This window comes from Peribacillus sp. NJ11 (genome assembly GCF_030348405.1).
Lineage (GTDB): Bacteria > Bacillota > Bacilli > Bacillales > DSM-1321 > Peribacillus.
On record NZ_JAUCFO010000001.1, the window covers coordinates 3,690,197 to 3,920,882 of the forward strand.

General features: G+C 37.6%; 201 protein-coding genes, 1 other RNA gene, 9 pseudogenes and 1 riboswitch (2 of these 212 cut by a window edge). Of the genes and pseudogenes, 180 read left to right on the top strand and 31 right to left on the bottom strand.

Going from position 1 to position 230,686, the window contains the following annotated elements; translation table 11 throughout:
- Nucleotides 1-743, top strand: partial view of a tagaturonate reductase gene (locus QUF86_RS18270; RefSeq protein ID WP_289335123.1) — the end only. 745 nt of this gene lie to the left of the window's left edge; the window shows 743 of its 1,488 coding nt (coding positions 746-1,488); the start codon falls outside the window, past its left edge; the stop codon is at nucleotides 741-743.
- Nucleotides 744-1,064: 321 nt separating this feature from the next.
- Entirely contained in the window at nucleotides 1,065-1,769 is a 705-nt protein-coding gene (locus tag QUF86_RS18275) for a TerC family protein (RefSeq protein WP_289316217.1), read from the top strand.
- Nucleotides 1,770-2,010: 241 nt separating this feature from the next.
- Here QUF86_RS18275 and QUF86_RS18280 read toward each other — a convergent pair whose 3' ends face one another.
- Entirely contained in the window at nucleotides 2,011-3,492 is a 1,482-nt protein-coding gene (locus tag QUF86_RS18280) for an aldehyde dehydrogenase family protein (RefSeq protein WP_289335124.1), read from the bottom strand.
- 576 nt (nucleotides 3,493-4,068) lie between these two features.
- On the opposite strand from QUF86_RS18280, the gene QUF86_RS18285 reads away from it, so the two are divergent.
- From QUF86_RS18285 to QUF86_RS18320, 8 genes are all read left to right on the top strand, one after another.
- Nucleotides 4,069-5,910, top strand: a complete 1,842-nt coding sequence (locus tag QUF86_RS18285) for a sigma-54-dependent Fis family transcriptional regulator (protein ID WP_289316219.1) — start codon at nucleotides 4,069-4,071, stop codon at nucleotides 5,908-5,910.
- Nucleotides 5,911-6,182: 272 nt separating this feature from the next.
- Nucleotides 6,183-7,274 carry a histidine kinase N-terminal domain-containing protein gene (locus tag QUF86_RS18290; RefSeq protein ID WP_289335125.1) on the top strand — a complete coding sequence of 364 codons (1,092 nt, stop codon included), beginning with the start codon at nucleotides 6,183-6,185 and terminating at the stop codon, nucleotides 7,272-7,274.
- An 842-nt stretch (nucleotides 7,275-8,116) separates the two neighbouring features.
- Nucleotides 8,117-9,526 carry an amino acid permease gene (locus QUF86_RS18295; RefSeq protein WP_289336251.1) on the top strand — a complete coding sequence of 470 codons (1,410 nt, stop codon included), beginning with the start codon at nucleotides 8,117-8,119 and terminating at the stop codon, nucleotides 9,524-9,526.
- A 269-nt stretch (nucleotides 9,527-9,795) separates the two neighbouring features.
- Nucleotides 9,796-10,554 carry a hypothetical protein gene (locus tag QUF86_RS18300; protein WP_289316221.1) on the top strand — a complete coding sequence of 253 codons (759 nt, stop codon included), beginning with the start codon at nucleotides 9,796-9,798 and terminating at the stop codon, nucleotides 10,552-10,554.
- A 287-nt stretch (nucleotides 10,555-10,841) separates the two neighbouring features.
- Nucleotides 10,842-11,837 (top strand): cation diffusion facilitator family transporter, encoded by a 996-nt coding sequence (locus QUF86_RS18305; protein WP_289316222.1) that lies wholly within the window; start codon nucleotides 10,842-10,844, stop codon nucleotides 11,835-11,837.
- Nucleotides 11,838-12,127: 290 nt separating this feature from the next.
- A complete protein-coding gene (locus QUF86_RS18310) occupies nucleotides 12,128-12,871 on the top strand; it encodes a Cof-type HAD-IIB family hydrolase (RefSeq protein ID WP_289316223.1) in 744 nt (247 codons plus the stop codon).
- A gap of 170 nt (nucleotides 12,872-13,041) precedes the next feature.
- On the top strand, nucleotides 13,042-14,040 hold the full coding sequence (locus tag QUF86_RS18315) for an NAD(P)H-dependent flavin oxidoreductase (RefSeq protein WP_289316224.1): 999 nt from the start codon (nucleotides 13,042-13,044) through the stop codon (nucleotides 14,038-14,040).
- Nucleotides 14,041-14,461: 421 nt separating this feature from the next.
- Nucleotides 14,462-16,855: a YhgE/Pip domain-containing protein gene (locus tag QUF86_RS18320; protein WP_289335126.1), complete on the top strand. Its 2,394-nt coding sequence runs from the start codon at nucleotides 14,462-14,464 to the stop codon at nucleotides 16,853-16,855.
- Nucleotides 16,856-17,394: 539 nt separating this feature from the next.
- Here QUF86_RS18320 and QUF86_RS18325 read toward each other — a convergent pair.
- The 3 genes from QUF86_RS18325 to QUF86_RS18335 form a co-directional block, all read right to left on the bottom strand.
- Entirely contained in the window at nucleotides 17,395-17,994 is a 600-nt protein-coding gene (locus tag QUF86_RS18325; protein WP_289335127.1) for an exonuclease domain-containing protein, read from the bottom strand.
- Nucleotides 17,995-18,182: 188 nt separating this feature from the next.
- A complete protein-coding gene (locus tag QUF86_RS18330) occupies nucleotides 18,183-19,064 on the bottom strand; it encodes a helix-turn-helix domain-containing protein (protein WP_289335128.1) in 882 nt (293 codons plus the stop codon).
- Between the two features lie 272 nt (nucleotides 19,065-19,336).
- A complete protein-coding gene (locus QUF86_RS18335; protein WP_289335129.1) occupies nucleotides 19,337-19,963 on the bottom strand; it encodes a CAP domain-containing protein in 627 nt (208 codons plus the stop codon).
- 543 nt (nucleotides 19,964-20,506) lie between these two features.
- Here QUF86_RS18335 and QUF86_RS18340 point away from each other — a divergent pair.
- The 8 genes from QUF86_RS18340 to QUF86_RS18375 all read left to right on the top strand — a co-directional run bounded on the left by QUF86_RS18340 (nucleotide 20,507) and on the right by QUF86_RS18375 (nucleotide 29,177).
- Nucleotides 20,507-21,079: a GNAT family N-acetyltransferase gene (locus QUF86_RS18340; protein ID WP_289335130.1), complete on the top strand. Its 573-nt coding sequence runs from the start codon at nucleotides 20,507-20,509 to the stop codon at nucleotides 21,077-21,079.
- A 181-nt stretch (nucleotides 21,080-21,260) separates the two neighbouring features.
- Complete coding sequence (locus QUF86_RS18345) at nucleotides 21,261-21,695, top strand: DMT family transporter (protein WP_289316230.1); 435 nt, start codon at nucleotides 21,261-21,263, stop codon at nucleotides 21,693-21,695.
- 717 nt (nucleotides 21,696-22,412) lie between these two features.
- Nucleotides 22,413-24,047 (top strand): peptide ABC transporter substrate-binding protein, encoded by a 1,635-nt coding sequence (locus QUF86_RS18350; RefSeq protein ID WP_289316231.1) that lies wholly within the window; start codon nucleotides 22,413-22,415, stop codon nucleotides 24,045-24,047.
- 133 nt (nucleotides 24,048-24,180) lie between these two features.
- The gene (locus tag QUF86_RS18355) at nucleotides 24,181-25,110 is read left to right on the top strand and encodes an ABC transporter permease (protein ID WP_141994689.1); all 930 of its coding nucleotides are present in this window, start codon (nucleotides 24,181-24,183) and stop codon (nucleotides 25,108-25,110) included.
- Nucleotides 25,110-26,039 carry an ABC transporter permease gene (locus QUF86_RS18360; protein WP_289335131.1) on the top strand — a complete coding sequence of 310 codons (930 nt, stop codon included), beginning with the start codon at nucleotides 25,110-25,112 and terminating at the stop codon, nucleotides 26,037-26,039. Before QUF86_RS18355 ends, QUF86_RS18360 begins: the two co-directional genes overlap by 1 nt.
- A 49-nt stretch (nucleotides 26,040-26,088) precedes the next feature.
- Nucleotides 26,089-27,102, top strand: a complete 1,014-nt coding sequence (locus QUF86_RS18365) for an ABC transporter ATP-binding protein (RefSeq protein WP_289316233.1) — start codon at nucleotides 26,089-26,091, stop codon at nucleotides 27,100-27,102.
- Between the two features lie 13 nt (nucleotides 27,103-27,115).
- The gene (locus QUF86_RS18370) at nucleotides 27,116-28,108 is read left to right on the top strand and encodes an ABC transporter ATP-binding protein (protein WP_289316234.1); all 993 of its coding nucleotides are present in this window, start codon (nucleotides 27,116-27,118) and stop codon (nucleotides 28,106-28,108) included.
- A gap of 214 nt (nucleotides 28,109-28,322) precedes the next feature.
- Nucleotides 28,323-29,177 (top strand): crotonase/enoyl-CoA hydratase family protein, encoded by an 855-nt coding sequence (locus QUF86_RS18375; RefSeq protein WP_289316235.1) that lies wholly within the window; start codon nucleotides 28,323-28,325, stop codon nucleotides 29,175-29,177.
- Between the two features lie 218 nt (nucleotides 29,178-29,395).
- Here QUF86_RS18375 and QUF86_RS18380 read toward each other — a convergent pair whose 3' ends face one another.
- Both QUF86_RS18380 and QUF86_RS18385 read right to left on the bottom strand, forming a co-directional pair.
- The gene (locus tag QUF86_RS18380; RefSeq protein WP_029714163.1) at nucleotides 29,396-29,596 is read right to left on the bottom strand and encodes a cold-shock protein; all 201 of its coding nucleotides are present in this window, start codon (nucleotides 29,594-29,596) and stop codon (nucleotides 29,396-29,398) included.
- A 184-nt stretch (nucleotides 29,597-29,780) separates the two neighbouring features.
- A complete protein-coding gene (locus QUF86_RS18385) occupies nucleotides 29,781-30,737 on the bottom strand; it encodes a D-2-hydroxyacid dehydrogenase (protein WP_289335132.1) in 957 nt (318 codons plus the stop codon).
- 120 nt (nucleotides 30,738-30,857) lie between these two features.
- On the opposite strand from QUF86_RS18385, the gene QUF86_RS18390 reads away from it, so the two are divergent.
- From QUF86_RS18390 to QUF86_RS18410, 5 genes are all read left to right on the top strand, one after another.
- Nucleotides 30,858-31,406, top strand: a complete 549-nt coding sequence (locus QUF86_RS18390; protein ID WP_289335133.1) for a GNAT family N-acetyltransferase — start codon at nucleotides 30,858-30,860, stop codon at nucleotides 31,404-31,406.
- Between the two features lie 199 nt (nucleotides 31,407-31,605).
- On the top strand, nucleotides 31,606-33,063 hold the full coding sequence (locus tag QUF86_RS18395) for a CoA-acylating methylmalonate-semialdehyde dehydrogenase (protein ID WP_289335134.1): 1,458 nt from the start codon (nucleotides 31,606-31,608) through the stop codon (nucleotides 33,061-33,063).
- 70 nt (nucleotides 33,064-33,133) lie between these two features.
- Complete coding sequence (locus QUF86_RS18400) at nucleotides 33,134-34,474, top strand: aspartate aminotransferase family protein (RefSeq protein WP_289335135.1); 1,341 nt, start codon at nucleotides 33,134-33,136, stop codon at nucleotides 34,472-34,474.
- Nucleotides 34,475-35,057: 583 nt separating this feature from the next.
- Nucleotides 35,058-35,672, top strand: a complete 615-nt coding sequence (locus QUF86_RS18405) for an NUDIX hydrolase (RefSeq protein ID WP_289335136.1) — start codon at nucleotides 35,058-35,060, stop codon at nucleotides 35,670-35,672.
- Nucleotides 35,673-35,765: 93 nt separating this feature from the next.
- Nucleotides 35,766-36,563 carry an endonuclease I family protein gene (locus QUF86_RS18410; RefSeq protein ID WP_289335137.1) on the top strand — a complete coding sequence of 266 codons (798 nt, stop codon included), beginning with the start codon at nucleotides 35,766-35,768 and terminating at the stop codon, nucleotides 36,561-36,563.
- Between the two features lie 65 nt (nucleotides 36,564-36,628).
- Here the strand turns inward: QUF86_RS18410 and QUF86_RS18415 are convergent, their stop codons facing one another.
- The 3 genes from QUF86_RS18415 to QUF86_RS18425 form a co-directional block, all read right to left on the bottom strand.
- Nucleotides 36,629-37,687 (bottom strand): lactonase family protein, encoded by a 1,059-nt coding sequence (locus QUF86_RS18415; protein ID WP_289335138.1) that lies wholly within the window; start codon nucleotides 37,685-37,687, stop codon nucleotides 36,629-36,631.
- A 145-nt stretch (nucleotides 37,688-37,832) separates the two neighbouring features.
- The gene (gene ade / locus QUF86_RS18420) at nucleotides 37,833-39,599 is read right to left on the bottom strand and encodes an adenine deaminase (RefSeq protein WP_289335139.1); all 1,767 of its coding nucleotides are present in this window, start codon (nucleotides 39,597-39,599) and stop codon (nucleotides 37,833-37,835) included.
- A gap of 32 nt (nucleotides 39,600-39,631) precedes the next feature.
- Nucleotides 39,632-40,084 carry a nucleoside deaminase gene (locus tag QUF86_RS18425; protein WP_289318367.1) on the bottom strand — a complete coding sequence of 151 codons (453 nt, stop codon included), beginning with the start codon at nucleotides 40,082-40,084 and terminating at the stop codon, nucleotides 39,632-39,634.
- A gap of 260 nt (nucleotides 40,085-40,344) precedes the next feature.
- Here QUF86_RS18425 and QUF86_RS18430 point away from each other — a divergent pair, with 260 nt between their 5' ends.
- From QUF86_RS18430 to QUF86_RS18475, 10 genes are all read left to right on the top strand, one after another.
- Complete coding sequence (locus QUF86_RS18430; RefSeq protein ID WP_289316244.1) at nucleotides 40,345-41,247, top strand: AEC family transporter; 903 nt, start codon at nucleotides 40,345-40,347, stop codon at nucleotides 41,245-41,247.
- A 338-nt stretch (nucleotides 41,248-41,585) separates the two neighbouring features.
- Nucleotides 41,586-41,996 carry a hypothetical protein gene (locus QUF86_RS18435; RefSeq protein WP_289335140.1) on the top strand — a complete coding sequence of 137 codons (411 nt, stop codon included), beginning with the start codon at nucleotides 41,586-41,588 and terminating at the stop codon, nucleotides 41,994-41,996.
- Between the two features lie 439 nt (nucleotides 41,997-42,435).
- Entirely contained in the window at nucleotides 42,436-43,164 is a 729-nt protein-coding gene (locus QUF86_RS18440) for an amino acid ABC transporter ATP-binding protein (RefSeq protein ID WP_289316246.1), read from the top strand.
- Between the two features lie 22 nt (nucleotides 43,165-43,186).
- On the top strand, nucleotides 43,187-44,014 hold the full coding sequence (locus QUF86_RS18445) for a transporter substrate-binding domain-containing protein (protein ID WP_289335141.1): 828 nt from the start codon (nucleotides 43,187-43,189) through the stop codon (nucleotides 44,012-44,014).
- Between the two features lie 102 nt (nucleotides 44,015-44,116).
- A complete protein-coding gene (locus QUF86_RS18450) occupies nucleotides 44,117-44,755 on the top strand; it encodes an amino acid ABC transporter permease (RefSeq protein ID WP_289316248.1) in 639 nt (212 codons plus the stop codon).
- Nucleotides 44,756-44,769: 14 nt separating this feature from the next.
- Entirely contained in the window at nucleotides 44,770-45,420 is a 651-nt protein-coding gene (locus tag QUF86_RS18455) for an amino acid ABC transporter permease (RefSeq protein WP_289335142.1), read from the top strand.
- A gap of 718 nt (nucleotides 45,421-46,138) precedes the next feature.
- Nucleotides 46,139-46,420 carry a DUF4190 domain-containing protein gene (locus QUF86_RS18460; protein WP_289335143.1) on the top strand — a complete coding sequence of 94 codons (282 nt, stop codon included), beginning with the start codon at nucleotides 46,139-46,141 and terminating at the stop codon, nucleotides 46,418-46,420.
- 109 nt (nucleotides 46,421-46,529) lie between these two features.
- Nucleotides 46,530-46,850 (top strand): type II toxin-antitoxin system HicB family antitoxin, encoded by a 321-nt coding sequence (locus QUF86_RS18465; protein WP_289316251.1) that lies wholly within the window; start codon nucleotides 46,530-46,532, stop codon nucleotides 46,848-46,850.
- Nucleotides 46,851-47,236: 386 nt separating this feature from the next.
- On the top strand, nucleotides 47,237-47,683 hold the full coding sequence (locus tag QUF86_RS18470) for a nucleoside 2-deoxyribosyltransferase (RefSeq protein WP_289318368.1): 447 nt from the start codon (nucleotides 47,237-47,239) through the stop codon (nucleotides 47,681-47,683).
- Between the two features lie 107 nt (nucleotides 47,684-47,790).
- On the top strand, nucleotides 47,791-47,928 hold the full coding sequence (locus QUF86_RS18475) for a hypothetical protein (RefSeq protein WP_289316252.1): 138 nt from the start codon (nucleotides 47,791-47,793) through the stop codon (nucleotides 47,926-47,928).
- A 394-nt stretch (nucleotides 47,929-48,322) separates the two neighbouring features.
- On the opposite strand, the gene QUF86_RS18480 is transcribed toward QUF86_RS18475, so the two are convergent.
- Complete coding sequence (locus QUF86_RS18480; RefSeq protein WP_289335144.1) at nucleotides 48,323-49,069, bottom strand: L,D-transpeptidase family protein; 747 nt, start codon at nucleotides 49,067-49,069, stop codon at nucleotides 48,323-48,325.
- 219 nt (nucleotides 49,070-49,288) lie between these two features.
- Between QUF86_RS18480 and QUF86_RS18485 the strand changes: the two genes are divergently transcribed.
- A complete protein-coding gene (locus QUF86_RS18485) occupies nucleotides 49,289-49,741 on the top strand; it encodes a YueI family protein (protein WP_289325226.1) in 453 nt (150 codons plus the stop codon).
- 626 nt (nucleotides 49,742-50,367) lie between these two features.
- Here the strand turns inward: QUF86_RS18485 and QUF86_RS18490 are convergent.
- On the bottom strand, nucleotides 50,368-51,636 hold the full coding sequence (locus QUF86_RS18490; protein WP_289335145.1) for an L-lactate MFS transporter: 1,269 nt from the start codon (nucleotides 51,634-51,636) through the stop codon (nucleotides 50,368-50,370).
- 664 nt (nucleotides 51,637-52,300) lie between these two features.
- Between QUF86_RS18490 and QUF86_RS18495 the strand changes: the two genes are divergently transcribed.
- Nucleotides 52,301-53,392 (top strand): branched-chain amino acid aminotransferase, encoded by a 1,092-nt coding sequence (locus QUF86_RS18495; protein WP_289335146.1) that lies wholly within the window; start codon nucleotides 52,301-52,303, stop codon nucleotides 53,390-53,392.
- Nucleotides 53,393-53,429: 37 nt separating this feature from the next.
- On the opposite strand, the gene QUF86_RS18500 is transcribed toward QUF86_RS18495, so the two are convergent.
- Complete coding sequence (locus tag QUF86_RS18500; protein WP_289335147.1) at nucleotides 53,430-54,116, bottom strand: helix-turn-helix transcriptional regulator; 687 nt, start codon at nucleotides 54,114-54,116, stop codon at nucleotides 53,430-53,432.
- A 138-nt stretch (nucleotides 54,117-54,254) separates the two neighbouring features.
- Between QUF86_RS18500 and QUF86_RS18505 the strand changes: the two genes are divergently transcribed.
- Nucleotides 54,255-55,142, top strand: a complete 888-nt coding sequence (locus QUF86_RS18505) for a R2-like ligand-binding oxidase (protein WP_289335148.1) — start codon at nucleotides 54,255-54,257, stop codon at nucleotides 55,140-55,142.
- A gap of 146 nt (nucleotides 55,143-55,288) precedes the next feature.
- Nucleotides 55,289-56,500, top strand: coding sequence for an iron-containing alcohol dehydrogenase (locus QUF86_RS18510; RefSeq protein WP_289335149.1), 1,212 nt, complete (start codon nucleotides 55,289-55,291; stop codon nucleotides 56,498-56,500).
- Between the two features lie 141 nt (nucleotides 56,501-56,641).
- Here QUF86_RS18510 and QUF86_RS18515 read toward each other — a convergent pair whose 3' ends face one another.
- Nucleotides 56,642-56,896, bottom strand: a complete 255-nt coding sequence (locus tag QUF86_RS18515; protein ID WP_289316263.1) for an alpha/beta-type small acid-soluble spore protein — start codon at nucleotides 56,894-56,896, stop codon at nucleotides 56,642-56,644.
- Between the two features lie 265 nt (nucleotides 56,897-57,161).
- Here QUF86_RS18515 and QUF86_RS18520 point away from each other — a divergent pair, with 265 nt between their 5' ends.
- The 8 genes from QUF86_RS18520 to QUF86_RS18555 all read left to right on the top strand — a co-directional run bounded on the left by QUF86_RS18520 (nucleotide 57,162) and on the right by QUF86_RS18555 (nucleotide 68,837).
- Nucleotides 57,162-57,896 (top strand): YqcI/YcgG family protein, encoded by a 735-nt coding sequence (locus QUF86_RS18520; protein ID WP_289335150.1) that lies wholly within the window; start codon nucleotides 57,162-57,164, stop codon nucleotides 57,894-57,896.
- Between the two features lie 252 nt (nucleotides 57,897-58,148).
- Nucleotides 58,149-58,775 carry an FMN-dependent NADH-azoreductase gene (locus QUF86_RS18525; protein ID WP_289316265.1) on the top strand — a complete coding sequence of 209 codons (627 nt, stop codon included), beginning with the start codon at nucleotides 58,149-58,151 and terminating at the stop codon, nucleotides 58,773-58,775.
- 117 nt (nucleotides 58,776-58,892) lie between these two features.
- Nucleotides 58,893-60,689 (top strand): oligoendopeptidase F, encoded by a 1,797-nt coding sequence (gene pepF / locus QUF86_RS18530; RefSeq protein ID WP_289335151.1) that lies wholly within the window; start codon nucleotides 58,893-58,895, stop codon nucleotides 60,687-60,689.
- Between the two features lie 224 nt (nucleotides 60,690-60,913).
- Nucleotides 60,914-63,160 (top strand): AAA domain-containing protein, encoded by a 2,247-nt coding sequence (locus QUF86_RS18535; protein ID WP_289335152.1) that lies wholly within the window; start codon nucleotides 60,914-60,916, stop codon nucleotides 63,158-63,160.
- 290 nt (nucleotides 63,161-63,450) lie between these two features.
- A complete protein-coding gene (locus QUF86_RS18540) occupies nucleotides 63,451-64,449 on the top strand; it encodes an LLM class flavin-dependent oxidoreductase (RefSeq protein WP_289335153.1) in 999 nt (332 codons plus the stop codon).
- A gap of 93 nt (nucleotides 64,450-64,542) precedes the next feature.
- A complete protein-coding gene (locus tag QUF86_RS18545; protein ID WP_289335154.1) occupies nucleotides 64,543-65,565 on the top strand; it encodes an LLM class flavin-dependent oxidoreductase in 1,023 nt (340 codons plus the stop codon).
- 90 nt (nucleotides 65,566-65,655) lie between these two features.
- Nucleotides 65,656-67,404, top strand: a complete 1,749-nt coding sequence (pabB, locus tag QUF86_RS18550) for an aminodeoxychorismate synthase component I (RefSeq protein ID WP_289335156.1) — start codon at nucleotides 65,656-65,658, stop codon at nucleotides 67,402-67,404.
- 101 nt (nucleotides 67,405-67,505) lie between these two features.
- Nucleotides 67,506-68,837, top strand: a complete 1,332-nt coding sequence (locus QUF86_RS18555; protein ID WP_289318369.1) for a D-serine ammonia-lyase — start codon at nucleotides 67,506-67,508, stop codon at nucleotides 68,835-68,837.
- Nucleotides 68,838-68,873: 36 nt separating this feature from the next.
- Here QUF86_RS18555 and pdxR read toward each other — a convergent pair whose 3' ends face one another.
- The gene (pdxR, locus tag QUF86_RS18560) at nucleotides 68,874-70,268 is read right to left on the bottom strand and encodes a MocR-like pyridoxine biosynthesis transcription factor PdxR (protein ID WP_289316271.1); all 1,395 of its coding nucleotides are present in this window, start codon (nucleotides 70,266-70,268) and stop codon (nucleotides 68,874-68,876) included.
- Between the two features lie 133 nt (nucleotides 70,269-70,401).
- On the opposite strand from pdxR, the gene pdxS reads away from it, so the two are divergent.
- The 27 genes and pseudogenes from pdxS (at nucleotide 70,402) to QUF86_RS18695 (ending at nucleotide 95,754) form a co-directional block, all read left to right on the top strand.
- Nucleotides 70,402-71,289, top strand: a complete 888-nt coding sequence (gene pdxS, locus QUF86_RS18565) for a pyridoxal 5'-phosphate synthase lyase subunit PdxS (protein WP_061463387.1) — start codon at nucleotides 70,402-70,404, stop codon at nucleotides 71,287-71,289.
- 1 nt (nucleotide 71,290) lies between these two features.
- Complete coding sequence (pdxT, locus tag QUF86_RS18570) at nucleotides 71,291-71,890, top strand: pyridoxal 5'-phosphate synthase glutaminase subunit PdxT (RefSeq protein ID WP_289316273.1); 600 nt, start codon at nucleotides 71,291-71,293, stop codon at nucleotides 71,888-71,890.
- A gap of 89 nt (nucleotides 71,891-71,979) precedes the next feature.
- Nucleotides 71,980-72,726, top strand: a complete 747-nt coding sequence (locus QUF86_RS18575; RefSeq protein WP_289336252.1) for an SDR family NAD(P)-dependent oxidoreductase — start codon at nucleotides 71,980-71,982, stop codon at nucleotides 72,724-72,726.
- Nucleotides 72,727-72,899: 173 nt separating this feature from the next.
- Complete coding sequence (locus QUF86_RS18580) at nucleotides 72,900-73,487, top strand: TetR/AcrR family transcriptional regulator (RefSeq protein ID WP_289316274.1); 588 nt, start codon at nucleotides 72,900-72,902, stop codon at nucleotides 73,485-73,487.
- Between the two features lie 209 nt (nucleotides 73,488-73,696).
- Complete coding sequence (gene ssuE, locus QUF86_RS18585; protein WP_289335157.1) at nucleotides 73,697-74,230, top strand: NADPH-dependent FMN reductase; 534 nt, start codon at nucleotides 73,697-73,699, stop codon at nucleotides 74,228-74,230.
- A 274-nt stretch (nucleotides 74,231-74,504) separates the two neighbouring features.
- Nucleotides 74,505-74,613: riboswitch (SAM riboswitch) on the top strand.
- 171 nt (nucleotides 74,614-74,784) lie between these two features.
- On the top strand, nucleotides 74,785-74,928 hold the full coding sequence (locus tag QUF86_RS18590) for a YezD family protein (protein WP_072273036.1): 144 nt from the start codon (nucleotides 74,785-74,787) through the stop codon (nucleotides 74,926-74,928).
- A gap of 184 nt (nucleotides 74,929-75,112) precedes the next feature.
- The gene (locus tag QUF86_RS18595) at nucleotides 75,113-75,817 is read left to right on the top strand and encodes a phosphoadenylyl-sulfate reductase (protein WP_370017047.1); all 705 of its coding nucleotides are present in this window, start codon (nucleotides 75,113-75,115) and stop codon (nucleotides 75,815-75,817) included.
- 52 nt (nucleotides 75,818-75,869) lie between these two features.
- The gene (sat, locus tag QUF86_RS18600) at nucleotides 75,870-77,018 is read left to right on the top strand and encodes a sulfate adenylyltransferase (protein ID WP_289335159.1); all 1,149 of its coding nucleotides are present in this window, start codon (nucleotides 75,870-75,872) and stop codon (nucleotides 77,016-77,018) included.
- 43 nt (nucleotides 77,019-77,061) lie between these two features.
- The gene (gene cysC / locus QUF86_RS18605; RefSeq protein WP_289335160.1) at nucleotides 77,062-77,661 is read left to right on the top strand and encodes an adenylyl-sulfate kinase; all 600 of its coding nucleotides are present in this window, start codon (nucleotides 77,062-77,064) and stop codon (nucleotides 77,659-77,661) included.
- 16 nt (nucleotides 77,662-77,677) lie between these two features.
- Nucleotides 77,678-79,303, top strand: coding sequence for a nitrite/sulfite reductase (locus QUF86_RS18610; protein WP_289335162.1), 1,626 nt, complete (start codon nucleotides 77,678-77,680; stop codon nucleotides 79,301-79,303).
- Nucleotides 79,304-79,323: 20 nt separating this feature from the next.
- Nucleotides 79,324-79,539 carry a DUF3906 family protein gene (locus tag QUF86_RS18615; protein WP_063233666.1) on the top strand — a complete coding sequence of 72 codons (216 nt, stop codon included), beginning with the start codon at nucleotides 79,324-79,326 and terminating at the stop codon, nucleotides 79,537-79,539.
- A 19-nt stretch (nucleotides 79,540-79,558) separates the two neighbouring features.
- Nucleotides 79,559-80,335, top strand: a complete 777-nt coding sequence (cobA, locus tag QUF86_RS18620; protein ID WP_289335163.1) for a uroporphyrinogen-III C-methyltransferase — start codon at nucleotides 79,559-79,561, stop codon at nucleotides 80,333-80,335.
- The gene (locus tag QUF86_RS18625; RefSeq protein WP_289335165.1) at nucleotides 80,336-81,097 is read left to right on the top strand and encodes a sirohydrochlorin chelatase; all 762 of its coding nucleotides are present in this window, start codon (nucleotides 80,336-80,338) and stop codon (nucleotides 81,095-81,097) included. It abuts the gene before it with no gap.
- Nucleotides 81,078-81,710, top strand: coding sequence for an NAD(P)-binding protein (locus QUF86_RS18630; RefSeq protein ID WP_289316282.1), 633 nt, complete (start codon nucleotides 81,078-81,080; stop codon nucleotides 81,708-81,710). The genes QUF86_RS18625 and QUF86_RS18630 overlap by 20 nt, the downstream gene beginning before the upstream one ends.
- Nucleotides 81,711-81,863: 153 nt before the next feature.
- Nucleotides 81,864-82,763 (top strand): sulfite exporter TauE/SafE family protein, encoded by a 900-nt coding sequence (locus tag QUF86_RS18635; RefSeq protein WP_289325199.1) that lies wholly within the window; start codon nucleotides 81,864-81,866, stop codon nucleotides 82,761-82,763.
- Nucleotides 82,764-83,636: 873 nt separating this feature from the next.
- Nucleotides 83,637-84,155, top strand: coding sequence for a mismatch-specific DNA-glycosylase (locus tag QUF86_RS18640; RefSeq protein WP_289316284.1), 519 nt, complete (start codon nucleotides 83,637-83,639; stop codon nucleotides 84,153-84,155).
- Between the two features lie 35 nt (nucleotides 84,156-84,190).
- Nucleotides 84,191-84,931 (top strand): AzlC family ABC transporter permease, encoded by a 741-nt coding sequence (locus QUF86_RS18645; protein ID WP_289316285.1) that lies wholly within the window; start codon nucleotides 84,191-84,193, stop codon nucleotides 84,929-84,931.
- The gene (locus QUF86_RS18650) at nucleotides 84,922-85,248 is read left to right on the top strand and encodes an AzlD domain-containing protein (protein WP_289335166.1); all 327 of its coding nucleotides are present in this window, start codon (nucleotides 84,922-84,924) and stop codon (nucleotides 85,246-85,248) included. Before QUF86_RS18645 ends, QUF86_RS18650 begins: the two co-directional genes overlap by 10 nt.
- A 319-nt stretch (nucleotides 85,249-85,567) precedes the next feature.
- Nucleotides 85,568-86,581, top strand: coding sequence for a glycoside hydrolase family 15 protein (locus QUF86_RS18655; RefSeq protein WP_289335167.1), 1,014 nt, complete (start codon nucleotides 85,568-85,570; stop codon nucleotides 86,579-86,581).
- A 259-nt stretch (nucleotides 86,582-86,840) separates the two neighbouring features.
- Complete coding sequence (gene glgB, locus QUF86_RS18660; RefSeq protein ID WP_289336253.1) at nucleotides 86,841-88,769, top strand: 1,4-alpha-glucan branching protein GlgB; 1,929 nt, start codon at nucleotides 86,841-86,843, stop codon at nucleotides 88,767-88,769.
- Nucleotides 88,769-89,935, top strand: a complete 1,167-nt coding sequence (locus QUF86_RS18665; protein ID WP_289335168.1) for a glucose-1-phosphate adenylyltransferase — start codon at nucleotides 88,769-88,771, stop codon at nucleotides 89,933-89,935. Before glgB ends, QUF86_RS18665 begins: the two co-directional genes overlap by 1 nt.
- An 18-nt stretch (nucleotides 89,936-89,953) precedes the next feature.
- Nucleotides 89,954-91,060, top strand: a complete 1,107-nt coding sequence (glgD, locus tag QUF86_RS18670; protein WP_289316289.1) for a glucose-1-phosphate adenylyltransferase subunit GlgD — start codon at nucleotides 89,954-89,956, stop codon at nucleotides 91,058-91,060.
- A gap of 16 nt (nucleotides 91,061-91,076) precedes the next feature.
- Nucleotides 91,077-92,513, top strand: coding sequence for a glycogen synthase GlgA (gene glgA / locus QUF86_RS18675; RefSeq protein WP_289335169.1), 1,437 nt, complete (start codon nucleotides 91,077-91,079; stop codon nucleotides 92,511-92,513).
- Between the two features lie 127 nt (nucleotides 92,514-92,640).
- Complete coding sequence (cls, locus tag QUF86_RS18680; RefSeq protein ID WP_289335171.1) at nucleotides 92,641-94,146, top strand: cardiolipin synthase; 1,506 nt, start codon at nucleotides 92,641-92,643, stop codon at nucleotides 94,144-94,146.
- A 75-nt stretch (nucleotides 94,147-94,221) separates the two neighbouring features.
- Nucleotides 94,222-94,977: an exodeoxyribonuclease III gene (locus QUF86_RS18685; RefSeq protein ID WP_289335172.1), complete on the top strand. Its 756-nt coding sequence runs from the start codon at nucleotides 94,222-94,224 to the stop codon at nucleotides 94,975-94,977.
- Between the two features lie 62 nt (nucleotides 94,978-95,039).
- Nucleotides 95,040-95,459, top strand: a complete 420-nt coding sequence (locus QUF86_RS18690; RefSeq protein ID WP_289335173.1) for a cytosolic protein — start codon at nucleotides 95,040-95,042, stop codon at nucleotides 95,457-95,459.
- Between the two features lie 15 nt (nucleotides 95,460-95,474).
- Nucleotides 95,475-95,754: pseudogene (locus tag QUF86_RS18695) on the top strand (HNH endonuclease).
- Between the two features lie 500 nt (nucleotides 95,755-96,254).
- Here QUF86_RS18695 and QUF86_RS18700 read toward each other — a convergent pair.
- Nucleotides 96,255-96,776, bottom strand: a complete 522-nt coding sequence (locus QUF86_RS18700) for a DUF2179 domain-containing protein (RefSeq protein ID WP_289316295.1) — start codon at nucleotides 96,774-96,776, stop codon at nucleotides 96,255-96,257.
- A 242-nt stretch (nucleotides 96,777-97,018) separates the two neighbouring features.
- Between QUF86_RS18700 and QUF86_RS18705 the strand changes: the two genes are divergently transcribed.
- The 14 genes and pseudogenes from QUF86_RS18705 to QUF86_RS18770 form a co-directional block, all read left to right on the top strand.
- The gene (locus tag QUF86_RS18705) at nucleotides 97,019-97,363 is read left to right on the top strand and encodes an avidin-fold protein (RefSeq protein WP_289316296.1); all 345 of its coding nucleotides are present in this window, start codon (nucleotides 97,019-97,021) and stop codon (nucleotides 97,361-97,363) included.
- A 27-nt stretch (nucleotides 97,364-97,390) separates the two neighbouring features.
- A complete protein-coding gene (locus tag QUF86_RS18710) occupies nucleotides 97,391-97,960 on the top strand; it encodes a histidine phosphatase family protein (protein ID WP_289318371.1) in 570 nt (189 codons plus the stop codon).
- A gap of 65 nt (nucleotides 97,961-98,025) precedes the next feature.
- On the top strand, nucleotides 98,026-98,694 hold the full coding sequence (locus QUF86_RS18715) for an NAD(P)H-binding protein (RefSeq protein ID WP_289335174.1): 669 nt from the start codon (nucleotides 98,026-98,028) through the stop codon (nucleotides 98,692-98,694).
- 293 nt (nucleotides 98,695-98,987) lie between these two features.
- Nucleotides 98,988-99,404: a BlaI/MecI/CopY family transcriptional regulator gene (locus tag QUF86_RS18720; protein ID WP_289316298.1), complete on the top strand. Its 417-nt coding sequence runs from the start codon at nucleotides 98,988-98,990 to the stop codon at nucleotides 99,402-99,404.
- Nucleotides 99,404-100,258, top strand: coding sequence for a M56 family metallopeptidase (locus QUF86_RS18725; protein ID WP_289335175.1), 855 nt, complete (start codon nucleotides 99,404-99,406; stop codon nucleotides 100,256-100,258). Before QUF86_RS18720 ends, QUF86_RS18725 begins: the two co-directional genes overlap by 1 nt.
- A gap of 70 nt (nucleotides 100,259-100,328) precedes the next feature.
- A complete protein-coding gene (locus QUF86_RS18730; protein ID WP_289335176.1) occupies nucleotides 100,329-100,757 on the top strand; it encodes a DoxX family protein in 429 nt (142 codons plus the stop codon).
- A gap of 406 nt (nucleotides 100,758-101,163) precedes the next feature.
- Nucleotides 101,164-101,649: a peptidoglycan-binding domain-containing protein gene (locus QUF86_RS18735; protein ID WP_289335178.1), complete on the top strand. Its 486-nt coding sequence runs from the start codon at nucleotides 101,164-101,166 to the stop codon at nucleotides 101,647-101,649.
- Nucleotides 101,650-102,094: 445 nt separating this feature from the next.
- A complete protein-coding gene (locus QUF86_RS18740; RefSeq protein ID WP_289335179.1) occupies nucleotides 102,095-102,436 on the top strand; it encodes a sulfurtransferase in 342 nt (113 codons plus the stop codon).
- A 14-nt stretch (nucleotides 102,437-102,450) separates the two neighbouring features.
- Nucleotides 102,451-102,636 (top strand): annotated as a pseudogene (locus tag QUF86_RS18745) (metal-sensing transcriptional repressor); the annotation flags it as partial.
- 455 nt (nucleotides 102,637-103,091) lie between these two features.
- Nucleotides 103,092-103,562, top strand: coding sequence for a DUF2690 domain-containing protein (locus QUF86_RS18750; protein WP_289335180.1), 471 nt, complete (start codon nucleotides 103,092-103,094; stop codon nucleotides 103,560-103,562).
- 232 nt (nucleotides 103,563-103,794) lie between these two features.
- The gene (locus tag QUF86_RS18755) at nucleotides 103,795-104,577 is read left to right on the top strand and encodes a putative protein N(5)-glutamine methyltransferase (RefSeq protein WP_289316303.1); all 783 of its coding nucleotides are present in this window, start codon (nucleotides 103,795-103,797) and stop codon (nucleotides 104,575-104,577) included.
- 302 nt (nucleotides 104,578-104,879) lie between these two features.
- Nucleotides 104,880-106,175 (top strand): IS110 family RNA-guided transposase, encoded by a 1,296-nt coding sequence (locus QUF86_RS18760; protein ID WP_289335181.1) that lies wholly within the window; start codon nucleotides 104,880-104,882, stop codon nucleotides 106,173-106,175.
- A gap of 488 nt (nucleotides 106,176-106,663) precedes the next feature.
- Nucleotides 106,664-106,879 carry a hypothetical protein gene (locus QUF86_RS18765; RefSeq protein ID WP_289316304.1) on the top strand — a complete coding sequence of 72 codons (216 nt, stop codon included), beginning with the start codon at nucleotides 106,664-106,666 and terminating at the stop codon, nucleotides 106,877-106,879.
- Nucleotides 106,880-106,930: 51 nt separating this feature from the next.
- A pseudogene (locus QUF86_RS18770) lies at nucleotides 106,931-107,092 on the top strand (IS6 family transposase); the annotation flags it as partial.
- Between the two features lie 182 nt (nucleotides 107,093-107,274).
- Here the strand turns inward: QUF86_RS18770 and QUF86_RS18775 are convergent.
- The gene (locus QUF86_RS18775) at nucleotides 107,275-107,409 is read right to left on the bottom strand and encodes a hypothetical protein (protein WP_289316305.1); all 135 of its coding nucleotides are present in this window, start codon (nucleotides 107,407-107,409) and stop codon (nucleotides 107,275-107,277) included.
- 762 nt (nucleotides 107,410-108,171) lie between these two features.
- Here QUF86_RS18775 and QUF86_RS18780 point away from each other — a divergent pair.
- From QUF86_RS18780 to QUF86_RS18805, 5 genes and pseudogenes are all read left to right on the top strand, one after another.
- A complete protein-coding gene (locus QUF86_RS18780; RefSeq protein WP_289316306.1) occupies nucleotides 108,172-108,399 on the top strand; it encodes a hypothetical protein in 228 nt (75 codons plus the stop codon).
- Between the two features lie 212 nt (nucleotides 108,400-108,611).
- Nucleotides 108,612-108,873, top strand: a pseudogene (locus QUF86_RS18785) (HAD-IC family P-type ATPase); the annotation flags it as partial.
- A gap of 1,503 nt (nucleotides 108,874-110,376) precedes the next feature.
- Nucleotides 110,377-110,985 carry a ClpP family protease gene (locus QUF86_RS18795; RefSeq protein ID WP_289316307.1) on the top strand — a complete coding sequence of 203 codons (609 nt, stop codon included), beginning with the start codon at nucleotides 110,377-110,379 and terminating at the stop codon, nucleotides 110,983-110,985.
- A 1,133-nt stretch (nucleotides 110,986-112,118) separates the two neighbouring features.
- Complete coding sequence (locus tag QUF86_RS18800; RefSeq protein ID WP_289335182.1) at nucleotides 112,119-112,544, top strand: VOC family protein; 426 nt, start codon at nucleotides 112,119-112,121, stop codon at nucleotides 112,542-112,544.
- Nucleotides 112,545-113,283: 739 nt separating this feature from the next.
- The gene (locus tag QUF86_RS18805; protein ID WP_289335183.1) at nucleotides 113,284-114,063 is read left to right on the top strand and encodes a hypothetical protein; all 780 of its coding nucleotides are present in this window, start codon (nucleotides 113,284-113,286) and stop codon (nucleotides 114,061-114,063) included.
- A gap of 562 nt (nucleotides 114,064-114,625) precedes the next feature.
- Here the strand turns inward: QUF86_RS18805 and QUF86_RS18810 are convergent.
- Nucleotides 114,626-115,270: a 2OG-Fe(II) oxygenase gene (locus QUF86_RS18810; RefSeq protein WP_289335184.1), complete on the bottom strand. Its 645-nt coding sequence runs from the start codon at nucleotides 115,268-115,270 to the stop codon at nucleotides 114,626-114,628.
- Nucleotides 115,271-116,234: 964 nt separating this feature from the next.
- Here QUF86_RS18810 and QUF86_RS18815 point away from each other — a divergent pair.
- The 5 genes from QUF86_RS18815 (at nucleotide 116,235) to QUF86_RS18835 (ending at nucleotide 121,048) form a co-directional block, all read left to right on the top strand.
- Nucleotides 116,235-117,410 (top strand): acyl-CoA dehydrogenase family protein, encoded by a 1,176-nt coding sequence (locus QUF86_RS18815; RefSeq protein WP_289335185.1) that lies wholly within the window; start codon nucleotides 116,235-116,237, stop codon nucleotides 117,408-117,410.
- Nucleotides 117,411-117,618: 208 nt separating this feature from the next.
- Nucleotides 117,619-118,773, top strand: coding sequence for a betaine/proline/choline family ABC transporter ATP-binding protein (locus QUF86_RS18820; protein ID WP_289335186.1), 1,155 nt, complete (start codon nucleotides 117,619-117,621; stop codon nucleotides 118,771-118,773).
- 12 nt (nucleotides 118,774-118,785) lie between these two features.
- Nucleotides 118,786-119,439, top strand: coding sequence for an ABC transporter permease (locus QUF86_RS18825; RefSeq protein WP_289316313.1), 654 nt, complete (start codon nucleotides 118,786-118,788; stop codon nucleotides 119,437-119,439).
- A gap of 11 nt (nucleotides 119,440-119,450) precedes the next feature.
- On the top strand, nucleotides 119,451-120,368 hold the full coding sequence (locus QUF86_RS18830; RefSeq protein ID WP_289335187.1) for an osmoprotectant ABC transporter substrate-binding protein: 918 nt from the start codon (nucleotides 119,451-119,453) through the stop codon (nucleotides 120,366-120,368).
- 17 nt (nucleotides 120,369-120,385) lie between these two features.
- Nucleotides 120,386-121,048: an ABC transporter permease gene (locus tag QUF86_RS18835; protein WP_289316315.1), complete on the top strand. Its 663-nt coding sequence runs from the start codon at nucleotides 120,386-120,388 to the stop codon at nucleotides 121,046-121,048.
- 95 nt (nucleotides 121,049-121,143) lie between these two features.
- Here QUF86_RS18835 and QUF86_RS18840 read toward each other — a convergent pair.
- Nucleotides 121,144-121,475, bottom strand: a pseudogene (locus QUF86_RS18840) (IS5/IS1182 family transposase); the annotation flags it as partial.
- A gap of 443 nt (nucleotides 121,476-121,918) precedes the next feature.
- Here QUF86_RS18840 and speD point away from each other — a divergent pair.
- Entirely contained in the window at nucleotides 121,919-122,755 is an 837-nt protein-coding gene (gene speD / locus QUF86_RS18845; RefSeq protein WP_289316316.1) for an adenosylmethionine decarboxylase, read from the top strand.
- 24 nt (nucleotides 122,756-122,779) lie between these two features.
- On the opposite strand, the gene QUF86_RS18850 is transcribed toward speD, so the two are convergent.
- Nucleotides 122,780-123,802: a YeiH family protein gene (locus tag QUF86_RS18850; protein WP_289318372.1), complete on the bottom strand. Its 1,023-nt coding sequence runs from the start codon at nucleotides 123,800-123,802 to the stop codon at nucleotides 122,780-122,782.
- Between the two features lie 133 nt (nucleotides 123,803-123,935).
- Here QUF86_RS18850 and QUF86_RS18855 point away from each other — a divergent pair, with 133 nt between their 5' ends.
- The 30 genes from QUF86_RS18855 to QUF86_RS19000 all read left to right on the top strand — a co-directional run bounded on the left by QUF86_RS18855 (nucleotide 123,936) and on the right by QUF86_RS19000 (nucleotide 155,059).
- Nucleotides 123,936-124,829 carry a selenium metabolism-associated LysR family transcriptional regulator gene (locus QUF86_RS18855; protein ID WP_289316317.1) on the top strand — a complete coding sequence of 298 codons (894 nt, stop codon included), beginning with the start codon at nucleotides 123,936-123,938 and terminating at the stop codon, nucleotides 124,827-124,829.
- Nucleotides 124,830-125,073: 244 nt separating this feature from the next.
- On the top strand, nucleotides 125,074-125,970 hold the full coding sequence (locus QUF86_RS18860) for a hypothetical protein (protein ID WP_289335188.1): 897 nt from the start codon (nucleotides 125,074-125,076) through the stop codon (nucleotides 125,968-125,970).
- Between the two features lie 592 nt (nucleotides 125,971-126,562).
- Nucleotides 126,563-128,485 carry an asparagine synthase-related protein gene (locus tag QUF86_RS18865; RefSeq protein ID WP_289336254.1) on the top strand — a complete coding sequence of 641 codons (1,923 nt, stop codon included), beginning with the start codon at nucleotides 126,563-126,565 and terminating at the stop codon, nucleotides 128,483-128,485.
- A 14-nt stretch (nucleotides 128,486-128,499) separates the two neighbouring features.
- On the top strand, nucleotides 128,500-128,625 hold the full coding sequence (locus tag QUF86_RS18870; protein WP_289335189.1) for a paeninodin family lasso peptide: 126 nt from the start codon (nucleotides 128,500-128,502) through the stop codon (nucleotides 128,623-128,625).
- 88 nt (nucleotides 128,626-128,713) lie between these two features.
- Entirely contained in the window at nucleotides 128,714-129,652 is a 939-nt protein-coding gene (locus QUF86_RS18875; RefSeq protein ID WP_289335191.1) for a phosphoenolpyruvate carboxykinase (ATP), read from the top strand.
- Nucleotides 129,645-129,941, top strand: a complete 297-nt coding sequence (locus QUF86_RS18880; RefSeq protein WP_289335192.1) for a lasso peptide biosynthesis PqqD family chaperone — start codon at nucleotides 129,645-129,647, stop codon at nucleotides 129,939-129,941. The genes QUF86_RS18875 and QUF86_RS18880 overlap by 8 nt, the downstream gene beginning before the upstream one ends.
- 34 nt (nucleotides 129,942-129,975) lie before the next feature.
- Entirely contained in the window at nucleotides 129,976-130,446 is a 471-nt protein-coding gene (locus QUF86_RS18885; protein ID WP_289335193.1) for a lasso peptide biosynthesis B2 protein, read from the top strand.
- Nucleotides 130,447-131,622: a nucleotidyltransferase domain-containing protein gene (locus tag QUF86_RS18890; RefSeq protein ID WP_289335194.1), complete on the top strand. Its 1,176-nt coding sequence runs from the start codon at nucleotides 130,447-130,449 to the stop codon at nucleotides 131,620-131,622.
- A gap of 9 nt (nucleotides 131,623-131,631) precedes the next feature.
- Complete coding sequence (locus tag QUF86_RS18895; protein ID WP_289335195.1) at nucleotides 131,632-133,413, top strand: ABC transporter ATP-binding protein; 1,782 nt, start codon at nucleotides 131,632-131,634, stop codon at nucleotides 133,411-133,413.
- 194 nt (nucleotides 133,414-133,607) lie between these two features.
- Nucleotides 133,608-134,348 carry a YveK family protein gene (locus QUF86_RS18900; RefSeq protein ID WP_289335196.1) on the top strand — a complete coding sequence of 247 codons (741 nt, stop codon included), beginning with the start codon at nucleotides 133,608-133,610 and terminating at the stop codon, nucleotides 134,346-134,348.
- A 10-nt stretch (nucleotides 134,349-134,358) separates the two neighbouring features.
- On the top strand, nucleotides 134,359-135,063 hold the full coding sequence (locus tag QUF86_RS18905; protein ID WP_289335197.1) for a CpsD/CapB family tyrosine-protein kinase: 705 nt from the start codon (nucleotides 134,359-134,361) through the stop codon (nucleotides 135,061-135,063).
- A gap of 283 nt (nucleotides 135,064-135,346) precedes the next feature.
- Complete coding sequence (locus QUF86_RS18910; RefSeq protein WP_289335198.1) at nucleotides 135,347-137,173, top strand: polysaccharide biosynthesis protein; 1,827 nt, start codon at nucleotides 135,347-135,349, stop codon at nucleotides 137,171-137,173.
- A gap of 194 nt (nucleotides 137,174-137,367) precedes the next feature.
- Nucleotides 137,368-138,522: a glycosyltransferase family 4 protein gene (locus tag QUF86_RS18915; RefSeq protein WP_289335199.1), complete on the top strand. Its 1,155-nt coding sequence runs from the start codon at nucleotides 137,368-137,370 to the stop codon at nucleotides 138,520-138,522.
- Nucleotides 138,507-139,616: a glycosyltransferase family 1 protein gene (locus tag QUF86_RS18920; protein WP_289335200.1), complete on the top strand. Its 1,110-nt coding sequence runs from the start codon at nucleotides 138,507-138,509 to the stop codon at nucleotides 139,614-139,616. Before QUF86_RS18915 ends, QUF86_RS18920 begins: the two co-directional genes overlap by 16 nt.
- 4 nt (nucleotides 139,617-139,620) lie before the next feature.
- Complete coding sequence (locus QUF86_RS18925; protein ID WP_289335202.1) at nucleotides 139,621-140,511, top strand: glycosyltransferase family 2 protein; 891 nt, start codon at nucleotides 139,621-139,623, stop codon at nucleotides 140,509-140,511.
- A 16-nt stretch (nucleotides 140,512-140,527) separates the two neighbouring features.
- The gene (locus QUF86_RS18930; protein ID WP_289335203.1) at nucleotides 140,528-141,610 is read left to right on the top strand and encodes an EpsG family protein; all 1,083 of its coding nucleotides are present in this window, start codon (nucleotides 140,528-140,530) and stop codon (nucleotides 141,608-141,610) included.
- Nucleotides 141,611-141,736: 126 nt separating this feature from the next.
- Nucleotides 141,737-142,936: a glycosyltransferase gene (locus QUF86_RS18935; RefSeq protein WP_289335205.1), complete on the top strand. Its 1,200-nt coding sequence runs from the start codon at nucleotides 141,737-141,739 to the stop codon at nucleotides 142,934-142,936.
- A 34-nt stretch (nucleotides 142,937-142,970) separates the two neighbouring features.
- Nucleotides 142,971-144,044, top strand: coding sequence for a UDP-glucose 4-epimerase GalE (gene galE / locus QUF86_RS18940; RefSeq protein WP_289335206.1), 1,074 nt, complete (start codon nucleotides 142,971-142,973; stop codon nucleotides 144,042-144,044).
- A 16-nt stretch (nucleotides 144,045-144,060) separates the two neighbouring features.
- Nucleotides 144,061-144,201: a YwzD family small protein gene (locus QUF86_RS18945; RefSeq protein WP_289335207.1), complete on the top strand. Its 141-nt coding sequence runs from the start codon at nucleotides 144,061-144,063 to the stop codon at nucleotides 144,199-144,201.
- Between the two features lie 20 nt (nucleotides 144,202-144,221).
- A complete protein-coding gene (locus QUF86_RS18950) occupies nucleotides 144,222-144,836 on the top strand; it encodes a sugar transferase (RefSeq protein ID WP_289335208.1) in 615 nt (204 codons plus the stop codon).
- Nucleotides 144,833-145,477 (top strand): acetyltransferase, encoded by a 645-nt coding sequence (locus QUF86_RS18955; RefSeq protein ID WP_289335209.1) that lies wholly within the window; start codon nucleotides 144,833-144,835, stop codon nucleotides 145,475-145,477. Before QUF86_RS18950 ends, QUF86_RS18955 begins: the two co-directional genes overlap by 4 nt.
- A 49-nt stretch (nucleotides 145,478-145,526) precedes the next feature.
- On the top strand, nucleotides 145,527-146,684 hold the full coding sequence (locus tag QUF86_RS18960) for a DegT/DnrJ/EryC1/StrS family aminotransferase (RefSeq protein ID WP_289336255.1): 1,158 nt from the start codon (nucleotides 145,527-145,529) through the stop codon (nucleotides 146,682-146,684).
- 22 nt (nucleotides 146,685-146,706) lie between these two features.
- Nucleotides 146,707-147,045 (top strand): helix-turn-helix domain-containing protein, encoded by a 339-nt coding sequence (locus QUF86_RS18965; protein ID WP_289335210.1) that lies wholly within the window; start codon nucleotides 146,707-146,709, stop codon nucleotides 147,043-147,045.
- A 3-nt stretch (nucleotides 147,046-147,048) separates the two neighbouring features.
- The gene (locus QUF86_RS18970) at nucleotides 147,049-147,789 is read left to right on the top strand and encodes a glycosyltransferase family 32 protein (protein ID WP_289335211.1); all 741 of its coding nucleotides are present in this window, start codon (nucleotides 147,049-147,051) and stop codon (nucleotides 147,787-147,789) included.
- A 50-nt stretch (nucleotides 147,790-147,839) separates the two neighbouring features.
- Nucleotides 147,840-148,871: a glycosyltransferase family 2 protein gene (locus QUF86_RS18975; protein ID WP_289335212.1), complete on the top strand. Its 1,032-nt coding sequence runs from the start codon at nucleotides 147,840-147,842 to the stop codon at nucleotides 148,869-148,871.
- Nucleotides 148,852-149,949: a polysaccharide pyruvyl transferase family protein gene (locus QUF86_RS18980; RefSeq protein WP_289335213.1), complete on the top strand. Its 1,098-nt coding sequence runs from the start codon at nucleotides 148,852-148,854 to the stop codon at nucleotides 149,947-149,949. The genes QUF86_RS18975 and QUF86_RS18980 overlap by 20 nt, the downstream gene beginning before the upstream one ends.
- A gap of 34 nt (nucleotides 149,950-149,983) precedes the next feature.
- Nucleotides 149,984-151,177, top strand: a complete 1,194-nt coding sequence (locus QUF86_RS18985) for a glycosyltransferase (RefSeq protein WP_289335214.1) — start codon at nucleotides 149,984-149,986, stop codon at nucleotides 151,175-151,177.
- Nucleotides 151,178-151,205: 28 nt separating this feature from the next.
- Nucleotides 151,206-152,390, top strand: coding sequence for a glycosyltransferase (locus QUF86_RS18990; RefSeq protein WP_289335215.1), 1,185 nt, complete (start codon nucleotides 151,206-151,208; stop codon nucleotides 152,388-152,390).
- Nucleotides 152,391-152,483: 93 nt separating this feature from the next.
- Nucleotides 152,484-153,521, top strand: a complete 1,038-nt coding sequence (locus tag QUF86_RS18995; protein WP_289335216.1) for a glycosyltransferase family 2 protein — start codon at nucleotides 152,484-152,486, stop codon at nucleotides 153,519-153,521.
- Complete coding sequence (locus QUF86_RS19000) at nucleotides 153,518-155,059, top strand: lipopolysaccharide biosynthesis protein (protein WP_289335217.1); 1,542 nt, start codon at nucleotides 153,518-153,520, stop codon at nucleotides 155,057-155,059. The genes QUF86_RS18995 and QUF86_RS19000 overlap by 4 nt, the downstream gene beginning before the upstream one ends.
- A 182-nt stretch (nucleotides 155,060-155,241) precedes the next feature.
- On the opposite strand, the gene QUF86_RS19005 is transcribed toward QUF86_RS19000, so the two are convergent.
- On the bottom strand, nucleotides 155,242-158,448 hold the full coding sequence (locus tag QUF86_RS19005; RefSeq protein WP_289335218.1) for a hypothetical protein: 3,207 nt from the start codon (nucleotides 158,446-158,448) through the stop codon (nucleotides 155,242-155,244).
- Nucleotides 158,449-159,092: 644 nt separating this feature from the next.
- On the opposite strand from QUF86_RS19005, the gene QUF86_RS19010 reads away from it, so the two are divergent.
- The 9 genes and pseudogenes from QUF86_RS19010 to QUF86_RS19050 all read left to right on the top strand — a co-directional run bounded on the left by QUF86_RS19010 (nucleotide 159,093) and on the right by QUF86_RS19050 (nucleotide 173,562).
- Complete coding sequence (locus QUF86_RS19010; protein ID WP_289335219.1) at nucleotides 159,093-159,719, top strand: metal-dependent hydrolase; 627 nt, start codon at nucleotides 159,093-159,095, stop codon at nucleotides 159,717-159,719.
- 539 nt (nucleotides 159,720-160,258) lie between these two features.
- Nucleotides 160,259-160,702, top strand: coding sequence for a C40 family peptidase (locus tag QUF86_RS19015; RefSeq protein ID WP_289335220.1), 444 nt, complete (start codon nucleotides 160,259-160,261; stop codon nucleotides 160,700-160,702).
- A 395-nt stretch (nucleotides 160,703-161,097) separates the two neighbouring features.
- Nucleotides 161,098-163,227, top strand: coding sequence for an ATP-dependent Clp protease ATP-binding subunit (locus tag QUF86_RS19020; protein WP_289335221.1), 2,130 nt, complete (start codon nucleotides 161,098-161,100; stop codon nucleotides 163,225-163,227).
- A 404-nt stretch (nucleotides 163,228-163,631) separates the two neighbouring features.
- Nucleotides 163,632-165,512: pseudogene (pulA, locus tag QUF86_RS19025) on the top strand (type I pullulanase); the annotation flags it as partial.
- Nucleotides 165,513-165,695: 183 nt separating this feature from the next.
- The gene (gene fdhF / locus QUF86_RS19030) at nucleotides 165,696-168,659 is read left to right on the top strand and encodes a formate dehydrogenase subunit alpha (RefSeq protein WP_289335222.1); all 2,964 of its coding nucleotides are present in this window, start codon (nucleotides 165,696-165,698) and stop codon (nucleotides 168,657-168,659) included.
- A pseudogene (locus QUF86_RS19035) lies at nucleotides 168,652-169,173 on the top strand (helical membrane plugin domain-containing protein); the annotation flags it as partial. The gene fdhF and the pseudogene QUF86_RS19035, both read left to right, overlap by 8 nt.
- A 539-nt stretch (nucleotides 169,174-169,712) precedes the next feature.
- Nucleotides 169,713-171,212 carry a spore germination protein gene (locus tag QUF86_RS19040; RefSeq protein ID WP_289335223.1) on the top strand — a complete coding sequence of 500 codons (1,500 nt, stop codon included), beginning with the start codon at nucleotides 169,713-169,715 and terminating at the stop codon, nucleotides 171,210-171,212.
- 30 nt (nucleotides 171,213-171,242) lie between these two features.
- On the top strand, nucleotides 171,243-172,436 hold the full coding sequence (locus QUF86_RS19045; RefSeq protein WP_289335224.1) for a Ger(x)C family spore germination protein: 1,194 nt from the start codon (nucleotides 171,243-171,245) through the stop codon (nucleotides 172,434-172,436).
- 22 nt (nucleotides 172,437-172,458) lie between these two features.
- Complete coding sequence (locus QUF86_RS19050; RefSeq protein WP_289335225.1) at nucleotides 172,459-173,562, top strand: GerAB/ArcD/ProY family transporter; 1,104 nt, start codon at nucleotides 172,459-172,461, stop codon at nucleotides 173,560-173,562.
- On the opposite strand, the gene QUF86_RS28930 is transcribed toward QUF86_RS19050, so the two are convergent.
- Entirely contained in the window at nucleotides 173,557-173,781 is a 225-nt protein-coding gene (locus tag QUF86_RS28930) for a YczF family membrane protein (RefSeq protein WP_483313651.1), read from the bottom strand. The two genes, QUF86_RS19050 and QUF86_RS28930, sit on opposite strands and share 6 nt — an antisense overlap.
- A gap of 200 nt (nucleotides 173,782-173,981) precedes the next feature.
- Here QUF86_RS28930 and QUF86_RS19055 point away from each other — a divergent pair, with 200 nt between their 5' ends.
- The 4 genes from QUF86_RS19055 (at nucleotide 173,982) to QUF86_RS19070 (ending at nucleotide 177,249) form a co-directional block, all read left to right on the top strand.
- Nucleotides 173,982-174,485: a PCYCGC motif-containing (lipo)protein gene (locus QUF86_RS19055; RefSeq protein ID WP_289335226.1), complete on the top strand. Its 504-nt coding sequence runs from the start codon at nucleotides 173,982-173,984 to the stop codon at nucleotides 174,483-174,485.
- Between the two features lie 175 nt (nucleotides 174,486-174,660).
- Entirely contained in the window at nucleotides 174,661-175,632 is a 972-nt protein-coding gene (gene uvsE / locus QUF86_RS19060) for a UV DNA damage repair endonuclease UvsE (protein ID WP_289335227.1), read from the top strand.
- Nucleotides 175,633-176,113: 481 nt separating this feature from the next.
- Nucleotides 176,114-176,686 carry a site-specific integrase gene (locus QUF86_RS19065; RefSeq protein WP_289335228.1) on the top strand — a complete coding sequence of 191 codons (573 nt, stop codon included), beginning with the start codon at nucleotides 176,114-176,116 and terminating at the stop codon, nucleotides 176,684-176,686.
- Nucleotides 176,687-176,769: 83 nt separating this feature from the next.
- Entirely contained in the window at nucleotides 176,770-177,249 is a 480-nt protein-coding gene (locus tag QUF86_RS19070; RefSeq protein ID WP_289335230.1) for a DinB family protein, read from the top strand.
- Nucleotides 177,250-177,493: 244 nt separating this feature from the next.
- Here QUF86_RS19070 and QUF86_RS19075 read toward each other — a convergent pair whose 3' ends face one another.
- Nucleotides 177,494-178,165: a TetR/AcrR family transcriptional regulator gene (locus tag QUF86_RS19075; RefSeq protein ID WP_289335232.1), complete on the bottom strand. Its 672-nt coding sequence runs from the start codon at nucleotides 178,163-178,165 to the stop codon at nucleotides 177,494-177,496.
- A 157-nt stretch (nucleotides 178,166-178,322) separates the two neighbouring features.
- Between QUF86_RS19075 and QUF86_RS19080 the strand changes: the two genes are divergently transcribed.
- Nucleotides 178,323-179,264 (top strand): aldo/keto reductase, encoded by a 942-nt coding sequence (locus tag QUF86_RS19080; protein ID WP_289335233.1) that lies wholly within the window; start codon nucleotides 178,323-178,325, stop codon nucleotides 179,262-179,264.
- A 399-nt stretch (nucleotides 179,265-179,663) separates the two neighbouring features.
- Here the strand turns inward: QUF86_RS19080 and QUF86_RS19085 are convergent, their stop codons facing one another.
- Nucleotides 179,664-180,059, bottom strand: a complete 396-nt coding sequence (locus QUF86_RS19085; protein ID WP_353957698.1) for a GyrI-like domain-containing protein — start codon at nucleotides 180,057-180,059, stop codon at nucleotides 179,664-179,666.
- Nucleotides 180,060-180,352: 293 nt separating this feature from the next.
- Between QUF86_RS19085 and QUF86_RS19090 the strand changes: the two genes are divergently transcribed.
- The 6 genes and pseudogenes from QUF86_RS19090 (at nucleotide 180,353) to QUF86_RS19115 (ending at nucleotide 185,567) form a co-directional block, all read left to right on the top strand.
- The gene (locus QUF86_RS19090; RefSeq protein WP_289335234.1) at nucleotides 180,353-181,027 is read left to right on the top strand and encodes a GntR family transcriptional regulator; all 675 of its coding nucleotides are present in this window, start codon (nucleotides 180,353-180,355) and stop codon (nucleotides 181,025-181,027) included.
- A 14-nt stretch (nucleotides 181,028-181,041) separates the two neighbouring features.
- On the top strand, nucleotides 181,042-182,259 hold the full coding sequence (lhgO, locus tag QUF86_RS19095) for an L-2-hydroxyglutarate oxidase (RefSeq protein WP_289335235.1): 1,218 nt from the start codon (nucleotides 181,042-181,044) through the stop codon (nucleotides 182,257-182,259).
- Between the two features lie 21 nt (nucleotides 182,260-182,280).
- On the top strand, nucleotides 182,281-182,622 hold the full coding sequence (locus tag QUF86_RS19100) for a DUF3870 domain-containing protein (RefSeq protein ID WP_289316332.1): 342 nt from the start codon (nucleotides 182,281-182,283) through the stop codon (nucleotides 182,620-182,622).
- A 330-nt stretch (nucleotides 182,623-182,952) separates the two neighbouring features.
- Nucleotides 182,953-183,891 (top strand): glutarate dioxygenase GlaH, encoded by a 939-nt coding sequence (glaH, locus tag QUF86_RS19105; RefSeq protein ID WP_289316333.1) that lies wholly within the window; start codon nucleotides 182,953-182,955, stop codon nucleotides 183,889-183,891.
- 226 nt (nucleotides 183,892-184,117) lie between these two features.
- Nucleotides 184,118-184,919: pseudogene (locus tag QUF86_RS19110) on the top strand (IS1595 family transposase); the annotation flags it as partial.
- A gap of 153 nt (nucleotides 184,920-185,072) precedes the next feature.
- Nucleotides 185,073-185,567, top strand: coding sequence for a DinB family protein (locus QUF86_RS19115; protein WP_148358009.1), 495 nt, complete (start codon nucleotides 185,073-185,075; stop codon nucleotides 185,565-185,567).
- 204 nt (nucleotides 185,568-185,771) lie between these two features.
- Here the strand turns inward: QUF86_RS19115 and QUF86_RS19120 are convergent, their stop codons facing one another.
- Complete coding sequence (locus QUF86_RS19120) at nucleotides 185,772-186,890, bottom strand: NAD(P)/FAD-dependent oxidoreductase (RefSeq protein ID WP_289316334.1); 1,119 nt, start codon at nucleotides 186,888-186,890, stop codon at nucleotides 185,772-185,774.
- A 174-nt stretch (nucleotides 186,891-187,064) separates the two neighbouring features.
- Here QUF86_RS19120 and QUF86_RS19125 point away from each other — a divergent pair, with 174 nt between their 5' ends.
- Both QUF86_RS19125 and QUF86_RS19130 read left to right on the top strand, forming a co-directional pair.
- Nucleotides 187,065-187,658, top strand: coding sequence for a branched-chain amino acid aminotransferase (locus QUF86_RS19125; protein WP_289335236.1), 594 nt, complete (start codon nucleotides 187,065-187,067; stop codon nucleotides 187,656-187,658).
- Nucleotides 187,659-187,888: 230 nt separating this feature from the next.
- Nucleotides 187,889-188,827 (top strand): MBL fold metallo-hydrolase, encoded by a 939-nt coding sequence (locus QUF86_RS19130; RefSeq protein WP_289335237.1) that lies wholly within the window; start codon nucleotides 187,889-187,891, stop codon nucleotides 188,825-188,827.
- A 199-nt stretch (nucleotides 188,828-189,026) separates the two neighbouring features.
- Here the strand turns inward: QUF86_RS19130 and QUF86_RS19135 are convergent, their stop codons facing one another.
- Nucleotides 189,027-190,634, bottom strand: a complete 1,608-nt coding sequence (locus tag QUF86_RS19135; RefSeq protein WP_289335239.1) for an FMN-binding glutamate synthase family protein — start codon at nucleotides 190,632-190,634, stop codon at nucleotides 189,027-189,029.
- A 125-nt stretch (nucleotides 190,635-190,759) separates the two neighbouring features.
- Nucleotides 190,760-190,906, bottom strand: coding sequence for a helix-turn-helix domain-containing protein (locus QUF86_RS28650; protein ID WP_353957671.1), 147 nt, complete (start codon nucleotides 190,904-190,906; stop codon nucleotides 190,760-190,762).
- 130 nt (nucleotides 190,907-191,036) lie between these two features.
- Here QUF86_RS28650 and QUF86_RS19140 point away from each other — a divergent pair.
- The 6 genes and pseudogenes from QUF86_RS19140 to QUF86_RS19165 all read left to right on the top strand — a co-directional run bounded on the left by QUF86_RS19140 (nucleotide 191,037) and on the right by QUF86_RS19165 (nucleotide 193,503).
- Nucleotides 191,037-191,480: pseudogene (locus QUF86_RS19140) on the top strand (glycerate kinase).
- On the top strand, nucleotides 191,462-191,635 hold the full coding sequence (locus QUF86_RS19145) for a glycerate kinase (RefSeq protein WP_289335241.1): 174 nt from the start codon (nucleotides 191,462-191,464) through the stop codon (nucleotides 191,633-191,635). The pseudogene QUF86_RS19140 and the gene QUF86_RS19145 overlap by 19 nt, the downstream one beginning before the upstream one ends.
- A gap of 40 nt (nucleotides 191,636-191,675) precedes the next feature.
- Nucleotides 191,676-191,789: a hypothetical protein gene (locus QUF86_RS19150; protein WP_289335242.1), complete on the top strand. Its 114-nt coding sequence runs from the start codon at nucleotides 191,676-191,678 to the stop codon at nucleotides 191,787-191,789.
- A 17-nt stretch (nucleotides 191,790-191,806) separates the two neighbouring features.
- Nucleotides 191,807-192,007 carry a GntT/GntP/DsdX family permease gene (locus QUF86_RS19155; RefSeq protein ID WP_430101908.1) on the top strand — a complete coding sequence of 67 codons (201 nt, stop codon included), beginning with the start codon at nucleotides 191,807-191,809 and terminating at the stop codon, nucleotides 192,005-192,007.
- A 157-nt stretch (nucleotides 192,008-192,164) separates the two neighbouring features.
- Nucleotides 192,165-192,512: a PadR family transcriptional regulator gene (locus tag QUF86_RS19160; RefSeq protein WP_289325150.1), complete on the top strand. Its 348-nt coding sequence runs from the start codon at nucleotides 192,165-192,167 to the stop codon at nucleotides 192,510-192,512.
- On the top strand, nucleotides 192,499-193,503 hold the full coding sequence (locus QUF86_RS19165) for an HAAS signaling domain-containing protein (protein ID WP_289335243.1): 1,005 nt from the start codon (nucleotides 192,499-192,501) through the stop codon (nucleotides 193,501-193,503). The genes QUF86_RS19160 and QUF86_RS19165 overlap by 14 nt, the downstream gene beginning before the upstream one ends.
- Nucleotides 193,504-193,708: 205 nt before the next feature.
- On the opposite strand, the gene QUF86_RS19170 is transcribed toward QUF86_RS19165, so the two are convergent.
- Nucleotides 193,709-194,242 (bottom strand): IseA DL-endopeptidase inhibitor family protein, encoded by a 534-nt coding sequence (locus tag QUF86_RS19170; RefSeq protein WP_289335244.1) that lies wholly within the window; start codon nucleotides 194,240-194,242, stop codon nucleotides 193,709-193,711.
- Between the two features lie 678 nt (nucleotides 194,243-194,920).
- Here QUF86_RS19170 and QUF86_RS19175 point away from each other — a divergent pair.
- The 5 genes from QUF86_RS19175 (at nucleotide 194,921) to ssrS (ending at nucleotide 200,024) form a co-directional block, all read left to right on the top strand.
- Nucleotides 194,921-195,313: a sporulation protein gene (locus QUF86_RS19175; protein WP_289335245.1), complete on the top strand. Its 393-nt coding sequence runs from the start codon at nucleotides 194,921-194,923 to the stop codon at nucleotides 195,311-195,313.
- 21 nt (nucleotides 195,314-195,334) lie between these two features.
- Complete coding sequence (locus tag QUF86_RS19180; RefSeq protein ID WP_289335246.1) at nucleotides 195,335-196,216, top strand: mechanosensitive ion channel family protein; 882 nt, start codon at nucleotides 195,335-195,337, stop codon at nucleotides 196,214-196,216.
- 446 nt (nucleotides 196,217-196,662) lie between these two features.
- Nucleotides 196,663-197,916 (top strand): MFS transporter, encoded by a 1,254-nt coding sequence (locus QUF86_RS19185; RefSeq protein WP_289316344.1) that lies wholly within the window; start codon nucleotides 196,663-196,665, stop codon nucleotides 197,914-197,916.
- A gap of 324 nt (nucleotides 197,917-198,240) precedes the next feature.
- Nucleotides 198,241-199,722, top strand: coding sequence for a UDP-N-acetylmuramoyl-L-alanyl-D-glutamate--2,6-diaminopimelate ligase (locus QUF86_RS19190; RefSeq protein WP_289335248.1), 1,482 nt, complete (start codon nucleotides 198,241-198,243; stop codon nucleotides 199,720-199,722).
- A 115-nt stretch (nucleotides 199,723-199,837) separates the two neighbouring features.
- Nucleotides 199,838-200,024: non-coding RNA, 6S RNA (gene ssrS / locus QUF86_RS19195), on the top strand.
- A 159-nt stretch (nucleotides 200,025-200,183) separates the two neighbouring features.
- On the opposite strand, the gene QUF86_RS19200 is transcribed toward ssrS, so the two are convergent.
- Nucleotides 200,184-200,726: a ribonuclease H-like YkuK family protein gene (locus QUF86_RS19200; RefSeq protein WP_289316346.1), complete on the bottom strand. Its 543-nt coding sequence runs from the start codon at nucleotides 200,724-200,726 to the stop codon at nucleotides 200,184-200,186.
- 576 nt (nucleotides 200,727-201,302) lie between these two features.
- Here QUF86_RS19200 and QUF86_RS19205 point away from each other — a divergent pair.
- The 4 genes from QUF86_RS19205 (at nucleotide 201,303) to cobA (QUF86_RS19220) (ending at nucleotide 208,066) form a co-directional block, all read left to right on the top strand.
- Complete coding sequence (locus tag QUF86_RS19205) at nucleotides 201,303-202,508, top strand: nitrate/nitrite transporter (protein ID WP_289335249.1); 1,206 nt, start codon at nucleotides 201,303-201,305, stop codon at nucleotides 202,506-202,508.
- 50 nt (nucleotides 202,509-202,558) lie between these two features.
- Entirely contained in the window at nucleotides 202,559-204,880 is a 2,322-nt protein-coding gene (gene nirB / locus QUF86_RS19210; protein ID WP_289335250.1) for a nitrite reductase large subunit NirB, read from the top strand.
- Nucleotides 204,881-204,992: 112 nt separating this feature from the next.
- On the top strand, nucleotides 204,993-207,143 hold the full coding sequence (nasC, locus tag QUF86_RS19215) for an assimilatory nitrate reductase catalytic subunit NasC (RefSeq protein WP_289335251.1): 2,151 nt from the start codon (nucleotides 204,993-204,995) through the stop codon (nucleotides 207,141-207,143).
- Between the two features lie 152 nt (nucleotides 207,144-207,295).
- Entirely contained in the window at nucleotides 207,296-208,066 is a 771-nt protein-coding gene (gene cobA / locus QUF86_RS19220) for a uroporphyrinogen-III C-methyltransferase (protein WP_289335252.1), read from the top strand.
- A gap of 271 nt (nucleotides 208,067-208,337) precedes the next feature.
- Here the strand turns inward: cobA (QUF86_RS19220) and QUF86_RS19225 are convergent, their stop codons facing one another.
- Nucleotides 208,338-208,676: a MerR family transcriptional regulator gene (locus QUF86_RS19225; protein WP_289316351.1), complete on the bottom strand. Its 339-nt coding sequence runs from the start codon at nucleotides 208,674-208,676 to the stop codon at nucleotides 208,338-208,340.
- 195 nt (nucleotides 208,677-208,871) lie between these two features.
- Here QUF86_RS19225 and nirB (QUF86_RS19230) point away from each other — a divergent pair, with 195 nt between their 5' ends.
- The 13 genes from nirB (QUF86_RS19230) (at nucleotide 208,872) to QUF86_RS19290 (ending at nucleotide 225,401) form a co-directional block, all read left to right on the top strand.
- A complete protein-coding gene (nirB, locus tag QUF86_RS19230) occupies nucleotides 208,872-211,289 on the top strand; it encodes a nitrite reductase large subunit NirB (protein ID WP_289335253.1) in 2,418 nt (805 codons plus the stop codon).
- Nucleotides 211,290-211,306: 17 nt separating this feature from the next.
- The gene (gene nirD, locus QUF86_RS19235) at nucleotides 211,307-211,624 is read left to right on the top strand and encodes a nitrite reductase small subunit NirD (RefSeq protein ID WP_289316353.1); all 318 of its coding nucleotides are present in this window, start codon (nucleotides 211,307-211,309) and stop codon (nucleotides 211,622-211,624) included.
- Nucleotides 211,625-211,914: 290 nt separating this feature from the next.
- Complete coding sequence (locus QUF86_RS19240) at nucleotides 211,915-213,534, top strand: family 14 glycosylhydrolase (protein WP_289335254.1); 1,620 nt, start codon at nucleotides 211,915-211,917, stop codon at nucleotides 213,532-213,534.
- 312 nt (nucleotides 213,535-213,846) lie between these two features.
- Nucleotides 213,847-214,272, top strand: a complete 426-nt coding sequence (locus QUF86_RS19245; protein ID WP_289316355.1) for an OsmC family protein — start codon at nucleotides 213,847-213,849, stop codon at nucleotides 214,270-214,272.
- A 468-nt stretch (nucleotides 214,273-214,740) separates the two neighbouring features.
- The gene (locus QUF86_RS19250) at nucleotides 214,741-215,061 is read left to right on the top strand and encodes a hypothetical protein (RefSeq protein ID WP_289316356.1); all 321 of its coding nucleotides are present in this window, start codon (nucleotides 214,741-214,743) and stop codon (nucleotides 215,059-215,061) included.
- Between the two features lie 387 nt (nucleotides 215,062-215,448).
- A complete protein-coding gene (locus QUF86_RS19255; protein WP_289335255.1) occupies nucleotides 215,449-215,910 on the top strand; it encodes a hypothetical protein in 462 nt (153 codons plus the stop codon).
- 899 nt (nucleotides 215,911-216,809) lie between these two features.
- Nucleotides 216,810-218,816, top strand: coding sequence for a transporter substrate-binding domain-containing protein (locus QUF86_RS19260; RefSeq protein WP_289335256.1), 2,007 nt, complete (start codon nucleotides 216,810-216,812; stop codon nucleotides 218,814-218,816).
- A gap of 24 nt (nucleotides 218,817-218,840) precedes the next feature.
- Complete coding sequence (locus QUF86_RS19265) at nucleotides 218,841-220,217, top strand: sigma-54-dependent transcriptional regulator (RefSeq protein WP_289335257.1); 1,377 nt, start codon at nucleotides 218,841-218,843, stop codon at nucleotides 220,215-220,217.
- 162 nt (nucleotides 220,218-220,379) lie between these two features.
- Complete coding sequence (locus tag QUF86_RS19270; RefSeq protein ID WP_289335258.1) at nucleotides 220,380-221,387, top strand: TAXI family TRAP transporter solute-binding subunit; 1,008 nt, start codon at nucleotides 220,380-220,382, stop codon at nucleotides 221,385-221,387.
- A gap of 19 nt (nucleotides 221,388-221,406) precedes the next feature.
- Nucleotides 221,407-222,507 carry an ABC transporter substrate-binding protein gene (locus QUF86_RS19275; RefSeq protein ID WP_289316361.1) on the top strand — a complete coding sequence of 367 codons (1,101 nt, stop codon included), beginning with the start codon at nucleotides 221,407-221,409 and terminating at the stop codon, nucleotides 222,505-222,507.
- Nucleotides 222,508-222,547: 40 nt separating this feature from the next.
- On the top strand, nucleotides 222,548-223,687 hold the full coding sequence (locus QUF86_RS19280; RefSeq protein ID WP_483313687.1) for an ABC transporter ATP-binding protein: 1,140 nt from the start codon (nucleotides 222,548-222,550) through the stop codon (nucleotides 223,685-223,687).
- The gene (locus QUF86_RS19285) at nucleotides 223,651-224,595 is read left to right on the top strand and encodes an ABC transporter permease (protein ID WP_289316363.1); all 945 of its coding nucleotides are present in this window, start codon (nucleotides 223,651-223,653) and stop codon (nucleotides 224,593-224,595) included. Before QUF86_RS19280 ends, QUF86_RS19285 begins: the two co-directional genes overlap by 37 nt.
- A complete protein-coding gene (locus QUF86_RS19290) occupies nucleotides 224,595-225,401 on the top strand; it encodes an ABC transporter permease (protein WP_289336257.1) in 807 nt (268 codons plus the stop codon). The genes QUF86_RS19285 and QUF86_RS19290 overlap by 1 nt, the downstream gene beginning before the upstream one ends.
- A gap of 45 nt (nucleotides 225,402-225,446) precedes the next feature.
- Here the strand turns inward: QUF86_RS19290 and QUF86_RS19295 are convergent, their stop codons facing one another.
- Entirely contained in the window at nucleotides 225,447-226,088 is a 642-nt protein-coding gene (locus tag QUF86_RS19295; protein ID WP_289335260.1) for a hypothetical protein, read from the bottom strand.
- Between the two features lie 115 nt (nucleotides 226,089-226,203).
- On the opposite strand from QUF86_RS19295, the gene QUF86_RS19300 reads away from it, so the two are divergent.
- Complete coding sequence (locus tag QUF86_RS19300; RefSeq protein WP_289335261.1) at nucleotides 226,204-227,610, top strand: FAD-binding oxidoreductase; 1,407 nt, start codon at nucleotides 226,204-226,206, stop codon at nucleotides 227,608-227,610.
- Entirely contained in the window at nucleotides 227,607-228,938 is a 1,332-nt protein-coding gene (locus QUF86_RS19305; protein ID WP_289335262.1) for a (Fe-S)-binding protein, read from the top strand. The genes QUF86_RS19300 and QUF86_RS19305 overlap by 4 nt, the downstream gene beginning before the upstream one ends.
- Before the next feature lie 352 nt (nucleotides 228,939-229,290).
- Here the strand turns inward: QUF86_RS19305 and QUF86_RS19310 are convergent, their stop codons facing one another.
- Nucleotides 229,291-229,920 (bottom strand): homoserine/threonine efflux transporter, encoded by a 630-nt coding sequence (locus QUF86_RS19310; RefSeq protein ID WP_289335264.1) that lies wholly within the window; start codon nucleotides 229,918-229,920, stop codon nucleotides 229,291-229,293.
- Between the two features lie 140 nt (nucleotides 229,921-230,060).
- Between QUF86_RS19310 and QUF86_RS19315 the strand changes: the two genes are divergently transcribed.
- Nucleotides 230,061-230,686 carry the 5' portion of a TrmB family transcriptional regulator gene (locus QUF86_RS19315; protein WP_289316368.1) on the top strand. The gene runs 202 nt beyond the window's last position, so only the first 626 of its 828 coding nucleotides appear in the window; the start codon lies at nucleotides 230,061-230,063; its stop codon lies beyond the right edge, outside the window.

Genomic DNA, 230,686 nt, shown 5'->3' on the forward strand with positions numbered 1-230,686 from the left:
CTCTCCTAAATACAGCTGAACCCTATCATTTATGGGCTATTGAAGGTGACCCTTCTATTGATGAACGTCTACCTTTACAAAAAGCCGGATTAAATGTGCGTTGGGTTAAAGATTTAGTACCTTATCAAATGAGAAAAGTACGGATTCTTAATGGTTCACATACCTTGATGGCTCCTCTAGGCATTTTATCTGGATTGGTAGAAGTAAAACAGGCAATCGATCATCCGGATTTCTACAGATACTTGAGCATGGCCATCGAAGAGGAAATAATCCCTACATTACCTTTTGCTCATAATGAGATGATGCTATATGGGAAAAGCGTTCTTGAACGATTTATGAATCCCTATGTACATCACCTCCTTGCCGATATTTCACTGAATAGCATTTCGAAATTCAGGGTTCGTCTCCTGCCAACTTTAGAGGAATATTATAAGGCGAAAGGTAGCCTGCCTGACTGCATCGTACGTGGTTTTTCGGGCCTGATCCGATTTTATAAGGTTTACGAAGTGAATGGGAATTATATAGGTAAAAGCTTTACGGGTAAAGAATATGTCGTTAAAGACGATATAAAGACAATTGAATTTTTTAGGGAACAATGGCTTCGTTATGAGAGTGGAGATATTTCACTTTTACAATTGATAGAGGCCACCTTAAGTAATCAATATCTATGGGGGAAGGATTTGGGTTATATCAAAAACCTAGGAAACGAATTATGCCTAAAACTAGAAGAGATGATTGACTGAAATTATCCGTTGAAAGGTGATGGGCTAGGTAAAGTTCATGAATATTATTCCAATCTCTTATTTTTTACTTTATTTTATTTGTATTTTTGGTATACTAGATTAGTGATATTTTTTCTTGGTAGATTCCTAAGGGAAAGATATCAAAAGAATTACATATTCTTTATTCCCGTGAAGGGGAGTAGCGTCAGGGATAACCTGAAATAAAGTCGTCATTACGTGGGATTCCACCGGCTTTATTGGCCTAATTCATTTAGTGCTTAGCGAGACCTTTGCCATAAATGGCAGAGGTCTCTTTATTTTTGTATAAAGGAGGAAAATGTGTTGGATTTTTTAACAGGTGAATTTATTTCAGGACTTTTAGCGATCATTATGATAGATTTGGTTCTTGCCGGTGATAATGCGATCCTTATTGGATTGGCTGCAAGAAAGCTTCCAAAAGATCAGCAAAAAAAGGTGATAATATGGGGAGCGGTCGGGGCAATAGTGATAAGGATCATTGCAACGCTGCTGGTTGTTTGGCTCTTAGAGGTGCCAGGACTGCATTTAATAGGGGGATTACTTCTTGTATGGATTGCTTATAAGCTCCTTATCGATGAAGAAGAACATGATTTGAAGCCTGCAGACTCTATGTGGGCTGCCATAAAAACTATCATTATTGCAGATGCATTGATGGGATTGGACAACGTCCTAGCTGTGGCAGGTGCTTCTCATGGTAACTTCACTTTAGTGGTAATCGGTTTACTTGTATCAATTCCAGTAGTGATGTATGGAAGCACTTTGATCCTGAAACTGATCGAACGCTTCCCATTCATCATAATAATTGGTGCGGGAATACTAGGCTGGACAGCTGCTAAAATGATCGTAGCCGAGCCCTTCATGCACGACTACTTTACAAATCCCTTCATAAAATATGGATTTGAAGCGATAGTAGTGATCGGAATCCTGGTTGCCGGGACTTCAAGACAGCAAAAAATAGAAAAAGAAAAAGCAAACAAAGAGAAAATGCAAATCGAACGTAATGGGTAATTAGCCTAAAGAGACCTTTCAAAAATGAAAGGTCTCTTCTTTTTGTCTGGAATAAGTTACCAAAACAAGGAAAGGGTGTCCAAAGTCCGGACTTTGGACACCCTTTTGCGAATATTTAAAGGAAGCAAAAACAGGCTCTTATGTCTTTTTTAATACATGAATTGAATGAGTGACTAATTCCCAATATCCAGATGCATTTCAATTGGAATATCTGAGCCAAATGGAGCGATCATTCTTTTTGTTAGTTTAAGTTAATCCATACACTTTTAACTTCCGTATAATTATCCAATGCATAACTGCCCATTTCCCGACCGATTCCACTTTGTTTATAACCACCAAATGGAGAAGCTGCATCGAAGGCGTTATAACAGTTTACCCAAACTGTACCTGCCTTTAATTCATTAGCCACATAATGGGCCTTTTTTACATCTTGTGTCCATAAACCAGCGGCCAATCCATATTCAGAGTTATTTGCACGGTTTATTACATCGTCCAAATCGTCAAAAGGCATGGCAGCTACAACAGGACCGAAGATTTCTTCTTTAGCGATTGTCATTTCATCTTCAACACCTGCAAATATTGTAGGTGCTACAAAATAACCCTCACCTTGTCCGTAATTGCCCCCTGTAACCACTTCAGCTCCTTCAGACTTCCCTTTTTCAATATAACTGCCCACTCTTTCCATTTGTTCACTGGAAACCAATGGCCCTATCTGGGTTGATGGATCAAGACCGGCCCCTTGTTTAATATTTTTTGCGTGGGACACTAAGTCAGCTACCACGTTATCATAGGATTTCTTCTGAATATACAGCCGGGAACCGGCACAGCAAACTTGTCCTTGATTAAACATGATGCCCATCAAAGCACCAGGAATGGCTTTACTCATATCTGCATCCGGTAAAATGATATTAGGTGATTTCCCACCTAGTTCCAACGAGATTTTTTTCACAGTGCCCGAAGCTTGGCGCATGATCATTTTCCCTACTGAGGTTGAACCGGTAAAGGCAATTTTATCGACATCAGGATGGTCTACAAGCGGTGATCCTGCTGTTTCCCCAAATCCAGGTATGACATTAAGAACGCCAGGAGGAAAACCGGCTTCAAGCGCCAATTGCCCTAAATATAATGCTGAAAGCGGCGTTTGCTCCGCTGGTTTTAAAACGATCGTACATCCGGTTGCAAGGGCTGCACCTAATTTCCATGCCGCCATAAGAAGAGGGAAATTCCAAGGGATGATCTGTCCTACCACTCCAACTGCTTCATGACGGGTATAATTAAAGTAATTTCCTGCAACAGGAATTGTTTGACCCACTATCTTAGTGGTCCATCCAGCATAATAACGGAAGTGATCAATGGCGAGGGGGACGTCGGCATTAGTGGTTTCACCAATTGGCTTACCATTATCCAGGGTATCTAATTGTGCTAACGCCTCTTTATGATTCTCCATTAGGTCCGCTAACTTATAAATGAGGCGACTGCGTTCCGATGCACTCATTTTTTTCCAGGGACCGTTGTCGAAAGCCTTGCGGGCTGCTTTGACTGCTTTATCTACATCTTCTGGTCCTGCTTCACTCACAATGGCCAGAACCTTGCCATTTGAAGGATCGAGAGTCTCAAAGGTTTTTCCTGAAGCAGCTTCTACCAATTCCCCATTAATCAATAGCTTTTTAGTGCCCTTTAGGAATTCTTGTACTCGCGGATTAAGTTTAATAGTTTGTTCCATGTATAATACCCCTTTTCATATTAAAGTTCGATCATGAAAATCTGTCCGGACAATTGCGTTCTCTAAGTAAAAGGATCAGGCATATGCTTATGTCTTCGATAAAAGTTTCTCTTTGGCTGATCTGTTGCATATATGGATTTCTTTGGTCCTGATGGTACACAGCTATTCTTAATAGACCTAGTAGGCAAGGAAAACACTACCCAACGGAATACAAGGCTTTCGACTTACTTGATTCTTTCCCCCCTCATCAAAAAGGAATCAATTACTCATCATGTAATTATGCAAGACTTATGCCAATAATAAAAAACCAATAAAATCAAGGGAATTGGATAGAAGGAAGCCACCTAACTGTTCCACTTTGGAACAGTTAGGTGTTCCAGTATGGACCAAAAACGTTTAATACTTGGCAAAAAGGCAATTTTCATTTTGGTGGATATCTGAATTTTCTGTTATAATTAAATTATATGGATTAACCTTAATACTCTTAAACTATAGGTTGTTTAGAGTTGCCTAATTGAAATTGAATCGAAAAACAGTGGCCGTTTACTGGATTTTACATACGGGAGGACTTATTCAATGTCTATTAATATTAGCGCGGATAAAGGAACCGTTCCGGCATTTATTCAAGAATCATGGAAGCGGTGCCATTCAAAAGGACTTCAGCCTAGCACGATGGATAAGGAAGATATGCTTGGCGCATTTGAGTTGGCCGAATACCACGATCAATATGCAGAACTGCTGTACCATTCTTCCCCCATTTTAGAGGAAGTTCATAGCTCGATTAATGGCTTGGAGTCCATTTTATTACTTGCTGCTCCTGAAGGTTATATCATCGAAACAGTTGGCGATCCAGCTTTCATTCGGCATGCAGATAATGTTTCCCTCAGAAAAGGGGCCAATTGGCTAGAGGAATCAAAAGGGACAAATGCAATAGGAACAGCCATTGTAGAGAAAAAACCCGTATTGATTCATGGCAATCAACACTTTCATCAGGATAACCATTTCCTTACTTGTGCCGCTTCCCCCATCTATCACCCTGATGGGCATCTGCTTGGTGTCTTGAATTTAAGCAGCCATCAACAGAATTATCATCCTTTTTCCATTAGCCTGGTTCAAAGGGTGGCTGATAGCATCAAACAAGCACTCTTATTGTCACATACTCAAAAAAGGGAGAAAAACCTTTATTTTATATATGATCAATACCCTGATCCTCTAATTACCCTTGATAAAGAGGGAAAAGTTACAAATCTCAACATTGCGGCGTCCAAAGTTATTGGCACATTGAAAAAACCGATACCGAATATAATATCAAGATTAGACCCGCTTGTTTTAGAACAGAAGATTTCAATAAAAGACCAGGAATACACAGTTCAGACCCTTGGTAAAAATATAGAAAATCAGTCCTCCGTGATCCTACGGTTAAAAAAACAAAAATTGAATGATGGTTTAACTAATCGATATCAATTTACCGATATAATCAGTAATGATCCACAAATGAATCAAACCATATCCATTGCCAAAAGGGCAGCAACACTTGATATCAGTCTTCTAATCACTGGAGAAAGTGGAACGGGAAAAGAACTGTTCGCTCAATCCATTCATGGGGTTAGCTTAAGAAGCGATAAACCGTTCATCGCGATCAACTGCAGCGCAATACCCGAAAACTTATTGGAAAGTGAGTTATTCGGGTATGAAAAGGGTGCCTTTACTGGCGCAAAAAGCGGCGGACATAAGGGGAAGTTCGAAGCTGCTGATGGCGGAACCCTGTTTTTGGATGAAATCGGGGACATGCCGCTTCCAGCTCAAGCGACTCTACTTCGCGTGCTTCAGGAAAGATGTGTGACCCGTGTCGGCGGACATGATTCCATTCCAATCGATGTAAGGGTCATTGCCGCCACAAACAAAGACTTACAAAAAGAAATTGAAGCGGGGGAATTCCGTGCCGATCTATTTTTTCGCCTGTGTGGATTATCGTTAAAACTTCCAAATCTCAGGAGTCGTAAAGATTTATTACTGTTAGCAGAATACATTTTAGAAGGTTTAGCTTATAAGAGCGAACATACCGAATTAACGCACGAAGCTAATACATTCATTTTGGAATATTCGTGGCCAGGAAATTTCCGTGAATTGCAAAACGTGCTTGGACAGGCTGCATTCCTAGCTGATAATGGTCCGATTACAAGGGACTTACTCGAGGCACTTTGCCCTGTTTCTTCCATTACACTTGAAGAAAAGGCAAATGCCGATCGAGAACCAAGAAACTTTCGAGAACAAGAAACCAAACTTATCAGGAATGCCTTGGAACGAACAAATGGAAATATCAGCAACGCCGCAAAACAACTTGATATCGGCCGAAATACACTTTATAGAAAAATGAAAAAATACGGAATGAACTTTCAAAAAGTAAGAGATTCTTAGGATATAAAAAGCAGGAATGAAGAGTTTCCTTTTTATGAAAATCTCTGACCTGATTTGGTCGTTTCTTTGTTATCGCAAGCAACTATATGCGGACCAGCAAACCTTGTCTCCTTACAAGCTACTTTTCATCTGCAAAACAATAAATAATGAAGTGCAGGAAATCAAAATCTCATATAGAATGATGTTATTGATATAATATCTAAAATTCCGCAAGGGGATGTGTGGTCAATAGTATGGAGTTGTCATCTGAACATAAGGAGTACAAAAATGTTTTGATTCGATATCTGGAAGAAAATGAATCTTTGTTTTTAAATGAATGGAACGAGACCATTAAGATCAATGAAATAGACCCCTACAAAGAAAAAGTTAAAGAAAATGGATATGGGATGTACTCACTGGTCATCCAAACGTTCAAGGAGGCATTGTCGGAAGACGTGCTGATAAGGTTGGCTTACCAGGTTGCAAAAGAACGCCTTGAAGCAAATATCAACATCGGGGATTTTCTATATAATATTAATTTAGGGAGAAATATCATAATCAGAAATGTTTTTGGGGCCAATATCCCCATTTATTATATGCAGAAATTCATCAATGACATCAACTTGCACTTTGATTCATTCAGCTATCATGCAGTAACGAGATATACGAATCTTACAAATGAAGTGATTGAGGAAAAAAAGTCTTATATAAGTGAAAACCACAAAGATAAATTAGCGGTACTGGGACAGATATCATCAAGCTTTGTACATGAGTTCCGAAACCCGCTTACAGCTATCATGGGGTTCAATAAATTACTAAAGCGGGAGAATCCAGAGTTGAAATATTTGGATATCATTGATTATGAATTAAATCAGTTGAATTTCAGGATAACCCAATTCCTCCATACTTCCAAATCTGATTTTAATGAGGAACAAAGAGAGGAAATTTCCGTATTAAAGTTAATTGAAGAAATACAAGAACTGACTTATGCGAATATTGTGGATGCCAGCGTTAATGTGGAAATAGATATATATCCAAACTTAGTCATGACAGCGAGCAAGGATGGGTTAAAACAAGTGTTCTTGAATCTTTTCATTAATTCCATTGATGCTTTAAAGGATAGGGAACACCCTAGAATTTTGAGGATAAACTCTTTAATTGAAGCGAATGAAAGAATAATTCGAATCTCTAATAATGGACCGGCCATTGCCAGTGAATTGATCGAATCTATTTTTGAGCCCTTTGTCACAACAAAAGAGCTAGGAACCGGAATTGGATTATACGTATGTAAAAAGATCATTGAAAGTAATGATGGGTATATGAATTGTGACTCTAATGAAAATTTAACCACATTCAGCATCCATTTCCCAAATGTTCAGTACTAAATTTTTATAATGGTTTGATACATATCCTACAGGACTTTACATACAGCTTTATTCTTACATATCCTTATTTTCCGAAGCATGTAGTAGGTCTTGGATTAGTAGCGGAAGCACATCCCGGACGAAGAATCAGTCTTAGTGGAAATAAATCCATTTGGGAAGATGTCAAAATTCATAATTTGGATTTTGGCATCTTATTTTTATCGCCCCTTTAGTAATTTTTTTACACTTTATGAAAAAGATACTAGAATCCACCTTGAAATTTTTCAGTCGATAATTTTTGTCGATATTTTAAAAGATATCAATTAAATTGTCATTTTTTAATTCGAATGTGAATCAAAAGGGGAAAATAATTAATTTATGAATCATATATTGAATTTTTGATTCAATATTGAATCGAATTAAATTCACAAAAGCGTTAAATCCTATTGAACTAACCATCCTTTTTTTGGCATGGATATTGCTTTTATAATATGTATAAATTTATTTGGAGAGAGGGTGCTTTTGGAAGGATATGGCAGGTGTGTGAAATTTTATTTTTTACATAACAATAAGTAAAAAGATCAAAATCATCAAGGATCATTATACTTTTCGCGTGTTTCGTTTAGGGGCTGTAAATAGAAAAAGAGGAAGTTTTAATGGGAAAAGCGGATACGGTTAATAGTATAAGCGTTACAACATACATATAACTTTTTTCTTAACGACTAAATTTGGCCTCATAAAAGCATTGGTGAAACAGGGGGATAGACTGCAAACATTGTTTTTGAATGAAAGATTTCTACTAGGGTACCCATGAGCAGTAGTTATCTGCTTGCAAAACGTTAAATTGACAGTTTTAGAGGATGGTGACAATAGTGGCTTTTCAAACAAATGAACTGAAACATGGTCTCAAGACCAGGCATGTCACAATGATTTCTATTGGCGGGGTAATTGGGGCAGGACTATTTATCGGAAGCGGAACAATAATAGGTTCAGCAGGACCTGGTGCTATTTTATCGTATATAATCGCAGGATTGATGATCGTGCTCATCATGCGCATGCTGGGTGAAATGGCTGTGGTGAACCCTGATAGCGGATCCTTTTCAACATATGCACATCAGGCAATGGGCCCTTGGGCCGGATATACGATTGGCTGGTTGTACTGGTTCAACTGGGTTATCATTATTGCTATAGAAACAACTTTATTGGGTACTATGGTTCATGATTGGTTTCCTGACATACCCATGTGGGCTGCTAGTCTTTCTTTCCCTATTTTAATGATGGTTACGAATATATATTCAGTCAAAGCTTATGGTGAATTTGAATACTGGTTAGCTTTCATGAAAGTGACAGCCATTGTCATTTTCCTGTTCCTGGGTGCAGCCATGATCTTTGGATTTGTTCCTGGATTTGATTCACCAGGACTTGCCAACATTACCGGGCATGGAGGTTTTGTTCCAAATGGTTTTCTTCCGGTCCTCCTTAGTGTGATATTCATTACCTTCTCTTTATCGGGAAGTGAGGTTGCTGCCATTGCTGCAGGAGAGTCTGAAAACCCTGAAAAAAATATTATTAAAGCCATAAACGCTGTTGTATGGCGTCTCCTTCTTTTCTTTGTCGGCTCAGTGGCTATTTTAGTTATCTTAATCCCGCAGGGGGCTGAAGATTTACTGAAAACCCCCTATGCCAGCGTTTTTGATATGGCAGGCCTCCCGGCAGCGGGTCAAGTTATGAATATTGTAATCTTCATATCATTGCTTTCTGTTTTGAATTCAGGGCTATATACAAGCTCACGTATGTTATACTCTTTATCAAAAAAAGGTGATGCACCGAAAATCCTATCCCGTGTGAATAAGAGGGGAATCCCGATTTGGGCGTTACTGGCATGTGTTTTCTTTGCTTATGTGTGTACGACATTTAAATTTGTTTCCCCTGATAAATTGTTTGCTTTTCTCGCAAATAGCTCGGGAGGAGTCACTATGATCATGTATATATTTATCGCTTTTTCTCATCTGTATTTGAGGAAAAAGACGGAAAAAGAAAATCCCGGAACACTTAAAGTGAAAATGTGGCTATTCCCTTACTTAACCTACGCGACTATTGCAGTATTATTTATTATATTTGTTGCTCAAGCATTTATTGATTCCATGCGGTTGCAATTCTTTCTTACAAGCCTTCTCACGATTCTTGTTATAGGGTCATACTTTCTGTTTTATCATAAGAAAAATGTAATGACTCCTGAACAAGACGGTAAACTAAAAAAAATTTCAAGTTAAAGAAGGGTAAAGGATGTAGTCGTTTTTGTCCAGGGAGAAATGATTGACTATTCTAATAAAAGTGCTGCTCTTAGTGAGCAGCCTTTTTTCTAGTTTAAAAAAGATGGCATTCATTGTATGGGGGGAATTGAAAGATGTTCGGGACTCTGAATGCCATCACTTCTGGACGATTTTTAGAGTGGACATTCGATTATGATAAACTCATTCATTTGCAACTTTGAAATCCTTTGCTAGAATATAATCTATAGAAAAGATTAGGAGTGGTGACTGTGGCTGAAACTCCAGCTGAAGATTTGATTCATTATATCGCACCAAAAGGAGAGTATATCCCTTTTTTAGATGATACGGACTATATCGCTAAAGGAATGGAATGGAAATTATTCACTGCCCGTTCGGTTAAAAGAGAACTATTATATAAAAGCGGCAGTTTTCAAGGGAAAGTCAAATTGGCAGGTTATGAACAATATGGAAACGGTCTTGACACGGTAGTCGTTGAATTTGAAAATGGAAAGCTTAGTTGCATTAACCCTTCCTATTTAAAGGAAATGCAAAGCTCCAGTTTCGGAAAAGAGTTGTTGAGCGGACCGGTTTCCGAAACATCCGCAGTTCCAAGTGAACAGGAACAGGTGATGGAAGCCCCAATTACCGAAACATCGGATCAGCTAAGTGAAGAACCAAAAAAAGCAAAAACCAAAAGTAAAAAGGCGACAGCAAAACCTAAGTTGGATTTACCTGGGGAAAAAGTGCATTTCACCGCAACCGTCAAGGAGTTCACGGCGAAAATGAACCATTTCACTGGTGAAGAAGATGAAGTGATACTCTTGGAGAATGTCAAGGTGACAACGGAACCTGAACTGACAATCGGTGATGCTTGGTGTGGATATAGCAAGACATTAAAAAAAGCTGAGCTCGAAGAAGGGGACGAAATCGAATTTGATGGAAAAGTGGTCGATAAAAAATACAATAAAGAAATACGATATAAAGTAAATAATCCATCTAAGTTAGTGAAAAAGGGGATGGAAGCTTAAAAAGGGAGTAAGCTGCTGCTTACTCCCTTTTTTTGTAAGGATCTTTCATCGCATTAATCAGTTCCGAATAAAATGAATGAGTTTTTTGTGATCTTATTAGAATTTATGCGTCCAACCCTGGAATATAATCGTGTGTGGGAGATACAACATATAAACAACATAGTAATGCCAGTTATTCTGAATTCGTTTAGTTTGGAGTTTTTCCTTTTTGTGGTTTCATATATTCCTGTGTTGGGGATAATACACTAAGATAATGGATTTATTTAAAGATAAGGGGGGGCATTTATATGAAAGAATTATTCCGTTTATTAAAACAAGGAAATAAATCGGCGTTCATTGCTGCATGTGTGAATAGTATCATCTCTGTGCTAAAGGGAATTGCTTATTTCATGACAGGGAATGTCGCTATGTTTGCTGAAACATTACATACTTTGGGCGATGCTGCGAATCAGTTTTTTGTCTTCATCGGTTCTGCACTTAGTAAAAAGTCACCAACTGATCGATTCCCTGATGGCTTTGGGCGTTTGGTTAACCTCGTTTTATTAGGGGCGGTTTTGGTTGTCGGGATCATGTCTTATGAAACGATTAAAGAAGGGTTCCATCACATATTGCACCCTGTAGAATCAACTGGAATCATTATTAACTTGTCCGTTCTTTCGTTAGCGGTTGTGTTGGAATCATATGTTTTATTTAAAGCCATGAAAGAAGTGGTGCATGAGACTGGAATCGAAGCTAAAGGTACAGCCGTCATCTTTAAGAGTTTTGCTGGTTTAAAAAGAGCAAAACCAGCGACGAAATTAGTATTCATGGAAGATATGGTAGCAACTGGAGGTGGAGTGCTTGCGATAATTGCCATCTTATTAGCAAACTTCACGCCCTTCATTCAAGCGGAAGGTGTTGCTTCTGTCATGATTGGTCTCGGTATGTTCTATGTGGTTGGAAGGGTTTTCCTTGATAATGCTGCGGGCGCTCTTGGGGAAGCGGATATAGAAATGCGTCAAAAGATTGGATCTATGGTCATGGGTGACCCAGATGTAAGGGATATACAGAAACTGGCCGTAATAAAAGAAGGGGAGGACTTTCATGTTGAACTTGAAGTGGAACTTGATCCCCATATTTCAATCGCCCAGGCTGATGACATCAAAGATCGCCTGTTTAATGAGATATTCAAGGAAAGAGGAGTCACGGATGTCATCATAGAATTTGATGAAAATGACGGTGTTCCAAAATGGGAAGGTCAGATTAAAAAAGAATTGAATGAAATGGAAAAAGATAGGAAGTAGAGAATGTTTAGTATTCTAGAATACAAAGCGTTCGGATAAGGATATATTTATATTTAATCGAATCCGGATTGATGCTCAAGGTCACAAAAAATTTTGTGACCTTGTTTCACGACATTCATTTCCTTATACTAAATCATAAAAACATCAATAGCTATTTTACAATTGGAAATGGAAAAATCAAAGCCTCCATGGTATTGCCTGTTCAATACTTCACGTTCTTTCCTTGTGCATGCAATATAAGCTATCATGGACATAGTTACATAAGAAGGATTAAGGAAGGGTGAATAAAAATGAAGAAACCTGATATTAAATTAGTTGCACTTGACATGGATGGCACGCTTCTAAATATTGCAGGAGAAATATCCGAAGAAAATAGGAGAGCGATTAAAGAAGCCGAAAATCAAGGGGTTTTTGTTGTATTGAGCACGGGAAGATCCTATGCTACATGCAGTGATTTTGCAAAGTCAATGGAACTCCAATCATACCTCATTACGGTAAATGGAAGCGAAATTTACGATAATCAAGGAAAACTGGTGGAAAGGAATATCGTCGATAGTGAGTCCATACAGTGGATGTGGGAATTAAGCCAAAAACATGGTACGCATTTTTGGGCAATTAGTTGCGATAATATTTACAGAGCTGAAATGCCTGAAAAAATCCATGATTCGCAATGGCTTAAATTCGGTTTTGATACAAATGATGAAGGTATCCGCAAAATCATCATGGATGAACTGTTATCAAAAGGAACCTTTGAAATAAGCAATTCAAGCCCAACGAATATTGAAGTGAATGCCATTGGAGTCAATAAAGCGAAAGCGATAAAGCTTGTATGTTCATTCCTCGATATTACTATGGATAATGTTATGGCGGTAGGAGACAGCCTTAATGACCTTGCCATGATTTCTGAAGCAAAAGTAGGAGTCGCAATGGGAAATGCCCAAGAAATTGTGAAAGAAAAAGCAGATTGGATTACAGCAACAAACGAAGAAGACGGTGTTGCTAAAGCCATTCGTAAATGGGTGCTTTCAAATTGAATCGATACTGTATATGGGCCCTTTTCCATATACAGTTTTTTTATGAAATGGCTTGCATGATGATGAAGTTCAGCTCCTGAATTAATTTCTTGAAAATTGTGTATTTTAGAAGTATGATAATCTTGTAGTGTTATATTTTGGTAATATATTAAAAATGGGAGGTTTCATAGATGAGAAGAAGTTTGCCTGAACATTGGTGGAATCAATTATCTTTACCAGTTATCTCAGCACCTATGTTTTTAATATCCGGTCCTGAGTTAGTGAAAGAATGCTGTTTGAATGGGGTGATTGGCTCTTTTCCAGCGCCGAACGCGCGGCCAATAGAGGTACTGGATCAATGGATGGGTGACATAAACGACACATTGAATGCAGCAGGGGAGAAAGAACCAGGCTCAAAGATTGCTCCATGGGCAATGAATATGGTTGTCCACCGTACTTATAGCCGTCTTGATGAAGAGTTGGAACTGGTCAAAAAACATCAGCCTCCCATTGTCATTACATCATTAGGTTCACCAAAACATGTGGTGGATGTGGTACATAGCTATGGCGGTTTGGTTTTTTCGGATGTCAGCTCTGTGGAATTTGCAAAAAAAGCTGCCGAGTCAGGTGTGGATGGATTGATCTTAGTTGCTGCGGGAGCCGGCGGTCATGCGGGTGAAATAAATAGTTTTGCTTTCGTTGACAGCGTAAGGACATTCTGGGACGGAATCATTTTGCTTGCAGGATCAATTAGTACTGGTCACAGTATTTTGGCGGCTCAGGCTGCAGGAGCAGATCTGGCTTATATGGGAACACGTTTTATCGTGGCAAAAGAGAGCAGGGCAAATGATGAATATCGTGAAATGCTTGTCGATTCTGATCATGATGACATCATCTTGACTGATGCATTTTCAGGCGTTAATTGCAACATGCTGAAACCGAGCATCAGAAAGCAAGGTATGGACCCAGAACAATTAGCAAAAAAAGAAAAAGTCGACTTTGACAGCATGTCCAAATCATCTGACTCAAAAGCGTGGCGCGATATTTGGTCAGCAGGTCATGGTGTAGGGGCGATAAAAAAAATAGATACCGCTGCCGGCATCATTAAACAATTAGAAAAAGAGTATCAGGAATCCTTAGAGAAATTGACTGGGCAGGCGGAAAAATTAAAAGGCATCATATCAAAATAATATGAAAGCGCTTTATTTAATTATGCGAATATAACTTATTTTCACACAAAAAAGGGTGTCCATAATGGATGCCCTTTTTTGTGTGAAATATCAGGGCTAATTTTTCAGCTGATGATAAAAGAATTATTCAGCCATAAATGCAATGTGTATAGGATATATAAAGAAAAATAGTGAATTTAGGATGTAAGACAGTGAAAAAATATTGATAAAAAGATGGATAAATGTTATATTATTTTCGTGATAATGACCGAATGAACAATATAGTCATTAGTCATTTTTTGTTTTGAAAGTAATATATAGATAAAGAATGATAAATATATATTGCAGAAGCAATTGACTTAATTATGTATTCTTCAATCCGTTTTTCACTGAAATAGATTAAATAAACGGCATATTCGTCGTTAAGGAGGACTTGGTAGGCGTGTTAAAATCTTTAAAGGGTGAATTTTTAGCCATTATAAAACATCCTATGATACTCATTTCCATAATCGGGATCATAATGATTCCCTTGTTATACAGCGGTACGTTCCTTTGGGCATTTTGGGATCCATACGGTAAGGTGGACCAATTGCCAGTTGCCATTGTCAATATGGATGAAGGTGCCGAGTTCAATGAATCGGAACTTACAATAGGAAAAGACTTAGTCAAGGAGTTAAAGGAGAAAAAGGATTTCGATTGGCATTTCGTCAGTCAAAAGGAAGCCAATGAAGGTCTGGAAAATCAAGATTATTACATGAAAATTGAAATCCCGAAAAACTTTTCGAAAAATGCAACGACCTTACAGGATGACAATCCGGAAAAACTGGATTTAATTTACACGTCCAATGAAGGGTTCAACTATATATCAACTAAAATAGGTGACGCAGCTTCGGAGAGAATCAAAGGGGAAGTTTCGTCAGCCGTTACGAAAACCTATGCGGAGTCAATGTTCGACAATTTGAACGAAGTGGCTGACGGACTCAAAAGTGCCAGTGATGGAGCTGGAGAATTGAAAGACGGAACAGATACAGTGAAGAACGGATCAAGTGAACTTGGTGATGGGATTAACTCTGCTAAAGAAGGTTCCAAAAAAGTGGATGAAGGAATTGATTCCGTTCATTCAGGTTCTGTAGAAATCCATGAAAACCTTGAAAAACTAGCCGAAAAATCATTGACCTTTTCAAATGGGGTAGGTTCCGCAGCTGCAGGATCAAAAGAGCTTAATCAAGGGTTACAACAGTTTAGCTCTGGTGTTGGACAAATGAAAGATGGGCAATCCGAGCTTTTGCAAGGAGCCAAGAAATCTGAAGCGGGTACCGGTGAATTGGCATCTGGACTGCAGCAGTCATTAGAGGGCTTCAATCAAATAGAAGAAAAGCTGCCCGCTTTGACAGAGGGGGCAAATGGCGTGGCCGCTGGTGCTGATCAGTTGTCAGGTTCATTGTCTGAATGGAGTGCAGCATCGAGCGAAGCGAAAGCGGGGGCTTCTGAAGTTTCAGCAGGTTTGGAAGAAGTTATTTCCGGATTGAAACAACAATCCGAAGCTACTGATGATCCTGCCGAGAAAGCGCGTTTGGATGGAGTGATTGCTTCTCTAACCCGCATAAGCGAAGGCAGTAAAGGAGTTTCTGAAGGAGTAGGGAAACTATCAGCAAGTGCATCCGAAATTGCTAAGGGCTCAAACAGTCTTAGTGATGGCGCAAATCAGTTAGGTGAAGGCACAAGTGCGCTAAGCGGTGGTTTTACTCAATTGAAGCAAGCTCAGGATAAACTTGCCAATGGAGCGAATGAACTGAAAAATGGTCAAGGTCAATTAGTTTCTGGATTGACAACGTTTGGCGATAGTATAAATTCAGCACAGAGTGGGCTTGGTCAGTTAACCGAAGGCAGCAACAACTTGGTAAGCGGACTTGATCAGCTTGAAGATGGCTCCAAGCAATTATCAAGTGGAACCTCACAGCTTTCGGAAGGTTCTAAAGGTCTAGTTACAGGAACGGATAAGTTGAAAGAAGGTTCATCCAGCCTTACTAGTGGTATGGGAGAACTGGCCAATGGAGCTATCAAGTTACAAGATGGAATCGCCAAACTTTCAGATGGATCTGAAGAATTACGTGACGAATTGAAGGATGGGGCAAACGAAGCTGGTAACATAAAATCAAATGAAGAAGTATATGACATGTTCGCAAGTCCAGTTAAAGTGGATAAATTGCCAATAAATAATGTACCAAACTATGGCACTAGTTTTGCACCATATTTAATTTCATTGAGTTTATTTATCGGGGCTATAGTACTGACGATCATATTCCCGTTAAGAGATCCTGCTGTTAAGCCTGCAAGTGGATTTAGCTGGTTTATTAGTAAATACAGCGTCATGGCCCTCATAGGAATCTTTCAAGCCGTATTGGTGGACTCGATATTAATTTTAGGACTTGGAATTGATGTTACGAACCTGCCGCTGTTTTTTGCAGTAAGCATTCTTGCTAGCTGCACATTCATGGCTATCATCCAGTTCCTGGGTTCAGCCTTTGATAATCCTGGTCGGTTCATAGCATTATTAATTTTGATTCTTCAACTGACCAGCAGTGGCGGAACATTCCCGAATGAATTGGTTCCTGGCTTCCTACAAGGGTTCACACCATTCTTACCGATGACTTATTCGATTAATGCTTTCCGAGCAGTCATCTCAACAGGAGATTATAGCTTCATGTGGCATAACCTTAGCATATTGGCCATATTCCTTGTTGTCGCATTATTATTATCACTCACGTACTTTATTTTCCGATATAAAAAATTGAACGGTGCATTAGATGAAAAACATGAAGAGGCAACCGTATAATGATGAAAAAACAGCGTCCCGTAATGGGTCGCTGTTTCAGACTGTAGACAAACTCGATGAAAATCGAGTTTGTCTACAGTTTTTTTATGGGTGTACAATTTAGACGTTGATTTCCGCTCCAGGCACTCGCTTTCCGCGGGCGGTCCGCCCTCGGCGCCTTTGCGCCTGCGGGTCTCCCCTGGACGCGCTTTTCCCGCAGGAGTCTCGCACACCCGCTCCAATCAACTTTGTTTTAACTTTTAGATAGAACCCTTTTGCCTAAAGTCTTTATTGTTTTAAAATAGAATTATAAAAATTGAGGTGATGAGGATGATTTCTAAACATATTTCAAAAGGGATTCGGAATTTTTTAATTCCGAACCCCCTTTGTCTACAAATTGAACAGCGTCCCGTAATGGGTCGCTGTTTTTTATTGATAACCTGAATCTATGTGCCAAGCGCTTCCTGTTCACAAGGAAAAGGGAAAGATGTCAAAAAACGATTATAATGACAAAACTATGGCGCAGACTGTACAAGAGTGTAAAAGTATTTAAACAGCTGCTATACCCTTGTCTTTTGAGTGGCAGGTGCATATTTCTTCATCGGATTTTTAGCAATGACATCTTTTAAATAAGGGTGACCAGAAGGGCCAGGTTTTCTCATAAGTTCCATTAGGTAAGAAATATCGTCCAGAGCTCTGTGTGTTTGGAAATTGGTGATATTATGTGCCTGCAGTAATGTTAAGAGTTTACTATTCTCGAACCCGTATTGCTTCCAAGGTACATTCCGCATCGTACAGAACCACTTTTGATCATTGATTTCCGGATACATTTGGTAGAGAAAACTTCTATCGAAAGAAGCATTATGTGCGAAAATCGAATCAGTACGGGCTATGAAGGATTTAATTTTTTCATCGTGAAAACTTTTTCCTTCAACGGAGTTGTATGGAATTCCATGAATCCTGTATGCTTGATCATAATTACTTCTCGCTTGATAGGAGAGAGGCTCCCTTAAAAATGATTCTTGATCAATAAGATTAATAATTTCCCCTGTTTCACTGCTGTATGTAAAGAGTATAAGGGCAAGTTCGATAATTTCATCGGAAGAGGGACGTAAACCAGTTGTTTCCACGTCTAGTACTAAACCTAATCTATTAGACAATTTTTTTTCCTCCAGTAGAATTTCATTAATCTATTATAGCTGACATAGGTTAGCAATTGAAAGTGTAATGTAAGGGCGAGGTTGAACTATCCTGGATTAAAGCGATTTCGGATCAAACGATGCTATAAAAAAAAGATAGAGAAGTGCTTTTATCAAAGCAATCTCTATCTTTTTTTATCAAATTAAGTTCAAATGAATTGTAAAATGCTCTCCAATTCATCTTCGGCAATTTGTACGAATTCTTCGTTTCTTTGAAGACTGAAAATGTTCTTGGCTTGATTTAAATATTGCAGTCCTTCGTCAGGTTGTTGGAGATTAATCAGATTTTTACCAGTTAAAAGATGGAGTTCTGCATATAAATATAATGATTCTATCGAATTACAAATGTTGATCCCTTTAAGGGTATAATTTAACGATTCCTGATAGTATTGAAGTTCAGTCAATGTTTGTGCTAATCCATGAATGATCTTCACGATAATTGTACCTTCTTGATTCACATGGGGAATATTCTCGATAAATTCCAATGCTTCATTAAAGATGGTGATGGCCTCTTCATAATTCTTCGTTTTAAAATGGATGATTCCGATACTATTTAGGACTGCTATCTCCTGTTGATGTAGAATGACACGTTTACCCATTGTAATCCGAATGGCCTCATTCAATAATTCTATAGCCTTTTGTTTGTCATTGTACAAATAAAAAAAAGCTATACCTTCATGCCATTTCAAGAATTGATAAAATGAAATCGATTTTTCCGGTGCCGTTGCCATTTCTTTTTGGACGATTTCATAGATTGCTTCATAATTACGTGTGCGCCTATATTTGTTTATCAAAAGTTTAATGGTTTCTATGTAATTATAAATTGGTTCATTTTTGGTAGTGAAGAAATAGGGCAGGTCAACTTTAAGTTTATCCGCAAAAAGTGCCAATTCATCAATTGTTGGAGAAGTGATGCTTCTTTCATAATCTAACAGGATATTAGGTTCACATATATCCATAGCCAGTTCTTCTCTTGTAAGATTTTGTTTTATTCGTAATTCGTGGATAACAGAGCCAACCTCTATTTTCATTTCAAATGCCCCTTTATACCTATGTCTAGATTTCTATTTTAACATAATTTATTTTTATCAGGAAGATAATTGAAAAATAGTATGATATAACTACTTTAACTGTTTTCCATTTGAACCCCTCCAACAAAAAAATAAATGACGAACGTTTTATTATTGAAGCTATCATACTGTAGGTGAACAGGTTCAGAATTAATAGATGAGGGGGAAGCGGTAGATTAGGAAGGGAGGGTAATGATAAAAAAAGAGGCGGCAATCTTCCGCCTCTAAAGATTTCAATTTCCAATGAATTGCTGGGTCCAATAGTGGGTGTACTTCCCTCCTGTCACATGCCCAATTCCAATATGGGTATAGTTCTTGTTCAGAATATTGGCCTTGTGTCCGGGGCTGTTCATCCATGATTTCATGACAGCATCCGCACTGGGTTGACCTGCTGCGATATTTTCCCCTGCGTACCTGTAGCTGATCCCAAAGGATTTCATCATATCGAAAGGCGATCCGTAGGTTGGGCTTGCGTGATTGAAGTAATTACTATCACGCATATCTTCAGATTTCAGATTTGCAACCTTGGAAATGGCTGTATCCATCTCAAGGGAAGGGAGGCCGGATTTTGAACGTTCTTCGTTCACTAAATTAAGAACCTGCTGTTCAACTGACTGACTATTCTCTTGATCAGCTATGTGGATGGATGTAGGCAGATTTATGATTTGTCCAATTTGTATTTGATTTGAATCTTTTATAGCAGGGTTAGTTTTAAGTAGTTCGGAAATGCTGACATCGTATTCAGAAGCAATTTTCGTTAAGGTATCTCCTTTTGCTACCTCATAAGTATCGGCTCCCAGGGCAACGGTTGGAGATAAAAGGGATAGTGACAGTGCTGATAAAAGGATGATTTTCTTCATTTTGTTTCCTCCTAGTATAATATCTGGATTGGAAGTATAGTATCCTATAAAAATAGTTTTGTGTAAAATTAGCTCATTCACATTCTTAGTTGCTATGGGAAAAAGGTATCGAATGGGAACAGAATAATAAGGGTCCATATAACCCTGAAAGTGTTAATGGTAAACCAAAATCATAGGGCTTTTTGATAGATCGGAAGAATTTCCCCATGTAGATAAAGAATCATTTTACGTTTGGCAAGCTATGTTTGTCAGGGTAAATAATAAGGACAGCAAAACGAAAGTAGCTGTATAGAACAAGTGAAAAAATGATGAAATAATTAAATGGTCCTAAGAACATCCTGATTGTTATTTCTGATTAGGTTAAGGCGGGAACAGGATGGTTTACGTCATTCTTACACAAACACAGGGATTTGATATAAGAAAGGACATACGGAATGGCTTTGTTCCTAAAAAAACGAATTAAAAGAATTGTCCATTAAGACAGGTATCACTTCTTCATGAATAGAATTAAATAGACAGCTGAATATACGGGGGGATTCTACGATGTGGTGTAAGGAATTGGAAACAGAAAGGCTGAGTTTAATCGAAATAGGTCACCATCATGCCGAGAGTCTGTTTGAAATTCTCTCTAAAGATGAAGTGACCAAGTATGATGGGATAGAAAGTTTAACTCAAGTTGAAGATGCCCGCCGCTTAATTGACTCGTTTAAAAGTGCTTATATAAACAAACGTGGGATGCGGTGGGGGGTTATTTTGAAAGATTCAGGCAAATTCATCGGTACCGTTGGCCTGAATCAATTGAGCATTGCCAATAAACGCGCCGAAATAGGATATGAAATCCATCCGGATTATTGGAGGCAACATTTCACATCCGAAGCTGTCAATGAAGTATTACGCTATTGCTTTGAAGAATTGAGACTAAACAGAATTGCCGCTTTAACTTTCAAGGATAATATTGCATCTAGAAACCTATTGAAGAAATTTGGATTTAAAGAGGAAGGCAGCCTCCGAAGTTATCTATTTCTTCGTGAACAATCGCATGATGCCCTGGTATTTTCCTTGTTAAGTACAGAGTATTGCCAGTTACGGCAACAAAGGAGTTCAGTGATCAAATAGATTTTAGTTTTTGTATAGAACATTGCAGCTGGCCCAAAGTGCCAGTTTTTTTATTTGTAGATTATCTCTCCCTTACAGATGATTTTATATCACTAAAGGACAATATACATATTTTTCATGTTAAAATGGAATGCGGATTCATTAATCAGTCCGGATGGACATAAAAAGGAGCAAAATCATTGTGAAGATATTATTTCCGTTGCTTGCGGTCCTAGGTGGCATCACCATTGCCATACAAGGGCAAATCAATGGTGGATTAGGGAAAAAAGTGGGGGTCATTGAAGCTTCTTTCATTTCGTTTGGAATCGGGACACTCGCTTTATTATTTATTGTTTTGTTTGCTGGAAACGGAAATATTTCTGCTGTTTCGACTGTACCTAAATGGCAATTGATAGGCGGACTCCTTGGGGCTATTTATGTCATTGTTATAATAATGGTTGTCCCGCAGATTGGAGTGGCCCCTGCATTGGTTGGGGTTATCGCTGGTCAGATACTGATTGGGGCTGTCATTGACCATTTCGGTTTATTTGGAGGGGTACGCATCCCATTGGATGCGAAAAAGGTGGCAGGCATATGCTTACTTTTCGTGTCATTATATTTATTTAATCATAAATGAGTTAGAGTTAGGTTATTTTTCGTGGGGGATGACGCGTGAATATAGTTGAGAAACTGATATAATATTTCTATTCCCCTATAGTTTTTACCCATTATTTAGGATTTGGATAATTAGAACCCAGTATTTTTTTTAGGTAATGTATTATTCTACTAAAATGTATCATTTGTTTGAAAATGGTTTGCTAGGAAAGTGGGCTTAGCAACCGATCTGGCTTGAATTATTAGAATATTTAGAAAAAAATAACATGGGTAAGACAAGCGAACATATATGAATACTGGTATTAAACTGTGTCGAAAAACCATAGGATGCCGAAAGTCATTTTACATTAATTAGGTTGCTCGATTCTATTTACCTATTATCTAGATCTAATTGATTAGCAAATAATTACTATCTTGTGAAAAAGTACTCATCGGTTTATTGATTTTTTGATTTATTCGTAATATACTTAAAATTCAACATCTTTAATTCGAGGTATAGTACCCTGGCGAGGTTGGAAAGAGGGTGATTTTTAACTAGTAAACTGCATTAATTGGTTTATTTAGATAGAAACGCAGATTTATGCAAACGGTTCGCTAGATTTTTTGTGGATTCCTGCAATGAATGCTTCTCACTTTCCTCGCTGACATTCAGTATGTACTATACGAACAATTATAGGTGGTAGAAGGATAATCTCGTAAACGGGAATATTCAAAAGATAAAGATGAGGGGGAATATTTTTTGAAAAAGTCTAAATTTTCAGTGCTTGCTCTTCTTATGGCCATCATGCTTATTCTTGCGGCATGCAACGGCGGTTCGAAGGAAACTTCGAATGAAAAAGAAGGCGGCTCGGGTGACTCAGCCAAATCAAAAGTGTTAAACGTAAACAACTCAAGTGAACCTGGTTCGCTTCACCCTGCCAATGCTCAAGGTACTCATGAATCATGGATCCTTGAACATACGTTTGAGGGATTGACTAAGAAAACAGAAGAAGGCAAAATCGTACCTGGTTCTGCAGAATCGTGGGAAATCAGTGAAGATGGATTAAAATGGACATTCAAATTGAAAGATGGTTTGAAATGGTCAAATGGAGACCCGCTTACAGCTAATGATTTCGAATATGCTTGGAAATATGCTTTGAAACCGGAAACAGCTGCTGATTATGCTTACCAACTTTATTATCTTAAAGGTGGGGAAGCCTACAACAGTAAAAAAGGGAAGGAAGAGGACGTAGGAGTTAAAGCGACTGACGACCTTACATTAGAGGTTACTTTGGAGCAGCCTACACCATATTTCCTTGACTTGACTTCCTTCTATACTTTCTATCCAATCAATAAAAAGGTACAGGAAGAAAATCCTAAATGGGCTTTGGATGCAAAAACACACGTATCGAACGGTCCATTCAAATTAACGGAGTGGAAACATAAAGAAAGCCTGAAAATCGAAAAGAATGAAAATTACTACGATAAAGACAAAATTAAATTGGATGCAGTTAACTTTGCTCTGATTGAAGATGAAAATACAGCATGGCAAATGTATCAGAGTGGCGAATTGGATATCGCTTATCCGCTGCCAGTGGATGTGCAAGGACAATTGGTTAATTCTGGCGACAAAGAATTCAAAAACGGCGCAGAACTTGCTGTTTACTATTACAACTTTAATACTGAAGTAAAGCCTTTCAATAATGCAAAAGTCAGGAAAGCGCTTTCAATGGCTATCGAACGTAAAAAAATTACTGAAAATGTTGCTCAAGGTGGTCAAAAACCTGCCTTTGGAGTAATCCCGCCGGGCATTCCTGATGCAACTGGAGATTTCCAGGAAAATACAGGTAACCTATTTGAGGAAAACGTTGCTGAAGCCAAGAAATTGTTAAAAGAAGGTCTTGCTGAAGAAGGCATGAAAGAATTACCTGATTTTTCAATTTTGTATAATACTTTAGATACTCATAAGAAAATTGCTGAAGCCGTTCAAGGAATGTGGCGCGATAACCTGGGTGTTGAAGTGACACTTGAAAATGCAGAATTCCAAGTTAAGCTTGATCGTGAAAAAGCTGGCGACTTTGAAATTTCCCGTGCAGGATGGGTTGGTGACTATGTTGACCCAATGACTTTCATGCTTTGGGAAACGGACGGTGCCTATAATGATGCAAATTGGTCGAACAAAGAATATGATGGTTTATTAAAAGAGGCAAAATCTACAATGGATCCAAAAGAACGCATGGCTGCTTTACATAAAGCAGAGGAAGTTCTGATTGAAGAAATGCCGATCCTTCCGGTTTACTTCTATACAAAACCATATATGGTTAAATCGAATGTTACTGGAGTTTTTGCTCCGATTAATGCTTATCCGAACTTTATTTACGCGGATAAAAAGTAATAGAAGGATAAAAGTGAAATGGGAGGTATGTCCGATTTAGGACATACCCCATTTTTCAATTGCGAATTTGAATATTTCATGAATTCATTTCCGTTTTCAACTCCTTAGAAAATCGATGATTGGGGTGATTACCATGTTGAGATATACATTAAATCGTTTTAAATGGGCGATTATTACTTTATGGGCTGTTATAACATTAACGTTCATCATAATGCATACGATTCCGGGAAATCCATTTGCTAAAGAAGGAGCTATGCCTCCTGCTGTATATGAAAACCTTCAAGTCCACTATGGATTGGACAAGCCGTTGTTGACCCAATATGGGAATTATTTATTGGAAGTCGTTCAATTTGATTTTGGTCCTTCATTGAAATCCTCTTCCATTTCCGTGAATGATTACATTTTGAAGGGTTTTCCAGTGTCCTTGCACTTAGGGGCACAAGCATTGGTGATTGCCATCTTCTTTGGGCTCATTTTGGGCGTAGTGGCATCACTGAAAAGAAATAAATGGCCCGACTATTTATCAATGGTCATTGCCATCGTAGGGATCTCTGTTCCTAACTTTATCTTGGCGACTATTTTAATCAATTATTTTGCAATAAAATGGAATATATTCCCTGTTGCTACATGGGCGACATGGCAGCATACCATTTTACCATCCATTGCCCTATCAATGATGCCTCTTGCTTTCATCGCGAGATTGATGCGGACAAGCATGCTTGAAGTAATGGGACAGGATTACATTTTGACAGCAAAGGCCAAAGGATTGAAACGGAGCGGTGTCATTATCAAACATGCCATTCGGAATGCGTTATTGCCGATTATCACGATCCTGGGTATCCTGACTGCTAATATAGTAACAGGAAGCTTCATCATTGAACGTATTTTTGGTATTCCGGGCATGGGAGATATGTTCGTAAAGGGAATATCCAACCGAGACTACCCGGTCATTCTTGGTTCCACAATTGTGTATAGTGCGGTGCTTATCCTTTTAATATTCATCGTTGATATAGCCTATACGTTGATTGATCCGAGAATTAAAGTGACGGGGGAGAAGAAATAATGGCAGATAAAGTGCATTTAACCGAAGATATGTTCCAACCCGCTGAAGGAAACTTTAAGGAAGCAGAAAGAATTGCCAGACCAACAGTTTCATATTGGTCTGACGTCTGGCGTCGCTTTAAAGAAAATAAACTGGCGATGACGGGATTTATTCTTATTATCCTCTTGGTCTTAATGGCGATTTTTGGGCCATATATTAACGGATATACTTATTATGGACAAGATTTCGAGAAAAAGAATCTTAGCCCCAATGCCGAGCATTGGTTTGGAACGGATTCAGCAGGTAGGGATTTATTCACGCGAGCTTGGTATGGTGCAAGGATATCCTTGTTCATTGGATTGATGGCTGCGCTGATTGACTTTTTGATTGGTGTCCTTTATGGCGGGATTTCAGCCATTCGTGGTGGACGCACGGATAATATCATGATGCGGTTTGCTGAAGTTATTTATGCGATTCCATACCTATTGATGGTTATCTTAATGATGGTCGTATTAAAACCTGGTATTTTGCCGATCATCATTGCGATGTCAATTACAGGCTGGATTCCAATGGCGCGACTGGTAAGGGGACAGGTTTTACAACTAAAAGAGAATGAATATATCCATGCAGCAACCATCTCTGGAGCCAATACGAGCTGGACTTTAAGAAAACACATGATTCCGAATACAATGGGACCGATTCTTGTCAATTTAACGTTGACTGTACCCACTGCTATTTTTGCCGAAGCTACTCTAAGCTTTTTGGGATTGGGAGTGCCAGCGCCTCAGGCAAGCTGGGGAACATTGACAAGTGATGCCCTGGGAAGCATTTTGGTAGGGAATTTCTATCAACTTTTAATCCCGGCAATATTGATTTCCTTAACCATGTTCGCGTTCAATGTGGCTGGTGACGGACTGCAGGATGCCCTAGATCCAAAACTACGGAAATAAAAGAGTCCTAACATAAAGATTTGATATTACTAGAATAGGAGGGACGATGATGGAGAACCTATTGGAAGTCAAAGATTTACACATCACCTTCCATACTTATGCAGGAAAAGTCCAAGCAGTTCGCGGCGTGAACTTTGAAGTGAAAAAAGGGGAAGCCGTTGCCATTGTTGGAGAATCCGGATGCGGCAAAAGTGTTACTGCTAAATCCATCATGAGATTACTGGAAACACCCCCAGCAGAGTATGGAAAAGGGTCAATAAACTTTGGCGGCAAAGACCTTATTAAAATGAGTGAAAAGGAAATGCAGAAGATTCGCGGAAATGAAATCAGCATGATTTTCCAGGATCCAATGACTTCCCTCAATCCAACGACAAAAATCGGCAGCCAAATCATGGAAGGCATTTTAAAGCATAATAAAAATATGGCCCGAAAAGATGCATACGAACGGGCGTTGGAAACGCTTAAACTGGTAGGTATTCCTCAGCCGGAAAAAAGGATGCAGCAATATCCACATGAGTTTTCAGGTGGTATGCGCCAAAGGGCGATGATTGCAATGGCTCTAGCTTGTGAACCGAAATTATTAATCGCCGATGAACCTACAACGGCATTGGATGTAACGATACAAGCGCAAATTTTGGAACTGATGAAAGATATCCAACGCAGAATGGATACTTCCATCATTTTAATCACTCATGATTTAGGTGTGGTTGCGGAAACTTGCGAACGGGTAGTCGTCATGTATGCAGGTAAGGTTGTGGAGACGGGTACAGTAGAAGCTATATTTTCAAACCCACAGCATCCATATACAAGAGGCTTGCTTAAAACGGTGCCAAGGCTGGATATGGAAAAAACGGCACCGTTGGTTCCCATTATCGGATCACCGCCCGATTTATTGGATCCGCCAAAAGGATGCCCTTTTTATCCAAGATGTGAATCCGCAATGAAAGTGTGCAAAGACCATGATCCGGAACTTGAAGTAGTCGAAGTGGGACAGACAGCCGCATGCTGGCTACACCACCCAATGGCAAAAGCAACACAGGTACAAGCACCGACTAATGTATAAAGGAGGAGAACCAATGGTTTCACTAAAAAATAAGTCAGTAAAAGAAAAGACAGTCAACGAAAATTCTCCTCTTGTTGAAATTAAGAATTTGAAGAAATATTTTCCTGTTGGTTCTCAGTCGCTGAAAGCGGTAGATGGTTTGGATCTCAAAATCTACCCAGGGGAAACGGTCGGTCTTGTTGGGGAAAGCGGTTGTGGTAAATCGACTGCCGGTCGTACAATTACCCGACTTTATGAACCGACAGACGGAGAAGTTCTGTTTCAGGGGAAAAATATCTTCGATTACAAACCGGGGGAAATGTCACATATCCGCCGTGAAATACAGATGATTTTCCAAGATCCCTACGCTTCCTTGAACCCAAGGATGAAGGTGGAGGAATTGATTGGGGAACCACTTGCCATTCATGGGATATCAAAAGGTAAAGAGAGAAAAAAACGAGTGGAAGACCTGTTGAAGCTGGTTGGTTTAAGTCCGGAACATATCACTCGTTTTCCGCATGAATTCAGCGGTGGACAACGCCAGCGTATTGGAATTGCAAGGGCGTTGGCTTTAAATCCAAAATTCATCGTCTGTGATGAACCGATTTCTGCCTTGGATGTTTCGATACAAGCTCAAGTTGTTAACTTATTAAAAGAGCTACAAAAAGAAATGGGATTGACTTATTTATTCATCGCTCATGATTTATCGATGGTCAAGTATATTTCAGATCGCATTTTAGTCATGTACCTTGGAAGAATGATGGAACTTTCGGATAGTGATTCTTTAACGAAAGATCCGCTGCATCCCTACACGCAAGCTTTGCTTTCTGCAGTGCCGATTCCAGACCCCACTATTAAACGGGAAAGAATCGTACTTAAAGGCGATGTACCAAGTCCGATCAATCCGCCAAGTGGCTGTGTATTCCGCACTCGCTGCCCAAAAGCGATGGAGATATGCTCCAGTGCTGCACCTGAATGGAAAGAACAAAAACCGGGGCATTTCGTTGCTTGTCATTTATATTGGTAAATAAAAAAACCAGTTGCATTTGCGACTGGTCTTTTTTTACATATTTATGTAAAATATTTTAGATAGAAGCGATTATTTTTGCAGACTAAATTAATTATCAGTTTGTAAAAATAAATAACTAGGAATCTGAAAATAAAACATATAAAATGTAATTATATGTAAAAATAAAAATCTGTTGAATATTTCAATTTTTGAGAGAAGGAGGAGACTGATATTGTATTCCACGATAACTAGTGAAATCGTCGATCGAGTCATGATTGTTACTCTTAATCGTCCTGAAAAAATGAATGCTTTCAATGAAAAGATGTGTGAGGAGATGATCCATGCTTTTGATGAAGCGGATGAAAATGATGACGTACGAGCCGTAATTATAACTGGCGCTGGGGATGCTTACTGTGCTGGAATGGATTTGGAAAAAGGTGCAGAAACCTTTATGGATCACACTCCTTTGGTTGAATACCGCGATGCAGGGGGGATGTTGTCATTACGGATTTTTGAGATGAAGAAACCTATGATAGCGGCCATTAATGGAGCGGCAGTTGGGATTGGTATCACAATGACTTTGCCCATGGACATTAGAATTGCTTCAACAGATTCAAAAATGGGTTTTGTATTTGCGAGGCGAGGGATAACGATGGAAGCATGCAGCGGCTGGTTCTTGCCTAGGCTCGTCGGAATGGGTAAAGCTTCCGAATGGATTTTTACCGGCAGGATGATTTCGGCCAGTGAAGCATATGAGGGAAGGTTGGTAAACAAGATCGTCGAGCCGGATGAATTGATGTCTGCTGCAATGGAGATTGCATCAGACATTGCAGAAAATACATCTTCTGTCTCCGTGACGTTATCCCGGCAGTTAATGTGGACCATGCTCGGTGCTAACCATCCTGTTGAATCACATAAAATAGAATCGAAAATGATTCATTGGACCGGAAAACAAGCGGATGCACTAGAAGGGATTGAAGCGTTCTTGGAAAAAAGGAAAGCTGATTTCAAAATGAAAAGCAGCACCGATATGCCTCCGTTTTACCCATGGGGAACGGATCGAACATATGAAGTTGATAAGAAATAAGACATGAATGGTAGTCAGGGAGCCTGTGGAAGTGAGTGATAATTTTTACTTTTCGGATAAATTAGGGTTTCTTTTCTTAGTGTGTTATACTGTGTTTACCATTTACTAAACTTGTTTCATGTTCCCCTATTCCCCGCGAATAGGGTTTTTTTATTTTTGCTTTTTAATCAAAAAAAACAGACCCTACAAGTAGAGTCCGTTATATATTGTATTTAAAATTATGCTTTTTGAACGTTAGTAGCTTGGGGTCCACGTTGACCTTGCTCAACTTCAAAAGTAACTTCTTGACCTTCGTCTAATGATTTGAATCCTTCGCTTTGGATAGCTGAGAAATGTACGAATACATCGTCTCCGTTTTCGCGTTCGATGAAGCCAAATCCTTTTTCTGCGTTAAACCATTTTACTTTACCTTGTTCCATTGTTGTTGCCTCCTAGTGTGAATCCACACATTGTGTTACTACCCTTGCTCAATCATTAGACGAAAAGTGTTTCACTTATCAATCTTCCCGAACAAAAATAATTCTTTTTAAATATAACAGATAATGTCGGAATCTGCAAGCAAACAAAGTAAGATTATTTATTGTGCATAGTGTTGTACAATTCTTAATACCCTTTTCTGTAATCAAGTAAATTAATTGAGGGGTGTTTACCATTTAGGTAATTCTCTAAATTCGGCATGAAAATATCCTGAATAAGCCGTTGGTCGTAAAATTCCGTATTACCGGATGTATGCGGCGTGATGATTACATTGTCCATCTCCCATAATGGGCTCTTCCCAGGAAGTGGCTCCGTTTCAAACACATCAAGTCCAGCACCAGCAATATCTTTGTCCTTGAGAGCTTGGACCAATTCGTTTTGAATAACGAGATTTCCCCTTCCTATATTAATGAAAAAAGCGGAGGGCTTCATTAGTCGGAATTCGTTTTTCCCGAACATATTCCGTGTTTCTGGGGTCAATGGTAATGTCACGACAATATAATCGCACTTAGGAAGGAGATCATTCAATTGATTTTGTGTGAACATCTCATCGACAAATTCTTCAGATTTACCGGAATGGCGCATTCCTAATACGGACATGCCAAAAGCCTTGGCAATTTTAGCTGTTTCCTTTCCGATTTTTCCAACACCGATGATCCCGATGGTCTTTTCATGAATTTCCTGCTTCATATTTGCGTGATGCCAAGTCTTCACCTGCTGTTGCTTAATATATGTATCTATTTTCCTTGTTAAGGCAAGCATTAACGCGAAAATGGTTTCTGAAATGGGATAGGCATGGACGCCATTTGCAGTTGTAATCTGCACGTTCTTTTGTTCCAAACTTTCCAGGGGTAAGGCATTCACTCCGGCACTCCATGTCTGGATCCATTTTACTTCGCTTGCATCGATGGATTCAGCCATTTCCGTTTTCCAGCCTGCGATCACTTCAGCATCGGCTAGATGAGCCTTCCATATTTCCGGAGATCTTCCGGTGATGACAGTCCACTCGGGAACCAATTCTTTAATCTTCTGTAATAAGAGCACATTCAAGTTTTGGCTTATTATGAGTTTTCTTTTTGGCATAATTATCCTCCGAGATCATTTTTCTGAATTATACGTAAGTTTCAAAAATATTTCAATTGGGAAAGAGGTTGGTTCACAATCTTGTTATAATACTGATAATTAATGGAATGGGGTGTAATCATGAACGTCAAAGACATATATGGACAGCTGCCTATTATAGAATCAAAACGTTTGGTTATGAGGAAAGTCACCATGAGTGATGCAGAAGACATGTTCGCTTATGCATCCAACAGTGAAGTTCCCCGCTACGTCACATGGGAAGCGCATCGTTCACTAAGTGATACAAAGGATTTTATCAGATTCATCCTACAAAATTATGAGGATAAGAAAATCGCTCCATGGGGCATACAACACAAGGAAAGTGGTAAGTTGATTGGTACTATTGACTTTGTTTCATGGCAGGTTAATCATCATAATGCCGAAATCGGGTATGTATTGGCACCCGAATATTGGGGGAGTGGCTTAATGACGGAGGCAGCCCAAAAGATAATTGCCTTTGGCTTCGAAAATATGAACCTGGTTCGAATACAAGCACGCTGCTTCGTTGAAAATTTTGGTTCAGAGCGAGTCATGCAAAAGGCGGGTATGTCTTTTGAGGGAATCATAAGAAAAGGAATGTTTGTTAAGGGAAAGCATCAAGACCTAAAGCTATACTCGATTATTAAATGATGGGTGTGAGGGCTTCCGGTAAAGGGAAAGCACAAAGGAGATTCTACATGGTGAATTCTTTTCATGAATATAGGAAAATCAAAAACAAACAATATGTGCAAATATTGAATTAAAAACTATACAAAACGTCTAATGTAAAAAGTCCGTTTGAAAAATATAATGAAACTATGAAATCGTGTTGAAATGGAGGGTTTCTTTAATGGCAGTTATCAATGATGTAGAAACGTTGAAAAATTATATCGGTGGCAAATGGGTGGATTCCTCAACATCGAAACATGAAGAAGTGCCAAATCCGGCAACAGGAGAAGCATTGGCAATCGTACCCCTTTCCACAAGGGAAGATGTAAACCAAGCGGTGAAGGTTGCTAAAAATGCGTATAAAGAATGGAAAAAGGTGGCCGTGCCAAAAAGGGCGCGCTTCTTATTCCGTTACCAGCAATTATTGATAGAACACTGGGATGAACTGGCAAAGCTGGTCACGATTGAAAATGGAAAAAGCTATACAGAAGCATATGGTGAGGTTCAACGTGGGATTGAATGCGTGGAGTTCGCTGCAGGTGCGCCTACCCTAATGATGGGCAGTCAGCTTCCTGACATTTCCCCAGGCATTGAATCTGGCATGTACCGTTATCCAATGGGTGTCGTTGCCGGGATTACGCCGTTTAATTTCCCGATGATGGTGCCATGTTGGATGTTCCCGCTTGCAATAGCCTGTGGCAATACGTTTATTTTAAAACCTTCAGAACGGACACCGCTCTTAGCCAACCGTCTTGTAGAATTATTGACGGAAGCCGGTGTTCCGGATGGTGTCGTCAATATTGTCCATGGTGCCCATGATGTCGTGAACGGGATTTTGGAACATGAAGACATTAAAGCGGTATCTTTTGTAGGATCCCAGCCTGTCGCAGAGTATGTTTACAAAACGGCAGCTGCCAATAAAAAACGTGTCCAGGCTTTATCAGGAGCGAAAAACCATTCAATCGTCATGCCTGATGCAGACCTGGAAAATGCGGTAACGAACATAACCAATGCCGCTTTCGGATCTGCAGGCGAGCGCTGCATGGCTGCTTCGGTGGTTGTTGCAGTGGGAGAAGTGGGAGATTCGCTCGTTGAGAGATTAAAGGCTGCAGCGGATGACATCAAGATTGGAAATGGAATGGATAAGGGCGTTTTCCTTGGACCCGTGATCCGTGATACACATAAAAAGAGAACAGAACAATATATTGAAATTGGGGAAAAAGAAGGAGCTGTCCTCCTTCGTGATGGCAGGAATGAAGGCGATCAGGAAAATGGCTATTACGTTGGACCGACATTATTTGATCATGTAAATACAAACATGAAAATATGGAAGGATGAAATTTTTGCCCCTGTCTTATCCATAGTACGGGTTAATACCCTTGAAGAAGCAATCGATTTGACCAATCAATCCGAATTTGCAAATGGTGCCTGCCTCTATACGGATAGTGCAAAAGCCATCCGGGAATTTCGTGAAGAAATTGATGCAGGAATGCTTGGTATTAACCTTGGGGTACCCGCACCAATGGCATTCTTTCCATTTTCCGGCTATAAAAGTTCATTTTATGGAGACCTTCATGCCAATGGAAAAGACGGAGTGGAATTTTACACTAGAAAGAAAATGTTAACGGCAAGATACTAATATGAAAAAGGGGTCGACGCAATTTGTGGTCGGCCCTCCTTTATACATTATGATAGGGGGAGTGTGGCTTATGCAGGTTGAAAAACAGGGTCAGGATCTTAAGGCGATGGATGGCAAATATGTTTGGCATCATATGAAAGGGGCTGAACCCAACCCTGGGACAATGGTGGTCAAAAACGGGCAAGGAGCATGGATAACGGATGTTGATGGAAATCGCTACTTGGATGGGATGTCAGGGTTATGGTGTGTCAACGTGGGTTATGGTCGAACGGAACTCGCTGAAGCAGCTTACGAACAGTTGAAGGAACTTCCTTATGCCCCTTTAACGAACAGCCACATTCCTGCTATTAAGCTAGCAGAGAAGTTAAATGAATGGCTGGGTGGGGATTATGTGATTTTCTTCTCTAACAGCGGTTCAGAAGCAAATGAGACTGCTTTTAAAATTGCTCGGCAGTATCATCAGCAAAAAGGTGAACATGGACGTTATAAATTCATTTCCCGTTATCGCGGCTATCATGGAAATTCGATGGGAGCCCTGGCAGCTACCGGGCAGGCGCAGCGGAAGTATAAATATGAACCACTCGCCCCAGGATTTCTTCATGTATCACCGCCTGATTCTTACCGAAATCCAGAGGATGAAAGCGGCGAAAAAAGTGCGGCGGAAATTGACCGTACCATTACATGGGAGTTGAGCGAAACGGTGGCTGCGGTAATAATGGAACCTATCATCACAGGAGGCGGAGTTTTGATGCCACCTGATGGATATATGAAACGTGTGAAAGAAATTTGTGAGAAAAATGGCGTCCTTCTCATTTCGGATGAGGTCATTTGCGGGTTTGGCCGTACTGGGAAGAAATTCGGATTTATGAACTATGATGTAAAACCGGACATCGTAACAATGGCTAAAGGAATCACTAGCGCTTACCTGCCATTATCCGCCACAGCCGTCAAACGTGAGATTTATGAAGCATACATCGGTACCGATGATTATGACCGCTTTCGTCATGTAAATACTTTTGGTGGCAATCCAGCTTCCTGTGCCCTTGCTTTGAAGAATATTGAAATATATGAAAATGAAAAACTTATAGAACGTTCTAAAGAGTTAGGGTTTCGCTTGCTGCAAGAATTTGAAGAAATCAAATCTCATCCTAATGTTGGCGATGTGCGTGGGAAAGGTTTGTTGGTAGGAATTGAACTGGTTGAAGATAAAGGGACAAAACAGCCGATCGAACTTTCCAAAATCAATAAAGTGATTGCGTCATGCAAAGAAAAAGGGCTGATCATAGGTAAAAATGGTGATACGGTAGCAGGCTTCAATAATGTACTGACCCTTGCTCCTCCACTTAGCATAACTGAAGAGGATTTCTTATTCATCGTAACGACAGTAAAGCGAACGCTAGCAGAACTATAATAAATATTACGAACCTTCAGAAATAATAGAATGAGTGGTCAAGAATTTAATTTCTGAAAATTCAGTATTAAAGTGGATTGCTAAATAGACCTATTGATATTCTCTTATACATTCGGTTTTGTAAATTAACAAAGATTGGATCCAGACTTTACTTTTTAATTGAGACTACTGTGTTTCGTTTTAGCACCGTTCAGAACTTTGACCGGTGCTTTTATCTATTGTTAAATGATCCATATGGATGATGTGCATCCCTTCAATAGTGAAAAAACCCTATCAGTGATCGTCCATCCATAAATTAGCTAATCACATAGGTTATTAAAGAATATAATTTCCACGTGGAAATGAAATGAGAGATTTGTAATGGAAAAAGGTTTAATTCCTCCTTTTCTTGGATGATGAGGGCCTATTTTGTATGAAATACCAAGAATATAGAGTTTAAGCAATCTATTACGAATTAAAGGGAACATATTGGAATCGTTTTCCTTGCTTAGTTATAGCGTATGTTTGAAAATGGAAGGATAAGGAGTAGTAGAAAATAAACCGATCTAATATCGTCAATATTCCGTCAGAAGAGGTGAGGGACATGAAAACTGAAGATATAACAAAAAAACTCACATTACATAACCCTGAAATTTTAGGGAGTGGGAATTTTTCAAAGTATGCCGTATTGGTACCGCTAATAGAGAAGGAAGATGGAATACACGTTCTATTTGAAGAGCGTTCACACAATCTGAGGAGGCAGCCGGGGGATATCTGTTTTCCAGGCGGTAAAATAGACAAGTTGGACCATGATGAACAGGCGGCTGCACTAAGGGAGACATACGAGGAACTTAATTTAAATAAAGAAGATATCTATAATGTCTTTCCAATTGATTATTTGGTATCTCCTTTTGGCATGATTGTTTATCCTTATGCAGGATTTGTTCGTGACCATCAACGGATAATACCAAATCCAGCTGAGGTAGAGACCATTTTTACGGTCCCGCTATCCTTTTTCATGGAAAAACCGCCAGAGATATATCATGTGAAGTATAAAGTGGAACCACATGAAAACTTCCCCCATGATTTAATCTTTGGCGGTGAGAATTATAAATGGCAGCCAAAACAGATGGAAGAATATTTTTACTTATATAACGATCGTGTAATCTGGGGAATGACAGCAAAAATCCTTACCCATTTTATTGAAATTCTTCGTTAGACCCTTCTAAAGCACCTTTTTTTTTCGTTCTATTTCTATTAAACTTTAAATATGGTAAAAGTTAGGTTTTAATATAAGTGGGGAGATGAGTGGATGAAGAATAGTTTTGAAGTACTTGAAAAAGAACGGGCAATGGCAATGGCTGCGTTTGTGAACTTCAATGAAAACCGCGAATACTATGATGAATCCAAAGATCAGGAACTTAAGAAAGTATACTATCAAAATGGTTCCTTGGACCGAGAAGCACTGAAGGAGCTGCTTGTGACAACCCATAAAAACCAGCTGAACTACTCACCACATCGTCATGTTTACCCTTGGGTGGACTTACAGGAAAATGGCAAGCTGAAAAGTCTGTATTCCGGAAAAGGAATGGATCCTGTGGAAGTCATTGAGGAAGATATCCGTATACTTGAAGTGTTGTCAAGAGGCATTGAATCAACAAAGATGGACAACATGCTCGTTAATTGTGAACATGTCGTACCTCAATCATGGTTCAATAAAAAAGAACCGATGAGGGGAGATTTGCACCATCTGTTCGCTTGTGAACCAACTTGTAACAGCAGCCGGAGTAACTATCCATATTATGATTTTGAGGATTATATCCCAGAAGCATCGGCTGCCGGTATAAAGGCGGGTTGCGGGAAATCTGATGAAGGTAAATTCGAACCTGAATACGGAAAAGGTATCGTAGCGAGAGCTACCATGTATTTTTTATTAAGGTATGAGGGAATCATCGATAGCGGCAAAGTTAACCTGGCACTGCTTTTGGAATGGCACCGGCTTTTTCCGGTCAGCATTTATGAAAAACATAGAAACCAGGCTATACATGAAATTCAGGGTAATCGAAACCCATTTATAGATTTTCCGGAAATGGCGGAGAAATGGAATTAAAGAAGGATTTATAAAAAAGGGATTGAAGCTGTGGTAAAAGCTTCAATCCTTTTTTAATTATAGAACTAAAGGAATTTTACACAAACAGGGAAGGGAACTTGAACATCTTTTTGCAACAATGTTAATTTTCCGTCCTGTTCATTCCGTGCAAATAGTGTCAGGTTTCCTGATTGTTCATTAGAAGCGATCAGGAATTTTCCGCTTGGGTCCAATGAAAAATCACGTGGCCAATGTCCTTCGGTAGAAACCAGTTCCACGAATGCCAGTTTGCCTGTTTCTTGATGGATTTGGTAAACCGCAATACTATCATGTCCGCGGTTTGCGGCATAAATGAATTCCCCGTCATCAGAAATATGAATGGCGCTTCCTTGGTTATTTTCCTTGAAATCTTCCGGAACGGTCCGAACCGTTTGCAATTCAGAAAAGCTTCCTGATAGACTATCGAAGCTCAAAACAATGACTTCCGGTACAAGTTCTGCCATGACATACGCAAATTTTCCGTTTGGGTGGAAGGTCAAATGCCGCGGTCCGCTGCCGGGAGCAACAGATAAACTGTTTACTTCTTCCAAAACCCCATTATGTATTTTATAGGTTATTACTTTATCTATTCCGAGGTCGACTACAGCAATGAACCTTTCATCCGGTGTGAAACCAGCGAAGTGAGTGTGTGCTTTTTCCTGACGTTCTTCATTCGGTCCTTGACCCTCATGTTGAATGGTAGATGATACTGGCAAAGGGGTCGCATTGTCATGAAGCGGATATGATTCAATCAGGCCATCTCCATAACTGGAAGTGATTAAGATCTGTTTCTTGCTGTCGACACTTATATGGCAGGAAGAGCCATTCGGTGTCAATTGTTTGCCCAAGAAGGTAAGTTCACCCGATTCTTCATTAATCGAATAGGAAGAAACTCCACCGCTGCCCGCTTCTTTTAAAATGGCGTAGAGATTCTTTTTGTCCTGGCTGATGGCGACATAAGTCGGATCAGTTAATTCTGCTGCAAGAACCGGTGTACTGAGTTTTCTTTCTGCTGTATCTAAAGTAAAGCGATAAATACCTTTGCTGTTTCCTTTTGTGTAAGTGCCAATATATCCAATGATGGTCTGTTGATCCTGTTTTGCCATATTTATCTCCTCCAAGAAAGATTTGTGTTTTTTTTATTTTAACATAGATGATACCCATTATATCCTTTTCCCGATTTAAGTTGAGTTATAACATTATTCATATAGAAATTTTGGGGGTGAATGGGAAAAACCCCCGGGTAGGGGGTCAAAGTAGATTGAACTTATCGGCAGGCATAACGGCTTCAATAGGAATATGCCTAAACTCAGAAACGGAAAATAAGCCCTGATCCGTCAGTTTAATTTCCGGGATGACAGGTAACGCCAAGAACGCAAGTGTAAGGAAAGGGTTGAAATGCCTGTTGGCACCGAGTTTCAAAAGGGCTTCATCGATTCGTTTCAATGAATGAACCACATCCATATATGTGCATTCACTCATCAATCCAGCTATTGGAAGGGGAAGGGAAGCTAGTATTTTCCCATTTTGGATTACGGCCAATCCACCCTGCATCCTTTTGATTTCCTTTGCTGCCCTTAGCATATCTTGGTCATTCGTGCCGGCAATGATTAAATTATGTGAATCATGGGCTACTGTAGTGGCAATTGCGCCTGATTTCAAACCAAGCCCTTTGACGATTCCAAGACCTAATTGTTTGGTCATATGATGCCGTTCAATAACTGCCAGTTTTATATGATCAACATGTTCAGAGAACTGGAATAGACCATCATGATTAAGTGTAACCGGTTCAATCGAATGCTTTGTAATCAAACTGTTTGGAGTAATCTCAATAATATTAGCAAGATTATTATTAAAAGGTATCGCCAAATCGTCTTCCGTTATTTCATGAAATTTAACGGAGTGCTTCAAACCGTCGTCAATAACCTGTTCCTTTTCAGCTGGAAAGTTCAGTAATCGATTATTTTGGACAATAGGTTTTCCCTCTTTAAAGACCGAATGGATGATGATTGTATCGAGTTCATCTAATAGAAGGAAGTCTGCCTTGTATCCGGGTGCTATAGCACCATGTTCCTTTAAACCAAAACATTCTGCAGCATTGATGGTCGCCATTTGAATCGCGGTAATTGGTGGGATACCATTTTCTATGGAAAGTCGAACGTTGTGATCGATACTTCCTTCAGAAACAATATCATCGAGGTGCCGGTCGTCGGTGACGAATAAACAACGGCGGGAGTTCAGCTCATTAATGGCTGGAACCAGGTTTAATAAATCTTTGGCAACAGTGCCTTCCCTGATCATAAGATACATTCCTTTTCGCAGTCTTTCTTTTGCCTCTTCCGCTGTAGTGCATTCATGATCCGTTTTAATGCCGGCACTCATATAAACATTGAGCTGTTGTTCGGATAATCCAGCTGCATGGCCATCAATGCTTTTGCCTAGTCTATTTGCATCGTATAATTTTTGCAGCATATCATCCTCCGTATGTGAAACGGCCTGGAAATTCATCACTTCGGCTAAACCAAGCACTTTCGGGTTTCGATAAAATGAATTTAGATCTTGACTTCTTAAGACAGCGCCAGAATGTTCAAACTCCGTAGCAGGTACACAAGATGGCATCATGAAGTAGAAGTCAAAAGGAAGTTGGCCGGATTGTTCAATCATATAATGAATGCCCTTTTTACCGGAAACATTGGCTATTTCATGAGGATCTGCAACGATGCTGGTCACACCATGTAAAAGGAGGATTTTTGCGAGTTCAGAAGGCCTGACCATCGAAGATTCAATGTGGACATGGCCATCAATGAATGAAGGGGATACGAATTTTCCAGCAGCATCAATTTCTGAAATACCCTCATAACTCCCAATGCCAGCAATAAAACCATCGACAATGGCAATGTCGCCTGAATAGGTATCACCATTGAATACATCTATGATTTGCCCGTTTTTAATGACGCAGTCTGCAGGCGTTTTGCCTGCGGCGACGTCTATTCTCCTTTTAAGCAAGTTTTTTTTCATATTCGTAACCCCTTTGGCAAAGATATAACATTTTAATATTTTACTTTTTCAATATGGGTCTCCCATGTCCGGAATGGTAAATCGTGGTCATTGAAAGACATTTGTTCCATTTTAATAGTGCGGTTTTTCATTGGCAGGGCAAGTTCTTGGTATATAAAGTGATCATCAAAGCCAATAAGTGCAGCGTCTTCTTTAGTGCATGAGTAATAAATGGCTTTTGGTCGTGCCCAATAAATGGCACCGATGCACATTGGACAAGGTTCGCAGCTAGTGTATATTTCACAATCTGTAAGCTGGAAGCTATTGAGATTCCTGCATGCATCACGTATCGCCTGTACTTCGGCGTGAGCTGTGGGATCGTTGGCTGTTGTCACATTATTACATCCTCTTCCTACAACTTTGCCGTCTTTTACGATTATAGCACCGAAAGGTCCTCCGTTCTTTGCCAATACATTTTCATTTGCTAGCCGAACAGCCATCTCCATGAATTTTATATCCACTAAAAAAGCACCCCTTCATTTATTAATAAACCAATAGTGTTGATGTTACGTTTATTAACGTAAATATAATAAATAATATACCATATATAGACAAAAATTGAATATAATTTTCTGAAAATAAAGAAAAATCATTTTATGTTAGGATATATTACGTTGGAATCAGGAACGGTTTGAAAGAATTTTTACAAATAATGATAAAACTGATATTGTTATAAGAAAATCATAGGATTATGAAGGTGAGATGTATGGGATTTTTGGGCGTTCTTCTACCGATATTCGGTATTTTTGTTTTAGGGTACGTCGGTCAGAAAAAGTTTAAACTTGATACAAAATCGATTTCCACGATGGCATTATATTTAATGTCACCTTTTCTTGTGTTCCGAACTTTTTATTCCGCTGAATTTACGGTTGATTATTTTTATCTGTTCCTTTTCACGATAGTACTCTGTCTTTCTCTCATACTGGTAGTCTATATCATATCATTTTTCCGTAATTATTCAGTCACCGAAACAAGCGGCATGATATTGGCATCGGCATTCATGAATAACGGGAATTACGGAACACCAGTCATTTTCCTGTTATTCGGTGCAGCAGGACTCGATTATGCAATCATCCTGATGGTGGGTCAGCAGTTAGTCATGTGCACCATAGGCATCTATTTCGCAGCGAAGGGCAGCCCGGAAGGTAACGGAGTCCAAACAGCGCTTAAAGCAGTATTCAGGATGCCAATCGTGTATGGAGCTATTGCAGGTACGGTTTTTCAGTTTGTAAAAATTCCATTAAGCAATTCGGTTATGGAAGCTATTAACCTTGTTGCAAATGCAGCAATCCCAACAATCATGATTACACTCGGAATGCAGCTAGCCAACATTTCACTGAGGAAAATTGCCTATCGTAAGCTATCAGTTTCACTTCTTCTTAAACTTGCTGTTTCGCCAGCCATTGCATTCCTGTTATCACTTGCCTTACCAGTGGATGAAATGGTCAGGCATATCATGATTATCGTAGCTGCCATGCCAACGGCGGCCAACACTACGATGTATGCGCTCCAATTCAATACAGAACCTGAATTCGTCTCAAGTGCTACGTTCATTAGTACTTCATTAAGCTTGATTACGCTTCCGATCATCTTTTTCTTTGTATTATAGAAGATTATCATTCTGATTATGCGGGCAAACTTAATATATACACGAGGCGGAGAATTCCTTACAAATGCGCAGGAATCCGGATTACATGTATTGCCGTTGATGATCAAGTTTAGGCAAATTCCACTTATAGTAAGCAGGTGGAGTAATGATTATCATACGCGTCTAGGTTAAGGAACGAAATGATGGCTTTGGATTCCATTTGGATTTATGGGTTAATAAGGAACGGACTTATAGCAGTTTTCATTTAATGTTGATCAAAGGATGAGCTTGCTTTTTTTATTTTTCATTAAACTGGCATATACTTTTTAAATGTCATTGTATTAAATTGGAGGGATTTTGTGATCCAGACTAAAATTAAACTAACTAATCCTGGAAAGATTGAAGCCATTTTGAAGGAGATCGTTCAGAAATCCTATCAAGAAGCACTGGAAGAAAAACTCTTGCTATGCATGGAGTGTGGAGATGTGGATTTTTTTATCGCGTATTCAAATAATGAGGAACTTCAAGATGCGATTAATGAAAACTTTGTAATTGATGAATGTGGCGAAATCATGAAATTAGATGAACATCAGGAACTTATGGATGATTTATACGAGTATTTCTTGATCATACATAAGGAAAGTGATTTGTTTGATTTTTATCCAGCAGGTCCATATACTGTGGGTGGGGAAAGCCGGGAATCGGATACGGATATGCTGGCGCCTAGTGGCTTATTTTCAGCACCATTTGAAGATGCTATAAAGGAATGAATGTAAAAGACAGCAATTGCTGTCTTTTTTTTGTTCGTTCTATAATTGCTAATTCATATCAGGCATTTTGCTTACGGGAAATAAATCCCCTTTTTACAAAAATAGGAATCGTTTAGGGGAGATCGATTTAAATATGTTGGTTTTATGGAATATAGCAATAGTATCATAAAATATGTTATTGTTTTTAACAATTTAAAGTTTATATGGTAATTTTAAGTAATATTATATATAATGAATAATGTGAATATTGAATATATTTTTTTATATTACTAGTTTAAAATAATAAAAAAAATAACCTTATATTGGGAAATAATAAATAGAGAAAGGATTATACATATAGAAATGATTCAATTTAAGAGAATGCTATTTTATGCATTCGGAATTCTGATTATTATCAATTTTCAGAGCAAAAGATTGATTATGGGCAGGGAGGCTAATTATGATTGTTTTTGACCGGGTGAATAAGTATTTTGGTGATTTCCATGTATTGAAGGATATTAATCTTACTATTAATAAAGGGGAGGTGGTAGTAGTCATCGGACCGTCAGGATCAGGGAAAAGTACCCTGCTTCGATGCATTAATCGTCTTGAGACCATTTCGGAAGGCTCCCTTTCCGTTAATGGTTTAAATGTAGCGGATAGAAAAACGGACATAAACAAACTGCGTCGGAATATCGGTATGGTTTTCCAGCATTTTCACTTATATCCTCATAAAACCGTGCTCGAGAACATCATGCTTGCACCCAGGAAGGTTTTAGGACAATCAGAAGAGGAAGCGAAAAAGATTGCGCAAAAGTATCTGGAGAAAGTAGGGATTGGAGATAAAGCGAATTCATTTCCTTCTCAGCTTTCCGGTGGACAGCAGCAAAGGGTAGCGATTGCCAGAGGTTTGGCAATGGGGCCTGAAATCATGCTATTTGATGAACCTACCTCAGCCTTGGATCCAGAAATGATTGGCGAGGTACTGGATGTTATGAAAGCACTTGCCCATGAAGGAATGACGATGGTGGTTGTCACGCACGAAATGGGATTTGCCCGTGAAGTAGCGGATCGAATCGTATTCATGGACGAAGGCAGGGTTTTAGAAGAGGCATCACCGGCTGAGTTTTACGCCAATCCTCGTGAAGAGAGGGCTCGTTTATTCCTTAGCCGTATATTAAATCATTAAATAAAAAACAGGGGTGATTAACATGTTGAAGAAAAAGAAATGGTTGAAATTATCTTTGCTATCTTTATTGGCTGTCATTTTATTGGCTGGATGCGGCGGGGGAGAAGATTCAGGCAAAGATGAAGAGGGTGGCGGTAAAGGCAAAGAAACGGATGTTCTTGCACAAGTGAAGGAAAAGGATAAGATTGTTTTTGGGGTAAAAAATGATACAAGGCTATTTGGATTGAAAAATCCTAGTACTGGAGATGTAGAAGGATTTGATATTGATATCGCCAAAGCTCTTGCAGCAGAAATCCTAGGTGATGAGAATAAAGTTGAATTTAAAGAAGTGACTTCTAAAACAAGGATGGCCTTATTGAATAATGGTGATATCGATGCGATTGTGGCGACAATGACAATCACGGAAGATCGTAAAAAAGAAGTTGACTTCACCGATGTTTACTTTGATGCCGGACAATCCCTGCTAGTCAAAAAAGGCAGCGACATCAAGGGTATTGATAGTTTAAAAGGGAAAAAGGTATTGGCAGTCAAGGGCTCTACTTCTTCCATAAATATCCGTGAAAAGGCTCCTGACGCACAAGTTCTTGAATTTGAAAACTATTCCGAAGCGTTTGCTGCACTTAAATCTGGGCAAGGGGATGCATTGACTACGGATGATTCAATCCTTTATGGCATGGCTGACGAGGATCCAAATTATGAGCTTGTTGGCGGTACATTTACAGACGAGCCTTATGGCATTGCTGTGAAAAAAGGAAATGCTGAGTTTGTTGACGAATTGAATAAAGCCCTTAAGTCACTTAAAGATTCAGGCAAGTACGATGAAATCCATGATAAATGGATTAAACATTAATCATTACCAAATGTAAGGGAAATGACCTTAATTAACATTTGAACATTTGTCTTGTGAGGATGAGCTTTTTGCTCATCCTTACTAGTTAAAGGAGTGTATGCCGTGCTTGATTTCTCCATTTTAACAGAGAATCTGGATATGTATTTATTAGGCTTTAAAAATACGATCATGTCGAGTTTAATCGCATTGGTAGCGAGTTTGCTCCTGGGTGTGCTTGTTGCTATCATGCGGATTGCCCCGATAAAGCCTCTAAACTGGCTTGGAACCGCCTATGTTGAGTTCATTCGGAACATACCGTTATTGATTATTACCTTTTTCTTCTTTCTGGGCCTTAAACTAAGTGGACTATACGCAGGAACATTAGCCCTGACCATTTACACTTCATCTTTCATAGCTGAGGCAATTCGGGCAGGCATTCTTTCCGTGCCAAAGGGTCAAATGGAAGCTGCCCGTTCTTCAGGACTGACATATGGGCAGGCAATGAGGCTCGTCATATTGCCACAGGCAGTTAAAATAGTCATTCCTCCTCTAGGAAACCAATTTATCAATCTAGTTAAGAATTCTTCCATTTTAGCCGTCGTTGCAGGACTAGATCTCATGTACCATGGGGATTTGATTTCTTCAAGAACATTTGTCGTGTTTGATGTATACATTTTCGTTGCAGCGTTTTACTTAATTCTTACCATTCCTTTAAGTCTTGGCGTTGGTTATTTGGAAAAACGTCTGGCAAAGAGTAATTGAGGGAGGTATAAGATATGGATTTTGCAGGTGCCTATACACCGGATAATCTTAAGTTTTTATTAGAGGGATTTTGGGTAACGCTCCAGGTAGCTTTTATATCCATTATTCTAAGTTTCATCATTGGCGGGCTTGTGGGCATAATCCGTTACGCAAAGGTACCGGTGCTATCTCAAATATTAGCCATGATTGTAGAAACGGTACGTAATTTACCGTTGTTATTAATTATATTTTTTACGTATTTTGCTTTACCTGAGGTACGCATTAAACTGGAAATCATTCCAGCGGCCATCGTTGCCTTGACAATTTTCGAGTCGGCCATGCTATCTGAAGTAATTCGAAGTGGGCTAAAATCCGTAGATAAAGGGCAAATGGAAGCCGCTCGTTCATCAGGCTTGAGTTATACACAGGCATTGATACATATTATTTTGCCCCAAGCGCTGCGCCGCATGGTTCCTCCTATTGTCAGCCAATTCATATCATTATTAAAGGATACTTCATTAGCGGTTGTCATCTCGTTACCGGAGCTAACTCATCATGGTCAAATTATATATGGGCAAAGTCAAAAGTATTTAATACCTATTTTGATCCTGGTGGCGCTCATGTATTTCATTGTAAACTATAGTCTGTCTTTGGTAGCCCAGAGGCTTGAATTGAAACGAACCTAAAAAAAACGACTCAGAAATGAGTCGTTTCAGTTTGTCTGCAATTTTTTTTGGCTTGTGCAATTTGGACCTTGATTGGAACTTAAGGCACTCGCTTTCCGCGGGCGGTCAGGGAGCCTCCTCGGCTTGCGCCTGCGGGGTTAATCCCTAAACGGCTTTTCCCGCAGGATTCTCGCGCCTTCCGTTCCAATTTTAAATTTGTTTTTCTTTTAAATTGAATACGAATAACCCTAAAGAAACTGAATACAGACAATAGGAATTGCCGGTCTCGGTTTGTAGACAACATAGGGTTCGGTATGGTCTCATCCCGAATAGCTGTCACGATTTTACCGTGGGAAAGATTACCATGATTTCAAAACAAGATTTGGTTATACTCCATGATTATTTATTCATTTATATGTGATGAAACGAAGTTTTCGCCACTCCTGCCGAATAACTGGCTGGCCGATACCCCACATGAGAGGAGGCTTGGCAGGCAGTCGACGGAAAGGGAACGGATTTCTGAAAACTTTTTTTAACTGCCGACAAACTCAATTTTTTCGAGTTTGTCTACTATCTGAAACGACTCTAAATGAGTCGTTTTTTACATGCATGGATTGGACCAAGTGTATGGAATTCACCGGCAGGAGAGCATGGAATATTAGTGATGAATGAGTAACAAATAATGAATCTTTTGCTTTTAATGACCGTATATATAAGGGGAAGAGAGAAGGTGGAAAATATGTCTGAAATTAAACCAACCAATAGCAAAGCGATTGTATCATTAATCATGGGGGTATTATCCCTGCTTATTCCATTCATCGGCATCGTATTAGGTATACTAGGTTTAATATTTGCAGCGAAGAGTAAACAAGAAATGAAACTTACTGGTGAAACCGGTAATGGATTGGTGACAGCTGGTAAAGTGTGCAGCATTATTGGAATAATCTTGAATGTTATCGTGATTTTGATTTTCCTAGTGTTTTCTTATTTTGTAGTAAGTACGGACATAACAACTTATTGAATGTAAAAATAATCTTGACAAACAAAGAAATGTAAATAAACCTATTTTTAATGGAATTTCATGTTATAATTAACTTAAAATCCTAAAAATTGTATGAAGGGATGATATTTTGACCATTCAAATCTTTGAGTATCCAGCTGTATTCTATTATGAAAAACACCCGTTGATTATCGACTCTTTTTCCGTTCAAGTTTGTTTCCCGGATTTTAGGCGAGAAGGAATTATTTCTTCCGTTAGCGGTAGGAATCGGGTAGATGCCTTAGCTTGTGCTCAAGAACTGTTGGAATCCATGGTCGAACATTTTATTCTCGATAAAAAAACAATACCGGATGCGAGTGAAATGGAAAAGGTAAATCTAGATAGGGGAATTAATATATGTGAGGCTGCACCCTTCAGGATTGAAATAGAAAATATCACATATGAAAAATAAAAAAACCTTGCCGGGTAGGGGACAAGGTTTTTATTTTTGATTTCTTGAAGATTAATCAACATTTTGTTACCCTTAAAATCAGATTTATAAGAGTAACTTTCAGTCTAACCATCCAAAAACATTAATATTTTTACATAAGTATATGTTTTTTTGAGAGTAAGGGAAGGCGACATTAATAATTGTAATAAGGCCAGAATACCCCGTCATATCATTTTTTTAACAAAAGCCATCATTGCCTGGAAAAGGAATGATGGCTTTTGTTTCGCTTAAATGTATGGGACCGAGACTTTGTCCTTAAATTTTTATTTATTTTTGGAAAAGGATATTGCGTTCTTTATAACGAATATGTATAGTATAGGTAACGTAGGTAAAAAGTATCAATAGTTATATATTTTGGAGGTGGATGTGTGAAATATTATATAGCATCAGATGAAAAAAATTTGAAGCAAGTAAGGTCATTGATAAAGAAATTAACTTCAAAAGGATTTACATGTGTGAATGGCGGGAATTTAATTGCGGATGATGAGACTAACCAAATTACGGACGGTATTGGAGAATATGAAAAAAAGGGGATTGAGGAAGCTGATTTTATGCTGATCTTCCTAACTGCAGGTAAAGGTAATCTCTATGAACTTGGATATGCTTTATCGTTAAATAAGAAAATTATTGTGTATTCACCTGAGAAAGACAATTATCATATTAATAAAAAATCAATTTTTCATAATCTGCCTGAGGTAACCATCTGTAGCGGGACATTTTATAAGCTGGTTAAATTGATACATACACTTTCACCTGAAGGATCGGAAAAAAATGATTCACTTCCCCTTAAATAAATGTCAAATGTAAATTAAAAGGTACCCTCTAATAAAATATCTTTTGAACGAATTGTTTGATGTATTAAAAATGAGGGTAAAACCATTAAAAAAGGGAGAGGACTGTTTTGGTTTTGGCCATTATTGATATCGACCAATTATTGTTAGCCACTGAAGCGATTGCAGAAGAATCAGTTCCATTCCATCTTGATACATTTGACATTGACCAACTTTTAGATAAAACGGATTTCTGGAATGGTAAGTAAGCATGCCCTTTGAGGATATGCTTTTTTCTGAGTGAAATTAACCTGATTACCGGTATGAACATCATACGAGTAATCAGGCAATGAGGATATGTTAAGGAATTGGAAAAAATTAAAACTTGCGCCCTTTTACGAATCCTAAAATCACAAACATTCCGATTGTGCCGATAACAAAAATTGATTTAATGGATAGTATGAGAAGTTCATCGTACATTTTTATATACCTCCTTATATGTAGTGACAGTGCGATTATGATTAGCTGTTTATATATAAATTATAACATAAAGGCAAAAGTGATGGTGGAAAATTACAGCCGGGATGGGTATTAATGTATGGAGTGTCACAGTTTAAACATAAAAAAAGATATCCACTAATCAGTGGATATCAGTAATGATGATTATTTAAGTCCAAGCGCTTTTTTCGTTTTTGGTCCTACGATCCCATCAGAAGTAAGTTTTTTAGACTTTTGAAATTTCTTTACGGCCATTTCAGTATTTTTTCCAAATGCACCATCTATTCCTTTAGTGCTGTATCCAAGTTTAGTTAATCTTTTTTGTAGTTCAATTACTTGGGGCCCCTTACTTCCATTCTTCAGGATAGAGTTGGTAGTATTTACAGGTAAGCTCTCAGATCCGATCACCTTATATCCATTCTTAGCTGCTATGGAAGCAAAAGATTTATTCGAACTGGCAATCAAGACTACAGTGTTCATCCTCACCTTATCGTACAGCCATTGTACATCATCGTTATACATGCGAATACAACCGGCACTTATATATTTCCCAATGGTTTTAGAATCATTATTGCCGTGTATTGCGTACGTATTTCCTGGTGTATTCCGTGCATTTATCCCCATCCATCGTTTACCTAAAGGATTCCTGGGGTCTCCGCCTCTAATGTTGCCTTTATAATAGGGACGATTCACTATCTTTGTCACTACCTTGAACTTTCCTTCAGGAGTATAGGAGGGTTTCTTTCCTGTCGCTACGATGAACACCTTCACCAATTTATCATTTTCATAGTAGGCCAGCTGATTATTGGCTTTATTGATGATAATCAGTTGTCTCCCTGCTGCACCCGAAGTATTACTGAACCCAACAAAACAAAAGGCGAATATCAATACAAATACAATTAATTTTTTCATTTTCTTCCCCGTCCCTCATTTAAACAACCTAAATTCACGCATATACTATCCTATGCAAGAAGCGAATCTAGAGTGACAATTTTTTAACCGAAGGGTAAACTAAAAAAGGGAATGTTAACCCAAATCACTTTTTACTTTTATGCATTCCAAAGAATGATGGGCACTATTTATGGCCATATTACATACAATTATTGAAGTGAAAGCGGAGGTGGGAAAGAATTGTCACGCCTAAAAGTGGAGGACTATCTAGAACAAGGAATCTATGGTCCAAAAGAAATCAAGCCTGGTGAACGAAAGGAGTTTCTGGGCACATTAAGAGAGCGTGTCGTCATCGTCTTAAAAAAAAGCCAAGTCTTTGAACTGAATGTATATCCGGAGATTGAGCAAAAGATGAAGCGGCATCCCCATTCAAATTTGTTTTTAAATGGTCAGATGGACTATCAATATCTAGGGAAATATATTAAATTGGCAATGAGTCATAATATTCCTTACAAAATTGTCCTAAACAAAGATCATGACTCCGATTTGGGTCTAGTACTAGCAGAAAAAAATGCAATAAACAAAGAAGAGATTTATATTGAGAAGCAAAATCATGCCATTCAAGTTATAAAAAAGAAAAGTGTCAAAGCGTTTTTCAAACGGTGGGTTAAAAAAGTACTAAACAAACGTTGATAGAACTATAAACGTTCAGTTTGTCGACAAAACGGGGTTCGGAATGGTCTCAATCCCATTCACGATTTTACCTATTGTTTCATCCCATATATAACAATAAAAAATCATGGAGCAAAACCAAGTCTTGTTTTAAAATTCGGGTAATAATCCCCTCGATAAAATCGTAAAAGGGATTCGGGATGAGACCATTCAGACCCCATATAGTCGACAGAATGAAACCTTCATTCGATAATGAAGGACTGGTAAAAAAATGATGTATGGATCAATCTGCCGGTTTCCTGTCCTTTCGTGCATAATCCCCATAATAAAGCCCGCCTACAAGGGTTACACCGCCAACTGCATAATCACAGTTGATGAAATATCACTTCAATTAACTTAACCAGCAAAGATATGGCAGCCACTTTCAAATAGGCTATCAATAAGATATCAGATTCAGTCAATCCCAGTAGATGTCCGAATATATAAACATCAAAAATAGATCTAACCTTAGTGATCGCATGGCTTATGGGGGCTTGGGTGCATGTTCAAATAAAAAGGAAAAAGGCATCATCAAAGTATACTCCGGTAATGGAGGTTTACTTGATGATGCCTTTTTGCAGGTGTTTAAGAACAAAGCTTTTTTAATATCAGGATATTTTACTTAAAGTATTCGTTAATCCTTGTTTCTGTTCTTTTTGCATTTTTTTAATATCCAAACGCAACCAGATGGAGATGGCGAATGCTATCGCAATTAATACAGCAAAAACGTAGAACACCGGGATGTAACTGTTCGTACTTTCCCTTATTGCAGTAACCAGCATTGGCCCGCAAACTCCTCCTAGTGACCATGTGGTTAAAAGATAACCATGGATGGCCCCAATTTCCTTAGTTCCAAATAAATCCCCGGCAAATGCAGGGAGGTTTGAAAATCCGCCTCCATAACAACTAACGACCAGCAATATGAGTCCTTGGAACAATAGAGTATTTGTAGTCGTTGGAAGTAAAAGGAACGCTCCGATTTGAATGATGAAGAAAATGACGAAAACATTTGGACGTCCAATATAATCTGATGCTGCTGCCCAGCCCAGTCTTCCTCCGCCATTAAAGATTCCCATAATGCCGACTAATGTTGCTGCACCGGCTACAGACAGCCCAACAACGTCTTGAGCCATGGGTGAAGCTACCGAAATCATCATGATCCCTGCACTTGTATTTATCAATTTCATGGACCATAACATCCAGAAGTGTTTAGTTTTAACCGCTTCTTTTGCCGTTAACTGCCTTAGGTCTTTCTTCAGTTCTTTCTTACCGGACTCAATATCTTTCTTCATTCCTTCAGGTAGCCAGTTGGCCTTTGGAGGTGCAATATAGGATGCCCCCAAGAACATCAGTATGAAATAGCCTGCGCCTAAAAGATAATATGTAGTATAAATGCCAACGGATTCCATAAGGCTTGCAGCTACTGGGGCTGTAATGAGGGCTCCGGCACCGAAACCTAATACTGCCATTCCTGTTGCCAATCCCCTGCGATCAGGGAACCATTTGACTAAAGTGGATACTGGTGAAATGTACCCGATCCCCATACCAAGTCCACTTAAAACCCCATATGTCAATAGGTAAAGCGGAAGTGAATCTACCATTACTGCCAAACCGGAACCAGCTTGTCCTAATCCGAATAATACAGCAGCGACCATAGCTGACTTCCTTGGACCATTTTTTTCTACGAATTTACCAAAGAAAGCAGCAGAAGTTCCTGCAAGCGCCATCATTATTGTGAATGCTAACGTTACTTCGGTTTCTGACCACCCCATAGTCTCAACTAATGGTTTTTTGTACACGCTATATGCGTATGCACCACCAATGGAAAGGTGAATGGCGATAGCGGATAAAGCGATTAACCACCTGTTTTTTGTCATGTTGTTACCCCTTTTCGTCTAAAATAAGAAAGTTACATGCGTTTTATCTATAATATTTTAATTTGCATGCATTTTATCTATCCTGTGGGATAAGTATATAAGAATATTAATTAGTCGTAAACTGCTAAATTGAATTTTATGAAAATTTCACCTTTATAAACTGTATTATATTAAATTTGGGAATAACGCTAAATTTTATGTAATAGTATAAAAGTGTTTCATTTCTTTAGTTGAGCTTTGTTAAAATACATATATTGCGTCCAGGCGGCTACAATTAGTAATCGGCTGCACATTTAGCCATCTTCTTGGTTAAAGAAGTGGAAATAATTCATTTGATTTGCTTGCATTTGGTTCCATGATGGAAAATCTTCAATAATTCTCATTGGCACTATTGTAGATAATTTGTTAAAATAACCTAATATTAAGGATATCAAGAAACCTTACAGAAAAATTCGGAATTGATATTTTTGAGAAATTTGACTAATAATAGGTTCTTTTTTCAGGAATAATAGTATAGAAATAAAAAAAAGTCATTTATTTTAAAAAAATTCCGAAAATTTCGTCTTAAAGGGTTGAACTATGATTCCTGATAGGAGTAAACTAATTAAAGATAGATTTTATGGAAGTGAAATCTTGTAAATTTATTCAACAAGGGGTTTTGGTAATGAAGGAACATGACATGCAAATCACGCTTAGTACAACAAAGAAAGAAAAACCACAAGCGGACCAGCTTGAGTTCGGTAAGCAGTTTACCGATCATATGTTTATAATGGATTACACACAAGGGCAAGGGTGGCATGATCCAAGAATTGTTCCTTATCAACCGCTCGCATTAGAGCCGTCAGCTATGATTTTTCACTATGGTCAATCTGTATTTGAGGGATTAAAAGCATATGCAACACCAGAAGATGAAATTATACTATTCCGTCCGGAAAAGAACTTTCAACGCTTGAATAGTTCAAATAGCCGATTGTGCATACCGGATGTCGAAGTTGATTTTGCGTTGAAGGCCTTAAAAACTTTAATTAGCGTTGATAAGGATTGGGTTCCTCAGGCAGAAGGGACCTCCTTATATATCAGGCCATTCATTATAGCTACTGAGCCTTATCTTGGAGTTTCTCCATCAGAGAAATATCAGTTCATCATCATCATGTCACCTGTAGGTTCGTATTATAAAGAAGGCATTCATCCGGTTAAAATAGCAGTGGAGTCAGCTTTCACACGTGCAGTCAATGGTGGTACTGGAGAAGCTAAAACGGGCGGTAATTATGCATCGAGCCTAAAAGCACAAGAAGTATCAGAAAAGCTGGGTTATGCCCAAGTCCTTTGGTTGGACGGAGTAGAGAAAAAGTATATTGAAGAAGTTGGAAGCATGAATGTTTTCTTCAAAATTAATGGTGAAATTATCACACCTGCCTTAAATGGAAGTATCCTTCCGGGTATTACTCGTGATTCCATTATAGAATTGCTGAAACATTGGAATCTTCCCGTTTCGGAAAGACGTATTTCCATGGAGGAAGTCCATGAAGCATATAAATCAGGTCACTTGGAAGAGGCCTTTGGAACGGGTACAGCAGCGGTAATCTCACCAATTGGTGAATTTTTGTGGAATGGTGAAGAAATGATCGTTCAAACCGGGGAAACTGGCGAACTATCTAGAAAGCTTTATGATACACTGACGGGTGTCCAAACAGGTAAAGTTGCAGACGAGTTAAACTGGACCACTAAAGTTGAAGAAAAAGTGACTCAGATATAAAGACAAAAAAAACCTTCTGTGAAGGTTTTTTTTGTTTTTATATAATCATTTTGTTTCTTATGGCAACCGCGACTGCCTCGGTCCGGTGACTCACTCCTAATTTCCTGATTGCAGAAGAAATATGATCTCTGACGGTAAATTCACTAACGTTCATTTTTGGTGCCATTTGCTTTAGTCCTAAGCCATTGGCTAAATGTTGAAGGACCTCCACTTCACGTTTACTTAGCAGGTATGTGGGAGGAGCGGATTCCAATGGTGAACTGACAGCCAGTTTCAAATAATGGGAAAGCTTCATTAAATCATTCTTGGTAACAGGCTTGTTGGCATGAATGGGGTCAACCAAAACGAAACCGATAACCATGTCATTCAAGATTATCGGAATGATTGCCAATGAAGAGATGGAAAATCTTTTAACGTATTTTGCAGGGATGGAAGATTTCGCATGTTGGATGGTTAAGTATATGGGTTTGTTATGGATGACTGCTTGGTGGATGGGGTATATATCATGAATATTTTCTTTAACATTATGTAATGAAAAAATATCTTCTCTTGTACATGCGCATATTCCTTCACCCATTCCTGTTAAACATGAGTAACTGAATAAAGATGCCCGTTGAAATGAAAAAAAATCCACACAGCCCTTTACGATCATTTGTGATTTATTTTCCATATCTTTTTGATCGGAAATCTTTTTTACATGATTCATCAGGGTTTCCTCAAGCATTCGACTTTTTTCCTCCCTACATTTTCAGTGCTAGGATACATACTACTAATATCTTACAATATAATGAAAATCCTTACAAATTAAAACATTCTATAGGAATTCAAAAGTTTACAGTTCATAAATCAAGGAGGCATTAACATGAAAAGAAAGAATTTAACGACCACCAGCCGGAGTTTTAGAGAAGATACCCTACCATTTAAACTTTATCAAAAGGCAAAGAAATTTGGTATATGGAATCCCCGTGACATAGATTTCAGCCAGGATAAAGAAGATTGGAAGTCATTTAATGATATTGAAAGGGAAGTGTTATTACGGATCATTTCCCTTTTTCAGGGGGGAGAAGAAGCCGTGACTTTGGATTTGCTTCCGCTCATCATGACGATAGCAAAAGAGGGTAGGATCGAAGAAGAAATGTACTTAACGACATTCTTGTTCGAGGAAGCGAAGCATATGGAGTTTTTCCGTTATACATTAGATCAAATTGGTGAAACGGGTGATTTGACGGTATATCACTCAGACACTTATAAATCCATTTTTTATGAGATATTGCCTGAAGCGATGGGGAAACTTTTATCCGATCAATCCCCTGAGGCATTGGCGGAAGCCGCCACTGTATATAACATGTTTACCGAGGGAGTTCTTGCAGAAACTGGATATTTCGGGTTCTATGAGACTCTCGAAGCTAGTAAAATGATGCCTGGTTTATTAAAAGGCGTTGGTCTATTGAAGAAAGATGAATCACGCCATATTGCTTATGGAACTTTCCTTCTGCAGAGAATCATCAGTGAACATCCACATATCTATAACCAAGTTGAAAAGAGGATGGAGGAACTTTCACCACTGGCCTTCAAGTTAAATACGGAGGGTTATGATCTGTTAGGCAATCCATTTGGTAATGACAAACAAGCTGTTCTAGATTTTACCATGAAACAATTATCAGTACGGATGGAGATTTTGGGAAGGGCAAAAGGAAAGGGAGTTGAAGAAATCTATCAAAGTAACGAAAAGGAATATGGGGTTTTGTGAATCGGAAACAAGCTTACGATGTTCCATTTCTGAATGTTGGATGTTGAAAAAGGATTTCACCTCATGTATGACATCACGCACTTGAAAGCTGGAAATGAACAATCCTTAATCGTTAATATAGACTAATTTGACTGAGGTGAAACTTTATGAAGGCAAACACTCAATCCAATTTTTGGCTAAGGTCTTCGATTTATAGCGGCCCGAATGCTCGTTCAATCATTCCGGATATATTCAATGGTCTTGGGGCCCAAAGGATTCTACTAGTGAGTGATGTGGGTTTGGAAAAGGCTGGTGTCGTTAAAAAAGTGGTCGAGAGTTTTGAGCTGCCGATCTTAGGCACCAAAGCTGAAATAGTAGGGCAGTTTCTTGGTGTTACACAAGACGCAGCGAGTGAATGTGTAAACGAAGCATTGAAATATGCACGCAAAGTGAATGCCGATGCCATACTAGCCATTGGTGGTGGAAGTGTCATGGATACCGCAAAAGCATTGAAATATGGATTATTTCAAGGAATTACGGATATAAATGATGCGATACCAAGAGGTTATCTGTATGAGGGGTTTCCAAAAGCCCAACCTATGAATATTCCACATATTTCAGTAGCCACAACAGCTGGAACCGGTTCTGAAGTATCCCCGATCGCAGTCATTTATAATGAACATATAAAAGTCAAAATGAATATATACAATGTTTTCTTAAGTTCGGATGTAGCCATTTTAGATCCCGAGTTAACTATCGGACTTCCTCCTGAAATAACGGCGTTTACTGGGGCAGATGCATTGACACATGCAATTGAAGCGATCGTCTCACCTTCAGCGACATCAATAACTGATGCTTATGCATTTCAGGCCATTCGAGTTATTGAAAAAAATTTACCGAGGGCTGTAAAGGACGGATCCAATATTGAGGCCAGAATGGAAATGTTGCATGGAAGCATGATGGGAATCACTGCATTTTGTAGTGCACTGAATGCGATTCCGGTTCATAACTTTGCGCACGCATTTGGAGCGTTATTCCGTATTCCGCATGGATTGGCCAATGCCGTGTTATTACCTGTTGTCATGGAGTCTATCCCGGAGTTATATCTTCAAAAGGCCCATTTGATAGCCGAAGCCTTTAAAGTCAAAATACACGATGAAGATCCAAAAGGGATCTTAGCGAAAGTGGTAGAAAAGATCCGCGTTTTCCTATCTGATCTTGGGTTGCCCCTTGACTTCAGTGACTATGGAATTAGAGATTCAGACATGGAGGGAATCCTTACTGCAGTAATGAAGGATCCAGCTGCCACTAATTATCCGGTGTCGTCGGAATTAATCATGTCAGTGGTTTCAAGAGTTTCACCCGTAAGCATTAATTAATTTCAAAAAAAGCCAGCCAAAAGGTTGGCTTTTTTGTTAAGTCCCAAAATGTATATTCTTTAGCAGGTAGGTAATGATCGCTTCAATGATATGGGACTTAATGAAACAAACGATAACAACTTGGATCGGAGAGGCACCTACTTAATGTCTTTTTCCTAAGTTTTCCTGGGCCATCTTTATAAGTTCCTTGACCATGCCTCCTCCTAACTTTCCACCAATTTTCCCATTCTGCTTGGATGTGAGCTCACCGTTATAGTCTTTTTTCAGCGGTACGCCAATTTCTTTTGCTACTTCAAACTTTGCCTCTTCAGGATTCTTTGTACCAGCAACTTTGGCTTTTAAATCATCGAGTCCTTTTCGTGCTTCGGGTACGAGAACTCTTCTTCTTCTTGCCATTTTAGCATCACTCCTATTTTTTTCTTAGGTTATCCTAATGGAAAGAAAATGATTATCATGCTGAACGATTGTTTTTGGCTGAATACCATAATTACGTTTTTATTAAAGGAAATTGGAATCACCTTGGAACGGGGAACTTATAAAATCTTAAATGAAGAATTATTTAGATAAGATGTACCTGATTACGGTGATTTGCCAGGTCGAAGAAGTTTTAGTTTAAATAAATTCGGGTATCATATATTATCACGATTTAAGGAGAACAATGATGCTAACTGCTAATTCAAGTTTATTAACGAAAGAAGATATGACAAATCCCGATCGAGTGCCGAAATGGCTAATTAAAGAATATCAAACATTCCATAATACAGTGACGGACAAAACATTTCCTTGTTATTTCGGGATGAAAGCTGAAAATAAAGGGGAACTTCGTTATGCTTATATCACACAGGAAGATTGGTCCAATCTCCCTAAAGCAGTGGAAAGTTTTCTTGATTTATTTCAGGAACCACCATATACCAGGCATGGCCTGTTTGTCTTTATGGAGCCTGAATCGATAGAAGGAGATATTGAAATGTACCGTAAAAGGTTTTGGGATATCCTGCAATACCTCCATAAAGCGGATAAAAAACCTTGGCCAATTGAAAAGCCGAAAGATCCTGAGCATTATTTATGGGACTATCATTTTGCAGGGGAACCAATCTTTGTCTTTGGTAATGCACCTGCTTATAAACAGCGTAAAACCCGCGATTTAGGAAATAGCCTTGTTCTTGGATTCCAACCCCGGATGATCTTTGAAGGGTTGGAAGGAACGGAAAAAGGCGGGATCATGTCACGTGAAAAGGTTCGTGAACGAGTGGAGAAGTGGGATAACCTTCCTACACATCCTGATATCAGTCACTTTGGTGATGTAAATCATAATGAATGGAAACAATTTTTCATCGGCGATGATATAGAACCGATAAAGGGTAAGTGTCCATTCCATCACAAAGAGTTAACTTAACCGAGGGCAAATTGCTCTCGGTTTTTTTATTCGCGGCATAATGGAATGCTGGTGGTTATAAAAAATCCAGGAGCAAATTCCTGAAATGTACATTTGAAAATTAAAAACATATTACTTGCCTTATTGGATGTTCAGTCATATAATGTGAAAGTAGAGATTGCAGTTAATTCGAGATATATGGATTAAACATTTATTTTGAAACTGTACTTTTTTCTGACACATACAAAAATTAAATTCTTGGGGGAACTGAAAATGTCTAAAGTATTATTTGTTAAATCAAATGACCGTCCAGCGGATCAAGCTATTAGCGTGAAAATGTATGAAACGTTTTTGAACACATACAAGGAAGCAAATAGTAACGATGAAATAACTGAATTGGATTTATTTAAACTGAACTTACCTTACTATGGAAATACAGCAATTACTGCACTATATAAACGCAGCCAAGGAATGGAATTGACTGAAGAAGAAGTTGAGATTGCTGAAATCGTGCAACAATACTTGAATCAATTCCTTGCTGCCGACAAAGTGGTATTTGCCTTCCCGCTATGGAACTCAACGGTTCCTGCGCCATTGGTAACTTATATTTCTTATCTTGCTCAAGCTGGTACAACTTTCAAATACACAGCTGAAGGCCCTGTAGGCTTGGTTGGAGGTAAGAAAGTGGCTTTGCTTAATGCTCGTGGATCGGATTATGCATTGCCTGGTATGGATGCTGGCGAAATGGCAGAGAGATACGTAACGATGAATTTAAACTTATGGGGCATAACAAACCCAGTAACGGTTGTTATCGAGGGACATAATCAATATCCAGATCGTACACAGGATATCGTTGCAGAAGGATTGGCGAAAGTTGCTGAAACTGCGGCAAAATTCTAATTGATGAAAGAAAAACCAGTATGTATTTTTAACATACTGGTTTTTCTATGCAGATTTTTCTGAAAGTCGATTATAATAAAGGGTAAGCCTATAAGCATGAAAGGAAGTGCCGATAATATGCAAATGTTTAAATCACGTGACGAAATCAAAGAGGAAGAAACATGGAACTTAAAGGATATTTACGAAGATCAGGCTAAATGGGATAAAGATTATCAAGAAGTACTTAAGATGACAGATAAATTAAAGGCATATGATGGGCATATTCAATCTTCTCAAGATTTGTTCGAGTATTTACGATTAAGTGAGGAACTTGGGTACATTTATAACAAGCTGTATGTATATGCCATGCTGCAAGCCGATTTGGATACAAGGGTTACCTCATCCCAAGCATTACTGGATCGAGCAGCTCGGTTAGGGCAGAAAATGAGTAATGCAACTGCATTTTTCATGCCGTTCCTTTTGAGCCTGGAAGAACAAACATTAAAAGGGTACATAAAAGAGATAGAAGGTTTAAAATATTTTGAAGAAGATCTCCTGGATTCCTATCGCTATAAAGCCCATGTGTTAGCGAAAGAACAAGAAGAGGTCCTTTCTCAAGTAGGCGAAGCCTTTTCAGCACCCCAAAAAACGTTCGGGATGATCAACAATGCTGATATTAAATTTGGGGAAGTTACGAATGAAGACGGCGATAGGGTAGAGCTTACGCGAGGAATGTATTCCAAATTGATTGAAGACGATGATCGCGATAAAAGAAAAGAGGCGTATATCGCCTATTATCAACCATATATACAGTTGAAGAATACCATCGCTTCCACACTTTCTACAGCAATCAAGAATAATGTGAATCTTTCAAAACTAAGAAATTATCCATCTGCCTTGGAAAAGTCCTTATTTGGAGATCAAGTTCCAAAAGAAGTATATGATAATTTGATTATGTCAACTAAACAAAATATCGGCCCCATGCATAAATACATTCATCTAAGAAAAAAATTGCTGGGGGTAGAAGAATTACGTGCTTATGATTTAAGTGTACCATTGGTGGAAGGTGCTAAAGAGGAAATTTCTTATGATGATGGTTTTGCTTTGATGGTGGAAGCACTGAAACCTCTTGGCGAAGAATATATCACAACACTGAAAACCTTTAAGGAAAAAAGATATATCGATGTCAGGGAAACACCTGGAAAACGTTCAGGCGCTTATAATTTAGGACTTTATGGTGTTCATCCGTTCATCTTATTAAATCACCGTGATGATTTAGACAGTGTATTTACACTTGCCCATGAATCTGGACATGGCATGCATTCTTACTATAGCTCAAAATATCAACCGCAAATAAGTGCAGGATATTCCATTTTTGTTGCTGAGGTTGCATCCACTGTGAATGAAATCCTGCTGATCCGACATTTGATTAAGACAACAAAAGACGTGCAAAAGAAAAAACACTTACTTAACCATTTCATAGATAGTTTTAAAGGAACGTTCTTCACACAGGTGATGTTTGCGGAATTTGAAAAGATTGTACATGAAAAAGCTGAAAATGATGAACCTCTAAATGCCGAGGTTTTTAATACAGCTTATGAATCGATATTCCGAGCTTATAATGGAGATGAAATAATTTTCGATGAAGAAGTGAAGTATGGGTGGTCACGCATTCCACACTTCTATCGTCCGTTTTACGTCTACAAATATGCAACTGGTTACGTTTCAGCTATTACGATCGCAGATAAGATCATTTCCGGGGACCAAAAAACACTTGAAAGTTATTTGACGTTCTTGAAAAGCGGGAGTTCCGATTTCCCATTGGAGTTGCTTAAGAAAACAGGCGTAGATTTAACTAAACCTGATCCAATCGAAAATGCAATGAGGATTTTCAGTGATCTGGTTGATGAATTCACGGAGTTATCAGAGGGCTAATCTAAACCATTTCTTCCAAAAGAGCCCATGGTATGATGTTATAAAAAATGCTATAGTTAAACTATTGGCGTAGGAAAGGCCCAATCTTTTGATTGGGCCTTATTTTATATGTTAAAGAAACGAATACTGCGCGAAAAAGGTCATAGGGACAGATATTTTCTACATCGGAGCTTTAGGCCAGTTTCTTTAAACTTCAATGGCATATTTTGTGAGGAAAGTGAAAAATGAATTCAACAGTTAATTATATAAAAGAATGGCAGCAGGCCCTACAACTTGAAATCCTGCATTTAAAAAAATACGGCAGCACAAAATACCTGGTTTCGAACGGCCATCTGCTTACAAGTGACGGGTCTTTCAGCTATTATTTTGAAACAGGTTCATCGATAAAAATTCCTGTCGGTTCCCTCGTTCGACTGGAATGGGGAGGAATTAAACAGGATGGAAGGATCCTCTCATCGGAAGGGAAAAGTATAATTATCGTATTTGATCGCTCGTTAGGTGATATGATCGGTGAAGCCTTTTTATACCATGATCCATGGGAGTTGCTAGAACAATTGATTATCCGCTTGGATGAAATCAAGAGAAGTAAAAAGAAAAGGCTTCGGATCAAGCGCCTGATGGACCCATCCATGCCTCAAAAACATCCTGTTAACGAAAAACTAAGCAGTGTGAAAGAGCTATATGCCCGTTCGAAGTTCAATCCTGTCACTTTTGTCTGGGGACCCCCTGGAACAGGAAAAACCTATACGCTGGCACGTACAGTAGCCAATCATTATTTACAAGATAAAAAAGTACTGGTCTTGTCCCATAGCAACCAGGCTGTAGATGTTTTGATGGCTGAGATTTCTTCATTCATTAAAAAGAAAGATCGTTTCAAAGAAGGCGATGTGCTTCGCTATGGGTCTCAAATCGGTGAATCTCTAGCCATCCATGATGATATTGTTACGGGACAATTATTAGGTAAACATGAACCGACATTAGTTAAAGAAAAAGAACAGCTTGGAGAAGAGAAACGTTTATTAAAACATGACTTGGCTGGCTCCTTCAGTAAAAGGGATACGGATCAATTAATCGAGATAGAAAAAAAACTGGCCAAAGTTTTGGAGAAAATCCGCCAAAAAGAGGTTCAATTAGTAAAAGAAGCAAAAATCATCGGTACGACCTTGGCTAAAGCCGCAAATGACGAAACGATTTATCAAAAGGAATATGATCTGGTCATTTTGGACGAAGCGAGCATGGCTTACGTACCACAGGTGGCATTTGCTGCAGCGATATCCAAACATATTATCGTTTGTGGTGATTTCAAACAATTGCCGCCTATTGCTTCCGCTCGTGATTCACTCGTGAAACTTTGGCTGAAGGAAGACATCTTTCATCGGTCCGGTGTCGCTCAATCTGTGGAAGAAGGAGAACTTCATCCTCATTTATTCCTTTTAAAAGAACAGCGCCGCATGCATCCTGATATTTCGGCATTCACTAATCGTATCGTCTATAACAATTTTGTTGGGGATCATGAAAGTGTTGCGACTAGCAGGGAGAGCATAATGCAGGCGGAACCGTTTCCCAATAAGGCAGCCGCACTAGTCGATACTAGCTTATCAGGGGAATATTGCATCACTGAACGCACTTCCCACTCGAGAATGAATCTTTGGCAATTGCTTTTATCTTTTCAACTGATTCATGAAGCGTATATGGGCGGGACAAGGTCAATTGGTTATGTCGCCCCATATCGTGCTCAGGCAGACTTGATGGAAAAACTATTGGATGATTTATATGTCAAAGAACGGCAAACGGCTGATATCATCGCAGCAACTGTACACCGTTTTCAGGGAAGTGAACGTGAAATGATGATTTTTGACACAGTTGATAGTTATCCGCAAAACAGGGCTGGAATGTTATTGACAGGGAGAGAAAGTGAAAGGCTCATTAACGTGGCAATAACAAGGACGAAAGGGAAGTTTGTACATGTATGTGACACTTCATTTGTTAACAAACACGTTTATCGCAGTAAAACACTCCGTCAGCTTGTCGATCATCAAATTCAAAATGATCAGTTTGTGTCAAAGAAAGACATTGGAAAATGGGTTAAACACCAACACCCAAAATTGCAATGGATGCATGCCCGTAAATTGGGTGATTTTATGGAAGATATTGAATCAGCAAAACAAGAGATGGTTCTGGCAGTGCCGGATTTAAACAGTTTGTCAGAAGAATGGAAGCTATACTTAATGAAACGAAACCCAGCAGTGAAATTGACGATTATATCAGTAAAAAGAAACCCTGATATAAATTCTGATCATTTTATTTGTTCACCGGTATCCTTTTCGTTTATCATCATTGATAAACGAGTTACCTGGTTAGGTTTGCCCGTAGAGTCCAATAATCGGATACAGCCCCCATTTATAGCGGCTCGTTTGGATTCGCAAATAATGGCTGATGAATTACTATCTCAATTCAAAAAAAATGAATAGCTCCGGAAAAGGCCCTTTTATAGGGCTTTTTTTATTTTACAAAATGTATATTCCTTAAAATACCTCGCTAGAATATATGTTATTCTCTTGAGCCACCTACTAAAGTTAATATATTAAAACAAAGACCTCGTCAGAATATATCAATTACCCATAATCCCGAATCTGGATTCAACTCTTATAATTTCCGCTAAAGGCTGGAAACTACAATAACATAGCAAGCTTTTCATGCGACTTTCGAATAGTTATGATTTACTATTAAGTTACGAAAGACAAGAAAGGGGGGTAATAAAATGAAACTGGGTATATTAGATCAATCCCCAATTGCATCCGGACAATCTGCACAAGAAGCATTACAGGCCTCACTGCAACTTGCTCAAGAAGGCGATAGGCTAGGTTATAGCAGAATCTGGTTTACTGAACATCATGATCTGCCGGGATTGGCCTGTTCCGTTCCTGAGGTGTTGATAAGCTATATTGCTGCGCAAACCAAAAATATCAGAATTGGATCTGGGGCAGTGCTGCTTCCGCATTATAAGCCATATCGGATAGCGGAGACTTATAATATGCTTGCGACCCTTTTTCCAGGCAGGATTGATATGGGACTGGGACGCGCTCCTGGTGGATCTGCGGAAGCTACGATGGCCTTATCCGATAATTTTCTTCAGAATGTTTACAAAATGCCTGAACTTGTTAAGGAACTGTTGAATTTTCTTAGAGATGAATTTCCGAAAGAACATCCCTTTTCAAATGTTTCTGCTGCTCCTATCCCAAAGGTATCTCCTGAACCATGGATATTGGGAACAAGCGGGAAAAGCGCAAAACTTGCCGCTGAGAATGGTACTGCATACGCATTTGGTGAATTTATGAGTGAAAATGATGGAGTGCAGAGTTTTCAGCAATACCGTGATAACTTCCTATCGAAAGGGTTACTTAAAGCTCCTAAAACAATCGTTACGGTTGCTGCCATATGTGCGGAAACCGAGGAACTTGCAAAAGAAATCGCTCTTAGCAACACCCTATGGAAAATTCAAAGTGGACAAGGGGAAAGAAGGCGGGTTCCAAGCATAGAAGAGGTAAGGAATCATGTTTGGACTGAAAAAGAAAAAGCACTGATGGAAACCATGCATGAAAAACTGATTTTTGGTACACCTTCACAAGTGAAGTATCGTCTTTTTGAGATTCAGGAGAAATATCTAGCAGATGAAATCATGCTGATAACCATCACCCATAAGTTGGAGGATAGGCTTAATTCGTTTCGTTTGATTGCCAGGGAAATTCTTAACAGTTAATCCCTTCGAGCATTTTGTGTGCATTTTGTGTGCATTTTCTATATGATGGCTTTGCGTCCAATTTATCATAATTGAAAGAAAGAAGATGAAGATATGAATGCTGATCAACATGCAAAAAAACTTAGCGACATTTCTTTTTCCGTTCTGGACCTAGCTTCTATTGTTGAGGGTGGTACAGTTTCGGGAGCTTTTAAAAATACAATAGATTTAGCCAAGCATGTGGAGCAATGGAATTATAACCGTTTCTGGGTTGCAGAACACCATAGCATGCCAGGGATCGCAAGCTCTGCAACGTCAGTGCTTATTGGCTATGTGGCAGGAAAGACGGAAAGAATTCGCGTGGGTTCTGGTGGCATAATGCTGCCGAATCATGCACCACTTGTTATCGCAGAACAATTTGGAACATTGGAAGCAATGTATCCTGGTAGAATAGATTTGGGACTTGGGCGAGCTCCGGGAAGCGACCAATTTACGGCTATGGCTCTCCGGGGTGATGTACGTAATAACGGTCAGGATTTTCCTGAACAATTAGCACAGCTCCGCAGTTATTTGGATGCGGATTCTAAACATAATCGTGTTCGTGCCATCCCTGGAGAAGGACAGGACATTCCGATTTGGCTGCTTGGTTCAAGTGGCTTCAGTGCAGCATTATCAGCTCAGCTGGGATTGCCATTTTCATTTGCAAGCCATTTTTCCCCTGAAAATACCCAACCAGCTTTAGCTCGTTACCGCAATAATTTCCAACCATCCGACGTTCTCGATAAACCTTATGTCATGGTTGGTGTCAATGTTTTTGCAGCAGATTCTTCGGAAGAAGCACAAAGGATTGCTACATCTTATCAACAGCAATTCTTGAATTTGATCCGTAATACACCAGGACAACTTGCTCCTCCAGTTGATACGATGGAGGGCATTTGGACAGAATATGAAAAGGCCATTGTCATGAAACAGCTTAATGCCTCCATTATAGGAAATCCGGAAGAGGTAAAAGAGCAGTTGCAGACCTTTTTAGATGAAACCCAGGCGGATGAAATGATTATAAACTCTGCCATTCATGATCAGGATGCACGCCTTCGTTCTTATGAAATCATTGCAGAAGTGACTGGAATGAAATAAGTGTCATTGAATGAGCTTGCAGATCACGTGTCTGCAAGCTTTTTAAAAATACATAACGATTGACTTTATAAACTAAGTTAGGAGAAAAGAATGAAACGAGAAGATCCTTTATCCTTAGTATTTCACTTCACAGATAAACAAGGTGACAGCAGGCCACTCTATTTTACGAACCCGAAAAAAGTGTTCACCGCCCATTCCATTGGGGATGTCCTTCCTCAATTTCAAAAAGTCCAGGAAGCGATCGAACAGGGGCATTACGCAGCGGGATATGTTTCCTATGAAGCTGCACCTGCTTTTGAAAAATCTTTTAAAGTAAAAGATGGAGCCAAAATGCCATTATTATGGTTCGGAATTTTTGATAAACCGGAAGAACAATTACCTGGAAAAATGACAGGGACTTTTAATTTGGCTGAATGGGAATCAGAAACAGATTCAAATACCTATCATTCCGGGTTTCAAAGAATAAAATCCGAAATTGAGAAAGGCAATACGTACCAAGTGAATTATACGATGCGTTTGCAATCCAAGTTCGAAGGAGATGACTTCGCTTTCTTTAATCGCTTGAAGAGAGCTCAACGCTCGAACTATAGTGCATATTTGAATGTGGGGACACATCGAATCCTCTCTGCTTCACCTGAGTTGTTTTTCCGTTGGGAAGATGGTCAGCTGATTACTCGACCAATGAAAGGAACGGTAAAGCGGGGAACGACACTGAAAATGGATCAGCTCAATGCAGACTGGTTAGCAGCCTCGGAAAAGAATCAAGCTGAAAACTACATGATTGTGGACCTGCTCAGAAATGATTTGGGAATGATTGCAGAACCAGGAAGTGTCGAGGTTCCACAACTTAAGGCAATTGAAAAATATCCGACCGTTTGGCAAATGACATCCACGATAACAGCCGATACGAAACCCGGAACAACAATCATTGATATATTCAAGGCCCTTTTTCCATGTGGATCGATAACAGGGGCACCTAAAATAAAAACGATGGAAATCATCACCGATATCGAAAATTCCCCACGTGAAGTTTATTGCGGTGCAATCGGGTTTATCACTCCTGATTCCGAAGCCGTTTTTAATGTGCCGATTCGTACGGTCGTGATCGAAAAGGAAACAGGTAAAGCCGAGTATGGGGTAGGCGGGGGAATCACTTGGGATTCCGAGTTAACGGAAGAATATGACGAAGCCTTTTTAAAGGCCAAATTATTGACAGTCGAAAGTCCTGCGTACAAACTATTGGAATCGATGAAGCTTAACGATGGAGAATATTATTTGTTGAATGATCATATCGATCGGATGAAACAATCCGCTGATTACTTTAATTATCGGTTCTCTGAATTGAAACTTAGAGATCAACTCCAAAAGTATGCGGATTTGAATAAAGGCACGTTGCAAAAGGTAAGGGTACTACTTAATGAATATGGTGAAATTGAAGTCTCCGGACAAGCAATTAAGCCTCTTGATTCAGAATTAACAGCTATCTTGGCTGAAACTCCAATATCAAGCGGAAATCCCTTTCTTTTTCATAAGACGACTAATCGTGATGTATATGAAGGCTTTCAAATGAATAATCCTGACTTCCATGACGTTCTACTTTGGAATGAAGAAGGATACATCACGGAATTCACGAACGGAAATGTAGTGGTGAAAATAAATGGAGACCTCTTTACGCCTCCTGTGGAATCAGGACTACTTGCTGGAACCTTTCGTCAAGAGTTAATCAGGAAGAAGGAAATCAAAGAAAAGCCCATTTCAAAGGCTGACCTTAATAGCGCTGAGGAAATTTGGTTTATTAATAGCGTGCGAGGGAAATTAAAAGTGAATTTAACATTCTAAGCTGATTTCCCTAAAAAAATGATAATTGTAATCTTTATTGCAGTTTGTTGAGTTATAGTAGATGATGAATACTACATATACTGGGAGGGACTGCTGTGGAGATGCATAAAATCGCAGGTTTATCGATTATGGAGTGGAAGACGAAAGATCCAATGCTTAAAAATCTTATAAACATGGATGAAGTCTTCTGGATGAATCCAAATTACGGTGCCAAACAAGAAAACCCAATCGTCCATGCTGAACAGGTTAAAACGGCTGAGGACAGATTGGATAGATTCGCAAATTATATGATTAATGCCTTTCCGGAAACTGGACCAATGGAGGGAATCATTGAATCACCACTAGTTGAGATTCCTTCCATGCAAAAAAACTTGGAAGAATCCTATAAGACTGAAATGGCTGGGAAACTTTTGCTTAAATGTGACAGTCATTTACCTATTTCAGGATCTATCAAGGCACGCGGAGGTATTTACGAGGTGTTGAAACGTGCCGAGGAAATTGCCATGAAGCATGGTGGTTTAAGACTAACTGATAACTATGGAATACTTGCGAGTGATGAATACAAAGAGCTTTTTTCAAAATATTCGATTGCGGTCGGTTCAACCGGCAATTTAGGAATGAGTATTGGAATAATAAGCGCTAAGCTGGGGTTTAGAGTAACAGTCCATATGTCGGCAGATGCCAAACAGTGGAAAAAGGATAAATTAACAAGTCTTGGTGTCATAGTAAGGGAATATGATGATGATTATAGTAAAGCTGTGGAAGAAGGCCGTATGGAAGCATCACTTGATCCCAATTGCCATTTTATCGATGATGAAAATTCGGTGGATTTGCTGCTGGGATATGCGACGGCTGCAACGCGGCTGAAGAAACAACTGAAAGATATGTCCATTCCAGTTGACGAAGATCACCCTTTGTTTGTGTACTTACCGTGTGGAGTCGGCGGCGGACCAGGCGGTATCACATATGGGCTCAAGTTAGCCTTCGGAGATGATGTTCATTGTTTTTTTGCAGAACCGACACACTCACCATGCATGACGCTCGGATTGATGACAGGCCTTCATGACAAAGTCTCGGTGCAGGAATTTGGAATCGATAATAAGACGGAAGCGGATGGACTTGCTGTCGGAAGACCTTCAGCGTTAGTTTCCAGTATGATGACGACCATGTTAAGCGGCAGCTATACCATAGAGGATAAAAGGTTATTCGAACTGCTCCGTGAGATGGCAGAGACGGAAGGTTATTATTTAGAGCCATCTGCCCTCGCAGGAGCATTCGGACCCATACAACTTTTTTCAGGTCCAGAAGGAAGGAAATATCTTAGGGACCAAAAACTGCTGGATAAAATGAACCAATCCACACATATCATCTGGGCGACTGGCGGAAGCATGGTACCCAAGGATATGATGGAACAATATTTATCTAAAAGTTAAAAAAAAGAAGTTCACGACAGTGAACTTCTTTTTTCTTTATAAACCCCATGATTTCAATAAAAGGTGAATGGCTTTTTCCAATTCAGATTCAGGAATCCCTGCAAAGCCCAATATGATTTTAGGAGGATGTTCGTCAATTTTTTCGATCGAATATGTGGATAATCCATAAATTTTAATACGGTCTTCGTTTGCCATTTGAATAAGTGTCTGTTCATCCATGCCGTTCTTAACGATGAGGACGATATGTAATCCTGACCGCTCACCAGTGATGGTTATTTGTTGATGTGGTTTAAACAGCTCGATCACTTTATCCAACTTGCGCCGGTAAACTTTCCTCATCCGATTTAAATGCTTTTCGAAATCCCCTTCCTTCATGAACTGTGTCAACACATGTTGATCAATTCGTGAAACGGTTGAATGGTAAAAAGATAATTTCTGTTGATGCATTTGTAACAGCGGAGCGGGTAGAACCATATAACTGATCCGAATTGATGGCATCAATGATTTGGAGAATGATCCTAAGTAAATCACCTTATCACCAGCATCCATACTTTGTAAGGAAGGAATTGTTTTTCCACTATAACGAAATTCACTATCGTAATCGTCTTCGATAATATAGCGGTTTGCTGCCCCTTGAGCCCAGTTCAGCAATCGCGTCCGTCTGTTAACGGATAAGATCGTCCCATAGGGGAAGTGATGTGAGGGAGTGACATACACTACATCGATCTTTGAATCTTCAATTGGGTTTACCTTTACGCCTTCTTCATCAATTTGCAGTGGATGGACTTCATTTGGGTAGCTGCGTAAAATCCGGTGAATCAAGTGAAATCCAGGATCTTCAACACCATAAATGGCATTTTTATCGAAAAGAAGGACAAGCTGCTGCAATAAAATTTCCATTCCTGCACCAATGATGATCTGTTCGGGCACACATTGAACCCCACGTGCATGATACACATAATGGGCAATTTCACATCGTAATTCATATTCCCCTCTAGAATCCCCCAGTAAAAGAAGATCTTGATGCGATTCATCAATTTTATTTTTCGTGTATTTTCTCCATTTTTCAAATGGGAAGTTTTCCGTGTCAATTTGGCTGGGATGAAAATGATACAGTAAATCCCCTTCATTATCATTAATTTGTTCCAAGGAAACTTGGTTGGTTTGCGTATACTCTAAATCCTCGAATGTTTGAATATAGTACCCTTTTCTTGGTATGACTTCAACGTATCCTTCAGCAGTTAATTGTTCATATGCTGTCTCGACAGTATTTTGACTAATCTGAAGGAACTCTGCCAATTTACGTTTGGAAGGCAGTTTTGAGCCATAAAGAAGACGGCCATCAATGATTTCTTTTTTAATATGTGAATATAATTGTTCGTACAAAGGTACTTCACTAAATCGATTTAAATCACAAGTTAGCATATTCATATTGTTTCCGCCTTTTAGATAAAATTATACTGACCCCATTAAATTAATTAAAACTGACACTTTCAATACGGTCAACTATTTTTTATACTAAACACAACAAATCTAAAAAATGCAAATATTAGGGGGAAGAGAAATGGAAAAATTATTAGGAACTGACACAGTAAAAAGAGGAATGGCACAAATGCAAAAGGGTGGCGTAATTATGGACGTCATAAATGCAGAACAAGCAAAAATTGCTGAAGCATCAGGTGCTGTCGCTGTCATGGCATTGGAGAGGGTTCCTTCAGACATCCGTGCGGCTGGCGGGGTAGCAAGAATGGCAGATCCGCGAATTGTCGAGGAAGTAATGAATGCAGTATCCATCCCGGTCATGGCTAAAGCAAGGATTGGCCATATTGTTGAATCAAGGATCCTGGAATCCATGGGAGTGGATTATATCGATGAAAGTGAAGTGCTGACGCCTGCTGATGAAGAATATCATATATTAAAAAGTGATTTCACAGTTCCTTTCGTTTGTGGCTGCCGTGATTTAGGCGAAGCTTCACGCCGTATTGGAGAAGGAGCATCGATGCTTCGTACAAAAGGAGAACCAGGTACAGGTAATATCGTGGAAGCTGTGCGTCATATGAGAAAGGTACAGTCCCAAATTCGTAAAGTGAGCATCATGAGTGATGATGAATTAATGACGGAAGCAAAAAATATTGGTGCCCCTTATGAAATTTTAAGAGAAATCAAACGGACTGGTAAATTGCCTGTAGTTAACTTTGCAGCTGGCGGAATTGCCACTCCAGCAGATGCAGCACTGATGATGGAATTGGGAGCAGATGGCGTATTCGTGGGGTCCGGTATTTTTAAATCGGAAAATCCAGAAAAATTCGCTTCTGCAATCGTTCAAGCGACTACATATTTCACAGATTATGAATTGATAGGCCGGTTGTCAAAAGAGTTGGGCAGTGCAATGAAAGGAATCGATATTTCCAAACTAGCTCCAGCAGAACGTATGCAGGAACGTGGATGGTAATATGATAACTATCGGTGTTTTGGGATTACAGGGTGCAGTTGAAGAACACTTGAACCAAATCAATGCTGCCGGTGAACAAGCAATACTTGTTAAAAAACCGGAACAGCTGCAAGAAATCGATGGCTTAATCATTCCAGGCGGAGAAAGCACCACGATGAGAAAGCTAATGGATCGTTATGGATTCAAGGAACCAATCAAAACTTTCTTCGAACATAAAAAACCTATTTTCGGTACTTGTGCGGGGATGGTATTGGCGGCCAACGAATTGACTGGTGATGAGAAGGCCTATCTTGAACTAATGGACATTTCCGTGAAAAGGAACGGATTTGGACGTCAACGGGATAGTTTCGAGGCTGAATTATCAATTAAAGGGATGGAAGAACCTTTTAAGGCCGTTTTCATCCGAGCTCCATTTGCGGATGGAATTGGAGAAGATGTAGAGATATTGGCTGTTTATGAAGAGAATGTTGTCGCTGCGAGACAAGAAAATGTCCTTGTCAGTGCGTTTCATCCAGAATTAACAGGGGATGATCGTTTCATGCAACTTTTCATTGAAATGGTTAAGACATCCATAAGTAAAGTCGAATTGAAAACCTGTTAAACAAATGAAGCTGTCCTTTTATTAGGACAGCTTTTCTTTCTGATACATTAAAAGCTAAAAGGGAATCTTGAAATTACTATTTTATACTTATAACAGCAAGAGTTGCAGTTATTACAGGAGGAGCAAGCGGAATTGGCCGAGCGACATGCTTGAAATTCGCAGCCAAAGGGGACAAGGTCGTTGTTGCGGATTTTAATGAAGAAATGGGACGGGAAACCGTTGAACGGATAACGGCGGATGGTGGAGAGGGCATTTTTGTTAAAACGGATGTTTCCAATCATGAAGATGTTGAAGCGTTAATCAATAAAGCGGTCGAAGCATACGGTAGGATCGATATCATGTTTAATAATGCCGGCATTGGTGCTGGAGGGATGATCCTCGATCAAGATATGGACGGGTACTTCAAAACGATTGGAGTGAACCAGCACGGAGTGGCCTTCGGCATCATGGCAGCTGGCAGGGAAATGAAGGAACTGGGTATCAAGGGTGTCATTATAAATACCGCCTCTGTATTTGGCTACTTAGCTTCCCATGGGACTTTTGCCTATCAGGCGTCCAAAGGAGCAGTTAGAATGATGACACAAACAGCAGCTTTGGAATTGGGTGCTTATGGAATACGCGTAGTAGGCATTGCACCAGGCGGTGTTGATACTCCAATCATACAAAGCTATAAAGATATGGGAATCATCGATAAATTGAATGCAAGTCAAATGCGAGGTAAATTAATTAAGCCAGAAACCATTGCAAATGCTGTCTATTTATTATCCTTGGAAGAAGCGGATGCAATCAATGGAAGTGTAGTCATGGTCGATGATGGCTATGCATCTTTTAAATGATTATCTGAAAAAAAAAACATCGTCCAAATTAGACGATGTTTTCTATATACGATATATGGGAATATTGATTTCTAATAGATCGAAGGTAATATTGACCGATTGGTACCATCGGGATATCATGTAAAATAGATTGGTGAAACCGGTCTTATCTTTATAAAAGAAGGTTGATATTTTTGAAAAAGGGGCAACAAACCAAAGAACGAATCATAAATGTAGCCCGAACTCTTTTTGCGACAAAAGGGTTTGACATGACAAGAACGAATGAAATTGCCTCTGCATGCAATGTTTCCGAAGCTACTATTTACAAATACTTTGAAAGCAAAAAAGATTTGCTTCTGGCTACAATTACTCCTAATGAAAAAGAGGAGTCTGAAGATGGGACAAACCATCTGTCAACTGATGATCTTGTGGAAAATCACGTTTGCACCATGATAAAAAACGTTCTTGAAAATAAAGAACAGTTTTCGATATTATTTCGGGAAACACAATTCGATCAAGATATTTCAAAGCAATATGTTGATCGAATTTTCAAGCCGAATGCCAAGCATATTGAAATACAGAAGAGAATAGATAGCGGAGAGATACAATATATTTCTGATATTATCCTATTTAATGTGGGGATCATTTCTTTCACATTGGCATTATCTACACATTATGAGATTCATCAACAGAAAAAGGAACCATATTTTACTTCTGAACGAATTAAGAGCATTGCACAACTTTTGGTATATGGTATTCATGGAAAACAAAATCATACATAATGAAACGGTCATATTAAAAGGCATGAGCATCAAGCCGCAAATATGACCGTGTTTTTTTGAATGGTAAGCAATCATTACTTGTGAAATTAAATAAACCGGAGTGTAAGATTTGACTTATATTTTTCAGACTATTACGATAAATGCATGCTGCAACAAATTCATTACGAGGATTTTTATTCTAAAACCATGTAATATGGGAGGGGATTTATATGAGCGATATCGTAATTTTATCAGGAAGTCCAGCGATTCCATCAAGAACGGACATTTCACTAAAACATATTCAATCATTAGTCGAAAACCAAGGATTTACCACAGCTTATTACTCAATTACGGATTTCTCAGCAGATGATTTATTCCAAGGGAAATATAATAGCGAAGATATCTTAAAGCTTTCGGAGAAAATACAAGCAGCCAGAGGAATCATCATTGGTTCACCGGTATATAAGGCTTCTTATACAGGGGTATTAAAAGCCTTGATTGATTTGCTGCCAGAAGGAGCTTTTAAGGGGAAGCCAGTGCTGCCCATTATGATTGGCGGAAGTAACAGGCATTTATTGGCGATTGACTATGCGCTTAAACCATTAATTTCAATATTAAAAGGCGAGCCGTTGCAGGGCATATATTTTGTGGATAAGGAAATAGATAAACAGAATTCAGAAAACCCGATCAATGACTTGAATTTAGTTGATCGCGTTCAGAGTCAGGTTCAAGAATTTATAGAAGCGATTCAGTTAAGAAATTAATAAGTAATCGACTTCAATAAAAGGAATGGAATTCAAGTAATTACTTTTTCAATGAATGACAGGCATCAATAATAGCTTAATAATGAAAATAGACTCATTTTTTTGGAGACTTTATCTAAAAAGACGAGTCTATTTTCATATTTAAATGAACATAAAATCATGAATGGAATAGTGTGTATAAAAATAACAGTTCCTCCATAATATTAAACCAAGTTATTTTATAAGAAAACTCCATTGACAAGGATTAAATATATGTTAATATTTAAAATAATAAAACTTATCCAGAGCGACGGAGGGAATTGGCCCTTTGAAGTCCAGCAACCTGCATGATGGATGCAAGGTGCTACCTCCAACAAAATGTTGATCATTTTGGAAGATAAGGTAAAGAATATTTACCTTGAAATCTTTCCATCATGGAAAGATTTTTATTTTTCGAAAAATTCTTTGGGAAACCATAACAATTTAAGGTTGTTTGGAATTATATAAATTTAATAAATTCATTTAATCAGCGGTGAAATAATATATTCGCGGATTTTCTTAAAGGAGGAACAGGTTTGGATAAAGAGAATCAGCTTGAAGAAATATTTGAACGACTTCAAGAAATGCTTAATTCAATGAAGTATGGATCGATTACACTTATTGTCCAAGATGGTAAAATCATTCAAATGGAAAGAAATGAAAAACTAAGAATTAAATAAGGTATCTGCTGACTAGAAAAACTAGAGGCGGGTTTAACTGATATAAAGAGAGTATTGGTTAGATTCGTCTCTTTTTCCTAGGGTCATTTAAACTGGGGAGATTATAACGGGCATTGATCAAAAGTAACTCTAACCAGTGACATACAGCAAGTTCTTAGAGGGGGCTGCAAAGTTGGCTGCATTAATAAACTATGAAAATTTCAACACCGGGGATTTACCTGTATTTCCTGAAGATAGTGAGACAAAAGGTGCTTTGGAAGTACTGCAATGGGCGAATGACCATTATGGAAACAAACTGATATATGCGTGTAGTTTCGGTATAGAAGGCATCGTGCTTACGGATTTATTGGCGAAGGTCAATCCCTCGGCAAAAATAGTTTTCCTTGATACAGATGTTCATTTTGAGGAAACGTACCAATTGATCGATCAAGTGAAAAAGCGATATCCAAATCTTTCGATCGAAATGAAGAAACCAGCATTGACGCTTGAAGAACAGGCAGCGGAACATGGGGATGAATTATGGCTTAGCGATTCCAATAAGTGCTGTAACATCCGTAAAATCACTCCGCTTACAGATGTGCTTTCAACGGCAACAGCCTGGCTTTCGGGACTACGGAGGGAGCAATCTGAAACAAGGGCTCTGACAGAGTATATCAATAAGGATAATAAGTTCAAGTCAGTAAAAATATGTCCACTCATACATTGGACATGGAAAGATGTTTGGCGTTATGCCCACAAAAATGGACTTCCATATAATATCCTGCATGATAATGGATATCCAAGCATTGGTTGTAAAACATGTACGGCACCTGCCTTCAATGCAGATGATTTACGCTCAGGCCGTTGGCAAGGAGCCCAAAAAACGGAATGCGGATTGCATTTATCTTAAATAAATAGAAATTATAGGCTTAAATAAATAGAAACCATAGGGGGAAATTAGCATGACAATCAGTTTACCGCACGGAGGAACACTAATCGATCTTTGGGAACCAAAATATGATTTTAGTAAAATAACAAAGTCAATCGAAATTGACGAAATAGCTTTAAGTGATCTTGAATTGATAGGCACTGGTGCCTACAGCCCGATTAAAGGTTTCTTTACAAAAAGTGACTATGAGACAGTTGTCAAGGATATGAGGCTTAGCAGCGGCCATGTATGGAGCATCCCGATTACGCTGCCTTTGAACGTTGAAGTTGCAGAAACTCTTACTATAGGTGAAGAGGTAAAGCTGACTCATGAAGGTGAAACATACGGAGTTCTCTCCGTTTCCGATATTTTCACTCCCGATAAACAATTGGAAGCGACATTAGTATATCAAACGGATGATGAGAAGCATCCTGGTGTGAAAAATTTATATAACCGCGGGGATGTATATGTCGGCGGAGAAATAAAGTTAGTCAAGAGAATAGAGCGTTCGCTATTTCAAGCAAATTATCTGGACCCAGTTGAGACAAGGAAAGCTTTTGCTGAAAAAGGCTGGGAAACGGTTGTCGGATTCCAAACGAGGAACCCTGTTCACCGTGCACATGAATATATTCAAAAGACAGCATTGGAGATTGTCGACGGCTTATTTTTAAATCCTCTTGTAGGTGCCACTAAATCCGATGACATTCCGGCAGATGTACGAATGGAAAGCTATAAAGTGTTGCTTGAAAAATATTATCCCAAGGATCGCGTCTCACTTGCAGTTTTCCCTGCTGCCATGCGTTATGCAGGACCAAGAGAAGCGATTTTCCATGCGATGGTCCGTAAAAATTATGGTTGCACCCATTTTATCGTCGGACGTGATCATGCGGGTGTGGGTGATTATTATGGCACATATGATGCTCAAAAAATCTTTGGGAATTTTAATTCAGATGAGTTAGGGATCACGCTATTATTCTTTGAACATAGTTTTTACTGTAAAGAATGTGGCAATATGGCTTCCGCTAAAACTTGTCCGCATGGCAAGGAAGACCATGTCATCCTGTCTGGAACGAAGGTAAGGGAAATGTTGCGTAATGGAGAAATTCCTCCAGCTACCTTTAGCCGTAAAGAAGTCATCGAGGTGTTGATCGAAGGTCTTAAAAAGAATGAAGTTTATAACTGATTGGACATAAATTGAAGGATCACATGAAGAGGGGGATTATTAAATGAGTAAAAGTACGAATGTCACTTGGCATGAAACGTCATTGACCAAGGAGCTCCGCCGGAAGCAGAACGGGCATGAAAGCACAGTTCTATGGTTTACAGGACTCTCGGGTTCAGGAAAATCAACGATTGCGAATGCGGTCGCTAAAGAGTTATATAATCGGAATATTCGAAGTTATGTTTTGGATGGTGATAATATCCGCCACGGTTTAAATAAAGATTTAGGTTTTTCTGAAGAGGATCGGACCGAGAATATTAGGCGAATCGGTGAGGTTTCCAAGTTATTCGTGGATAGTGGGCAGTTCGTATTGACCGCCTTCATATCACCTTTCAGGGCAGATCGGCAGATTGTACGTGATTTACTCGATGAAGGGGAGTTTATTGAAGTATACATAAAGTGTCCGATCGAAGAGTGCGAAGTGCGTGATCCAAAAGGCCTTTATGACAAGGCGCGTAAAGGAATCATTAAAGATTTTACCGGAATCGACTCTCCATACGAAGAACCTGAACAACCGGAAATCATTTTAGAATCCGACCAATACAGCATTGAAGAGTGCGTTGAACAGGTAATCGCCTATTTGACAGTAAAGAAAGCGATCTAATCAAGGAGGAAATGTAATGGTTTACGAGAAATTTTGGTCGGAAAATCCACAAATCGCTAAAAATAAAACGGAAATCTGGAAATTGGAAAAAGACGGATTGAAGATATTCGATGATATTCCACATTACGCTGCAAATGGTTTCGATTCCATTCCTAAAGAGAATTGGGATATGTTCAAGTGGGCAGGTCTATACCTGCAACGGCCAAAAGAAGCAGGTTACTGGATGATGCGTGTCGTTATTCCCGGAGGTATCCTGACTTATGATCAACAGATAACTCTAGCTAACATCGCTAAAGATTATGGGAGGGATGTATATGACATTACAACCCGTCAAGCCATTCAATTCCACTGGTTGACCATCGAACAAGTCCCGGATATCTTAAATCGTTTGGAAAAGGTTGGAATGACTACGGCCGGTGCATGTGGTGATATCACACGTAATATCATCGGTAATGCATTGGCAGGCATCGATCCTGACGAACTTTTTGATACTCGCGAGGTACTTTATGATGTATTTGAGTATTTCAGCCTTAACGAAGACTATTCGAACCTTCCTAGGAAATATAAAATGTCCATAAGTGCTAATATCCATAATGCTTCAAATGCTGAAATCAACTGTGTTTCATTCAATCCAGCTACTAAAGTAATTGATGGAGTAACGGAAGTTGGTTTTCACGTAAAAGTAGGCGGAGGGCTATCCTCCGTTCCGATGCTGGCAGAAGAACTTGACTTATTCATTTTACCTGAAAAAACAGTCGAAGTAGCGGCCGCCATCACGACGATATTCCGTGACTTTGGGTACCGTGAAAAACGTCATCGATCGCGATTGAAATTCCTTGTCGCTGATTGGGGTCCTGAACAATTCAAGGAAAAATTGCTGGAGTACACCGGTCCGCTTCCTGAAAAGGGTGAAAGTGCGGTGAAGGGATGGAATGCAGGTTATTTCTACGGCATCCATAAACAAAAGCAAGATGGTCTGAACTATGTTGGAGTCAATATACCAGTTGGTCGTCTAAATCCAGACGAAGTGATCGAGTTTGCCGAACTTGCGAAGAAATATGGAAATGGTGAAATCCGAAACTGTAATTCTCAAAATCTTATCATTCCAAATGTGCCGGATGAAAAACTTGAGGAATTAAAGCAGGAATCCATCTTTGAAAGATTTCCATATCAACCAAAAAAATTCATTGGTTATTCCGTTTCTTGTACAGGCATCGAGTATTGCAACCTGGCACTCGTTGAAACAAAAAACAGAATGAGGACCATTTCTGAAACACTGGACAAGGAGATAGATCTCGATGTACCAGTAAGGATGCATATGGTAGGTTGTCCTAATAATTGCGGTCAAAGAGCCATCGCCGAGATAGGGCTACAAGGCATAAAAATGAAGAACCAGGATAAAAAGATGGTCGAGGCTTTTGAGATATACGTCGGAGGAACGTTGAATGAAGGCGGGAAGTTCAATGAAAAACTTAAAGGAAAAGTGGAAGCTGAACAGCTCTATCATGTTCTGAAAGAACTGATCCTATTTTTCAAAGAAACAAAGCTTCTATCCGAAACCTTCCTTGATTTCGTGGAAAGGGTAGGAATACCAGAGTTACAAAGTAAGCTTGATGATATATTAACGGAAGTGGCCGTTTAATAGGGGAAGGTAAGCAATCCATGAATCTATACCGTTTCGAAGTCACTATCAAGGAAAAACCAATCCATGTCATCATTGTTGCCGATTCAGATGAAAAGGCGTTTGAACTTGTTGATATCGAGCTGGAAAAACATTTTTTGAAAATGCCTGAAGTGGATGACATCTCATTATATGAAAAAAGGAAAATTAAAAATGGAGCAGGTTTCGTTTTATCGGAATTCGAAACGATTCTCTAAGGGAAGGCAGGTTGCATAAATGGGGAAAGTATATCTAGTAGGAGCCGGTCCCGGAGATCCAGATTTAATTACATTAAAAGGATTAAAATGCATTCAAGAAGCTGATGTCATTTTATATGACCGACTTGTCAATAAAGAACTTTTGAATCATGCAAAAGACGGTGTAGAACTGATTAATTGCGGTAAACTGCCGGATTATCATTTATTGCAGCAGGATACCATCAATCGGTTCCTGGTCAAATATGCAAAAAAGGGAAAAATAGTCACTCGTTTGAAAGGCGGCGATCCATTCGTCTTTGGGAGAGGCGGGGAGGAAGCGGAAGCCCTTGCCAAAAGTGGCGTGAGCTTTGAAATCGTTCCAGGAATTACGGCTGGAATCGCCGCTACAGCTTATGCGGGAATTCCAGTTACACATAGGGACCACGCTTCATCTTTTGCAATTGTTACCGGTCATCGGAAAAAGGATGAAGAGGATAATATCAAGTGGGAATCACTTGCAAAAGGCATCGATACATTAGCCATTTACATGGGTGTTAAAAATCTGCCATATATTCAAGGAAAACTTTTGGAGCATGGAAAAAGTCCCGAGACTCCGGTAGCCCTCATTCATTGGGGGACCTTAAAAACGCAAAGGACAGCTGTCAGTACATTGGCTAATATAGTGGAAACCGCCGATAACGAACAGATTTCGAACCCTTGCATGATAGTCGTGGGCGATGTCGTTAATTTGCGAGAGAAAATTAAATGGTTTGAAGCAAAACAAACCGAAAATTTGTTGGCAAATGAGGCCTTTTAAATGGAAGCCATTTTATACATATGCCATGGTAGCCGCGTTAAAGAAGCCTCAGCCCAAGCCATTGATTTTATAAAAGTTTGTATGGCGGCACAACCCAATACCATTCAGGAGTATTGCTTCTTAGAGTTGGAAACTCCTACGATAGAAGACGTCTACGAACGCTGTGTACAAAAAGGTGCGACGAGAATAATCGCCATTCCAGTTCTATTGCTAACAGCCGTACATGCAAAACATGATATTCCAGTCATATTGAACAAAATGAAAAAACGGTACCCTGCCGTAGACTTGAAATACGGAAGGCCGATTGGTGTCAGTGATAAAATGGTTGACATTTTAGTGGAACGGTTGGAGGAAACAAATGTAAGGGTTACAGAGGATTCATTGGTTTTATTGGTTGGGAGGGGCAGTAGTGATCCCGACGTTAAAAGGGATTTAGCTCGATTGGCCGATTTGCTAAGGAACAGGTTTCCAAAAATCCGTGTGCAAGAGTGCTATTTGACAGCTGCCACACCAAGCTTTGGAGAAGCATTGGAATATGCAGAGGAATATCCATCAAACCAAGTATTTATCATTCCTTACCTATTGTTTACCGGTCTCTTAATGCAGTCCATCGAAAATAGTTTAAAAAAGATTCAAAAAAAGGGAAAGCAGAAATTCATACTTTGCCGGTATCTAGGTTATCATCCAAAGATTGAACAAGCAATATCGGAACGAATTCATGAAGTGAGTGGGGAGGGAGCTTATGTATCCAATTACGCTTAATATCGAGAACAGAAAGTGTGTCATCATCGGCGGTGGTAAAATAGGTTACTTTAAAGCGGGCCCTTTATTGGAAGCTGGTGCTGAAGTGACCGTCGTAAGCCCCGAGATATGCACGGGTTTTCAACTGTTGGAGAAGGAAGGTAAGATTAAAGTTTTACTTAAAGAAGTGGAAGAAACTGATTATAAAGATGCGTTTTTAATCATTGTTGCAACCAATTCCACTGAAGTTAATGAACGAGTGTATGAGAATGCATCCCAAAGTCAGTTGGTAAACGTAATTAGTAATCATGAGCTGGGTAATTTTCATATACCAGCCACATTGAATAGAGGCATGCTATCCATAAGTGTTTCCACCAATGGAGCAAGTCCAACGCTCGCAAAAAAAATTCGCAATGACTTAAGGGAAGTATATGATGAATCATATGAAGAATATCTTGAATTCCTTTTCGAAGCAAGGATGATTATTAAAAATGGTTCATTCTCAAAAGAGGAAAAAGCTAAGTTATTGAAAGATTCAATAGAGGATATTTATAAATATTCCCTGAAAGAAAGATTTCGTTTTTTAGCTAGGCTTTTGCCAGTAGAAGCTGAAGAAAATATATCATTGGGCTGATCAGAAAAACTGAAGGCACCTAACCAACATGTCATTCCATTGGTTAGGTGCCTCTTTGTGTCTTAATGGAAACCTGAATGATCTATTTATACAGGCGAACTGTACCGTCGGATTGATGTTATCAAGGTTCTATTTTAGTGAAAGGGGAAGGTCATGAAAAAGTTAATCGTTTTAGCCTTTATCGGGTTTTTAGCCCAATTAATCGATGGTTCGCTTGGCATGGGGTATGGGGTGAGTTCAACTTCCTTATTATTGACATTCGGGATTGCCCCTGCAGTAGCATCAGCATCCGTTCATTTATCGGAAGTAGTGACCACTGCGGTGTCCGGAGCTTCACATATAAAGTTTGGGAACGTAGATAAAAATATGGTCTATCGCTTGATCATCCCAGGTTCTGTTGGAGCATTTGTAGGGGCATGTTTCCTGAGCAACCTGCCTGCCGAATTAGCTAAACCATACATTGCCATATTTTTATTTGGCCTTGGTGTATACGTTTTATTCCGCTTTTTATTTATTTTTAAACCGTCAAAAGAAAATGAAACCGTTAAGCCATTAACCGCAAAACAATCCATTCCGTTAGGCCTTTTTGCAGGCTTTTGTGATGCAACAGGTGGAGGCGGTTGGGGCCCGATTGCAACGCCCGTTTTATTGTCAAAAAAAGGAATGACTGCTAGAAAAGCCGTAGGGACTGTAGATACGAGTGAATTTGCCATTGCTTTCTTCGGAAGTCTTGGTTTTATCCTCTCGCTTGGATGGGAAGCTGTCAATTGGCTTTGGGTGGTGGCGTTGATAATTGGTGGAGTGGTTGCCGCACCGATTGCAGCCTGGCTCGTCAGGATGCTTCCTGCTCAATTAATGGGTGTTTTAGTAGGGGGTTTTATTATCTTAATCAATGTACGAACCCTATTAGCTACATGGATTCCGATTGAAGCCCATATATATATCTATACAGCTATCGTGGTAATTTGGCTTTCAGGAATTCTTCTTACCATCAATAAGATGTCCACAGCAAGAAAACATGATCATATCGAACAACGGCAGAATGTTTCCTAAATCCGGTTAGAAAGAAGCGGATTTAATAAAAAGATAGTCTGTTACCTAACATGAAAACTCGTAGGTACATAAATACCTACGAGAAAAGTCATTTGATTGATGCGATTCGCCTTAAAAGTTAACACAGGTTGCGTTAAATTTAAAGGTTCCTGATCCTATTTAATAGACTCATTTAATTTCTGGATCCATAGCTTTGTTAATTACCATATCCATTAAGTATACCCTTTTTAAAATCGAGAGACTTGTGCCTCCAATAACTATATAGTTTTATTCTCCTGACAAAGGATCAAAACACCCCTATCCTAAAGAAGGCCATCCTTATCTTCATCCATTCTGAGAGTTTTGAAGTAATCTAAATATCATTACCATATCGTTTAATCAAATAAATTATGTTCGAGTGGATCGCGCACAATAAGGTATATGAAGAAGCAGCCATCTATAAGGTGGCTGTTTCTTTTGAACACGGGTTAATACCTCGTATCGAGACCTTTCCCGACAGGTTGGCTAAGCTAGGGTATTTTATATTAAATAGTCATTCCATTATTCAGGGAAATGAATGAAGGAAGCTGGGTTAATGGTCATTTCATGCCTGAAACTACACTCATTCGAGCAAGAGAAATGAGTGTAGTTTTTTCTTGTTTTAAAGCATTTATCATTCTGTGGAAAAAAGAATACTAAATTCAAGCGGAGCAATGGGTCTTCAATCTTCCATTTGTCAGGTTATCACTATATCATGGAACTATCATCCTTCATTCTAATTAAAGCGTTTATAAGTTTTTGGACATAAGTTTGTGAAAATGTCGGAAAAGGTAATTAAATATTTTTTGTTTTTTGTACAATAATTATATAAGAGATTTGAAAAGGAGTTTTAAAATGGAAGGCATCTCTGATCATTTAAAGGAAAATCTGGATATATTGTTCGTAGGTTTCAATCCAAGCATTCGGTCAGGAGAGACTGGCCATCATTATGCGAATCCAAACAATCGTTTTTGGAAAATCCTCTACGAGTCCGGGCTGACACCAAGGAAATATCACCCAACTGAAGACTCGTCATTACTGGATTTAGGTTATGGTTTTACCAATATCGTTTCCAGGCCTACAAAAGGTGCTGACGAAATCACAAAAGACGAGTACATAAGGGGTAGGAAGCAATTAAAAAGGAAAATTGAAAAGTATAAACCTAAACTTGTCTGTTTTGTAGGCAAGGGTGTCTATCAGGAATATCGTCAAATTCGAAAGGTCTCTTGGGGGCTTCAGGAAGATCCTTCATCGAATCGGACCATGGAATTCGTTGCCCCTTCTTCCAGCGGTTTAGTGAGAATGCGGATAGAAGAGATCATTGAAATATATAGTGAGTTACCAATTCTGCTCGGCAAGCAAGCTGGAATCTAATTGAAGGAACTTATTTAAACAAGGGTGGAATTCATATGAGTCAGGATCGTGCTGAATGGAAAAGCGATGGCATTTCCGAAGTCATTGATGGGGAAGGCTTTTGGCAAGGAGTAAAGGATTGTATTCCTACATTATTGGGGTACCTAAGTATCGGTTTTGCTGCAGGGGTCGTCGAAAAAACGTCAGGATTAAGTATGATGGAAGTGGCACTAATGTCGCTTTTACTCTATGCTGGGTCTGGACAATTCATAGCGGCAGGGATGATAGCTGCAAGTCATCCAGTATCGGCCATTATTTTTACGATTTTTTTTGTTAACAGTCGCCATTTATTACTTAGTGCGGCATTGACTCCATATTTCAGACATCAAAGTTTTAAACAAAACCTGATAACCGGGGCCTTGTTAACTGATGAAACGTTTGGAGTGGCCGTCACAACAGCACAGAAAAAGAAACAACTCGATTTTAAATGGATGCTTGGTCTGAATCTTGCAGCCTATTTAAATTGGTTCATTGCAAATATGGCCGGTGGTTTCTTTGGACAATGGATTCCAAATCCAGAAAAATATGGGATGGACTTCGCTCTGCCAGCGATGTTCATCGGCCTTTTAGTTTTGCAAATAGTAAGTAAAAAGGACTTTTTTATAGATCTTGCAGTGGCTTTTAGCAGCATATTAATCGTTGTTGCAGTAAGTTTCTTATTTCCTGGCAGTACTGGAGTAATAGTTGCAACGATTGTAGCTTCAACGATAGGGATGGTGATTGGCAGATGGAAATAAGCGGATATATCCTTATAGTAATCTTAGGGACTTCGATTGTAACTTTCATACCTCGAGTCGTACCCTTGATGCTGCTTAGTAAAATGCAGATTCCTGAGTGGGGCATCAACTGGCTAAAGCATGTGCCAGTGGCCGTAATGGCGGCGTTATTGGCTCAAGAACTTCTTTTATCGGAACAAGTCTTTTCAATTAGGGATAATGCATTGAATTTGGCCGCAGCTTTACCAGCTTTCCTGGTTGCCATTTTTACGAGAAGTCTATTGGGTACGGTTATGATTGGAGTGCATTCCTTGATGATATTACGATTTTTCTTTTAATGAATACTAAACTTTTATGTGATAGGCCGATATAACCAGTAATGGATTGCCATTACTGGTTTTTTATTTCACAAGAATAACCAGCAACTTTTTGAATTCGTTCATTTCCGTTAGGCAAATAACGCTTTTTAATGAACATTGGAAGCTTGATTATCAAAACCGGCAGTGATTACATAAACTAGGGTGAATGAACTTCTGAAATGTTGTTTTGGTTAACTGGAATGAAAGCGCTTCTAATAGAAAATGTATGAACCAACGTTTAGAAAGTAGGAGTTTGTCAACAATGGGAATAAGCAAATAACTATGGAGGTGTTCATTGATGAATGTAAATGGTGCCCTAGAGGTTCTAGATCGCATGCGGCTTCCTAATGGCGCATATACTGCAAGCATTTCCGATGATTATAATTATGTCTGGATAAGGGATGTCGTTTATACAGTATTGCCTTTTATAAATGATCCATCCAATCGTTACGAGAAAGCATATCATGCTCTATTCGACTTATTTCAATCCTATGAGTGGAAGATAGATATTCATACAGAACAGAAACCCCAGTTTCTTTTTGAACATATCCATGCACGGTATTCCACTGAGCTTAGGGAACTGCCCGATGAGTGGGGGCACGCCCAAAATGATGCGATCGGTTCCTTCTTATGGGGTGTCGGTGAAGGATACAGGCATGGGAAAAAGGTGATAAGAAATCAACGTGATTTACAAATCGTTCAAAAGTTGGTCAATTACTTGGAATGCCTGCAATATTGGCAGTCGGAAGATAACGGGATGTGGGAAGAAAATATCGAAATTCACGCTTCAAGCATCGGTGCATGTATTGCTGGTTTGAATTCAGTCAAGATGCTGGTCAACGTTAAAGAGGAACTGATTAAAAAGGGAGAAGAAACCCTCCGTTTCCTGCTTCCAAGGGAAAGTTATACAAAAGAGACGGATTTAGCCCTTTTATCCTTAATTTATCCTTATCGACTGGTAGATCGTGAAGTAGCCCTTAAAATATTGAAAAATGTCACAGAGCGCCTTGAACGAACAAAAGGCTGTATACGATATGAAAGGGACCTTTATTATAATGACGGTCAAGAAGCGGAATGGTGTTTCGGGCTTCCATGGTTGGGCCTATGCTATCTTGAACTTGGCATGATGAAAAAAGTAAAGGAATATATAAATAAAACGAAAATGATCATTCCGGAAAATTGGGAAGTACCTGAGCTATATATAGGAGGCAGTGATATTCCAAATAGGAATACTCCACTTGCATGGTCCGTCTCTTTATCCTATTTATTCTTAACGAAAACTGACATGGTTCGAACTGAACAAGCAACATGAAACATTCATACAAGAAACCATAAAGCTCTTTCCAAAAAAATGGAGGGAGCTTTTAGTGGTATAATAATATTTTTACATTAAATGGTTATTTTTTGCAAAATAATGTTTTAATTTGCAAAAAAACGGGCATTTATTACAATAACTTCACCTTCATTTGAAGGATTAATGTCATTTTCACCGAATATATATAATAACTGGGGAAGGATAGGTAAAATACTATCGAGTTAATACTGATGGAGGGGTTTTATTGAGTACAATTATGGACCAGCTACAAGAGAATTATCCAAGCGATTTCGATTTATATTTGTTTCATGAAGGCACCCTTTATGAAAGTTATAAAATGCTTGGGGCACACATTGTAACATCATTAGGTAATGAAGGAGTACGCTTCGCCGTTTGGGCCCCCCATGCCAAGCAAGTTTCAGTAGTCGGTAATTTTAATAATTGGGACGGTAATGAACATGCGATGAAGCGGATCGAGCGTTCAGGTATCTGGGTGTTGTTCGTACCAGGACTACAAGAAGGGGAAATATATAAATACGAAATACATACACCTGGAAATAAACGTATCCTAAAAGCCGATCCATATGCCTTCTATTCGGAAGTCAGACCAAAAACAGCCTCGGTCATTAAAAGGCTTGATAATTTTGAATGGCAAGATTCGAAATGGATAGCCGATAGGAAAAAGGAAAATATTTATCATAAACCCATGTCCATTTATGAAGTGCACCCCGGAACATGGAAACAGACAGAAAATGGCGAATTTTATTCGTACCGTGAATTGGCTGATAGATTAGTTGATTATGTGATTGATAATAGTTTTACACATATTGAAATCATGGCCATTATGGAACACCCATATGATAAATCATGGGGATACCAGGTCACGGGATATTATTCAGTAACTAGTCGTTACGGATCACCGGAAGATTTTAAGTATTTAATTAACCTTTGTCACCAAAAGGGCATTGGGGTAATCCTTGACTGGGTTCCCGCCCATTTTTGTAAAGACGCGCATGGACTTTCCCGTTTTGACGGTACGCCTCTCTATGAACCAATTGATCATGCTAGGGCAGAGCGACCGTTATGGGGTACGTACAACTTTGATTTTACCAAACCGGAAGTAGTCAGTTTCCTCATATCAAATGTAATGTTTTGGATGGATGTTTACCATATTGATGGAGTCCGTGTCGATGCGGTATCGTCAATGGTTTATTTAAATCATGATAATCCCTTGCCGGTCAAGCTAAAAAACCAGTTTGGCGGCGAGGAGAATCTAGAAGCCATACAATTTTTGCAAAAACTTAATGAAGTGGTTTTCAAGAAATATCCCAATGCATTAATGATGGCTGAAGAAGCAACAGACCGGCCACTTATAACTTCTCCTACCGATATAGGCGGCCTGGGTTTTAACTACAAATGGAATATGGGATGGACGAACGATATCCTTCGTTATATGAAACTTGAAACGGGAGAAAGACCAAATCACCATAGCCTCTTAACATTTTCATTTTTCTATGCTTTTTCAGAAAATTTCGTCTTGCCCTTTTCACATGATGAAGTAGTTCATGGCAAGAAGTCTTTATTGAACAAGATGCCAGGTGACTATTGGCAGAAATTCGCAAATTTGCGTTTACTCCTTGGATATTTCATGGCGCATCCTGGAAAGAAGCTTCTATTTATGGGCAGTGAATTTGGCCAGTTCATAGAATGGAAAGATGAGGAACAATTGGATTGGCTGCTTTTGGAATATGAATCTCACGAAAAAATGGCATATTACTTCCGTACCCTACAGGAATTTTATAGGGAAAGTTCCTCTTTATGGAGACTGGATCATGTCCAGGAGGGATTTGAATGGATAGATCCAAACAATAGTACCCAGAGTATCATTACCTTTATGAGAAAAGGGAAACGCAAAGGCGATTATTGCATTGTTGTATGTAATTTTTCTGCGCAGACCCATGCTCATTATCAAATAGGTGTACCATCCCATGGGAAATATATAGAGGTCTTCAACAGTGATTCGACAGCTTTTGGAGGATCTGGCCAGATCAATGAAGAACCCATTAATGTCAAAAAAGAACCATACCATAATCAACCATTCAGCATGGAAATAACTGTACCTCCATTAGGCATTTCAATTTATATGAAGCAAACAAAAAAAAGACGGGGGAGAGTGAACGAATAATGGGAGCGAAAAAATGGATAGCAATGTTATTGGCAGGAGGCCAGGGTTCAAGGTTAGGTGAATTGACAATCGGTTTGGCAAAACCAGCTGTTCCCTTTGGCGGTAAATATAGAATCATCGATTTTCCATTAAGTAACTGCACTCATTCTGGTATTGATACGGTTGGGGTACTGACCCAATACCAGCCATTGATTCTAAATGATTATGTTGGTAATGGCAAAGCTTGGGATCTCGATCTGGATGTTGGCGGAGTATCCGTTCTTCCCCCTTATCAAGGGAAAGAAGGCGGTGAGTGGTATAAAGGGACGGCAAACGCTGTTTATCAAAATATCCAATACATTGATAACTATGATCCGGAACATGTACTGATTCTCTCAGGTGACCATATCTATAAGATGGATTACAGTAAGATGCTGGATTATCATGTCGAAAAAAATGCAGAGGCAACCATCGCCGTCATTCAAGTGCCATGGCAGGAAGCAAGCCGTTTTGGAATCATGAATACCAATGATGATGATAAAGTCACCCAATTCGACGAAAAACCAAAGTATCCAAAGAGTAATCTTGCTTCCATGGGCGTTTACCTTTTCAATTGGAAGACCCTAAGACGGTATTTAATAAACGATGAAAAAGATGCAAGTTCTTCTAATGATTTCGGTAGCAACATCATTCCAAAGATGCTTGAAGACCGAAAAAAGTTATATGCCTATCGTTTTAATGATTATTGGAAAGATGTTGGAACGGTGGAAAGCCTTTGGCAGGCCCATATGGATTTATTGGAGGAAACGCCAAATTTCCAGTTGGATGATCAACAATGGAAAATCTTTGCCCGCAATGCGAATCACCCTCCGCAATATATATCGTCAGATGCCGAGGTCAGTCAGTCGCTTATCAATGAAGGGTGCATGATACATGGGAACATTGAACATTCTGTTTTATCCTATAATGTTCAGGTGGGCTATGGGTCAACCATAAAAGATTCAGTCATCATGCCTAATGTCACTATTGGTGAAAACGTTCATATAGAAAGAAGCATCATAGCCAGCAATTGCGTAATAGAAGATGGTGCCGTAGTTGGCAATTCAGCGGTTACATCCGATATTACATTAATTGGCGAAAATCAGACTATTATCAATCCAAACAAAAAAAAGATCACTCTGAACTAGGAAAAAGGGGAAGATGCTATGGAAAACGTGTTGGGTATTATTAACTTAATCAATGAAAAACAACATTTAAAAGATCTGACTGCTCACCGTAATGTAGCATCGGTGCCATTTGGTGGACGCTACCGTTTGATTGACTTTACGATGTCTAACTTCATAAATGCGGATGTATCGAAAGTGGCCGTTTTTCCAAAGGAAAAATATCTCTCGGTTATGGATCATCTTGGATCAGGTAAAGAATGGAACTTGGATCGGCGTTCAGGAGGATTATACATCTTGCCCCCTATCCATCCGGATGAAACGGTAACAGGCGATATGAAGCAATTCTACGATCACCTCAGCTTTTTCGAACGTGCAGAGGCAGATACTGTCATCATTTCCCCTGGATGCCATGTATGCAAATTGGATTTTAATGAAGTGCTTGATTATCATAAAAAACATAAAGCGGATATCACGGTGGTATACAAGGATTATGAAGGGGAACTGATTGAAAAACCAATCTATCACACCTGCTCAGTAGATTCGGATGAAGACATCACTGACATTAGCTTCTACACAATCCCTAGACCTGGTGACCATGTTTGTCTAGAAACCTTCATCATAAGTAAAACCCTTTTGGTGAACTTGATCAAAAGCTGTGTTGCCAGTGGAGAATATGACTTTTTGAAAGATGCTGTGAAAGCCAATCTTCATCGTTTTACCGTCAAAGGCTACAATTTTACTGGAGATATGCCGTTCATCCATTCCATTGAAAGTTTCCATTCCAGTAATATGAATTTCCTGAACCCTTCGGTCATCCGTTCTTTCTTCGGGGATACTTGGGATGTTTATACAAAAATCAAACATGAGGCACCGACCAAATATTCAAGTTCTTCGAAGGTTACGAATTCATTGATAGCCAACGGTTGTGTTATTGAAGGGACTGTTGAAAACAGTATTCTCTTCCGTGGGGTAAAGGTGAAAAAGGGCGCGATTATAAAAAATAGCATCATCATGCAAAAAGGCGTGATCGAAGAAGGCGCTATCGTAGAAAATATCATTACCGATAAAGAAGTGAAAATTACTAGTGAAAAATCCGTAATTGGTTTAAAACAGCCGACTGTAATAAAAAAAGCGGAAGTAATTTAATAGAGGAGGTGCGGCAATGAACGTTGTATTTGCTGCTTCAGAATGCGCCCCCTTTATAAAAACGGGAGGGCTCGGAGACGTTATAGGCGCGCTCCCGAAAGCGCTAAAAAAACAGGGTGTCCATGTAAGTGTAATCCTTCCTAAATACGGGGATCTGCCAAACCGCTTCAAAAAAGAAATGAAACATATGACGAGTATCGAGGTCCCTGTCGGTTGGCGCCAGCAATTTTGTGGTATCGAAAAACTTGTTGCTGATGGAATTACATATTATTTCCTGGATAATGAATATTATTTCAAAAGGCATGGGAGTTATGGTTTTTTTGATGATGGCGAAAGATTCGCCTTCTTTTCCCGTGCAGTATTAGAGGCTTTACCCTATTTAGAAGAAAAGCCGGATGTCATACACTGTCACGATTGGCAAACTGGCCTTGTCAGTGTTTTGCTGAAAGCTCATTATCATAACCATCCTTTCTATCAGGATATTAAAACGATATTTACCATACATAATTTACGCTATCAAGGAGTTTATCCTAAAGCTGTTTTAGCAGAATTACTGGATTTGAGTGAGTTATATTTTAATATCGATGGTCTTGAATTCCATGGGAATGTCAGTTATTTGAAAGCTGGCTTAGCTTTCTCTAACATAGTCACAACTGTCAGCCCAAGTTATGCGGAAGAAATTCAAAGTCCCTATTTTGGGGAAAATCTGGATGGGTTTTTAAGGAAAAGGAATGGTGACCTTAAAGGGATTGTCAATGGTGTCGATTATGAGGAATATAATCCTGAGGAAGATGAACATCTTCCTGTTCCATTTGACTCCTATGAGGGTAAGATGGAGAATAAACGTCAGTTACAGGAATCGCTGAATCTTCCGGTCAATGATGGAGTCCCTGTTATATCAATGGTGACCAGACTTGTTGATCAAAAAGGAATCGACCTTATTCTCCATGTATTTCATGAAATGATGAATCAAGGGATTCAATTCATCCTTTTAGGTACGGGTGATGAGCAATATGAATCTGCATTTCGCCATTTAGCTGACCAATATCCAAATCAGGTTTCAGTAAATACATATTTTGATGAGGGTTTAGCAAGGCGCATTTATGCAGGTTCTGATTTATTTCTGATGCCTTCCCAATTCGAACCATGTGGTATTGGCCAACTATTAGCGCTTCGTTATGGTACTCTGCCGTTGGTGAGGGAGACAGGCGGACTTCGTGATACGGTCATTCCGTATAATCAATTTACTGGTGAGGGGAATGGCTTCAGTTTTACGAATTATAATGCTCACGATATGCTTCATGCAATTGAACAATCTGTTGGGCTGTACAAATTCCAGCCGAAAAGATGGAGGAATCTGGTCGAAAACGCAATGAAGTTAGACTTCAGTTGGACTTCATCTTCCTTAAAGTATATGCAGCTATATGAATCTCTGATTCCTGTCATGAAGTGATAATTGGATAGGAAATACACAAAACACTTGCGAAAAGAGTCTTCGTAAGTGTTTTGTTTCTTTTACCATCAAATATGGGTATATGTTTAGATATATATAAAATATTGCTGTGTAGGAGAATGAAAAGATGAGAAGAAGAAGAATGGAAATTGTATTTTTATTTATTTTAATGGCTGCGGTTTATATGATCCTGTTCACTCATGTCAGCTTCAACGTGAAGCTATTTTTTATTGGATTATATATTTTTGTCGTGTTTGTTACCATGTTTTCACTCATGCTAGAAAATAGATTTGCTCACGAGACCCTTTTATGGATATACGTGCTTTTGTTTTTCCCTGTATTTGGATATGTGTTTTATCTATTTTCAGGACAGCTCTATTTAAAGGGGTATTTGTTTAGAAGTAAAAGAAAAAAAGATCGGGAAGAATGGAAGAGTCTTGTCACTCATGTATCATCGCCAGATTTAACGTTCTTGAATAATCATCAGCAATCATTCGCAGCTTTTGCCAAAAATGCTTCTGAGACCACTATAAGTACATCTTCGCAAACGGAAGTATTGAAAAATGGGAACGAAACGTTTACAGAAATCATCAAACAGTTAAAAAAGGCTGAAAAATTCATCCATATTGAATATTATATTTTTCGTTCAGACAGGCTGGGGACGGAAATAATAGATATCCTAATTGAAAAAGCAAAAGATGGTGTGGAAGTTTTATTCATTTTTGATGCCGCCGGTAGTTTAAGCCTTTCAAATAATGAAGTAAAGAGGATGAAAAATGCAGGGATAAAAGCATATCCGTTTTCGCCTCTGAAACACGGTTTTTTCAATCAAAAGTTTAATTTTAGGAATCATCGAAAAATCATCATCATTGATGGGGAAATTGGCTTTGTAGGCGGTTTAAACGTAGGTGAGGAATATTTAGGACGAAACAAAAACATTGGATTTTGGAGAGATACACACATGGTCCTAAAAGGTGAAGCAGTATATATGCTTCATACTGTTTTCCTTTTGGATTGGGAATATGTAAGTGGGGAAGATGTATTGCAGAAACGTCCGGTATTCAAAAATAATGTTAAACAAGGGGAGGGAGCTGTCCAGGTAGTTGCGAGCGGACCTGATACACAACAGGGAATCATGAGTGATTTTTACTATTCGCTTATCACTAGCGCCACTGAATCAATTTGGATAGCGAGTCCATACTTCGTACCTAATCAAGCGATTAAAGCAGCAATTAAACATGCCGCCATTAAGGGGATACAAGTTAGGGTTATGGTACCCGCAGTAAATGATGGGTTTTTAACCCAATATGGCAGCCGCTCCTACTTCGGGGAGCTGCTTCAATTCGGTGTAGAGGTATACACGTATAAAAAGGGTTTTTTACATCAGAAAATTATTATCGTAGATGGTGATATGGCTTCCATAGGGACGGCAAACATGGATATGAGGAGTTTTCATCTGAATTTCGAGGTGAATGTCTTTCTTATGGGCAGCTGTTCCATTGATGATCTTGTCACTCATTATAAAGAGGATATGATCGATAGTGACAAACTAGATCTAATTAGTTATAACAATCGTGGCTTACTGGAACGTTCAAAAGAATCATTTGCCAGATTGTTTTCGAATATACTCTAATGGGAAAAAAAGCAGATAAATAGTATAGTGGAAATGTAATGAAATTAGTTGGCCATAAGGAGAATTTAAGCGAATATGAAATTGGTTTCCTGGAATGTGAATGGAATTAGAGCTTGTGTTAAAAAAGGATTTTTAGATTACTTTAAAGATGTGGATGCAGATATTTTTTGCCTTCAAGAAACTAAGCTTCAAGAAGGGCAAATTTCACTTGAATTGGAAGGGTACCATCAATATTGGAATTATGCATTGAAAAAAGGATATTCAGGTACAGCCATATTCACAAAGGAAAAACCGCTTTCAGTGAAATATGGTGTTGGGGAGATGGACGAGGAGCCCGAAGGTAGAATCATAACATTGGAATTCGAGAATTTCTATATGGTGAATGTATATACACCCAATGCGAAAAGGGATTTATCAAGGCTTGATTACCGTCTTGAGTGGGAAGATGGGATGATTGATTATCTTAAAGAACTGGATATGGTTAAGCCGGTTATTTTCTGTGGGGACCTCAATGTTGCACATCAGGAAATCGACTTGAAAAACCCGAAACCTAATATTGGGAATTCCGGATTCACTAATGAAGAACGTGGAAAGATGACTGAATTACTTGATGCAGGGTTTATCGATACATTTCGCCATTTTTATCCTAACCAGGAAGGTGCCTACACTTGGTGGTCATATATGGCAAAAGTAAGGGAGCGAAATATCGGTTGGAGAATCGATTATTTCATTGTTTCAAAACGGCTGACGGATTCTTTAATTGAGGCTAACATTCACTGCGATGTCATGGGAAGTGATCATTGCCCGGTTGTCTTGGAAACTACCCTCTAAATCGAATAAATCCGGGTAAATGGGGATACTAATGGTTATCCATATTCAATAGGAGGTAGACTATGAACACATTTATCGTGGGCTTTCATCAAGAAGATAATGTAGACAGCATGCAAGTGCAAAAATTGACGGCGGCTGAGTTTGAAAAAACAACATCACGCGGTTTTCGCAGGTTATTTGAACTGGATACAAATATCGGTTATTTCGTTTTTTTTGATGCAGAAGATGATGAGGGTGATTTATCTCATCTTGTTTTACAGTATGAAGAAGATAACCAGGATCCAAGTGATTGTTACTCCTTTACTAAAAATGATTTTTATGAGTTCATGGCACTTTATTTACAAGGCATGGATGAAGTGGAAGTTGAAGGAGAAGAAGTGGAAGATGAAGAAGATGATGACAATGAAGAGTATGGACCGATCCACCATCTTGCCCATTTGATGTTTCATATTGTTGAAGAAGGAAAATCCGTAAAGCCTTAACGGTCGAGTGAAGAGATGAAAGGTACTTGTGAGCTTTGTGACAGGGGTGAGATTGAACTGACCATCCATCATTTAACCTCCTAGAGAGTTAGGAGGAAGCCTTTTACCAATTGCCTATCTCTGTAAACCATGTCATAAACAGATTCACGCATTGTATTCAAACCGAGAGCTGGCGATCCGCCTATATAACGTGGTTTTGCTGAAAGATGATGAAGCATTAAAAAAATACGTAAAGTGGATTAAAAAACAACCGGTTACTAGGGCAGTTAAGATTAAAAAATCAAAAACCAAATAATGCAAAAGCCCATCTTTAATAGATGGGCTCTGTTTGTCGACAAAAGGTTAAATGAGAGTTTTATTAATATCGAGGGATCAATACTTGGGTGCCCTACTTCTGAATACATTTCTCCAGGTGACGGGGACACAAGGTGGTATAAAGCGATAATTTCAATTTGTCTCGGTGAATAGTTTGATGTTTCGAAAGCATAGTGGTCAACTCAAGGGAATTATAACCATAATTTTAAAACAAGATTTGGTTATACTTTTTTACTGTTTTATATAGGGCGAAACCCTCACTGGATTGAAGAAATTTGCAAGACTCCTGCCGAATAAGTGGCTGGCCGAGACACCAAAGACGCGTGCGGCGAGGAGGCTTGGCAGACAGTCGGAGGAAAGGGAGCGGATTTCTGAAAACAACTGTAACGATTATAAAGAAAAAACTGTAGATAAACTCGCTTTTCTTCGAGATTGTCTACAGTCTGAGCCCATCTTTAATAGATGGGCTTTTGCATATATTCAGCTTGCTTTATTTTTCAACCGGTCCAGTAAAAATCCACCTTTAAAATAACGTGGTTCATATGAAATGATGAAAGCCTTAGGCTCAAACTTTTCAACGGTTGCTATCAATTCTTGTTCCCGGTTGCGTTTTGTCAATATTTCCATTCGATAACGGTTGCTATCCCTGCCCTCGCCCGTATAAAGAGTGACACCAAATCCATTATTCCTCAATGTATCAACTAAGGGTTCATTTTTGGTTTGGGTATTAACGGTTACATTTATAAAACCGATGGCGAGTTTTTGCTCAATTTTCGTACCAAAAATTATTCCGATTCCAAAACCGACTGCATATACAACCATGGCGAGTATGCTTTGGTCACCGCCAAATACAAGGGATAAGCCAAAAACGTATACTAACATTTCTGCGATACCCAGAATCGAGGCAAGTATGGTAATATTTTTTACTAAGAAAATGGTTCGCAGCGTGTAAATCGGAACATAAATAAGTTGTAATAGTAGAATCAGAAGTATTTCTTTCAAATGAGCACCTCACCAATATCTTCAAGTTAATTTAGATGTTTCACCTCTGGGAATGTTCATACCATTTGTAACATCTTCCATAATCTAACCACAAAATAATAGAAGAATTCAATGGGAAATATTATGTATTTTTTGTGGCATAAACATTGAGGACGAATTATGTTTTTATAAGATTTTTAAATATTCTTTTTTTTATTAATTTGGTATCATTATCCTTATTAATTTAATATGGGGGAATGATCATGATTAATTATGATGGACGGATATTCAGAGCTAAAGTCAATTCTGAAAATGGAGAAGTATCAGGAAGTACATCCTTCCACTATTCACAAGAAGGTTCAATTCTTTCAGCAAGTTATCAGGGCGGAGAGGTTGTTAAGGGAACTTTAATAGGGCTTGTAAATATGGATGGATCTCTGGAATTCAGGTATAATCATATCAATGAAAAAGGTGAAATTAGAGGAGGTAGCTGTCTTTCCACCCCTGAAATGCTGCCTGATGGAAGGATACGCTTGCATGAAAAGTGGAAATGGTCAGATCTCGAGCAGAGTGAAGGACACTCCATCATAGAAGAAGAGATAAAATAACAATCTACATAGAGGGGTTTGAGGACAATTACTACTATTTGTTTAGTACGGCATGGTCAAACAGATTGGAATGCACTGGGAAAACTTCAGGGGCAGACTGATATCCCTTTAAATGAACTAGGAAAGATACAGGCACGGCAATGTGGTGAATTTTTGTCAAAAGAGGATTGGGATGTAATTATTTCAAGCCCTCTAAAAAGGGCAAGGGAAACGGCTGATATCATTTCCCATTATATTGAAGTCCCGGTTATCGAAAAAATGGAATTCATAGAAAAGAATTTTGGTGTCGCTGAAGGAATGACAGCGGCTGAAAGGAAAGCAGCATTCAAGGATAAAGTATATCCGGGTCAGGAAAATCAGGATTCTTTACAATACAGGCTGATGAATGGGCTCCAGGAAATTCAAAAGGAGTATCCCGAAAAGAAAGTTATACTTGTTGCACATGGCGCTGTCATTCATTTCATTTTACGGTTGATGTCAAACGAGTCTATCGTTTCCAACGAAATGCGTTTGTTCAATGCATGTTTGAGTACGATTAGATTTGATGTCGATTCCTGGATAATAGATGATTTCAATCAAGTGAATCATTTAACTTAGTTTGTTTAGCGTCAAAAAATGGGTCTGGATGATATTCAGGAACTAATGAAGGAAAGAAGGAAATCATGACTAATAAGACGGCATTGATTTTAGGGGCTACAGGTGTGGTTGGTACCCAGTTGGTTAAAGAGATAAGCAACAGCAAAATTTATAAGGAAATCCACTTGCTGACAAGAAGGGAAATGAAAATCACGGAACCCAAGTGCACAGGACATGTTGTGGATTTTGAAAATTTATCCAAGTGTGCCGATTTGTTCAACGTCACCGATGTTTTCATTTGTTTAGGTACAACGATCAAGAATGCAAAATCGAAGGAAGCTTTTCGTAAAGTCGATTATGATTATGTAATCGAGGCAGCTAAAATGGCGAAAGCGTCCGGTGTTGAAAAATTACTCGTTATAACAGCCATGGGAGCCGATTCCAAATCAAAGTTTTTCTACAGTCGTGTTAAGGGCGATGTGGAAGGAACACTAAAACACCTAGAATTGAATTCTGTCCATATATTTCGCCCATCCTTACTTCTTGGAGAACGAAAGGAATTTAGGTCAGGTGAAAAGATTTCTGGTATGCTAAGTTCCTTTGCTAAATTTCTCTTTGTGGGCCCATTACGTCCATATCGTGCCATAGAAGCAAACAAAGTAGCTGCTGCAATGTATGCTGCGGCCCAAACGACGGCACGAGGATATCATTTTTATAATTCTGATGAAATAGAGAAACTTGCAACAAAGAGTTAATTATTAATTAGTGAAACGAGCCTCAAAAGGCTCGTTTTTTTTAAATTAAAGCCAATTTTTATGGAGAATTCATGCCCGTTTAAGAAGAAAAGGGATCTGTTTTTATGAAACTATTGATGCTGGAAAAGCAATTGAAGCTAATGATAAAGGTTGGCAGGTATAGATTCAAGAAGGGGGGACAATTTCGGTTGTGCCGGCCCAGTAGGAATTTCGAATATACTAGATCTAATCTTCCGGTTGAAACTTGATTCTAACAAGGATTTCCACTACAATTCGTAGTGGGAGGGTAAAAAATGAATATTAAAAATTTTAAATATGATGAAGTTGGACTGAATCGTTTCTTTGGTCCTTTGGAAGCTAATATCATGGAATATTTATGGGATGAAAATGAACAGAGTATTAAAGCGGTTCAACAGTCCTTGGAGCTTGATAAGCCTATTAACTTTAATACGGTAATGACAGTCATGAATCGACTGGTTGAAAAAGGCATTCTTGAAAAGCGGTCTGAAGGAAGGCTTTCATTATTTCGCCCCGTTCAGTCTAAAGCGGAGTTTTTAGAAGAGCAGTCAAAGAAACTTACTGAGAATTTGCTGGATGAATTTGGCGGGGCTGTAATTAGCCATATGCTAGATGCCATGAAAGACGCTGACCAAGGTTTAATTGAAAAATTGGAACAAAAGATTCAATCATTAAAAAAGGATAAATTATAATGTGGAGGAAAAAGTCTTATTTTGTGATAAGCCTGAGTCTTCTAATTGCCTGTTTAGTATGGAGCCAAATGGGAGCTTTTTTGGCACACATCTTTTTTGGAGTCAATATTAAAGCCAACTTTTTTAAATTTTGCTTTAGTCTATTCAGGGAAGGTTCAGTATACTACTTTGTGGTCATCACACTGCTCAATATTGTAATAGCCTATAGTATTTTGAGCACCCTATTCAAAATTGCAGAGCAATATCTCTTATCCAGAAGGTTTAAACAAAAGCTTTTTATCTACAAAAATGTTGAAAAGACAAGGTCTATAAATGAAACATTCAAAAGGGTCAACAAAGATATCTTAGTTGTGAATGCTGATCAACCTCTTGCGTTTACACTTGGTTTCAGGCGACCATTCATTGTTATCAGTACTGGTTTAATTCGATTATTGGACTTTGATGAGCTAGAAGCGGTAGTAGAGCATGAGGCCTTTCACCAAAAACAATACGATCCGCTGGTAATCTTCATTTTACAGTTGATTTCACATGCGTTATGGTTTATCCCACTGACAAAATGGTGTTATAAAAATTACAAAATAATAAGTGAATTATTAGCCGATGAATATGCGATTAATAAAATGGGGACTGAATTAGGCATAAGTGCTGCTTTGTTGAAGTTAATTAAACATTGTTGCTCTGATAAATCCTCTCCTGTCCTTGTCCACTTCTCGAATGAATCGGTTAACTATAGACTTCAGCAATTAGTCGATCCCCATAAATCAATTCCTTTGAGGGCTGATACTACCACGATTTTTGTTTCTATATATGTTTTGATTATACTATTGGGAATGACTATAGTGATTGTCGGATGACTTTCACTTGATTTTTTTACACCATTACACTACACTTTGTAGTGTGAAATAAAATAAAAGGAGATGTGTCATGAATAAACAGGAAATCGGTACCTTTTTATTAAGAGTAATATTGGGAGTTACATTTTTGTTGCATGGTCTGTCAAAATTCCAAGGTGGATTGGAAAACACTTCAGGATGGTTTCAAAGTATAGGCATTCCCGGGTTTATGGCTTATGTAGTTGGTACAATTGAATTGGTTGGAGGAATTGCTTTAATTTTAGGTCTTGGAACAAGGATAATTTCTGCCCTCCTTATAATCATTATGGCTGGTGCAATTGTTTATGTGAAATTTCCATCAGGTTTTATGGGGAATGGAGAAGGTACAGGTTTCGAATTAGATCTCATTCTTATGATAATTGCACTTCACCTGGTATTAAATGGAAGTGGATTCCTATCTATAGACTCTAAGTTACCAAATCTTAAAAGAGGACAAGATTCAGAAACGATAGCAAGTTAATAGGGATAAACATTATCACAGTGTTAAGTTTATAGCTCACCAAATTGAAACGAATAGACTAAAGTCAAAAAGGACCTAATCGATTAGGTCCTTTTTTTTGATGGAGCGATATTCTGTTGAAATGCACCAACCTTTGATTTTCTACTATTGGATACAAATAATCGCTAAAGAAAATCGAGTCAGGGTTTAATGGTTTGGAATTTCAAAATTGGGCTATTGTGTTTTTCTCTTTGTAAAAGGTTCTACATTCTCATATTTGTCCAATAACTACCTTGTCCTATTCTGTGGTCCTTCTGGTGACACTGCTTTTTAGCAGAACAAAACAGGACAATGGTCGGAAGGGGAATATACAATCTGAGGGGAAATAAAATGGTTTAGATGCACAAAAAAAGAGGGAGATGGCGCTATGAAGAAATTACTTACTGGTATGGTAGTATTAGCAATGGCCCTGGGGATTTCTTTTTCAACCGCTTCAGCATCTGCTGGAGGATTTCACCACCCGGAAAGCTGGGATAAAAACTCGATTTTGCGGAAGGACACTCATGGGGTGGAAGTAAGAAATATGCAGTATATCCTGAATGTCATGGGTTTTTATACGGATTCCGCAGTGGTTGACGTTGATGAAATTTTTGGGCCGAAGACCGAAGCGGGTGTAAAGAAATATCAAAAAGAAAACCAATTGAAAGTGGATGGTGTGGTTGGTCCCCGGACGTGGGATAGCTTTTCTAAATATATTAAGAAGAATGGCGAGAACACATATGGAGCAGGCGGGAACATGGGTCTCAGAATCAAATGGAAGTACGACAATTCTACCTATACATCCGGCTCAAAAGCCTATATTTACGGTAATGGAGATACATTAAGCGACCAATATCGTTTGTATGCGAATTAATAACACAGTAATGCCCTGATAAGTTAAATGAGGTTAAACAATTGAACAGCCTTGCAAAAATGGTTTACTAAGCGTTCAAGTGTCAGAGAAGGAGCAGGGAGTATAATTCTATTAAATCCCTCCTTTCTATTCGTTTCAGGTTAATTGTAAAAAGCCGATGATTCCTAAGTAGGAATCATCGGCTTTATTCATTAGAAATATGTGTTTTCTGCGTTTGTAGGTAAAAGAGAGAGGCTGATGCTAAAGCACCCCGAGGATTAAATTTCAACTGAGTTGAATAATTGAGTTAAATATTCTTTATGTGCTTCCTAAAATATAGAAAAATATATACTAGGAGGAACTGATGTATCTACATCGCAGTCAACTGTATATATGATTAACTAGCTTGACAACATACCCCTTTAGGTATTGTGTGATGTGATAAATTGAAACATAGTTGGTGGATATGATTTTTCAATTAATCATATTATTTGTCGTGATTTTGGTCCCGAATTTGTATAAAAGTTATGTTCCTGTTAAAAACATTCTTTACCAAAAGAATAATAGGAAAGAGCATAGCGCCATTTTATTAGATATAAGGGCTTATAATCAAAAACGGGATGATATCAATAGAGATGCTTTGAATATCCTTTATGCATATTTGAAACGTGTTAATAAAGAAATCCCACATGAAAACATTCATGTAATTGCTACCGATAAATTAGAAGTAAACTTGGGGCTGCGCTTCTTAATTGGAAAAGGAATTAAGGTAACCAGTTATGAGATAAGTGATTGTGTTTGTAAATAGAGGGTGGGTAGAATATGGAATACGATAAAACCGTCATCAATCGGTTAAAGAGAATTGAAGGACAAATTAAACGAGTTCTAGGAATTATGTAGCAGGGAAAAGACTGTATAGATATCGTCACACAGTTGTCTGCTGCACGAAATGACGTTGATAGGACTATGGGAGCCAGGGCATATTTAATTGTGGCATCTTTCAACCTCATTTATTAGGTACTTCCTTTATCCGAACAATTGAAGATGCGGATAATATTGCATATGAACTCGGTATTAAGGTACCAGACCATATTTATAAATACAAGGATCTTACCCCAGGGATTGCAGCAAAAGAAATCCTTAAGGAATTAAATGATTTATGGAACAATGGATATGATGAAGAGAGTTTATTAAAGGGCGCTTTAATGGAACAAGCAGCAAAAAGGATCTTCAATTGAAGATCCTTTTTAATACCGATAATACCTCATTATGTTAACTAGATTTGTATATAGTACTCATTTGATTTCTTTTTTAATTTATTTTAAGAAAATTAATACTTTAGTAGCTTTTTTGCTTAGTTGCTGTCAAAAAAATGTCCGTTTTTTAAATGTAAAATAGTCCCTTAGTTCATCGCAATACAAATTTTTACATGGTAAAGTTTAGGGAAAAGGGGAGCTGTTATAATGAAAAAATTATTAAATATTGGGATGATATTTACTTTTGTCTTTGGTCTGATATTTGCGGTTTCACCAGCTGAAAAAGCATTTGCCCTATCTTATGATGGTACAAATCCTATTACAACAGGTTGTTCAAGTGATGGAGTCACCAAAGCTTCAAAACATATCATTGACTCCAACGGTTATTATCTTGGAACTGTATACCTAAAATGGAGTTATAAGTGTCAAACATCTTGGGCTTATATGAAGCTTACTAATGCTGCTCCGATAGATGCCTTTGGGAATGCAACTGTGTATAGTTATACTAGTAGCGGTACTAAAAGAACATCTTATTCTTGTGCTAGTAGTGGTGGTAACGGGAGGATAAATCGTGGTCAAACCTCCTGTCATAGCGCACAAGTGTATAATGGTGTTGGGTATAAGGCTTACGCCTTTGGAGCTGCTGGAGGTGGCACAGCAAAAACTACTTGGTATTAATCTGCGAAGAAATTTTGCGTCCATCAGTAAAATGAGATTTAGAATTATTACTCTGATAATCCATATATATTTTGTCTTGTTGCATAATCGGGCGCTATCCTTGAATAAGGGTAGTGCTCTTTTGCATTTAAAGCCCATTTTATTGAAGAAGGATTTCTCCAATTTTTAACGAATACAGGGTTATAAATAAGCAAAAGTGGTGAGATAAATAGGAAAAAAATTAAATTTCTTTTTGGACAATAAAACGGAAAAATGTATAATTAACAGGCTTCGGAGCGCGGGTTGTGTTTTCGCAGAAGATGAGACCCGGTTACTTATCTCAGAGGCACGAACTCCAGAGGACCTCAAGAAAATGGTGGAAATGCGAGCCGATGGTTTACCTCTTGAATATGTTGTTGGATACGCAGAGTTCTGTGGTTTGCGGATAGAAGTGGACCGAGGCGTTTTCGTGCCTCGCCAACGTACCGAGTTTCTTGTTCACCAGGCAGAAGCCCTGTCATGTTCTGGTGATATCATCGTTGACCTATGTTGCGGGTCAGGTGCTGTGGGTGTAGCACTGGCGGCAGCTTTAGGACGAGTTGAATTGTATTCTGTTGACATTGACCCTGTCGCAGTACGATGCGCTGGCCGCAACGTAACGGATTTCGGTGGCCATGTTTTTGAAGGTGACTTGTATAAAGCTCTGCCTCGCTCACTTAAAGGCCATGTGAACATCCTAGTTGCGAACGTACCTTACGTTCCTACCGAGGCAATCAAGCTGCTCCCACAGGAGGCTCGCCTCCATGAACTGAAGGTGGCGCTTGACGGAGGAGAGGATGGACTTGACATTCAGCGAAGAGTAGCAGAAGAAGCATTTCTCTGGCTAGCACTGGGAGGACATCTTTTAATAGAGACGAGCGAAATGCAGGCACCTCAGACCTTTGAAGTCTTTGCTGGTGCTGGGCTTACCACGAAAGTGGCTAGAGACGAGGAACTGGACGCTACTGTCGTTATCGGATCGAATTCTGGTTTTTAGAGTAAATAAGTTTTTAGTCTTAATCACAAATGAATGATAATTTCTTAGCACTATACTAATAAACAAAAAAATCCTTCTTCAATTAAAGGGCGCTATTCTTTAATAAGAATCGCATTTCTTAATGAACTAACGGATGCGTTAGCTGCTGTCTTTTAGGCAGCTTTTTCTTTATGCAACTATCGGGGCAGCATTCCTGTAATAACTGAAAATGAGGTTTAAACGAAAAAAGACCTCTTGATAAGATGAATGTGTCCTGAGCTGGCCAGCTAAAAAGGACAATACATCTATTTGGAGGTCTCACAATGAATTATAACCAAAATCATAAAATCTCTCAAATTACTTCTGAAACCTTAATTGTCGGAGTAGATATAGCGAAGCACAATCATGTCGCTAGAGCACAAGATTTTAGAGGATTGGAACTAGGTAAAACGTGTTTCTTTGAAAATACGAAAGCAGGATTTCATTCGTTTCTAGATTGGATTACCCAACTTGTTAAAGGGTGTAAGTTAAATCAAGTGATTGTAGGGATGGAGCCAACCGGTCACTACTGGTTAAATCTAGCTCATCTTCTAAAAGAGAATAATATTAAGTTCGTATCAGTCAATCCACTACATGTTAAACGAAGTAAAGAATTAGACGATAATTCACCTACAAAGAATGACGTGAAAGATGCAAAAGGCATCGCACAGTTAGTCAAAGACGGAAGATACGCCGAACCAACAATTCCACGAGGAATTAATGCAGAACTCCGAGTGGCCAAAAAACTTCGCGATCTTCTCAACGTTGATTTACAGGTCGTTCAGGGACAAGTTCATAACTGGCTTGATCGTTACTTTCCCGAATTTTTGACGGTGTTCAAAAGTTGGGAAGGCAAGGCAGCTATTCATTTTCTAAAGCTAAAAGCCTTGCCACATGAACTTGTAAAGTATACGGATGAAGAGCTCTTACTTTCCCTAAGACAATTGGTAAAACGCAGTATAGGCTTAAAGAAGATACGAGCACTTAAAGAAGCAGCCAATCGTTCGATTGGTATTCGTCAAGGGGCAGCTATGGCGAAATTAGAGTTGAGAGCTTTACTAGAGAAGTATGATTTTATTCAAATGAAATTCGAAGAAATAGATCATCAATTAGATCAGTTATTAGACCATATCCCAGGTGTCACACAGATGTTAGAGGTGTCAGGAATCGGTCGAGATACAGTAGCAGGGTTTTTCGCAGAGGTCGGCGACCTCAGAGACTATCAACATCTTCGCCAAATCGTAAAATTAGCAGGTTTAAGTTTAAAAGAAAACACATCCAGAAAGCACAAAGGTCAGACCAAGATTACCAAACGGGGACGAAAGAAATTAAAGGCTCTCTTATTCCGGGCAGCCATGATACTGGTGGCAAAGAACAAGGCTTTTAAAGCTCTTCACATATATTACACAACACGTTCTCACAATCCCTTAAAGAAAATGCAATCTCTGATAGCTTTGTGTAACAAGCTTATTCGAATTCTGTTTTCAATCGGTAAAAAACAATTTACGTTTCAAGAAGACAAGATGTTAAAGGATATCCCTCATATGGCAACATTTGTAGACCATCAAACAGTCGCATAGTTCAATGAATTTTAAGGTTACACGGTCATTTAATTAACACTTATTTAAAAGTGAAGCACGGATTAGTCGGCAAAGCAACTAACGTGAGGACTTAGATCCTGTGGGGCAGCATGACCGACATCCACCACATGGAAAGGTTGAACGAAGGAATGTAGGAGCATCGACTCTGTTAGACATGGGAGGGTTGACCTCCATGAGACATGTGGATATCCTAAAGTGCGATCATGACATTGCTTAAACCAACTTTTTCCTATGATTGGCTAGTTTACCATGCACTTTTTTCGGTAAATCCCTATTCTTGAGGAGTATTGCCGAGCTTACATAGATAACGGTTAATGATATGGCTATGAAATCCTAAGAATTCTAGAGCAATCGTGAGATTGTGTTTAGTTTATTGAGGGAGTTTAGTTCCATAAGGAGTAAATGTTTTAATAGCAGGATATTTTAGGAAAAGAACGTATATATTGAGTTAAAAAGGAGGTGATTATTTGAATCCAACAAAAATTAGAAATTTAATGTGGGGCTTTATTTTATTAGGAGTTTTCTCTTTACTTCTACAAGGTGCAAGCATACCAAGTATTTTAGGTTCTCAAATAGGGGTTAATCCTTTTCACGTTTTAAAGATAATTGCTTTTATATCTTTACTGTCAGCTATAGCAAGTTATATCAAATACCAAAAAGCCAAAAGGATAGAAACTATTTAGCATTAACCTAATACTGCTTCGGCAGTTTTTTTTATGCAACTAACGGGTGCGCGAGTCCGTTCTATGCTAGGATTAAAAACGTTTCGAACAGCCAAACAAATCATCTGTGGAGTGGAGGTGATGCATATGCTGAAAAAAGGACAACTTCAACAAGGGATGAAGTCTGTCCAAAGTGAGATTGAATTTATACAATTATTTGGAGTAGCTTCATAATTCATAGATGAAAAGGATATCGAGATTCTATGTTTCTAACAGGTCATATTTGCACCAGAACCAAAGTCTATTATACCTATGAAGAGTCAAGTAATCCTTCATGTTAGTGGATTGCTTGACTCTTCATTTTCGTTCACCTGCAAGTTTCTTTTCGGAAAAGCAAAGAAATCACGAGATTGTACTTATTTGGCATTGCGCGGGGGCTTATTAGTTGGATAAATTGCTTTTTCCAAGTCTTCTGCTGCGATCACTGGATCTACTGTATTGCTATTAGCTTTTCCCTTCTGACTATAGCCTTTATCACGCTTTTGGCTCATGTTTAGAACCTCCCTCCATGTAGCTTCATTTGTTAAGATGGACTAATAGATGGCGACTTATTCACCAAACGAGAAGAGCCTTTTTTGATGTGAATACATCCATATAGGGTTTAATATGTAAATGATGTCAGCTAATGTTGATATACAATTCAATGTTTAAACATTCCCCTCTTTAAATTGTATTGATATTGTGAAATGTTGTACTTAAACAAACGGGTGCTTTAGCTGAAGATCGGAGCTGTCTTTAAGGCAGCTTTCTTTATGCAACTATCGGGGCAGGTTAGGTGAAGAGGAGTATCCTTGAAACGTGTAGAATTACATAAATCAAAGCTAAAGGAAGGAATTAAAAATGGATAAGGAAAAACAATTAGTTATTCGCGGTAATAAAATTAAAAGATAATACAACTAGATTATTTCTTAAATATAAATTTGTGATATTAGCCTTAGGTATACCAGTTTTGTTGTATCAACTTTTTAAAAAAAATAAAATCATAAACATGATTTACAATCTTTTATTAGTGCCTTTAAATTATTACTACTTATATTTAACCTTGGGGCATGTTTTTATCATGGAGGTAAGGGAGAATGGTTATGGTTATACATAGTTTAAAATTCATCTAGTTTACATAAGATTGATTATAGGGAGTTAAAAATACACAAAAAGTAGTGTCTCAAAATTTGGGCATGCTGGGTGAAAAAAATGAATAAACAATCATATAAGGCCAATTCTATATACAAGAATGATAAAAAGGAGATTACATCGTGAAGCCATATGAAATAAAAAATATGATTATTGATGACGAGTTTGATGGTGAAGAATCGATTACAGCTGATTTTACTCACAATTATAAAGACTATAGCATTACTTTTAAAAAAGCAGATCTTGAAATAATTAATACATGGGTTTTTGAGGATGGTTCATCTCTTCCAGCCAATTTATCAGCTACTATCATTGAATCAATAAGGGAAGATATTAAAAAGAGAACCTAGTCATATGTACTAAATCTTTTTTGTGTAAAGAAGTTTGGTTTTAAAGAAACTGATGAATGGTTAGTATTAAATTTTTTTTATAATTTGTGAAGACACTTAAACAAACATGGGCGTAGAGGATCGGGTCTCTCCTTAAGGCAGCCTTTTTTAATTAAATTGAACTAAGGGGCGGAAAGCTCTCTTTAAGAATATTTATACTGCGATTAATAACAACGGTGATGCTAACTGGTGATAATCAAAGAAGTGTAGCAGCAATTTAAAACCGATCTACTACCAGAAGATAAACTGAATTTCATTAAAAAAATTCGTGGTAAACATCAAAGTGTAGCAATGGTTGGGGATGATGTCAATGATGCACCCGCACTTGCAGCATCTTCGTTTGGTGTGGCGATGGGTGGTGCTGGACCTGATACAGCATTAGAAACTGCTGATATCGCATTAATGTCTGATGACTTAAGCAAATTGACATATACTGCTGATACAATTGTCCATGTCACTTTGATCAACTCCACTTTTTCAAATGTAGGTGAGTTATATCCTTTGGTACGGGAGCAATGGGATATTCGGATTGTTTTAATAAAGGCTTCCCATTTGGAAAGCCTTTATTGATCTTTACTCCGTTACCCTTATTAAGCGTAAACTGTTTAACGTTACTATTAAGGTTGCTCCCATATCAGCAAATATTGCTATCCATAGTGTTAACCAACTGGCATAACTAACAGCAATGCTACTAACTTAATTGCTAAGGAGAAGGAAATATTTTGCTTGATGATGGTTATTTTACCTTTGGTGTATCCCTTCTTTGATTTTTTACTTGAACCGAAGCTAAAGTAAAAGTTCTACAAAATTATGGCCAAGAAGCATAAATATGTCGCTCAAGAAGTGGCAACTCATTAAAGAGGTAAAAAAGATAAATAAATCTAAACATAAAAAAGCACTAATCCCTTGGGAAATGGTGCTTCTTTTTTTACTTATTATAATCCATGTCAAATAATTATTTCATTGAGCTTTATTTATTTTACTGAGCTGATATTAAGACCTTCAAAACCTTGAGAAATCAACCTTCAATACACTTATTTAATTCAGTTAAACCAGTTTGATTATATGAAACAAAATTGACAGGGAAGGGGTCGTGGGTTTGAATCCCTCACAGGTCATCAACTGCCAAAGGCTCAAATCCTTGATATAACAAGGGTTCGGGCCTTTTTTCTGTTTTCCGCTCTATCCTTTTTTCTGCATGTTTATACATTGCACAAAGACTGCACGTGACGGTTAATTTATCTTACAGTACAAAGGGCTCCATAGTATGCTGTTAGAACCCGTTATGTCCAGAAGCAATCATCAAACCGATCGGCTTTGGGTTCACTTCATATGGGGTTCTTTTTTGTATAATAAGTAAAAATCGAATTGGTGAATTTTCAAAAGAGTATAAAACACTTTACTGAAAAGAAATAAATAACTTATCGATAAATCCTTATGTGATATCTGTTAGTTCAAAGTCAATTACATATACTAATGAGTTTAAAAGAATATTTATCGCTGAATAAGGAAAGCTACTACGTCTTATTTTTGAAGAGTATGGATTTGATATTGAATCATTCGTACTGACAGGATTAAAAAAACAGCCTCTAGATGGCGTATTGCTTATAAAAAATAATACTTTTAATGTAAATGTATCTATTTGATTTCATTTATTTCTTTTTGTCATTGGTGAAGTTGCATAAAAAAAATTACCGATTTTTAAAAAGATTTCACTTATGTAATATTTTCTTACCAAAAAATAAGGGATTGATCTCTTATTTCTTTTTGTTATGTTTCCTTATTTCACTTATCTATGTTCTAAAAAATAATGGACTTTAAAATGATGATGAATACTGTTGCGAAGATTATACTTGCTGAATAAATTAATAAATAGATATGATTGTGTATTACCCTTTTTCTTCCTATAACACAGCATATTATTAAGGAGGATTTATAATGAAAAAAGTTGAATTCAATAAAGAATATTTGGAATTAATCGGGAATTTACCTGATTCTCTTGAGGAGTATCAGTTTTACCTGGGACTGAAAGAGCGGAAAATTTATTATAATTATGATGTGGATACAACCATTGTCAATAAAATTGTTTATTGGATTCAAGAATGGAATCGAGAAGATGAAGAGTTAAATATTCCAATAGATAAAAGAAAGACAATACAAATTTATGTAACATCTAATGGTGGAGATGTAGTGGCTGGTTTTTCTGCCATTGATGCAATTAAATCAAGTAAAACGAAAGTTGAAACCATTGGTGTAGGATCTTGTGTTTCTATGGGTGCGTTACTGTTGATTAGCGGACATTATAGAAAAGCATATCCCAATACAATAATTCTTATTCATGATGGAAGTATGTCTGTTCAATCAACTTCTAAGAAGGCTAAAAATACAATGAATTTCTATGATCGTTTAGATAATCGTATTAAGAAGTTTGTTGTGGAAAATACCAACATTTCAGAAGAATTGTATGCTGAAAAGGAAGATGAAGAATGGTACATGTTTGCAAATGACGAAGGTTTGAGTTTAGGAATTGTACATGAAATAATTTAATAGTTATAGTTAATAGGGAAGTGAAATTGGTTATAATTCTTGCTTGTTACTAAAGACATCATTCAATTATTTTTAGAAGAAAAACGTGAATTTTTTTCGGTTATATAGTTAAATCTGTGCTAACAAACAATAAATATCATTATTTTTTCAAGATTAATTACCTCTAAAACTTTTATATCAACATTCTATAGTTATTTTCCGTCTTTTTTAGAACGTGAGAATTTAAACGAGATGGGTTACTTATATAATAGTGGGATACAAATTTAGTCTGAGAGCCATTGGTCAACCAGGGGCAAATTAGTATGATTCTAAGCTACAAAAGATTAAAGACTAGACAAACTTTCAAAAAAATTGGGAATAAAAAGAACTGATAGTCCGGAATAGATGACTGACTACTCAGTATTTAAGTAAACTATGAACGCTAAAATTAAGTAAACGTCAAGTAGCCCCAAAATACTACATAAGTGGTGTATTTCGGGACTACTTTTTGTTCGCTTCATTTTTTATTGGTACTCTGCATATGGAAGGCAAAGTCCAGGAGAGAAAATCTACCATGTACCGGGCGGGGAATTTTAAGATGAATCGGCTGCGGAAGAAAAAAGAATTGATTGGTCTATGCAATCCATCAGGTTCCTTTTTTAGTTAAGTACGGCTAAAAGAGGAATACTGAAGGATTTTTCTATTAGTTCAGCAAAGAGATTCAAGAAATTCCATCTTAAACGTAATTGGGTGTCATGATCATTAGGCTTGATAAGGACCGTGATTTCTCCTGCTTCTATACCTTTTATGAATAACAAACAAAAAATAGATTTTTTTAATGCAAAAGCATTTGTTGGTGTTTAATCGAAGAAAATTCCAAGGTGAATGGTTCAGTGTTGTGTAACAATGTGTTCATGAACAAAACAAACACTTTAAGCTAGTGGGATAATCATTTAATATTTTATTTAAACCAGTCTGTCACCTGAAAAATTGTTAGTATTCAAGTGATTTTCATTGACGAACACACGTTCTCCATTATAAAATACAGTCATGGGTAATAATGGTATAGTGGTTATTGCCCACAACTTCAAAAAGAGGCTTGGAAGTTACTCAAGCTTTCTAACAAAAATTAGAACAAAAGGAGCTATTTAATTATGACCATGCGACTGTCTCCCTATTTAATGATGAACGGAAATGCAAAGGAAGCGATTCAATTTTACGAAAAAGCACTTGATGCGAAAGTCCTTTTTAATCAAACTTTTGGAGAAATGCCTGAAAACCCGGAATTTCCTCTACCAGAAGAAGCAATGGATCTTGTGGCACACGCAATGTTAAAGGTTGGAGAAACGGACCTCATGTTTTCAGATATGTTTCCAGGTCAGACCAGTCAAACTGGGGACCAAGTTACGATTTGTATTTCTATTGATGATATTGAAAAATCAAAACAGATCTTTGAAACCTTGTCTCAAGATGGACAAGTGAAAATGCCGCTGCAGGAAGCTTTTTTTAGCCCTGCTTATGGGATTGTATTGGATAAATTCGGTGTAACCTTTCAAATTTATACAGAGGGTAAGCAATAATTTTTTCTAGTTAAAAATAGCCCCAAGGAAAAAGTCAAAAGCGGCTGTTTCGTGAATCAAGTTTCAACTTAAGGCGCAAAAAAATCCCGATTTCTCATTGATATCACTGAGAGATTGGGATTTTTAATATTAGAATATCCCTAACGTTGTAAAATCCACGTTTTGCTGCCTGTCCTTCTTATGGAATTTAGTGGTATCAAAGGAAGAATAAGACCACGTTTATGCATGATGTAGGCTCCCGGAAAAAGATTTGAATATTATTAGCTCAAAAAATACCCCTTACGTTGATTAGTCCAGTGCCATTTCATGATTTTGATACGTTATCGTTATCCTTTTGTGATATCTGTCATCTATTCTTTATCTGTTTGTTCTTTGTATAGAAAATGGCTATGCTATCATTTAAACCATTAGCATATATACTAGCCAAATAGGATGTAACAACATATGAAAAATGAAATATCATATCGCCATTAGGGGAGATTACACGCAGTGCTGAAATTTAAGGCGTTAAAAACGAAAAAATGCAAGTCTTGAATGAACTAAATTCATATAATGGATCGTTTTATATGAAAATCGACTTAAATCAATTCAAATATATATTGATCATTTTCTCGCCAATCTGCCACATCATCCAAAGCCTGCTATTTACCAATGTTGAAATCGATTCATTTTTTTCTATTAATAGGCTAATATCACTCTGTAACATTACATGGCGTAACATGGGGGAAGGGGGAACATTGTGAACACAGATCAAGCTTTCGACCTGTTAAAGGATGCAGGGGTATCAGAAAGTAGTAGCATACAAACTGTCAGACGTTGGCTGCGTGAAGGTAAAATTAAATACGAGGGAGGAAACGGGAATAGAAAAACTGGATACATAATGGATGACACAGATCAAGCATTTGACTTGTTAAAGGATGCAGGGGTATCAGAAAGTAGTAGTATACAAACTGTTAGACGTTGGCTGCGTGAAGGTAAAATTAAATATGAGGGAAACGGGAAGAGGAAATCTGGATACATAATCGATGACACAGCCTCAAGGCTGGCTGTAAATGATTTTATCGATCAAAATAAGGATGAAATCATACACCGGTTAAAATTAAAAATACAAGCTCAAGAAAAGCATATAGAAGGAATTGAAGAACTTAATGAGACTTCAAAAAAAATATTGATTCAGCAAAGGGATATGTTTAAAAAGGAAGTTGTAATTCTAAAGAATGAGAAAAGTGAATTACAAAAAGAAACAAAGGATTTATTAAAAGAAAATATTGAATTACGTAATGAATTGATAAAAGTAAAAGAGAACATTAGGAACAATTACAATCTAAGTTCCACTACTCATACAAATGATTATATTAAAAAATTAGGGCTTTCAAAAATGGCGAGTAATAAAGAAGTGTTAGCAGGATATAAAGGGTTGTTAAAAATAACTCATCCAGACCATAATGGTAACGCAAAGGTATTTCATTACATTAAGACTGATTACGATATTTTTAGAAATAGTAACAGAGGAATATGATTCTTAGAGTTTAAGTCACTAACATGCTGAATGGGGGAAAGGAAATGCAAAGAAAGGCTAATCAGAATTAGGATTTGCACAGCTTAGGAGCCTCAGGGAAGTAACGCCAGCCGGGATTTTGGAACTAAATGAAAAGTTTAGAAAAAAAGAATACATATTCAATATGGTTTAGGATCAAGAGCGCCTAGGAACTTGAACTTGAATGAAACGAATTCATCAATTCATACTGATGCTTGAAAAAGACGTGAAAATTTACCAGTACATATAACGATAAACGGTGAGATTGATATAAATATTTTGCTTTACATATAAAAGAAGTGATGAGATGAAGTTTTGGAGGTTCAATGGACAAGTCTTCTAGGCTATTGATCTTTCTTTTTTTATGAACTCAACGTGTGGCCATTTTAAATAGGCAGATTCCTAATGAACTAATAGGTACATTAGTTCATTAAGAAAAATTAAAATTGTTCATTCCAATAGTTTTTTGACTCGCACTTCATTCTTCATCGATTAATAAAAGATATAAAGGATTGGAGTGGACATCATCTGGGAAATCTGCAGTCTATTTTTGTCTTCTCATCCATTGTGTTGCGACCCATTTTTCTCCAGTTATAACTGGCGCTCCACCGTGTAAAGTTAGTTCGTTTAGGTTTTTATCGTTATAGAAATATTCGAAATAAACCGCCATGCCTTTTTGTGGAGATACTGAAAAATTCAGTTTAGGAAAATAAGTTTCCCCCCCTTGCTCCACATCATTTAAGTACATGATGATTGTGCTAATTCTATTATTTTTTGCTGCTTTACTTGTAGATGTGAAAAAATCAAAGTGAGCTTTATATTCTTGACCAGGAGTATATTTAAGAATTTGAATACCATCCCCATGTTCAATGGGTATATTCATGATTGATGATACTCTTTTTTCAATTTTTGAAATGATGTCATTTTCATTATCTTGAAAAAACATACTACTACTTGTTCTTATCTCATTTAATTCGTGTGTAACTCCAATTTTAGAACGATGCATTTTGTCTTTTGACAATCTAATAAGTTCATCACATTCTTCGTCACTCAAAACATTTCCTAAAACCACAATTAGAGGTTCTTCTAATCTAGTAATTATATTAATTTCTCTATCTTCCGTTTTGATTTTATTTCCAATGTGATTAAAAATAGTTTGTTCTTTACTTATTTTATTGTCCACTGTCAACTTTCATCGACTCCTAAAAGAATGAATTTTCTGACTGATCATTTTGTTTTATTTCTGTAAACGGTTTCTATGATAATTATATCATGAACGTTGTTATATAACTGTTTCTTATTCTGATTACAGGTGCTTTATCTTTAATGAAGGTTGTTAAAACAACCATTTTATTATGTAACTAAAGGGGAAAGTAATCATGTAATGAATGAAATAGAGATTTGAGCGTAAAAAGTCCGATTGATATTAGTAAGATGTCGTAAAGCTTAGGAGCGAAGAGGAGAAATACAAAAAAACAACATAAAATAAATAAACTCTTAATTCCTTCGGATGTTACATAGCTCCTGGTGATTCATGCTTTAGTAGCGATTAAGTCTTGGATTGAAGAGGGAATCCATAAATTCCATGCTAGAAGCCATTAAACGAATGATTGCCAATATCAAAAATAGGACTTAGACAACCGAACTCATAATTAACAGGCAAAAAGGATTTCCTTTCAATATGGAAGTCTTTTTACTATTTTACTTAACTCTCCATTACTTTAACTCTCGATTGGATTAAGGAGTTATAACACTTTTATACGATCGCCTTCATTTGATAACCAGACTTGCTTCTCCAAGTGTCATCTTGTGATGAAAATTTCCTTTTGGACGAACTCGGTATTTCAATAAATCTTAAAATAACGATATGTAATATTCCAAAAATAACCTCGCTAGAATATATGGTTAAACCATATTTAAGCAGTTAAGAATTAACCATCATTTTCTTAAATCAGATTTCTTTTCAATTAAAATAAATCAAAAATGGTAAATAATAGATTTTAAAAAGGGAATTCAATACTTTTGTTGAACATGAATATTGTGGGCCATTTTAACAGTTTCATAATTTTATGTAAGCGATTACATCGAGACATTTAACGTATTTATCTTGATCATGGTAGTGGATTATATCATTAGCGAATGGAGGTTAACCCATGATTGGCACGATGGCGATCAATAAGAATGATTCACGTTCTTTCCTCACGGAAAAACATATATTATTTAAACAGTCAATTCGTGAATTTCTCGACAAGGAGGCTGTCCCCTTTTATGATCAGTGGGAAAAAGAGGGGGAGATCCCTCGCTCTTTTTGGAAAAAAATTGGGGATAACGGATTTTTATGTCCATGGCTTGATGCGGAATTCGGTGGGGTAGGAGCAGATTTCGGATATTCAGTTGTATTGGCAGAAGAATTCGAAATGGTTGGATCAGCCTTAAGAGGAATATCAATTCATTCTGACGTTGTAGCCCCTTATATTGCTTCATTCGGAACAATGGATCAAAAACAAAGATATTTACCTAAGTTCATTACAGGAGAAATGATTACCGCCTTTGCAATGGCAGAGCCAGGAATGGATTCAGAATTTGCGAACATCCAAACAACTGCCATCAAGAAAGATGGGTATTATATTGTAAATGGAGCTAAAACGTTTATCACAAATGGCTTTAAAGCTGACTTCATGATAGTAGCATGCAAAACTGATCTTGATGCTGTTCCTTCCCATGATGGAATCAGTTTGTTGCTCATTGATAAAGATACTCCAGGGTTTACCCGAGGCAGAAAGCTTGAAAAAGCAGGCCAGGATAGCTCAGACACAGCCGAACTATTTTTCGACGATGCTCTAGTTCCAGTTGGGAACCTCCTTGGGGAGGAAGGGAAGGGCCTTTCATATATAATGCAAAAACTTCAGCAGGAAAGACTTATGTGTGCGATTGGGTCTTTGATGGCAACTAAAGACATGCTCCACTTAACGGTGAATTATATAAAAGGACGAAAAGCATTTGGTAAGAAAATAAGTGAATATAAAAAGTCACAGTTTACCATTGCTGAAATAGCCACCGATATTCAGTTGGGAAGAACGTTTGTTGACGGTTTGATCTGTAAACATATAAATGGCGAGAATATCATAACTGAAGTATCGATGGCTAAATACTGGATCACGGAGATGTCCAAGCGAATATCCGAAAAATGCATGCAGTTACATGATCGATACGGAAATACGGGCGACGATAAAATTGCCCGGCGTCATCGGGACATTCCTTTGACAACACTCTATACAGGGTCAGATGAAAACGTAAAAACCCTGATTGCTGAAAATATCGGGTTTTAATTCATTATTAATCACTTAAATCTATTGACTGCCTCAATTAAAATGAGGTAGTTTTTTAATTCCATTTCTTCAATATAATTACAATGAACTAGTTTTTTTAATTAAAAGGTTTATACCATTTATCTTATGGGTAAAAGAGACTGTGCATATGAAAAAATAATATATTTGTAAAATTTGTAATTGTATGCGAAAGATGGAGGTGCTTGTTGTGTTAAAAATCGAAAATGTATCAAAAATCTATAAGGGAGGAAAGAAAGCTGTAAAGAATATATCATTGGATATTAAAAAAGGGGAGTTCATTTGTTTCATTGGTCCGAGTGGATGTGGTAAGACAACGACTATGAAAATGATTAATCGGCTTATCGAACCATCTGAAGGCAAGATACTTATTAATGGGGAAAATATAATGGATAAAGATCCAGTCGAGCTAAGAAGGCAGATCGGTTACGTTATCCAGCAAATCGGACTTTTCCCCCATATGACAATTCTTGAAAATATCACCCTCGTTCCAAAACTTCTTAAATGGAATGATCAGAAGAAAAAAGAACGTGCACTGGAATTGCTTCAGCTTGTTGATATGGGACCGGAGTATCTGGAAAGGTATCCCTACGAATTGAGCGGCGGGCAGCAACAAAGGATAGGCGTACTCAGAGCTCTTGCTTCCAATCCTCCGCTCATTTTAATGGATGAACCTTTTGGCGCACTGGATCCTATCACCCGAGATGCCCTTCAGGAGGAATTTAAGAATCTGCAGCGCACACTTGATAAAACAATCGTTTTTGTTACTCATGATATGGATGAGGCCATTAAGCTAGCCGACAGGATCGTCATCTTAAAGGCTGGTGAAATCGTCCAAGTTGGAACACCGGATGAAATCCTCAGAAACCCAGCCAATGAGTTTGTGGAAGAATTCATCGGTAAAGATCGATTGCTTCAAACAAGACCTAATGTTGAGTTGGTTGAACAAATCATGAGTCGTAATCCCATATCCATTACAGAGGAAAAATCCCTTACCGATGCTATTACGATAATGCGCGAGAAACGGGTTGATTCTTTACTTGTGGTCGATGAGCAAAATGTTTTGAAAGGATACGTAGATGTTGAAACGATCAGTGAATATCGAAAAAAAGCTAAATTTATCAGTGAAGTCATCAATACTGAAGTTTATTCAGTGAAACAGGATTCTTTAATCCGTGATTCTGTCCAGAAGATATTAAAACGGGGATTCAAATACGTGCCGGTAGTTGACCAGAATAAACATTTGGTCGGAATTGTTACTAGGGCAACATTGGTCGATATCGTCTATGACAGTTTATGGGGAGAGGAAGAAAATCAAGTGGCAGAAATGGCAGAGATGTTCTAGGAGGTGCAAGAGATGGAAACATTGCTCGATTTTTTACAAACGAACTGGCAAGAGTTGATTTATAAGGCATGGGAGCACTTATATATATCCATGATCGCTGTTTTCCTTGGAATAATAATCGCCGTACCGCTAGGCATTATGTTGACCCGAATGAAAAGGAGCGCATCCATTATAATCGGAATTGCAAACATTATGCAAACACTGCCGAGCTTAGCAGTCCTTGCCTTTTTCATTCCTTTCTTCGGTGTTGGGAAAACCCCTGCAATCATAGCGTTATTTTTCTATTCCGTTTTACCTATACTCAGGAATACATACACAGGCATTAAAGGCGTAAATGAAAATCTGCTGGAATCCGGCCGGGGCATCGGAATGACAAGCTGGGAGAGGATTCGTCTGGTTGAATTCCCCCTTGCACTTTCCGTCATTATGGCTGGAATTCGTACGGCTTCCGTCTACCTAATTGGATGGGCAACCTTAGCTTCCTTTATTGGAGGCGGAGGTCTTGGTGATTACATTTTTATCGGTTTGAATTTATACCAAACAGAATATATCATCGCAGGTGCAGTTCCGGTGATCATCATGGCTATCCTGGTGGATTATGTATTCTCGATCATTGAACGAAAAGTCGTACCAAAAGGATTAAAAGGTATGAAGGAAGTTGCTTGAGGAGGAATACCATGTATAAAAAAATGAGAAGTTCAATTTTCATAGCCCTTATAGTATGTTCATTAATCATCAGCGGATGCTCTTTGCCAGGATTAGGGTCATCTTCTGAAACTACTGTAAAGATCGGTGCCCAAAGTATGACCGAATCCGAAATCCTGGCGAACATGATCGCTCAACTCCTTGAAAGGAATACGGAATTCGATACGAAAATCGTCAAAAATCTAGGTTCGAATTTCGTTCAGCAAAAAGCGATGGAGAGCGGTGATATAGATATAGCCGCAACTCGATATACAGGGACGGATTTAACTAGTGTCCTGGGACAGGAAATCGAAAAGGATCCAGAAAAGGCGATGGAAATTGTACAAAGGGAATTCAAAGAACAATATGGATTCAAATTTTTTGATTCTTATGGATTTGATAACACCTATGCCTTTACGATTTCAAATGAATTGGCAGAAGAAAAAGGATATAAGAAAATATCTGATCTGGAAAAGGATGCAGATAATTTAAGGTTAGGTGTCGATAGTGCTTGGCTGAAAAGAAAAGGTGATGGCTATCAAGGGTTCGTCGATACATATGGATTGGAATTTGGGGAAACTTATCCGATGCAGATTGGCCTGGTATACGATGCAGTCAAAAATGGTCAGATGGATATTGTCCTTGCATACTCTTCCGATGGTCGGATTAAGGTTAATGATTTGAAGCTTTTGGAAGATGATAAACAATATTTCCCTCCGTATGACTGTTCACCGGTCGTTACCGAAGAATTATTGGAACGATATCCTGAGATTGAAGATGAACTAAACAAGTTGATTGGCGAAATCAATACTGAAACCATGCAGGAACTGAACTATGAAGTGGATGGGAAATTAAAAGAACCATCGGTCGTAGCGACTGAATTCCTTAAAGCACATAAATATTTTGAATAAATGGGAGGTGCAAACCAATGGAAACCTTGCAACAGCTGGGAACTTATTATTCCCAAAATTGGATGTATGTACTTACTGAGTTTTATCGCCACTTTTTAATGTCCGCTTATGGAGTTTTATTTGCTGCAATCGTAGCCATCCCGATAGGCATTTTCATCGCGAAACATAAGAAATTGAGTAATTGGATATTTTCGATAACGAATGTCATACAAACCACACCAGCATTGGCTATGCTTGCTCTCCTAATGCTAGTAATGGGCTTAGGAACAAATACGGTAATCTTATCATTGTTTCTATACTCCTTACTGCCAATCCTGAGGAACACTTATGTCGGAATTACAAGTATCGATCATGCTTATTTAGAATCTGGCAAGGCAATGGGGATGACGAAGCTCCAGTTACTAAGAATGGTCGAACTGCCATTATCCTTGTCTGTCATAATGGCTGGCTTACGTACTGCACTTGTCGTTGCAATAGGAGTAACTGCTGTCGGTACATTCGTGGGCGCAGGTGGCCTGGGGGATATCATTGTGAGGGGAACGAATGCTTCAAATGGAACAGCGATAATACTTGCAGGCGCTATCCCGACTGCATTAATGGCCATTCTGTCAGATCTTTTACTCGGATGGCTGGAACGATTGCTTTCACCGATAAAAAAGAAAAAAATTCATACTGCCTAAAACAAAGTCAAGACAATAAAAGAGCCAATGCTGATGCAATGGCTCTCAGTTTCTAGACAAAAGGGGTTCGGAATAAAAAAATTCCGAACCCCTTTCGTTTCTTTTCGTTTCGCATATATAGGTTTACATCTTGGTGATTACGCAGATGATCTGTTTCTTCCACATAAGCTTGCCAGATGCCATGTCACTACCTTTTGATGGTCACTGCTTTCTGTACACCGTGATAAAGATGAGCATGTTGCACTAATTTGTTTTGGCGATACTCGCGATAACCTTCTTTAGTTGTTGAGTACTTAAAAAATTCGTCCGAAGGGCAAAGGTAACAATCAAAGTGTTCATCGTAAACATAGTCATTATTGCGAAAGAATCCTTCTTTTGTGCGAGGACGTGTATAGGGTAAAGCAGGTGTGATTTCTTCGTTTAATAGAATCTTTCCTCAAGTGATGTTTCCGAACCAACTGATTCGAAGCAACACCTTCAACTCTCAGGTATAGTTTCTATCTGAATTTTATAACAAAGTTGATTGGAGTGGAAGGTGCGAGACTCCTGCGGGAAAAGCGCGTCTATGGAGACCCCGCAGGCACAAGCCGAGGAGGCTCCCGGACCGCCCGCGGAAAGCGAGTGCCTGGAGCAGAAAACAACGTTCAAATTGTACAATCCATAAAAAAAACTATAGGCAAACTCATTTTCATCGGTTGTCTACAGTCTGAGAGCCAATGCTGATGCAATGGCTCTTTTTATTAGGTTTCTTTACCGGAAAATTACTATTGCCTATTAGAAGATGGAAGTCGAGCCTTGCCTGCTTAGTTTTTTATTTCAGAAAAAGGGTAACTATAAGGGTAGTTGTAAAAAAATAAAGGGGAATCAATCATGAAACTTACACCAGAGCAACGTATTGAACTTCATGGCTTTAATAATCTTACGAAATCTTTAAGCTTTAATATGTATGATGTCTGTTATACAAAAACCAGGGAAGAGAGAGAGGCATATCTGGATTATATCGATGAACAATATAATGCAGAAAGGCTTTCGAAGATTTTGCATAACGTTTCTGATTTAATAGGAGCACACGTTTTAAATACGGCCAAACAGGATTATGTCCCTCAAGGCGCGAGTGTAACCATTCTTGTTTCAGAAGGTCCTGTCGTTGAGGTACCCACTGGGACTTATGAGGAATCACCAGGACCTTTACCTGATAATGTGGTCATGCAACTGGATAAAAGCCACATCACCGTACATACATATCCTGAATTTCATCCAAATGAAGGCATTAGCACATTCAGGGCCGATATCGATGTCTCTACTTGTGGGGAAATATCTCCGCTTAAAGCCCTTAATTATCTCATACATTCCTTCGATACCGACATTATCACGATAGATTACCGTGTTAGAGGATTTACGAGAGATAAAGATGGCCGGAAATTGTTTATTGATCACGATATTAATTCCATTCAAAACTATATTCCTGAAGAAGTAAAGGGTTTATATGACATGATTGATGTAAATGTATACCAGGAAAATATATTCCATACAAAATGTAAGCTAAAAAGATTCGATATCAATAATTACTTATTCGGTTATACAGAGGAAAAACTAAATACAGAAGAAAGGGAGGAAATAATTGTAAGGCTACAAACGGAGATGGACGAAATTTTTTATGGTGCCAATGTCCCGCATCCCTCAGTAAAGAACAAGCATGCCGATTAAGGGATGCTTGTTTTTAGTGAAATATTAATTTAACTGGAAAACATGAACCAATACATAGCCGAGACACGTTAATAAAACAGAACCGATTAGTCCAGCAATAAAAGGTTTACCGCCATATTTTTTAAAAGTTATGATGTCTATATTCAATCCTAGTCCTGCCATGGACATTGCCATGAGGATATAGGAAAGCATAACAAGCTTATCAGCTATAGATTCGGGAACTGCACCAGTTGAATAGAGGGCGCTCATTAATAAAAATCCAAAAATAAACCATGGTACCTGAATGGACTTCCAGGAAAATTTCTTTCCGTCTGTTTCTCGCTCTTTCCAATTCATGATGAATCCAATTAAAATGGCAACGGGAATTAGTAGGGCAACCCTAGTCAATTTGACCATGACTGCCAAGTCGACTGCCTCATTTCCTCCTGGTGCTGCCGCAGCGATGACGTGAGCAATTTCATGCAGTGTCGCACCCGAAAATATACCGTATCCTGGCCCGGATAACTCCAGTAATGGGTAAAGGATCGTGTAACCGAAAGTGAAGGTTGTACCTAAAACAGCAACCGTCGCTACAGCGATTGCTGTATCTTTTTCTTTTGCTTTAATTTGAGTGGAAATTGCCAGGATGGCTGCAGCTCCACAAATTCCTGTTCCGCAAGCTGTCAATATGCCTAGCTTTTTCTCAACTTTAAATAGACGGGTCAGCCCATAAACTACTAATATAGCAAATATAAGACTAATGGCCCCAACTGCAAATGTTTTCGGGCCGGCATTAAAAATATCCTTCAAGTTCAAGCGCATCCCCAATAGGATAATGCCCATTCTCAAAAGGACTTTACTTGAATAATTTGTACCTGCAACAGCGTAAGCAGGAACGCCAATGACCGATTTCCAAACAACACCAATCAGTATTGCAATGACTAGCTGTCCCATTATATGAAGGAATGGAAGCTCTGCTAAGTATTTTGCTGCTATGGCAATTAGCAAAGTCAAAGCTATTCCTTTTGTAAATCCTAATTTTCTCGTTTGAACCTCTGTTTGTTCCAGTGTGATCACTCCATCTATGTTGATGCCTTTACTTTAAAGCTTAAGTAAAAATAAGTGAAATATATTTTTGCTATTTCAATGATTACTTCTACTTATGATAAAATAAAATGCATAAGTATATAGGGAGGTAACCATGGATCCTTTAAAGGTATTCGTAACCGTAATCGAACAGAAAAACTTTTCTAGAGCAGGCGATATTCTGAACCTTTCGCAGCCAGGAGTCAGTCTTCACATAAGGAATCTGGAAAATGAGTTAGGTACGAAATTAATTTACCGTTCTCCCAAACAAGTTCAAATAACAGAGCCGGGAAAAATTTTGTATAGACATGCAAAGCAAATGCTTAATCATTATGAGACAGCAATAAGGGAAATAAATGACTTTAATAACGTGGTTAGCGGAACGATGAAAATAGGTGCAAGTTTCACGATAGGGGAATACTACCTTCCAAAAGTTTTAGCGGAATATGCTGCTCAATATCCGCTGGTGGACATACAAATCATCATCTCGAATTCTAATGAAGTCATTCAAGGAATACGTTCGAATAAGCTTGATATAGGTTTGATTGAGGGAGAAACGGATTATAAAGATATAGATGTCAGCCCATTCATGAATGATGAGATGATTGTCGTCGTCCCCCCCGTTCATCCACTTTCACAGATGGATATCATCGAGGGTAGCTTGCTCCAAAACCAAACATGGGTACTAAGGGAGCAAGGATCAGGAACCCGTGCATATTCGGATAAACTTCTGAGCAGCCTGGAACTGAACATAAAGAAAAGTTTTATTTTCACCAGTATCCAAGGAGTGAAAGAAGCGGTGATGGCTGGGCTGGGCATTGCCTTGTTATCCCGATTGACTGTACAAAAAGAATTGAAATCCAATGAATTGAAAACCTTTCATTTAAAAAATGAACCCATTATAAGACCTTTTTCAATCGTGAAAAAGTTAGATTTCGAAGCGTCAAAAGCGATGGAGTTGTTTTTAAGGAAGGTCGAGGAATTTGCGATAAAAGGCCAGCCTAAATAAATCACTCACTTAAACTTTAAGCTCATCCTTTCAATTTTAAAGAGGATGGGCATTTTTTGTATGACGAAATATTTATTATGTTAATGAAAACGTCGAAAGTATTTTGGAATATGTCAATCAATAAACAATATTTACGTATTTTAACATAATTTCAAACATATAAATTAAATAGGTAGCCTCCAGGAACTTCTGAGTCCCTGTAGGACTTTTCCTGCATTTATCAATCTTAAAAGGAGCAACCACATTGGCTATAGAGGAGCAGAAAGATAAGCGGATTTCTGTTTTCGACAGAATTATAGGGTTCATGCCAAAATTTTATGTGTTAGGAACTATTTTAATTTTTGTTTATACGCTTGTTGCGATGGCTCAATTAGGTATCCAAACTTGGAATAAGCCAGAGGAAGCCGTTGATTCAGCAATTACACAAAATCCTCCTATTTCTCAAGGCTTTGAACATACATTGATAACGTTAATCATCGAACCGATAGTAACGTCAGAATTTTATCAAATCATCTTTAACACGTTATTTCTATACCTTGTATGGATACTGCTTTTCCTATTGGCACCGATTGCTTTTTACCGTTTAAAGCACTTTAAGTTTTTTAATATCGAAATTGAAATTGAAAAACAAGACGCAGCCGTTTATGAGGTATTCAGCGTCAGCAGTTCGAAAATGAAATTTGCAGCATATTTAACATCCGAGGAATATCAATTGGAGATATCAGAGGAAATTGCCAACAGCAAAGACTTCAAAACACCCTTAATCTATACATTGGAATGTGCCATGGACTTTTACTCCAATCAATTAGGACTATCCTTTACCTATGATATCTATACCTTGAACCAGTTCAAGAAAGCTAAGCTGCCTAAATCCATCAAAGCCATGATTGATAAGTCGATCGAAACCGGAGATCCGTGCATTTCGAATAAAAGCAATAGTGATAGTGAATATTACAAGAATTTTCTTCTCCATTATTTTGAAAACACAGACGGGAAATTTGTCACTGTCTTAAATAGTTATCAAACTGAATTCGATACATTCGATAAATCACTACTCAAGATCCTGCAAAATGTCATATACGATTACTATTTACAGTATAACTATATTTATGAAGTAAGCGAGAAGATAGAAAAAGATTGAAACGACTTCCCATGTTAATTAAAAAAACCACCCTATAAGTGGTTATTTTTTTTTGAAAGGTGATTGTTAATTATATTTTGGACAATTACATTATTACCAATGAGCTCAGACGATTTCTTTACGTCCTGTTCCCGAAAATCCATGTTCTTTATTTTCTTGGACTTTTTCCCTTTTTTGAAATTATTGAAGGCATTTAAAAAAGCTATCTGAATCACTCCCCTTATAGATTAGTATATTCATATTATTGATAAAATTTCATGAAAAACCTCCATTTACAGAAAAATATTTTTGCGGTTTTAGGAGGAATGAGATTCAATTAACATGTTAAGCATTCAATATACTAATTAAAATAATCCTCCAAAATTTAAAATAAATGTAAAATAATAAAGAAATTAAAATATTTGTGAAATTCATTTGTTGTATATTGACAGAAGATTAATGAAGGTGGTACTTTATACATAGGGATGTTCTTTATAGTGAACATTATAGAGAATTTTGATTAATTATCACTTGTAAAGTTCTTTTCTAAGAACGAAATTATTTGATTGAATTATTTTATAATAAAGAATGTTCAAGCGGCAGGAGGAAAAAAATGAGCGCAATCGCTGGCCTCTTACATTTAAACCAAGAACCGATCAATCTCCATCATGGAGAGATTTTAATGAAATCATTACATAAATTTCCGGCCGACAGCATTCAAGTATGGAATGATGAAAGAATCTTTTTTGGGTGCCAGAATCAGTGGATAACTCCTGAATCGGTAGACGAAACTCTGCCATTTTATGATTATGCCAGGCAACTTGCGATTACAGCGGATGCAGTCATTGATAATCGAGAAGAATTATTTGATCGTTTACAGGTTAAGAATTCTGATCGACCGTATATGACGGATAGTCAATTAATCCTTCTTGCCTATCATAAATGGGAAGAGGAAACCCCAAAGTATTTGGTTGGTGACTTTGCGTTTATGATTTGGGATCAAAAACAACGTAAATTGTTCGGAGCCCGTGATTTTTCAGGCAGTCGGACTCTTTATTACTTCAAAAATCAAGATAAATTAGCATTTTGTACGACGATGGAGCCACTGCTAACATTGCCTTATGTAGAAAAGAGGTTGAATGAGGAGTGGTTATCGGAGTTTTTGGCTATTCCAATTAATGTTGAATCAGTAGACCCTTCTTCAACTGTTTATCGGAACATTAAACAGATACCACCTTCACATTCAATAAGCATTATTGATGGGGAGGTAACCTTTTCAAGGTATTCCTTTATTAAAAAAGAAGTGCAGCTAAAGTTCAAGACCAATGAAGAATATGTGGAAGCTTTTCGGGACGTTTTTGACAAGGTAGTGAGATCCAAATTAAGAACCACGTACAATATTGGCTCACATTTAAGTGGGGGACTGGACTCAGGATCTGTCGTTAGTTTTGCAGCCAAGGCTTTAGATGAGCAAAAAAAACAATTACATACATATAGCTATGTACCAGTTGAGGATTTTGTGGATTGGACTCCTAAAAGTAGAGTTGCTGATGAGAGACCTTTCATTTCTTCTACTGTAGAGTACGTAGGAAATATCAAGGATAACTATTTAGATTTTAAGGATAAAAGCCCGTTATCCGAGATAGATGATTGGCTTGAAGTGCTAGAAATGCCTTATAAATATTATGAAAATAGTTTTTGGTTAAAAGGAATTTATGAAAAAGCTGCACAAGAAAATATCAGAGTACTACTAAATGGTCAAAGAGGTAATTGGACCATATCATGGGGACATGCTTTAGACTATCAAGCTAGTTTATTAAAACAGTTTAAACTGATTCACTTTTACAAAGAATTACATTCATTCAGTGAAAATCATGGAGTGAACAAATCGAGAGTTATGACAGCGGTAAGAAAAAAAGCCTTCCCATCATTATCATCAGCAGAAGAACCATATCCGATGCTAATAAACCCTGAATTCGCAAGAAGAACGAAAGTATTCACCAAATTAGATGAACATAACATTGATGTTAAAGGTGCCATTAATACAAATGTTTTTACTATGAAAAAAACTCAATTTGAACAATTGTACTATTGGAATATCAATGGGAATATTTCCACCAAGCTATCCTTAAGACATTCTATAGCTGAACGTGATCCAACCAACGATCTGCGTATCATCCAATTTTGTAATTCAGTTCCAGAATCACAATACGTATTAAATGGTCAGGATCGCTCTTTAATAAGAAGGGCCACTAAGGGCTATCTGCCTGATAATGTTAGGCTGAATAATAAAACGCGCGGAATACAAGGTTCAGATGGAATTCATAGGATGGCATCATCATGGAGTTCATTTATAGAAGAAATGCAGAGTCTAAGTAAAGATGAAGTCATGTCTGAATTTTTAAATATGGAGGAAGTTAGGAAGGCACTTAGTAGTGTCGAACAAAACCCTCTTCCAGAAAAAGTGTTTGATGATGATTTCAGGATTTTAATGCGAACCTTAATAGTGTCACGATTTATAAAAAAACATTTTTGAAGGGAGGTGAAACGATGAAAAAAGAATGGAAAAAACCAAAATTAGAAATACTTAATGTTAATTTAACAATGGCTGGACCAGGAAGGAAAACTCCTGATGCGATTCAACCAGATCCGGATGATCCGGTAAAATTCAGCTAAGTTTCATTTAAAAGGATTTATGCCCTTACACCTTGTAAGTGTAAGGGTTTCTTATGAAAACAGTGATGATATGTTTGGAGTGAAGAGAATGTTAGGCACGGAAAAAACATATACGTATACCACATTTGGGCTAATGGTAGAAAGTGAACTTCCCCTTCCTGAATTAGAGAAAGCAAAAGATAACGAAAGGGTAGTAGACTTAACGATTACAAAGAAAGATTTATCAATTGATTGGTCTAAAATAAATCCCTTAAATTGCACAGGTTTTGTCGTTGAAGGAAATCGCGTTATGTTTGAAGTGCCAAGTTTAGCTGTTTTTTCTATAGAGGAAGGGAAAACCATTACTTTTTCATCTTGTGAAAGTTACAACGAAGATAAGGTTCGGCTTTATATTTTAGGAAGCTGTTTGGGGATTTTGTTGATGCAAAGAAAGGTGTTACCTCTGCATGGAAGTGCAATAGCCATTGATGGAAAAGCTTATGCTTTTATTGGAGAATCAGGAGCTGGCAAATCCACATTAGCTTCCTCTTTCGTAAATAAGGGGTACAAACTTTTAAGTGATGATGTAGTGGCTATATCTCTTATGGAGGAAAACCAACCATTTGTTATCCCCTCATACCCTCAACAAAAGTTATGGCAGGAGAGTTTAAATGCATTTGGTATGAATTCGACTGATTATCAACCTTTATTCGATAGAATGACAAAGTTTTCGGTACCAGTGCAGGTAGACTTTTATAACCTACCATTGCCCCTTGGAGGCATATTCGAGTTAACTGGGGCAGATATAGAAGCTATTGACCTACAAGCCATTGAAAATCTTCATCGATTTCAAGTATTGCACATGCATACCTATAGACGATCTCTAATTGAAAGGATGCATATGATGGATTGGCATTTCAAGATTTGTGCAAAGTGTATTAATTCTGTGCCAATATATCGATTGAGTCGTCCAACCTCAACATTCACAGCCCACGATCTTGTTGCTACGGTACTAAGTATAATTAAAGGAGGGAAAATAAATGATTAACGCATCAGTACTATCAAAAAATAAAATAATTACTCAAAATCCGGGGAATATCGTTAGTGATATGGATGGGGAAACAGTCATGCTAAGCATAGAAAAAGGGAATTATTATAATTTGGGTGTCCTTGGTGGGGAAATTTGGAGTTTATTGGAAGAACCAATTAAAATTAGTGATTTAATAGGTAAGTTGATGTCACAGTATGAAGTCAGTCACCAAGAATGCGAAGAAGAAGTGTTATCTTTTTTAAGCGATTTATATGATGAGGAGTTAATTATTTTATCTGAAACTTGAGCAATTATCATCTAAATTTATATAGGGGTAAAAGATGAATCTTTATAAAAAAATCAACACTTTCGTATCTTTCAATTGGAGTATGAAGAGTTTACTGATAGAAGCCTTATTTTTTTTAGCAATTGGCCGTATTTATAAGTTAATTCCATTAATAAAGAGTGCAAGATTCCTAGGAAATTACATGGAAGAAACCACTTATTCCATAAGGGATTTTGAAAAAGAGAATTTAAAGAACATATCAGATGCCATACATATCATGAGCAGTTATACATTCTGGGAGAGCCAATGCTTAGTTAAAGCGATAGCGGGTATGAAAATGCTAGAAAGAAGAGGGATGGAAAGTACACTTTATTTAGGAACGGCAAGAAATGAAAAAGGTGATTTGATTGCTCATGCTTGGTTACGGTGTGGTTCGTATTTTGTAACGGGCAAAGAAGAAATGGGTAAATTCATAGTTGTCGGGAAATTCGCTAAAACAAAAAAAGAGCTTAAAAGAGGGAATTAAATGAATGGCAAAACCAATTTCGATTCTTCAAGCATATCTAATGAATTAAAGTTTTTATTGGATTGTCTGGATAATGAAACAAACAAGCAGGTTCCAATTAGTGTTGAACCAAACCTTGATTGGAATTTGTTCTTGAAACTAGTCAGGCATCATCGGGTTTACCCACTTATATATACGAAACTTAAATCCGCAAAATATATTCCTGCAACCATTATTCAATCGATGTTCTACGATTATCAAAAAAACACCTTTAAAATGTTAAAGCTAAGTGGAGAAATCGAAAAAATTTCCAGACTGGTTTTTGAAAATGAAATTTCGACGCTATTTTTGAAAGGCCCCATACTGGCAGCTGATTTATATGGAGATATCTCCCAAAGGACATCAAGTGATATTGATATTTTGGTTAATATCGATGATCTAGATAAGGCCGAGTCCCTTTTAATCCAAATGGGATATGTAAAAGATGAATATATACAAACCGTATTAAATGATTGGAAATGGCGCCATCATCATTTTGTCTATTTTCATGCGGAGAAAGAGATTAAACTTGAAATTCATTGGCGTTTAAACCCAGGTCCCGCCAAGGAGCCCACTTTTAATGATTTATGGCAAAGAAAGAAGGTTAGCTCACTGCCAACATCATATCCCATATATTGTTTAGGGAATGAGGATCTTTTTTTATTTCTTACTTCACATGGTGCACGTCATGGATGGTCACGCCTTCGTTGGTTAGTGGATATCGACCGCCTTTGCAAAACAAACTTGGATTGGGACAAAATAATGAGCCTTCTTAAGAAATATCAATATAGTCATGTTGCCGGTCAAACATTAGTCCTTGCTACCCAACTTTTAAATACACAGATAAACAAAAAAGCGATACAACTTACAACAGGCAGCCGTTCCAACCGATTGGCACAAGAAGCTCTATTTTATATTCAACGTTTCATAAACCTTCATGATGATACACTATCTGAAGAGATTGCAAGTTATCATAAAAAGCATCTATTTTCACTCATGTCATTTCAGAATAAAATGTTATTCATTCTCAGTTTTCTGCATCCTTATTTTGAGGATACAATAACCTTGCCTTTGCCTCAAAAGTTCCATTTTTTGTATTTTCCGTTGAGGCCTTTTTTATGGTTTTGGAGAAAAACGAGAATACAAGAAATGTCATAGGAGGATAAGATGAAACAGCTGCTGTTCTTTTTCAAAAGGTTGTACACTTTCACTGGGAAAATACTCTTTATCAATATGCTTGGAATGGTAATTGTCAGCTTAATGGATAGTATAGGTATACTTTTATTGGTCCCGATGATTAGTGTCAGTGGAGTAATAGATATAGATTTATCAAATAATCTTCCTTCCATGCTCTCCTGGATGGTCGAGTTACCTAAAATGATAAGCTTATCCATTATTTTAGGTTTTTATATTATTTTAGTGATCTTCCAGAATGTTCTACAACGTAATCTATCAATACGTGATGTAAGAATACAACAATCATATATTAGACATTTAAGGATTGAAATATATAAGTCATTATTACATGCCAACTGGGAGTTCTTTATTAAGTCACGGAAATCGGATTTGATTAACGTGATGACTAACGATTTAGCACGAGTAAGTGCGGGCATTAATCTAATTTTACAATTATTAGCCTCAGCAATCTTTACGTTATTTCAAATTGGAGTCGCATTTTGGTTAGCCCCAAGAATAACCTTATTTGTATTGATTTCCGGTTTGATCCTTGCCATATTTTCAAGAAGGTTCATTAGAAAAGCTAAGTCATTGGGTAGTAAGACCTCTCAGTTAGCTCTAAGTTATTTAGCCAGTGTTACCGATCAGTTAAATGGGATAAAGGATATAAAAAGCTATCATTTAGAAAAAACGCATGTAAATTGGATTAGTTCTTTAACTAAAGAAATGAACGAGGAACAAATTGAATACATTAAGTTAAACACAAGTTCCCAATTATCTTATAAAGTATCGTCTGCACTATTGATAGCGGCGTTCGTTTTTTTATCGATTACCCTTTTTGCTGCTCAACAGGAAGAACTTTTACTCATTCTCCTTATTTTTTCAAGGTTATGGCCCAGATTCACAGCCATTCAAGGTAATTTGGAAAATATATCTTCAACTATTCCAGCTTTTAAATCCATTCTAAAAATTGAAGATGAAGCGAAAAGCCACAATGAGGCTTTTATTCTTGAGAGTATCAAACCAATCGTTATCGAACAAAAACTAGAATGTCAGGATCTTTTTTTTCGTTATAACAAAACTGAAACAGACTTTACCCTGGAAAATATCAAAATAGCAATACCAGCTAACAAGTTGACTGCCATTGTTGGTCCATCCGGTGCAGGTAAAAGCACATTGATTGATTTAATCATGGGGCTCTTGCTTCCTGATCAGGGCCAAATTCTAGTGGATGGCATAAAGCTCTCCAGCAAGGAAATAATCGGATTGAGGAAATCCATTAGTTATGTTTCCCAAGATCCATTTTTATTTAATGGAAGCATTAAAGAGAACATGCTTATAGTCGATCCCGATGCAAGTGACAAAAAGATATGGGAATCCCTGGAATTTTCAGCAGCTGATGAATTTGTACGTAAATTGCCTCAAAACCTGGATACGGTAATTGGCGACAGAGGGGTTAGGTTATCTGGAGGAGAACGGCAAAGACTAGTTCTAGCAAGAGCTATTTTGAGAAGGCCATCCATTTTAGTTTTGGATGAAGCTACAAGCGCCCTTGATAACGATACCGAATCTAAAATTCAGAGAGCTATCGAAAATTTACAAGGAAGTATGACCATCATTGTCATAGCACACCGTTTAAGCACAATAAAAAATGCTGATCAAGTTATAGTGTTAGAAAAAGGTAAGATATTACAAAAAGGTGAATATAATGCATTGGCTAGAGAAAGAGGTTTATTCAAACAATTACTAACAAGAGAAGTGGATATTATATGATCGATTAATTCATGAAAAAATTCCCGGAAAATCGACATAACCTGTTGACGCGTTCTTTATAAAGAACTAAAATAAGGATATAATCATAGGAATTTTAACACAGAAGAAAAATGTCCTTGATTATAGTAATTTAACACTATGTCAAGCTATCGTTGTTCTTAATAAAGAAAAGTTAAATTGAAAAAGGTGGTTCAATGACAAATTACTCGAAACGGAACTTTGAAAATCATCAACCTGCAAAAGAGATAAATTTAAAAGAACTGATTGGAATCATTAGTAGACGTTACTGGATTGTGATTATTGTCACTTTATTATTCATATTGGCAGGGTATCTGAAAACGTTAACCACAACCCCTCTATACCAAGCGTCTACGAGAATTATCATAGAGGCCAATCAGGATAAAATGAAAACCCTTCAAGTCATAATAAAAGATACAACGGTTTTACAGAAAGTTATCAATGAAATGGAATTATCGATGTCTCCAGAAGCATTGGCTGGGGCAATAGACGTAACTAGCGTAGAGGATTCAGAAGTTGTCAGTATCAGTGTCACAGCATCTGAGCCTTATATGGCTGCCAACATAGCCAATACGACGGCTAGAGTATTTAAAAATGAAGCTCCTAATATAGTGGACTTTAAAAACATACGGAATTTGTCCTCGGCAAAGGTAGACCTAGTACCCATTAACGGAGACAATAGTGGAACGATTATTAAGAGCGGAATAATAGGTTTATTTTTGGGCATAGGGCTGACATTTTTATTGAATTCACTGGATTATACTATTCGTAGTGAGCAAGAAGTGGAAGATATCATTGGTTTTCCAGTTATAGGACATGTATCTAAAATGAATAAAAAGAATTCGAATGTCAGTAAAAGAAATATACAACAAATCAAAGAAGCTAAACATTTGAACGAAACTAGAGCAGAATTGTGAGGCGAAATGAATGGCGGTTGGTAAACAAAAGTTCGGAGATAAACTAAAGAAAAGGAACTTGGTAGCTTATTCAAGTCCAGATTCATTAATCTCCGAACAGTATAGGGCGATCCGAACAAATATTAAGTTCTCATCAGTATCAAAGAAAAGGAATATCATTATGATAACTTCCCCGACATCCGGAGAAGGTAAATCAACCACGGCTGCCAATCTTGCTGTTTCAATGGCCCAAAACAAAGAAAAGGTTTTACTAATAGATGCCAATCTAAGAAACCCCACGATTCACTCAATTTTTAAGATTCCAAATAAAACAGGGTTGACGAATATTTTATCTGATTATACTGTCTCATCTCTTGATAATACTGTATACAGAACGGGAATGGGTGACTTAGATGTTTTGACCAGTGGTCCTATACCTTTCAATCCAGGCGAAATCATGGGAGTGCCAATCATGAAGGAATTCCTTGTTCAGTGCGAAAGGAATTACGATATTGTGTTAATCGACTCTCCTTCAATATTGGAGGTTACAGATACGAAAATTTTAGCCAATTATTGCAATGGTATCATACTCGTTTTCAATAATGGAAAAACGGAGTTGAAAAAGGCTTTAGCTACAAAAAGAATCCTTCAATTTGTTGAAGAAAAGATTGTAGGAGTCATTTTAAACGAAAATCCAGAAACCCGTTTTACCAATTTACTGAAGAGAATCCTATAAAGAAAAAATTTTTTCGAATGCCGTTCTTTATTACGAACGGTAATAAAAGTATTTGGTGATGTCTCCTTGCCATTATAAACGGAGGCACTCGATCATGCTGTGGGTTGAAAAGACCTTAGACGCCAGTCGTCAAGAGTGTGGGGTGAGGGAGGGTTAAATGCCCTATATTTCTATTAAAGTGCTAATGAATGCTGTCTTAATAGGACAGCATTCATTAGCACTTTATCATTGAATTCCGCTTAAATGTAACAAATAAATTGATCCTATATATGGGGGGAAAGTATTGACATATCAGCAAAGACTATCACTTTTTATATTAATAGATTCATGTATTGTCTTATCAGCCATTTTTTTGGGACGATTTTTAGTGGATGCCAGTATTTATGTTTTTACCATTCCCATTGTCCTCAGCTCTGTTACGATTCTCCTCAGCCATCATATTTTTGCCATTACTTTTCATCTTTATAAAAAAGCGTGGGAGTATGCGAGCATTGGTGAATTAGCCATTATATTCAAAACAGTAACGGCATCCATTTTTACTACATCAATCGTACAGGCACTCCTTTTTCATGATGTTTATTATCGGTTATTAGCGGTAACTTGGCTGCTTCATATGCTGTTGATAGGCGGATCAAGATTTTGTTGGAGAATGTATAGAGACCAATACTTAATCAAATATGAAAATAAAAAAAGAACGTTAATAATCGGGGCAGGATCAGCAGGTACGATGGTTGCCCGGCAATTATTAAAAAATAATGATGTTGATTTATTACCAGTAGCGTTTATTGATGATAACGCACGAAAACAGAATCTTGATATTTTAGGAATACCTGTAGTTGGAGGAGTGGGCAAAATTGCAAAAAAAGTTGAAGTATTGAATATCGAACATATCATCATTGCCATTCCTTCGTTGAATAAACAAGAATTGAATCGAATATTTCAAGAATGTGCGAAAACAAATGCAAAGACACAAATCCTTCCAATGTTAGAAGATTTATTAACCGGAAAGCTTTCAGTCAATAAATTTAGAGATGTACAGGTTCAAGATCTTCTTGGAAGAGAACCTGTAGAATTAGATATCGACGTAATTTCAGAATATGTAACTGAAAAGGTCATCTTAGTCACTGGTGCGGGAGGTTCGATTGGATCAGAGATTTGCCGCCAAATTTCTAAATTTAATCCAGCAAGGTTAATTTTACTCGGACATGGTGAGAACAGTATTTATACGATAGAAATGGAGTTAAAAGAAATATATAAAAACAAAAATATCGAGTTTTTAACAGAAATTGCTGATCTTCAAGATCAAAAAAAAATGTTGTCCGTTATGGCAGAATATCAACCAGATGTCGTTTATCATGCTGCAGCACATAAACATGTACCATTAATGGAACGAAATCCTGAAGAAGCAGTTAAAAATAATTTAATCGGTACGATGAATGTCGCCAATGCGGCAAGTTGGAGCGGGGTAAAGACTTTTGTGATGATATCCAGTGATAAGGCAGTCAATCCTACCAGTGTAATGGGTTCAACAAAAAGACTAGCGGAAATGACGATTCAACAAATAAATAGAGAGAGTAAAACGAAGTTTGTAGCAGTTCGTTTTGGGAATGTGTTAGGGAGTAGAGGAAGTGTCATCCCGCTATTCACAAGGCAAATTGAAAAAGGCGGGCCAGTCACAGTGACACACCCTGATATGATTCGTTATTTCATGACTATCCCTGAAGCTTCAAGACTTGTCATTCAAGCGGGGGCGTTAGCACAAGGCGGCGAAATTTTTGTACTTGATATGGGCAATCCAGTGAAGATCGTTGATCTGGCTAAAAACTTGATTAAGCTCTCCGGACATTCAGAAGATGATATATCAATAGAATTTACGGGAACAAGACCAGGTGAAAAGCTATTTGAAGAGCTACTGAATAAGGATGAAATTCATGAAAAACAGATATATCCAAATATTTACATAGGTAAGACGGGGAAATTATATTCAAAGGAAATTGAGGATATTATAAACAATTATCCTGATATGGATAAAGATTCACTAAGGAAAAAACTTGTAGACCTGGCTAATGAACGTGTCACTCCCCCTTCCCTTATACCCGTTTCAAACTAAAATGGATTCACTATGAATTTCAGAAATTCGGTAATACTGGCTACATGAATAGAGCTAGTTAATTGCAAAGGCTGTTAGCTTAAAACAACAAAGGGAGACAAAGAAAGAAAATATGCTATTAACTTTCCTACACTATTGATTAGAGAATGAATTAGATGAAAGCACGGACCTAGATACCGAAAGGATAGTGAATCATGGAGAAGAAAGTCCTATTTTGTGCAACAAAGGATTATCATTTTGAAGCGTTTCACTTGCCATATTTTAAATGGTTTAAAGAGCAAGGATATAAAGTTCATACAGCAGCGCATGGTGAATTAAATCTCCCATTCGTTGATAAAAAGCACGTTATTCCCATTCAGAGATCTCCATTTAAAAAAGAAAACATAATGGCATACAAAGAATTAAAGTACATCATCGATAACAACAATTTTCAAATCATTCATTGTCATACGCCAATGGGGGGAGTGCTAGGCAGACTTGCTGGTCGTAAGGCGAGAGCACGCGATACAAAAATGCTTTATACGGCACACGGCTTCCATTTCTGTAAAGGTGCTCCTCTGCTAAACTGGCTGGTCTACTATCCAATTGAAAAATCATTAGCGAGAATGACAGATTGTTTGATTACGATCAATACTGAAGACTTTCAACTTGCCATACAAAGAAACTTCAGGGCACAGGAGATTACCCATATCCATGGTGTTGGGGTTGATACAAATCAATATCACCCTGTCTCCACAATTAAGAAAACTGAACTAAGGATAGAAAAAGACTATTGTGATGATGATTTCATTATGTTTTATGCAGCCGAGTTCAATAAAAATAAAAACCAGCAACTATTGCTTCGGGCTTTTTCCTTAATTAAAGATGAAGTTAAAAACGCCAGGTTACTATTGGCTGGAGATGGACCCTTATTAGACGAATGTAAGAAGCTTGCGGATTCTTTAGGAATTGGAAACAAGGTGGATTTTCTTGGATTTCGAAAAGATATAGACGAATTATTAAAAATCAGCGATCTTGCTGTAGCGTCAAGTTTGAGAGAAGGGCTTCCGGTTAATATCATGGAAGCAATGGCTTGTGGGCTGCCTATTATAGCTAATGACAATAGGGGGCATAGGGAGTTGGTCTCCAATGGTCAAAATGGGTGGTTAATAAAGGGAAATGATGAAAAGTCATTGGCTGGAAAGGTCATAAAACTTGCCGGAAATGTTGCTATGAGAAAAACGCTAGGTGAATGCAGCCATAAAATGATTGAAAGGAAATATAGCACTAAAAAAATCCTGGAAGCAAAAAGTGAAATTTATAGAACATACATGGTAGATACGGAGGAAAGAGTATGGGGAATCCACTAAGAATCCTGCATGTTGTCGTCAATATGAATAGGGGCGGAGCGGAAACCTTAATCATGAACTTATATCGCAATATGGACCGCTCGAAGATCCAATTTGATTTTCTTACATCCAAAGAAGGCGTATTCGATAATGAAATCCTAAAACTTGGTGGTCAAATCCATAGAATTCCTTATATTTCTGATGTCGGTCACTTTGCTTATAAAAAACATCTAGACGGATTCTTTAGGGAGAATGCTACCTACAAAGTCGTTCATGCCCATATGGATAAAATGAGTGGACTCGTTCTTCAATCAGCTAAAAAAGCAGGAATCCCAAAAAGAATCTCACATAGTCATAATACACAAAGTGAAGGAGGCCTAGCTTCTAGAATCTATAAATGGTATGCAGGGACATTGATCATGTCCAATGCTACAAATTTATTAGCTTGTTCCAGACAGGCAGCACAATGGCTATTTAAAGATAAAACAAAAAATGTGAATATTTTAAAGAACGGCATTGAATATAAATTATTTTCTTTCTCATCTGAAACAAGAGGTAAAGTTAGAAAAGAATTGAATATCGAAAGTGATGCATGTGTTTTAGGGCATGTGGGAAGATTTGCTCAACAAAAAAACCACTCCCTTTTGATTGATATCTTTGCCGATTTTATTAGAGAAAAGGAAAATTCCTATTTAATTTTAGTGGGAGAAGGACCCTTAAAACCAGAAATCTTAACAAAAGTTAAAGCTCATAAGTTAGAGAACAAAGTTAAATTCCTTGGGGTACGGAGTGATATTAACCGAATCCTTCAAGCCTTCGATGTTTTTGTCTTTCCTTCTTTACATGAGGGATTGCCAGTTTCCCTTATTGAAGCACAGGCAGCAGGTCTGCCGTGTTTAATCTCGGACCAAATATCCAAAGAGGTAGATTTGGGTATCAATCTTATTCAATTTCTGCCTATTACCAATAGTTCACTATGGTCCTCCCATTTAATGAAAATAACTTCTAGCAATACGAACAGAAGTATACAACCGGATTCACTTTCCAAACAAGGATACTCCATAAATGAAACAGCCGATGAACTTAAAAATTTCTATATATCAATGACAGGGTGAGCAAATGAAAACTTTAACAGTGTTTACACCAACCTATAATAGGGCTTTTTGTCTCGAAAAATGTTATCTCAGTTTACTCCGTCAAGATAATGAAGATTTTATATGGTTAATAATTGATGATGGATCAACGGATAATACAAAGGAATTGGTAAATCAGTGGAAACAGGAAAGGAAAATTGATATTAAATATCATTGGCAAGAAAATCAAGGAATGCATGGTGCACATAATACAGCCTATAAACTAATCGAGACGGAATTGAATGTTTGTATTGATTCCGATGACTATATGGCAGATGGGGCAGTCGAAAAAATTCTTTCATTTTGGAAAAAGTACGGTAACGAAAATGTAAGTGGAATAGCGGCATTAGACGCAACAATTGAACACCAAATCATTGGTTCAACGTTTCCTGAAAAACTAAATAGTGCCACATTGTTTGATTTATACAACAAATATGGTGTAACAGGAGACAAGAAGTTGGTTTACCGCACTGAATTGACCAAACTATATCCATATCCCATCTTTCAAGACGAGAAATATGTAGGACTGGCATATAAATACTATATGCTGGATAAGCAATATGAAATGCTGCTGATGAATGAAGTGCTTTGTCATGTTGAATATCTTCCTGATGGATCTTCTCTAAATATGTATAACCAATATCTGAAAAACCCTAAGGGCTTTTCATTTTATCGTAAGGAACTTATGAAGTTACCCTTCGGTGGTAAAGTTTTTAAATATAAGCAAGCAATACATTATGTATCTAGCAATCTTCTCATGAAAAATCCGAAACTGTTCATTGAAACTCCTAAGAAAGCACTCACAGTTTTAGCATTTCCATTAGGCTTCCTTTTATATGTATTTATCATCAAAAAAACTAGGACTGAGGTTAATTGAAGGGAATTATTTTTACATGACCATACTTTGGATCAATCTCGCCATCGTATTTATTTTTTCATATTTAGGTAGGTACTTTTCTACATATTCACTTATCCCGGTGACTGGTTTGTATGTTTTTAAGCCAAATAAGATTTTGGTTTTTTTAGCTGTTGTATGTTTAGTATGTGTTTCAGGTCTAAGAACAAACATTGGAGATACTTTCAATTATATAAATATATACAACGAAAATGACTTTTCTTGGGAGTATATAAAATCTCAAAAGGATATGGGATTCGGCATCTTGCAGATGCTATTAAAGAAAATCTCGAATGACCCTCAGATACTGATTTTTACAACTGCTATGGTCACAAATGTATTAATTGTCATGGTTTTATATAAATATTCACGGCTTTTTGAACTAAGCACCTTTGTATATATTACAGGTGGGTTGCACTTAGTATCAATGAATGGAATACGTCAAGTACTTGCAGCTGCAATTATTTTTACAGCAACTAAATATTTATTAAACGGAAATTTTGTTAAATACTCTTTGATTGTTCTAATTGCATCTACATTTCACCAAAGTGCTCTTATCCTTTTACCCATTTATTTTTTAGTTAGAACAAAGGCATGGACGAAATCAACTCTTGCCTGGTTATCTTTTTCGGTCATTGTCGTCCTTGGTTTCGGGCAATTTACATCGTTTTTATTTTCTGCTTTACAAGATACCCAGTATAGTGACTATTCTAATTTTAATGAAGGTGGGGCTAGTGTAATCAGAGTGGCGGTAAGTGCAGCGCCATTATTCATTGCCTACCTGGGCAAAGATAAGCTACGAAAATTATTTCCTAAAAGTGATTATATAGTGAATATGGCTTTATTGGGATTGGTGTTTATGATTATCTCGACACAACAATGGATATTCGCAAGGATATCGATTTATTTTAGTTTATATCAACTTATTCTTATTTCCTGGCTAATTGAATTATTTAGTGAAAAAGATCAAAAGCTTTTATATTATTCAATACTCATTTTATTTTTTGTTTTTTATTTTTACGAAAATGTTATCAGTTTGAATATTTTATATAAGAGTGATGTTTTAGAAGGGCTATTTTGATAGAGCGAGATAAAGTAGATTATAGCTTTTAGGTTCTTAGTAGTTGATGCGCTATTATTAAACATATTTCGGGCAACATTGAACGGTTAAACTTGTATGAAGTATCTTGAAAAAGAGGTTATAAAAATGAAGAAAAAGATATTGATTACTTCCTTTGATTTGGCAATAGGGGGGGTAGAAAGAAGCTTGATAGGCTTGTTAAATCAAATCGATTATTCTAAATACGATGTCGATTTATTATTATTTAAGCATGAGGGTGAATTTTTCTCTTTTATACCTAACGGACCCAATTTATTACCAGAAAAACCACATTATTCCACTTTTAGAAAGTCAATTTATCAAATAGTGAAAGATGGTTATTATCCAATCGCTTTTTCAAGGCTCATCGCAAAGTATTCTGGTCTTCTTCATGGAAAAGTAAAAAAGGTTGAAGAACCTGGGTATTTAACGATTCAGTATGGGTGGGAATTTACGAATCGGTATCTGCCAGATCTAAATAATGATTACGATGTTGCCATAGGTTTTCTTTGGCCACATCATTTTATAGGAGATAAGGTAAAAGCAAAGAAGAAAATTGGATGGATTCATACCGATTATTCAAATATATATATAAATAAGAAAATAGAGAAGAAAATGTGGGGGAAATTGGATGATATCGTAGTGGTTTCAGAGGAATGTTCCCAAACATTTTTAAATGTTTTTCCGGATTTCAAAAACAAAACAAGAGTCATAGAAAATATACTTTCACCCCTGTTTATTAGGGAACAGGCCAAGCTGGAAATTCCAAATGAAATAAAAAAACTTCCAGGAAAAACTATTTTAGTAACTGTTGGCCGATTAACGCATGCAAAAGGTTTAGATGAGGCAATAAGGGCTTGTAAACAACTGGTAGACGAGGGATTTGATATTGAGTGGTATGTAGTTGGTTACGGGCCTCTAGAGAATGAATTAAGAAACTTGATAATGAAATTAGGAGTGGAAAGACAATTTATTTTATTAGGGAAGAAAACCAATCCATATCCATATATAGCCGCTTGTGATATTTATGTTCAACCTTCCCGTTATGAAGGTAAAGCAGTAACCATCCGTGAGGCACAAGTGTTAGGTAAACCGGTCTTATTAACAAATTTCCCCACAGCTAAAAGTCAGGCCGATAATGGTTTTGATGCTTTAATTACAGAGTGTGGCCACGAGGGAATTGCAAATGGGCTTAGGAAAATGATTAATAATGATGAGTTTAGAAAGAAATTAGTAAATAATGTACTTTCTCGAGACTATGGTAATGAAAATGAAATTAATAAAATCTATAGTTTAATTAATAATTAACGATTAAATTTTAAAAAAGGGAGGGACAGTTAAATTGGGAATATTAGTAACGGGCGGAGCTGGTTTCATCGGCAGTCATACATGTATAGAGCTCTTGAATGATGGTAATGAGATTATTGTGGTAGATAATTTTTCTAATAGTAATCCGGAATCCTTAAAACGCGTTTGTGGAATAACCGGAAAATCCATCAAGATTTATCACTTAGATCTTTTAGATTTGGAAGCATTGGAAGAAGTATTTTTAGTAAATCAAATTGAAGCAGTTATCCACTTTGCCGGTCTGAAAGCGGTGGGTGAATCCGTTCAAGATTCTCTGAAATATTATAAAAACAATATCGCGACTACAATCATAATTTGTGAACTTATGCAAAAATATAGTGTGAAAAATCTGGTATTTAGCTCATCTGCCACTGTATATGGACTTCCGGATACAGTTCCAATATCAGAAGGGTTCCCCTTAAAGGCTATAAACCCATATGGTAGAACAAAATTAATGATAGAAGAAATTCTTCAGGACTTATATATTTCAGACAATGAATGGAGCATTACGATCCTTAGATATTTCAATCCAATAGGTGCACATGAAAGCGGCTTGATAGGTGAAGATCCAAGCGGAACACCTAATAACCTAATGCCATTCATCACTAAGGTAGCCGTAGGTCAATTAAATGAACTTCATATTTTCGGAAACGATTATCCAACAATTGATGGTACAGGTGTAAGGGACTATATCCATGTAGTTGATCTTGCAAGTGGCCATGTACTTGCACTAGATAAAACTCAAAAATCCACCGGTGTTAAAATTTATAATCTTGGAACTGGAAAAGGATACAGCGTGTTAGAAGTAGTGTCAGCTTTTGAATCAGCAACAGGAGTAAAAATTCCTATTAAGATTACACATCCTAGGCCGGGAGATGCGGCCATTTGTTATGCGGATCCCAAGAAAGCGGAAAAAGAATTAAATTGGAAAGCAAAAAAAGGCATTATTGAAATGTGTGAAGATTCTTGGCGGTGGCAATCTAGGAATCCTGATGGATTTAAAATAAATGGAGAATCTGAAGACCCTCGCTTAATATATAGCGAGGATTTTTTAATACCAAATAATTAGAAAAATGGTGTAAAGGATGAGGAAAGAAACAAAGAAAGAAAGCCTCAAAGATATTTTATTATTTGCCTACAAATTAGGTAATGAATCAGAAAATATGAATGTTTCTATTCTAATAGAAGAAATCAAACAACAAATAGTCATGACAACTGGTAAATAAAAAATCCCGGAAGTGAAGATATGAAAAGAATATTTGATTTTTTAATTTCATTTATTTTACTGGTTATCATTAGCCCAGTACTGGTGATTATAGGGGTTTTAATCAAGTACAACCTTGGTTCGCCTATACTTTTTAAACAAACGAGGCCAGGTTTATATGGAAGGCCTTTTACCCTTTATAAATTTCGTTCAATGAATAATCAAAACGATAAACATGGTAGACCTCTTCCTGATCATCTGAGATTAACCAGATTTGGAAATGCACTTAGAAAATTAAGTCTAGATGAATTGCCACAGCTCGTTAATGTTGTTAAAGGTGACCTTAGTTTGGTCGGGCCACGTCCTTTATTAATGGAATACCTTCCATTATATAACGACGATCAGGCTAAACGTCATGATGTTCGTCCTGGCATAACTGGTTGGGCACAAGTAAATGGGAGAAATACGATTTCATGGGAAGAAAAATTCAAATTGGATGTCTGGTATGTAAATCATCAAACATTTTTTCTCGATGTCAAAATCTTATTATTAACGATAGTAAAAGTGGTTAGATCTGAAGGAGTAAATTCCGGGACAAATGAAACCATGCTACCTTTTAGAGGATCAGATAATCGGGAAAGAAAGGGGCAGGGATGAAAATAGTATTAATTGGAGAAGGCGGTCATAGTAAAGTTATCAAAGACATGATTGATCTAGCCGATGGTTTTGAATTAATTGGATATCTAGACGACAAATATGATAGAACAATCGTGAAAGATCATTTGTTTTTTGCACCGTTTTCAACAGCATTCCATTTAATGGAACAATTCATGGGTATAAAATTCATTGTTGCAATAGGTAATAACCATAATCGTAAAAAAATTGTTGATGAATTGAATATTCCAGATTCCTTTTATGTAACGTTGATTCATCCTTCTTCAATTATTAGTCCCAGTGCCAAGATAGGAGTAGGTACAGTAGTCATGCCATCAACAGTCATTAATGCTGATGCTAAAATTGGACGTCATTCAATCATTAATACAGCTTCAGTCTTAGAACATGATAACGAAATAGGTGATTTTGTACATATATCACCTCATGCGACATTAACTGGTTCTGTAAAAGTAGATGAAGGAGCTCATATTGGTGCCGGTGCAATACTGATCCCCAATGTGAAAATTGGCCAATGGACGGTTATTGGTGCAGGAGCGACGGTAATAAATGAGATTCCACCTAATAGTCTAGCTGTAGGAACTCCTGCAATTTTGAAAAAAAAAATAGGTATAGAAGGTGTGTAGAGTGTTAAATGTAACAACAAAAAAGCGAATTCTACTATCACCGCCCCACATGAGCGGTAATGAAGAAAAGTATGTTAAAGAAGCTTTTGAGACAAATTGGATTGCTCCATTGGGACCAAATCTCGACGCTTTCGAAAAAGAATTAGCAGAATATGCAGGAGTCAAAGAAGCTGTTGCAGTCAGTTCCGGTACTGCAGCGATTCATTTGGCTCTTTCTTTATTGGGTGTAAAAAAAGAAGATACTGTTTTTTGCTCTAGTCTTACCTTTGTGGCAACAGCCAATCCAATTCTTTATCTAAATGCACAACCTATTTTCATAGATTCTGAATCAGAAACTTGGAATATGTCACCACATGCTTTAGAAACAGCGTTTAAAGAAGCTGTTAAAATCGGGAAGCTCCCTAAAGCTGTCATAATAGTTAATCTATACGGTCAACCTGCAAAAATGGATGAACTATTAACGATTTGTAATCAGTATGAAGTGCCAATAATCGAAGATGCAGCCGAGTCATTAGGTGCCACTTATAAAGGAAAAGCAAGTGGAACATTTGGGAAATTCGGAATCTACTCATTTAACGGAAATAAAATCATCACAACCTCTGGTGGTGGAGTGGTAATTTCTAACGATATAAGTGCATTACAACGAGCTCGGTTTTTAGCTACACAAGCAAAAGATGTTGCTCCTCATTATCAGCATAGTGAGGTTGGTTACAATTATCGAATGAGTAATATACTTGCTGGAATTGGAAGAGGTCAATTAGAGGTATTGGGGGAAAGAGTAAAAGCCAGGAGAGCAGTTTATGATCTATATTATCAGGAATTGGCTAATTTACCTGGATTAAAATTTATGCCCGAATTAGAAAATACCTGTTCAAATCGATGGTTGACAGCTTTGACTATAAATGAAGCTGAATTTGGACTTTCTATAAAAAAATTACTGCAAGCTCTACAGGAGGAAAACATTGAGGCGAGACATGTTTGGAAACCTCTTCACATGCAACCTATTTTTAAAGGGTATGTCTATTACCCTCATGATAGAGAAACGAATGTTTCTGAACAGTTATTTTTTACAGGAATCTGTTTACCATCCGGGTCCAATATGACTCGAGATGATCAAATGAGAGTCATTAATTCAATAAAAAAAGCCATAAATGAAGGATTGGATAACACCCATCTATCCATAGGGAATCCAGTTGAAAATGGGTAAAAAATAATGAAGAGGTAATCAAATGATAGGAAAAAACATTGCAGAAATAAGGAAGAAAAGAGGATTTACCTTATCTGAACTTGCTGAACAAGCAAATATATCGAAGTCTTATTTAAGTAACATAGAGCGTAATCTCAATAGAAATCCCTCACTACAAGTAATGGAAAAAATTGCACATGTATTGAATGTAGATTTTGTTTCACTTCTAAAACAAGACACTACAGAGGTCGCACCAAATTATTTAGAAAAAGAGTGGATTGAATTTGTTCAAGAACTTAAAAGGAATGGTCTTAAGAAAGAACAAATTCCACAGTACCAACCATTAATTGATTTTATAAAATGGCAAAATAAGGGAGGGTAAGTCATGAATATAAACAACGAGATCCCCAGAGTAATCCACTATTGTTGGTTCGGTGGAAAAGATAAGCCCGATATTGTAGAAAAATGCATGGACAGTTGGAGAAAACATCTTTTAGATTATGAAATTATTGAATGGAACGAAGATAACTTTAATCTTCATATAAATGCGTATGTACAAGAGGCATATACTGCGGGCAAATTTGCTTTTGTCAGTGACTATGCACGTGTGCATGCATTATATCATTTCGGTGGGATATACTTAGATACTGATGTAGAAGTCTTTAAACCTTTCGATGATTTGCTTCATCATGAATCATTTTGGGGCTTTGAACAGGAAAATTACATTGCCACTAGTACAATAGGTGCAGCAAAAGGAAATAAACTAATAAAAAAATTTCTTGATTCATACGAGAAAAAGAATTTCATAAAAGAAGACGGGAGTTTAGACCAATTAACAAATGTTGCGATTGTAACCGAATTAATAGAACTTCTAGGTTTAAAAAGAAATGGAGAATACCAAGAACTTAAAAATATAGGAGTCTTTTATCCACAAAACTATTTCTCACCCTATGACTATATTAATTGTAGGAAATTCTTCACTGATGAAACATATGCAATGCATCATTTTTATAAAAGTTGGCTTCCTGCAAGCGTACAATTCAAGAGTAATATAAAAAAAATGTTATCGCATATCATAGGTGGTGATAATATAGCTAAACTTAGAGGCTTATATCAAAAAGAATAAACTTTTTACAATACAACGTATAAAGATATAGTTATTAAGTGGAGGTAGTAATGATTCCAAAGGTCAGTGTTATAGTTCCTGTTTTTAATAATGAAAAATATATATCAAAATGTCTAGAAAGTATTCTCTCACAAAGTTATAGGAATATTGAAGTAGTAATTGTGAATGATGGGTCAACCGATAAAAGTGAGAAAGTTATTAAAGAGTATAGACAAAAAGATGAGCGAATTCTTTATTTGTCACAAATTAACAGCGGGCCTTCTGAGGCTCGTAATAAAGGCATAGTAAATTCTACAGGTGAATATTTAGTTTTTATTGATTCGGATGATACCGTTGATAAATATTATATTGAATTTTTATTAAATACCATGATTAATTCTAAAGTCGACTTAGTATGTTGTGGATATAAAGATTATTCTAAATATGGAATAATCGATCACACGGATTTTAATATGGAAGGTAATATTCCACTTAATAATTTATTAGATATGATTTGTGCAGGAACCGGCGGTGTACTTTGGAGCAAGATATTTAAAAAAGAAATAATTAGTAAAAATAACTTAAGGTTTAATAACAACATTTATATGTCTGAAGATCTTATATTTACTTTGGAATATGTAACACACTCTAGGTCATTTAAATCAATAAAAAAATATTTATATCATTATAATAGACTGAATGAAAATAGCATAAGTGCAAATATTTCAATAGAGCACCTTGAAAACAGCATCTCTGTTTGTGGGAATATTGAAAAAGTACTTAATTATGTTAATTATGATAAAAAAAAAATAAACAATATAATAACTGAAAGAATTCAAAATGCCGTATTAAATACAGCTGATTATCTAATGTCAAGAGAAAAAAGAAAGGTACCTATTTTGAGAGAAGTTTTAGATATTCCCTATATTAAAAAATGTAAATATCAATTTTCAACTAAAAAAGTTATATATAAGCCCTATATTTTCTTCCTAAAAAAAGATTTATTGATGTGTTTTTTTATTTATGGAGCATTATTGAATAAAATGAAATATTTTAAATATGAATTTATTGGTGGAGGTTCAAGTGAAAAAAGTCTTTGTTGATATTTATTTACAATTCAATTTAGGAGATGATTTATTTTTAGACATACTGGCTAAAAAATATCCTGAGACAGAATTTACAATTAATCATCTTGGACAAAACTACGACAAATTTATTAATAAGTATCCAAATATAAAAAGAAGACAGTACAATTTATATAACAAAATTGGACAGCATTTGAAACTTGTAGATTATATAAACAACTATAAAAAACTAGCAGAGGAGTATGATGCACTAATATTTATAGGTGGATCAATATTTAGAGAAGAAGAATATCACGATACTCTTTATAAAGACAGGATGGAAATGGTCCTTGAATTTAAACAAAAACAAAAATCTGTATTTGTAATTGGGTCAAATTTTGGACCATATAATACTGATAAATTTTTAAATGATTATATAGCTTTTTTTAAACTATGTGATGACGTTTGTTTTAGAGATCTGTTTTCCTATAATTTGTTTAAGAGTTTCCCTAATATTAGATATGCCCCAGATATTGTTTTTCAAATGGATTTAACACCGTTCTTAAGTAAAATTAGTAAAAAAAGAGTGGGTTTTTCAATAATTGACGTTAGGCATAAGCATGGATTATCGAATTATTATAATGAATATATAAATAGTACCGTAAAATCGATAGAAATGTTGATGGAAAAAGGATATGAATGTACTCTAATGTCCTTTTGTGAACATGAAGGTGATTTAAAAGTAATTAAGACAATAAAATCAAATCTTTCTTCAGAATTCAGAAAAAACATTTCTGTTTATAGTTATGAGGGGAATATTGAAGAAGCTCTCAAATTAATAAGTACCTTTAATTTATTTATTGCTGCACGTTTTCATGCAAATATACTAGGCTTATTATCTCAGACTGGATTAGTACCTATAATATACAGCCAAAAAACAGAAAATATGTTGCGAGATATTAAATTTGAAAATTTTTTAGTAAGCATGGATGAACTTCATTTACAATATGATGAAAATACGATAACAAATGTTATAGATAAAACAATTGATTTAAGTATAATTTCAAGCGAATCCGAACGTCATTTTGAAAAGTTAACCACCTTTGTCAAGTCATAAATTGCTACTTAAATCCCTTAAAGTGAGTGAAAATATGAAAAAAAAAAGAGTATTATTTGTAATTGATTCATTAGATTGTGCAGGTGCTGAAAAGAGTTTAATTTCATTGTTGTCCGCATTCGATTATGAGAAATACTCAGTTGATTTAAGACTTTTTGCATATGGTCATATACTAGAAGAATTGGTTCCAAAAGAAGTGAATATTTTAAAACCCTTGGAATATACCGAATTTTCTAAAATGAGTTTTAAGGACGCGTGTATTAATTCAATTAGGAAATTCAATCTGAATTCTTTAATATCTAGACTAACATATTCGCTTAAAATCAGGTTGAGGAAATACAATCATTCTCAAAAGGCGAGGCTTTTTTGGGAGAACATTTCAAAAGTTATTGAAGAAGATTCAACGATCTACGATATTGCAATAAGTTATGCGCAAGGTATTCCTACCTTTTATGTTGCAGAGAAAATAAAAGCAAACAAAAAATTCGCATGGGTAAATGTCAGTAATCGGTTGGATGAAGTTGAAAAGAACTTTCAACAAAGATTCTATGATCAATTTGATAAAATAGTCGCTGTATCTGAATCGACAAAAGAAATATTCGTTGAAACATTTAATAAATACACAGCAAAAACTGAAGTTATTTATGATATTAATAATGCTGATTCAATAATAAAAATGGCCGGTATTGGAAAAAGTTATAACGATAATTTTGAGGGAATCCGGATACTTACCATAGGAAGACTTGATCAAAATAAGGGATATGATATTGCTCTAGCAGCATGTAAAATGCTGAAGGAAAGTGGTATAAATTTCAGGTGGTATGCTCTAGGAAAAGGTATTTTAAAAGAAGAAATTGAAGAACAAATTAGAAGATCTGGGTTAACTAAAGATTTTATCTTATTAGGTGTTGAAGCAAATCCATATCCTTTCATTAAAGATTCTGATATATATGTTCAAACTTCTAGGCATGAAGGGTTCGGGTTAGCGATTGCAGAAGCAAGAATGTTAAATATCCCAGTGGTTACAACAAATTTTGACGCCGTTTACAATCAAATGGTAAACAAAAAAAATGGTTTAGTAGTGGATATGAACGCAGAAGCTGTTTCTGAAGGAATAGCAACATTAGTATATGATTCAGAATTAAGAAATAAAATTAAAAAATTTCTTAAAAATGAAAAAAAAGGAAATTTGGAAGAACTAGAAAAAATCTATCGATTAATTAGATAACACCCTTCTGGGAAAGAGGTATAACAAATTGAAAAAGAAAATCGTTTTCATGTTGATTAATATGAATATTGGAGGAACAGAAAAAGCATTGCTAAATATGATATCCGAAATTCCTAGAGATAAATATGAAATAACCATATTAATGTTAGAGGAGTATGGTGGATTTCTAAATGAAATTCCCGAAGACGTTAAAATAGAATATGTAAAAAAATACAAAAGGATTCAAACGCTACTTGATATTCCCCTCCATATTAATTCTTTGAATGAATTTAAAAAGGGTAACGTGAATAAAGGTTTTAATTTACTTTTTTTATATCTAATTTCAAAGGTTTTTAAAGAGCGAAGTTCACTGTATAAATATATTTTAAAGGACCATATTGTATTACCAGATAAATATGATATTGCAGTAGCCTACGCGGGTCCTATGGACTTAATAAGTTATTTTGTTATTAAGAAAATTAAAGCAAAAAAGAAAATACAATGGATACATTTCGATATAGAAAAAATAGGATTTAATAAACATTTTGCTAATAAATATTACAAGGAATTTGACAAGATTTTTGTTGTATCAAATGAGGCAAAAGTTAAATTAGTTAATACCCTACCTTTATTAAATGAGAAGACTACTGTTTTCTTTAACATGGTATCACAACAAATAATCCACAAGAAATCAAAAGAAGGAATCGGATTTAAAGATAATTTTAAAGGGTTGAGAATTTTAACAGTAGGAAGATTAACTATTGAGAAAGGTCAAGATCTAGCTATATCTGCACTAGTAAGATTAATAGCAGAAGGATATAATGTCAGATGGTATAGTCTAGGAGATGGAAATTCAAAAAAGTATTACGAAAAATTAGTAGAAGATTACAACCTTCAAGATAATTTTGTATTTCTAGAAGCTGACCCTAATCCCTATACTTACATAAAGCAATGCGATTTATATGTACAACCTTCGAGATATGAGGGTTACTGTATAACCCTTTTGGAAGCTAAAACTTTAAATAAACCTATAATAACCACTGATGTTAATGGGGCAAAAGAACAAATTATAAACGGGAAAACAGGATTAATTGTAGGTATTGATGATTATGAAATTTATGAAGCTATTAAAAGATTGTTACTCGATAACAAATTGCTAAATGAAATAACTGAAAATCTAAGAAAAGAAAAGATAGAGAGTTTAGGGCAATATAAAGAAATAAGTAATTTATAGCAATTTATTTTCGAATTACCTTGTGACCTTATTAGAAGCTTTTTTTGAATAAAATTGAGAATGCACTAACGTAAATAAAGGATGGAGTATAAAATGCCTTTTCTAAGTATAATTGTACCGATTTATAATGTAGAAAATTATTTACCTGAATGTATAGATTCAATTTTAGTTCAAACCTTTACCGATATTGAAGTATTACTCATAAATGATGGTTCGACTGATAGGTGTAAAGAAATTTGCGAGGAATATGCTCAATTGGATAACCGTATTAGGGTAATAAATAAAAAGAATGAAGGAGTTTCGTCTGCAAGAAATATTGGAATCAATAATTCGCGGGGAGAGTATATAGCTTTTGTCGATCCTGATGATACTGTAGAACCTATTATGTATGAAGTAATGATTAGCTCTTTATTACAACAAAAATTAGATATCGTCATTTGTCCTATAAGAAGTATAAACTTAATAAATAATACTACTTCAATATCTTCAATTTGGAGAGAAGAAAGATCTGTATTAAATAAAAATTATATTGAAGAAAATCTAATACCTTCAATCTTATGTGATAAAACATTTAGTTTAGTATCAAGTGTAAATAAACTATACAAAAAATCATTATTTGACTCGCTTGAATTAAGGTTTGACGAAAAAAAGCATCATGGTGAAGATGCTCGACTTAATTTTACTTTATTAACTGAAGTTGACAAGATTATGTATGTCGAACAACCTTTATATAATTATTATATTCGGCAAAGAAATTCGCTTACAAAAACGTTTAGAGAAGAATTATATGAATACGCACAGGAAAATAAACATTTTTTATTAGATTTAAGTAAAAAATACAAACTAGAGAAATATGAAAATAATATAAGACAGCATTTTACTACAGTTTCACTAGGGCATATGCAGGAAGTAGTAAAGCATACATTGAATAAAAACCGAAAATACGAAATAATATCTAAGATTATGAACGGAACTGAATTCAAAAAAGACATTTTAGAGTATAAATGCCCATCATTTTTTTATAATTTATTGAAAATTAGTTGCCTTCTCAGAAATGAAAAGGTATTTTGTCGTTTAGTTAATACAAAGGAGAAAATTAAAAATTATAGCTTGAAAGGTTTATTGAAATGAGAGTAAATAGTTCTGCTAAAAATATTATTATTGGTGTAATTTCTCAAATAGTAATTATCTTTTTAGGATTTGTATCTCGAAAAGTGTTTATTGATAGTCTAGGTGCTGAGTACCTTGGAATTAATGGGTTACTTACTAATGTACTATCTATGTTAGCGTTGGTTGAGAGTGGTATAGGGGCTAGCATTATATATAGTTTGTATAAACCACTCGCAAACAATGATAAATCCAAAGTTATTGCACTTATTCAATTATTTAAAAAAGCATATGCTATAATAGCCGTCGGAATTCTCATCCTAAGTATTATAATATATCCATTGGTGATAAGGGTAATGGATGTAAATGATACTATTCCTTCAATTGAAATAGTTTACTTAATATTTGTTCTGAAAAATATTGTTACTTATTTAAACGCTCATAAGGTTTCTCTGATTAATGCAGATCAAAAAGGTTATATAGTAACTACTATTAATATTGGATTTCAAATAATAGTTACATTAATAAAAATATTTATTCTTATAAAAACACAAAACTTTTTATTATATTTAATTATTGAATTATTCATGTTTATAGGTCAATCCTTCTATATCAGTATTATTGTTAACAAAAGATACCCATATATTAAAACGACAGAAAAATATCCTCTTGATAAACAAGAAAAATTAACAATTAAAAATAATGTAAAAGCACTTTTTTTACATAATATAGGGAGCTTTTGTATTTTTGGTACAGATAATATATTAATAAGTGCCTATGTAGGTTTAGTTACAGTTGGTCTATATTCTAATTATACTATGATACTAGGACAATTAAATTCACTAATTTCGTCTATTTTAGATGGAATCGGTTCAAGTGTTGGAAATTTATTAGCAACAGAAAGTACTTTTAAAAGCTATTCTATATTTAAAGTTATATACTTAATAAATTTTTGGATTTGCTCTATAAGTGTGATATTTTTATATAATCTTGTAGAACCATTTATCAATTGGTGGATAGGTAAAGGATATTTATTAGACTCAGTTACATTTATCATATTATTAATAAACTTTTATATAACTGGAATGAGATCATCTATTTTTACGTTTAAATCAAAAGCAGGTATTTTTGTTAAAGATAAGTATTTCCCCTTGGTTGAAGCTGCTATAAACTTAGTGATTTCAATAATATTGGTCAAAACTATTGGCCTAGCAGGTATATTTTTAGGTACTACAATTAGTACACTTAGTACAGTTTTTTGGAATGTACCCCGATTAGTATATAAAGATGTATTTCATGTCTCCTTGATTTTATATTTTACCAAATACTTATATTATTTTGGTATCACACTTATTACATGTGTAATCACAACTTATTTTTCAAATTTAATAGAAGGAGAGAATATTTTTTCATTAATAAAAAAAGGATTTATTTGTTTAACTATACCCAATTTAATATATTTAATCATTTTCTATAAAAGTAAAGAGGTTACATATATAAAAAGTATCTTACTAAATATTACTTCAGGATTAAAAATGAAATTAAACTCAAGAACCTTTTAAGGACGTCAATTATTACAATAGCCTAAAGAAAATTGCGATAAATATACATCTATATATTCCTGTGGCTCTCATTTGAATATCGGCCACAGGAAAAAAAATTTTTTATCGAATTGAACATATTTATTTATTAGTTAGCTCAGAAAAGATGTAAATCAATCTATCTATAATATAGACTGGTTAAATTAATTTGAAATTACACCATATGTCTTAAACTCAGCTAAGGCCCCTATATACTCCCAAGTTACTCCTCCGTCTATAGATTTTCCTGTTGTATGGGTAGGTGCTACAGTTCCTGATGTTCCTGCTACTGTAGCTTTATAGACTTTGTTATTTGAATGAACAAAAGCGTTAATGTTGTATGCTTTATTAGCCGTCCATGGGTTTGCATTGGCATATCCAGCTTTAACACATACCCAACCAAGAAATCCGCCAGCAATCGGGTTAGTGTTTTCTACTTTTTGACCTACAACAAATAACCCTGATGTCGGAATTGCTGAACCACTGGATACATATAGTGGATTATAGATTTCCAAGCTTCCATTTGCTGGGGGAGGGAATCCATTAAAACCTTCATAAGTGGTATACTTAATTGTTGCAGAGTTCGTATAGATGTTAGGATTTGTACTTAAAAATAACCTGAGTTTTGTAATGTCTGAGACTCGTATTTTAGAGTTTTCTATTTTAACCTTTTTGTAATTATTAATATCGAAGTTGGTATCTAAGTTGTAATATTTAATTAAAGTAGTAACGGTAGTTGATTTGTGTATTAACTCGGAGTTAATGATATTTAATTCATAATTTCTAGGAATTATGCCTTCCGGATAACTAGTAATTTTTACATTGTCGCTAATTCCCATTAAATAAGTACTAGCATAGTTTGAAGTAAAGTTTATTTTACAGTTGTTGAAAATTATTTTTCCAGTTATACCTCCAATTGATGTGTTATTGACATATTGACCGCCTGATATTACGTTACTATCTTGAAAAAGGCAATTATTTAATAAAATGCTGTGTGAAAGAGTTGCATCTACGATCTGGCTAGTAACTGAACAATTATAAAACTTCGAATTATGGAATTCAATATCATTAGCTAGATTGTTTGAATTAAAAGAAACGGACTTAAACACATTATCGCTTACATAACTTGTAGAATCTTTTGGTTTCATCACAGATACCCTGTAATGTGAACCATAATTGAAATCTTCAAACGTATTACCCGTACATCTTTTTATATTATCAATCGTTATATTCGAGTATCCAGTATAAGAGGACCCTGTGTAGCTTTTTATGTTATTTCCAATTAACTCTATGTTACCTGATGAAATCAATGAGTCTATATTTATAACATTATTAATAAGTCTAACCCTTGTTTTAACTCCTGTTGCAATAATTGTCATAGCAGACGAGTTGATTGTATTATTAGTGAAAAGAACATTTCTTTCTTGAGTAACTACAGAGTTGGTTATTTGTAACCCACTACTCTCATAAAACACATTACTATCTATAATCATATTAGCGTTATTGTAAACAACAACACCACCAATTTCACTTAATATGTTACCTACAATTCTGCCGTGATAAACACCCATCAGTATTCCATTAAACCCTGAAAATATATGGTTGTTCTCTATTATTACATAGTTACTGTAGCTGTCTTCAAAGTTTATCGCGTACCTGGTTGAATCAGGGAACAGAGGGATGTTCAACCCTGAATCCATACCGTTGTGGAAAATCTTATTATAGGATATATAGGTAAAGTCCGCTCCGCCACTAATGCCGCCTCTATGATTATTGTGTACGGTACATCCAAAAATTTTAACATGATGTGCCTGAGGCTTTGTTATAGAATACGAAATTTGAATGCTAGGAAGACCAGTTTTTTCATTAATAAATTGTAATCTAATATAAGAAGTATCAAGAGGTACTGTAACAATTTGTAGGTAAACTGCTTTCTTTCTAGCTATTACCATATCTTTTGAATTATAAAAGATGTATTCAAATGTTTTGTTTTCAATAAGGGGTATTCTTGTATATCCGCCACTTGTTCTCATTTGCAGTTGTTTATGTTCCCCTTGTATGACCGGAAATTTATTAGTTAGATAAGCTCCTGCGAGAGTTTGAACAACTTTACCTGTAGTATCAACATATCCAGGATAGGCTTTTGTGTCTGATGGATTAAGATTCCATTTACCTGTTTTGGTTGGATAGGACCCTATCGTTATTCCATCTCCCATAAACATAGAGACATCTATATTTTCAATAGTTATGAAATTTGCGCCAGACTCTATTTTTATGCCGTAGGTTTGCTCCATTCCTTTTTCTGAATTAAAACCATTACCCCCGTCAGAAAAGCTCCTATTAGGGATATCACCCACTATTGTTCCGTTTATCACTTGTACATTTGAAACATTATCGATCCGGATTAATTCTCCACTTAACTTCCATGCCGGGGTAGATACTGGAGACTTATCATAGGGATTTTTATTAATGGAGTCATACATCACCTCAAAGATAGATCCGTTTAAATCAAGTGTTTGGTTACTATATAATTTAATTGGAGTGTTTACCATAGCGTATGTTTCAGCTGCGCCACTAAGGTTGGTATAACAGAAACTGTATGCGCCAATAGGAACAACAATTCTTGTTAATCCATTTTCATTTGCAAACTTAAGTGCATTATTAAATCCTAGTATGTTATTGTATGCGATTTGCCATTGTTCTTCTGTGTAGGGAGGTTTTCCAAAAGATCCTTGGGTTATTCCCCACCTTTGCAGCTCAACTGTGTAAATTGCTTGATTGTTGCTAATCATTGAACCTATAACAGACGTCAAATTTGCATCTTGAAACTTCAAAAAATTATCTTCTGACGGTGTTGTTGTGGAAACATCAACGTCTTCCAATCCGGCTAAAGGAACTTCGGCCTTAAAAGATTTGCCATCTAATTTATTGTTTGAGTCGTTACTGGCATTGTGATAAGTCCCAAGTTTGAGACCTTCAAAGATCTTCGGTTCCTTAGAATTTTTAAATTCTGTTATATTTAACAGTTCGTCCAAATTTCCAGTATTGTGTTTCCCAGATAGTATATTAATTAATCCTGATACAGTTAACAATTCATTTGTTGTACCGGTGTTCCCTATTTTGGCTAATAATTTTCTTAAATCAGTATCCTCAAATATTAAAATACTATTTTTATCAATCTTAATATTTTCGCCGTTTGATGTAACATTTGGAGAAGGGTTTTGACTACTAACGATATTAATTAATTTATTTTCTTTTTCTGACGAACCAATGAATAACTCCTTTGTGTCCAAACAGTAGCCAAATTCACCAAGATTTAGCTTTGGTAAATCCTCTTTTAAACCTAACCTGACTTGGATTTTTTTTAACATTTAATTATTCCTCCATAATCAAAAATCGTTAACATCAATTTTTTATTCAACATAACTTCAAACTTAATCAGCTTTGATAAACTCCCATTTAAGTCATCTCGTCTATTTGGGTTTAACCATCTTATTCTAAAAGACATTACAATTAATGAAACTATATGATTATGGTATGCAAAAGAGGGACAAGGTGTAAGGGCAAAAGGTGCTCGGTCATTCAAATTTTCACATTTATATATTAAACATAGTGAAGTGGGGTGAAGGTGAAGCTGGAGAAAAGTTAAAAGAAGATTATATAAAAAAGGAGCACAATAAAAGCGCGTAAAGACCTTGAGAACAGATCTTTACACGCTTATTTTGAGATTTACTTTACAATTAAGCAATCAAAGGCTAAATACTCTTACCCAGCATCCGTCTATATATTAATAATCCAATGTCCCGTTACGGAGGAGGCACTATTTCAAAAACAATCGAGTCCTAAGAACCTAAAATCATTAGGTTCTATTTGTGCTGTAATAATGATTGATCGGGTTTTTTAAAAGAATTAAAGAAATTCCTTCAAAAATATTGTATAGTTAGAATGCAGGGATTCGAACAAACATTCGTTTCTTGGGAGCGAGATTACTTCTTAGAGGGACAGGAGAGAGACAGTGAACGGTACAGCACACATGGCATTAGGGGCATCGGTTGGATTCTTGACGGCTAACACACTTCAAACAGATCCAACCACCACTTTATTCTTGGTTGGGATTGGGGGCGTTTCAGGCCTTATGCCCGATATGGATATTGATGGAAAGTTAAGTAATAGGATTACCTTTTCACATAAGTTTATCCGAACGTTAGCACAAACGATTGGGATTTTAATGATCCTTTATTGTGTTTTGGAAGGTTCTGAAACTGAAAAGTGGATTGGAGTAGGGGCAGGAATCGGAATCATCATTATTTCATCTTTCATTACACAAAGGCATATGCTGACCCTGACTGGGTTAGCTGTATTAGGCGGGGGATTATCTTGGCAGGAAAACTGGTTATGGCTGTTAGGCGTCTATATTATCATAGCATCCTTTACACCGCATAGAAGTTACACCCATTCGATTGCCGGAATCGTCTTCTTTGGCATCATTGCCTTTCAATTCGAAGAATTCATGGGGATTGATGGGATTTTAACTACTTGTGTTTTAGGATACATAAGTCATTTAATTGCAGATATGAAGTTTTTACCTTTTAATAAACGTGGGGTAAAGTTATTTCTTCCATTTTTCTCAAAAGAATTTTGACAGTGGTTTTCTTACCGCTGTTCAGACTATAGACAAATTGGAGAAGTACCAGTTTACCTTCAATGTTTTCTTTTGAAAAAAGTTCCAGTTGATTTCAGAAATTCGCTCCCTTTCCGCCGACTGTCTACCGAGCCTCCTCGCCGCAAGCGCCTGTGGGGTCTCGGCTAGCCAGTTATTCGGCAGGAGTGTCGCAAATTTCTTCAATCTAGAGAGGCTTTCATACGTATAATCAAGTAAAAAACATGAAGGATAATAAAATTTTCATTTAAATCATGGTTCGGGGTGAGAGCATTCCGAAACTCCTTTTGTCGTTAAACTGGACAGTGGTTTTCTTACTACTGTTTTTTCTATGAGGAAAAGTAAAAGTGCTTTGACAATAAGGTGATTGTTGGATGTCTGTTTCGACTTTTTTTTATCTTTTATATGGTCATTCTTCCTATATCTACTAAATGTAACATAATTGTAAAGATCCTGTGATGCGAATGATATGCCTTTTCTAGTATGTTAGGTTTAGCAAATCACATCAGGGGGTAAATAATTTGTTTAAGAAAATTGTCGTCGGATTGTCATTGGCTATTATGCTTGGAACAGTATCTTTTACAGGGGACCAAGTTGAAGCTGCTTCATATCATACTAAAGCGATTAAAGTGGCAAAAAGTGAATTAGGTACAAAATATAAAACGGGTGGCATTTCTACTTCAGGTTTTGATTGCTCCGGCTTAGTGAAATATTCATATCAAAAGGCTGGTAAGAATTTACCTAGGACGGCTGCCGATATATATAAAAAAGGAAAGAAAGTTAAGACTTTACAAAAAGGTGACTTAATGTTTTTTGCTCCAAACAAAGCGAAAAAACCTACACACGTGGCTATTTACATAGGGAACAATGAATTCATACACTCTTCATCATCTAAAGGAGTGTCATACGCCAAAACAAATAATAGTTATTGGAAGCCAAAGTATATTGGCGCCAAACGTATATAATAGAAGAAAATCAACCTAATATAAAATACTAAGAGACTTAATGAAGTCTCTTTTTTTGTTTTAAAAAATAAGAGTTGATGAGACAGATGATTGTTTAACGTAAGTTTTTCCTTGGAAAAAGAGTAAGTGAGTGGTGGTTTATTGGTTATGTGCGTGCTGAAATGGTAATCAATAATAATTGAAAATGGTAGGGGCATAGAATCTTTTTATTTGACTATAAATGGATAGTTTAATATGATTAGCAAACTAATTGGAGGGAATTTATAATTTGTTTCCAAGAAAATTCCCAGACAAAATTATTGAAAGTCAAAGAAGGTCAATGTATAATAAAGTCAGAAAGTCAAAGAAGGTCAAAGATTTTATTGAGTTTAATATTTTTAAAGGAGGAGTGCTACATGCTTTGTGAAAAATGCCATGTAAACCAAGCTAATATTCAAGTTCATCTAAATATGAATGGTCAGGAGCATGATGTGAAACTGTGCTCCACTTGTTATAAAGAAGAGCGAAATAAACTGGGTGCAGCAATGGGGGGAATGGATTCAGGGAAATTCCCGTATAACGGATCCCTAAACTCATTCAATCCATTTAATTATAATGAAGTTCCTAAACCGGATTCAGTCGAACAAGGCGAGGGCGGAGGATTACTTGAAGAGTATGGTCGTAATCTGACCGATGTAGCTAAAGCAGGACTTATTGATCCGGTAATCGGAAGAGATGAAGAAATCAAACGTGTCATAGAAGTCCTTAATAGACGCAATAAAAATAATCCAGTTTTAATTGGTGAACCTGGAGTCGGTAAAACAGCCATAGCTGAAGGTCTGGCTTTAGCCATTGCTGAGGGTTCAGTGCCTGGTAAATTACGTAATAAGCTGGTATATATGCTTGATGTCGCGTCCCTTGTTTCGAATACTGGAATTAGAGGTCAATTCGAAGAACGAATGAAGCAATTGATCAGTGAATTACAGGAAAGAAAAAATGTCATTTTATTCATCGATGAAATTCATCAACTGGTTGGGGCGGGTTCAGCCGAAGGATCAATGGATGCAGGAAATATCTTGAAACCAGCACTTGCACGTGGTGAACTTCAGCTTGTCGGAGCCACCACTTTATCCGAATATAGGAAAATTGAAAAAGATGGTGCCCTTGAAAGACGCTTCCAGCCTGTACAGGTTAATGAGCCGACAACAGCTGAGGCATTGGTCATCTTACAAGGTTTAAAAGATAGTTATGAATCCTATCATGGAGTCACATATAGTGAAGAAGCGCTAAAAGCGGCTGTTGAACTCTCGAACCGTTACATTCAAGATCGTTTCTTGCCGGACAAGGCAATAGACTTGATGGATGAAGCGGGTTCCAAATTGAACTTGACCATAGAAGACGGCCAGGTAGAAAATATGAAAGAGCGCTTGGCGCAAATCTATAAAGAAAAAGAAATGGCCTTAAAAGAAGAAGCCTACGAAAAGGCTGCCGTCCTTCGTGATGAAGAAGAAAGACTGGAAAAATCTTTGCAGGCTGGAGAAAATGCTATTAAGCCAACCGTTTCCGTTGAGGACATTCAAAAAATCATCGAACAAAAGACTGGTATACCTGTAGGCAAGCTGCAAGAAGATGAACAGGAAAGAATGGTTCATCTTCAAGACGAACTTTTGAAAAAAGTCATCGGGCAGGAAGAGGCTGTCAAAAAGGTTTCTAAAGCCGTCCGAAGGAGTCGTGCCGGATTAAAATCCAAAAACCGTCCAACCGGTTCTTTCCTTTTTGTAGGTCCAACAGGTGTCGGTAAAACCGAATTGGCGAAAACTCTTGCTGAGGAATTGTTCGGGGACAAGGAAGCGATGATTCGTCTTGACATGAGTGAATTCATGGAGAAACATAGTGTTTCTAAATTAATCGGTTCTCCGCCTGGATACGTAGGCCATGAGGAAGCGGGGCAATTGACTGAAAAAGTTCGCCGCAAACCTTACAGTATTATCTTATTGGATGAAATAGAAAAAGCTCATCCAGATGTAATGCATATGTTCCTGCAAATCATGGAAGATGGCCGGTTAACGGACAGTCAAGGCCGGACCGTAGCTTTTAAAGATACCGTGATCATCATGACGAGTAACGCTGGAGTCGGAGAAAAACAGAAAGTAATGGGATTCGGTACAAGTACTGCTGTAGAAGAGGCTTCAATCCTCCAATCATTGGGCAATTTCTTCAAACCGGAATTCTTGAACAGATTCGATAGCATCATTGAATTTTCGGCATTGAAGAAAGAAGATCTTCTGCAAATCGTTGATATCATGATTGAAGAGCTTGACGAAACACTTGCTGCAAATGGTTTAACTTTAAGTGTAACTTCTGAAGCAAAACAAAAACTGATTGAACTCGGGTATCATCCAACTTTCGGGGCGAGACCGCTCCGCCGGGTACTTCAAGAACAACTCGAAGACGGGATCACTGACTTTATCTTTGAGCAACCTGACGTTAAGAACTTCACTGCAATAGTTGAAGATACTTCTGTGAAAATTATTAAAACACCATAAAGAGTACTAGAAATGCCTCCAAGACCGTAAAACTGTTATGGAGGCATTTTTTTCTTTTTTAGGATTCACTTTTCATTATGGGCATTCAAAAGGAAAAAAAAGGTCCAGTCAGTAACGTGAATGACTATGTTGCATTTGGTTATTTAAACTAAATAGATTTCTGAATTTTCAACATAATCCGATGTTTTGAAGGGTAATATCTGTGGAATCATAGCATAGGGGAAGATTCACCCTTGATTATAAATATAAATAAATCCTGTTATAAAATGGGAATTTCAATGGAGGAATGACCTATTAAAGATTCACTTTCTTATTTTGAAGAGGAAAATACAAATAATCGCAAACCGGAGGATAAAGAAATGGAAAACCGGGCCGAATCCCTGCCAATTCCAAGTATTAATCCAGTAAATCCGGCAGAATTGGATGCACAGTATTTCTATGAAGGAAAAGATTTAGGGAATTCCTACCTTAAAGATAAAACGGCATTCAGGTTATGGGCACCTCTTGCATCTGAAGCTAAGCTAGTTACTTATAAACGTTGGGAGGATTCAGATGGAATGGAGGTTCAGATGGATCGTTCGGAAAAGGGAACCTGGACCATTGAACTGGCCGGTGATCAGGATGGGTTGATTTATACATACAAAGTGAAAATTGGAGAAATTTGGAGTGAAGCCGTGGATCCCTATGTTCGTGCAGTTACGGTAAATGGAAATAAAGGGGTCGTGGTAGATTTAACGGACACGAACCCTGAAAAGTGGACACGGGATAAACCACCTCTCGATAAGGCTGAGGACATAATCATTTATGAATTGCATACACGGGATTTGTCGATTCATCCTGAAAGTGGAATCCATCATAAAGGTAAATTCTTAGGAGTAATTGAAACGGGAATAAAAGGTCCAGAAGGAGCGAAAACGGGTCTTGATCATATTAAGGATCTGGGTGTAACCCATGTGCAGTTTATTCCAATATTCGATTTTGCTACAGTCAATGAAATGAAATTGAATGAACCACAATATAACTGGGGCTATGATCCACAGAATTATAACGCTCCCGAAGGCTCTTATTCGACTGATCCGTATCAACCAAAAGTCAGGATTCGGGAGTTAAAGGAAATGATTCAAGGGTTACATGATCACGGTTTACGAGTAATCATGGATGTTGTATACAATCACGTTTATTCAGTGGAAGATTCAAACTTCCATAAACTCGTTCCCACCTACTTTTTTCGCTATAACGGCGACGGTACCTTATCTAATGGAACTGGTGTAGGAAATGATACCGCATCTGAAAATAAAATGATGCGAAAATTCATTGTTGAATCCGTAACCTATTGGGCGAAGGAATTTAACCTTGATGGTTTCCGTTTCGATTTAATGGGGATCCATGATGTGGAAACGATGAATGAAGTGAAAAAAACTCTGGCAGAAATTGATCCGACCCTCATTGTTTTGGGCGAAGGATGGGATATGGATACCCCCTTGGCCCAAGAGCTGAAAGCAAATCAAAAGAACGCTTTTAAAATGCCTGGAATCGCTCATTTTAATGATGCAATCCGAGATGGTTTAAAAGGATTTGTAATGAATGAACACGATAAAGGTTTTGTGAATGGCAAACCAGGTATGGAAGATATCATAAAAAAAGGAATCGCTGGTGGCTTGAAATATGGTGATCATATCGCCACATACCAAAAACCAGATCAAGTGATCAATTATGTTGAAGCACATGATAATTATACTTTATGGGATAAGCTTCTCATCACTAATCCAGATGCGACAGAACAAGAACGAAAACAGATGCATAAACTAGCTTCCGCAATTGTCCTGTTATCACAGGGAATACCAATGATACATGCTGGACAAGAATTCATGCGAACAAAGGATGGGGATGAAAATAGCTATCAATCTTCTGATTGGATTAACCGCTTGGATTGGAAAAGGAGAGCGGAGTTAGATCACGAAGTGGAATATATGAAAGGGCTGATTTCGCTCAGGAAAAATCATTCTGTTTTTAGATTAAGCACACCAGAAGAAATTGAGGAGCATTTACAATTCATTGATGCTACACCAAATGCGGTTGCATTCACCCTTACAACTAAGGATTCACAAATTGCAGTGATTCATAATGCAAATTGGGAGGCGATAAACATTACACTTCCCCATGAAGGAGATTGGTCCGTTTTAGTGGATGGTCAGCGGGCAGGCCTGGAAGAAATAGCAAGAATCAATGGTAGTCAGATAACCGTTCCCCCTTTAAGTCCGCTTGTATTGAAAATGAGCTTGTAATACATGAACTAAATTCGAAGTGAGCAACTATGTCTCACTTCGACTTTAGTTCATTATCTGTTGAAATTTATTGGACAAATGAAATCTTCCATAATTTACTCCCGGACGTTTGGTGAAAAATTTGTCGGGGTAGAAAATAATAACGATTGAAATTTATCGTTTATTTTGAGGGGAGCGATTTTTTTGCCAGAGAAAGTACATATAAAAATCAATGGTGCTGAAGCCACCCTGGAAGGTAATCAAACAATTTTACAAACGCTGATGGATAGCTCCATTGAAGTCCCGAATGTTTGTTACCATCCCAGCCTAGGTCCTATCGAAACATGTGATACATGTCTAGTGAGCGTAAATGGAGAACTTGTAAGGTCGTGTTCTACCAAAATCGATGATGGGGATGTAATTGATACAGTTGGACCAGATGTAAAAGAAGCACAGGTCATGGCAATGGACAAGATATTGTATAACCATGAGCTTTATTGTACGGTTTGCGATTATAATAATGGCACTTGTGAAATACACAATACCGTTAAGGAAATGAAGGTAAATCATCAAAGTGTACCTTTTGATCAAAAACCGTATGAAGTGGATGGGTCGAATCCATTCTATCGATATGATCCGGACCAATGCATCCTTTGCGGCCGTTGTGTTGAAGCTTGTCAAGATGTACAGGTCACAGAAACATTGACTATAGATTGGGAAGCAAAACGTCCACGTGTCATTTGGGATAATAATGTTCCAATCAATGAATCTTCATGTGTTTCATGTGGTCATTGTTCCACAGTTTGCCCGTGTAATGCGATGATGGAAAAAGGAATGGAAGGTGAAGCCGGATTTTTAACCGGTATTGCTAAACAAACCCTTCGACCTATGATAGAAATCACTAAAAATGTTGAAACGGGTTATGGTTCGATTTTAGCAATTTCAGATATGGAATCCGCCATGAGGGATGCAAGGATCAAAAAGACGAAAACGGTTTGTACATACTGCGGTGTAGGATGCAGCTTTGACGTCTGGACCAAAGACCGTAAAATCCTTAAGGTTGAACCGCAAGTTGAGGCACCTGCAAATGGAATTTCGACTTGTGTGAAAGGGAAATTCGGATGGGACTTCGTAAATAGTGAAGAAAGGCTTACAAAACCTTTAATTAGAGAAGGGGATGCATTCAGAGAAGCTGAATGGGAAGAAGCCCTTGAAATGATTTCCCGTAAATTCACCGAAATAAAAGATGATCACGGTCCAGATTCGATGGCTTTCATAACGTCATCCAAATGCACCAATGAAGAGTCCTATTTAATGCAAAAGCTGGCAAGGGGAATCATTGGCACCAATAATGTGGATAACTGCTCCCGGTATTGTCAGACACCGGCTACTTTGGGACTGTTCAGAACGGTTGGATATGGCGGAGATACAGGGGGCATAAAGGATATCGAAAAGTCCGAACTTGTATTGATCATAGGCTCCAATACATCCGAATCACATCCAGTTTTGGCTACGAGAATCAAACGTTCCCATAAACTAGGTAAACAGAAGCTGATAGTGGCGGACATCAGAAAGCATGAAATGGCCGAACGTTCCGACCTCTTCATCCAACCTGCTCCGGGATCGGATATCATATGGCTGTCGGCCGTGACTAAATATATCGTCGACCAAGGTTGGCCAGATAAAAACTTCATTAAAAACCGTGTAAATGGGATGGCGGAATACATCAAGACTTTAGAACCTTACACAATGGAATATGCGGAAAAAGTAACAGGAGTAGCTAAAGAAGATTTAATTACGCTTGCAGAAGCCATTCATGAAGCGGGGAGCGTTGCAACGCTTTGGGCCATGGGCGTTACGCAGCATGGCGGAGGAAGCGATACGAGTACTGCAATTTCCAATCTAATGCTCATAACAGGCAACTACGGTAAACCTGGAACAGGTACTTATCCTTTACGCGGACATAATAATGTACAAGGAGCCAGTGACTTTGGCAGTATGCCGGATCGCATGCCAGGTTATGAAAAAGTAACGGATAAAAAGGTCCGCACGAAATATGAAAACGTCTGGGGTGCCAAATTACCAGAAAACCCTGGCCTTAATAACCATGAAATGGTCGAAGGGATTCATGCAGGTACCCTCAGATCAATATACTTAAAAGGTGAAGATATGGGTCTGGTCGATTCGAATATCAATCATGTCCATGAAGCATTTGAAAAACTGGACTTCTTTGTGGTCCAAGATATCTTCTTATCAAGAACCGCTGAATTCGCGGATGTCGTCCTTCCAGCAAGCCCAAGCTTTGAAAAAGAAGGTACTTTCACGAATACCGAGCGCCGTATTCAACGTCTTTATCAAGTCTTTGAACCATTAGGTGAATCTAAGCCTGATTGGCAAATCATCATGAACGTGGCTAATTCGTTAGGAGCAGGCTGGAATTATGAGCATCCAAGTGAAATCATGGACGAAGCAGCTAAACTATCACCATTATATGCTGGAGTAAGTTACGAACGGTTGGAAGGTTATAAAAGTCTTCAATGGCCCGTAGCACCAGATGGCACAGATACGCCGATTTTATTCACGGAGGATTTTCCATTCCCCGATGGAAAAGCAAGATTATTTCCAGTCGAATGGACCAAACCGATTGACTTTGGGGAGGAGTTTGATATCCATGTGAATAACGGCCGGTTATTGGAACATTTCCATGAAGGGAACATGACCTATAAATCAAACGGCATCACATCCAAAACGCCGAATGTATTCCTTGAGGTGTCTCGGGAATTAGCGAAAGAAAGGGGACTGGAGAATGGCACTCTTGTTCGGCTTTCTTCCCCATATGGTAATGCAAAAGTGCAATGCCTGATTACAGATCGTGTAAAAGGTAAAGAGGTTTATCTGCCGATGAACGATTCAGGTGACGGAGCAATCAACCAATTGACAAGCAGCCATTCAGATAAAGATACTGATACCCCTGCTTATAAAGAAGTTCAGGCGAAAATGGAAGTTCTTAGGATTAAAGGAGACAACCCATTACCAAGCATCAACCATCGTAATGGTAATCCACAACCGCAGATAGGTGTACAAGTACAAAAAAAATGGGCCCGCAAAGATTATATTTTCCCTGGTGACCTCTTGAAAATCAAAAAGGAGGAGAGGAACCGTGGCTAAAGCAACGAAAGTGATCAACCGAATCACCATTAGCGATGAAGAAAGAAGAAAAATTGAACTCGAGGATATCGAGCGTACCCTTTTGGAAAATAAAGAAGTGATTAAAGAAACGTTTGAAGTCATGAAAGGTATGCAGGATCGTGGGATTTTATCAATGGTTAACAGTTTGTTGAAGGAAGGGGACAAAGTGCTGAACATTCTTGTCAAGACAGCAGACACCCCCGAAACCGCAAATACCCTAAAAAATCTCCTTCTCATACTTGGTACGTTAGGTACACTGAATGTTCAACAGCTTGAACCACTTATCCTCAAAGTCAATTCAGGGATTGCCCGTGTAGCCGAGTCTGATAGAACGCCAGAAAAGCCAAGTTATTTAGCCTTGCTGCGATCCTTGAATGACCAAGAAGTCAAACAAGCTATGACTTACCTGATGACCTTCCTTAAAGGAATGGGAGAAGATACAAGCGATTTAGAAAGAACCACCCAATTACCAGAGGAACAGCAATTGCATAAAGCAAATGAAACTGCGGATATAGAACAGCCGACCTCCAGAAAATCATACGGATCAAGCATCCCCAGTAAAGGCGGAAGCGAAAAAAAACGAAACACCAGCTGGTTATGGTTTGCAGCAGGAGTTTCGCTCGTAACCATTCCGCTTACTTTATCGAAAAGTAAGAAGTAAAAAAAACTTGTTATTTTCATATTCGGAAATTTAGTGCGGCCACCCTGCAAAGAAGGTTAGACCGTGAACTAATTGATCATCTAGATAAAAATGATTTTTTCCTCCAAATATATTAAGCTGTTGATTTTCCCCTTTAAGGAAATCAACGGCTTTTTTTCAATGGGTGAGGTGATGAAAATAACAGTGATTTTTAAATCACAATATAACACCAACATATATTCTTAAAGGAGATATGCTAGGGCCAGAGGCTAATATCAATATTTTTCTCATTAACCTTTTATTACATATATTTAAATTAGATACAAATAATAAAATCAATCATTAGTGAAACGGACAAATACACATACACTTAATCAAAAGGGGGCGGGGAAGTGCGAATAGGACGTTCTCTTAAAAGGTCTAAAGAAAAACCTACAACTAATCATATACAAGTAAATACCTTATCCGACGAGGTGAATGAAAATGTAGTGAGATTGATGAACGAGCTCGGACACAGTTCTGATTTGTCTGTTCGAATGATTGAATCTCCGCACCATAAATCGTTACAAGCAGCTGTAATCCACCTTGACGGATTGGCTGATGATAACATCATTAACGAGAACATAGTGGATCCATTAATACAGTCGTTTAATGAAAATAATCAAAAATTGATAGGGATAGAAGAACAAGCAAGCCATATTTTAACAGTATCTCAATTGACCATTAAAGAAAGTTGGCAAGAATTCGTGTCAGCGGTTTTGACAGGAGATACGGCAGTATTGCTGAATGGCAGTACAAAAGCATTCATCGCCAGTACGAAAAAACAGCCGTCACGGGCAATAACTGAACCGACAAGCCAAACGGTCATTAGAGGACCAAAAGATAGTTTTACAGAGAATTTAAGAACCAATACGTCATTAATTCGTACTAGGATTCAAAATCCTGATGTACGCTTAGAAAGCTTGAAAGTCGGAAGCGTCACTCAAACGGATATTGGAATCATGTACATTCAGGGAATCGCGGATGAGAGTATTGTGAAGGAGGTCAAAGAACGAGTAAAGGGAATTGATATTGATGGGGTTCTTGAATCGAATTACATTGAGGAATTGATACGAGATGATGGTACGACCATTTTCCCCCTTCTTTTGAATACGGAACGACCTGATGCGGTTGTTGGCAATTTATTGGAAGGTCGAATCGCCATCATTATTCAAGGTACACCTTTTGTACTAATCGTCCCGACGGTTTTTTCTCAATTTTTTCAATCTCCTGAGGACTATTATCAAAATCAATATGTCAGTTCCTTTTTAAGGTTGTTAAGATTCGGGGCCTTTTTTCTCTCGATGTATGCATCCTCTATTTATTTGGCACTTATTACTCATCACCAGGGTCTTATTCCTACAACTTTAATCGTCAGTCTAATGGCCCAAAAGGAAATTGTTCCTTTTCCAGCAATTGTCGAAATACTGGTGATGGAAATGGCCTTTGAGATTTTGCGTGAGGCAGGAATTCGGATGCCAAGAGCGATCGGGCCGGCTGTATCAATTGTAGGAGCACTCATTTTAGGACAGGCAGCTGTTGAAGCGGGATTTGTGGGAGCGGCAGTGGTTATTATTGTAGCCATTTCTGCAATCAGCAGTTTTACACTACCGAATACCAGTCTAGTTAATGTGACTCGTGGAATTCGATTTATGTTGCTATTTATTTCAGCATTCATAGGCTTATATGGTATATTGCTTTTCACTTTATGTACCTGGCTTCATATGAGCAGCCTGAGGTCTTTTGGTGTACCATATTTTGCACCATTTGCTCCATTTCGTTTCAAGGAGCAAAAAGATGGTTTTTTTCGATTCCCACTACCATCACTATTGAAAAAACCATCGAGAAAATAAAACTCGGCTAGAAACAATTGGAGATGAAAAATGAAAATAAATAGTTCAATTTTATGGATAGCAGCCATTTGCTTATTGATTTCTGGGTGTTCAAATTATCGAGAACTAAACGAGCTTGGGGTCATTATAGGGATAGGAATCGATAATAACGACGATCCAAAAAATCCCTATAAAGTAACCTATCAAGTCATTAATCCAAGCGGGCTAGCTCAAACCAGCACTTCCGGAGGTAAAGGTCTTGCCGTCATCAACTATACCGTAACGGCAAAAACGATACTTGAGGCTTATGCAAAGGCATCAGCCATTATTCCTAGAGAAAACAATAATTCACACCTTTCGCTCATTATTATCGGTGAAGAGTTAGCACGAAATGGTCTTGATTTATTATTTGATGCTGTCGATAGAGGCAAAAATCAAAGGGTAAGTGTCCCGATCTTTATTGCTCGCGGGAGGACTGCTGAGTATTTGCTTGGTGTAATAGAACCACTTGAGATCACTCCAGGTAAAAATATCATTAGCACTACTAAAAGTGAGCAAAACGAATATGGATCTTCTAGTGAAGTTTTATTATATGAAACCATTTCAGCACTTATGAGTGAAGGGAAGGATGTAGCACTTCCTGGAATCAGAATAAGGAATGATTCAAAAGAGGCAAAACAAATAAGCAATTTTGAGACGACTGCCCCAACTTATATAGAGGCGAAAGGATTAGCTCTATTTAGAAAAGGAAAAATGGTGAGATGGCTTGATGGAGAAACGGCCAGAGGTGTTCAGTTTGTCACATCGGAACTAAAAAGGACAGAAGTTGTGATACCTTGTAGTGAGAATGAAAGTGCCACGATCACGGTAATCAGAGTAAAAAGCAAAATGAAAACAAAAATCAATCATGAAAAACCAGTGATTCATACTAATTTGAATGTAATGGGAGAAATGATGCAAACATCATGTGACCTGGATATGAGCGATCCGAAGTTGTTAAAAGATTTCGAAAGAAAAATGGAAAATGAGCTAAAAAAGCAAATTACAAGGACGATTAGCATCGCTCAAAAAGAAAAGTCGGACATTTTCGGTTTTGGAGATTCTTTATCAAGAACAAATCCGGATTATTGGCGTAAGCATAAAAAAAATTGGGATAACTTATTTTCAGATGCGGAGATATCTATGAAGATTAACGTTGACATTATTAATTCTGGAATGCGAATGGAACCTTATAAGCCGAAATAAAAAATGAGGAGGTGAGAAGGCATTGCCTAAAATAAAAATTGATGGACTTCAGTTATTTTGTATGATGGTCATTTTTATGTTTGGCAGTAATTTACTGCTTGATATAGGAAAGGGGGCCAAGCAAGATGTCTGGATTGTGAATCTCTTATCAACCCTTTTTGGGTGTTTACTGTATTTCGTGTATATTTCATTATATAAAAAATACCCTGACTTACCGATGACCGGCTATGTCCGAAAAATTTGGGGTAAATATATCGGCGGTGTGTTCAGTTTTGGTTACATCATCTATTTTGTTTATCTGGCTTCAAGAGTGTTACGGGATTTTGAAGAATTATTAATTAGCTCCACGTATAGACGCACTTCCATTATAACGCTGGGGATATGCATGATATTTGTTTTAATTTATGGTGTTCACCTAGGGGTGGAAGCATTTGCACGTGTTGCATGCTTATGCTTTGCCATTATTATCGTGACCCTTTTGATTCTGAACATTATGTTTTTATTAGGAGGATATACAAAATTGGAAAACCTTCAGCCTGTATTAGGCAACGGATGGGGATTGGTATGGAAAGAGTTGATTCCTACAGGTATCACCGTACCTTTTGGAGAATTGATTACGTTTACTATGATCCTTCCGTATTTGAATAAAAAGAGTTCTGCTGTTAAAGTTGGCCTCTTTGCGATAATTATAGGTGGAGTTTCTTTAACTCTTAATTCAATCATTCTTTTGTCCGTATTAGGTCCAGAGGCGGTATTAAGGTCTAATTTCCCTGCTCTTACAGCTGTGAGTTATATTAATATCGCTGATTTTATTGAAAGACTGGATTCGTTCATTCTTGTTTTAATGATCATTTTAGGCTTCATTAAGATTTCGATCTTTTTCTTTTGTGCCATTATTGGCGCAGCGGACTTATTTCAAATGAAACCATCTCCTATATTCATTTATCTGGTTGGCGGTGTTATTTTCATCTCTTCGATTATGATTGCTCCTAGCTATCAGGCACATATAAATGAAGGGTTAAAAGTCGTCCCTTACCTTTTGCATCTACCTTTGCTCATTGGAATCCCCATTCTATTATTGCTTACCGCATATATAAAACAAAAAATGAAACCAGCAGTTTCATGAAGAGGGAGGCTGCCGGTTTTTGATTGCTGAGAATATAATCAAATATAGAAAGATTACAGTGAATAACAAGAGCAGAAAGTAATCTTCTCCACGACCTACTATTAAATATTGTTTGATGCTATAGAAAGAGTGCAATATATTCAAGCCCTGCAGGTTGTCGAGGAGTATAATAAGTAAATACGTACCTAACAAAATTAACAATGATGGTAGCGCTCTCATGATAATATCACCTCATTCTTTTTTCTTAAAGTGTGGTTAATACTTTAAAAATATGCACGAAGTCGTAACAGAAAGGCATTTTAGTATACGTGTCAGGGGATGCTTGTCCATTTTCATCCTTATATTATGGAATCTTATGCTTGTAGAATTTCTTTCCAGGCCATAAAATGGGAGTATCAAGATTGTCAAGGAGTGTAAAAATGAAGCTAAAATTAATGACCATTACTTTAGGAGTCTGTTCTTCTTTAATACTTTCTGGTTGTTCAAGTGAAGAGAAAAGCGTTGTACAAAAAGAAAGCAGTCATGAAGGACATTCCGAACATACGGTATCCGGAGATCTTCAGGAAGAGACCAGCAGTAAGGAAATAGCACCGGATTTCTTAGCCGAAAAACCAGAAGACATGAAGACAATCTATTTAGCTGTTGCTCAAAATAAAGATTTACTAGAAAAAATACCTTGTTACTGCGGTTGCGGGGAATCAGCTAACCATAAAAACAATTATGATTGTTTCATCCATGAAAATAAAAAAAATGGTGAAGTGGTCTGGGATGACCACGGGACTAGATGTGGAGTTTGTTTAGAAATAGCTGCACAATCCATACTGGACTTGAATGATGGTATGAGCATCAAGGATATCCGGAATAAAGTGGATGAAAAATATAAAAGTGGATATGCCAAACCAACACCAACCCCTGAAGTGTAAGGACAAAAAAAGAAATGAAATTCTACCGTGAAAGATAATCAGGAAAATGGCTTTTGCCCGATATTCATTGGGAAAATGCCATTTTTTTATTTTCTTGGCGTGATGGATTCTTTCACATATATAATATTGGTCACTAAGGGGAATACTTCCATTAAATCTTAAAGGAGGTAACCATTTGACATTAATTCGCCTAGGTTATGTAGCCATGAGTAATCATGTGCCAAACTGTTCACCATCCCAAACGATGACTTTTGCTCAGTTTTCGAAAATTAAGGACAGAGATGCAGCGATAAGGAAGCTTGAACGTATTTCAACTTCCAATCTTCATAATTGTTGGCGTTTACTGATCCATAACGAAGCTAATAATATTCAGTTTTTTAGACTTTCTTCTAAACTTATCCCTTTAGCCAATCATCCAGAAATTCCAGAATGGGATTACATTGATCCTATTGCAGAAGAACTTGCTAAATTAAAAACATTCATTACTGATCACCCAAAAATAAGGATAGATTTTCACCCAGATCATTTCGTCATCTTGAATAGTTCAAATATCGATATACTGAAGACATCATTAAAAACATTAAGGATGCATTATACTTTATTGAAAAAAATGGGGGTGGACCCCGAGCATCGCTGTGTTCTGCATGTTGGTGGCGGTTATGGCGAACATGTACAGGCTTTGGAGCAGTTTATCCATAATTGGGGGTTGATTCCCGAATCGATTCAAAGGATGGTCATACTTGAGAATGATGATACCACCTATACTTTGTCGGAAACCCTTTACTTATGTGAGAAATTGGGGATTCCCATGGTTTTTGATTATCACCATTACCTCGCACATCAGTTACCAAGTGAAAATTGGAAAGATCATTGGGACAGGATCTTACATACCTGGAGCAATTCCAAACTACCTCCTAAAATGCATATTTCAAGTCCAAGGTCCGATAAAGAATTTCGAGCACACGCTGACTTTGTGGATACAGGAATGTTCATTGATTTTTTGCAACAAATTAAGGGTAGCTTACCACAATTGGATTGCATGATTGAAGCTAAACAAAAGGATGGAGCACTTTTCCAGTTGATGGATGAACTGAAAAGTTACAAAGAAATAGAAATCATTGATGATGCCAGTTTTTATATTAATTAATCAATCGGTATGATTCGATAAAGAGGTTATGCATAAGTTTCTCTTTATCAATTGCAATTGTTTACATAACATAATTATCGTTAACAATTTGGATGCTTAATAAATGGAAAGGGAAGTCATTATTAATATTGATAGGCTGATTAATATTTTATACATTATTTCACAAAAGTCTTAATAAAGACAAAAAAGCGACCTTCATATTTGGGTTTTAAAGCTATTGTTTGAAACACATAGAGTCTTTATTCCAGATTGAATTAAAATCGCTCTATGAGGCTATATAAGCGTTTAATGGCGGTTAATAGATTATAGGGGTTTCACAGAATAATTTACAAGAATATTCCGAATGTAACAAAGGGCCTCTATTGATACATTCGAAAACGCGTTAAATCAAGGTTTATAAGGGGATTGAAATTTATAAAACTTGCCTTTTTTTCGCCTGTTCACGTACAATGATAGAAGGGGAAAGGGGAATGAGCCATTCATGCAAGCAACCTCTCAAAGAATTAAAAATGTTCAGCCGATACGCCGGCTGGATCACATAGATAAGATGAAAAAGTCACTATTAAAATATTGCAGCTATAGGGATTATATGATGTTTTCCATCGGGATAAACATCGGGTTACGTATAGGGGATTTATTGCAATTGAAAGTGAAAGATATCCTTGAGGGTACGCATATAGTCATTGTGGAGCAAAAGACAGATAAAATTAAGCGGTTCCTGGTCAATCCTCAACTTCGTAAGGAAGTAAGGAAATATGTCCGGAAGATGAACTTGAAAAATGAACAGTATTTATTTCCAAGTCGAAAAGGGAATGGTCCAATCACTAGGGTACAGGCCTACCGGGTCTTGAACAAAGCAGCTGAAATGGCAGACATTCCGGATGTCGGTACACATACCCTTCGAAAAACTTTCGGCTATTTACATTACCAAAAGTTCAAGGATATTGCGTTACTGCAGCAAATCCTTAATCACTCCAATCCAAAAGATACGATGATTTACATAGGACTCACACAGGATTTAATGGACGAAACATTGATGGATTTCTATTATTAAATGAACGGGGCGAGTTACAGCTCTCCTGTGTTACTTAGTATTTTTTTAATGGTCACCATAGTCCTACAATGGGAGGTATTCCAGTGCAAACATTATTTCGATATAACTGGATGGTTAGAGAAAACTGGTATCGTTGGTGTGGTGAGGTGAACGAAGAAGAACTTCTTCGTTCCAGAACTGGCGGAGTGGGGAGCATTTTGCAAACACTCTTCCATATAGTTGATGTAGAGTGGAGTTGGATACGCCTTTTACAAGGTAAAAAAGACTTCACTGAGAGTTTTGAAAAATATAAGAGTTTGGATCAGGTAATGAAATTGGATGCTGTTTTTCGGACGGAAGTGAATGACTTTGTATACAATTGGAATGAGGTTATGGAAAATAAATTATTTCATGATACTATGCCAGATGGGAAAATCGTAACAGATACTTGGGGTGAGATAATGCGGCATGTCATTGCTCACGAAATTCACCATGTAGGACAAATTTCAGTTTGGGCAAGGGAAGCAGGGAAAAAGCCTGTTTCTGCAAACCTTATTGGACGGGGACTTATCTCATCCGAATGACTTACTCAAAAAAAGACTATTGTATTTAAATATATATAAGAACAATTAGTTGCCTAAATATAAAGCCTGTATCTTAGATTACCGAGTAATCATTGATACAGGCTTTTTTTATACTCCTTCTTGAACTAACGCACCCGATAGCTTAAGTGAATTTCTTCACAAAATTAACCTTTTCATGTTTCCCTATCCCCTATAAAAAACAAAAACTGCCAACAGGCAGTCAAGAAAAAAATTACTGTTATAGTTATAACAAAATATTAGATATTTTCTGAGTTAAGTATTCCACTCTAGGGAAAATTAATGAATCATCTACAGTAGAAAGCATTTCTGGTTTAAAAAGTTGTATTTTCCTTAGCTTATAAAAATCCAAAAGTACTTGTTCAATAGTCCAGTGGTTTTTCATTAAATATTTTAAATCCAACATGCTAAATAACATCTTATCCTGTAGTATTAAAAGCCTTCCATTCACTTCATTAAATATGCCTTTTTGAACTCCTTCATTATAAAAATTTAGTAACTGTTTCTCACGAATTTGGATTGTTTCCCAAAGTTTCTTATACATTAACGGATAGGTGATCTGAAGTTCTTTAAGAAAGTCATCCGTGATTAGTAGTGCGAGTGAAACTGATTGCTCAAATATTTGTTGAAACTGGGTTGCATACATTGTTTCCTCTTTCGGTAACTTTGTAGACATTTCTTCAATATACTGAACATAACCATCTGTAACTTTATGGAATATATCTTCTTTATTAGGAAAGTATTTATACAGGGTTGCTCTGCTTATATCCATAATTTTCATAATATCATCCATACGTAATGTTTGAAATCCACTATTTCTTACAGTTGGCAGCAGTTTGAAAATAAGTCTATCTTGTATTTGTTTGAATTTTTCAGTTGTCATATTGTCATGAGCCACTTTAATTCCTCCCTACTTTTACATTATACCAAAAACAACTTACAAATTATACACAACGAATAAAACATACAAAATTAATCTTTTTTGTTTATTTAGTATTCATTTCATGCTACACTGTCTTTGTAATAAATTTTCACCCAAAGGGGAGAGGTTTTATATGAAAACAAGAAAATTAGGCAATAGTGATTTAGAAGTTTCAGCTATGGGATTAGGTCTTATGGGGATGTCACCTGGAGTTTACGGTGTTAGCGATGACGAAGAATCAATTAAAACCATTCACCGTGCCTTGGAGCTTGGAGTTACTTTACTAGATACCGCAGATACTTATGGTAATGGGCATAATGAAGAACTTCTCGGTAAGGCATTAGCGGGGCGCAGAGAAAAAGCTATTGTAGCTACTAAGTTTGGTTTCGGGGATAACTGGGAGTTTTTGGGTGGACATCCTGACTACGTAAAAAAAGCAATTGATGAGAGCCTCAAACGTCTTGGGCTGGATTATATTGATTTGTATTATCAACATAGAGTAGATCCGAATGTTCCAATCGAAGAAACAGTTGGAGCCATGTCAGATTTAGTGAAGGCAGGTAAGGTTAGATATCTTGGTCTTTCTGAAGCAGGCGCAGACATTATACGTCGTGCAAATGCGGTTCATCCAATCAGTGCATTACAAACAGAATACTCTCTGTGGAGCAGAGATATTGAAGAAGAAATTCTCCCTACTGTAAAGGAGCTTGGAATTACTCATGTGGCATATAGCCCTCTAAGCAGAGGTTTCATTTCTGGGACACTACGTAAGTTTGAGGATTTCGAACCTAATGATATTCGCAGACATTTACCAAGATTCCAAGGTGATAATTTCAAAAAAAATGTTGATATTGTGGACAAACTTGGAAAACTTGCAAAAGAAAAGAACTTAACGGTTTCACAACTCGCAATTGCGTGGACATTAGCTAAAGGGGCATTGCCAATTCCGGGTACGAAACGAGTGAAATATCTAGAGGAAAATGTTGCAGCTATAGACATTCAGCTTACTGAAGAAGAATTAGCACAACTTGAGGAAATCAGCCCAGAAAATGCTGTACATGGCGGTCGTTATTAATAATTGAACATAACATACACATGTTTAGAATTTTCAGAAAAATGCCTCGTATTTAATACCAACGAGGCATTTTTTATCGTTTTCTTCAATAAAACTGCCGCGTTAGTTGAAGAAGAAAATCAACTATCTTTATTTGTTAGCTAACTTTCCAAGTAAAAGGGCATTGTCTCTTTTTAGTTTTTTGTTTTCTTCATCCAATTCAGCTAACTCAATCATATAGTCTTTTTTTGTTGAGAAAAATAGACTCATTTTCTAGAGGGATAATTATCAACACATTATATTAGAAGCATTTGTGATGTAACAGCTCTTTGTTACCATAATATTATTATGTTAACTAGTGGTGTCATCAACTTTAAACGTAAAAGAACCCTATCGTTAAGATAGGGTTCTTTTTATAGCTTATTTAATCGCAATATGTATTTCCACTTTTCCATCAGGATAATATTTTTCGAAATCCAGACTATAATCCCTGTTCAATTTTTTTTCATCTTCCAACCGCCATATCTTTTTCCACGTTTCACCTATGGAATGTTCATCTTGTAGACATTCAAACACTTCGTATTCATGATCTGGAATGATCAATTTTTCATTCGATACAGGGGTTTCGGTAGCTATAGATAAAGTATAATCTCCTCGATAGTTGCTTACGTACTGATGATAAATCCCATATTTCATATCATTTTCAATTGTATAATCATTTGTTTTGCCCCACAACGATCTAATTTTCTCGAAAAGATCCTTATCCGAGAAATTATTAGTCCGTATTTCGCCAATCAGATAGACTTCATTACTTATTAACTAGCAACCCCTCATTTGTATAAATTTGGTTTAATCTCAAAAGATGAACAGCTAAAAACTTGTGAATTTTAAAAAAACGCAAAGTTATTTAAATAGTTGATTCTGATTTCACAGTTTCAAATTATTTCGGAATGGAAAATGAGATTTATGTTCATATGTGATGTTTACCTAATGTATTGTATCCAGTAGTTTTATAATTGGATACAATATATTTAATTTTCAGTATTGTAATCGCTTTATTTAGTTGATATAGTTAACATTGTATCCAATATCGAAAGGTGGACGCTGAATTGGATAAAGCTAATTCGAATAAAGATAAATCAACAATCGTTAAAAATGTGACAAAAAGCCTCAGGCAAGCGATTTTGAATGGGACTTTGAAAAAGGGGGAGCGACTCATCCAAGAGGAATGGGCTGATCGCCTGGAAGTAAGTAGAATGCCCATTCGCGAAGCCCTTACACAGCTTCAAATGGAAGGGTTGGTGGAAATGGTTCCTCATAAAGGGGCAATTGTCACACCGATTACCCGGGATGATATTGAAGAAATTTATCATACAAGATCTCTACTGGAAGGCCTTGCCGTGGAAAAATCGCTTCCTTATTTAACAAAGGAGGATAAAGAAAAATTAAAGGGAATTTTGGTTGAAATGGAAGGAATTCAGTTATCTGATGAAACCAATGAGCATTACATCATTTTGAATGCGGCTTTTCATGAAACCCTCCGAAAAGGGTGCCCATGGCCAAGGGTTCAAAAAATGGTAGAAACACTAGGGATATCACCCATTGCGCCGAATTTGCTGATTGACTATTACCCAGAAACGCAACGGGAACACCGGATGATATATGAAGCGGCACTAAGAGGCGATCCTGCAGAACTAAGGGCAGCAGTAGAATTTCACATCTTACGGACTAAGAACAATTTAATTACGTATATGGAGTTGCTGAATACTAAAAATCATCAATAAAAGGAGTGTTAATTGTGTATGATTTCGCAATTGTTGGTGGGGGAATTGTAGGATTATCGACGGGAATGGCACTTTATCAGCGTTTTCCTAATGCTAAAGTGGTAGTCATTGAAAAAGAGGCTGTTGTTGCAGATCATCAAACGGGGCATAACAGCGGCGTCATCCATTCAGGAATTTATTATAAACCAGGCAGTTTCAAGGCACGGTTTGCCCGTCAAGGAAGCAAATCAATGACGGAATTCTGCCGGAAGCATGGAATTGAACATGATATTTGCGGGAAGGTCATTGTTGCAACAAAGCCAGAAGAGTTGCCCCTACTGGATGATTTATATTCACGCGGTTTGCAAAATGAACTAGCTATACAAAAAATCGGTGTGGATGAGTTAAAGGAAATCGAACCTCATGTTAATGGACTTGGTGCGATTCGCGTCCCGCAAGCCGGCATTGTCAATTATCGTCAGGTAAGTGAAAAGATGGCGGATATCATCCGGGGCAACGGCGGTGAGATTAAGCTGAATACAAAGGTGGAGAAGATTAACGAGGATTTTGATGATGTCATCATCGACACGAACAACGGTACCATAAAGGCAAGGATGGTCATTAATTGCGCAGGGTTGCACAGTGACCGTATCGCAGCAGCTGCGGGGTATAAAACTGATATGAAAATTGTCCCGTTTCGCGGTGAGTATTTTAAATTGAAGCCTGAAAAGCGCTTCCTTGTCAATCATTTAATTTATCCGGTACCTAACCCGAAATTTCCCTTTCTGGGGGTTCATTTTACGCGGATGATTAGTGGGGAAGTAGATGCCGGTCCAAATGCTGTACTAAGTTTCAAACGGGAAGGTTATAAGAAAACAGACTTCAATGCGAAAGATTTGACTGAAGTTTTAAGCTATAAAGGTTTTTGGAAGCTGGCTAGTAAATTCATGAAGGAAGGGATGGATGAATATATCCGTTCTTTTAGTAAAAAGCAATTCACGAAAAGCCTGCAGGAGTTAATTCCGGAAATTCAAGAGGATGATTTAATCCCTGCACCTGCTGGAGTCCGGGCCCAGGCGTTACAGGATGATGGTAATATGGTGGATGATTTTCATATTATCATGGGAAAACGGACCATTCATGTATGTAATGCACCATCACCTGCTGCAACAGCTTCGATTGAAATTGGAAAAGAGGTTGTTAACCGCATTCCGGAACAATCACACTTATTGGAAGCCGTATTAACAAAATAAAATTCGAGAGGAAGAAGCCACATGTTCAATGGTAAAACAATTTTCATTGCAGGTCATGCACGTTTACCTCAAGGAATGGCAGCAAAAAGTGTATTTGAAACATTGACGATCACTGCAGAAGTCGATGTAAAATATGGGGTTGTCCTTGAAGCTTCTTGTACACTGGCAACAGAGCATGGCCGGGAATTCATTGGGCGATTGTTAAAAGGAATCAGTTTAAATGATGGTGTCGATGACGCGATAGAATCGATTCAATCTTATTATCGGGGGAAAGCAGCAAATGCATTGATTGCTGCCTTGAAGGACCTGGATCTCCATTTTCAGCAAATTAAAGCAGGAGAAAAAACGAAACTACCAAGTTAGGAATATAATTTATCAGAATAATTTGTAAAAAAATGTTGACAATTTTACGAAAAAACGTTTTAATTGAATTAAGCCAATATTATGACATTAACACCTTTTGGAAAATACCTTTTCAGAATCGTGTAAAGATCTTAATGATTGGTAAACAGGAAAAATAAATCATACATAAACTGCATATTCGCTGTGACTCTATTTGCATAGAGCAGTGAAGTGAATATAAGCCAGTTGTACAGTTGGATTCCTATTTTATTTGGGGATCATGTGCGACTGGCTTTTTATATTTCCCGTTAACTTTGTCACCTATATTACAAATAACAGGAGGAATTATTCATGAGCATTGCAGAAAAAAAGAGAGCTAAGTTTGAAAGGAAAACAGAAAAATACGAGGTGAAAGTTCACCCTCAAACCAGCCGTTTATATCATATTGAAATTTCAAAAGAGGCAATTGCCGCTTTTTTAGAAACCGTATCGAAGGATAATCAGTCTGTTCAACATCTGGAATATACACCATATGCACGACTCATCGTTGCATCATATCTATTGGATCAAGTGGGGGAAGACTTTGGTGAAGTGCTTCGGAACATCGTTCATGACCGGGAATCCGGCGGCTTCACCCTCGGCTTGGAGGGTGTCACGGAAAATACAGATGAATATGTCATTTTTGCGACGGCTATTTCATACTTGCTGGGAACTCCAAACCATGATGCCATGTCAGGAAAATATTATGCCCGCTTTAGTGTTCAAGATACGGATAGCAGTGATTCATATTTGCGTCAGGCCTATCGTTTATTTACACTTCATACGGACGGAACATTTGTAGATGAACCAACTGACTGGTTACTAATGATGAAGATGATCGAACAAAATGCCCGCGGTGGCGAATCACGTTTATTGCACCTAGACGATTGGAAAGAGCTTGATACGTATGTTAATCATCCATTATCCAGCCAAAAGTTCACGTATAAGGCTCCAAAAAGCAAGAACATTGATCAGGAAATTGAAAGATTGACTTTCTTCAATCATAATAACAAACCTGGTGTATGTTTTATCGATCAATTTGTTTATCCTGAATCAATCGAACAAGCCAAATACTTACGCGATTTATCCAATTCATTAGAAAACGATGAAAGTGTACTTGAACTGGAACTGCCTGTTGGAGATTTAGTTGTCGTCAACAATATATTTTGGCTTCACGGCCGCGCTGCATTTGAAAAAGATCCGAATCTGAACCGTGAATTACTTCGCCAGCGCGGAAGATTCAATCAATAGTTTCATTTTGTAAACCCAAATGTTTTTTCATCCCCAAATACCATTTTTAAGATAAATTCTTTTCAACCCTTTGGTTGGAAAGTAATTTATCTTTTTTTTGGCTTTATTAAAGAATAATGTTGTTATTTGATTTTCTCGAACGGCTGTTCTATGATGAACTAAAATTACTGAGAGCGAGTGAGTTTTAATGGCGTTAGCGGACATAAGTAAATACCATTGAACGTAAAGATACCGCTGCAAAGAGTGCGGTAAAACAATCACGGATATGACGAACACTCCTCTTCACAGAACTTATATGCCTAGTAAATGGCTTCAGTTCATCGAATGTATGATTGAAGGGTATTCCCTTCGGAAATCAGCTAAACTCATTGGTGCTCATTATGTGCCGCTTTTTTATTGGAGGCATAAAATACTAACTACATTGAAACAGATGGATTTTGAACTTTTCGAAGGCATAGTAGAAATGGATGAAACCTATTTCCTCTATTCCGATAAAGGAAAACGGAATAACCAAGGTCGAAAACCAAGGTTACGCGGTGGTAGTTCGGAGTTTAGAGGAATAAGTAAGGGCCAAGTATGCGTTCTTGTAGCCAGAGACCGCCAAAAGAGAACGTTTTCCAAAACAATAGGAAAAGGGCGTATTATAAAAAAGAGTTTGGACGAAGCGTTAGGTTCCAAGCTATCAATACAAAATGTTCTATGTACGGATGCTTGGCGGGCGTTTATGACTTATACCAAAGAAAAAGGAATTGAGCTTCATCGCTTTAAAGCAAATGGTAGGGAGCGAGTTAAAGGGATTTATCACATCCAGAATGTAAAAGTTATACAGCCGTTTAAAGAGCTGGATGGAGCGTTTTAATGGTGTAGCGACTAAATATCTAGACCATTATTTGAGCTGGTTCCAATTCTTAGACACCATCAAACATATAAAAGATATCTTTACGATAACCAAAATGGTTTTAGACAGTTGTTCTTTCTCAGTTAACACAACTTATGATAAACTAGGGTTATCAGAATTTTCCAAATAACGGAACGTTCATTGTTTCGTTAAAGGGCCAGTTTAATTGAACAAGGAATTGGCATGACACCTTAATTAGTGAGCTATCTACAACAACTCGCCGCAAATGAATTTTGACCAAAGGGATTATCTATTAAAGGGATTAAATTGGAGGGAATAGAAAATGGATGTAAAGACACTTTTGTTACAACAATGGGCAAGCTGCTTAGATGAAGAAGACTGGTTTCCACCACTTGAAAAAGTGCTTGAGGATATCACTTTTGAACAGGCAATTTGGAAACCAGCTGATGGGGCAATGAATTCCATTTGGGAATTAGTTTGTCATTTACTTTTCTATGAAAAGAGATTTCTGATGCGATTTCTTGGTGAAACAGCGAATGAACCACAGGCAGAAAATAATGAATCTACATTTCGATTACCAACTGAGACGTTAGAAAATTGGAAGGAAACAAAACAAGAATACTTTTATGTTCATCGTGAACTTGGAAAAATACTAGCAAAATCAGAACATGAAGATTTGTATAGACAGATCCCAGGAGAAGATAATTCATTAGTGCTTGAACTGAAGAGTTTAGCAATGCACGACGCATATCATATTGGGCAAATTGTATTCCTTAGTAAAATGCAAGGAGCTTGGCCAGGGAAACGCAGCTTTTAAAAAAGCTTCATTAGCTTTACAGTTATTCCATTATAGGGGGCTTTAATGGAATAAGAACGGGAACGTCCAAATCGGACGTTCCCATATTTTATACGAAAAACAACAATACTACTTAACAAAGCCTTTTAAAAAAACTGACCTAGGAAAGTTCCAGGGTCAGTTGATTTAATACGTTCATTAGCCAGATAGGTAATGATTTGGAAGTTATGTTAAAAGCGCACCTCTTACATCATACTTTTCTAAATCGATATCGATTTTTCTATCAAGTGCGAGGTTTGCCAATTGGGAGCCTATATAGGGGCCCATAGTTAAACCGGAAGCTCCAAGACCATTGGCTACGATAATTCCTTCCCAATTAGGTAAAGGACCAATAACCGGAAGGAATCCAGGTGTGAATGGACGAAATCCGACCCGCGCTTCAACAAACGTACTATCAGACAAGCCGGGAGCGGCATGCAGGGCCTTATTGAAAACTTCCTGCAGCCCTCCTGCAGTCATTCGGTTATCGAAGACGTCCGTATTTTCATGAGTTGCCCCAGCAACGATCTTATTATTATCGAAAGCCAAAAGATATTGATCACTGGGAGGCATGACCACAGGCCAGTTATTCGTATTTGTATTTGGTGCTTCCAGATGAATGATTTGAGCCTTTTGGAAGCTGACTTGAAAATTCACGCCCAGTGGTTTCAATAATTCCGGTGCCCAAGCTCCAGCACAAACAATCACTTTATCAGCAGGTATGATTTCATCTTCAAGTGTTACACCTGTCACATGTGCACCATTATATGAAAGTATAGCCTCACCATACATAAGTTTCGCACCGTTTTTTTGTGATGCCCTCAATAAGGAATCACGTAGCGCTCGTCCATCGACCCGAGCGGCACCACTCACGTGAACTGCTGCATATTCACTGGAAAGAGGCGGGAATAAGGCTTTTGTTTCCTCTGCAGAAAGTAATGTGATCGTCCCGATCTCCGGTGCATCTTCTTTCCGTTTTGCCGCTCGGTTCTTCATGGCAATCAGTTTTTCTTCATCTGTATGTAAACTTATGGCCCCGACTTGGGCATATCCAGTCTCCGTTTCCCCATCCTGTTCAAGTTCTTCAATTAAACCCGGATAGAAAGCAGCTCCATTTTTAGCAAGGAGATACCAAGCTTGATTCCGCCTTTGCGAAATCCATGGGCACACGATTCCTGCAGCAGCAGAAGTTGCCTGTCCATCATCTTGGCGGTCTATAATAATCACTTCAGCTCCATTTTTAGCGAGCTGATAGGCAGTGGAAGCTCCTAGAATCCCTGCACCAACTACAATGATTTTTTGCATATTTAACATCTCATCTCTCTCTCATATATATAAACGCTTACCATTACTATATCGAAGACACGAAACGATTGCCACAGCCGATATTGTAATTTCTTTCACAAAGTTATTTTATCTGTATTGAATATGCTATGATTGAAATTGCGAAAGCTTGAAAAGATATTAGGAGGACATAAAATGCTAAAAAAACAAATGGAATCATACATATCAAAATCCGTAATCGAAAACAAGGTTGAGTTGTTTAAAGAAGAAAGGGATTATGCAGAAAAGCATAAATTGATCGCTAATGATATCATAATAGTGGAAAAAGAAAATGCATCCCGTTTTACTGATGCTTATATCGAGCGCAGTAATAAAGAGAGCGAAGAATTGATTTCTGAAGAGAACTCTGCATTTTTATCACAACCGATCGGGTATTTGAAAAACAATAAAGAAGAATTCCTTTACTTTGAATCCAAATGGTTTGAATTAATCGGTGTTGAGGCACTTTCGTTGGAAGTGGATGATGTTTTTGGTACTTATAACGCGATGTTCGGATTGAAATTTCAGAAAAAAATGGGAGAAGTTTTAAAAACCTATTTAACAAAGGAACTTCAAGAAGGCATTGGATCATTCAGTGTAATGTTTAACCAGGGTGATGGCCTATGGGATGTGAATTTTGCCTTGGATAACGTAAAAGGTTTTCGAGAGGACCTGTCATTGGAACAAGCTTTCAATTTAATTTATCATTTTCTTTTTATCCTTGTTCAAACAATCGAGGAAGATATGTAAAACGAGGAACCGCCATCAATTGATGGCGGTTTTTCTATTTCTTTAGCTTTATACAATGCCCTCAGCCACTGGTTAATCTCCTTAGATTTATCCGATTGGCCATAAATGTAGATGATTAAAGGAACTGCAAATAATTCGTCGAATTGATTAATAATACCTTTATTTAACAAACTTATCTGATTATTTCGAATTTGTGAAGTTGAAAGTTACATCGGAAGGAGAAGTTATACTTGCTGAATGAATTGAAAGTTACTCAAGTTACCATTCCAATGCCTTTTAGATTGGACCATGTTCATTGTTTCTTGGCAGAAGGTGAAAAAGGGTGGTCAATCATTGATACGGGATTAAATAATAACACTACAAGGGATATATGGAATCCCATTATTGAAAAACATGATATTACCGATATTATCATCACCCACTATCACCCAGACCATTTCGGGTATGCAGGGGCTTTACAACAATTAACCAGTGCAGATGTTTGGATGACAAAAGTGGAAGAACATGCGGGAACTACGTATTGGGAAGTGGATTCTCTGAATAAGCTTAAAGAAAATTATGAGGCATGCGGGATGGAAGACGAAATAGCTGTGGCCTTATCCAGTGACGAAAGCAGCTTTATGCCACAAGTAAAACCCTATCCTACAGTAAATCATCATCTTGACGAAGGATTGAAGCTGCGTTTTGGTAAATATGAGTATGAAGTGATCTTCACGCCGGGGCATTCAGATGGTCTGATTTCCTTATACAATAAGGAAAATAGTGTCCTTTTCTCAACAGATCATATATTGCCTAGGGTATCTCCTAATATTTCTTATTGGTTTAAGGGTTTCAGCAACCCATTGGAAGAGTTTTTTACTTCTTTGAAAAAAATTCAAAAGTTGGACGTAGAATATGTCATCCCTTCACATGGGAAACCATTTCAAAATGCCAATAAAAGAATTGTTGAATTATTGGATCACCATCAGGACCGGTTGCATGTAATTCATGAAAACATGAAAGAGCCGATTACTGTTAAAAGTGCATGCAATATCTTATTTGGAAATCTGCCCATTCACGAAACTAGGTTTGCTGTTGGTGAAACATTGGCTCACCTTGAATACCTTCTTTTGAATGACCAATGCAGAAGGTTTAAACGTGATGGCAAATGGTATTATCAATCAATTTGATATATTGAACATTGAATCTAGCTCATGTCATATGAGCTTTTTTTTGATTTAACAACGAAATTCAAACTGTCCCATATGCTAATTGATTTATAATAGTAAGAGGTCTGGTTTACATTATTTTGTAACTTATACAGCTACAGCCGCTACCTTGATTGATAAAGAAAAACCACCGCCCATCACAATTTGGGCGGTGGTTTTTTCATTGTCTGGCTCCTAATAGTCCCTTAACTTCTTTCATGATATCTTCAAGGGATGTGACTATTCCTTTATCGTCCTTATAGCTAATGTGCTCAGGTTGAAAATGAATAGGCGAATCCAAACCAGCAGCGGCTGAGATTCGAAATAATCCTTTTCTAAGGGTAACAAGAAAGTTGACCACGCGGTATTTCTTTTCATCGATGACAAGTGCCTTTTGCAATTCTGGATCGGTCGTTGCTACCCCGACAGGACAAGCATTGGATTGACATTTCATCGTCTGTATACATCCAATGGCAATCATGAAACCTCTTGCTATGTTAACAAGATCGGCTCCCATGGCCAGAGCTATCGCTATTCTATCAGGCGTGAACAATTTACCGGAGGCGATGATTTTAACGCGATTGCGGACACCGTATTTTTCCAGGGTCGATACTAAAATCGGCAAAGCGGATTTTAGCGGTAATCCTACGCTATCTATCAATTCCTGATAAGATGCACCCGTGCCGCCTTCACCGCCATCCAATGAAATGAAATCCGGACCTTTCCCGCTTTCTTTCATGTAGCTCGCAAGCTCTTCAACACTGTCATTGCCGCCAATGACCATTTTGATGCCGACCGGGATGCCAGTATGGTCCCTGATTTTTTCGATAAAATCGCACATGGATTTCACGTCATTGAATTGATGAAACCGATTCGGACTATCGATCGCTTTGTACGGAACGACCTTCCGGATCTCAGCGATTTCGGGATTCACTTTTTCAGCGTCGATATGCCCTCCGCGAGTTTTGGCACCCTGAGCCAATTTGATTTCGAATGCTTTGACTTCTGGTATTTCACTTTTTCTTTTTAACTCATCCCAATCCATTTCGCCGACACTATCACGAACCCCAAACATGGCTGGACCGATTTGCATGATTATATCGACGCCGCCAATTAAATGATAAGGAGAAAGTCCGCCTTCCCCTGTATTCATCCACGTTCCTTTTGCTGCAGCCAATCCCTCAGAAAGGGCAGTGATTGCGTTCTTCCCCAAAGAACCATAACTCATGGCGGACATGCCGATAAGACCTTTTAAACGAAAGGGATTCTTAGTGTTTGGGCCGATGATCACGGCATCTTCATCATTCAATAAAAATGCAGAGGATACCTCATCTCCCCATTTTTCTTCTCGCTGTGAGAAAAGCGGATCTTTCATTAGAATGTATCTTTTAGTCGTCACTTTTGTTTCTCGATCGTATTTTTCTTCTTCTGCCAATTTTGGAAACATGCTATTCTTAACAAAGAAGCCTTCTTCATCAAAATCCCGTTTTGAACCAAAACCTATGACATCCCGTAAATATTTTGAACTTTTCACCATATGTTCATAGTCATCCCGGGAAAAGGGTTTTCCTTCATTATCACTGTTAAACCAATATTGCCGCATTTCAGGGCCGATTTTTTCCAGAAAGTAACGTATCCTCCCAAGCACTGGGTAATTTCTTAAAATTGCATGATGCTTCTGCATGCGGTCAAAGAAAATCATATAAAGTAATAGGAAAAACAAGACAATGATGATGATGAAGATAATGGAAAATCCAAGGATAATTAAAATATTTGCGATACCACTCATCCAATCCCTCCTGATATGGAAAAAAATCATGTAATGTTAATCTACTCGGTACCTCGATCAATTATACAGAATTCCAATGCAAGGTCTTAATAGGGATAGAAACGAAAAAATTTAAATGAGTAGTCTTATTTCACAATTTTCTTCAACGATTTTTTTAATCGGTATATAAGGGAATTACGATTTATATGCATTCTTTTTGCACATTCCCCGATATTTAAGTTACTTAGGAAAAATCGGTGCAGAGTTTCAAACCATGGAGGATGAGGGACCATTATTTTATTATAGCTAAAAAATTAAATACTTTATGTCATACTAATTTTCATATAGTTTGGACGATGATTAACATATTCCCTAAGATTATAATTAAATTAATATTAAAATAAATTAAAAGGGGACCTGAGAATGAAAATTGTCATTGCGGGTAGCGCTACCAACGACGCCGGCGTTGGAATGCTCCAGGCTTTGGGTATGAGGGGTATTTGATGAAGTTGGTAATCCGCTGGGATTCGTGGAGCCGAATTGTCGCGCATATCAGAAATAAATACGGAGGATTTTGATCCAAGAATAGCAGATTCCGAGTTTTTGTTTGCCTCGGATGTTCAAAATCCGTTAGTCGGTCCGGAAGGGGCATTAAGTGTATTCGGACCCCAAAAAGGGACGACTCCTGCCATGGTTGAGATGCTTGATAAGGCTTTAACATCATGGGCTGATTTGGTGGAAGTCAAGACAGGCATTCACCTGCATGATAAAGCTGGTGCTGCAGGTGGAATCGGAGTGCATTTCAAGCCTTTTTCCATGCGGAAACAAAAAGGGGCGTCGATATTGTTATGGAATTTACGAAACTGAGTGAAAAACTATACGATGCTGATTGTGTCTTTACCGGTGAGGGCCAAATCGATTACCAAACAGCTTCAGGAAAAACACCGATGGGAGTTGCACAAGAAGCGAAAAAGTATGGTATTCCCGTATTCGTTTTTATGATCAATAGGAACTGGTATTGAAGCTTTATATGATCATGGAATAACAAGTGTTCATAGTCTGGTGAAAGCTCCAATACCTTTAAAGGAAGCTTTGGAAAGAGGAGCTGAATTTTTGGAGCTTTCAGCTGAACAAGTAATGCGGACCTTTTTGGCAGCGAATAAAAATAGGGGGTAATCATTGTTTGTTATTTATTGTTTTGGTTATTGCGTGTTCTGGCGACAACCAAATGTAAGCTTCATCCGTTCTTATCGTTACTTCTAGGCACTTTATTTGTGGGTTTTGCCTCTGGAATGCCTCTAAATCAGATTGTGGAGAATATTAACGGCGGTTTTGGCAGACTGATGACAAGCATTGGACTTGTAATCGTTTTCGGTACAATAATCGGAACATAGTAATAATGGACAATCGGAGAGGCGTAAAACGCTTCTCTTTTTTATGCTTTCAATAAATTATATTTTCATTTTTATGTTGGTGTAAGAACTAAAATAGTGTATGATGCATAGTATAAGGTATGGTGTACGTCACATAGTATAGAGAAGAGGTGATTGGATGAGCAATTTACTGAATTCATTAACAACTGAGCTGCGCAGAGGCACTTTAACGCTAGCTGTTCTAAGTCAGCTCAAAACCCCCCAGTATGGGTACTCGCTTGTCCAGCGTTTAGAGAAGTCGGGAATTACCATTGATCAAAGTACTTTATATCCTTTGCTTCGCCGCCTGGAAAAACAAGAATTGGTGACCAGCAGCTGGGATACTTCTGAAAGTAGACCGCGCAAGTATTATTCTTTAAGTGATTATGGGGGAGAAATTTTCATTCAGTTAAAGCAAGAATGGGAAAAAACGTCACAAGAGCTTTATATATTATTAAAAGGAGAGGAAGAAGATGGAGCTGATTGAACTTTATATTCAGGAAGTGACTCGCAGGCTGCCAGAAAAAAGTCGGGAGGATATTGCGCTTGAGCTTCAGTCAACAATCGAAGATATGCTTCCGGAGAATCATACGGAGCAAGATGTAAAAGCGGTTCTATTAAAATTAGGAGATCCTGTTACACTGGCAAGTGGTTATCGCGATCGCCCGATGCATCTGATTGGACCACGTTATTATGATGTATATATCAGTCTGTTGAAAATGATTTTGCCCATCGCTGCAGTTATATCACTAATCGGGTTAGTAGGGGATAATCCATTTCGGGATATGGGGGATAATACGGTTATGGACGCGGTTCTCACCATAATCGGGAAAGCGATAGCAGGTATCATCAGTACTGGTATCCAAGTGTTTTTCTGGCTAACGCTTTCATTTGCCATTTTAGAACGCATGGATACTTCAAAAGACCAGTCTCCTTTAACGAAAGATTTGAAACCATGGACACCGGAAAACCTAAAAGATATTCCGAACATTTCAAAGAAAAAGGCTATTCATATGATCGAGGTCTTTGCAAGTTTGTTAGGTCTTTCTGTATTTGCGGCCCTTTATTTCAATGCAGCAAACCTCCTTGGCGTCTATGAAAAAAGAAATGGCAGTCTCATTTTTGTGACACCTTCTTTCAATCAAGAGATATTGAATTCCTATTGGCTGCTGGTTTCTTGCGTCGTAATCTTTGGAGTGATCTTGGCCATATACAAATTATTCTTGAGACAGTGGACTCTGAAACTTGCTTTTTTCCATGCCATTTACCAGCTGCTATCCACTCTGACTTTCATCATCATCATCAGTAATCCGAATTTATTGAATCCGGAATTCATTGCATACGAAATGACATTGTTTTCAATTGATGATTCAATTGATGAATGGAAAAACTCGATTTATTGGGGGCTTATATTCATCACAATCTTTTTTGCCGCCTACGATTCCTATCAAGGCTTTCGAAAAGCAAAAATCCGTTAAGGCACAGCATCCTTGCTGTGTTTTTTGTATAAGGGTTTAATTAATTGGTAAGTGGGAAGGGAGGGAGATAATTCAAAGCTGTGGGCTGATACGAAGGCACTACTGGATATTTCTCAAGTACTAGCGGGAAATAAAAAAACCTCATATGTTATATAGTTTATAGCTAACTATACGGCATATGAGGTGTGGCATTTAACCCATTTTTTTATTGAACTGCATCGAACTGATTAACTTTCCACTTAGATCCGGACTTATAAAAGGTAACAGTTCTTTTTACTGATTCACCGTCGACTGTAGGTACAGTTAAATTGTAGGATCTTACGTTTAATTTTTGATAGACTAATTTAATTTTTGCTTTTTTCCACTCCAACATGCTGTCGCCGTCTCCGATAGGACGGGCTAATTTCCCTTTATGGGTAATGTAGTTATATTTATTCAGGCCTTTTTCAACTGCATTATTGGTAAATGTCTCTGCTAAGTAGTTAGTCAATTTAGCTTTTGTATTGAATTCTTGGCAAAGGTATGAATACTCTGTCCCTTTATAATTGAATGTTTTTTGTGAACATGAACGATTAGTGTACCCATGTAATGCATTCCAAAAATGTTTGCTGGCATTATCGGCTATCTTTAATGCATTTACGTTTGATAAATTCTGTGATGTGGTTTGTGCGGTAACTTGAGCACTCAATGTGAAAAATAGAATGATAATGGATAATAGCATACCTGAAAATTTTTTCATACTTAATCTCCCCAATCCCTAATAGGATACTTATGTAACGAAAGTTTAATAAATATTACAATTGTTACATTTATATTACAACATGATTGGCATAAGTAAAAGAGAAATATTGTTAATTTTTAAATATAATTTTAGTTTTCATTAAATATACATAAATTGTTCACTTTATTCTTTTTGAAAGGAGCGTTCATCAGTTGTAAAATGAAATGGTGATATGGAAGGACACCTGCTGTTACATACTTCATATTCCACTAACTGGCCTATTTAAAACCCAATAGTTAATTCTTTTGCAATATCTGGACAAGTTAATTCAATATATTTTCATTTATATCAATATATGTGCAAAGAACTGAAATTTCCCGGTTAGAACCCTAAAATAAAAAAATAAATGTTTGACAAACTTTCTAATCTTACCGTATGATAAACAATATAATTGAATACATTCTCCTAAGGGGAGTAGCTTTTACAACAATGTCGTCATTACAGAGTTCATAACTCTCGGTGTTGTTGGCAGCATATTGTTGTTAGCCAGACCTTACCTATTGGTAAAGGTCTATTTTATTTTAGTAAACCTTTACCAAAATGGGTAAAGGTTTTTTTGTAGTGATGCATACTTAGGAAATGTAAAAACTTTTGGATTGATAATAGAAACAAATAAATATAAATGGAGTGTGTACATTGATACTTAGAAAATCTTTGTTACTTTTAGGGATAGGTTCTGCACAAATTGATTTAATCCTTCCGAAAAATACGTATAAATCTGGTGAATGTATAAATGGGTATTTCTTGATTAAAGGTGGTACACAAGAGCAAAGAATAAGGAGAATTGAATGTGATTTAATAATGGATACTCATTCTACAGGGATGGAAAATACCCTTAAGACGAGTACCATTTTATCTTCAAGTGTGATTAAGTCTGGGGAAAGCAATGAAATTCCTTTTAACTTTTGTCTGCCTACATTGGAGGAGCCTTATAAGCGAGGGGTTTCCTATCGGCTTAAAACGAGACTCATACTTGATAAAGGGATAATAGGCAAAGATGATGACTGGCTTTTAATCGATTCTGAATAAAGTGGAAATGTAGGTGGGAACATGGATTTCTTGAATATAACTGAGCGTGCTTTGGATTTTCTGGAAGAATTCTTATTAATGAGGCTTTTTATATTGGCATTACTGTTATTGGCGGTTTATTATATTTTGAATAAAATGGTCGAATGGTTCTTTAAGAGATCCGACTTTTTTGATGAAGAAGTGGAAAAAACGATACAGGGGGTTACTCGTTCTACACTTAGGTACGGCATTGCTGGGATTTTCCTCATTTATCTGATAGGACAGTTCATAGACCTAAAAGGAATTTTAGCTGGAGCTGGGATTGTAGGGGTCGTTATCGGATTTGCGGCGCAGCAAATGCTTAAAGATATCTTATTGGGATTTGTAAGGCTGTCAGATAATGAATTCAGAGTGGGGAATTTTGTGACTTTCAATGGGACAAGTTCCGGAACCGTAGAGGAAATCGGTATCCGGTTCATGCAGATCAGGGAATGGTCAGGAAAATTGCTAACAATCCCACACAGTGAAATCAGGACGATTCAAAATTTTAATAAAGGGAGAATGCGAATCATTGAGCGCATTACAGTAAGTTACCAAGAAAATCCTGAAAAGGTAAAACGGCTGTTGGAAGATATATGCCTTATCTGCAATGAGAAGTATGGTGAAACCCTGCTAAGGCTAGAGGATGGTACACCTGAAGAGGATTTTAGATACATTGGCATTACGGATTTAAATCCTAATCTCAAATATGTTGGATATGAACTATGCTTAGTCGGACTTGTTAAACCTGAACATTACTTTGAAACAGCGAGAAGTGTGAGGTTTGAAATGATGACTGCTTTACATGAGCATCAAATTCTAATGCCATCATCCCATTTGCTTGTACAGGCAAATCAGAATCATGAACGTATGATTGGGAACTGAAAAGAAGAATCAAACTTGCTTGAGGTCATGAAAAAATGATCATGAAGTGTAACAAACGGCACAAACATTACTCAGCTACCTTTCCTCAAAACTTAAGGATATAAAAGGACTTTCTTTTAAAGGAAGTCCGTTTTTTTGTACAAAAAATTGAACACGCCTCGCCCAAAAAAGTATTATTTTTATGGATTTCACCTTGATTTATCAGATTAAATCGATTATTATGAAATTAACATAAAATGGAAGGGTGACCTTGAAACGATGATCATTTAATCCTATTCTTTAAGAAAAAAATGCGTGATAAATACGATCTTTTTTTCTGGATAGGATTAGTCTGTACATTAAAATACAAACAAAGATCATTGTGTTCCTTCCATTAGGAATATTTTGCCTTTTTAAATTTGTATTGTACTGCCTCCTGTCCAGAAATTTCACAGGAGGCTTTTATATTGGAAAAAAACACATCTTTACCATTAAGTAATAAGGAACAGAACATATTTAAAAATCGTGTATTTCAGGCCATTATCTTTTCAGGCTTGTTTTTGCAAATAGGAATCTGGGTACGAAATTTTGCCGTTTTGTTATTTGTCATGGAAAAGACAAACGGGGATGCCTTTGCCATTTCCATGATTTCAGTAGCGGAATTCGCACCTATTTTCATTTTTTCATTTATTGGAGGAACTTTTGCTGACCGCTGGAGTCCGAAAAAAACGATGGTTTGGTGTGATATTTTAAGTGCAATATCCGTTTTTGCTGTGCTTATCGCACTTATCTTCGGTAGTTGGAAAATGGTGTTTTTTGCAACTTTGATTTCGGCGATACTTTCTCAATTTTCTCAACCATCAGGCATGAAGCTATTTAAGATGCATTTACCAGAAAGTCAAATTCAGACAGGGATGTCAGTTTATCAGACCGTCTTCGCAGTATTTATGGTTCTAGGTCCGATTCTCGGTACATTTGCCTACCAATCATTCGGAATCAATATCTCGATTGGAATCACCGGCCTGGCGTTTTTACTTTCAGCTGGAGCACTCGCTTTCCTTCCAAAAGATCGCGAACTGGATGTAGAAACTGCAAAAACAACAATATGGCAAGAAATGAAAAGCGGAGTGAGCTACGTGTTGCGAAAAAAAGAACTAAGTCTTCTTGGTTTATGTTTTTTAGCCGCCGGGCTCGGACTGGGTTTCATTCAACCGCTTTCGATATTCCTTGTTACCGAACAACTCCACCTGCCTAAGGAAAACCTACAATGGTTATTTATGGTGAATGGGTTCGGTATGATTTTAGGCGGAGCTGGTGTGATGATTTTTGCCAAAAAGGTGGCACCTCAGAGATTATTAGCTTTAGGAATGCTTGTAAATGCCATTGGATTGGCGGTAATGGGGCTGTCAACAAATCTTTGGATAACACTTACTGCCGAGTTCTTTAATGGGCTGATGCTGCCTTGTATTCAAATAGGGATCAATACATTGATATTGCAGAGGACAGAAGGCGAGTTCATTGGAAGAGTCAATGGAATCTTAAGCCCATTATTCACTGGTTCGATGGTTTTGACTATGAGTGCGGCAGGCGTGTTGAAGGAGCAATTTTCACTCGTCGCCATTTTTGAAACTGCGGCATTCTTTTTTATTCTAGGGATGGTTTTCATTTTGCCATTGTACAATCAAAAGGCGGAAACACAAACCCTGGAAACTCACCAATAGGCATGGAAAAAGTGTTGTAACCTAGTGATTTACTGGGGAAGAAAAGAAAAAATTCTCATTCAACTTAAAAGGGTGTATCTTAGCTATATCCATATAGGACCAAAAAAAAGCAGCCAATTCCGGCTGCTTTTCTATTTTTCTTTTTGTGACAAGGTTAAAATCTATCCCGGTAGACTCAACGGAGCTATATTTTTACCAACAACAAATTCTGGATAAACAATTATTTTTAGACGACTGGTAAATACTAAAAATGGCTTGTTATTACTTATGTATATTTATTACAACAGATAGGTGAATAGCTTAAATGATAAAGGAGAAAAGTTAATGATCCTTAAAGACATAATGAAAGAAGAAATAAACTGGGATTTGCCGAAGGACATTGAAAATATAACCATCACAGGGGTAACCGATAATTCTAAAGAAATTAAAAATGGATACCTTTTTGTTGCCGTAAACGGATATAAGGCCGATGGCCATAATTACATTAAAGATGCAATTCGTCTAGGGGCATCGGTTGTAATAGGCGAACGCGATATTAAGGGATTGGATGTTCCTTACCTACGTGCGGGGAACAGTCGAAAAGCATTAGGAACAATCGCGAAAAGGTTTTACGGGGATCCCAGCAATCAAAAAATAATGATAGGAATTACGGGTACAAACGGAAAAACCACAACAAGCTATATGCTTCAACAAATATTAGAAGAGAATGGGGTAACCTGTTCCGTCATTGGTACGATACAGCATATTATCAATGGAAACAAAGTCGATTCCCATAATACGACTCCAGGTACCATGGAATTGAATTCCTTGCTGGCTGCAAGTAAGGACATGGTTGTCATTATGGAAGTGTCTTCGCATGGTTTAGCTCAATATCGTTTGGAAGGTATTGAATTTGATTTCTGTGTCTTCACGAATTTATATCATGACCATCTCGACTTCCACGGTACGATGGAGGATTATTTCCTGGCTAAATTACTGCTTTTTGAAAAATTGAAACCCAATGGTCTTGCGATTATTAATGGGGATGATTTCTGGGGAGAAAAACTACAAGAATACTTACGGGAGAAAAATGTCAGCACCTATGTATTTGGAAAATCCAATCGCTTCGATTTAACGATCACCAATTATAATACCGCAACGAACCCCTTTATTTTATTGAATGAGCATCATGACTTTGTGAAAATTGAATTACCATTACCTGGACTTCATAATTTATATAACGCAACCGCAGCGTATTCCGTAGCGAAGATGTTTCCGATTAAAAAAGAGGAAATTCTCACCTCACTAAAACAATTTTCTGGTGTGCCAGGAAGATTTGAAATGTATAAGAAAGAAGATGGACCGACAATAGTCATCGATTATGCTCATACTGCTGATGCCATTCATCACATGCTTCAAACTGCCAAAGAATGCGGGGCGGAAAAGATTTTTCATATCTTTGGATTCCGAGGTGGTCGAGATACAACCAAAAGGGCAGAAATGGTTAAAGTATCATCGGAATATAGTGATGTATCGATTTTGACGATGGATGATTTGAATTCGGAGGGAATTGATGTGATGGAATCGTCACTCAATAAACTGCAAAGCGATTACTCTTCTGGTAATGGAAAGGTTATTCCAGATAGGACTTTTGCCATCCAGGAGGCGATACACTCAGGTAAGGAAGGTGATTGGATTATTATTACAGGAAAAGGAATAGAGAGGTATGAACAAAATTTCGGATTGCCTACTATTTCTGACAAAGAAACGGTATTATATGTACAAAATAAAGACCAAGGAGATTTTATCGGTTATTTTGATCAATAATTTGATACTAACGAATGCTTTCCATTTCCATTCCAAAGCCATTTTATATTTGATTGGCCAGTTAAATGGTGATAATTAACATTGTATGATATGAGGATTTCCGGTAATATAATAATACAAGCTGCACTGTTCGTAATGATAATAAAGTTTTAACCTTTAAGCTGTAATAGGGAGTTTTATATTGAAACAGGAATGTTATGCCTCGTCACTGACTTGGACAACAGGATTGTTTCTGCAAACACCCACTTTGAGGAGTGGTGGTTTAAAACTTTCTTACTGGATACGGCAATGGCGGCTTACATCTTTAATATTGAAACCGGTCTCGCTTCGAAGCCGGTTTTTTGGTTTTTCCAATAATGTACTAAAGGAATTGCATGTACCGCTTTATAGTCTGAAAAACCAAACCGAAAAGCATTTTTGAAGAAAATGCCATCGTTCATAGATTTGCTTCATTGGGGACATCACTCTTGCTTTGTATAACGGTTGGCATAACTTGAGGCAACGAAGGCATTGGGCTTAATTTTCGGTTCCACTCCCATGGATTCCATCCTAGCTACCATTTCATTTACAAACTCACTGGTCTTGTTCCGCTTTCCAATCCCTATATCAATATGGCCTTCCATGATGAACGTTGCCCCTTGATATACGGCAGGCAGGACAATATCGATTAACTGATTTTTCCTTTCCTCCGTAAACATGGATACAATCTCCTCAGTTAACGACAATTCTTTGGAAATTCGCTCATGTAAATGCAGCATCCTTCTAGGAATCATCACTTTTCTTATACAACCCCATACACCATTCCCGACCTGCCGTATTACGATGCCTGTAATGAAAACCGTATGTTTTTTATGTACTTGCGAATCTGTACCGACCATTAATCGAAAGTTACCGGATGGATTTAATTTCATGAATTCTACAATATGAACGAATACCTCTTCGAATGACATGTTTTTATCTTGAAGATTTTGAAATGGAATGTTATGAATTGAATTTTGCTTCATATTATTGCACCCAACCTTTCCCCGGATATAATCTGATTATTAAATATCTACATGCCGCTCATAACATATCATATGAAGGAGGTCCTTGTTTCGTGCCGTGGGAAGAACCCGCCGTTAAATGAAGATGTTCGTCATTTGAGGGTATTTCAACAATGAGCTGTATTTATGATTGCTAAATCTTGTACATATGTAATGTTAGCCATATAAGAATGAGGAGTTTGTAACGAAGAGAAGCCTATGTATTAGGCTTCTCTTTTTTTGTAAGGAGAATATTACGAAAAAGCTTATTGGAGTATTCGATTGGTGTACCTCGTCTTTAACTGAAAAATACATAAAGCTTGTGATTTTATATCACCAAGAAACCACAATATCATTCAATTCCTATGGCAGAGTTATATTTATAGAAGAAAACCTAATGAAATTATTAAAATTTTAACAAATAACCAATATAAAGTACTCAAATTTTATAACTTTCAAAAAAAGTGTGTAATGTTTTCTCACATAAACAAAGAATTCTCGCTTTTATAAGAGTAAAATAAACGAATATTCAATTAATAAAGCATAGGAGAGATGAAAATGAAAATAACTGAATTGAAAAAAAGCGGTCATGCTCCGTCATTATTAGCTTCATTCCTTTATTTTGATATTAGTTTTATGATTTGGGTATTATTAGGTGCACTCGGTGTCTATATTACAAAGGATTTCGGGCTTTCGCCAGCTGAAAAAGGTTTGATTGTAGCTATTCCGATTTTGGGAGGCTCGTTTTTCCGGATCGTTCTTGGTTTTTTGACTGATCGCATCGGTCCACGGAAAACCTCGATCGGCGGGATGCTTGTTACGATGATTCCACTTTTTTGGGGATGGTTATTCGGAGAAAGTTTAGCGGAGCTCTATTTAATTGGGATTTTACTAGGAGTGGCTGGCGCAAGTTTTGCTGCAGCACTTCCAATGGCTAGTCGCTGGTATCCCCCTCATTTGCAGGGGCTTGCGATGGGCATTGCGGGAGCCGGTAACAGTGGAACTCTGTTTGCGACCCTGTTTGGACCACGTATCGCAGAGTCAATTGGCTGGCATAATGTTATGGGGTTAGCTTTGATTCCATTAACCATCGTGTTTGTCATTTATATTTTAATCGCAAAAGACGCACCATCTCAACCGCCTGCAAAACCGCTCAAGGAATATTTCACAGTATTTAAAATAGCAGATACATGGTATTTCTGTATTCTCTACAGTGTGACTTTTGGGGGGTTTGTTGGGTTCACTAGCTTTTTAAGCATCTTTTTTGTTGATGAATATGGGTTAACACGAATAAGGGCAGGGGAATTTGTTACATTATGTGTCATCGCCGGAAGTTTCTTTCGTCCCGTCGGAGGCTTTATTGCCGATAAAATAGGTGGAGTTAAACTGCTAATGTTTTTATTTATTGGTCTAACATTATGTATGTTCGGTATTAGTTTTCTTTATTCTTTTTCTACCGTTATGATTTTACTGTTTATCGGAATGTTATTTCTCGGTATGGGTAACGGGGCTGTCTTTCAGTTAGTTCCACAGCGATTTTCTAAAGAAATTGGTTTCATTACAGGAATTGTAGGAGCTGCCGGAGGCGTTGGCGGATTCTTGGTTCCAAACATACTAGGAACGTTGAAACAGATAACTGGGACATACGCTACAGGATTTTTAGTATTTTCCGTAATTGGAATCGTGGCGTTACTGATCCTGGTTCTAGCTCAGCTTTCATGGAGAAAAACGTGGGTACTCGGAAAGAATTCAGTTAAGATTTAGAACCATGTTTTTATTGGCTTATTTCATTACTTGTTTTTTGGGGGGATAAAATGTATAAACAAAAACTGGTCTTAATTGGGAACGGAATGGCGGGATTGCGCTGCGTTGAGTCGATCATAATGAATGATCCGAATGCTTTCGAGATTACTATTTTCGGAAGTGAACCACACGTTAACTATAATCGAATCTTATTGTCGACTGTGCTTCAAGGAAACACTTCGTTTGAAGATATCGCGATAAATGAACGAAACTGGTATACAAAGCATAATATCCAATTGTTCACGGGTGAAACGGTCGTGAAAATAGATAAAGTGACACAAAAGATAAAAACAGACAAAGAAAGGGAAGTTTACTACGATAAGCTCATAATTGCTACAGGTTCTGTCCCATTTATTCTTCCTGTTACCGGTGTTGATAAAGAAGGGGTTATTGCATTTCGGACGATTGAAGATTGCCAAAAGATGATTGATACTTCACGGAAGTATAAAAAGGCAGTCGTCATTGGAGGCGGTTTATTAGGTTTAGAAGCAGCGAGAGGGCTGTTAAACCTTGGCATGGAAGTGAATGTTGTTCATATTGCTGAACACTTAATGGAAAGGCAGCTTGATTCAACAGCATCCATTTTGCTGCAAAAAGAGTTGGAAAACCAGGGAATGCACTTTCTTTTACAAAAGGAAACACAGGAGATAATCGGTAACGAGCGTGTAGAACGTGTCCGTTTTAAGGATGGAACGGAGCTGGAAGCTGATTTAGTCGTCATGGCTGCCGGAGTCAGACCGAATATTCAGTTGGCCAAAGAAAGCGGAATTGATATAAATCGTGCCATTATTGTAAACGACTATTTAGAAACAAGCGTCGCTAATATTTATGCGGTTGGTGAATGTGCTGAACATCAAGGCATTGTCTATGGACTGGTGAAACCTCTATATGAACAGGGGGAAGTGCTGGCAAAGCACATTTGTGAGATGAAATGCCAGGGATACCAAGGTTCTGTTCTTTCGACCCAGTTGAAAGTATCAGGTGTTGAGTTATTCTCTGTTGGGGATTTCCTAGGTGATGAAACAACGAAATCAATCACAACCTTTGATGAATTAGATGGTATTTATAAAAAGGTGGTCTTTCAAGAAAGAAAAATCATCGGTGCTGTGCTGTATGGAGATACAAAGGCCAGCACAAGATTACTTGATATGATTTTAAAGAGACAAGAAGTATCATCGGAGGAAAAGGGTGCATTGTTCCAAACACCTGGTACGACTGAGGGACTAATCGCTTCAATGGCGAATCATGATATCATTTGCAATTGTAACGCTGTTTCAAAAGGGGCAATTATTGATGCCGTTCAAAATAAAGGATTAACAACAGTGGAACAAGTTAAACAATGTACAAAGGCTTCCGGTTCTTGCGGTGGGTGTAAGCCGGCAGTGACCGAGCTTTTGGCATATATTCAAAGTAATCTTTCTGATGAGGCTAATTTACAAAAGATAATGTGCCCATGTACGACATTAACGGAAGATGAAGTCGTGTATCAAATGCAACTCCAAGACTTAACATCTGTTCAAGCGGTGATGGATGTTCTGGAATGGGGAAATAGCGAAGGTTGTTCAATATGCAGGCCAGCCCTGAGCTATTATTTAGGAATGATTCATCCAGAGTATGAGACCAGACAGCAAACTCTTTTCATAAACGACCAAAAGAATGCAACAGTACAAAGCGATAACCATTACTCTGTTATCCCACAAATGTACGGCGGTATGACGAATGCGGAAGACTTGCGAAAAATTGCAAATGTTGCTGATAAATATGATATATCGCAGGTGGCAGTAACAAGTGAACAAAGGATTCATTTAATGGGTGTAAAAAAAGAAGATCTCCCAGGTGTTTGGGCTGATTTAGACATGCCATTAAGTTCAAAATATGGCAATACCGTTCAAAACGTCAAAACATGTATCGGGGAACATGTTTGCCAATGCGACAAACAGCAATCCCTTTTACTTGCTGTAGACTTGGAAAAAAGATTTGAGCATCTATTAACACCTTACCGCATTAAGATGGGCATATCTGCTTGTATGCATAATGGTGCAGGATCAACAACGAAAGATATAGGTGTTATGGGTGTTGACAGGGGCTGGGAAATCTATGTAGGGGGAAGCAGCGGGCGTAATGTACGTGCCGGTGAACTGTTATGTGTAGCCGGGACAAATGAAGAAGCAATTGAAATCATCATCGGCTTTATTCAATATTATCGTGAAACGGCTAATTACTTAGAAAGGACTTGGCAATGGATTGAACGAGTGGGTTTAATTCATGTAAGGGAAGTATTGTTTGATAAGGAACTTAGTCAGCAACTTTCTCAACGATTGGAAATGGCGTAGCTCAGGGAAAGGCCTAAAGTGGCAAGTACCTTTTGATGCTTCTAAGAGATACGAGTAAATGCTTGTAACATGAATACGATCCAAAGAAATCCATGAGCAAAGGGTGAGGAGCTTGACTGAATTATTATTAAAGTATTTCCGCATGAAGCAACAGGAGGTCCAATCAGAAAAAAGGTATGATACACAATGTCCATTTTGCAGCATGCAATGTAAGATGCAGCTTTTGGAACAAACAATAGTCACAAGAAAAAAGTATATGACGATCGGAAAAGATAATCCAACCTCAGAGGGGCGCTTATGCATTAAAGGTATGAATGCCCACCAACATGCTTTGCATAACGATCGAATTAAATACCCATTATTAAAAAAAGATGGGGAATTTGTTCGCATTTCTTGGGAGGAAGCATTAAACCACATTAAGGAGAATTTCGCTAAGATTCAAACGGAGGATGGTGTAAATGCATTATCTGTTTACGGGAGTGCCTCCATATCAAATGAAGAAGCATACTTGCTTGGAAAATTTGCAAGAGTAGCTTTAAAAACAAAGTATATAGATTATAATGGGCGTTTGTGCATGTCTGCAGCTGCTTCGGCAGCAAGCCAAACATTTGGTATGGATAGGGGCCTAACCAACAGCTTGTCAGAGGTTCCGTTCACGAAGTGTATTATTTTGGCAGGCACAAATATTGCGGAATGCCAGCCAACAATCATGCCGTACTTTGAGAAAGCAAAAGAAAACGGGGCGTATATAATTGCTGTGGATCCCCGAGAAACAGCAACAACGAAAATGGCTGACTTACATCTAAAAGTAAAACCAGGGATGGATGCCTCCTTGGCAAACGGATTATTGAAAGTAATTATTGAAGAGTGTTTTACTGATGAAACATTTATTCAGGAACGTGCAAATGGATTTGATGAAGTTAAAGAGTATGTTTCATCTTTAGAGTTGGAAGAAATTTCAGAGATGACTGGGGTTCCAAGCGACCAAATCCGGAAAGCGGCTACAATGTTCGGGAAAGAAGAATCAGGTATGATTTTTACAGCAAGGGGTGTTGAGCAGCAAACGGATGGTTCTGCCGCCGTTCGGAATTTTCTTAATATTCTCATCACTACAGGCAAAATCGGAAAAGTGAATTCGGGCTATGGAGCAATTACTGGACAGGGAAATGGGCAGGGGGCAAGAGAGCATGGGCAAAAGGCAGACCAACTGCCGGGTTATCGTATGATCGAAAATGAGGAACACAGATTACATATTGCACGAATATGGGGAATCGATGAGGCTGATTTGCCACGTAAAGGTGTCTCAGCATACGAAATGATAGAGAAAATTAATGAAGGTGAAATAACCGGCATGTTTTTAATGTGTTCTAATCCAGTTGTTTCCAATCCCAATGCAAACTTTGTCAAAAAGGCTTTGAAGAAATTAAAGTTTCTTGTAGCAGTAGATATGTTTGTTTCAGAAACTGCTAGATTGGCTGATTTAATTTTACCTACTTCGTCTTATTTAGAGGATGAAGGAACGATGACAAATTTAGAGGGACGGGTAACATTGCGGGAAGCAAGTTTTTCAAAACCCGGTGAAGTCAAGCATGATTGGCAAATAATTTGTGATATAGCAAAAGCACTTGGAAAAGGGGAGCATTTTTCCTTTCAATCTGCAAATGAGATTTTCAATGAATTAAGAGTGGCAAGCCGTGGGGGAACTGCTGATTATTATGGGATAACCTATGATCGTCTAAGAAAAGAAGGAGGCATTTTGTGGCCATGCCCAACCCTTGACCATAATGGGACAAAAAGGTTGTTCGAAACTTCTTTTGCCCACCCGGATGGAAAGGCAGATATGGTTGTGGTTAATAATGTGCCTATTGTTCCAAAAGAACAGCCATGTACGAAGTTTCCACTTTATTTAACAACAGGAAGAATCATGTCACATTATTTAACAGGAGTGCAAACGAGAAAAAGCTCATCATTAGCAGCAAGAAATTTTGAATCATATATGGAAATTCATCCGGAAACAGCCAAGAAATATCATATTCCAGATACTACGTTGGTGAAAATTGAATCAAGGCGGGGAAGTATCGTTGTAAGAAGTAAATGGTCAGAAACTATTCGTCAAGATACTATATTCGTTCCTTTTCATTGGGCAGACTCACAAAATGTCAATCGCCTCGTATCACAGCAGTTAGACCCGACATGCAAAATGCCAGGTTTTAAAGTAAGTGCCGTAAAAGTAAATCCCATAGATGAGATAATGTCCAATTAAAGGGAGATTACTTCCCATTCAACATAATCATTTATCAAAATCTAGTTTAATCAAAATCTAATAAGATAGAGACTAAGCGGACTGTATTCCCTATCAATGAAGTTTTAAGGAAAAAGGCGCTTATTCATGACTATCAAAAAAGGGGAAAAAGGATGGGAAAAGGTAAGGTCTATATTGTTGGAGCTGGACCCGGTGATCCGGACTTAATTACTGTCAAAGCAACCAAATGTATCAAACAAGCCGATGTTATCATGTATGATCGATTGGTAAATCGTGAATTGCTGTTATACGGGAAGGCCGAAGCTGAATTCATTTATTGTGGTAAAGCACCTGGAAACCATTGTGTCTCTCAAGGAGACATTCACCAAATGTTAATTAGTAAATCAATGGAAGGAAAAACGGTCGTTCGGCTAAAAGGGGGAGATCCTTTCATCTTTGGACGAGGCGGCGAGGAGGCAGAAGAGCTAGTAAAGCACGGAATTCAATTTGAAATAGTTCCTGGTATCACATCTGGAATTGCTGCTCCAGCTTATGCAGGAATTCCCGTGACTCATAGGGATTGGGGGAGCACCTTCGCAATTGTCTCGGGACACTGCGTGACTGGCAAACCTGATAACATCCACTGGAATCATTTGGCTAATGGTGTTGACACCATTGCTATTTATATGGGTATTAAAAACCTTCCTTATATATGTAACCAATTACGATCCTGCGGAAAGGACCCTCAAACTGCTATAGCTGTCATTGAACAGGGAACGACAGGTTTTCAACGAACGGTTATAGGCACAATCGATACAATTGTGGAGCTTGTTAAACGAGAGCAGGTCGCTAATCCCGCAATGATTGTAATAGGAGAAGTGGTGAAGTTATCTGGTAAATTATCATGGTTTTCAGAGAAGAAAGAAGATAAGGAATTTGCATAGAAGTGGAATGATTAGTAGATATTTGTTATTGTGCATTTAGTCAATTCCCCTTTAATTGTAAGGGATTCCTGTCCTGTATTCATAGTCCCTTTTTTGGGTTTGAGTTTCCCTTCTTTAATCCAAAAAAGGGGGATGATTCAACTGCAATAAAAATAGAAAACTGGACATGATATCATGTCCAGTCGTACTGTATGGGTTTAAGGAAGTCTAACTATTGACGGTTATAAAAACCGTATTGGATCGGCTAATATTTCCGGAGCGCTAGCATAAATCAATTACGTGTGCCAAAGTGTGCATTTAATTGACCTTGCAGCATTTTCTTTCGCATTTTTTCCTGTTCGATTTTTCTATTTTCCTTTATTTTTTCCTGTCTAATTTCATTGGTTTGTACTCCATCCTCTATTTTATCTGCGATTTCCACTAATGCCTTGACATCGGAAAAGGAGTATTTACGGCTACCTCCTTTAGACCTTTCGGGGAAAACGAGTTTTCTTTCTTCGTAATACCGAATTTGTCTATCTGATAGACCGGTTAATTCTCTTACTACTCCTATGGAAATTACTTTTCTGTCAATATAAGAATCTTTTTGTGGCTGAACGATGAAAATCACCTCATTTTTGATTTAGGCTAGATCAATAATGATATTATATCCTAATTTTCTGAATATTTGTAATAAAATCTAACATTAATTATTAATTTTCAAAAATCATGTTAGATTATGTAACACACTTGTTGTTATAAATATTGCCCTCACCTATAATCAAATACATAATCCTTTCAAAAAAATCTTATTGGAGGACAATACATGACGAAGCAAAGATTGGTACTCATTGGGAATGGCATGGCAGGAGTTAGATGTATAGAAGAAATTATAAAAATTCAACCGGAAAGGTATGAAATTACTGTCTTCGGAAGTGAACCACATCCGAATTACAATCGAATCCAACTATCGAATGTATTGCAAGGTGCTACGTCGATAGATGATATTACAATAAATGATTGGAACTGGTACAAAGATAACAATATTACACTGTTTTCAGGTGAAACAGTAACGAATATCGACACAATAAAACAAATCATATACTCAGATGGAAATCGTGAAGTCGAATATGATCAGTTAATTTTAGCTACCGGATCAATTCCTTTCATTCTACCGATAAATGGGGCGGATAAAAAAGGAGTGACAGCTTTTCGAAATATAGAAGATTGCGAAAAAATGATTGAATATTCAAAAAACAATAAAAAGGCAGCAGTCATTGGTGGAGGATTATTGGGTCTTGAAGCAGCGAGGGGCCTTTTGAATCTAGGTATGCAGGTTGATGTCATTCATCTTGCGGAATATTTGATGGATAGGCAGTTAGATCCAACAGCAGGAAAAATGTTGCAAAAGGAACTTGAAAGCCAGGGAATGAATTTTTATCTTGGGAAACAAACGCAGGAGATTTTTGGTGAGACTGATGTTAAAGGATTACGCTTTAGTGATGGTGAGGAAATTAGCGCCGATTTAGTGGTCATGGCAGTTGGAATCAAACCAAATATTCAATTGGCCAAAAATAGCGACATCCCTGTCAATCGAGGAATTATTGTGAACGATTATATGGAGACTGGAATCCCGAATATTTATGCCGTTGGTGAATGTGCGGAACACCGTGAGATGGTGTATGGTTTGGTCGCTCCCCTTTATGAACAGGGCAAAGTGTTAGCCAAAAAGATTTGCGGGCTTAAAGGCGAAGCTTACCAGGGTTCAGTACTGTCTACCAAGTTAAAAGTATCTGGTGTTGATGTATTTTCGGCGGGGGAAATTTTCGAGGATGAAAAAGCCAAATCAATCAAGGAATTTAATGAATGGAACGGCACTTACAAAAAAGTAATGATCCGAAATGGGAAAATTTCTGGTGCGGTATTATTTGGGGATACAAAGGAAAGCAATAACCTTTTGAGCATGATCAATAAAAATGCCGAAGTTTCCGAATATTTAATAGCTGGAACGAGTGAAGAACCCAGTGTTAGTCTTGTCAGTGCGATGTCAAACGAGGAAATCATCTGTGGCTGTAATGGTGTAACGAAGGGCGATATTGTATCGGCTATCGAATCTAAAGGGTTAACAAGTATCGATGAAGTAAAAGGCTGCACAAATGCTTCAAGATCATGTGGGGGTTGCAAGCCGTTAGTCGGTGATATTCTGGAACTTACATTGGGCGATGATTTCAGCAAGTCAAATCAAATGGAATCTATATGCACTTGCACCACTTTAACTAGAGATGAGGTTGTTGCTGAAATACGCGAAAAGAATCTGACCCATACTCGAGAAGTCATGAATGTTCTCGGCTGGAATACAAGTGATGGATGTTCGAAGTGTAAACCGGCATTGAACTATTACTTAGGTATGATTCATCCTGTTGAATATGAAGATGAAAAAGAGTCCCGCTATGTAAATGAAAGGTTACATGCAAATATTCAAAAGGATGGTACATTTTCTGTTGTGCCAAGAATGTATGGCGGCGTCACTAATCCCGATCAATTGCGGAAAATAGCAAATGTTGCCGATAAGTATAATGTTAAGTTACTGAAGGTCACAGGCGGGCAGAGAATAGATTTGTTCGGCGTAGAGAAAGACGATCTTCCAAGTGTTTGGGCCGATCTGGATATGCCTTCTGGATATGCTTATGGAAAAACCCTTCGAACAGTGAAAACATGCGTCGGTGAAAACTTTTGCCGCTTTGGCACTCAAGATTCGATTGGATTGGGCATTGCCCTGGAGAAGAAATTTGAACGTGTAGGCACACCGCATAAGGTTAAGATGGCTGTGTCGGCATGCCCCCGTAATTGTGCTGAATCCGGTATCAAAGATCTGGGTGTTGTCGGTGTTGACGGTGCGTGGGAAATTTATATTGGCGGCAACGGCGGAACACATTTAAGAGCTGCTGAATTATTATGCAAAGTGAAAACAAGTGATGAGGTAATCGAAATTACAGGTGCATACATCCAACATTATCGAGAGACTGCCAACTATTTAGAAAGAACGTCTGTCTGGGTTGAGCGTGTAGGGTTCGATCCCATTAAAGCGATTATCGGTGATAAGCAAAAAAGGATTGAGCTTAATCAACGTTTAAATGAGGCCTTATCGGTATTGCAAGAACCGTGGAAAGAAATTATTGAGAGCAATGCGATCCAAACCGATTTATTTCAAAAAGTGAAAATTCCAGTTATATCAAATAAATGAATTTGGGGGAATCCTAAATGGGGAAAACTCTTCAAAAGATAAAGGTTTCAACAGTAAATGAGATGCCAAAAAATCTGGGGAAAACAGTAACGATAGGATCTCATGAAATTGCTCTTTTTCATTTAGCAAATGGGGAATTCCGAGCTATTGAAAATCGTTGCCCACATAAAGGCGGAGTCCTGGTGGAAGGTATTGTGAGTGGTGATCACGTCTTTTGCCCGATGCATGACTGGAAAATCAGTGTCGTGAATGGAGAAGTCCAAAAACCTGATAATGGCTGTGTAAAGACATTCAATGTTGCAATAGAAAATGGGGATGTTTATATTGTTCTATAAAAATGCATGCAAACTAATGGTATGGAAAATGCGAAATATTAGTCAATAAATATAACCCGTAATGGATAGTCTTTTATAGGACTATCCATTTTTCTTTCTTTGAGGAGCTATGAACTGAATTTTCACTTTAAATGACTGTATTCCCCACAAAGCAATTGATAAATATTTCCAAAACAAATATACTTTCTAGTAAAGGATAGACTTTATTGACCGAATGCATGTAAGCGATTTCGATAACGTACGAAAATTTCCACAATTGAATAAGTTATAGGGGAAAGGTTGGCGTTTTTATGAAAAAATTATCTATTGGCGTTTTTACCTTCATGCTGTATTTCGTTCCATTATCAAGTACTTCACCCGGATCAGCAGAAGTAAAACCAGATTACAAGCTTTATGTGATGGCCCCATTGGGTGAAATAACAGATTGGGATGCATTTGAAGCAGAGTTGATTCAGTTGAAGGAAAATGGAGTATACGCAATAACGACAGATATCTGGTGGGGATTGGTCGAGAGTAAAAAAGATAATCAATTTGATTGGTCTTATTATAAAAAATATGGGGAGACAGTGAAAGCTTCTGGTTTAAAATGGGTGCCCATTTTATCTACACATCAATGCGGCGGTAATGTGGGAGATGATTGTAACTATCCCATCCCGAGTTGGCTTTGGAATATAGACTCTGCCGAAAACATGGCATTCAAGAGTGAAAGTGGTTTCTGGAATAAGGAGGTACTTGCTCCTTGGTGGGAAGGTACAGCTGATCAATACGAAGAATTGTACAAATCCTTTGCAAAGAACTTTGCTGGTGAGAAGGATTTAATAGCTAAAATATATCTAAGTGCAGGTCCAGCTGGGGAACTAAGATATCCCTCCTATCAAAATGCAGATGGCTGGGAATATCCTGAAAGGGGACAGCTTCAAGCTTATACAGAAGGGGCGAAACGGGATTTCAGGCTTACCATGAGAGAGAAGTATTCAACGATAAAAAAATTAAATGCTGCTTGGGGCAAAAATTATAAAAACTGGAGGGAGATTCAGCCGCCAGGTAACGGGGATGAATTTTTCACAAGAGGAGGAGCAGTCGACACACAATTTGGAAAAGATTTCATGCAGTGGTATCAAGGTGCACTTGAAAAACATCTTTCAAAAATCTCGAAATTTGCCCATAAACATTTTGATGAAGTCTTTGGCGTACCAATCGGAGCTAAAATCTCAGGTGTCCATTGGAAAATGAACGATCCAGTACTGCCGCATTCAGCAGAATATAGTGCAGGGTACTATAACTACTCCCAACTACTGAATCAGTTTAAGAAATCCAATATGGCCCTCACGTTCACCTGTTTGGAAATGGGAGATCAAGACGCACATAATGCACCATCCTATAGTGCTCCTAAAACGTTAGTGACCCATATTGCCACTTTAGCCAATCAAAAAGGAATTTCATTAAACGGGGAAAACGCACTCCCACTGATCAATAATGAATGGGGCTTTGACAATATCGCAGAAATGGTTTTTAACTATGATTTTGAGGGCTTTACCTTGCTAAGGATGTCATATTTATTCGATGATGAAGGAAATCCAACAAATGAGTTCAGGATGATGGCAGATAAATTGGAAGGCAAATCCATTCCAGTTACATTCACAGTTGAAAATGTACCTTCCACACAGGGAGTCTACTTTATTGGGGATAGAGGAGAAATAGGCAGATGGAATCCAGAAGATTACGAATATAAACTCACACAAAATAAAGAAGGCAGCTGGAGCGGAACATTCCGTTTAGCCGCAGATCGATACTATGAATTCAAGTTCGTCATAAAAGATGAAAATGGCAATATTACTTGGCAAGATGGAGAAAATAATAGTTATAAAACTCCTTTGAATGGAATAGGAAACTATAAAACTTCATGGTAGTTGGTTATATATAGGATCCTGTCAAAATGATGTCTTATGTTTTATATGACTAACTAATAAGGGATTGTGGGAAGAATATAAGGTATTGAAAGCTTTTCATCACAAGTTATCTCTACTATTTCTTGAAATGAATACAATGCAAAAACCATCTTCTGTGTAGAAGTACCAATTGAGCAAATTAACCAAATGAATAAAACCTCGATAAATAATGGGGAAAATATTATTTAATACTTAATTGACCTGTATTTTCATTAAATAGACATGTGGACTATTTTTAGGACAAAACAATAAGAAAGGGAGGAATTGAAACAAATGAAAACAATGATTACATGGACAGGGCAAATGGCCTTTTCTGGCACTACTCCGTCAGGACATGAAATAAAGATCGATGCTGCCGAAGAAGTAGGAGGAAAAAATAGTGGAGCAAGACCCACAGAGTTACTGTTACATTCCCTTGCTGGGTGCACAGGAATAGATATTGTAATGATTTTGAAAAAAATGCGATTTGAAACAATGGCCTTTCAAATAGAAATAGAAGGGTCACGGGCAGAAAACCATCCAAAACGTTTTACCGATTTTAATATCCACTATTTATTGGAGGGGGAACTGCCTGAAGATAAAGTGGTCCGTGCGATTCAATTATCGAAAAATACCTACTGTTCAGTATATCACTCATTAAATGCCAACATTAAAATGAGCTATTCAATAAATGGAGTTAAAGGAAAACAAGAAATCTAAGCACTATCATTTATGAGTAAATTGTTATTAAATTTATCGTTTAAGAAAAGCAGCCTTCATTTCCTTAAAGAAATGGAGGCTGTTTTTGACTGAAATGAACGTTTTATAGAATGAATCTTTTTGTTTGTACAGTCAGTAAAGAGGTAACAAATATTAAAATATTTCAGTAAGACACATTAAAAGCTATGCACAAAAGTGACAACTGCAGAATCAATTCCTCTGAATGGTAATACAAGGCGTATTTCCTTAGGACATTAAATAATCAAACTTTTTTCTCCAGTAAAGAAAATATTTACCTTCAAATTGTTTTTCAGGAAAGCTCACATTCCATTGTCCTGAACCATTTATCGGAATAGATGGGTTTATTTAGTCAGCAAGTAATCAAAATGTAATCGTTTGTAATTGGAATACCCTTGATGTTAAGACTTTATCCATATAAACTTTATATATTATTGAGGAGTGGTTAAGTTGAAAGAGATAACAATTGACAAATTAATTTTTAAAAATCATTTATCGATGATTGAACAATATTCATTGAAAGATTTCATGTTTAAGTGGCTCGGCAGCCCCGACGAAGGATTAGATGATTTTCTTCCACTTAAATACACAGATGAAGTCTTTGCAAAAATGGAAACGACATTGGAAACAAAAATAAAGATCCACGATGATGAGACCTTCAGATATGTCACCATTACGGAAGATAACCAAATTGTAATAGGTGGCTTAGACTCGAATCAAGAGTTAAAGTTTAGAATTTTGTCCTTGGAGGAGCGTTTGAAAAGCTACTAAAAAATCTAATGGCTTTGCATGGCATGCTTTCAAGACTGAATCATATTTTTAGATAAAAATAAGGCCGTCCTTATCATTTAGGAGATGGCCTTATTTTTGTTATTTAATAATTACCCTCCCCTTAGCGTTTGAACTGTACCCGAAAGTAAAAGGAAGCTGTCGATAATTAAAATCAATCATATTTTTTAATCCAAGCCAGTAATATTAGACTTAAGTGAAGTATTTCTCTTGTTCGTTGTAATCCTAACCTTCCTAATGTTGCGGTGAGCGTGCAACTCTTTAATCCGCGAGTTGTTTGGATTTATTTTACAAAATAAAAACGATTATTAATTTGTCTTAGTGTATTATAGTAATGGAGTTGATTAAAACACTTGAGGAGGAATTGTGATGGGCGAAACGTTAGCGAGTTCAATCAAAACGCTTTTGAAAGAAACGTTTGAGGGACCCGGAATTGATGGGAGCTATTATACTGAATCAAGACCGAATACAGGGGTGTTTGGGACACTTGATGGTTTAACCGCAAACGACGCTTCACTTTCAATAAATGGATCGACTATAGCTGCTCACTCAGACCACATACGATATTATTTATGGGTGATCCGCACAATGATCAGTGGCGCGGACTTTGAAAAAGATTGGGACGCAAGCTGGACCATTGCTGCTGTTGATGAGGTGAAATGGGCTGAAATCAGGGAAGGATTACATAAAGAATATGTAACTCTATTGGCAGAAATCGATTCAATCGATTTAGAGGAATGGCTGACAAATGTAAATGCGACCATTGCCCACTCTGCTTATCATCTTGGAGCGTTACGGCAAATGATAAAAAGCCTTGAAAACGAAAAATAATCTTGAGGGTTTGAAAATGATTTCCTCTCCACTCTCCAGGCACCTCTTTCCGCGGACGGTCCGCCCTCGGGGCTCTATGCGCCTTTGGAGGCTCGTACCTTCCGTTCCAATCGACTGGACTTTTTTTCAAAGAAAAAACTGTAGGCTGGTCTTATTTCGAAACTTGTTTAAGAATAGTTTATCCTTTATGTTTTTTACTTTGAAGAAATTTGCGACACTCCTGCCGAATACCTGGCTAGCCAATACCCCATAGACGCTTGCGGCGAGGAGACTTGGCAGACAGTCGGCGGAAAGGGAGCGGATTTCTGAAATCAACTGGTTCTTCTTCTTATTTGACTACAGACTGAAAAAGGCCGCTAAATAGTGACTTTTTAGTTTGTCGACAAAAGGAGGTTCGGAATGCTCTCACACCGATCCATGATTTTAAAACCCTTAATGGTTTTTTACTGTAATCCTTATAGGATTGAGGAAATTTGCGACACTCCTGCCGAATAACTGGCTAGCCAAGACCCCACAGACGTTTGCGGCGAGTAGGCTTGGCAGACGGTCGGCGGAAAGGGAGCGGATTTCTGAAATCAACTGGCTCTTTTTTTTGCAAACCCAGCAAATGTTGCTGGGTTTATATTTATTTCGTTAAGGATCTAAAGTGCGTGTTCAAGCTTGAAAAATGAAACATGAAGAATTTCTATAATACCTAGGACTTCAATTATAATCCGCCCCTGCAAGATGCATATTAGATGGTTAGGACATGTTATGCATTCAGAAACACACACCATTTTGTTGGTTATTGTTGGATTGTGTCAGATTATATTAAGAATTTTGTACATTTTAAAGGGTTCAAGTCGTAATTGGAGAAGTATTATTATCATGATGTTTTTTAGCCGAGGAATACTGACTGCATGAATATCAACGTAAAAGGAGGGCTCTTAATTAAAAAACAGCTGTTTAAACTAAGTATATTTTGCTTTATATTCTTTGTTCAAACATTATGGCCTCCCGCTGTTTTTGCTGAACAAAAAACATTTATAATTGCTGGAGAAAGTGCTCTTGCTCCATTTTCATTTGAAAATGAAGCTGGTGAGCTGACAGGGATCAATATTGATTTAATGGAGGAAATAGCAAAATATAATGGCGTAGATTTCAAATATATTCCGATGGGGATGGAAGAAGCGGAAAAAGCTTTAATGAATGGAACAATTGATGCAATTGTTGGAAGCACCTATAATTCCGAAAAAGATAACCAACTTGATTTCACTCAATCCTATTTTACAATGTCCCAATCAATAATCATTCCTAGTAAAAGGAAACAGGATATTCATACGTTAACGGATTTACGTGATTCACATGTTGTCCTTGACCATAACACTCCAGTAATCAGTACATTTCTCAATATGAGGAATACAAATTTAACGACCGTTTCGAATCAATACTCGGGTATTTTAACATTATTGAACAACCGTGCAGATGTATTCATCGGAAACAAATGGACTGCAGACTTCTATTTGAAAAAGTTCCGCCAAGAAAAGAATTACATCATTCTTGATGAAGTCATTGAACCCGCGGATTATACGATAGCAGTGAAAAAAGGGAATCAATCGCTTCTTTTCATGATGGACAATACACTCACAGAACTTAAAGCAAACCGAAATATCAACGGGATAATCGATAAATGGGTCATGCCACAGTCCAATCAAAAAATTGCCAGGCTGGAGCAATTCATATTCTGGTTGATCATAATCTTAACTGCGGTAGCACTTATCCTTCTAATCATTTACATATGGAATCAAAAGCTAAAAAAATCCGTTCATAACCAGACGTTGAAATTACATTTATTAAATAAGGATTTAGAGAAACAACGACAAAACATCGCAAATGGTAAAGCGTTCAAAGATCAAATCTTAAACAATATCAATACTGGAATCATAACATTCGATCTCGATTTCATGATTACCAGCTGCAACGCAAAGGCTTCGGACATTCTCAACATTTCCAAGGAAATGATTCTGAATCTTATGAATCATTCGCAATTAATGAAGAATTTCGAAGCTTTCAATCAAGAACAGAATGAGGATAGTACGGGTTCTTTTCGGATCTTGGTATTTGATGAGGAAAATGAACAGAAGGTGATTTCCTATTCGATGCATAAGATGTTCAATTCTGAAGAAATGCAAACCGGATACTTACTTTCCATGAATGATGAGACAGAAAAGAAAACATTGGAGAAAAAATTGGTCACACAAGAAAAGCTGCACGCTCTTGGACAACTAGTTGCAGGTGTCGCACATGAAATCAGGAATCCTTTAACATCTATCAAAACTTTCATAGATTTACTTCCGAGTAAATATGATAACCCCCAATTCCGACAAGTGCTAATGGAACACTTGCCTACTGAAGTAAACCGACTGAATGCAATCGTTACCGATTTAATTGAATATGCACGTCCGCGCCCGCCAAATATAACGAATTGCTACGCACACGAACTTATATCATTACTTGCTTTTCATAAGGTGACAATGGAAAAGAAACAAATAAATTTCGAGCAGACCATTGATGATGACCTTATATTTTATATAGATTTACAACAAATTCACCAGGTTCTTTTAAACTTGGTGTTGAATTCGATTCATGCTGTTGAAGAAACCGAGGAAAAGAACATTAAAATCACAATTGATAAAGAGAACGAAAAGACAGGGCGGATTACCATATCCGATACGGGGAAAGGGATGAAACAGGAGGAACTGAACCATATTTTCGAACCTTTTTTCACAAATAAAGAAAAGGGCGTCGGTTTGGGGCTTACGTTATCTTATAGGCTAGTTAAGGAAAATAACGGAGATATCCATGTGAAAAGTTATCCTAATTCAGGAACGAAATTCATCATTTTACTACCTTTATATATCGAATAGAAGCTTGAAAGGAGGAGGAGTAATATGAAAATTCATGTATTGGTGATCGATGATGAACCTGCTATTTGCACCGCTCTTAGCTTTGCCTTGGAAGATTCTTATCAAGTCGTTACAACAACGGACCCGGATGAAGGTCTTCGAAAGATTGATAATCAGCATTTTGATATTGTTTTACTTGATCTTAGAATAGGAAATAAAAGTGGACTTGATGTCCTACAGAAAATCAAACAAATAGCACCTAACGTGACAATCATCATGATGACTGCCTATTCATCCATTGAAACTTCCATCGAGGCCATAAAAAAAGGGGCCTACTACTATATTGAAAAGCCAATTAATATAGAAGAACTTTCTTTGCTCTTGATGAGGGCAGCCGAATTCAAACAGATGTCCAATCAATTGGAGACTTTACATGAAGAATTAGAGATTCAAAAGGGATTTGGTAATTTTCTTGGTAACAGCAAGGCGATGCAGCGTATTTTTTCAATGATCGAAAGAGTGAAAGATATTGATTCAAGTGTTCTTATCACGGGTGAAAGTGGAACTGGAAAAGAGCTGGTAGCCCGAAACATCCATACATTAGGAAGAAGGAAACATAACCCCATGCAGATTGTCAATTGTGCAGCAATTCCTGAGATGCTGCTGGAATCTGAATTGTTCGGTTATGAGAAGGGAGCATTTTCCGGTGCAACTCAGAGGAAGGACGGGAAATTCGTTGCTGCTAATGGAGGCATCCTTTTTTTGGATGAAATTAGTGAAATGCCACTTCCTCTTCAAGCCAAATTATTACGGGTATTACAGGAACGGGAAGTGACGCCTCTGGGATCCAATACAAAAATCTCACTGGATGTCCGTATTATAAGTGCAGCCAATAAAAACCTGGAACAAATGGTGATGGAAGGGGAATTTAGGGAGGATTTGTATTTCAGGCTAAATGTCATTCCTATCTCCATGCCGCCTTTAAGAGATAGAAAAGAAGATTTACCGATCCTTATGGATTATTTTATAAAAAAGCACGCTAGGGATATGAATCGTGAAGATAAGACGTTCTCGGCAACTGCACGTCGAATTTTACTGGATTATCATTACCCTGGGAATGTCCGTGAGCTTGGTAACATTATAGAATATGCTGTTGCCCTATCAAACTCGAAAAGCATGGAGGATACCGATTTGCCGCAATATGTTCAAGAACAGAAGTTCATTCTCCAGCCGGATGGCAATGACGACGATCTTAACAGTTTCAGGATTCCTATTGGCATATCCATGAAAGAAATAGAGGAAAAAGTTATAACGGCCACTCTTCAATACTGTAAAAATCATCGGCAAAAAACAGCTCAAGTTTTAAAAATTTCCGAAAGAAGCCTTCGGGATAAAATTAAGCTCATTTCAAAAGGAGAATAAAAGACTTATAGTGGGAACCGGCATTTTTTTCTGGGTAACCGGCAAAAATTGCCGGTTTAAACGGGTATTCCAAACAATAAATCGGCAGGATTTGCGTTTTAAAGCAGAAAATCGACTTGGCATGTTATTTGCATCTAAGTACATTAAGAAAGGAGGGCCACAATGAAAAATGGAGCACTCTTTATAAAAGTCGCTTTGTTATTTTGTTTCATGACAGGATGTTCTTTTATGAATGAGCAGCAGGAAATATCCAAACCTGCTACTACCCTGATTCAGAGTCAATTAACTTCTGAAGGACAGGATTTAAATAATAGGCTGCTAATCATTGCAACCGGAGATATGACAGGTGTTTATTTTTCATTAGGAAAAAGATTGTCAAACATGTATGAAAAATATAATGGAGCTGTTTCAGGAACCCAGGTAACCCATGCTTCTATCGAAAATACTGAATTGGTTAGCGGCCATCGGGCAGAAATTGGTTTTACCACAGTGGATGTACTTGATTTGCCTGAAACGGATAAATCCAAGTTAAGAGCTTTAACGGCCCTATATTCCAATTATGTTCAAATTGTTACTACTAAACAAAATGATATTGATTCCTTAGAAGATTTAGTTGGTAAACGCATTAGTGTGGGTACGACAGGAAGCGGTACAAGGCTTATTGCAGAACGGATACTGTTAGAATCTGATTTGCCGACCGATCAATTGAATTTATCCTATCTTTCTTTTTCTCAATCAGCAGAAGCATTACGAAATGGTACCATTGATGCAGCTTTCTTTTCTTCGGGACTTCCGAATAATGAAATCGCTTTCATATCCAATCAGACGGAACTGACTTTCATACCAATACCGGGGGACATCATTGAACGTCTTCAAAAACAATATGGAGTTTATACTCATAATGAAATTCCCAGAGATACATACAAGGGAATGAAAAAAAATGTCCAAACGATATCAATTAAAAATGTCCTGGTAACCTACAAGGAAATGTCTGACCCGCATGCTTACAATCTTGTGAAAACATTATATGAACATCTGCCTGAACTGCAGCAAACACATCCGGCGGCTTCTGATATTTCAATAGAGGAAGCAACCAAACAAGTTCCAATGGATTTTCATTCAGGGGCCATGAATTATTTTACTGAACAAGGAATGATTGAAAATCAATGAAAAACGGGAGGTAATGACTTTGAAAAAACTAATATGTCTTTTATCGATAATCGCATTGATCGCACTTGCGGGGTGTGGCAATCCTACTCCGCAAAAGCCGGGGGAATCTGTACAAACGAGTACAGGTGAAAAAGGGGAGAAGAAAATAACGATAGCCGGTAATGGCGGGGTCATCGAAAGCGCCATCCGAGATGTGATCGCTCCAAAGTTCAAAGAAGAAACGGGAATCACTGTTAATTATATTTCCGGTTTATCAGGTGAAATCCTTTCTAAAGTGGAATTACAGAAGAACGCTCCGCAAATAGATGTTGCCCTTTTTGTACCGGTTGATGTAATACGCGCTAAGGAGAAGGAACTGATCGTACCAATTGATGAGTCCAATGTTCCCAATATGAAATCGGTGGATCCCCGATTCATTCCGATTGAAAATGCTGCCGCGCCAGCATTCGGCTTAGTCATTGCACCAGCTTATAATACGGAAACCTTTAAAAAGAAAGGGTTAAAATCAATTGAATCATGGAATGATCTTGTCTCCCCGGATTACGAGGGTAAAACGGCATTTTCAGATATTACGAATGACTGGGGTTTCAATACCCTTAATGGTCTGGCGATTGCAAACGGCGGCAGTACGGAAGACATGGAACCAGGTCTTGAAAAAGCAAAAGATCTTGCAGGATACTCCAATACTTTTTATAAAAACTCAACGCAAATGATGCCAGCTATCCAACAGGGAGCTGCTGACGTAACGGTCATGGGTAGTTATTCCATAGGTGAACTAGCCGTTTCAGGAATTCCAATTAAGATGGCGGTGCCTAAAGAAGGTGTGCCGCTTCAAGCTTTCAGCGCTGGTCTAGTGAAGAATACGCCTAATAGCAAAGAAGCCCTAGAATTCATCAACTATGTAGTCAGTGAAGAAGCACAAGCACTAATTTCCGAAAAAGGATTTTATCCGACGGTGGAAGGTATGAAAATCCCAGAGAAATATGAAGAGTCAATCGGCCTTAAAGCAAGTGATAAAACATTCAAACCTGATTTCGCCAAGTTTGCAGAAATCCGTGCTGAAGTGTCAGACAGATGGGCGAAAGAGGTTACTCCTGAATTAGGGAAAAAACTCAAATAATAAGGAGCGTGTTGATCACATGGAAGTATTAAAAAAAGATATGGAAATTAATAGACAACACCTGGAGGCAGTTCAGGGGGTTGGGTCAAATAAAAATGATGTAGAGATAAAAGGAGCGTTTAAACAATTTGGCTCGAATGTGGTCCTGAATGGTATTGATCTGGAGGTGAAACAAGGAGAGTTACTCACTCTTCTTGGACCTTCCGGGTGCGGAAAGTCCACAACCTTGAACCTCATTGCAGGATTCCTCGATGCAGACCGGGGAGAGGTCCATATTAAAGGAAATAATGTTACGAAGGTTCCTCCTTATAAGAGAGATTTAGGCATGGTTTTTCAAACGTATTCACTTTTTCCCCATATGACAGTCTATGAAAATTTAAGCTTTGGCTTGAAGCTGCGCAAGGTGGGTAAAGCTGAACAAAAAAAGAAGATAAGTAAAGCGCTTGAATTAGTGAAAATGTCAGGATTGGAGAATCGTTATCCAAGAGAATTATCAGGAGGTCAGCGTCAGCGTGTTGCGATTTCCAGGGCACTTGTAGTTGAACCGGAGCTCCTTTTGCTGGACGAACCGCTTTCAAACCTTGATGCAAAACTGCGCCATGAACTTAGGGCCGAGATAAAGCGATTACAAAAGGAAATTGGCGTAACGACCATTTTTGTGACCCATGATCAAGAAGAAGCACTTTCCATGTCTGATCGAGTCGTGGTGATGAATGCAGGGAAAATTGAACAAATCAGTACTCCGACTGATATTTACAATCATCCCAAGACAGAATTCGTCTTTCAATTCATCGGTAAATCGAATTGTTTTGAAGGGAATGTCTCTGCTGTGGACAAGCGGAAAGTGTCAGTCAAGATAGGTTCTGATATCACACATGTAGACGCAGATAATATCATGGGAAATGATAATGATTTGAAAACCGGAGATGAGGTGAAGCTTTATATTAGACCAGAAAAACTGCAAATTTTTTCTGCAGATGACACCTCCTTACCACATTTGGATTTCCATCGTGCCAAGATTAGCCAAATTAACTATCTTGGTACCTCATGGGAAATCAATGTTCTATTACAGAGTAAAAGTATACAAGTATTGACTTCCGCTTTTGATTCATCATGGCAAAATGGAAGTGAGGTGTTGATAGGATGGAGCCCATCAGAAGTTATGCTAGTCAAGAAATAGAACGGGAAAAGAATCCGATTGAGCCGCAAAAGGAACCTAAAATCAAGAAAAGGAAGGTCTGGGTGCCGGGATTACTCCTTTTAACGCCGATTCTACTTTTCATATTTGGTTTCTTCGTCATACCGATGTTATACATTTTATATTTAAGCTTCATCTCCACTGATAATCTTGGAGGAGCGGATGCCGTTTATAGCCTAAAAAACTATACACAATTATTTTCAGATAGCTATTACTTATCATCTTTGTGGCTAACAGTGAAAATCAGCTTATATTCGGTCTTGGTTGCATTATTTCTTGGATATCCGGTAGCTTTGACGATGGCCAAAAGTTCAGCACGGATCAGAGGGTATATCACTCTCTTGATCGTGTCACCGCTTCTAGTAAGTATAGTGGTCCGTAATTTTGGCTGGTACCTCTTGCTATTACCTAATGGAACGATTAATCAAACCTTGATGGCCCTTGGCATAATAGATGCACCATTGAAACTATTGTTTTCGGAAATCGGAGTTGTGATTGGACTATCCAATGCATATCTACCTTTCATGATCTTATCCATCGTTGCCAGCTTATATAATATTGATCCTTCCCTGGATAAGGCAGGAGCCATACTTGGGGCAAGCCCATTCAGAAGGTTCTTTTCCATTACATTGCCGCTAAGTATCCCTGGTATAGTATCTGGTTGCATTCTTGTATTCAGTTTGTCTATGAGTGCTTATGTTACGCCTGCACTAATGGGCGGAGCCAATGTACCCGTGATGCCTGTTGTCATCTATGATCAAATAAATAACCTGCTGCATTGGACATTCGGTTCTGCTCTATCTTATATTCTATTAGCCACCACCGTCATATCAGTAGCCGTCTTTACCAGAGTGTTTGAAAAAGGGAAATTCAAGGAGGTATTCCGATGATGAAAACGTTTGGCGGCCTTCGGATTGCCGTAGCCGTGTTGGCGATTATTTATATCTTGATCCCGCTCATTGTCGTTATTCCCGCTTCTTTTACAAGTGCCAATTATCCAAGTTTTCCGGCTGAAGGCTTCTCACTGAAATGGTATGTCAAGATCTTGGAGCGTCCAGAATTTTTGGAAGCATTTTTGAATAGTGCGAAATTTGCAGCATTAGCTGCCCTATTCTCCGTCATATTCGGAACTTTGGGGGCCCTTGGCATCGCAAAGTATGATATACCGGGAAAATCGTATATTACGGCCCTTTTAACTTCTCCATTAAGTGTACCGCAATTAGTCTTAGGGATTGCACTGTTAATGTACTTTACACCAATGATGCTAGCCGGTACGTCTGCCGGATTCTTGATTGCCCATATCGTCATTTGCATACCATATGTAATGCGCCTGGTATTAACCGGTCTTAGTGGATTTGATTATAATCTTGAACGGGCTGCGGCCATACTTGGAGCCAATCCATTTACAGTATTCATGAAAGTGACACTGCCGCTGATTGGGTCCGCGGCAATCTCTGGGGGATTATTCGCATTTTTGACATCATTTGATAATGTAACCGTCTCACTCTTTATGGTATCACCTGAAATGAGAACGTTGCCGATCGAGATTTTCTCGCAAATGCAGGATGCCTACAATCCGATTGTTGCTTCTGTGTCAAGCGTGGTTATATTCATATCAGTTCTTCTAATCGTCATACTTGAAAAAATTCAAGGTGTCGGAAAAGTTTTTGGTGGTTCCCATCATACAAACGGATAAAAAGATATAACAATGGATCATGCTGTCTAAGCTCGGTTTTTGATTTCATCTAAACGTTCCATTCAAGTGATCCAAACATCTTTTAGCAGACAATAGTGGGGCCGTTAGGATAGGGACAGAAGGATTAATTTGCTTTGCAACATGCTCCATACTATATTGTGAAAGCAAAATCACTTCTGTCTTTCCATCTAATTGTTTCACCATCTTTTTAACCCGATCGTCATGCTCCTTTCTTCTTCCTTGAGACAATAAATGGATGATCCCGGGATCCACCAAAGATACGATCTTACAGTCCGGATTCTTATCTAATAAATAATTTTGAAGGGCGATGGGTGTTTCTTTTACGGTTGAAATCAGGCCGATGGTAGTATAGCGAAGTGCTTCATCAAGCATGGCCTCATCTGAACGAAATAACTTTACAGTGTAAAGAGGTTGTAAAATTGAAGTGATTCCATTAAAAGCAGAGCAAGTAAGTTGGATGCATGAAACGCGAGAATCATAGGCTAAATTCAGTAATGCAGAAAAGCGGCGAATGATTTCCGGCGTTAACTTGCCGCTCTTTTCCATCAAGGCGAGAAGTCCCGTGTCCATGAAATGAAGGAGTTCAATGTTTGGAGCAACTGTCTGAAAGGCCCTTTCTATTGGTTTGAGTGCAGTTGTGGTTGCGTGAATCAATGCGATTTTCAATAAAAACCCTCCTTTATCTTTCATCATTATATCTAGCTGAATCATAAAATTCCATTATATTACATGCAATTGATGCTTTTCCCATTTACTATAATCATGAACGGAAGTGAGAAGCATGGAGAAAGAAGCCTTACACGACCTTAGTCAGGTAATTCCAGGTGATAGAATGTTCCTTGATTTAGCAGAAAGGTATTGTTATAGCTATGACGCTTCTTTTGGGGAATTTTTACCTGAAGTCGTGATACAGCCAAAAAACGCCGAAGAAATCAGTGAAGTGGTTAAATTGGCTAATATACACAAAATACCTGTTTACCCTAGAGGATCTGGTACTTCGCTAAGTGGCGGCCCTTTACCAGTTAAAGGGGGGATGGTTCTTGATATGACCCTTTTACGAGATAAATTGATCATCGATCGGGAAAATATGCTTGCCATTGTCTCTCCGGGTGTGATTACGGCAAATATCCATAAAAAGGCGGAAGAAGCTGGCTTGTTCTATCCTCCCGATCCAAGCAGTTCAAATGTTGCCACAATAGGCGGGAATCTATTGGAAAACTCCAGCGGTCCAAAAGGATTGAAATACGGAACGACCAAAGAATATGTGATAGGCCTAGAGGTGGTCACCCCAACGGGAGAAATCATCCGTACTGGCGGAAAGACCGTGAAAAATGTAACAGGGTATGATTTGACCCGATTGATCGTAGGATCGGAAGGTACCTTGGGCATCGTTACAGAGGCAATCATCCGCTTAATCCCAAAACCGCAAGCTAAACAAACCTTTGTTGCCCACTTCAATCATTTGATTGACTCCGGCCATGCCATTACCAGCATATTATCGTCAGGAATTTTACCATCAGCCCTGGAATTGATGGATAATGCTTGTATCCGTGCTGTTGAAAGCTATCGACCTTCTGGCTTGCCTCTTCAAGCAGAAGCCATCCTTATCATAGAAATAGATGGTCACCCTTTAGCGATTGAGGAAGAAATAATTAAATGCGCCGATTTATGCAGGGCAAAGGGTGCTTCCTACGTCAAGATTGCGGAGACAGAGGAAGAACGCCAAACTATTTGGAGTGCGCGTAAATTGGTTTCCCCGGCTATTACACAACTGGGTCCTACAAAGATTTCTGAAGACGCGACTGTTCCACGCAGTCAAATTCCGGCGATGATGGAGAGATTAAACCGAATCCGGGAGAAATACGGGTTGAACTTGGTTGTTTTTGGTCATGCAGGAGATGGGAATTTGCATCCGAACATCATTACTGATAAACGAAATATTACGGAAATGAAAAAAGTGGAGCTTGCAGTCAGTGAAATTTTTGAAGCCGCAATTGAACTAGGCGGAACACTTTCCGGTGAACATGGAATCGGTACATTAAAGTCACCATATATGGAAATGGAATTAGGTATAACAGGGGTGAATATGATGAAAAAAATCAAAGAAGCATGGGATCCCAATAATATCCTGAATCCAGGAAAGATTTTTCCTGATAAGGGCCAGACAAGGGTCGTGTTGGTTACATGAACCTACCCGTTAAAGTGAACGAGACAAAGGCAGCGGTCCAAAATTTATATTCAGATGCCTATGATTGGACAAACCAATGCGTAAAATGCGGTTACTGTTTACCAGCATGTCCTACATACGAATCAATGGGTGTAGAATCAGCCTCTCCACGCGGTCGAATCAATCTAGTGAAAATGGCGGCCGAAGGGAAAATAGATTTCCAAAAAGATTTAGCTGAACCGATCGACCTATGCTTAGGCTGTCGTGCTTGTGAAACCGCATGTCCTGTTGGTGTGCCATACGGACATATACTGGAAGCGGCAAAAGAAGCCATTGAAAACTCCGCGCCAACAAACCAAAAAACTAGAATGACGAAGATCAAAAAACTGGCATTGGTTCATCTTTTCCCATATCCAAAACGAATGAATAGGATTGGGAGTGCAGTCCATCTTTATCAAAAAACAGGGTTATCCAAACTTATCCGGACATCCAATGTACTGCATAAAGTTTCACCTGCCCTTGGACATTTAGAACAAGCACTCCCTGATATCGAGTCGTCCTCCAAACGAATCAGGACAGGTACGATAATACCCGCAAAAGGGGAAACGAAATTAAGGGTGGCATTTTTTGCAGGGTGTATCATGGATTCCATGATGTCACGAATCAACCGTTTAACCATCGAGCTGCTTACCTTGGTGGGATGTGAGGTCATCCTCCCTGAAAATCAGAATTGCTGCGGTGCCCTGCATTCCCATCAAGGCGAAACAAAACAAGCGAAAGCATTAGCTAAGAGGAATATCCTTGCTTTCATGGAGGCAGATGCTGATGTAATTGTAAATAACGCAGGAGGCTGCGGTGCTTCGCTTCTTGAATATGGACATCTAATGGCAGATGATCACGAATGGGCTGGAACAGCAAGGCAATTCTCAAAAAAATCAAAAGATATTAGTCAAATCCTTTATCAATTGGGTCCACTTCCCTATACTGAAGAATGGCAAGGCATCGTTTCTTATCAAGATTCCTGTCATTTACGCAATGTTCAAAAGGTCCAAAAGGAACCTCGATTATTATTGCAATCCATACCAGGAATTTCCTATGTGGAAATGGAAGGGTTTGACCGCTGCTGTGCATCTGGAGGCATATACAATCTTCTCCACTTTGATGAATCCATGAAAATTCTTGATGAAAAAATGAAGAACCTAAAAGAAACGAAAGCCACTACCGTAGTGACCGTCAACCCTGGCTGTCAAATGCAAATGAGCATTGGCATTCAAAGGGAGGGAGCTACAAACCAAATGAAAAGTATTCACCTTGTTGAAATACTTGCCAAGGCTTGCGGCCTGGATTGATAAAAAGAATACAGAAACTTCATTGGACATTAAACGTCAGTATTTCCTGCTCTTATGCGAAAATACAGACGTTTTTATTTTTCATTTAATAATGACCATGTTAGAAACTTGATCTTACTCCATTAAAGATGTAGGTGGAAAAAGCCTTTGGAGAGCAATGATGCAGTGCAATATGTACGGATGAAAGATTGATTAACAATATTGACTAAAATGATTAAGGCAGCTTTTTCTTTATCCTTATCGGGGCAGGTTAGTAAACAGTATGTTAGTTGCACGTTAGATACATATGAAAAAAAAAACCGTTCAATTTATTGAACGGATAGAATCAAATTAGATGTGTTAGTAAATGAACTTAAATTCCTGTTTTTATGCCAAAACCTATTAAAATTAAGCCACTTGATTTTTGGAATGCTTTCTGGAATTTGGAGTTGTTCATCCATTTTTTTGCGTAATCAATTAGATAAACAAGAAATAGAAACCACAATACCGCGAGTAAGGTTAAGATGAAGGCTAAGATAATCAATTGCTGGTTTACATTTCCCGTCAAATTGATAAATTGCGGCATGATTGTTATATAAACTAAAACGGTCTTTGGATTAAGAATATTATTAAGTAATGCTTGCATAAAGGAATCTTTATTATGCCGATTTGAATACTTTGTAGGTGTATTTGCCTGTGCTTGAATTTCTTTTAAAGAAAAAACGCTTTTAGCAAAAAAACTTTTTATCCCTAAATAAATTAAGTAGGCAGCTCCCAAATATTTGATTGTACTGAAAAGAATCACAGACTTTGCAATGACAACAGATAATCCAAGAATAGCAATAAGCGTCCAAAAAGAAAGTCCCGTTGCCATTCCGAGAACAGTATAACGTCCCGCTTTTGGACCATAGCTAAGCGTATTTTTCACTAAGAGCATGGTATCTGCTCCTGGTATAATAACCATCATTGCAACTATTGATATGTATGTAAGTAAGCTATCCATACTATTTCTCCCTCCTCTTTTTATAGTGACTACTTAAGTAACTACTTATGTAAGTATATTAGATGATTATGGAAAACGTCAACAGATTTTGCTAAAATATTAGTTACAAAGGTAGCAACTAAGGTTGTGTTGGAGGGTTTATGAAAGAAAACATTTTAGAAACATTAAAAAACCTAAATTTTACCGAATATGAAGCGAAAGCATATCTTACCTTATTGGAAGAATCGCCATTAACAGGCTATGCAGTAGCAAAAAACTCCGGTGTACCACGTTCAAGAATATATGAAATTCTGGACAGTCTCGCAATAAGAGGAGATATTCTGGTTAGTCCTGGAAACACACCACAGTATACTCCTGTTCCTGCAAAGGAGCTAATAAAAAACCGTCGAATGAAAGCAGAAGAGAATTTTGAACTGGCAGAAAAATCATTGGCGGAGTTTGAACGTTCTGCAAATGACCGTGAAAATATCTGGAATATCATGGGACGCAACGAAATACTCGATAAGGTAAAAGCTTGTATATTATCTGCTAAAAAAAGAATACTCTTAGAGATTTGGGAAGACGAATTCGAAGTATTAGAATCTGAACTAAGACAGGCATCAAATAGAGGGGTCAATGTAACAATTATTGCCTATGGGGAAATCGTCTGTGATTTTGCTAATGTTTACCTCCATTATATGGGTTATGAAATTACAGAAGAGTATGGTGGGCGATGGCTTGTTATTAGTGGAGATGACTCAGAAGTAGTAGCAGGTATTGTCTCGCT

Coding starts and splice junctions, on each gene's coding strand:
- nirD (WP_289316353.1), top strand. CDS start 211,307: ATGGGGAAAACTCTTCAAAAGATAAAGGTTTCAACAGTAAATGAGATG.
- QUF86_RS18625 (WP_289335165.1), top strand. CDS start 80,336: ATGGAAGCCATTTTATACATATGCCATGGTAGCCGCGTTAAAGAAGCC.
- QUF86_RS19260 (WP_289335256.1), top strand. CDS start 216,810: ATGAATATCAACGTAAAAGGAGGGCTCTTAATTAAAAAACAGCTGTTT.
- glaH (WP_289316333.1), top strand. CDS start 182,953: ATGAGCATTGCAGAAAAAAAGAGAGCTAAGTTTGAAAGGAAAACAGAA.
- QUF86_RS18935 (WP_289335205.1), top strand. CDS start 141,737: ATGAAGAAAAAGATATTGATTACTTCCTTTGATTTGGCAATAGGGGGG.
- ade (WP_289335139.1), bottom strand. CDS start 39,599: ATGAAAAAAAACTTGCTTAAAAGGAGAATAGACGTCGCCGCAGGCAAA.
- glgA (WP_289335169.1), top strand. CDS start 91,077: ATGAACGTTGTATTTGCTGCTTCAGAATGCGCCCCCTTTATAAAAACG.
- cobA (WP_289335252.1), top strand. CDS start 207,296: ATGGGAAAAGGTAAGGTCTATATTGTTGGAGCTGGACCCGGTGATCCG.
- QUF86_RS18815 (WP_289335185.1), top strand. CDS start 116,235: ATGATTGGCACGATGGCGATCAATAAGAATGATTCACGTTCTTTCCTC.
- QUF86_RS18945 (WP_289335207.1), top strand. CDS start 144,061: ATGAGGAAAGAAACAAAGAAAGAAAGCCTCAAAGATATTTTATTATTT.
- QUF86_RS18430 (WP_289316244.1), top strand. CDS start 40,345: ATGGGATTTTTGGGCGTTCTTCTACCGATATTCGGTATTTTTGTTTTA.
- QUF86_RS18395 (WP_289335134.1), top strand. CDS start 31,606: ATGGCAGTTATCAATGATGTAGAAACGTTGAAAAATTATATCGGTGGC.
- nirB (WP_289335253.1), top strand. CDS start 208,872: ATGACGAAGCAAAGATTGGTACTCATTGGGAATGGCATGGCAGGAGTT.
- QUF86_RS19205 (WP_289335249.1), top strand. CDS start 201,303: ATGAAAATAACTGAATTGAAAAAAAGCGGTCATGCTCCGTCATTATTA.
- QUF86_RS18460 (WP_289335143.1), top strand. CDS start 46,139: ATGTCTGAAATTAAACCAACCAATAGCAAAGCGATTGTATCATTAATC.
- pdxS (WP_061463387.1), top strand. CDS start 70,402: ATGGAAAAATTATTAGGAACTGACACAGTAAAAAGAGGAATGGCACAA.
- QUF86_RS19270 (WP_289335258.1), top strand. CDS start 220,380: ATGAAAAATGGAGCACTCTTTATAAAAGTCGCTTTGTTATTTTGTTTC.
- QUF86_RS18870 (WP_289335189.1), top strand. CDS start 128,500: ATGAAAAAAGAATGGAAAAAACCAAAATTAGAAATACTTAATGTTAAT.
- QUF86_RS18510 (WP_289335149.1), top strand. CDS start 55,289: ATGAAGGCAAACACTCAATCCAATTTTTGGCTAAGGTCTTCGATTTAT.
- QUF86_RS18800 (WP_289335182.1), top strand. CDS start 112,119: ATGACCATGCGACTGTCTCCCTATTTAATGATGAACGGAAATGCAAAG.
- QUF86_RS19245 (WP_289316355.1), top strand. CDS start 213,847: ATGAAAACAATGATTACATGGACAGGGCAAATGGCCTTTTCTGGCACT.
- QUF86_RS18730 (WP_289335176.1), top strand. CDS start 100,329: ATGAATAAACAGGAAATCGGTACCTTTTTATTAAGAGTAATATTGGGA.
- QUF86_RS18380 (WP_029714163.1), bottom strand. CDS start 29,596: ATGGAACAAGGTAAAGTAAAATGGTTTAACGCAGAAAAAGGATTTGGC.
- QUF86_RS18920 (WP_289335200.1), top strand. CDS start 138,507: ATGGGGAATCCACTAAGAATCCTGCATGTTGTCGTCAATATGAATAGG.
- QUF86_RS18445 (WP_289335141.1), top strand. CDS start 43,187: ATGTTGAAGAAAAAGAAATGGTTGAAATTATCTTTGCTATCTTTATTG.
- QUF86_RS18855 (WP_289316317.1), top strand. CDS start 123,936: ATGGATCCTTTAAAGGTATTCGTAACCGTAATCGAACAGAAAAACTTT.
- cls (WP_289335171.1), top strand. CDS start 92,641: ATGAGAAGAAGAAGAATGGAAATTGTATTTTTATTTATTTTAATGGCT.
- QUF86_RS18655 (WP_289335167.1), top strand. CDS start 85,568: ATGAATGTAAATGGTGCCCTAGAGGTTCTAGATCGCATGCGGCTTCCT.
- QUF86_RS18650 (WP_289335166.1), top strand. CDS start 84,922: ATGGAAATAAGCGGATATATCCTTATAGTAATCTTAGGGACTTCGATT.
- QUF86_RS18640 (WP_289316284.1), top strand. CDS start 83,637: ATGGAAGGCATCTCTGATCATTTAAAGGAAAATCTGGATATATTGTTC.
- pdxR (WP_289316271.1), bottom strand. CDS start 70,268: ATGAATATGCTAACTTGTGATTTAAATCGATTTAGTGAAGTACCTTTG.
- glgB (WP_289336253.1), top strand. CDS start 86,841: ATGGACCAGCTACAAGAGAATTATCCAAGCGATTTCGATTTATATTTG.
- QUF86_RS18540 (WP_289335153.1), top strand. CDS start 63,451: ATGAAACTGGGTATATTAGATCAATCCCCAATTGCATCCGGACAATCT.
- QUF86_RS18490 (WP_289335145.1), bottom strand. CDS start 51,636: ATGACAAAAAACAGGTGGTTAATCGCTTTATCCGCTATCGCCATTCAC.
- QUF86_RS18930 (WP_289335203.1), top strand. CDS start 140,528: ATGACCATACTTTGGATCAATCTCGCCATCGTATTTATTTTTTCATAT.
- QUF86_RS18970 (WP_289335211.1), top strand. CDS start 147,049: ATGAATATAAACAACGAGATCCCCAGAGTAATCCACTATTGTTGGTTC.
- QUF86_RS19165 (WP_289335243.1), top strand. CDS start 192,499: ATGGAGCTGATTGAACTTTATATTCAGGAAGTGACTCGCAGGCTGCCA.
- QUF86_RS18280 (WP_289335124.1), bottom strand. CDS start 3,492: ATGGAACAAACTATTAAACTTAATCCGCGAGTACAAGAATTCCTAAAG.
- QUF86_RS18975 (WP_289335212.1), top strand. CDS start 147,840: ATGATTCCAAAGGTCAGTGTTATAGTTCCTGTTTTTAATAATGAAAAA.
- QUF86_RS19125 (WP_289335236.1), top strand. CDS start 187,065: ATGCTAAAAAAACAAATGGAATCATACATATCAAAATCCGTAATCGAA.
- QUF86_RS18555 (WP_289318369.1), top strand. CDS start 67,506: ATGCATAAAATCGCAGGTTTATCGATTATGGAGTGGAAGACGAAAGAT.
- QUF86_RS18825 (WP_289316313.1), top strand. CDS start 118,786: ATGGAAACATTGCTCGATTTTTTACAAACGAACTGGCAAGAGTTGATT.
- QUF86_RS18750 (WP_289335180.1), top strand. CDS start 103,092: ATGAAAAAATTATTAAATATTGGGATGATATTTACTTTTGTCTTTGGT.
- speD (WP_289316316.1), top strand. CDS start 121,919: ATGAAACTTACACCAGAGCAACGTATTGAACTTCATGGCTTTAATAAT.
- sat (WP_289335159.1), top strand. CDS start 75,870: ATGACAATCAGTTTACCGCACGGAGGAACACTAATCGATCTTTGGGAA.
- QUF86_RS18455 (WP_289335142.1), top strand. CDS start 44,770: ATGGATTTTGCAGGTGCCTATACACCGGATAATCTTAAGTTTTTATTA.
- QUF86_RS18690 (WP_289335173.1), top strand. CDS start 95,040: ATGAACACATTTATCGTGGGCTTTCATCAAGAAGATAATGTAGACAGC.
- QUF86_RS19065 (WP_289335228.1), top strand. CDS start 176,114: ATGCAAGCAACCTCTCAAAGAATTAAAAATGTTCAGCCGATACGCCGG.
- QUF86_RS18315 (WP_289316224.1), top strand. CDS start 13,042: ATGAGAAGAAGTTTGCCTGAACATTGGTGGAATCAATTATCTTTACCA.
- QUF86_RS18440 (WP_289316246.1), top strand. CDS start 42,436: ATGATTGTTTTTGACCGGGTGAATAAGTATTTTGGTGATTTCCATGTA.
- QUF86_RS18515 (WP_289316263.1), bottom strand. CDS start 56,896: ATGGCAAGAAGAAGAAGAGTTCTCGTACCCGAAGCACGAAAAGGACTC.
- QUF86_RS19005 (WP_289335218.1), bottom strand. CDS start 158,448: ATGTTAAAAAAAATCCAAGTCAGGTTAGGTTTAAAAGAGGATTTACCA.
- QUF86_RS18335 (WP_289335129.1), bottom strand. CDS start 19,963: ATGAAGAAAATCATCCTTTTATCAGCACTGTCACTATCCCTTTTATCT.
- QUF86_RS18965 (WP_289335210.1), top strand. CDS start 146,707: ATGATAGGAAAAAACATTGCAGAAATAAGGAAGAAAAGAGGATTTACC.
- QUF86_RS18645 (WP_289316285.1), top strand. CDS start 84,191: ATGAGTCAGGATCGTGCTGAATGGAAAAGCGATGGCATTTCCGAAGTC.
- QUF86_RS18665 (WP_289335168.1), top strand. CDS start 88,769: ATGGGAGCGAAAAAATGGATAGCAATGTTATTGGCAGGAGGCCAGGGT.
- QUF86_RS18880 (WP_289335192.1), top strand. CDS start 129,645: ATGATTAACGCATCAGTACTATCAAAAAATAAAATAATTACTCAAAAT.
- QUF86_RS18925 (WP_289335202.1), top strand. CDS start 139,621: ATGAAAACTTTAACAGTGTTTACACCAACCTATAATAGGGCTTTTTGT.
- QUF86_RS18905 (WP_289335197.1), top strand. CDS start 134,359: ATGGCGGTTGGTAAACAAAAGTTCGGAGATAAACTAAAGAAAAGGAAC.
- ssuE (WP_289335157.1), top strand. CDS start 73,697: ATGAGCGATATCGTAATTTTATCAGGAAGTCCAGCGATTCCATCAAGA.
- QUF86_RS18890 (WP_289335194.1), top strand. CDS start 130,447: ATGAATGGCAAAACCAATTTCGATTCTTCAAGCATATCTAATGAATTA.
- QUF86_RS18520 (WP_289335150.1), top strand. CDS start 57,162: ATGCTAACTGCTAATTCAAGTTTATTAACGAAAGAAGATATGACAAAT.
- QUF86_RS18635 (WP_289325199.1), top strand. CDS start 81,864: ATGAAAAAGTTAATCGTTTTAGCCTTTATCGGGTTTTTAGCCCAATTA.
- QUF86_RS18525 (WP_289316265.1), top strand. CDS start 58,149: ATGTCTAAAGTATTATTTGTTAAATCAAATGACCGTCCAGCGGATCAA.
- QUF86_RS18545 (WP_289335154.1), top strand. CDS start 64,543: ATGAATGCTGATCAACATGCAAAAAAACTTAGCGACATTTCTTTTTCC.
- QUF86_RS18340 (WP_289335130.1), top strand. CDS start 20,507: ATGTGGTGTAAGGAATTGGAAACAGAAAGGCTGAGTTTAATCGAAATA.
- QUF86_RS18985 (WP_289335214.1), top strand. CDS start 149,984: ATGAAAAAAAAAAGAGTATTATTTGTAATTGATTCATTAGATTGTGCA.
- QUF86_RS18285 (WP_289316219.1), top strand. CDS start 4,069: ATGTCTATTAATATTAGCGCGGATAAAGGAACCGTTCCGGCATTTATT.
- QUF86_RS19200 (WP_289316346.1), bottom strand. CDS start 200,726: ATGAAGCAAAATTCAATTCATAACATTCCATTTCAAAATCTTCAAGAT.
- QUF86_RS18500 (WP_289335147.1), bottom strand. CDS start 54,116: ATGCTTGAGGAAACCCTGATGAATCATGTAAAAAAGATTTCCGATCAA.
- QUF86_RS18740 (WP_289335179.1), top strand. CDS start 102,095: ATGATTTTTCAATTAATCATATTATTTGTCGTGATTTTGGTCCCGAAT.
- glgD (WP_289316289.1), top strand. CDS start 89,954: ATGGAAAACGTGTTGGGTATTATTAACTTAATCAATGAAAAACAACAT.
- QUF86_RS19080 (WP_289335233.1), top strand. CDS start 178,323: ATGAAAACAAGAAAATTAGGCAATAGTGATTTAGAAGTTTCAGCTATG.
- QUF86_RS19135 (WP_289335239.1), bottom strand. CDS start 190,634: ATGAGTGGTATCGCAAATATTTTAATTATCCTTGGATTTTCCATTATC.
- QUF86_RS18960 (WP_289336255.1), top strand. CDS start 145,527: ATGAGCGGTAATGAAGAAAAGTATGTTAAAGAAGCTTTTGAGACAAAT.
- QUF86_RS18950 (WP_289335208.1), top strand. CDS start 144,222: ATGAAAAGAATATTTGATTTTTTAATTTCATTTATTTTACTGGTTATC.
- QUF86_RS28930 (WP_483313651.1), bottom strand. CDS start 173,781: ATGAGAGCGCTACCATCATTGTTAATTTTGTTAGGTACGTATTTACTT.
- QUF86_RS19170 (WP_289335244.1), bottom strand. CDS start 194,242: ATGAAAAAATTTTCAGGTATGCTATTATCCATTATCATTCTATTTTTC.
- QUF86_RS18630 (WP_289316282.1), top strand. CDS start 81,078: ATGTATCCAATTACGCTTAATATCGAGAACAGAAAGTGTGTCATCATC.
- QUF86_RS19285 (WP_289316363.1), top strand. CDS start 223,651: ATGGAGCCCATCAGAAGTTATGCTAGTCAAGAAATAGAACGGGAAAAG.
- QUF86_RS18705 (WP_289316296.1), top strand. CDS start 97,019: ATGATTAATTATGATGGACGGATATTCAGAGCTAAAGTCAATTCTGAA.
- QUF86_RS18480 (WP_289335144.1), bottom strand. CDS start 49,069: ATGAAAAAATTAATTGTATTTGTATTGATATTCGCCTTTTGTTTTGTT.
- QUF86_RS19000 (WP_289335217.1), top strand. CDS start 153,518: ATGAGAGTAAATAGTTCTGCTAAAAATATTATTATTGGTGTAATTTCT.
- QUF86_RS19190 (WP_289335248.1), top strand. CDS start 198,241: ATGATCCTTAAAGACATAATGAAAGAAGAAATAAACTGGGATTTGCCG.
- QUF86_RS18775 (WP_289316305.1), bottom strand. CDS start 107,409: ATGAGCCAAAAGCGTGATAAAGGCTATAGTCAGAAGGGAAAAGCTAAT.
- QUF86_RS19300 (WP_289335261.1), top strand. CDS start 226,204: ATGGAGAAAGAAGCCTTACACGACCTTAGTCAGGTAATTCCAGGTGAT.
- pdxT (WP_289316273.1), top strand. CDS start 71,291: ATGATAACTATCGGTGTTTTGGGATTACAGGGTGCAGTTGAAGAACAC.
- QUF86_RS19100 (WP_289316332.1), top strand. CDS start 182,281: ATGTTCAATGGTAAAACAATTTTCATTGCAGGTCATGCACGTTTACCT.
- QUF86_RS18995 (WP_289335216.1), top strand. CDS start 152,484: ATGCCTTTTCTAAGTATAATTGTACCGATTTATAATGTAGAAAATTAT.
- QUF86_RS19255 (WP_289335255.1), top strand. CDS start 215,449: ATGGGCGAAACGTTAGCGAGTTCAATCAAAACGCTTTTGAAAGAAACG.
- QUF86_RS19265 (WP_289335257.1), top strand. CDS start 218,841: ATGAAAATTCATGTATTGGTGATCGATGATGAACCTGCTATTTGCACC.
- nirB (WP_289335250.1), top strand. CDS start 202,559: ATGTATAAACAAAAACTGGTCTTAATTGGGAACGGAATGGCGGGATTG.
- QUF86_RS18310 (WP_289316223.1), top strand. CDS start 12,128: ATGAAGAAACCTGATATTAAATTAGTTGCACTTGACATGGATGGCACG.
- QUF86_RS19115 (WP_148358009.1), top strand. CDS start 185,073: ATGGATGTAAAGACACTTTTGTTACAACAATGGGCAAGCTGCTTAGAT.
- QUF86_RS18900 (WP_289335196.1), top strand. CDS start 133,608: ATGACAAATTACTCGAAACGGAACTTTGAAAATCATCAACCTGCAAAA.
- QUF86_RS19240 (WP_289335254.1), top strand. CDS start 211,915: ATGAAAAAATTATCTATTGGCGTTTTTACCTTCATGCTGTATTTCGTT.
- QUF86_RS18725 (WP_289335175.1), top strand. CDS start 99,404: ATGTGGAGGAAAAAGTCTTATTTTGTGATAAGCCTGAGTCTTCTAATT.
- cobA (WP_289335163.1), top strand. CDS start 79,559: ATGGGGAAAGTATATCTAGTAGGAGCCGGTCCCGGAGATCCAGATTTA.
- QUF86_RS18495 (WP_289335146.1), top strand. CDS start 52,301: ATGAAGGAACATGACATGCAAATCACGCTTAGTACAACAAAGAAAGAA.
- QUF86_RS18875 (WP_289335191.1), top strand. CDS start 128,714: ATGTTAGGCACGGAAAAAACATATACGTATACCACATTTGGGCTAATG.
- QUF86_RS19160 (WP_289325150.1), top strand. CDS start 192,165: ATGAGCAATTTACTGAATTCATTAACAACTGAGCTGCGCAGAGGCACT.
- pabB (WP_289335156.1), top strand. CDS start 65,656: ATGAAACGAGAAGATCCTTTATCCTTAGTATTTCACTTCACAGATAAA.
- QUF86_RS19280 (WP_483313687.1), top strand. CDS start 222,548: ATGGAAATTAATAGACAACACCTGGAGGCAGTTCAGGGGGTTGGGTCA.
- QUF86_RS18365 (WP_289316233.1), top strand. CDS start 26,089: ATGGAGAACCTATTGGAAGTCAAAGATTTACACATCACCTTCCATACT.
- QUF86_RS19145 (WP_289335241.1), top strand. CDS start 191,462: ATGGAATTTACGAAACTGAGTGAAAAACTATACGATGCTGATTGTGTC.
- QUF86_RS18370 (WP_289316234.1), top strand. CDS start 27,116: ATGGTTTCACTAAAAAATAAGTCAGTAAAAGAAAAGACAGTCAACGAA.
- QUF86_RS18360 (WP_289335131.1), top strand. CDS start 25,110: ATGGCAGATAAAGTGCATTTAACCGAAGATATGTTCCAACCCGCTGAA.
- QUF86_RS18355 (WP_141994689.1), top strand. CDS start 24,181: ATGTTGAGATATACATTAAATCGTTTTAAATGGGCGATTATTACTTTA.
- QUF86_RS18615 (WP_063233666.1), top strand. CDS start 79,324: ATGAATCTATACCGTTTCGAAGTCACTATCAAGGAAAAACCAATCCAT.
- QUF86_RS18735 (WP_289335178.1), top strand. CDS start 101,164: ATGAAGAAATTACTTACTGGTATGGTAGTATTAGCAATGGCCCTGGGG.
- QUF86_RS18760 (WP_289335181.1), top strand. CDS start 104,880: ATGAATTATAACCAAAATCATAAAATCTCTCAAATTACTTCTGAAACC.
- QUF86_RS19310 (WP_289335264.1), bottom strand. CDS start 229,920: ATGGATAGCTTACTTACATACATATCAATAGTTGCAATGATGGTTATT.
- QUF86_RS18715 (WP_289335174.1), top strand. CDS start 98,026: ATGACTAATAAGACGGCATTGATTTTAGGGGCTACAGGTGTGGTTGGT.
- QUF86_RS18610 (WP_289335162.1), top strand. CDS start 77,678: ATGGTTTACGAGAAATTTTGGTCGGAAAATCCACAAATCGCTAAAAAT.
- QUF86_RS18895 (WP_289335195.1), top strand. CDS start 131,632: ATGAAACAGCTGCTGTTCTTTTTCAAAAGGTTGTACACTTTCACTGGG.
- cysC (WP_289335160.1), top strand. CDS start 77,062: ATGAGTAAAAGTACGAATGTCACTTGGCATGAAACGTCATTGACCAAG.
- QUF86_RS19305 (WP_289335262.1), top strand. CDS start 227,607: ATGAACCTACCCGTTAAAGTGAACGAGACAAAGGCAGCGGTCCAAAAT.
- QUF86_RS18865 (WP_289336254.1), top strand. CDS start 126,563: ATGAGCGCAATCGCTGGCCTCTTACATTTAAACCAAGAACCGATCAAT.
- QUF86_RS18795 (WP_289316307.1), top strand. CDS start 110,377: ATGAAAAAAGTTGAATTCAATAAAGAATATTTGGAATTAATCGGGAAT.
- QUF86_RS18720 (WP_289316298.1), top strand. CDS start 98,988: ATGAATATTAAAAATTTTAAATATGATGAAGTTGGACTGAATCGTTTC.
- QUF86_RS18685 (WP_289335172.1), top strand. CDS start 94,222: ATGAAATTGGTTTCCTGGAATGTGAATGGAATTAGAGCTTGTGTTAAA.
- QUF86_RS18385 (WP_289335132.1), bottom strand. CDS start 30,737: ATGCCAAAAAGAAAACTCATAATAAGCCAAAACTTGAATGTGCTCTTA.
- QUF86_RS18410 (WP_289335137.1), top strand. CDS start 35,766: ATGAAGAATAGTTTTGAAGTACTTGAAAAAGAACGGGCAATGGCAATG.
- QUF86_RS19055 (WP_289335226.1), top strand. CDS start 173,982: ATGAAGCTAAAATTAATGACCATTACTTTAGGAGTCTGTTCTTCTTTA.
- QUF86_RS18425 (WP_289318367.1), bottom strand. CDS start 40,084: ATGGAGATGGCTGTTCGGCTAGCAAATGAAAATGTATTGGCAAAGAAC.
- QUF86_RS18835 (WP_289316315.1), top strand. CDS start 120,386: ATGGAAACCTTGCAACAGCTGGGAACTTATTATTCCCAAAATTGGATG.
- QUF86_RS18390 (WP_289335133.1), top strand. CDS start 30,858: ATGAACGTCAAAGACATATATGGACAGCTGCCTATTATAGAATCAAAA.
- QUF86_RS18535 (WP_289335152.1), top strand. CDS start 60,914: ATGAATTCAACAGTTAATTATATAAAAGAATGGCAGCAGGCCCTACAA.
- QUF86_RS18415 (WP_289335138.1), bottom strand. CDS start 37,687: ATGGCAAAACAGGATCAACAGACCATCATTGGATATATTGGCACTTAC.
- QUF86_RS18885 (WP_289335193.1), top strand. CDS start 129,976: ATGAATCTTTATAAAAAAATCAACACTTTCGTATCTTTCAATTGGAGT.
- QUF86_RS19120 (WP_289316334.1), bottom strand. CDS start 186,890: ATGCAAAAAATCATTGTAGTTGGTGCAGGGATTCTAGGAGCTTCCACT.
- QUF86_RS18830 (WP_289335187.1), top strand. CDS start 119,451: ATGTATAAAAAAATGAGAAGTTCAATTTTCATAGCCCTTATAGTATGT.
- QUF86_RS19020 (WP_289335221.1), top strand. CDS start 161,098: ATGCTTTGTGAAAAATGCCATGTAAACCAAGCTAATATTCAAGTTCAT.
- QUF86_RS18915 (WP_289335199.1), top strand. CDS start 137,368: ATGGAGAAGAAAGTCCTATTTTGTGCAACAAAGGATTATCATTTTGAA.
- QUF86_RS19180 (WP_289335246.1), top strand. CDS start 195,335: ATGGATTTCTTGAATATAACTGAGCGTGCTTTGGATTTTCTGGAAGAA.
- pepF (WP_289335151.1), top strand. CDS start 58,893: ATGCAAATGTTTAAATCACGTGACGAAATCAAAGAGGAAGAAACATGG.
- QUF86_RS18305 (WP_289316222.1), top strand. CDS start 10,842: ATGAAAGAATTATTCCGTTTATTAAAACAAGGAAATAAATCGGCGTTC.
- QUF86_RS28650 (WP_353957671.1), bottom strand. CDS start 190,906: ATGGTCCCTCATCCTCCATGGTTTGAAACTCTGCACCGATTTTTCCTA.
- QUF86_RS18955 (WP_289335209.1), top strand. CDS start 144,833: ATGAAAATAGTATTAATTGGAGAAGGCGGTCATAGTAAAGTTATCAAA.
- QUF86_RS19290 (WP_289336257.1), top strand. CDS start 224,595: ATGAAAACGTTTGGCGGCCTTCGGATTGCCGTAGCCGTGTTGGCGATT.
- QUF86_RS18405 (WP_289335136.1), top strand. CDS start 35,058: ATGAAAACTGAAGATATAACAAAAAAACTCACATTACATAACCCTGAA.
- QUF86_RS18330 (WP_289335128.1), bottom strand. CDS start 19,064: ATGAAAATAGAGGTTGGCTCTGTTATCCACGAATTACGAATAAAACAA.
- QUF86_RS18400 (WP_289335135.1), top strand. CDS start 33,134: ATGCAGGTTGAAAAACAGGGTCAGGATCTTAAGGCGATGGATGGCAAA.
- QUF86_RS18505 (WP_289335148.1), top strand. CDS start 54,255: ATGAAAAGAAAGAATTTAACGACCACCAGCCGGAGTTTTAGAGAAGAT.
- QUF86_RS19045 (WP_289335224.1), top strand. CDS start 171,243: ATGAAAATAAATAGTTCAATTTTATGGATAGCAGCCATTTGCTTATTG.